Below are 171,541 nucleotides of genomic sequence, written 5' to 3'. Positions count from 1 at the left end.
CGGACATATGGATGCAAGCGATCCGATCAGACCCTGAAAAAAACTCTTGTGGCACGGGGGCCGTCCACATATGGGTCCCGGCCCCTTACGCGCAATTGCGCGCTAGGCCGGGACGACGAGGCGGTTGTTCCTTAGCTACCTCGACACATGCGCCGACACCGCAAGCCAGCGGCCGTTCTGCCTGGCCCAGCAATCGGTGTAGCGGCCGTGGGCCTGCTGGCCATCCGGGGTCCAGTAGCTGGTTTGCGCGTGAATGATGGCGAAGTCGCCCAGCAGGCGAATCTTCACGTCTTCCGCGATCAGATTCTTGATCGTGACCGGCAGCGCGGTCTGCTTGAGGAATCCGGCGCGATCGACCAGGGATTTGTCGGGATTGCTGCAGTAGAAATCCTGCGCCAGGATCTCGTCAAAGCGCTTGACGTCGCCATTCTGCACCGAGGCGACGTAATCGCGGTTGAGCGCGGTGAGTTCGTCGATGTCTTTGCTCATATAGTGTTCCCTCTCGGTCGTCCGATGGAATCGGAGCTTCTCGTTCGTCATTGCGAGGAGCGAAGCGACGAAGCAATCCAGTCTTCTTTGTGGGTTATGGATTGCTTCGCGGAGCCTGTCATCGGGCGGGCGTTCGCCCGACCCGTTGGCTCGCAATGACGGTGATCAATCATCAAACATCGGCGGCGGAACGAAGCCGCCGAATTCGCGCTCGATCAGTTCGGCGAGCTTCAGCGGTGTGCGGTCTTCCAGCCAGGGGCCGACGATCTGCACGCCGATCGGCAATCCCTCCGGCGACAGGCCGATCGGGATCGCGGTGGCCGGCAGGCCAGGCAACGTCGCGATGCCGGGCCATGCCAACTGGTCCGGATAGACGTGGTCCTTGCCGTCGATATTGATGCGGCGGGCTTCCTGTTCGGCCGAATGATCGTGCGGATAGGCCGGCGTCGGCATTACCGGGCAGATCACCGCATCGAAGCTCTTGAAGAGCTCACGCCATTGCGCCCGCAGCCGCGCGCGACCACCATCGGCGATCACCCAATCGCGATGGCTCAGCGTGATGCCGCGCAGGCGTTCGGCTGCAAGGCTGGTGTTGTCGGCGGTGAGCTTGGCGGCCGCGGCCTGGGCGCCGGCATAGGTCTCCGGCTGCAACGAGGCGGAGAGGAACGACATCAACAGCCGCATATAGAGCCGGCTCGATGCCGCGAAGTCAGGCAATAGCGGGCTTTCGCGGGTAACGGTGACGCCGGCCTTGCCGAGATTGGCGGCAAGCTTTTCGATCGCCCCACGGACGACCTTGGAGGTCGGCATCACCGGATCGGTGTCGATCAGCAGCACGCGGAAGCCTTTGAGCTCGGCGTGACGCGAGGCCGGCAGCGCGAGCCGATAGGCCGTGCCGGCTTCCAGCGGGTCGGGTCCTGCGATCACGTCGAGTAGCAGTGAAAGATCCGCGGCCGATCGCGCCATCGGCCCGATCACCGCCAGATCGCGGTCGAACGGCAGCGGCGGAAATGGCGGCGGGGTATGGCCGCGCGAGGGCGCCAGAGCGAAGGTAGGCTTGTGGGCATAGACGCCGCAATGAAACGCCGGCACCCGCAGCGAACCGCCGATGTCGGAGCCGAGCGACAGCGGTCCATAGCCCGCGGCGAGTGCGGCCGACGATCCGCCGGAAGAGCCGCCCGGCGTCCGGCCGAGATCGAACGGGTTGTTGGTGGTGCCGTAGATATCGTTGTGGCTCTGCCAGTCGCCGAGCCCGAGCGGCACATTGGTCTTGCCGAGGATGACGCCGCCGGCCTGTTTCACGCGCGAGATCGATAATGCGTCTTCCGGCGGAACGAAATTCTTCTGCGCCGGAAAACCCCAGGTCGTGGGCAGCCCGCCGACATTATAGGATTCCTTCACCGTCATGGGGATGCCGAGCAGTGGTCTAGTCTCACCACGCGCCAACGCCGCATCGGCAGCGCGGGCGGCGTCGAGGCCGCGGGCGAAATCGCGCACGCAGATCGCGTTGATCTTGCCGTCATGGCGCTCGATGCGGTCGATCGCGTGCTGCGCCAGTTCGACGGCGGAGACTTTCTTTGCCGCGAGCGCCGCCGACATTTCGGTCGCGCTCTCAAAACTCCATTGCGATTTTGCCAAGGCGTATCTCCCGTTTATCGTTGCCATGTCGCTGAAGCGATGATGCTCAGTTTGATGGCGGCCCGCAAGGCCATGCGATATCGCGGGCAAGGATGGGCTCTGCGCGCTTCTGCCGCTTGACAGCAATTGCTGCGAAGGCGACCTAATCTATCGCCGAGAATCTATCCCGGCAGCATCCGCTGCATGATGCGGTCACGGTAGATGAAAAGGTGGGCCAGTGCCGCCGCGACGTGAATGCCGATCACCACTAGCAACGACCATTCCATTGCCTGGTGCCAGCCATCGATCGTCTTCCCTGCCGTCGGGTTGTCCGCGCTCAGCATCGGCAGCGGCATCATGAAGAACAACGAGATCGACCAACCGCGAAACGACGCGAACAGCCAGCCCGTGATCGTCGTGGCCAGTACCAGCGCATAGAGCAGCCAATGCACGCCTTCAGTCGCCACTCGCTGCCATGGAGGAAGCGAGCTTTCCGGCGCTACCGGGTGCGTCAGCCGCCACACCAGCCTCAGCACAATGAGTGCAAGGATAACGATTCCAAAGGAAATGTGGAGTGTCATACCGACGCCCGGCTTCATGTCCCGATGGAGGTCCGGCATCAGCCAGCCGATCGGATATTGTACGAACAAGAGCGCGACGATGAGCCAGTGGAACACCTTCGCGGTGGTCCCGTATTGCAAACGATCTGTCATGATGTCTCTCAAAGGCGGGAGCTTTAGCCTAGACCGGAGTCGGGCATGTCTTATTCCAGAAGCCGCGCAGTTTCAGCATGTCGATGCCGCCTGACGGCTAGAAGCGTTCTAATCACCGACTTGTCCGGCTTGTATTGATTCCGTCATGTTTGCGCGGATGTGATCGCCTATGCCGTGCCGATCAGAATGCCCACGGCGAGCACGATGGCGCCGCCGAGGACGATCTGGAAAACCGCTTGCAGGAACGGCGTGTCCATATATCGCGAGCGGATAAAGGCGATCGCCCACAATTCGAAGAACACGACGACACCGGCAATCGCGGTCGCGATCCAGAATGCGTTCGGCCATGAATCCGGAACCAGATAGGGCATCGAGTGGCCGAGGCCGCCGAGCGCGGTCATGATGCCGCTGGCCGCGCCGCGCAGCCAGGGCGAACCGCGGCCCGTGAGCGATCCGTCATCGGAGAGCGCTTCGGCAAAGCCCATGCTGATGCCGGCGCCGAGCGAGGCGGCAAGTCCCACCAGGAAGGTTTGCCAGTTCTGATGCGTCGCAAACGCGGCGGCGAACAGCGGCGCCAGTGTCGACACCGAGCCGTCCATCAATCCGGCGAGGCCGGGCTGCACATATTGCAGCACGAAGACGCGCCGGCGCGTCTTGTCTTCCTCGGCGCGCACGTCCGGGCTGAGAATGCGGTCGGTCAATTTTGCCGCGAGCTTTTCGTGGTTCTGCTCTTCCTCGGCGAGGTCGCCGAGCAGCCGGCGTACGCCGACATCCTCGGCCTGCTCGCTTGCCTTGGCGTAAAAACGCTCGGCCTCGAGCTCCATGGTCTCGACTTCCTTACGGATGGTGTCGAGCGGCAGGTTCTTGGTCAGCCAGATCGGACGCCGTTTCAGAAATCCCCTGACGTCCTCGCGGCGGATCGGCGGCAGATGCGAGCCAAAGCGCTGCTGGTAGATTTCCAGCAGCCGGTGGCGGTGGCCGCGTTCCTCCTCGGCCATTTCCTCGAACAGCTTGGCCGAGTCCGGGTAACGTTCGGCCAGATCCTCGGCAAACGTCATGTAGATGCGGCTGTCTTCCTCTTCCGAGGAGATCGCCACCGCCAGCACCTCGCGCTCGCTCAAATCGCCAAAATTCTTCACGGGCAGCGCCTCTGTCATAATTTAGAATAGTTCTAAACTAGATAGCTGCCCGATAACCTTGGGTCAAATTCCTTTTTCAGGGGCGGCAAGGCCGCTCCGGAGACAAAACGGCGTTTGACAAGTGGAACCCTGTGGCCCCCGGCTCGTTCGAGTTCCTGTTGCAGGGGCGCGAAACCCGGGGGTGCTATGGACAAGGTCAAATACCGTCTGAACGATCCGCGGCTGGCGCCGCGCCGAACCAAACTTGAGATTCCCGGATGGGCCGGTAAGCGCGAGCCGCGCGCGAATGGCTCGCGTGAGCAGGTCTGGCACTGCGTTCCGTTTTCGGAAGGCGCGCAATACGGCATCGAGCTGTTTTATCCCTACGACAATGAACTGCACGTCAGTACCAAAGACGGCAAATTGATCCTCGATGGAGATTGGGGACCGGCGCCGGAAGGCGGCGTGCAGTGGCCGCCGTTTCGAAATTTCGGCGACCAATTCTATACCTATCAGCTGCTGCTCGATCTCAAGGTCGAAAAGGGCATGGCGATCAGGACCGAACCGCATCCGCGGTTCTACACGGATCACAGCGACACCGTGCCGATCGCGGTCCCGGCATTGGTGCGGAATTGGTGGCCGATGGTGTTTTTTACGGTGTTCAAGGCGCCGGCCGAGGGCCGCACCCATATTTTCCGGCCGAATGAGCCGTTCGCGCAGATCATCGTGATTCCCGAGGAAGCCACTTTCGAACTTGAGCCGATGGGCGAGGAGGAATCCGCCGAGCGCGAGCTTCAGGCGCGGCGCGTCTACGCCAATCGGCCGAACCTGTCGGCAGGAACCGAGTGGACGTCATCGACCGATATCGTGTTCGACGGCACCTATCGCCATCTTCACCGTGCGGCCAAGGAAAAAAGCCGTCAGGAATAGGCCACAAATGGACAGGACCCGTAGGTCCTGTCTGTTCATCATTCGATCCGCGTGGCTCAGCGGTAGTCGCCGTGATGATGGTGATGATGATGATGGTGGTGATGGTGGTGGTGGTGACGGCGCCCCCCGAAGATAATGCGGGGCACAATCCTGCGAAGGCCGTGATGATGATGGTGGTGGTGGTGATGGTACTGCACGAGTTGCACATTTCCATCCGGAGACGAGATCGGTCCCGATTCATCTAATGCCTGTAGCAGCACAGCGGCGTTCGGGATCGGGTTAAGAAGCTCTGCGAACGAACTAGCTCTCAAGGCATCGGTAGGGGCCGGACCCGGCATAGGCGCGGCCTGTGCAGCATTGACGACTCCGAGCGTTGCCATCGCTCCCAGAAGTCCAGCGATCTTTTTTTCCATGTTCCTCTCCAGTGACTGCCGGGACACTACCCGGGTAGTCGAAAACTAAGTCACGGATGGATTGTTCCTATCGATCCCTTCGGCAGGGCGGGCTATCGGACGGCAAGTTCCCTGGCCTGCTTGATGAACTGCAGCAGCAGCCGGCTCACTTCGGCGGGTTGCTCCTGCTGCACCCAATGCCCGGCGCCGTCGACCAGATGACAGCCGATCATCCGGCTGCAGGCCCTGGCCTGCATGGTCTCGAACACGCCGGGGCGCTGATAGGTGCCCCAGTCCTGTTTGCCCGAGATGAAGCAGGAGGGCACGTCGATGCTGCGGCCCGACCAGGTCTGCAATTCCGCACCGAATTCGCCCGAGGTGCCGCAGCGATACCATTGCAGGCCGCCCTGGAAACCGGTGCGGGCATATTCGCCGCTGTAGAAGGAGAGCTCGCGGTCGGGCAGCCATTGATTCGCGGCGATCGCTTGTGTCGACGGCATTTCCTTCGCAACCGTCTCGGCCATGTTGCTCGCGAGGTCCATCACGTAATAAGTCGGCAGTTTTGCCAGTTCGTCCGCCGACCATGACTTCAGCGGATACGGCTTGTTGTCTTTCCAGTCCGCGCTCTTGTGATGGTAATAGGCGCGCAAGAAATCATGCACGCCCTGCGGGGCGCGATGCATGTCGGCATTGGCCTCGCGCGTCGAGTAGTACCATTGGTAGTGTTTTCGCGGACGCGGCAGCGCGGCCAGCTCGTGATGCACGGGATCTTCCGGCTTCGGTTTCAGCGCTCCATCCGCCGTGTTGAACGGCAGCGCCGGCGGACCCGCGAACGGCGCGCTCATCAATGCGACCGAGCGAAACACATCGGGTCGCACCAGCGCGCACCAGGCGGCGACCGAGCTGCCGAAATCGTGTCCGACCACGGCATCGACGCTGGTGTAGCCGAACGCCGACACCAGGCCGAGCGCGTCGCGCACCAGATTGAGCAGCCGGAACGAATTCAGGTCGCCGTCGTAGTCGGCATCCCAGCCAGTGGTGCGCCCATAGCCGCGCTGGTCCGGTGCGATCACGTGATAGCCGGCCGCCGCCAGCGCCGGCATCACCTTGCGCCAACTGAAGCTGAGTTCGGGAAAGCCGTGCAACAGCAGCACGCATGGCCGTCCCTGCGTCTCGAAGCCTGCTTCCAGCACATGCACGCGCAGGCCGTTGATGCCGTCGACGAAGCGCGAGCGGATGGCGGAGGGAAGCGGAATCTCGGGGAGGGTGGGCATGGTGTCGTTTCCTCGTCATGACCGGGTTGATCCCCGGCCATCCACGTCTTCTTGTGCGGCGCGACTGTAAAGACGTGGATATCAGGCACAAGGCCCGTGCTCGGGCCGGCGAAGCCGGACGCGAGTGCGCATAAATCCGAGGCCCTCACGGCGAGGAGGCGCGTTAGCGCTTGTAGGGTGGGCAAAGCGAAGCGTGCCCACCATTTCGTCGCTGGAGTGGTGGGCACGGCCAAGAGGCCTTTGCCCACCCTACGATTCAATACGGTGGCTCTATGCCCTACACCTTCACCGCCGCCTTCGGCCAATAGCGGTCGCGCAGATGCCGCTTCACCAGTTTGCCGGTCGGGGTGCGCGGCAGTTCGGCTTCGAAATCGACGCTGCGCGGGCATTTGATCGGCGACAGATGCTGGCGGCAAAACACCATCAATTCCGCTTCGAATTCCTTGCCGGCACGCGCCATGTCGTGCGGCTGCACCACCGCCTTGACCTCTTCGCCCATCTCCTCGTTGGGCACGCCGAAGACCGCGACATCGGCGATCTCGGGATGCGTGATCAGCACGTCCTCGGTCTCCTGCGGGTAGATGTTCACGCCACCGGAGATAATCATGTAGGACTTGCGGTCGGTGAGATAGAGAAAGCCCTCGCCGTCGAGATAGCCGACATCGCCAAGCGTCGACCAGCCCCTGGCGTTGTAGGCGCGCTTCGTCTTGTCCGGATCGTTGTGATAGGAAAACACCGGCGCGTCGGCGAAATACACCGCGCCGATCTCTCCCACCGGCATTTCGAGATCGTCTTCGCCCAGAATCCTGACCTTGCCGACCACGGCGCGGCCGACGGTGCCGCGATGATCGAGCCATTGCTGCGAGGTCGACACCGTGACGCCGTTGCCTTCGGATCCCGCATAATATTCGATCAGGATCGGCCCCCACCATTCGATCATTTTTGCCTTGATATCGACCGGGCAGGGCGCGGCGGCGTGGATCGCGCCTTTCAGCGAGGAGACGTCGTAACGCATGCGCACCTCCTCGGGCAGCTTCAGCATGCGTACGAACATGGTCGGCACCAGTTGCGACTGGGTGATCTTGTGCCGCTCGACCAGCTGCAAAAACTGCTCGGCGTCGAAAGATTCCATGATCACCGAGGTGCCGCCAAGGGTGATCGCCATCATGTTGAAGCGCAATGGTGCGGCGTGATAAAGCGGCGCCGGCGACAGATAGATGCTGTCGCCATTCATGCCGCACATGTCGGCGCAAAGCAGCCGCAGGAACGGATTGGGCACGTCGATCGGGTTGTTTTCCGATTGCCGCTTGATGCCCTTGGGGCGCCCCGTCGTGCCCGACGAATACAGCATGTCGTAGCCGGCGACCTCGTCCGCAATTGGCGTGACCGGCTGGGCGATCGCTCCCCGATCCCATGAGCGGAAGCCGGGCAGGGGCTCGTCGAGCATGAAGAACAGCGGCTCGCCAGGCTCGCCTGTGATCAGGCCCTTGATCTGCTCGGCGCATTTCGGCGAGGTGATCACGAGTTTGGCGCCGCAATCCCTGACGATATAAGCGATCTCGTCCTGGGTCAGGTAGCGGCTGATCGCGGTGTAATAAAGGCCGGCGCGCTGCGCCGCCCAGCAGATCTCCATGAACGCGAGCCGGTTCTCCATCAGGAACGCGATGTGGTCGCCGGCCTTTAGTCCGAGCACGCGAAACAGATGCGCGCCCTGGTTCGAGCGTTCATCGAGCTCGCGGTAACTGATCGCCTTGCCCGTACCCGCCATCTGATAGGCGGTCTTGTCGGGGTGGTTCCGGGCGTGGATGGAAGGGTGCGTCATGGGAGTTTTTTCTCGACCTCTCCGTCGTCCCCGCGTACGCGGGGACCCATAACCCCTGGCATCAGTGAGGCGGCGCGGAGTTGGCTCCGCGCTTATCTCTCTAACGCTGGTGGTTATGGGTCCCGGCGCAAGGCCGGGACGACGATGCTTTGTTATTTAGCTTCTACAGCCGCTCGACGATGGTGACGTTGGCCATGCCGCCGCCTTCGCACATGGTCTGCAGGCCGTAGCGCTTGTTGCGTTGCTTGAGCGCGTTGACCAAGGTCGTCATCAGCTTGGTGCCGGAGCCGCCAAGCGGATGGCCGAGCGCGATGGCGCCGCCATTGACGTTGAGTTTGGCGGGGTCGGCGCCGGTGGTTTTCAGCCACGCGGTCGGCACCGAGGCAAAGGCCTCGTTGACTTCGTACAGGTCGATGTCGTCGATCGACATGCCGGCCTTCTTCAGCGCGCGTTCGGTGGCGGGCAATGGTGCTTCCAGCATGATCACGGGGTCGCCGCCGATCATGGTCATGTGATGGATCCGCGCCATCGGCTTGACGCCGAGCTGCTTCAGGCCCTTTTCGTTGACGACCATGACGCCCGAGGCGCCGTCGCAGATCTGGCTGGCGCTGGCGGCGGTGAGCTTGCCGTTTTCCGCGATCAGTTTGACCGCCTTGATGCCGTCGAGGCTGGAGTCGAAACGGATACCTTCATCGATCGAGTGGGTATCGGTCGAGCCATCGGCGCGGGTGATCTGCAGCGGAATGATCTCGTCCTTGAACTTGCCGGCTTGCGTTGCCGCGATCGCGCGCTGGTGGCTCTCATAGGCGTATCGATCGAGTTCATCTTTCGAGAGGCCGTATTTCTCCGCCATCATTTCGGCGCCGGTGAACTGGCTGAACTGAATATTCGGATAGCGCTTCTCGATATTCGGGCTCTTGTAGTGGCCAAATCCGTTCTTGGCAGGCAGCGACGAAGCAAGGCCCATCGGCACCCGGGTCATCGCTTCGACGCCGGCGGCGATCACGATGTCCATGGTGCCCGACATCACCGCTTGCGCCGCGAAGTGCAACGCCTGCTGCGACGATCCGCATTGGCGGTCCACCGAGGTGCCGGGCACGCTTTCCGGCAGCTTCGAGGCCATGATGGCGTTGCGCGCGATGTTGTTGGACTGCTCGCCGGCCTGCATCACGCAGCCCATGATGACGTCTTCGATCTGGGCCGGATCGGCGCCGGTGCGCTCGACCAACTCGTTCAGCACCGAAGCTGCGAGATCGGCCGGGTGCCAGCCGGCGAGGCGCCCTCCCTTGCGTCCGCCGGCGGTGCGTGCGGCAGCGACGATATAAGCCTCGGCCATCTCTGTTCTCCCTGACTTGTTTTTGGATGGGGTTGTCGGATTGGGCGGGATTTAAATCGGGCGTGATGATTTAGTCAATCAATCAATTAACTCTTGAGTGCGACCCAAGCTTCGGCTTATCTGCGCGCCGACTGCGGCGAAAGCGAGTGATGGGATCACAGTTGAATACCAGCGTACCGGCAAGACTTGAGGGTGGAAGGGCTGCGGGCGGTAAAAACCCCACGGCGGAAAAGCTGCTCGTGGCCGCCAGTGAGCTGATGATCGAGCGTTCCTCGATCGAAATCTCGCTCTCCGACATTGCGCAGAAGTCCGGCGTCAATGCCGCGCTGGTGAAATATCATTTCGGCAACAAGGACGGCCTGTTGCTGGCGCTATTGGCGCGCGACGCCGCGACCGAGGTTTCCCACCTCGAATATTTGTTGGCCCAGCAGATTACGCCGACGGCCAAACTCAAGCTGCATATCGCCGGCATCATCCGCGCCTATCACCGCTTCCCCTATATGAACCGGTTGATCCATTATCTGCTGCATGAAACGAGCGCCGAGGCCGCCGACGAAGTCTCGAAATTCTTTGTAGCACCGTTGCTCGGCTTTCATCGCCGCCTGCTTGCCGAAGGCATCAAGGCCGGCGAGTTCCGCACGATCGATCCGGTGCTGTTCTACACCAGCCTGATCGGAGCCTGCGATCATCTGTTCTTCGGCCGTCACGCGATGTCACGCGCCAGCGGCGTCGGTCCGGTCACCGAGGAAGTCTGCCGTCAATATATCCGCCACATGGAAGCGCTGATCTGCGGCGGCATGTTGAGGGAGCGAATGGCGAATGGCGAATAGCAAGTGGAAAGAACGCAAACTCTTCTTCCCCATTCTCTACTCGCCATTCGCTATTCGCCATTAAGTAAAAACGTTCAAGTCTAGGGAAGAAGCGCTCAAGGAGGTAGCCTACCATGCAGTTGAAAGATGTTGCCGTTGTCATTACCGGCGGTGGTTCCGGCCTCGGCGCCGCCACCGCGCGCGCCATGGCCGCCAAGGGCGCGAAAATCGGCGTGCTCGACCAGAGCAAGGAAAATGCCGAAAAGGTCGCGGCCGAAGTCAAGGGCATCGCCTTGCATGCCGACGTCACCGACGAGGACCAGGTCAAGGCGGCGCTCGCCAAGGCGGAAGGCGCGCACGGCATCGCCCGCGTGCTGATGAATTGCGCCGGCATCGGCGGTTCGCAACGCATCGTCGGCAAGGACGGCGTCTATCCGCTGGCCAAGTTCGTCCGCATCATCAATGTCAACCTGATCGGCACCTTCAACGTGCTGCGGCTGTTCGCGGAACGTCTGGCGACCGAAGCGCCGATCGGCGAAGAGCGCGGCGTCGCCATCAATACCGCGAGCGTCGCGGCCTATGAAGGCCAGATCGGGCAGATCGCCTATTCGGCGTCGAAGGGCGGCGTGGTCGGCATGACGCTGCCGGCGGCGCGCGATTTCGCCAGCCTCAAGATCCGCGTCAACACGATTGCGCCGGGCCTGTTCCTGACGCCGCTGCTGATGGGTTTAAACGAGGAAGCCCGTAAAAGCCTCGGCGCGCAGGTGCCGCATCCGGCGCGGCTAGGCGATGCCTCCGAATATGGCAGCCTCGCGGTTCACATCGTCGAGAACCCGATGATCAACGGCGAAACCATTCGCCTCGACGGCGCCATCCGCATGGCGCCAAGGTAGCTTTCTCTTCCCCTCTCCCCTTGTGGGAGAGGGTGGCTCGAATGAGCGCAGCGAATTCGAGCCGGGTGAGGGGTCCTTCAAGCCCGTACCCCTCACCCAGCACAATGTGAATTGAATGCGAGTGATACCCTCTCCCACAAGGGGAGAGGGCGCAGCAACTACCGCCGCGATCCAACTGGATCGGCTGGGAGCATCGCGTGACTCAACCGCTGCTGATCGAACATGACGACGGCGTCGACCGGGTGACGCTGAATCGCCCGGAGAGCCTCAACGCGCTCGATGCTGCGATGATCGACGCGCTGAACGCTTACTTCGAAAGTCTGCAGCGCAACCGTTCGACCCGCGTCGTGGTGCTGAAGGGCGCCGGCGCGAATTTTTGCGCGGGGCTCGATCTGAAACAGGCGATGCAACGCCGCGCCGGTCAGCAGGAGCCGCCCGGCGTCACCGAGTCGCTGGATTCGCAACGTCGGATCGCCGACATCGTGATGCTGATGCGGCGTTGTCCGCAGCCGATCATCGCGCTGGTGCAGGGTGCGGCGGCCGGTGGCGGTTTTGCGCTGGCACTCGCCGCCGATATCCGGATCGCGACCAAATCCGCGCGCATGAATTGTGCGTTCCTGAGACTTGGCCTGGGCGGCTGCGATATCGGCACCAGCTATTTCCTGCCGCGGTTGGTCGGCGTGTCGGTTGCCTCCGAACTGATCCTGACCGGGCGTTTTATCCATGCCGATCGCGCCCTCGCGGTTGGGCTGGTCTCTGAAGTGGTCGAAGAAGCCGGGCTCGACGCCGCGGCCGAGCCATACGTCGATGCGATGATGACGGCATCGCCCGTCGGCCTCCGACTGTCGAAGGAATGCCTCAATATGAGCGTCGATGCCGGCTCGATCGAGGCCGTGATCGCGATGGAAGATCGCAATCAGGTGCTGTGCAGCCGCTCGGAAGAATTCAACGAAGGCATCAGGGCCTTCCTCGAAAAACGAAAGCCTGTCTATATCAGGCGATAAGAATAAGATCGAACCAACGACCAAGGATCCGCAAAGGACCTAAGAATTCCGGGAGACGCAATATGAGTGGGAATGCGGCCGCGGTGATGACAAAACCGGCCTTTCGCAAGATCGAATGGCTGGAACGCGATATCGCGGTCGAGCGTCGCCCCGACGGTGTCATCGTCTTGAAGTCGCGGATTCCGCTGCAAGCCTATGAGACCCATATCCCGGCATCGCTGGCGAAATGGGCCAGCCAGGCGCCGGACCGCATCTGGCTCGCGCAACGCACAGGCCAACAGCGGCAATGGCGCGAGCTTTCTTACGGCGAGGCCAAGCGCACCGTCGACGCGCTGACGCAAGGCCTGCTCAATCTGAAGCTCGGGCCCGGCCGCGCCGTTGCGATCCTGTCGGGCAATTCGATCGAGCATGCCTTGCTGACGATGGCTTCGATGCAGGCGCGCGCGCCGGCAGCACCGGTATCGCCGGCCTATTCGCTGATGAGCCAGGATCACGTCAAACTGAAATATCTGTTCGACCTGATCAAGCCGGCGCTGGTGATGGTGCAGGACGGCCCGACCTTCGAGAAGGCGCTGAAAGCGCTCGATCTCACCGGTGTCACCGTCGTTCATGTCGCGCGTCCCTGCGAGGGCATCAAGAGCATCGGCTTTGCCGAGCTTGCGGCGACGCCCGTCACAGGCGACGTCGAAGCCTCGATCGCGCAGATCACGCCGGATACCGTTGGTAAACTGCTGTTCACCTCGGGCTCGACCGGAATGCCCAAGGCCGTCATCAACACGCAACAAATGATGTGCGCCAATGCCGCGATGATGATGCAGGTACGGCCGCGCGATCCGAACGGGCAAGCGCCGACGGTGCTCGACTGGATGCCCTGGAATCACACCATGGGCGGCAATGCGGCGTTCCATCCGGTGCTGGTCGACGGTGGCACGCTTTACATCGACGATGGCCGCCCGTTGCCGGGGATGATCGAGGAGACCTTGCGGAACCTGCGCGAGATATCGCCGACCTATTACGCCAACGTCCCCGCGGGGTATGCCGCGCTGGCATCGGCGATGGAAAAGGACGACGCGCTGTGCCGGAGTTTCTTTAAAAATCTCAGCCTGATGGCCTATGGCGGCGCGCGGCTTCCCGACGATCTCTATGAGCGGATGCAGACGCTGGCGGTGCGCGCCACCGGCGAGCGCATCGTGTTCTATACCGGTTGGGGCTCGACCGAAACCGCGCCCACCTCGACCGGGACCTATTGGGATACCGAACGCGTCGGTCTGATAGGGCTGCCGTTTCCCGGTGTTGAATTGAAGATGGTCCCGGTCGGATCGAAATATGAATTGCGGCTGCGTGGGGTCAATGTCACGCCGGGCTATTTCGGTCGGCCCGATCTCACCCATGCGGCGTTCGACGAGGAGGGATTTTACTGCATCGGCGACGCCGGAATGTTCGTCGATCCTGACGATCCGGTGCAAGGCATCATCTTCGCCGGCCGTGTGGTGGAGGATTTCAAGCTCACCACCGGCACCTTCGTTCATGTCGGCTCGCTGCGCACCGACGCCATCGCCGCGGCAACGCCGGTGGTGCAGGACGCGCTGGTGGCCGGACAGGACCGGCCTTATGTCGGCCTTCTGGCATGGCCCAATCTGCACGCCTGCCGGCAGATCGTCGGCAATCCTGAGGCAAGTTACGAAGATGTCGTGAAGCATCCGGACGTGCTTGCGTGCCTGAAGCAGGGCTTGCAGGCGCACAACAAATCGACCGAAGGCGCCAGCAGCATGCGTGTTGCGCGCGCGATGTTGATGACCGAGCCGGCCTCGATCGACGGCAATGAACTCACCGACAAGGGCTATATCAACCAGCGCGCCGGCCTCGAGCGCCGCGCCGCCTTGGTCGAGCAGCTCTACGCCGACCACCCGGGAGAAGATGTGATTATTTTGAACTGAGTCATCAACCCATCAACGTCGTCCCCGCGAAGGCGGGGACCCATACGCCGAGGACTATCGATGTCAGGTTGGAGCTAACTCCGGATAAAACACAAATGCCAGTGGTTATGGGTCCCCGCCTTCGCGGGGACGACGCAAGAATATACCTTCCTCAACCCGAGTAACACGCCATGAATTTCGATTTTTCCGACGATCAAAAGCAACTGCGCGATCAAGCCCGCAAGTTTCTTGCCGAAAAATGCCCGCCGAAGGCCGTGCGTACCGTGCTCGATGGCAAGGAGCCGTATGACCGTGAGCTGTGGAAGGGGCTCGCCGAAATGGGCTTCCTCGGCGTCGCAATTCCGGAAGCCTATGGTGGCGCGGGTGCGGGCCATCTCGAACTCTGCGTGATATCAGAGGAGATGGGCCGGGCGCTGGCGCCGGTGCCGTTTTCGTCGACGGTGTATCTGGCGGCGGAAGCGATCCTGCTCGCGGGCAGCGAGGCGCAAAAGCAGAAATGGCTGCCTGCGATTGCCGCCGGCGAAGCGATCGGCACGTTGGCGCTGTTTGAGGGCAAGGGTAATCCGTCGCCGCAGGGCGTCAAACTTTCGGCGGTCGGCGGCAGCCTCAACGGCGTCAAGAAGCCGGTGCCGGACGGCGCCATCGCCGATTTCGCCATCGTCGCGGCGCGCACCGGACCTGGCGAACGCGAGACCGACATTGGGCTGTTCCTGGTCGACCTGAAAGCCGGCGGCGTCGAGGCAAAGACGCTGACCAATCTCGATCCGTCGCGCGGTCAGGCCGAACTGACGTTCAAGAATTGCAAGGCCGAGCCGCTCGGCGCCGCCAAGCAGGATTGGGCCATCCTCACCCAGGTGCTTGACCGCGCCGCGGTGCTGATGGCGTTCGAACAGGTCGGCGGCGCCGATCGCGCGCTGGAAATGGGCCGCGACTACGCGCTCGATCGTATCGCGTTCGGCCGCCCGATCGGCTCGTTCCAGGCGGTCAAGCACCTGCTCGCCGATATGTATGTCTCGGCGACCTTGGCGCGTTCCAATTGCTATTACGGCGCCTGGGCGCTCTCGACCAATGCTTCGGAACTGCCGGAAGCCGCGGCTGCCGCGCGCATCAGCGCCACGCAGGCGTTCCAGCATTGCGCCAAGAACAACATCCAGGTCCATGGCGGCATGGGTTTCACCTGGGAGTTCGACTGCCACATGTATTACCGCCGCGCCAACGCGACCGCGCTCGGGCTCGGCAGCCTGTCCTATTGGGAAGATCAGTTGATCGACCGCATGCGCAAGAAGAACGCGGCGTAACTGACATCGTAGGGTGGGTTAGCGAAGCGTAACCCACCATCCCGGCAACAGTACTCGATCAAATGGTGGGTTACGCCTTCGGCTAACCCACCCTACAGAGGCAACGAGAAGCGCCATGAACTTCGATGACACCGCGCAAGAGGCTGCATTCCGCACCGAGGCAAAAGCCTGGATCGCGGCGAACGCGCCGAAGCAATATGAGGAGGAGCTGCGAAAGTCCTCGCTCGGCCGCTCCGGGCTCAAGGGCGCCAACATCCTCGAGGTGGCAAAAGCCTGGCAAAAGAAAAAGGCCGATGCCGGCTGGGCCTGCCTGCATTGGCCCAAAGAATATGGCGGACGCGGCGCATCCCCGATCGAGCGGGTGATCTGGCAGCAGGAAGAGGGCGCCTTCGGCAAGCTCAGCGGCCTGTTCATCATCGGCCACGGCATGTGCGGCCCGACCATGATGGCTTATGCCGGCGAAGACCAGAAGCGCCATTATCTGCCGCCGCTGGCCTCGGGCGAAAAGGTCTGGTGCCAATTATTCTCCGAGCCCGCCGGCGGATCCGACGTCGCGGGCCTGCGCACGCGCGCGGAGAAGCACGGCGAGAACTGGATCATCAACGGCCAGAAGATCTGGACCTCGGGCGCGCATTATTCCGACCACGGCATCCTGTTGACGCGAACCGATCCCAATGTGCCCAAGCACAAGGGCCTCACCATGTTCTTTCTCGACATGAAGAGCCCGGGCGTCGAGGTACGGCCGATCAAGCAGGCCAGCGGACAATCCGACTTCAACGAGGTCTACTTTACTGATGTGAAGATTCCGGATTCGCAGCGGCTCGGCGAGGTCAATGACGGCTGGAACGTGTCGCTGACCACGCTGATGAACGAGCGGATGTCGATCGGCGCCGGCGTCTCCACCGGTGTTCCGGAGTTGTTCGAGTTTTGCAGCCAGCTGATGCTCGAGGATGGCCTTGCGATCGAGGATCGCGGCGTGCGCTCCAGGCTGGCGCATTGGGCGGTGAAGGCGAGCGGATTGAAATATACCAGCATGCGCGCGATCTCGGCGCTGTCCAAAGGCGAGCGTCCCGGACCGGAGAATTCCATCGGCAAACTGGTCGCGGGATCGATGGTCCAGGATGTCGCGATGTACGCGCTCGATTTGCAGGGCGCGGCCGGTGTGCTGAGCGGGCCGGAGGACGCCGAGGCCACAGGAAAATTCCAGGCGATGCTGCTGCGCGCGCCCGGCACCCGGGTCGAGGGCGGCACCGACGAGATCATGCGCAACATCATCGCCGAGCGGGTGCTGGGCCTGCCCGGCGATATCCGGGTCGACAAGGACGTGCCGTTCAACAAGATCCCGACCAGGGGAAGAGCCTAGGAAGATTCACTCCGTCATTGCGAGCGAAGCGAAGCAATCCAGAGCAACAAGCAAGACTGGATTGCTTCGTCGCAAGCGCTCCTCGCAATGACGAACATTGATGCTCGAATGATACAAGAGGTCCGCCATGAATTTCGATGATACCCCGCAGGAAGCCGAATTCCGCAAGCTCGCGCGCCAATGGGTCGAGGCTAACGCGCCAAAGGAGCTGGAGGCGGAGCTTTCAAAATCCTCGCTCGGCCGCATCCGGCTGCAGCACCACGACATCGTCGAGGTCGGCAAGGCCTGGCAGCGGAAGAAGGCCGCTGCCGGCTGGGCTTGCCTGCATTGGCCCAAGGAATATGGCGGCCGGGGTGCGACCCCGATCGAGCGCGTGATCTGGCAGCAGGAAGAAGGCGTCTACGGCAAGCTGACCCAGCCGTTCCAGATCGGCGAGGGCATGTGCGGGCCGACCGTGATGGCCTATGGCTCCGAGCAGCACAAACGCCATTATCTGCCGAAGCTTGCGGCCGGCGAACAGATCTGGTGCCAGTTGTTCTCCGAGCCGGCCGGCGGATCGGACCTTGCGGGCTTGCGCACCCGCGCCGAAAAGAAGGGCGATGATTGGGTCATCAACGGCCAGAAGATCTGGACTTCAGGGGCGCATTATTCTGACTACGGCCTGTTGATCACCCGCACCGATCCCAACGAGCCCAAGCACAAGGGCCTGACGATGTTCTTCCTCGACATGAAGAGCCCGGGTGTCGAAGTGCGGCCGATCAAGCAGGCCAACGGTATGCAGGAATTCAATGAGGTGTATTTCACCGATGTCGTGATTCCCGATCACCAGCGTCTCGGCGCGGTCGGCGACGGCTGGAACGTGTCGCTGACCACGCTGATGAACGAGCGGATGTCGATCGGCTCGCGGCTCGCGACCGGTTTTCCGGAAATGTTCGAGTTTTGCTCCAACCTCATGCTGGAGGATGGGCTCGCGATCGACGACCGCGCCACGCGCTCGAAGCTTGCAAGCTGGGCGGTGAAGGCGAGTGGGCTGAAATACACCAGCTACCGCGCGATCTCGGCGTTGTCCAAGGGCGATCGTCCGGGTCCGGAGAACTCGATCGGCAAGCTGGTCGCGGGATCGATGCTGCAGGACATCGCGACGCATGCGATGGATCTGGAGGGCGCTGCCGGCGTCTTTACGGGAGCCGCGGAAGAAGAAGCGCAAGGCCAGTTCCAGGCGATGCTGCTGAGTTCGCCGTCGATGCGGATCGCCGGCGGCACCGATGAAATCCTGCGCAATATCATCGCCGAGCGCGTGCTGGGCCTGCCGGGCGATATCCGCGTCGACAAGAATGTGCCGTTCAACAAGATCCCGACCAAAGGACGATGACGATGCAGGACATCACCGCGAAGCCGCCGGGCGGCCGGCACAGCATCGAGGAACGCATCGGCGTACTCGAGGAGTTGTTGGGCGAACGCTATTCCGTTCGCGCCTTCCAGCCCCGCGAGGTGCCGCGCGAGACCATCGAGCATGTCCTCAAAGTGGCGCAGCGCACCGCGTCATGGTGCAACAGCCAGCCGTGGCAGGTCGTGATCGCGAGCGGCGAGGCCAAGGAGCGTTTCCGCAAGCTGATCTATGCCGAGGCCGCCTCGGGAGCTGGGGATGACTCCGATTTTACCCCGCCGCGCGAATATCTCGGGGTCTATCTCGATCGCCGCCGCGAAAGCGGCTTCCAACTCTATAATACGCTCGGCATCGCGCGCGGCGACAAGGCGGCTTACGGCAAGCAGGCGCTGGAGAATTACAATTTCTTCGGCGCGCCACATGTGGCGATTATCCACACCGATGAGCCGCTCGGGATCTACGGCGCGATCGATTGCGGGGCGTATGTCGGGAATTTCATGCTGGCGGCCCAGGCGCTCGGTCTCGGCACCATCCCGCAGGCGGCCTTGGCGCGCCAATCCGGCCTGATCCGGCGGCACTTCAAGCTCGGCGACGACCGCCGCGTGGTGTGTGGAATTTCGTTCGGCTTTGCCGACAACGCCCACAAGGTCAACAGCTACCGGACATCGCGGGCGAGCGTCGCCGATACCGTGACGTTCGTGGAGGAGTGAGGGCAGTTAGCTCCGCCCGGATGCTGCCATCCTTCGAGACGCGGCCGAGAGGCCGCTCCTCAGGATGAGGTCATCATGTTATTTTACGACCTCATGGTGAGGAGCCGCGAAGCGGCGTCTCGAACCATGGAGACTCGACTCGCCCTCCGCTACATCAAAACCGCGGCGGTCGCTTCTCCGCGAACGCCTTGATGCCTTCCTTGATTTCGGTGCCGCGCATGCTGTCGCGGGCGCGGCGGTCGGCGGCTTCGGCGTCGAGTTGGCCGCGGGCGAATTCGTTGATCGCGCGCTTCATGCCGCGCATCGCGACCGGCGCGTTGCCGGCGAGAGTGGCCGCGAGCTTGTCGACGGCTTCATCCAGCGCTTCTTCGTGCATCACCATCGCGGTGAGATAGCCGATCCGCAGCATTTCCGGCGCGTCGATTTTTTGTGCCGTCAGAAACAGCTTCTTGGCGTTGTCGACGCCGAGCCGCGAGGTGTAGCGCATGATGCCGCTCTTGTAATAATGCAGGCCCAGCCGTGCCGCCGGCATGAACATCTCGCCGGAGTCGAGGCCGATGCGGAAATCGCAGGCCAGCGCCAGATCGGTCGAGCCGCCATAGACGCCGCCATTGAGCCGGCAGATCGTGGGAACGCCGAGATCCTCGAGCCGGTTGACGACAACCTCGAACGCCGATCCGGCGCTGTTCTGCTCAACGGCGCTGGTGGCGCGCTCGGCGACCGAATTGAGGTCGTATCCCGCGCTGAAGACGCGGCCGGTGCCGGTGAGCACCAGCACCCGGATGGCGGGATCGGCCTCGATGCGGTCGAACAGTTGCAGCAAGGCGTCGAGGTCGTCGGGCTGCAACCGGTTCAGATGCCGGGGACGGTTGAGGCGGATGGTGGCGCGAGCGCCGTTGATTTCGAGGACCGGCGGTGAGGCCGTCTCGGCGGCGTCGGACATTTTTGTCTCCATTATTGATTTTCAAGCTCGCGCCGTTTGGCTTCGGCATCGATGGTTTCAGCAAGGTCGGGATGGCGTGCCATCAGCACCCGGAAGTCGACGAGGTCAAGCACCAGCAGCTTGGATACCCGCGTGGTCGTGATATTAGCCGACCGCAGATTGTTGCCCAGCAATGCCATCTCGCCAAAGAACGCGCCGTCGCCGAGCGCGACCTTCTTGTCCGGCAGGTCGACCTCGACCTCGCCGTCGGCGATGAAATACATGCAGTCGCCGGCCTGGCCCTTGCGGATGATGGTGGTGCGCGGCGGCAGGTCCATGGTGCGCAGCATCTGGGTGACATCGGCGATCGCCGCCGGACCCAGGGCTGCGAAGAACGGCACCTTGCTGACCGAATCCCAGGTCTTGAGAAAATTGTCGCGGCGGGTCTCCGCGGCAAAGCCGGTGGCGAGAATACCGGTCCAGAGACCGAACACGCCGAGGCCGCAAATCATCACGAAGGCCGCGGCGATCCGGCCGAGCGGCGTGACCGGCACCACGTCGCCATATCCCGTCGTGGTCAGGGTCGCCACCGCCCACCACAGAGCCGAGGGAATGTTGCCGAAGGTGTTGGGCTGGACGTCGCGCTCGAAGTAATAGACCGTCACCGAGGCCAGAAACAGCACCATCAGGAAGATCACCAGCACGCTGATCAGCGGTCCGGATTCCTGCACCAGCACCCGGCGCAATTGCCGCAGCCCCGGAATTCCCGGAATGACCTTCAACGGCCAGAACACGCCGAGCAGCCACGCGGTCCGGGGCTCGGCGCCAAACATCATCGCCAGCGGCACCGCGACGGCGCCGGCGCCATCGACCGCGCCACGGATCGACAGCATGTAGGGCGCGATCCGCTGCGTCATCACCGCCTGGCGAAGCCGGACCACCCATTCGAAGATGAAGAAGACCAGGCAGGCGAACAGCAGGGTATCAACCCAGCGATGCAGCGCCATGTAGGCGGGATCGATGGTGAGAAGAACCATCAGCACCACGCCGGCGGCCACCGCGACGTAGGCCGCTTTGGTCATGTTGCGGCCGGCCGTGGCGGCCAGATAATGCGCCACAAGGGGAGATTCGAGCAGCTTTGACATTGGAAGGCGGCGTCTATCGGTGAAATGAAGGTTTATCCGGCCGTGCCGGGCATGAACAGCTCGACAAGGTGCCCGGGCGGGGGAGGGCCGTCAACGACGGGTGCAAGGACTACAGAATAAATGGACTTCAGAATAAAGCATCCTGGAACAGCGGCCTGGAATAAATCGCAAAATATAACGATCCGGAAAACAGGGTCGCAAAAGCGGCATTTTGGCCGGCATGGCCGGCTAAACCACGACAAAACGTCGCTTTTCCCCTTCTATCAAAAACCGGTGCGCCCCTTATGATCATGGGTCGTGCCGGGGAACATGATCCCTTGCGAAGCTGTCTTGAAATGGGCTGGCCCCGATGGATACTTCACATCTCGCTGAGCATGCCGGTACGGCAGGCGCCTTGTTCGCGTCGGTCTTTGTCGTGGCGACCACCACCATGCGGACCATGATCCCGTTGCGGGTGTTCGGCATCCTCACCAACATCGTCCTGATTATCTCTTCGATCCCGACCCACAATTACCCGACCGGCCTGTTGCACTGCGTCCTGCTGGTGATGAATTCCTACCGCCTGCACCAGATGTTGCAGCTGGTGCGTGACGTGAAGCGATCCGTCAGCAGCGACCTGTCGATGGACTGGCTGAAGCCGTTCATGACCGAGCGCCCTTGCATGGCGGGCGAGATATTATTCTACAAGGATGAGAAGGCCGAGGACATGCTCTACATCGTCAGCGGCCGTTTCAAGCTGATCGAATCCGGCATCGAATTGCCGGTGGGCGCCATCGTCGGTGAACTCGGCATGCTGTCGCCGTCGAATGTGCGAACCCAGTCGCTGGAATGTATCGAGGCCGGTCTCATTCTCAGCGTCAGCTACAGCAAGGTCGAGGAACTCTACGTGCAGAATCCGGCGTTCGGCTTTTACTTTCTCAAGCTCGCCAGCGCCCGGCTGTTCCAGAATCTCGGAACGCTGGAGCAGCGGCTGGCGCAGCAGGCAGCTGCGGTCTCCGCCGCGCCGAAGCCCGCGTAAAGCCGGGATCGCCGGCGTGGCCAGCGTTGTTTCCTCGCTTCGCTATTTGCTCGCCGACCTCATCGGCGACGATGACGATACGCTTCCGCCGCCGCCCAAGGATTTGCCCGACGGCCTGGCCCCCGTGGTCGACAACTGCATCCGCCTTCTGGTCGACTATCAGGGCACCAGCTACGCCGAGCTCTATGTGCACCGCCTGGGACGGTTTGTCGGCCGTACCGGTATCGATGCCGCGATGCTCGGTGACATCGCGCAGCTGATGGCGAGGCGCATGAGCTATCAGGATCCGATCCGGATTGCGCAGTTGAAACTCGTCGAAAACGAGACGCATGGCGAGCCAACCGGCGATCGCCGCAAATTCCGGATCGATGAACTGGTCGGCGCGCTGCCCGCGGTAGTCGCCGAACCGGTGCTCGACGTTCTCGAATGGGTGGACTGGACGCACGCGCCGGTCTCGATCCGCTTCAGCGCGGCGAGCCGATGGGGGATTCGCCGCCTGAAAATCGAGGCGGCGCTGAAACGATGGCGGCTGTTCTCGGTGCGCTATGCCAAGGAGCGGGTCTGGGTCGAACGCTGGCTGCATATGATCGACCGCAGCCTGACCAGGCAGCCACAGGCCACATCTGCGATTATTCAGACGGCGACGATGATCGAGGGTTATGGCAGCCTCTATCGCCATGGTCTGGCCGACTGGCATGCGATCATCGATGGCCTTGTCAAACCGACCTTCGACGGTGTGCTGCCCTTGTTCGATCTTGCCGGCTCCCTCGCCGAGGCGCGCGCCGCCGTGATGCCGGATGCCCGGCAGATCGCGCTCAAGCGCAAGATCGCCGAAATCCGGGCGCGGGCGCTGGATACGAATTCCAGTGCCGTGGTGAGATAGGCTTGCGCGCTGCGCCGCTGGGACAGCTGTGCAACCGTCACAAACGATATTGCAAATATTTACAAAGGAAGGATAATTTCTGTTTCTGGATGATGCGTGGCGGGGAATAGGATTGCCGGGCAGGCACTGGCTGGTACCCTTGCCCCGGGGGAGCGCGTCGGACCCGCCAACCGTCTATCGCCGTTCGGCCACACTGGCTTTTTTTCCAAATCCGCACAGGTGCAATCGGTCTCCGGAGATGTCATAAATGATCCGCACCGGTTGAGTTGTCCGGTCTAGCGCTGACGCCTTTAGGTCTATCGTTCTCGTCTTGCCGTTCTTGTTGCCGTTGTTGCCGTTTCCAATCAGTGCCAGCAAAGGGCGTCAGCTTTGTTGTTTCCCTCCATGTCGTCGTCAGTTCCGGTAGGCGTGCTTATCGGATGGATGCTCGTTCTCACCTTCAAGCACGTCATCGCCGATTTCGTCCTGCAGACGTCCTGGATGGCGCTCGGCAAGGACCAGAAGATCGGATGGGCGCTGCCATTGCTGGCGCATTGTTCGGTCCATCTCGTGGTCGGAATGGCGCTGATCCTGATGATCGCGCCGCGATTCTGGTTTCTCGCCGTGATCGATTTCGTCATTCACCTCATCATCGATCGCGCCAAGGGGCTGTGTGCTTCCACCTTCAACGTGCACCTGGAGCATCCGTGGTTCTGGACGCTGATCGGCGTCGACCAGGCGTTGCATCACCTCACCGGTTTTGGCCTCTCGATTTTCATGGCGGCGAACGGCTGATCGCGCCGGTCTTCACTTGCGGTTCGGGCGATGGCTAGCCACGTCTAGTCGAACACGGGGGATAACCCCCGGGCCATCGTTAGGACGACCCAATGACCGAACAACCGCTTTCGAAAAAGACCGTGGATGTGCTCGATGCCCGCATGGCCTATCACGAGCGCGGCGAGGGCGCGCCGATATTGCTGCTGCACGGCAATCCGACCTCGTCCTATCTCTGGCGCAACGTCATTCCGGAACTCGAGGGGCACGGCCGGCTGATCGCGCCGGACCTGATCGGAATGGGTGATTCCGCCAAATTGCCCGATCCCGACAACGATACCTATCGCTTCACCACCCACCGCAAATATCTCGCCGCCTTCATCGACGCGGTGGTGGGGCCGGCGCAATCCGTCGTGCTGGTGGTGCATGATTGGGGTTCGGCGCTCGGCTTCGACTGGGCCAACCATCACCGCGATCGTGTCCGCGGCATCGCCTATATGGAAGGGATCGTGCGTCCGGTTGCCGGATGGGAAGAATGGAGTGCGGCGGCGACGCCGATCTTTCAGGGATTCCGCTCCGACAAGGGCGAAGCGATGATCCTCGACCGCAACATGTTCGTCGAGCGGGTGCTGCCGGGCTCGGTGTTGCGAAAGCTGACCGAAGCCGAGATGGCGGAATATCGCCGGCCGTTTTCCGAACGCGAGCACCGCTGGCCGACGCTGACCTGGCCGCGGCAGATTCCGATCGCGGGCGAACCCGCCGACGTGGCGCAGATCGCCGCCGACTATTCGAGCTGGATGGCCGAGAATGACCTGCCGAAGCTGTTCGTCAACGCCGAACCCGGCGCGATCCTGATCGGTGCGGTCCGGGAGTTCTGCCGGGGCTGGAAAAACCAGTCCGAGGTGACCGTGCCGGGCTCGCACTTCATCCAGGAGGATTCCGGACCCGCGATCGGCCGGGCAGTGGCGGATTGGATCAAGGCGAACGGGCTCTAGGCGGGGGGCTGCGGTTCCGCAGTTCCGATTCGCGCGCCGTGATCAAGCGTTACTCGGGTACCCCGTACGACTACCGGGCCCGTTGGTTAACTCTTCGTTAGATAATTGCACGGCATCCTCCGCTTTCAGGGGGAACTGTCATGTTTTCAAGCCGCGAAGCCTTCGAGAACGATTTCTGCCCGGTCCGGGATGAATTGCTCGGTGAAATGTATCGCGCCAACCCCAACGGCCTGAACCAACTGGTGGAGAGCGTCTCCTCCGAGGTTCGGGCCATGCTGGCGCTGTTTTGTTATCGCAGAAGCCATCTGCATTCGCTGGCGGTGTCGATCGCCGCAAGCTGCAGCGAGCGTGAGCTGTTCCAGTTGGGCGGTCGTGTCGGCTCAGCCCTGTATGCGCTGTCCCGGGAGCCCGCGGCGCGCGCCGCACCATCAGCGTCCTACGGCCACCGCAAGCCGATCACCCTGTCGACCAAGCCGCTCAGCACGTTCTCGCCGATCGAGGACGAACTGGACGACGAACTCGCTGAGGCCGTAACGGCCTGATGTCGCAGCCGTAGGGTGGGCAAAGGCGCGCTTGCGCCGTGCCCACCATTGAACGTCGGCGACATATCTGGTGGGCACGGCGCGAGAGGCGCCTTTGCCCACCCTACAGATCAATAGCTCATCCCAGCACGGGCAGGCCGTGCCGCCGCCGCGCCATGTCGCATTCGGGGTCGCCGGGCATGCAGGTCCGGCAGACTTCGGGCCGAACAGCATAAATCCCGCAAGCCGTGGCCTCGCCGATCTTGCCTGACAACGCCGAACAGCGGTCGCCGTCGCAGCGCATGCCCGACAGCCGCGCGTTGACGAATTTTTCCGGGATCAGATCAAGCGCTGAATCGTCCTCGGTGGTGAAGCGGGGCCAGTTCGGCGAATAGGAACAGCAGGCTCCGCAAGCCTGGCAGGGACTTTCCACTTCTACCGCAGGATCGCTGTTCTCCATGGCTTGACCTAACATGGCTGGCTTTGGCCCGATATGGCGCCGCGGGCCCTAAGTATCTGCCGGGTGTTCCCAGACCAGGCTGCGGCGCCATTTGGCCCGCAGCGCGGCGCGCCGTTCCGGATAGCAATCATCGTGATATTCCGCGTCGACCACGCGATCGGTTCGAAAGCTGCGGAAATCCTTCCGCAGTTCACACCACGCCGCCAGGATCCGCACCGCCTCGTGATAGCCGATCGCAATCGGCCAGATCGTGCGCTCGCTGTCGCGGCCCTGTTCGTCGCGGTAGCGCAGGGTGATTTTCTTACCTTCGTGAATTTGCGCGCGGGTCCGCGCCATGTCGATGCGGTCGGGCTCCTGGCCCCAGTGCGGCCGCGCCCGGCTGGCGGGCTCGAGCACGAAGGGTCGCAAACGCTCGGGCACGGTGTCGGCGATTTTCGCAATCAGATCCTGTGCGGCGCGCGACAACACCGGATCGGCGTGGCCCGCCACCCATTGCGCACCAAGCACCGCCGCCTCGATCTCGTCGGGCGTCAGCATCAATGGCGGCAGGTCGAATCCCTTCTCCAGGATGTAGCCCATGCCGGCCTCGCCGCGGATCGGCACGCGCTGGCCGATCAGGGTCGCGATGTCGCGGTAGATCGTTCGCTTCGAGGTCTCCAGTTCCTCGGCGATGGCGTCCGCCGTCAGCGGTTTGCCGGTGCGCCGGAGCACCTGGATGATCTGAAACAGCCGGTCGGCGCGTCTCATGGCGGATCTCTTTTCTTCTTTAATTCGCGGGCCGCCGTTTCGATGCTGACAGTATGTTGGCAGCAGGTGGCGGCTATACCCTTGGACAACACGAACCGAGAAGGAATTTGTCCATGGCTAGTCTGCAAGCATTTGGCGCCCGGGAGAGTCTTGGCCCGTTTTGCCGCGCCCAAGTCCAGGTAGTTGCCTTTGTATTGGGGCGTGTGACGGCATTCAACTCCGGTGATCTGCGTTGGGCCATCATCGCCATGGTCCTGCGCCTGCTCGGCGCTGCCTGGGCTTTCGCCGAGCGGCAGTTGAGCTTGTGGGCTGGCCGCGTGCTGCGCCGGGCCTGGCAGGGGGCCCGTTTTGCCGCCGGGAGGCATGCTGCTGACAGCATGGTGGCAGCAGGGGGCCGCTAGGTTCGGGCGTGTTTCGAGCGATCGCAAGCAATCTGGAGAACCCACATGATTACGCTCTATGGTTTTGGCGCAGGTTTCGGACTGCCGGAAATCAGTCCGTTTGTGACCAAGACCGAGGTGCAGTTGAAGATGGCCGGCCTTGCCTATCGCAAGGAGCGGGCGATGCCGCCGGCTTCGCCCAAGGGGCAATTGCCCTATATCGACGATGACGCCCGCAGCATCGCCGATTCCACCTTCATTCGCGCCCATATCGAAAGCAAATATGGTTTCGATTTCGACGCGGGCCTCGATCGGCAGCAGCGCGCACAGGCGTGGGCGTTCGAGCGCATGATCGAGCACCACGTCTATTGGGCGCTGGTCGGGGCGCGCTGGGTCGATCCGGAGAATTTCGCCAAGGGGCCGACGCATTTCTTCGACGGCGCGCCGGAGCATGTCAGGGACAAATTGCGCGAAGACGCGCAATTCCGTGTCGCCGAGAACTACCTGCTGAGCGGCCTCGGCCGCCACGGCCCGGACGACGACGTCGATCTCGCGCTGCGTTCGCTGTTCGCGCTGTCGGTCCAGCTCGGCGACAAGCCGTTTCTGATGGGCGACCGACCCTGCGGCACCGACGCTACGGCGTTCGGAGCGATTGCCGGGATCCTGACGCCGTTCTTCGAGTCGAGATTGCGTGACCAGACCGAGCAGTTCGAGAACCTGACCGCTTATGTCGGCCGCATGATGCAGCAATATTATCCGGGCTTCGCCTGGACGTCGCTGCGGCAGGCGGCTTGAATGATAAAGTGCCGGTTCTGAAAGTCAGAACCGGCGCCTCGATTTTTGTTCTGACGCGCTAATGCGCCGCCACGGGCTCGCCCTTCAATGCGGCAAGCTCCGCCTCCAGTTCCGCGATGCGCCCGTCACGCACTGCCAGCGCTTGCGCCACATCGGCGGCGTCGAATTTTTGCGGGATGTGTTGCGGGCAGTTGGTGTCCCATGCTGCGATCTTGAACAGGATCACCTGCTCGGGCCGGGCCCGGTAGCCCTGCGGCATCAGTGACCTCGTCAACGCCGGATCGTCATCGACCACGCGGGCTTCGCCCCAGATCTTGATCCGGCGGCGATGGGCATAGTCCATCAGGAACATGTAGGCCTTGGGATTTTCCGACAAATTGCCCTGCGTGACGTATTGCCGGTTGCCGGCGTAATCGGCGAACGCCAGCGTGTTCTTGTCCAGGATTTTGACAAAACCCTTGGGTCCGCCGCGGTGCTGGATGTAGGGCTGGCCGTCGGCGGTCGCGGTCGCAAAATAGAAACTGTTGGTCTCGGCAAGCGACGCCGCGAGCCGCTCATCGACCTCGGTGCGCCAGCCGCTCTGTTCTGCCTCGGCGTAGGCCTCGCGCGACCCTTTGCGGGTCTGGATCGCCTTCACCGCCGGGGTGAACGCGACATCGCTCGAATAGGTATGGGTGTCGGACATGAGAGCTTCCTCCGAAGCTTCAGGGGACAAAGGTCCTCTTCACCAATTAAAATGGACCTTTTAATAATTTCTACAATTATCGAGATTGACACTTCATTATTGCAATATATGAAATAGTCCTATGGATCGCCTCGACGCCATGCAAGCCTTTGTCGCGGTCGCCGACCTCCAGGGCTTTGCCCCGGCCGCCCGCAAGCTCGGCCTATCGCCTTCCGGCGTGACCCGGCTGATCGCGGCGCTGGAAGACCGCCTCGGCGCGCGATTGTTGCAGCGAACCACCCGCAAGGTCGCGCTGACCGATGTCGGCACCCGTTATCTGGAACGGGTCAGGCGCATCCTGGCCGATGTCGAGGAAGCCGAGAGCTCCGCCGAGGGCGAGCGCACGCGGCCGAGCGGACGGCTGGTGGTCTCGGCGCCGATCGGATTCGGCCGGCTCCATGTCAGCCCACTGATGTCGGATTATCTGGCGCGCTATCCCGAGGTCACGGCCGAACTGCGGCTGACGGATCGCATGGTCAATCTGGTCGAGGATGGCGTCGATCTCGCGGTCAGGATCGGTCATCTTCCCGACTCCACGCTGGTGGCGCGCCATGTCGGCGAGATGCGGCGGATGGTGGTCGCCTCCGATGGCTACCTCGCGCAACGCGGCGAGCCGGATACCCCCGAGGCGATCGCAACGCATGACACGATTCAATTCGGCGCCGCGACCGCCGCGCCGGAGTGGCGTTTTGTCGAGGACGGCCGCGAAGTCCGCGTGGTGTGCACGCCGCGTTTCACCACCAACAGCGCCGACGCCGCGATCCAGTATGCCGGGCAGGGCGGCGGCCTGACGCGGGTGCTGGCCTATCAGGCCGCGGAGGCGATCAAGGCCGGGCGCTTGAGGATCGTGCTGAAAAAATTCGAACAGCCGGCCTTGCCGATCCACGCGGTCTATCCGACCTCGCGGCTGCTGTCGGCCAAGGTCCGCGCCTTTATCGATCTCGTCATCGAGACCGACGCCTGGCACTTTGGCTAGGCAGACGTCGGTTCCTTCTTCGGCACGACGCGAAACGTGCCGTTAGCTCGCGCGATCACGACATCATCGGCTTTGACCAGGCACTGTGCGAAGCAGATGGTGCTGCCGGTCTTGATCACGTCGGTCTCGACCGTAAACCACTGTCCGATCTGGGCGCTGCTGATGAAATCGATCGACATGCTGACCGTCACCAGCGAATGCACGCCGCGCATCTTGTGGGCGCAGCTATGCCCCATGGCCTTGTCGGTCATCGCTGCAATCAGCCCGCCATGAACGAAGCCGCGCGCGTTGGTATGCGGCGTGGCCAGCCTGACGCCCAGGATAATCGCGTCGGGCGTTTGCCTGGTGTAGATCGGCTCCCACGGATCGGTGAGCGGACTGTGCCGGGACTGGCGTTCGAAACCTTCGGGAATGGCGAGAGTTGTCATACGTTGTGCTCGCATGTTGGCGAATGGATTTCCGCCATTGAACGCGAAGCCGATGCGGATTGCACCGCCTACAAAGTTTTAAACGGAATTTCGCGGGTTGTTTGAAAATGGGAGCGTTTGTGTCGTCATTGCGAGCGGAGCGAAGCAATCCAGAGCCCCAAGCAAGACTGGATTGCTTCGTCGCGGAGCCTGTCATCGGGCGCGCGTTCGCGCGACCCGTTGGCTCCTCGCAATGACGGTCTAGTCCGTTCGACGATGCCCCATCCTATAACGGCAGCCCGACATAATTCTCCGACAGCGAGGTCGTCGCCGCTTGCGAGCTGACGAGATAATCCAGTTCGGCGATCTGGATCCGCGCACCGAACTCGCCCTGATCGGGGAATTTGTGCAGCATCGAGGTCATCCACCAGGAGAAGCGCACCGCTTTCCAGACCCGCGCCAGCGCGGTTGCGGAATAGGCGTCGATGCCGGCGGACGATTTCTCGTCGTAATATTCGCGCAATGCGCGCGACAGATAATGCACGTCGCTGGCGGCGAGGTTGAGCCCCTTGGCGCCGGTCGGCGGCACGATATGGGCAGCGTCGCCGGCCAGGAACATCCGCCCGAACCGCATCGGTTCGGCGACGAAACTGCGTAACGGCGCAATGCTCTTCTCGATCGACGGCCCGGTGACGAGTTCATCGACCGCCTTCTGGTCCAGCCGTCGCTTCAGCTCATCCCAGAACCGCTCGTCCGGCCATTGGTCGATGTGATCGTCGAGCGGGCACTGCACGTAATAGCGGCTGCGATGGGTCGAGCGCATGGTGCACAGCGCAAATCCGCGCGCATGGTTGCTGTAGATCAGTTCGTGGCTGACCGGCGGGGTCTCCGACAGGATGCCGAGCCAGCCGAATGGATAAATCCGCTCATAGGTCTGGATCGCTGACGGCTTCACGCTGGCGCGGCTGATGCCGTGGAAGCCGTCACAGCCGGCGACGAAGTCGCAATCGATCTCGTAGGTGATACTGTCCTTGACATAGGTGACGCGGGGATGATCGGTGTCGAAATCATGCGGCTTGACGTCGGTGGCCTGGTAGATCGTGGTGAGGCCGGCGGCCTTGCGCGCGTTCATCAAATCCAGCGTCACCTCGGTCTGGCCGTAGATCATCATGGACTTGCCGGTGGTGGCGTGGATGTCGATGCGATGGCGCGCGCCGCCGAAGGCGAGCTCGACGCCATGATGGACCAGGCCTTCGCGATGCGCGCGCTGGCCGGCGCCGGCCGCATCGAGCAGGGTGACCGTGCCTTCTTCAAGCAGTCCGGCGCGAATGCGGCCGAGCACGTAGTCCGGCGTCTGCCGCTCCAGGATGATGTTGTCGATTCCGTAAGTGTGAAGCAATTGCCCGAGCAGCAATCCCGCCGGTCCCGCGCCGATGATGGCTACTTGTGTCCGCAATGCCGATTTCCTTTCGGTGCCGTGGTTCGAGATTTTCGCCCGCGATCCGCGGGCTTGCAATGGTAGTTATATCATATAACAGTCTTGGAAAATAACAGTCCTGGAAAATAACAGTCTTGGAAAAGCGGGTCGGTGCAACGCAATGTTTCCGGCGCCTCGCCGCACCGCAAGATGGCGATGCGACCAAGGTACAAGAATAGCGACGTCCAGCGGCAGGCATCCGGCAACACGACCGCCTTGAAAAGTCCCGTCTTGAAAAGGCCGGCAAACTAGATAACATGTTAACTAACAAAACGAGGCGCTGAAGCCCGCATCCAAGCCGAGGGGAGACGTTACCGATGAGACGAGCATTTTTGGCGTTGCTGCTGGCCGCCAGTGTGACGCCGGCCATGACACCAGCCTGGGCGCAGGACAAGGTCGTCAATCTGAAAGTGTCGCTGTGGGTGCCACCGGCGCATCCGCTGGTGCCGGCGACCCAGGCTTGGGCCGCCGACATCGAGAAGGCCTCGGGCGGCAGCATCAAGGTCACGGTGTTCCCCTCCGAGCAACTCGGCAAGGCGTTCGACCATTATGACATGGCGCGCGACGGCATTGCCGACGTCACCTACGTCAATCCTGGCTACCAGCCCGGCCGCTTCCCGATCGCGGCCGCGGGCCAGTTGCCGTTCGTGTTCTCCGACGGCAAGAAGGGCACGCTGGCGCTCAACGAGTGGTACCACAAATACGCCCCCACCGAGATGAAGGACACCAAGCTCTGCTTCGCCTTCATTCACGATCCAGGCTCCCTGCACGGCAAGAAGAAGATCCTCGTTCCCGACGATCTCAAGGGCGTGAAAGTGCGCCCCGCGCAAAGCACCATCGGCGAAATGGTCAAGATGTTCGGCGGCGTCAACATTCAGGCCTCGGCGCCGGAATCGCGTGACGCGCTCGAGCGCGGCACCGCCGACGAGATCACCTTCCCGTGGGGGTCGATCTTCCTGTTCGGCATCGACAAGGTCGTGAAGTATCACATCGACGTGCCGCTCTACACGACCGTGTTCACCTACAACATGAACCTCGACAAATACAATTCGATGTCGGACGCGCAGAAGAAGGTGATCGACGATCACTGCACGCCGGAATGGGCTTCCAAGGTCACCGATCCCTGGACCGACTTCGAAGCCAATGGCCGCGTCAAGATGAAGGCGCTGCCCGACCATGAGGTCTACCCGCTGACCGCGGATCAACTCGCGCTATGGAAGAACGCCGTCAAGCCGCTGCACGACAGTTGGGCCGCGGCGGTGACCAAGGCCGGCGGCGACGCCGCCGCGATCGACGCCGATTTGCAGGCGACGCTGAAGAAATACGGCGCGGGGCTTTGAACTCTTCGTCATTCCCGGGCGCGCGAAGCGCGAGCCCGGAATCCATAGCCCCTGCAGGGAGTATGGATTCCGGGCCCACGCAAAGATGCGTGTCCCGGAATGACGGTCTTTAATGTGGAAGTGATCACGCCAGCCGCCATGAACACATGACCGCCACCCCCGAAATCACCCGCGAAGGCGTCGTCACCGGCCCGCCTGCGCCGGTGCGCAAGAACGTGATGGACCGCTTCATCGATTCGATCGAATGGATCGCGGCGTTCTTTGTCGGCATCGTCGCGCTCAACACCTTCACCGCGGTCGTGATGCGAAAGTTCTTCGCGGTGACGATTCCCGACTACTACAATTTCGGCCAGTTCCTGCTCGGCATCCTGATCTTCTGGGGCATCGCCGCCACCTCCTATCGCGGCACCCACATCACGGTTGATCTGATCTGGGCCAACGCAACCCCGAAATACCAGCGCTGGATCGACGTATTCGCGACATCGGTGCTGCTGTTCGTGGTGACGGTGCAGACCTATACGCTGTTCGATAAAGTCGTGAGCACCTACAACGCGCACATCGTCACCATGGATCTGCAAGTGCCGATCTGGCCGTTCTTCCTGGTATCGTGGATCGGCGACGTCTCGGCGGTGCTGCTGATCGCGGTCCGCACCTATAGGCTGATCTTCCATCCCGAAGATATCCATGACGCCAAAATCAAGATCGCGGAGTAGGCCGATATGAGCAATGAGGCCGTGGCCCTGATCGGCTTCGTCAGCCTGTTCGCGCTGATGCTGCTGCGCGTGCCGGTCGGCATGGCGATGGGCCTCGTCGGCATTACCGGCTTTGGCTACCTCACCGGCTTTGCACCGGCCTTGAAACTGGTCGGCCAGACCACGATGCGCACGGTGACGGATTATTCGTTCGGCGTGATTCCGATGTTCCTCTTGATGGGCGCGTTCGTGTCGGTCTCCGGCATCAGCCGCGAATTGTTTCGCGCCGCCAACACCTTTGTCGGGCACTGGAAGGGCGGCCTCGGCATTGCCACCATCGCTGCCTGCGGCGGCTTCGCCGCGATTTCCGGCTCGTCGGTTGCGACCGCGGCGACGTTCTCGGCGGTGGCCTATCCGGAGATGCGGCGGTTCGGCTACCCGCAATCCTTTGCCGCCGGCGTGATCGCGGTCGGCGGTACTTTGGGGGCGATGCTGCCGCCGTCCACGGTGCTCGCGGTCTACGGCATCATCACCCAGCAGGACATCGGCAAGCTGTTCATCGCCGGCATCGTGCCGGGGCTGCTCGCGATCGTGATGCACATGATCACCATCGGCATCATCGGTGTCGTGCGGCCGGGATTCCTGCCGGCGGGACCGCGGGCGTCATGGCATGAGCGGCTGCTCGCGCTGCGCGACGTGTGGTCGCCGCTGCTGTTGTTCGTGTTCGTGATCGGCGGGCTCTATGGCGGCTTCTTCATTCCGACCGAGGCCGGCGCGGTCGGCGCCGTCGGCGCCTTCCTCATCGGCATTCTCCGCGGCAAGCTAACGAAAGACGGCATCCTGCAATCGCTGTTGCAGGCGACGCGCACCGCGGCCGCCGTGTTCACCGTGCTGATCGGCGCATTGTGTTTTGGCTATTTCCTGACCATCACCCAGACGCCGCAGAACGTCACATCATTCCTGACCGGTCTCGGCCTCGGCCCCTATGGGGTGCTGGCGCTGATCCTGCTGATGTACCTGGTGCTGGGCTGCCTGATGGACGCGATGGCGATGGTGATCCTCACCGTGCCGATCGTGTTTCCGGTGGTGACGGCGCTCGGCTTCGATCCGATCTGGTTCGGCATCGTCATCGTGATGACGGTCGAACTCGGCCTCATTCATCCGCCGGTCGGCATGAACGTCTTCGTGATCAAGAGCGTGATCAAGGACGTCGACATGTCCACGATCTTCGTCGGCGTGCTGCCGTTCGTGGTGACCGATCTGATCCGGCTGGTGATCCTGATTCTGTTCCCGCTGCTGGCAACATGGCTGCCGCAAAGGATGTTGGGATAATTCATGACGCCACAACTTCAGACCAGATATGTCTTCACCATCACCGCGAATATCGGCGAGGTGACCTCGGTCGGCGATATCGGGTCCGGCGTCCGCCGCATCATCCCGATCACCGGCGGCGAGGTGAAGGGCGAGGGCATCAGCGGCAAGGTCTGTGCCTTCGGTGCTGATTTCCAGATCATCCGGCCCAACGAACTGATCGAACTCGAAGCCAAATATGCCTTCGAGACCGATGACGGCGCGGTGGTCTATGTCGAGAACAAGGGCCTTCGCTTCGGCCCGGTCGACCTGCTGCAAAAACTCAAGCGCGGCGAACCGGTCGATCCCAGCCTAATTTACTTCCGCACCGTGCCGAAATTCGAAACAGGCCACCCGAAATACCGCTGGCTGATGGAGCATCTCTTCATCGGCTCCGCCGCCCGCCACGCCGACCGCGTCGTGATCGACGTTCATCAGGTGCTGTGAAGAAAACCGGCTCGCGCAGCGACCCCTCAGCGTCGTCCCGGCCTTGCGCCGGGACCCATACTCCGTGTCGTCGCGTTTCGGCAGTGGGGTTGACGCCTTATGGAATAACCAGCGCCGGGGGCTATGGGTCCCGGCTCAAGGCCGGGACGACGGGACTCCCCGATTGACTCCTGCACCAATAGTTATAAAACATAACTATTCTGGACGGGAACCAATAAACCCATGGGAAACGCTGCTGCTGCGACCGCCGAACGGGCGGCGCTGCTCACCATCGAGATCAAGGATGCGGTGCTGACCGTGGGCCTCAACCGCCCCGCAAAACGCAACGCGCTCAATGACGGCATCATCCTGGCGCTGCAGGATTGTTTTGCTGACCTTCCGGATAGCATCGGCGCCGTGGTGATCCACGGCATCGGCGATCATTTCTCCTCCGGCCTCGATCTGTCGGAATTGACCGAACACGACGCCACCGAGGGCCTGCGGCATTCGCAGATGTGGCATCGGGTGTTCGACCGCATTCAATACAGCCGCGTGCCGGTCATCGCCGCGCTGAAGGGCGCGGTGATCGGCGGCGGGCTGGAACTGGCCTGCGCGGCGCATATCCGTGTCGCCGAACCGTCGGCCTATTTCGCGCTGCCGGAGGGTCAGCGCGGCATTTTCGTTGGCGGCGGCGGATCGGTGCGGCTGCCGCGGCTGATCGGCGTCGCGCGGATGACCGACATGATGCTGACGGGCCGGGTCTATTCCGCCACCGAAGGCGCCTCCTACGGCTTTGCGCAATATCTCACCGAGGAAGGCCACGCGTTGGCCAAGGCGATGGAACTGGCGGCCAAAGTGGCGAACAATGCGCCGTTGACCAATTTCGCGGTGTTGCAGGCGCTGCCGTTGATCGCCGAAGCCAATCCACAAACCGGCTTGCTGATGGAATCCCTGATGGCGACCGTGGCGCAGAGCGACAAAGAGGCCAAACAGCGGATCCGGGCGTTCCTCGATCGCAAGACCGCCAAAGTGAAGCCGACCTGACATGAGCGCAAAGCCCGAGATCGCGATAACGGCCGCAAACAGCAACACCCCCGATCGCGGCGGCAAGGCCTTGCCGCTGCGCGCGATCTCGTTCGGCGATCCCGACGTGTCGGTCGAGCGCCGCGATGACGGCACGATTTATCTGCGGCCAAAACGCCCGCTTGGCGACTATCCGGTTCGCTTGACCGATCGCCTGCATCATTGGGCGAGGCTGGAGCCGAACCGCGTCTTCATGGCCGAGCGCAGCAAGGGCGGCGGCTGGCGGCAGATCACCTACGCGCAATTGCTGAGCTCGACCCGGCGCATTGCGTCAGCGTTGCTGGCGCGGGGCCTTTCGGCAGAGGAGCCGATCGTGATCCTGTCCGGCAATTCGATCGATCACGCGCTGATCGCGTTCGGCGCGCTCTATGCCGGCATTCCATTCTGTCCGGTATCGCCGGCCTATTCGCTGGTCTCCCGGGATTACGGCAAGCTCGGCTTCCTGATGAAGCTATTGACGCCCGCTCTGGTGTTCGCCGACGACGCCGTCAAATTCGCCGATGCGCTCACCGCCAACGCTCCCGCCTCTGCCGAGATCGTCGTCTCGCATGGCACGGTGGCTGGACGTGACGTGACCAGCCTGGCCGACCTGCTGGCGACGCCGGAGCATCCCAGCCTCGATGCGATCCACGATGCGATCGGCCCTGACACCATCGCGAAATTCCTGCTCACGTCGGGCTCGACCGGCAATCCCAAGGCGGTCATCAACACCCAGCGGATGCTCTGCGCCAATCAGGTGATGTTGCGCGAAACGCTCGCGTTCCTGAAGGACGAGCCACCGGTCATCGTCGACTGGTTGCCGTGGAATCATACCTTTGGCGGCAACCACAATGTCGGGCTGACGCTGTTCAACGGCGGCTCAATGTATCTCGACGAGGGCAAGCCGATGCCTGATAGCATCGAGGAGACCGTGCGCAATCTCCGTGAGATCTCGCCGACGGTCTATTTCAATGTTCCGAAAGGCTACGAATCGCTGCTGCCCTATCTGCGCGACGACCAGGCGTTGCGGGCCAAGTTCTTTGATCGCCTGCATGCGATGTTCTTCTCGGGTGCTGCGCTGTCGCCCTATGTCTGGAACAGTCTCGACGCGCTCGCGGTGCAGGAGAAGGGCTATCGTGTGCCCGTCCTGACCGGCCTCGGCGCCACCGAGACCTCACCGTTTTTCATGTCGGTGCGGCCGGACACCAGCCGCTCCGGCCATGTCGGGCTTCCGGTCCTGGGCAATGACGCCAAGCTGGTGCCCAACAACGGCAAGCTCGAAGTTCGCGCCAAGGGGCCGAATGTCACGCCGGGCTATTGGCGTCAGCCGGAGTTGACCGCGAAAGCGTTCGACGAGGAAGGCTTTTATAAATTCGGCGATGCGCTGAAGCTCGCGGTTGCCGATGATTTCGACGCCGGGTTCGATTTCGACGGCCGTATCGCTGAGGACTTTAAATTGGCCAGCGGCACCTGGGTCAGCGTCGGTCCGCTGCGGGCGCGGTTCATCGCCGCCTGCGCGCCGCTGGTGCGGGATGTCGTGATTGCCGGCATCAACCGCGATGAAATATCGGCGCTGGTGGTGCTCGATCTCGACGGCTGCCGGCTGCTCGCTCCCGAGCTGCCATCGGGCGACATCGCGGCGGCGGCCGCGAACCCAAAAATCCGTGAGGCGTTTTTCGAGCGGTTCAGGAAATTTCTGGCGACATCGACCGGATCGTCGACGCGGGTTACCCGTGCTGTCCTGGTCGATACGCCGTTGTCGATCGATCGCGGCGAAGTTACCGACAAGGGCTCGATCAATCAGCGCGCGGTGCTGGAGCATCGCGACGCGCTGGTCGAGGAGCTCTATGCGCCGACGCCACCGGCCCATGTGATCACGCTCTAACCGGTTTCGAAAATTCAATTCAGCAAGGGAGAGAACCATGCAGCTTAGAGATCACGCGGCCATCGTCACCGGCGGCGCATCGGGATTGGGGGCCGCGACCGCGCGCCGGCTCGCCGCCCAGGGCGCCAAGGTCGCGGTATTCGACCTCAACGCCAAGCTCGCCGAAGCCGTCGCGGCCGAGATCGGTGGCGTTGCCGTGATCGCCGATGTTTCCGATGCGGCTTCCGCCGAAGCCGCCGTGGTCGCGGCCGCGAAGGCGCATGGCCCGGCGCGGGTGCTGGTGAATTGTGCCGGCATCGGCGTCGCCAAGCGGGTGATCGGCAAGGAAGGCCCAATGCCGCTCGCCGATTTCGAGAAGGTGATCAAGGTCAATCTGATCGGCTCCTTCAACATGCTGCGGCTCGCCACCGCGGCGATGTCCAAGCTGGAGCCGCTGTCGACCGGCGAGCGCGGCATCGCGATCTGCACCGCGTCGGTCGCGGCCTATGACGGCCAGATCGGCCAATCGGCTTACGCGGCGTCGAAAGGCGGCATCGTCGGCATGACGCTGCCGATCGCGCGCGAACTGGCGCAGTTCGGCATTCGCGTGCTGACCATCGCGCCGGGCCTGTTCCTGACGCCGCTGTTGGCCGGTCTGCCACAGGAAGCGCAGGACAGCCTTGCCGCCGCGATCCCGTTCCCGCGCCGGCTCGGCCACGCCGACGAGTTCGCCTCGCTGGCGCTGCACATGATCGATAATCCCTATCTGAATGGCGAAGTGGTGCGCCTCGACGCCTCGCTGCGCATGGCGCCGCGGTAATTTTGGTGAGGACGAGTAGCAGTCTGTAAAATACGTCGAGTTCAGCGTCACCTCTCCCATCGGGAGAGGTGTAAGGACTACCGCTGCCGCTCTATCAAGGTCAGGTGAAACCATGTTCGTCCACCGCCGTGACGTGCAGATCCAATGGGGCGATTGCGACCCTGCGAACATCGTCTATTACCCGCGCTATTTTGCGATGTTCGACGATTCGACATCGATCCTGTTCGAGGCCGCGGGGTTCTCCAAACAGGACATCGTCAAGAAATACGGCCTGGTCGGCATTCCCATGGTGGACACGCGGGCGAAATTCCATATCGCCTCCACCCATGGCGACTGGATCGGAATCGAAAGCCGGGTCGAGAGCTTCAAGCGCTCGAGCTTCGAGGTCACCCATAGGGTATTCAAGGGCGAGGCGCTGGCGATCGAGGCGTTCGAGACGAGGGTGCTGGTCGGCCGTCACCCGGACGACCCGGCGCGGCTGAAATCCGCAGCCGTGCCGCCGGAGATCATCGAGCGGTTCATGCGGGGCTGACGTCTGTTCGGGCTTGCCTGGTCTGTCTCATGACCTAAAGAAGGGGCTGAATTGGCCGCAAGACTTTGCTTTAAAAAGATACTTCAGGGAGGAAACAATGAATAAGGCTCTTCTGTCCGCCGCGATCACCGCGGCGGTGCTGGCGCTGCCGGCTTTGCCGGCGTGCGCGCAAACCAGTGAAATCACCATCGGCATCTCGATCTCGACCACGGGACCTGCCGCGGCGCTCGGCATTCCCGAACGCAACGCGCTGGAATTCGTGCCCAAGGAGATCGGCGGCGTGCCGCTCAAGATCATCGTGCTCGATGACGGCGGCGATCCGACCAATGCCACCACCAATGCGCGGCGCTTTGTCACGGAATCGAAGGCCGACGTCATCATGGGTTCGGCGACGACCCCGCCGACCATCGCGATATCCAATGTCGCCAACGAGGCCGGAATTCCCCATCTCGGGCTCGCGCCGTTTCCGATCACGCCGGAGCGCGCCAAATGGTCGGTCGATATGCCGCAGCCGGTGCCGATCATGGGCAAGGTGCTGTACGAGCACATGAAGGCGCACAATATCAAGACCGTCGGCTATATCGGCTATTCCGATTCCTATGGCGATCTCTGGTTCAATGATCTGAAGAAGCAGGGCGAAGCGATGGGCCTGCAGGTCGTCGACGACGAGCGTTTCGCGCGGCCGGATACCTCGGTGGCGGGACAGGTGTTGAAACTGGTCGCCGCCAATCCGGATGCGGTCCTGGTCGGCGCCTCCGGTACCGCGGCGGGATTGCCGCAGACCGCGCTGCGCGAGCGCGGTTACAAGGGGCTGATTTACCAGACCCATGGCGCCGCCAGCATGGACTTCATCCGCATCTCCGGCGCCGCGGCCGAAGGCGTGATCATGGCGTCAGGTCCGGTGATGGATCCGGAGGATCAGGCCGACAGCGCGCTGACCAAGAAGCCGGGCCTCGCGCTCAACACCGCCTATGAGGCCAAATACGGCGCCAACAGCCGCAGCCAGTTCGCCGGCCACGCCTACGACGCCTTCCAGGTGCTGCTGCGCGTGATCCCGGTGGCGTTGAAAACCGCAAAACCCGGCACGCCGGAATTTCGCGAAGCCATTCGCCAGGCTTTCCTGAGCGAACGCGAAATCGCGGCAAGCCAGGGCGTCTACAACTTCACAGAAAAAGACCGCTACGGCCTCGACGACCGCTCCCGCATCCTGCTGACGGTCAAGGACGGCAAGTACGTTCCGGCGAAGTGAGGGGGACCTTTCGTCAAGACGCACGATCGGAATGAATTAAAGCCGGCCTCACGAGGCCGGCTTTTTCTTCTCCCCTCCCCCTTGCGGGGAGGGGTCGGGGGTGGGGGTTCAACAAGCAAGGCTTTGGCGATCTTGTCGAAGCAGGATTTCAAGTTTTGGAGTCTGTCTGTCCGGCCTCAATCTCAGTGCCCGCGGACCCCCACCCCCGACCTCGAGAGCGAGCTTTGCTCGCCTCGGACCCCGCAGGGGGAGGGGAGCTACGCGATCCTGCGCACTTCGGGGACGCCAATCAGCCTACCTCACCGAGACATCGAGCAGCTGCGGCTTTGCTGGCGGGTGCGACAGGGATCGGCCGAGATGCCTCAGCATCGCGCTTGCCTGCTCGACGGTGTAATTGAGCAGCCATCGCTCGAACGCTTCGGCCGGCATCGCGGCGGCGAAGACAAATCCTTGCAGCACGTCGCAGCCAAGTTCTCGCAGGATGCCGCGCTGGGCGTCGGTTTCGACGCCCTCGGCGACGACGGTCATTTTCAATATCTGGCCAACGCGGATCACCGCGGTGGCGACCGCGAGCGCGCTCTCGTCATGCTCGATATCGCGCATAAAACTGCGGTCGATCTTCAATTCGCGGATCGGCAGGTGCACCAGGCGGCTGAGGCTTGAATAACCGGTTCCGAAATCGTCCAGCGACAGGCCGACGCCGAGTTCGCGGATCGCGTTCATGGTTTCGATCGCCAGCAGGCGTTCGTTGAGCAGCACGCCTTCGGTGACCTCCAGCATCAGCGCTTGCGGCGGCAGGCCGCAGGCCTCGATGATCTCGGCGACAGACGCTGCCAAATTCGTATTCTGAAAATTGAGCGGCGACAGATTGACCGATACGCAGGGCACATCCAGCCCGGCGTGGCGCCAGGCCGCCATTTGCCGACAGGCCTCCCGCATCGACCACAGGCCGATTTGTTCGATCAGGCCGGATTCCTCGGCCAGCGGGATGAATTTCCCCGGCGACACCTCGCCAAGCACCGGGTCATGCCAGCGCGCCAGCGCCTCGACACCATAGAGGGTGCCGTCCGCCGTTCTGATCTGGGGCTGATAATGCAGTTTCAGCGTATCGTTCGCGATCGCCTGACGCAGTGCTGCGCTGTAGATCAGCCGCTGTTCGGCAACGCTGTTCATGTCGGCGCTGAAGAACCGGTGGGTCGAACGGCCGGCTTGTTTGGCCTTGTACATCGCGGCATCCGCCTGCTGCATCAGCGTGTCGATGTCGGTCGCGTTATCCGGATAGATGCTGATGCCCATGCTGGCGGAGATCGGCACCTGCCGCTCGCCGAGCCGCAGCGGCGACGCCAGGGCTTCGGTGATGCTGGAAGCGATCCGCGACGCGCCATCCGCGTCGCAGTCCGTCAGCACGATCACGAACTCGTCGCCGCCCAGGCGTCCGAGGATGTCACAGGAGCGGATTTTGCCGCGCAGACGTTGCGTCAGTTCGATCAGCAACTCGTCGCCGGCGCCATGTCCGAGCGTATCGTTGATGTCCTTGAAATGATCGAGATCGACAAACAGCAGCGCGGCGCGTTTCCCCGCGGGGCAGCCCTCGATCGCCTGGTTGATCAGTTGGCGCAGCCTCGCGCGGTTCGGCAGGCCGGTCAGCATATCGTGGTAGGCCAGCCGGGCGATCTGGGTCTGCGCCTCCTGACGCTCGATCGCCAACGCGCAGAGATGGACGCAGGCATCGACGATGCGCTGATGCCAGCGGCTCGGTGCGCGACGCTCCCTGAAATAGAAGGCGAAGGTTCCGATCACGCGGCCATCCTTGGCCTTGATCGGCGTGGACCAGCACGCGCGCAGGCCGACTTCGAGCGGGCCTGTCTTAAAAGGTCCCGCCTTGAACGACAGCCAGCGCGGATCGGTCTCGATGTCCTCCGCCAACACCGCTTCGCCGAGATAGGCCGCGGTTCCGCACGAGCCGACGTTCGGCCCGATGGCTGTGCCATCGAGCGAGCGGGAATAGTCCTCAGGCAGGCTCGGGCCGCCGAGCGGATGGACCAGTCCATCGGCATCGACGTGCAACAGGGAGGAGACGACGTCGGGGGCGATGGCCTCGACACGCCGGCAAAGCTGGTCGGCGATCTGCGTGATCGGAACTTCATCGGCCAGCGCGGCCATGATCAGTTGTTGCAACGACCGCAGTTGCTTGGTCTCGCTGATGTCGGTCAGCAGCGCGAACAAATATTTGATGCCGCCGTGCTCCTTGCGAAAGGCCTTGATGGATGCCGAGACCCAGCTTTCGTCGCCGTTCTTGTCGTAGAGCAGGATTTCCTCGTCGCTGTCATTTCCCTCGCTGATCCGGCGCCGTAACCTGGCCAGTACCTTGCGGTCGGTGCAGCGGCCGGTCAGCAATTGTTCGGCGTGCTGTCCGATGACCTCATCGACGGAATATCCGAACAATCCCGCGAACGCGGCGTTGACATACACGATCTTCAAATCGGGATCGGTCACGACGACCGCGCGGTTGGTCGCATCGGCCACCAAGGTCAGCAGCGCGAACTGCTCCCGCCGCTTGAGCTCGGCGGTGATGTCGCGGGCAAACACCATATAGTTGCTTCGGCTACCGACCTCGACGCGCGACACCGACAGAGCCGCGCGGACGCGGCTGCCGTCGTTGCGTCGTATCGTGATCTCGGAGGCCGGCTGTTGCAGATCATGGAGCCCGAGGGTGCCTGCGTCACGACGCAGAAGCTCGGCGCGAGGGATTCCCCAGATCAGTTCGGCTGCCGCGTTGCAATGGCTGACGCCGAGATCGCCGTCGAGGATGACCACCGCATCGGCCGCCTGCTCGAGCGCGGCCAGCAGGAATTCGGGACTTTCGACCGCTGTATAATCGGTGGCGCGCATCGTTGATCCCTGAGTACCGCTGATAACCGGTGCCGTTGAAAGCCGCCGCCGTTTGAACCCGAAAGCAAAGCCATTGCTGGAGCGGCAAACATAGGGTTCCAGCGGTGTTGAGAGTGTTTTCTCAACTCACCACCCCTCGTCGAACTGATAATATGCTTAAGATTTCATGAGGAGCGTCGTCACTGGAGCGACGGATTCCGCGGCGCATCTTTCTCGCCCCTCCCCGCAAGGGGGAGGGAAGTCGAGCGCGTCACTGCGCGATGAACTCTAGATCCCGCTCGCGCCTTCGTGCTGAAACCCCAGATAGCTCGCGGCGACGCGCGCGTTGGCGGCGATCTCGCGGGCGGGGCCGCTTAGGATGAATTCGCCAAGCTCCATGACATAGGCGCGGTCGGCGATCTCCAAGGCGGCCCGCGCGTTCTGCTCGACCAGCAGCACCGAGACGCCGTTGGCGCGCAACTCGCCGATGATACGGAAAATATCCGCGACGATGATCGGCGCCAGGCCAAGGCTGGGCTCGTCCAGCATCAATAGCTTTGGCGTGCCCATCAAGGCGCGGCCCATCGCCAGCATCTGCTGCTCGCCGCCCGACAGGGTGCCGGCCAATTGCTTGCGGCGCTCCTTCAGCCGCGGAAACAAATGGTAGACCCGCTCGAATGCGGCGGCGGCTTTGCTCTTCGCGATCCGGAACGCGCCGAGCTGCAGATTGTCCTCGACGTTCATGGTGGCGAACAGTTCGCGGTGCTCCGGCACCAGGCTGAGGCCTGCGGCGACACGATCCTCGATATCGAGCGGGGCGATGTCCTGCCCGGCGAAAGCGGCCGTGCCCTTCAGCGGCAGGATGCCCATGATCGCATTCAACAGCGTGCTCTTGCCGGCCCCGTTGGCGCCGACGATGGTGACGATCTCGTTGTCGGCGACGTCGAGCGACACCGCGCGAACGGCCTCGACCTTGCCATAGGCGACATGCACGTCGGAAACGCTGAGCAATGCGGCGGTGCGGGGATTCGTGTGACCGTTCATGCGACCGCTCCGAGATAGGCCTTGATCACATCGGGGTTGGACTTGATCGCGCCCGGCGTGCCCTCAGCGATCTTGGTGCCGAAGTCGAGCACCACGATGCGGTCGGCCAGATCCATCACGAATCCCATGTCGTGCTCGACCAGCAGCACCGACATGCCGCCGTCGCGCAACTGGCGCAGCAGGCTCGCGAGCTGTTGCTTCTCCATGTGCCGCAACCCCGCGGCGGGCTCATCGAGCAGCAGCAGGATCGGGTCGACGCACAGCGCGCGCGCGATCTCGACGATGCGTTGCTGGCCGAGCGAGAGACTGCCGGCAAGCTGGTTGATCTGCTCGCCCAATCCGACGCGCTCGATCTGGCGCGCCGCTTCCGCCAGCAATCGCGCTTCGTCGGCGCGGTCGAGCCGGAACATACTGGAGATGGCGCCGCAATGACCACGCAGATGCGCGCCGATCGCGACGTTCTCCAGCACGGTCATGTCAGGCACCAGTTTGACATGCTGGAAAGTCCTACTGATGCCGAGTTTGACGATGTCCTGCGGCGGCGCATTGTTGATGGCCTTGCCGAGCACGGAAATCCTGCCGCTGGAGGCGGTCAGCACGCCGGTGATGAGATTGAAGGTGGTGCTTTTGCCGGCGCCGTTGGGCCCGATCAGCGCGACGATCTCGCGGGCCTGCACATCGAAGGAGACGTCGTTGACCGCGATCACGCCGCCGAATTGTTTGCGCGCGTGGTCGATCTGCAGCAACACCGAAGGCGTCGCCGTCGCGCGCGACCTGGGCGGCAAGGTCAGCGACATATCCGGCCGCTTGCGGATCGGCGTGAAGGGCAATCGTGCCATCAGCCAGGGCCAGACGCCGGTCGGTGCGAGCTGCAACAGCGTCACCAGCAGGATGCCGAACACGATGGTCTCGAGCTGGCTGGAGCCGCCGAAGATCAGCGGCAAATAGCTCTGCAGCACTTCCTTCAGGATCACGACGATGGCCGCACCCAGCACGCCGCCCCAGACATAGCCGGCGCCACCAACCACCGCGACGAACAGATATTCGATGCCGGCCTGCGCGCCGAACGGTGTCGGGTTGGCGGCGCGGACGAAATGCGCATAGAGCCAGCCGGACAGGCCGGCCAGCACCGCCGCATAGATGAACACCAAAAGTTTGGCGCGCGGCGCGTGCACCCCGAACGCCTCGGCAGCGATGTGGCCGCGGCGCAGCGCGCGGATCGCGCGGCCGGTGCGGGAGTCCAGCAGGTTCATTGTCAGCAGTGCCGCGATCAATACCGCGATCCAGATCGCGAAGTAGATGGTTCCGGGATCGATCATCCTGAGGGAGCCGATCGACAGCGGCGGGATCCCGGAAATTCCGTCATTGCGGCCGAGGAACTCCAGCTTGCTGAACAGATAAAACAGCCCGATGCCCCAGGCGATGGTGCCGAGCGGCAGATAATGGCCGGACAGCCGCACCGTGACCAGCCCGAGCACCACCGCGGCGATGCCGCTGACCAAGAGCGACAGCGGCAAGGTCAGCCATGGCGACAGGCCGTAGGTCGTGGTCAGCACCGCCGTGGTGTAGGCGCCAAAGCCGCAGAACGCCGCCTGGCCGAACGAGGTCAGGCCGCCGACGCCGGTCAAGAGCACGAGGCCCATCGCCACCAACGCCGACAGGCCGATATTGTCCAACAGCACGATCCAGAATGGCGGCATGCCGGGGACGAACGGAATCGCCGCCATCACCAGCGCGAACAGAAGGATCGGCAACCGCTGCGGCATCGCCATCAATCCTTCTCCTCCTCGACCGCGGGCTGTGCCAGCGACCGCAACACCAGCACCGGAAGGATCAGCGTGAACACGATGACCTCCTTGAAATCGCTGGCGTAGAACGAGGAGAACGCCTCCACGATGCCGACGACGAGGGCTGCGACCGCGGTCAAGGGATAGCTGACGAGGCCGCCGATGATCGCGGCGACAAAGCCCTTCAGGCCGATCAGGAATCCGGTGTCGTAATACAGCGTGGTGATCGGCACGATCAGGATTCCCGAGACCGCGCCGATCAAGGCGGCCATCAGGAAGGCGAGCTGCCCCGCCAAGGTGGTGCGGATTCCGACCAGACGGGCGCCGAGGCGATTGACCGCGGTGGCGCGCAGCGCCTTGCCGGTCAGCGTAAAGCCGAAAAACAGCCACAGACCGACGATGAAGGCTGCGGTGACGACATAGACCGCGATGCTCTGGCCGGTAAACCGTAGGGGACCCAGCGTGAAGGCCGCGTTCGACAGCGCAGGGCCGCGCTGGCCTTCGGCGCCGAAGAACAGCAGTCCAAAGCCCTGCATCGCCAGATGGCAGCCGACCGAGGCGATCAGCAGCACCAGCACCGAGGTGTGCGCGATCGGCTGAAACGCGATGCGATACAGAAACAGCCCGATCATGGCGACGATCGCCAGCGACAGCGCGATGTTAACCGCGATGCCGCTTGGGTGGCCGACAAGCGCATAGGTCAGCGCGAACACGATCGCAGGCAGCGCGATATTGACGATGATGGCGCGGCCGACCAAACGCCGGCGCAGCGACTTTCGGGCGACATAAATGTCAAAACCGAACGCCACGATCCCCATCGCCAGCGCCAGCCGCGCGGTGCCCGGAAACTGGCCCGCCGAGAGCGAGGCATAGGTCAGCGCGCCATAGGTGACGAATTCGCCCTGCGGAATCAGGATCACGCGCGTGACCGCGAACACCAGCACCAGCGCCAGGCCGAGCAACGCGTAGATCGCGCCATTGGTAATGCCGTCCTGCACCAGGAACAGCATGATCGTCGTGTTCAAGACCGGACGCTCCCCCTACAGGCGATCCCCCGAAAGACGTCCGCCGGCCGCGCCCGTTGAGGCCGCCCGAACGTGCCTTCGATAACAGCAGTTGAAAAAGCCTGCCGATATTTGATATAGTGGATAACAATTATCAAATATAATCTCAAGCCCGGGCCGGAAAAAGCGGCGCAGGTCCGTTCCTTCAATCTAGCGAGATTGCGAACCGCGAGCGATGACTGTTTCCAAGAGCGCGACATTGAAGACTGCCGGCGACCCCGAAAAGGCCCCGCGCCCCGCCCGCAAGGACCGGGCCGAGGGTGTTGCCGAGGCCGGCGAGTTGCAGTTGGGCGAATTGTCGGAATTGCTCGGCTACTCGCTCAAGCGGGCGCAGTTGAAAGTATTCGAGGACTTCCTGCGCTGCGTGGCGACCTTGCAACTGACCCCCGCGCAATTCTCGGTGCTGCTGCTGCTCGACAATAATCCGGGGCGCAACCAGACCGAAATCGCCAATACGCTCGGCATTCTCAGGCCGAATTTCGTGACCATGCTCGACGGGCTGGAAAGCCGCGATCTGTGCGCGCGGATGCGCTCCATTAATGATCGCCGCTCCCACATCCTGGTGCTCACCGACAAGGGCCGGGCCGTGCTGGCCCGCGCCAAGAAGCTGGTCGCCACCAAGCACGAGGCCCGCCTCAACGAATTGCTCGGCCCCGTCAACCGCGTCGCGCTGCTCGAAATGCTGGCGACGATCGCACGGGAGTTTTGAGCGGTAAGCCGTCATCCTGAGGTGCGCGCACTTTCTTGCGCGCCTCGAAGGATGGTCGCAAGCACAAAGCTGAACACCATCCTTCGAGACGCGCGAAGACGCGCTCCTCAGGATGACGTCCCCGGTGTCAATCCACCAGGATCACCCTGACGTCGTTGACATTGGTCAATGTCGGCCCTGTCAGCAACAGATCGCCGGTCGCGGCAAAGAACGCGGTGGCGTCGTTGTTTTCCAGATAGGCCTTGGGATCGAGGCCGAGCGATTTCATTCTGGCAAAGGTGGCCTGATCGATCATCGCGCCGGCGGGATCGGTGGCGTCGCCGGCGCCGCCATCGGCGCCATCGGTATCGGCCGCCAGCGCTGAAACATTCGGCGTGTCCTTGAGCAGGCTGGCCAGCGCCAGCGCATATTCCTGGTTGGGGCCGCCGTGGCCGTTGCCGCGCACCGTCACGGTCAATTCGCCGCCGGACAGGATCGCGACGCGCTTGCCGTCGCGGCGCGCCTGCAACGCCAGTCGGGCATGATCGGCGGCGACATCGCGGGCTTCGCCCTCCAGGTCAGCGCCGAGATCGATGACCTCGTAGCCGGCGTCTTTTGTCAATTTGATCGCGGCGTCGAGCGCGGCCCGCGGCTGCGCGATCAGCTCGAACCGCGCGCGCGCGAAGGCCGCATCGCCGGGCTTGCAGCTTTCATTATGGAGGTCGTCGAGCGCGTGGCGGACGGCGTCGTCGACGGTCAAATCGTATTTCGCGAGGATGGCGCGGGCATCCGAAAGCGTAGTCGGGTCGGGCACCGTCGGCCCCGACGCAATTGCCGAAGGATCGTCGCGTGGAACGTCGGAGATCGCCAAGGTCACGATCTCGGCGCGCTTCCCGGCGCGCGCGAGCCGGCCGCCCTTGATCCGCGACAAATGCTTGCGCACGGTGTTGATCTCGCCGATCGGCGCCCCCGAGCGCAACAGCGCCCGCGTCACCTGTTGCTTCTGCACGAACGACACGCCGTCAACCGGCGCGATCCAGTTCGCCGAGCCGCCGCCCGTCAGCAGCACCAGCAGCAGGTCGCCGGCGTCCGCGGTCGCGGCCAGTTCCAGGCTGTCGGCCGCGCCCTTCAGTCCAGCCTCGTCGGGCACCGGATGGCCGGCCTCGACCACCCTGATGCGCCGCGTCGGCAGGCCGTGGCCGTGGCGCGTGGTGGCGATACCGATCAGGCGCGATGGCTCCAGCCCGAGGCCGTCGAGATAATGCCGCTCCGCCGCCACCGCCATGGCGGCGGCGCCCTTGCCGGCGGCAAGACAGATCACCCGGCCCACCGGCGCGTTGGGCAAATGCGCCGACAGCACGACATCGGGATGGGCTGCGGCAACGGCGGCATCGAAGATGGCGCGCAGGAGGGGACGTCGATCGGTCATCGGTTCACAAGCTCGGGGATTGAAACTCGGGACAGCGGTTATCCATCCGATTTCGGCAAAAGAAAACCCCCGCAAACCGGTTGCGGGGGCCTCCGTTGGCAAGCGAACCGGCGGCAGCGTCAGCCGCCGACATCCGCGCTGATGACGTCACCGAACAGTTCCCACCGCTCGCCCTTGAACTTCATCAGCTGAAGCGAGGAGATCGGGGCGAAATCGGTCGCGCTGGTATCGATCTTGATGCCGGGCAGCAGCGTTTCGACCCGGAAGTTCTTCAGGTTGGCCGCCTGCTTCATGACGTTGTCGCGGGTGAGGTCGTCGCCGCATTGTGTCAGCACCTGGACCAGCGTCGAGGCGACGCTGTAGCCGACGACGGTGCCATTATCGAGCCTGTCGCCTTCCGGGAAATCCTTGGCCATGAACGCGTAGAACGCCTTCATGCCGGGATCGTCGTTCCACTGCGGGTCGGAAGCGTCCTTCAGATAATTGGCGGAAATGATGTCCTGGGCGTTTGGGTAGCCCGCGGGCTTGATTACGCTGCCGACCGATGCCGAGACGTTGTTGAGGAGATGCAGCGGTTTCCATTCGATCTCGGCGACCTTCTTGATCGCCTGGGCGGCAAATTTCGGCGTCGCGATATCCATGAAGACGTCGGCGCCGCTGGATTTGAGTTTGACGATGTGGTTGTCGATCGTGGGTTCCGTGGTTTCGTAACTTTCCTCGGCGACGATCATCGAGGCCGCTTTGGCGCCGAGGCCGTCCTTGAGGCCTTTCAGATAATCCTTGCCGTAATCATCGTTCTGATAGAGCACCGCGATCTTGGCGTCGGGTTTGTTCTTCAAAAGGTACTTGGCATAGATCTGCGTTTCGCTCTGGTAGCTGGGCTGCCATCCCATGGTCCACGGGAAATTCTTCGGGTCGTTCCATTTGGTGGCGCCGGTAGCGACGAACAGTTGCGGCACCTTCTTGGAGTTCATGTATTTCTGGATCGCCGAGTTCGATGGCGTCCCCAGCGAATTGAACACCAAGAGCACCTCGTCGCTCTCCACCAGCTTGCGCGCCTGCTCGACGGCTTTCGGCGGGCTATAGGCGTCGTCATAGCTGACGAAATTGATCTTGCGGCCGTTGATGCCGCCGGCATCGTTGATCTTCTTGAAGAACGCCGCCTCGGTCCTGCCGATGACGCCATAGGCGGACGCAGGTCCGCTGTAGGGCATGATGTTGCCGATCTTGATCTCGGTATCGGTGGCGCCGGAATCGTAATGTTTCTGGGCAAGGCATGCGCTGCTGGAGGCAGCAAGTATCACGAGGGCAGCCGACACGGCTCCCATTCGCAACTGGAGTGCGGACATTTTGATCTCCTTGGGATCGCGGTGATGTGTCGATTTTTTTGACGGGGATCGCTTGTTGCGCCCCTCTGGCCATTCAATACCCTTGCGGGAACCCCATCAACAAAAAGCCCCCCGCGACGAGGTCGCAGGGGGCGTTATTTAGTCGAGGTTTAGGTCGTGGTCACTGACCTAATTTGAACCCGCTGGAGAGCAGCGCTGGCGCCCCTTCGCTCCTCGCCCCGCTCTCGCGGGGACACACCGGAACCGTCATCCTGAGGAGCGGCCTTTTGGCCGCGTCTCGAAGGATGCTGTTCAGCGCTGTGCCCGCAGCCATCCTTCGAGGCTCGCCGAAGACGGCGAGCACCTCAGGATGACGTACGAGATTAGCTTCACAGCCGCTCTAGCGGGTAGTGGTGAGCGTTAGCCGCCGACGTCGCCGCTGATGACGGGGCCGAACAGTTCCCACTTCTGGTCCTTGAACCGCATCATCTGAAGCTGTTCGACCGGATAGAAATCGGTCGCGCTGGTATTGATCTTGACGCCCGGCAGCAAGGTGTCGGGCGTGAAGTCCTTGAGGCTCGCGGCCTGCTTCATGACGTTCTCGCGGGTCAGGTCATCGCCGGCCTGCTTCAGCACCTGAACCATGGTCTGGGCCTGGCCATAGCCGAACACCACGGAGCCGTCGGCCTTGTTGGCCTCCGGCGCATATTTGGCGAGGAAGGCGTAGAATTTCTTCATGCCCTCGTCGTTGTCCCATTGCGAATCGGCGCCGTCCTTGGCGTAAGCCGCCGAGAGAATGCCTTGTGCGTTCTCAAAGCCGGCCGGCTGCAGCACCGAGCCGACGGAGGCGCCGACATTGCTCTGGAAGTACATCGGCTTCCAGCCGATCTCGGCGACCTTCTTGATGCTCTGGGCGGAGAATTTCGGCGTGGTCATGCTGAAATAGACGTCGGCGCCGGAGGATTTCAGCTTGACGATGTGGGAGTCGATGGTCGGCTCGGAAACCTCGTAGCTTTCCTCGGCCACGATCATCGACGCCGCCTTGTCGCCGAGACCGTCCTTGAGGCCCTTCAGCAGATCCTTACCGAAATCGTCGTTCTGGTACATGATCGCGACCTTGGCGTCCGGCTTCTCCTTCAGGAGATATTTCGCGTAGATGCGGCCTTCGCTCTGGTAGGGCGGCTGCCAGCCCATGGTCCAGGGAAAATCCTTGTAGTCGCCGAACTTGGTGGCGCCGGTCGCAACGAATAGCTGCGGCACCTTCTTGGAGTTGGCGTATTTCTGGATCGCCGAGTTCGACGGTGTGCCGAGCGGGCCGAACAGCAGCAGGACTTCGTCGCTCTCCACCAGCTTGCGCGCCTGCTCGACCGCCTTCGGCGGGCTGTAGCTGTCGTCGTAGCTGATGAAATTGATCTTGCGGCCATTGATGCCGCCCTGCTCGTTGATCATCTTGAAGTAGGCGTCTTCGATCTTGCCGATCACGCCGTAGGCCGACGCCGGACCGCTATAGGGCATGATATTGCCGAGCTTGATCTCGGTATCGGTCGCGCCGGTGTCGTATTTCTTTTGGGCGAGTGCACCACCGCTGGTGGCCGCGAAAGCGATGACCGCCGTCGAGAACGCGGCGATACGTAATTTTTGTCGAGATAGCATCATGTTTCCTCAGGTAACGGACCGGAAGTTCTCTTCGTTGCTGTCTGTCGCGAGCCCGTGAAGAGAACTTCTGAGCCGAACCCGCGCCGAAATTGTCCTCGTCATGGCGAGCAACCGTTAGGCCCGCGTTGCCACGGCCCATTGGCTCGCGCGGCGCGGTGGCTCGCGATGACGGCAAACGCCGTTTCTAGCTCTTCCTGAGTTTGCCGATCAATTGCTGGGCAATCACCGCAACCTGCCGTGCTCCGTGCGGCACCAGGAAGATGACGACGAACAAAAGGATGCCGAACACTGCGCCGGACAGCCCCTTGGAGATTCCCTCCGCGATGTTGGGGACGAAGATGATGAACGCCGAACCCACGATCGACCCGGGCAACCATCCGACGCCGCCGACCACCATGCCGAGAAACAGCGAGATCGCCAGCGTGATGGTGTAGCTGTCGGGCGCGACGAACTGCACCGCGATGGCACCCAGCGCGCCCGCGACGCCGGTGATGCCGGCCGAGACGCCGAACGCCAGCGTCTTGTACAGCGCGACATCGACGCCCATCGCCGACGCCGCGATCTCGTTGTCGCGGATCGCCATGAAGGCGCGGCCCGAGCGCGACCGCAGCAGATTGACCGACGCGACATAGATCCCGATCGAGACCGCGAGCGTGAAGTAATACAGCCACATGTCCTGCGACATCGCCCGGCCGGAAAAAACCGACCATATCGAAGAGACGAAAGACGGCGCGTCGGGCTTGGTCACCACCAGGCCCTGCACGCCGCCGGTCCAGGGCTCGAACACCCCGAGCTTGAGCAGCTGCGGCATCGCGGTGGCGAGAGCAAAGGTCGCCAGTGCCAGATAGACGCCGGACAGCCGCAGCGCCGGCTTGCCGAACAGATATCCGAAGCCGAAGCAGACGATGCCGGAGACCGGCAAGGTCAGCGCGTAGTTGATATTGCCGTGTTCCATCAGGATCGCCGAGGTGTAGGCGCCGACCGCGTAGAACGCGCTTTGGCCCAGCGAGAATTGCCCGCTGCCGCCGGTCAGGATGTTCAGCGCCATCACCGCGAGCGCGTAGATCAAGAGCATCGTCAACTGGAAGATGATGAAGTTCTTGACGAACAGTGGCACCAAGATCAGCAGCGCCAGCACCGCCAACGATGTCCCGTAGCCGAGCGTCATGGCCTTCTTGGGAACGGCCTCGATCGCCGGCGCTTCGGTGACGACTTCCTGGACTGTGCTCATATCAAACTCGCTTCACGATGGGCCGGCCGAACAGGCCCGCCGGTTTGACGACCAATACGACGATGATCAGCGCCAGCGCGATCGGCAGCTTCAATTCATTGCCGATGCCGGGAATGTAGGTCCCGGCGAGATTTTCGAAGATGCCGACCAGGAATCCACCGACCACCGCGCCGAACGGGCTGGTCAGGCCGCCGAGCACGGCGGCGGCAAATCCATAAATCAGGACACCCAGCATCATGTTCGGCTCGAGGAACACCACAGGCGCGATCATCATGCCGGCGATCGAGCCGATCGCAGCCGCCATGCCCCAGCCGAGCGCGATCATCCATGAGGTATTGATGCCGACCAGCCGGGCCGATTCAGGCATCGCCGCGGCGGCGCGCATCGCAAGTCCGATCCGGGTGAAGCGGAAGAAGAAGAACAGCAGGACGAGCAATATCATCGTCACGCCGATCATGCCGGCCTGATGGGTCGAGATCAGCTGGCTGCCGAGAAACGGCGAGGAGCCGAACGGGGTCGGAAATTGCTTGATCGTGAAGTCCCAGATCAGGCCGGCGAAGCTGTTGATGATGGCATATAGCGCGATGAAGCCGGCGACGTTGGTCAGGATCGGCGCTTTCGCCAGCGGCTTGAACAACAGCCGCTCGATCGCGATGCCGCCGGCGAAGGAAAATGCCAGCGTAAGCAAGAAGGCGCCCCAATAGGGTACCCCCCATTGCATCAACTGCCAGGCGATGAAGGTCGAGAACATCGCCATTTCGCCTTGCGCGAAATTGAGATGATCGATCGCCTGGTAGATCATGACCACGGCGAGCGCCATGCAGGCATAGATCGCGCCGGTGGCGATGCCAGCCAGGACTTGGTTGGTAAAGAGCTCCATGACCGCGTTCTCTCAATAACCCAGATAGGATTTACGGACGTCTTCGTTGTTCGCTATTTCGCTGGCGCTGCCCGACATCACGATGCGGCCAGTCTCGATGACATAGGCCTTGTCGGCAAGCTCCAGCGCCAGTTGCGCGTTCTGTTCCACCACCAGGATCGAGACCTTGTCCTCGCGGTTGATCTTGCTGAGGATGCGGAACAGGTCGCGGACGATCAGCGGCGCGAGGCCGAATGACGGTTCGTCGAGCAACATCAGCCGGGGGCGCAGCATCAGCGCGCGGGCGACCGCGAGCATCTGCTGTTCGCCGCCCGAGAGCGTGCCGGCCTGCTGGGTGTGGCGCTGCTTGAGCACCGGAAAATGGTCGTACATGCGCTCGATGTCGGACACGATCGCAGCGGAATCTTTCCGCGTGATGGCGCCGAGCTGCAGGTTTTCCTCGACCGTCATGGTGGTGAAGGTGCCACGGCCCTGCGGCACATGGGCAATCCCCAGCCGCACGATGTTTTCGGTCGAACGCCCTGACAGCGGCTTGCCCTCGAATTCGATCGAGCCGGTCGAGCGCACCATGTTGCAGATCGCGCGCAGGGTGGTGGTCTTGCCGGCGCCGTTGGCGCCGAGCAGCGTGGTCAGGCTGCCCTCGTTGAGGTCGAATTCGAGGCCGTGAAGCGCCTGGACCTGGCCGTAATAGGCGCGCAGATCCCTGACGTTGAGCATCGCCGTCATTGGTCCTTGCTCCCCAGATAGGCCTTGATGACGGCGGGGTCGGATTGCACCTGCGCCGGCGTTCCCTCGGCGAGCTTCTTGCCGAAGTTCAACGCCACCACATGGTCGGCGATCGACATCACGAGGCCCATGTGATGCTCGACCAGCAGCACCGTCATCTTGCGCTCGTCGCGAATTTTGCGAATGAGGTCGCCGAGCACATAGACTTCCTCATGGTTGAGGCCGCCGGCCGGTTCGTCGAGCAGCAGGATCTTGGGATCGGCCGCCAGCGCGCGCGCCAGTTCGACGCGCTTCTGGGTGCCGAACGGCAGGCCTGAAACCGTGACATGGGCGACGTCCTCGAGGTCGAGATAGCCGAGGATCTCGTGCACGTGCTTGTTGAGGTTGGCCTCGCCGCGACGCACCCAGGGCAGTCGCAGCGAGTCGCTGACGATGTCGCTGTTGGTGCGGGCGTGGGTGCCGACCCGGACGTTGTCGAGCACCGACAGATTGGCGAACAACGCGACGTTCTGGAAGGTGCGGCCGATGCCGATTTCGGCGATCCGGTGCGGCGGTCGCTTCAGGATGCTCTCGCCGTCCATCAGGATGTCGCCGGCGCTCGGCTGGTAGAGCCTGGAGAGGCAATTAAAGAGGGTGGTCTTGCCGGCGCCGTTCGGCCCGATCAGGCCGAGAATCTGGCCCTGGTGCATGTCAAAGGACACGCCGTTCAACGCGACGATGCCGCCGAACACGACGCTGACGTCGCGAACCGCGAGCAGGGGAGCGGCCGATCCGGCCGGTACCTGCGCGAGCTGTGCCTGCATCATGGCGTGCCGCCCAACGATGCTCGGCGGCAATGACCGCGCAAACCCGTTCGCCGGTCATCACGATGCTGGTTATCTGATCCCCTCGACCACACGTGCAACCTTCCCTCCTGCTTTAACCTTTTTGTTTTCTGGTTTTTTTGATTGTGCCGGCACGCTGCCCAGCGCCGCTTCGATGTTCCTTACCATCGCCACGAGGCGAGGTCCAATATCGCCGCGCAATCGATCTTCCGTAAAACGGAATGCCGGTGCGCCACAATTGAAGGCGTAGGGTCCCGTTCCGTCGGTGAGCTTCAGAGCGACGCCGACGGCGGCGACGTCGTCCTGCCACTCGCCGGCCGAGATCGCAAAGCCGTATTTCGCCACGGTTTCGCCGGAGCGCTCGATGCCGTCGCGCATCCGCGGCCAGCGGCTGCCATAGTGCTCACGCAGTTCGCGCAATAATGAGGCACGCTCCTCGTTCGGCAATGCCCAAATAAACGCCCGGCCCATCGCGGTGGTTGCAATCGGAATTCGCGAGCCGACGTCCAGTTGAACGCCCAGTGTCAGCTCGCTGCGGCTTTGGCCGAAATAAATCATGCTGAGGCGGTCGCGGCCCCCGACCGCGACGGCGCCGCCGGTCGCGCGCATGACCTGATCCCGGTAGGATTCGGACAAATGCCGAACGCCGAGGTTTGCAAGCGCGGCATACCCCAGCGACATCGCTGATGGCGCCAGTTGATACTTCTCGAACCGTGGAACCGGTGTAAGATAACCGAGCTTGGTCAAAGTATAGGTCAGCCGGGAAACGGTCGGCTTTGGCAAGTTGGTACGGGCCGCGATCTCTTGATTGCCAAGAAGCCCGTCGTTGGGATGAAATGCGCGCAACACATCAAGGCCGCGGGAAAGCGCGACGACGAAGCTGCGATCGGTCGCCACTCTCTTGCCTGGACGCTTCATTTCCTGCCATGCGGACTTCGTTGACAAGCGACGTGCTTCAAAATAACCCTCCATGTCAAGATGTGGAATTAAATTCCGCAGTGCGAAATCGATCGAAATAGATCAAGAACAAGATCATCCAAGGAGAGTATCGTGAGCGAAGTGGTCAAGCTTGAACGTCATGACGCGATTGCCATCGTCACGGTCGACAGCCCTCCGGTGAACGCGCTGAGCGCCGCGGTGCGGGGCGGTATCCTGGAATGCATGAAGGCCGCGATCGCCGATCACGAAGTCAAGGCGATCGTTTTGACCTGTGCCGGCCGCACCTTCATCGCCGGTGCCGACATCACCGAATTCGGCAAGCCGCCAAAGTCTCCGGGTCTGCACGAAGTGCTGACCGAGATGGAAAATTCCCCGAAGCCGATCATTGCCGCGATCCACGGTACCGCGCTCGGCGGCGGCCTCGAAGTGGCGCTGGCCTGTCATTTCCGCGTGGCGACCAAAGAGGCGAAGCTCGGCCTGCCCGAGGTAAAGCTCGGCCTGTTGCCGGGCGCCGGCGGCACGCAGCGTTTGCCGCGCGCGGTCGGGCCTGAGCTCGCGGTCAAGATGATCGTCGGCGGCGATCCGATCGGCGCCGCGGAGGCGCTCAAGAATGGCCTGATCGAGGAAATCGTCGAAGGTCCGGCCTCCGGCGGCGAGGCATTTGCCCGCAAGGTGCTGGCCGAGAAGCGCCCGCTGCGCAAACTGCGCGACGACAATTCCAAGCTCGCTGCCGCCAAGGCCGACCGCTCGATCTTCACCAATGCGGTGGCCGCCATGACCAAGCGCGCGCGCGGACTGGAAGCGCCGTTTGCCGCGGCCGACGCGGTCGGCGCCGCGATCGACCTGCCGTTCGATGAAGGGCTGAAGAAGGAGCGCGAAGGCTTCCTCAAGCTGGTCGCGAGCGATCAGTCGAAGGCGCAGCGTTACGCATTCTTCTCGGAGCGAGAAGCCGCCAAGGTCGCGGGCGTTCCCGAGGGAACAAGGCCGCGCAACGTCGCGCGGGTCGCCATCATCGGCGCCGGCACCATGGGCGGCGGTATCGCGATGTCGTTCGCCAATGCCGGTATTCCGGTGACGCTGATTGAGACCGGCGAGGAGCAGCTCAAGCGCGGCATGGGCGTGATGCAGAAGAATTACGAAGCCACCGCGGCGCGCGGCGGCATCCCGGCGGATGCGCCGGCCAAGCGCATGGGCCTGATCACCGGCGTGGTCGGATTAGAGAACGTCAAGGACGCTGACCTGGTGATCGAAGCCGTGTTCGAGACCATGGCGATCAAGAAGGAAGTGTTCACCGCGCTGGACAAATACGCCAAGCCCGGCGCCGTGCTGGCCTCCAACACGTCCTACCTGAATATCGACGAGATCGCCAAGGTGACCAGCCGTCCGCAGGACGTGCTCGGCATGCACTTCTTTTCGCCGGCCAATGTGATGAAGCTGTGCGAGATCGTGCGCGCCGATAAGACCGCGCCGGATGCGCTGACGACGGCGGTCGCCGTGGCGCGCAAAATTGCAAAAGTGCCGGCGGTGGTCGGGGTTTGCGATGGTTTCGTCGGCAACCGGATGCTGGCGCAGCGCGGCAAGCAGGCCGAGAAGCTGTTGTTCGAAGGCGCGTTGCCGCAGCAGGTCGATGCCGTGGTGACGAAATTCGGCATGCCGATGGGCCCGTTCGCGATGGGCGATCTCGCCGGTCTCGATATCGGCTGGCGCTCGCGCAAGGATCGCGGCATCAAGTCGGAAATCGCCGACGCTTTGTGCGAAGCCGGCCGCTTCGGCCAGAAGACCGGCAAGGGCTACTACAAATATGAAGCGGGCTCGCGCTCGCCGCTGCCTGATCCGGAGGTCGAGAAGCTGATCGACGAGACCTTGCTGCGGCTCGGCCGCAAGAAGCGCACAGTCTCCGACGACGAGATCCTCGAGCGCATGATGTATCCGATGATCAACGAGGGCGCGCGCATTCTTGAAGAGAAGATCGCGGCGCGGCCGAGCGATATCGACGTGATCTGGCTCTATGGTTACGGCTGGCCGATCTACCGCGGCGGCCCGATGTTCTACGCCGACCAGGTCGGCCTCAAGCACATCGCCGACCGGCTGTCGTTCTACGCCAAGGAAACCAACGACCCGAGCCTCGAGCCCGCACCATTGCTCAAGAGCCTCGCCGCCGAAGGCAAGACGTTCGCATCGCTGGCGCAGTCGAAGGCGGCTTGATGGAAGTTAGCGCGATGGGCGCGGTCTCTCTGCTCCCTCCCCCCTTGCGGGGGAGGGTCGGGGTGGGGGGTACCACAAGCTCAGTGCTTGGAGACCCCCACCCCCGACCCCTCCCCGCAAGGGGGAGGGGAGTACACAACGCCGCGCTCGCCTCACTGTGTGAAGATCATCCATGACCCATCCCGGCGAACAGTTCTATCCGGAAGGCGTCCGTTGGGACGATGCGATCGCGCGCGGGACGCTGCCGGATCTGCTGTCGACCGCGGCAGCGTCCTACGCCGCGCGGCCGGCGATTGAATTTCGCGACCGGGCGATCAGCTACGGCGAACTGGCCGCTTTGGCCGAGACCGCGGCGGCGGCCTTGCTGCGCGCCGGCTATGGCCGGGACCAATCGGTCGCGCTGTTTCTCGGCAACACGCCGGATCATCCGGTCAATTTCTTCGGTGCGCTGAAGGCCGGTGCGCGCGTGGTGCATCTGTCGCCGCTCGACGGCGAGATCGCGCTGTCGCACAAGCTGTCGGATTCCGGCGCGCGCGTGCTGGTCACTTCCAATCTCTCGGGGCTGCTGCCGACGGCCTTAAAGTTCCTCGACAAGGGCCTGCTCGACCGGCTGATCGTGTGCGAGGACGACCATTGGGGCAAGGTCGGCACGCCACAAACGGCGCTGCCGGATAATCCCGCGATCGTGACCTTCAGCCAATTCGCCGCGGGCGCGGCCAAGCCGGAGCGATGGCCGGCGATCGATGTCGATGACGTCGCGCTGCTGCAATATACCGGCGGCACCACCGGACTGCCCAAAGGCGCGATGCTCAGCCATGGCAATCTGACGGCGGCGGTGTCGATCTACGACGTCTGGGGCAAGAAGAGCCGCGCCGAGCGCAACACGATCGAGCGCGTGATCTGCGTGCTGCCGCTGTTTCATATCTATGCGCTGACCGTGATCCTGCTGCGGAGTCTCGAGGCCGGCGACCTGATCTCGCTGCACCAGCGCTTCGAGGTCGAGGCGGTGATGCGCGACATCGAGGTCAAGCGCGCGACCGCCTTCCCCGGCGTTCCCACGATGTGGATCGCGATCGCGGCCCTGCCGGATCTCGAAAGCCGCGACCTTTCCTCGCTGGCGCTTGCCGGATCGGGCGGCGCGCCGCTGCCGGTGGAAGTCGCACGCATCTTCGAGCGCAAGACCAAGATGAAGCTCAAGAGCGGCTGGGGCATGACCGAGACCTGCTCGCCCGGCACCGGTCATCCGGCGGAAGGCCCGGACAAACCGGGCTCGATCGGGCTGATGCTGCCCGGCATCGAACTCGACGTGGTCTCGCTGGACGACCCGAAGCAAATCATGCCGGTGGGCGAGGTCGGTGAAATCCGGATTCGTGGTCCGAACGTGACCAAGGGCTACTGGAACCGGGCGAAGGAAACCGCGGAGGCCTTTGTCGGCGACCGCTTCCTCACCGGCGATATCGGCTACATGGATGCCGACGGCTATTTCTTCCTGGTCGATCGCAAGAAGGACATGATCATCTCCGGCGGCTTCAATGTTTATCCGCAGATGATTGAGCAGGCGATCTACACCCACCCGGCGGTGCAAGAGGTGATCGTGATCGGCATTCCCGACGATTACCGCGGTGAGGCGGCCAAGGCCTTCGTCAAATTGCGCGCCGGCGCACAACCGTTCGCGCTGGAAGAACTCAAGGCTTTCCTCACCGGCAAGCTCGGCAAGCACGAAATTCCGGCGGCGCTCGATTTCGTCGACGAATTGCCGCGCACCCCGGTCGGCAAGCTGTCGCGCCACGAACTGCGCAGCCAGCAGAAACCAACACCGCCATCCGTCCAACCCCAACAACAACTCGCAACAGGAGGTCGCCTATGACCGACGCCGTTATCGTTTCCACCGCCCGCACCCCGATCGGCAAGGCCTATCGCGGCGCGCTCAACGCCACCGAAGGTGCCACGTTGTTGGGCCATGCCATCGGCGAGGCGGTCGCCCGCGCCAAGGTCGATCCCAAGGAAGTCGAAGACGTGGTGATGGGCGCGGCCCTCCAGCAGGGATCGACCGGCGGCAACATCGCCCGCAAGGCGTTGTTGCGCGCAGGGCTTCCCGTCACGGTCGGCGGCACCACCATCGACCGGCAATGCGCCTCGGGCTTGCAGGCGATCGCGCTCGCGGCGCGTTCGGTGATCTTCGACGGCGTCGAGATCGCGGTCGGCGGCGGCGGCGAATCGATCAGCCTGGTGCAGAACGATCACGCCAACAAGTTCCACACCCAGGATCCGGCGCTCCTGCTGATCAAGGGCGATGTCTACATGCCGATGATCGACACCGCCGAAATCGTGTCCAAGCGCTACGGCATTTCGCGCGAGCGCCAGGACGAATATTCGCTGGAGAGCCAGCGCCGCACCGCGGCAGCCCAACAGGGCGGCAAGTTCAACGACGAACTGGCCCCGATCACCACCAAGATGGGCGTCACCGACAAGGCCACCGGCGAAGTTTCCTTCAAGGACATCACGCTGTCCAAGGACGAGGGCCCGCGTCCCGAGACCACCGCCGAAGGCCTCGCCGGCCTGAAGCCGGTGCGTGGCGACGGCTTCACCATTACCGCGGGCAATGCCAGCCAGTTGTCGGACGGCGCCAGCGCCTCGGTGATCATGAGCGACAAGGAAGCCTCGAAGCGCGGCTTGCAGCCGCTCGGCATCTTCCGCGGTTTTGTTTCCGCCGGCTGCGAGCCCGACGAAATGGGCATCGGCCCGGTGTTCGCGGTGCCGCGCCTGCTCAAGCGTCATGGCCTGAAGATCGACGACATCGATCTGTGGGAGCTGAACGAAGCCTTCGCGGTGCAGGTGCTGTATTGCCGCGACAAGCTCGGCATCGATCCGGAGAAGATCAACGTCGATGGCGGCGCCATTTCGGTCGGCCACCCCTACGGCATGTCGGGCGCGCGGCTGACCGGTCACGCGCTGATCGAAGGCCGCCGCCGCAAGGCGAAATACGCGGTCGTCACCATGTGCGTCGGCGGCGGCATGGGCGCGGCGGGTTTGTTCGAGGTGTTGCAGTAAAGCGCTGTCATTCCGGCGAAGGCCGGGCATCAACAATCGTCGTCCCGGCCTTGAGCCGGGACCCATACGGCGCGGAGTCTGCGTTTAGGCAATGTGTTTGAGGCCTTTTACTTTCCGCGAACGCCAGGGGTTATGGGTCCCGGCGTTCGCCGGGACGACGAAAGAAAATTAATTCACTCTAGGAGGATCCGATGGATCTCAGCTTCAGCAAGGACGAAGTGGCGTTTCGCGAAGAGGTGCGGACCTTCTTTCGGGATAACGTGCCGCCGGCGACGCGGCAGAAATTGCAGGAGGGGCGTCATCTCTCCAAGGACGAGATGGTCACCTGGTGGCGCATCCTCAACAAGAAGGGCTGGGGCGTCTCGCACTGGCCCAAGGAATATGGCGGCACCGGCTGGACCTCCGTGCAGCACTACATCTTCAATGAGGAATTGCAGATGCATCCGGCGCCGGCACCGCTCGCCTTTGGCGTCAGCATGGTCGGCCCTGTCATCTACACCTTCGGCAACGAGACCCAGAAAAAGCAGTACCTGCCGCGGATCGCCAGTGTCGACGACTGGTGGTGCCAGGGCTTCTCCGAGCCGGGTTCGGGATCCGATCTGGCCTCGCTGAAAACCAAGGCCGAGCGCAAGGGCGACAAATACATCATCAACGGCCAGAAGACCTGGACCACGCTGGCGCAATACGCCGACATGATCTTCTGCCTGTGCCGCACCGATACTAGCGCGAAGAAGCAGATGGGTATCTCCTTCATCGTGTTCGACATGAAGTCGAAGGGCGTCACGGTGCGGCCGATCCAGACCATCGACGGCGGCGTTGAGGTCAACGAAGTGTTCTTCGACGACGTCGAGGTGCCGGTCGAGAATTTGATCGGCGAGGAAAACAAGGGCTGGGATTACGCCAAATTCCTGCTCGGCAATGAGCGTACCGGCATCGCCCGGGTCGGCGTCTCCAAGGAACGGATCCGCCGCATCAAGGACCTCGCGTCCAAGGTGGAATCCGGCGGCAAGCCGGTGATGCAGGACCAGGGTTTCCGCGAAAAGCTCGCCGCGGTCGAGATCGAGCTGAAGGCGCTCGAATTGACCCAGTTGCGCGTCGTCGCCGACGAAGGCAAGCACGGCAAGGGCAAGCCCAACCCGGCTTCTTCAGTGCTCAAGATCAAGGGCTCGGAAATCCAGCAGGCCACCACCGAACTTTTGATGGAAGTGATCGGCCCGTTCGCGGCCCCGTTCGACGAGCATGGCGACGAGGGCTCGAACGAATCGATGGACTGGACCGCGCAGATCGCGCCGAGCTATTTCAACAACCGCAAGGTTTCGATCTACGGCGGCTCCAACGAGATCCAGCGCAACATCATCACCAAGGCGGTGCTGGGGTTGTGATTGTCGCCTGAAGCGACCACGCACCTGTTCGTCATGCCCGGCCTTGTGCCGGGCATCCACGTCTTGCTTTGCGTCAAGACGTGGATGGCCGGGACAAGCCCGGCCATGACGAGAAAATTTTAGATAGTCGGGGAGAAGTAACAACATGGATTTTGATTTGTCCGAGGAGCAGCGGCTTCTCAAGGAGAGCGTCGACGGGCTGTTGACCGATTCCTACGATTTCGATCAACGCAAGAAATACATGGCGGAGAAGGGCGGCTGGAGCAAAACGCTCTGGGGCAAGCTCGCCGAACAGGGCCTGCTGGGCCTGCCGTTCTCCGAGGACGATGGCGGCTTCGGCGCCGGCGGCGTCGAGACCATGATCGTGATGGAGGCGCTCGGCAAGGCGCTGGTGCTGGAGCCGTATCTGGCAACCGTGATCCTTGGCGGTGGTTTCCTGCGCCATGGCGGCTCGGCCGAGCAGAAGGCAGCTTACATTCCCGGCATCATCGACGGCAGCAAGACCTTTGCCTTTGCGCAGCTCGAAAAGAATTCGCGCTACGACCTCGGCGATGTCTCGACCACCGCCAAGAGAAAGGGCGACGGCTGGGTGATCGACGGCGAGAAATTCGTCGTGCTCAACGGCGAGAGCGCCGACGTGCTGGTGGTCACCGCGCGCACCAAAGGCGGCCAGCGCGATTCCAGCGGCATCGGCGTGTTCCTGGTGCCCGGCAACGCCAAGGGCATCGCCCGGAAAGGCTATCCCACCCAGGACGGCCTGCATGCCGCCGACATTACGTTGACCGGTGTCGAGGTCGGCAGCGACGCTGCGATCGGCGATCCCGAGAACGGCCTGCCGCTGATCGAGCGCGTGGTCGATGAGGCCCGCTGTGCGCTCTGTGCCGAGGCGGTCGGCGCGATGGATGAATCGCTGAAATCCACCGTCGAATATCTCAAAACGCGAAAGCAATTCGGCGTGGCGATCGGCAGCTTCCAGACCTTGCAGCATCGCGCCGCCGACATGTTCGTCGCGGTCGAGCAGGCCCGCTCGATGTCGATGTTTGCGACCATGGCGTCCGAGTTCGACAACGCGCGGGAGCGCGCCACCGCGGTCGCGGCGGCGAAGGTGCAGATCGGCAAATCGGCAAAATTCGTTGGTCAGCAGTCGATCCAGCTCCATGGCGGCATCGGCATGACCCAGGAAGCCAAGATCGGCCACTACTTCAAGCGGCTGACCATGATCGAGAACACGTTTGGCGATACCGATTATCACCTGCGTCGCGTCACCGACGCCGGCGGGCTGGTGTAGCCAACGGTGACGCACGGCGCCGAATCACCATAACCGTCATGGCCGGGCTCGTCCCGGCCATCCACGTCTTTGGCGCCAAAGAAAGACGTGGATGCCCGGCACAAGGCCGGGCATGACGAGAGAAAAACAACGGACGATCAAAACAAAAAACGGAGCACCCGTCGTGAAAAACACCCCGTTCGATCTCACTGGAAAAGTCGCGGTCATCACCGGCTCGAGCCGCGGCATCGGCCGTTCTTCGGCGGAGTTGCTGGCAAAACTCGGCGCCAAGGTGGTGATCTCCAGCCGCAAGGCCGATGCCTGCGAGGTCGTCGCCGACGGCATCAGGAAATCCGGCGGCGACGCCCATGTGATCCCCTGCAACATCTCGCGGCAGGCCGACGTGCAGGCGCTGATCGCGGGCGCGACCAAACATTACGGCAAGGTCGACATCCTGGTCTGCAACGCCGCGGTCAATCCCTATTACGGCCCGCTGCTCGACATCACCGATGAGGCCTTCGACAAGATCATGGGCAGTAACGTCAAGAGCAACATCTGGCTGTGCGCGCAGGCGATCCCGCAAATGGCGGAACGCGGCACCGGCTCGGTGGTGATCGTCTCCTCGATCGGCGGCTTGCGCGGCTCGACCGTGATCGGCGCCTACGGGATTTCCAAGGCCGCGGATTTCTCGCTGTGCCGCAGCCTCGCCGGCGAATGGGGCCCCAAGGGCGTGCGCGTCAATTGCGTGGCACCCGGCCTGGTCAAGACCGATTTCGCCCGTGCGCTGTGGGAAGACGAAGAGCGATTGAAACGCCGCTGCGCCACCACACCGCTGCGCCGGATCGGCGAACCCGACGAAATCGCCGGCGCGGTCGCCTACCTGTCTTCGGACGCCTCGAGCTTCATGACCGGCCAGACCATCGTCGTCGACGGCGGCGTCACGACCGCGTCGGTGTGATTTCTCCCCTCCCCCTTGCGGGGAGGGGTCGGGGGTGGGGGTCTCCACGCACGGAGAATCGAAACTTCGTACCGACTCGAATCCAAATGTATCTTTTGAGTCGCGCTGCGCTCAAGTAGGCCTTGCCCGTTGACCCCACCCCCGACCCCTCCCCGCAAGGGGGAGGGGAGCGCACCGTGCGCGCCGCGCGTCCGATATTGACGAACCTTCTCCAATCCGCTTGCCTTCGCACAACACCGCCTCAATAAATCCTCCGGGAAGCAACGCCAGGAACCACCATCATGTCCTTTGTGCTGGCCATCGATCAGGGCACCACGTCCTCGCGCGCCATCGTGTTTCGCAGCGACATTTCGATCGCGGCCACCGCGCAACAGGAATTCCCGCAGCATTTTCCGGCCTCGGGCTGGGTCGAGCATGAGCCGGAGGACATCTGGACCTCGACGGTCGCGGTCTGCCGCGAGGCGCTGAAGAAGGCCGGCGTCACCGCGAAAGACATCGCCGCGATCGGCATCACCAACCAGCGCGAAACCACTGTGGTCTGGGACCGCGCCACCGGCCGGGCCGTGCATCGCGCCATCGTCTGGCAGGACCGCCGCACCGCGGACATCTGCGCCAAGCTGAAAGCCGAAGGCCACGAGCCGGCGATCTCGGCCAAAACCGGCCTGATCATCGATCCGTATTTCTCCGGCACCAAGGTCGCCTGGATCCTCGATCACGTCCCCGGCGCGCGGGCGCGGGCCGAGCGCGGCGAACTGATGTTCGGCACCGTCGATTGCTATCTGTTGTGGCGGCTCTCCGGCGGCAAGGTGCACGCCACCGACGCCACCAACGCCTCGCGCACGCTGCTGTTCAACATCCACACTGGCCAATGGGATGACGAGCTGTTGAAGATCCTGCGGGTGCCGCGCTCGATGCTGCCGGAGGTCAAGGATTCCTCGCACCATTTCGGCGAGAGCGTACCGGAGTTGTTCGGCGGCGCGATCGCGATCTCCGGCATCGCCGGCGACCAGCAGGCCGCGACCATCGGGCAGGCCTGTTTTTCACCCGGCATGATCAAGTCGACCTACGGCACCGGCTGCTTTGCTTTGCTCAACACCGGCACCACGCCGGTGGCCTCCAAGAACAAGCTCTTGACCACGATTGCCTACCAGTTGAACGGACAGCGCACCTACGCCCTCGAAGGCTCGATCTTCGTCGCGGGCTCGTCGGTGCAATGGCTGCGCGACGGCCTCGGCATCATCAAGCACGCTTCCGAAACCGGCCCGCTCGCCGACCAGTCCGATTCCACCCAAAGCGTGTATCTGGTGCCGGCCTTTGTCGGCCTCGGCGCGCCCTACTGGAATCCCCGCGTGCGCGGCGCGCTGTTCGGGCTGACCCGCAACACCGGACCGGCAGAGTTCGCGCATGCCGCGCTCGAAAGCGTCTGCTACCAGACCTTTGATCTATGGGCCGCGATGCGCGCCGACTGGCCCGGCGCCAAGGCCGCCAACATCGTGCTGCGGGTCGACGGCGGCATGGCCGCGTCGGACTGGACCATGCAGCGCCTCGCCGACCTGCTCGACGCCCCGGTCGATCGTCCGATGATCCAGGAAACCACGGCCCTCGGCGCCGCCTACCTCGCGGGTCTCGCCGCCGGCGTCTATCCCGAGCCGTCAAAATTCGCCGACAACTGGCGACTGGAGCATCGCTTCAAGCCCAACATGAGCCAGGCCACGCGCGAGCGAAAGCTGGCCGGCTGGGCGCGGGCTGTGAAGGGCGTGCTGGCGAGCGATGAGGGGGAGGGTAGATGACCTTAACCGACGGCACTTTCGACATTCCCGCCGGCAAGATCGTCACCGTCATCACGCACCTGGAGATGACCGAGCGCGCAGACCCTGTTCGGGAGCGTGCGGGCCCCCGGACCTTGCGCAAGGTCGAGACGCCAGGCCTCGACTGGTTTCGCGATCTCTATCGCCGCGTCGGTGAGAAGTGGCTCTGGCTGTCGCGTGCGGGAATGCCGGATGCCGGACTGCTGGCGATCATTCAATCGCCCCTGGTCGGGGTATATGCGCTGGCGCAAGATGGCCACGACGAAGGCCTGGTTGAGCTCGATTTTCGCGTTCCAGGTCAATGCGAAATCGTTTCCTTCGGTGTGACGGCAAAACTGATCGGTAGCGGCGCCGGCAGCTGGATGATGAACCGCACGCTGGAGCTCGCGTGGTCGCCGCAGGTCACGCGCGTCTGGCTGCACACCTGCACGCTCGATCATCCGGCGGCGCTGGCCTTCTATCAACGCGCGGGCTTTCGTCCGTTCCGGCGCCAGGTCGAAATCGACAACGACCCGCGCCTCGACGGCGCCGTCCCACGGACCGCCGCAGCCATGTGCCGATGATCAGGTGAGCGGCGGGGGCTCGATGCTCTAGCAATGAGATTGGTGCAACGAAGTCACCGTCATCACCGGGCTTACCCCGGTGATCCACGTCTTGCTTTTGGGTCCGTCATTGCGAGGAGCGGAGCGACGAAGCAATCCAGCATCACAAGCGAGAGCTGGATTGCTTCGTCGCAAGTGCTCCTCGCAATGACGAACGATAAGTCTGATTTCAAAACACCTCCTGCTTCGACCGCGACAACGCGAACCCGCGCCGATCCGCATTGAAGCAGGTGACACCGGCTTCTTCCGATTTGCAGGTGATGCCGCCGCGCTGCCAGACTTCGCCGTAGGGCAATACCCGTAGCGGCTGGCCGATCTGGGTGTCGCCGGTGCAACTGGGGCCGGCCGGGCCTTTGGCGTCGACCTCGAAGGAGTTGCCCCACTCCTGTTCGCAACTCGCCGGCTTCGGCAGTCGCCAGGACTTGTCGCCGACATCGCAGCGAAGCGACTTGTGTCCGTCATACTCGGAATACATGCAGGCGATGTTTTTCGACGGCGATTGGAAGCCGGGGATCTCGTCCTCGGCGTGCGCGGCGGCGGCACCGGCGAGCGACAGGATGAATGCGAAGAGGAGCGGTGCAAGGTGATTTTTCATGCGGATTGCATAGGGGATTTTGACGCGGACGACTGTGGGGTGAATCACATTCCGTCAGAATCCAAGTGGATAGGCCGCGAGCTAATGGAACCGTTATCCCCGGGATGGCCGCAAGCACCGTGCTGAACAGCATCCTTCGAGGCGCGCAAAAGCGCGCACCTCAGGATGACGGCTGCGCTGATTTTTGCCCGACGGGCAAATCACCTTCGCACGCGGAATCCTGTCCAGCCCCTTCGTAAAAAATATTCCGCTTGGTTTTTGACCCAACTCAGTTGCGTATTACGTGCGTCCCACCCGACGAGAGGGGCGTTGCGCACGTCACGAAACGCGCGGGTTGGATGCGATGGACGCGGAGTTTGCGAAAGACGATCGCAAGCGTTCGCGGACGGCAAAGTCGTGTGGTCCTGACGCCCCAATGGCCGGTGTCAAATTCGCAAGGAGCTCACGCTTCTTGGGAATGACGGTGACAAACAAGCCAAGGTCTCGCCGGGGAGAGTACGATATAAGCTGTAAAACTATTGCGCAGGGAAGGCCGGAGTGTTTCCGCTGAACCTGTATGCTCATGTGCGTTTTGCTATCTCCATTTGCACATGAGACCGCGGGTGCAGCGCGCACCCGGTCTTCCCTGCGCCCTCTCTTGAGGGTCGCCTGCGCCCTCTTTTTTGGAGGGCCGATGAATTTGCAAAACTCGGGCGCAGTGTGTCGCGAGATCGCGGAGTTGTGTTTTTCTTACCCTCCCCTGGAGGGGGAGGGTCGACGCGAAGCGGCGGGGTGGGGTGGGGCGAGTTGGAATAGCGGCGCTTCGTGCGTTACGTCGCCACCCCACCCCGTCTCGCATTTCGCTGCGCTCAATGCGAGCCGACCCTCCCCCTCCAGGGGAGGGTGAAGCGACTACGCCCGTGCCGTCTTCTTCCGGTAGGCCAGATGCACCGCGCAATTGCAGCCGGGCGGATGCGAGGCGACTTCTTCGGGCGCTGCATCGTTGGCGGGCTCGGATTTCGGCGGCACCGTCGGCATCGCCTCGCGCACCGCGCGGTCCTGTGGCTGACGGTCCTGCGCTGGAATGTAGTTCAGCACCGGCGCCAGCCAGCGTTCGGTCTCAGCTATGCTCAGGCCCTTGCGCGCGGCGTAGTCCTCGACCTGGTCGCGTTCGATCTTGCCGACGCCGAAATAATAGCTTTCCGGATGACTGAAATAGAGCCCCGACACCGACGAGCCCGGCCACATCGCATAGCTCTCGGTCAGCTTGACGCCGGCGGTGGCCTCGGCGTCGAGCAGCGCGAACAGCGTCGCCTTTTCGGTGTGGTCGGGCTGCGCGGGATAGCCGGGTGCCGGCCGGATGCCGGCATATTGCTCGAGGATCAATTGGTCCGGCAGCGTGGTCTCGTCCGGCGCGTAGCCCCAGAATTCGCGGCGCACGCGGGCGTGCATGCGCTCGGCAAAGGCCTCCGCGAGACGATCGGCCAGCGCCTTGCACAGGATCGAGGAGTAATCGTCATTGGCGTGCTTGAAGCGATCGGCGATCACGTCTTCGCCGATGCCCGCGGTGACCACGAACGCGCCGATATAATCCGGCACGCCCGACTTAACCGGCGCGATGAAATCCGACAGCGCGGCGTTGAAACGGCCTTCGCGTTTCTCGAGTTGCTGGCGCAAGGTGTGGAACGTCGCGATCTGCGTCTGGCGCGTATCGTCGGCATAGACCGCGATGTCGTCGCCATCGGCGTTGGCCGGCCAGAAGCCGATGGTAGCCTGCGCCTTGAACCAGTTCTCCTTCACGATCAGCGCCAGCATCTTGCGGGCGTCGTCATAGAGTGCGCGCGCGGCTTCCCCGACCTTGGGATCGCTAAGGATCGCCGGGAATCTTCCGGTCAGTTCCCAGGTCTGGAAGAACGGCGTCCAGTCGATGTATTCGGCCAACTCCGCCAGGTCGTAATCGCGAAAGCTCTTGATGCCGAAGAAGCTCGGCTTCTTCGGCGGCAGTTTCGTAAAATCGATCTTCATCGCGTTGGCGCGGGCGACGTTAAGCTTCAGACGCTTCTTGTCGGCCTGGGCGCGGAAATGCGCCGCGGAGATCTTGGCGTAATCGGCACGCACTTCGGCCGCGTAAGCTTCGCGTCGCTCCGGCGACAGCAGCGACGAGGCGACGCCGACCGCGCGGCTGGCGTCGTTGACATGCACCACCGGTCCGCCGCGATAATTCGGGTCGATCTTGACGGCGGTATGCACCCGGCTGGTGGTGGCGCCGCCGATCAGCAGCGGCACGCTCATGCCCTGGCGCTCCAGTTCGCCGGCGAGGAAACTCATCTCGTCGAGCGACGGCGTGATCAGGCCGGACAGGCCGATGATGTCGGCGCCCTCGGCCTTGGCGGTCTCGATAATTTTTGCGGCGGGCACCATGACGCCGAGGTCGATCACCTCGAAATTGTTACATTGCAGCACGATGCCGACGATGTTCTTGCCGATGTCGTGGACGTCGCCCTTGACGGTCGCGAGCACGATCTTGCCGGCGTTCTTGCGGGCATTGCCTTCAATGCCCGCGGCGAGGTTGCGGGCCTTTTCCTCCTCCATGAACGGCATCAGATAGGCCACCGCCTGCTTCATCACCCGCGCGGATTTGACGACCTGCGGCAGGAACATTTTGCCGTCGCCAAAGAGATCGCCGACGATGTTCATGCCGGCCATCAGCGGTCCCTCGATGACGTGGAGCGGACGCTCGACGGTCAGCCGCGCGGCCTCGGTATCCGCCTCGATGAATTCCGTGATGCCGTGCACCAGCGCATGCGAAAGCCGCTTCTCGACCGGCCATTCGCGCCAGGCCAGGTCCTGTTCCCGGGTCTGCTTCTCCTTGCCGCGGAATTTTTCCGCCAGTTGCAGCAGGCGCTCGGAAGCGCCGGGATCGCGGTTGAGGATGACGTCTTCGCAGGTCTGGCGCAGCTCGGGATCGATGTCGTCATAGACGACCATCTGCCCGGCATTGACGATGCCCATATCCATGCCGGCTTTGATGGCATGATACAGGAACACCGAATGCATCGCTTCGCGCACCGGCTCATTGCCGCGGAACGAGAACGACAGGTTGGAAACGCCGCCGGAAATATGCGCATGCGGCAGGTTCTGGCGAATCCAGCGCGTCGCCTCGATGAAGTCGACGCCGTAATTGTTGTGCTCCTCGAGCCCGGTCGCGATCGCGAAGATATTCGGATCGAAGATGATGTCCTCGGGCGGAAAATTCAGCTGCCCGACCAGGATATCGTAGGCGCGCTTGCAGATTTCGGTCTTGCGCGCGAACGTGTCGGCTTGTCCTGCTTCGTCGAACGCCATCACCACCACGGCCGCGCCATGACGCCGCGCGATCTGGGCCTCGTGGATGAATTTCGCCTCGCCTTCCTTCATCGAGATCGAATTGACCACCGGCTTGCCCTGAACGCATTTCAGGCCGGCTTCGATCACGGCGAATTTCGAGGAGTCCACCATCACGGGGACGCGGGCGATGTCGGGCTCGGCGGCGACCAGATTGAGGAAGGTCACCATCGCGGCTTCGGAGTCCAGCAAGCCCTCGTCCATGTTGACGTCGATGATCTGGGCGCCGTTCTCGACCTGGTCGCGCGCGACCTGAAGTGCCGCGGTGTAGTCGCCGGCGGTGACGAGTTTGCGGAAACGCGCCGATCCCGTGACGTTGGTGCGTTCGCCGATATTGACAAAGGGAATAGCGGGCGTCAGCTCGAACGGCTCCAAACCAGACAGCCGCAGCCGCGGTTCGATCTCGGGGATGACGCGTGGCCTGTGGGGGGCGACCGCGGTCGCGATCGCCGCGATATGATCGGGCGTGGTGCCGCAGCAGCCGCCGACGATATTGACGAGGCCGGCGCTGGCGAATTCGCCGATCAGCCGCGCCATGTATTCCGGGCTCTCGTCGTACTGGCCGAATTCGTTGGGCAGGCCGGCGTTCGGGTAGGCGCACACCAGCGTATCGGCGACGCGGCCGATATCGGCGATATGGGCGCGCAGGTCCTCGGCGCCGAGCGCGCAGTTGAAGCCGATGGTGGCGGGCCTGGCGTGGCGCACCGAATTCCAGAAGGCTTCCGGCAATTGTCCCGACAGCAGGCGGCCGGATTTGTCGGTGATGGTGCCGGAGATCATCATGGGCACGTCGATGCCGCGCGCCTCGGTGATCTCGGCGATCGCGTACAGCGCCGCCTTGGCGTTCAAGGTGTCGAAAATGGTTTCGACCAGCAAGAGATCAGCGCCGCCGTCGAGCAGGCCGTTGATCTGCTCGCCATAGGCCTTGCGCAGATCGTCAAAGGTGACGGCGCGATAGCCGGGGTTCGATACGTCTGGCGAGATCGAGGCGGTGCGGTTGGTCGGGCCCAGCGCGCCGGCGACGAAACGCGGCTTGCCGTCCTCGGCGCTGACGCGCTCGGCGGCGGCGCGCGCGAGTTTGGCGCCGTCGAGGTTGAGTTCGTAGGCGAGGTCCGACATCTCGTAATCGGCTTGCGCGATCGAGGTCGAGGAGAAGGTGTTGGTGGCGACGATGTCGGCGCCGGCGCGCAGATATTGCGCGTGGATGTCCTCGATCGCGTCAGGTTGGGTCAGGATCAAGAGGTCGTTGTTGCCGCGGACGTCGCGGTGGAAATCCTTGAAGCGTTCGCCGCGAAACGCGGCTTCGTCATATTCGAGGCCCTGGATCATGGTGCCCATGGCGCCGTCGAGCACCAGGATACGTTCGCGGGCGGCCGCGAGCAAAGCGGTTCGCTTCGGGGAAACAGCAATACTCATCGATCAAGCGGCTTTCTGTGCGCCCTGCGGGCGAATGCCCAGCAAATGGCTGATGGCGAACACGAGATCCGCGCGGTTCATGGTGTAGAAGTGAAAGGTGTCGACGCCGTGTTTTGCCAGTTTCTGCACCTGGCCGGCGGCAACCGTCGCCGCCACCAGTTTGCGGGTGTCGGCATCGTCGTCGAGCCCGTCGAATTTTTCCGCCAGCCACGACGGCACCGTGGTGCCGGCGCGCGTGACGAAATTGCGGGCCTGCTTGAAATTGTGCATCGGCATGATGCCGGGCACGACCGGAATATCGATGCCGCGCGCCCGCACCCGATCGAGATAACGGAAGTAGAGATCGTTGTCGAAGAACACTTGTGTAATGGCGCGCGCCGCGCCGGCATCGACCTTGGCCTTGAGGACGTCGATGTCGGCGTCGAAGTCGGGGCTCTCCGGATGCTTTTCCGGATAGGCCGAGACCGAGACCTCGATGTCGGGATAGCGCTTCTTGATGCTGGCGACGAGTTCGGCCGAGGTCTTGTAGCCGTCGGGATGCGCGACATAGCTGGTGCCGATCCCGGTGGTGGGATCGCCGCGCAGGGCGACGATATGGCGAACACCGACGTCGTGATATTGTGCCACCACGTCATCGATCTCGCCGCGCGGGGCGTTGACGCAGGTGAGATGCGCGGCCGGGACCAGGTTGGTCTCGGCGAGGATGCGGGCGATGGTCGAATGGGTGCGTTCGCGGGTCGAGCCGCCGGCGCCGTAGGTCACCGAGACGAAATTGGGCGACAATGGCGCGAGCCGGTTGATGGTGTCCCACAGGCCGCGCTCCATTTCCGCGGTCTTCGGCGGAAAAAACTCAAACGAGATCGCGGGCGATTTCAACGCAAGGCGCCCATCGGGCGCAGGGGGTGTCATATCGCTCATCGCACGGCGAACTCCCACTCAAGCCCGCAACGATGCCGGGCTTTGCTCTCAAGCCAAAATAAGCGAAATCGGACCTTTTAAACAGCCCATCGATGATGGGAAATTGCCCAATTACTCCGTGAAACATTTAATATGAGATCGATTGATATGACAAGGTGGGCAGAAATGGCTTTGAAAATTCAGATAGAAATGTACGTAATTTCAGTAATTTATGGGCTAATTTTGCTCCGAGCAAGAGTTTCTTGAAGTGATGGGCAGATCGGATTTTTGATGTATACCTTATATCCAGCCCACCTGGGTCGGCTTGGCCTGCCATTCGCGGGCCCATGCGATGCGCGCCTGATCTGCGCGCGAGGGCCCTTTGTGGGCCGGACGTGGCGCACTAGTTTATCGCGATGATTCCGCTTTCAGTCCTCGACCTCTCCGTCGTCACCACCGGCACCAAGCCCGCCACGGCGCTGCGCAACAGCATCGATCTGGCGCGCCATGTCGATCAGCTCGGCTATCTCCGATATTGGCTGGCCGAGCATCACAACCTTGCGTCGGTCGCGAGCCCCGCGCCCGACATCATGATCGGGCAGATCGCGGCGGTGACCAGCCATATCCGGGTTGGCTCCGGCGGCGTGATGCTGCCCAACCACGCGCCGCTGATGGTGGCGGAACGCTTCAAGATGCTGGAAGCGCTGTTTCCGGGCCGGATCGATCTCGGGCTCGGCCGCGCGCCGGGCACCGACGGCGCCACCGCCCACGCGTTACGCAGCCGGCTCGATCGCCGCGAGGGCGATGATTTCCTCGAGCGGCTGCATGAATTGACCTTGTGGGAGACGCGGGATTTTCCGCCCGACCATCCCTACAACAAAGTTGTGGCGATGCCCGACGACGTGCCGCTGCCGCCGATCTGGCTGCTCGGCTCCAGCGATTACAGCTCGGAACTGGCGGCCCAGGTCGGGATGGGCTTTGCCTTCGCGCATCATTTTGCGTCCCACGACGCGGTCGATGCGCTGATCAATTATCATACGCGTTTCAAGCCGTCGGGCTGGCGCGCGACGCCGCACGGCATCCTGGCGGTCGCGGTGGTCGCCGCCGAAACCGATGCGGAGGCGGAGCGGCTTGCAGCGTCGATGGAGCTCAACCGCCTGCGCCGCGACCGCGGCCAGTATACGCCGCTGCCGAGCGTGGAAGAGGCGCTGGCCTATCCCTACACCGACGCCGAACGGGCCTCGATCGCGCGTAATCGCTCGCGGTTCTTCGTCGGCAGCCCCGCGACCGTGATGACAAAACTGCAGCCGCTGATCAACGCCAGCAAGGCCGATGAGCTGATGATCATCACCGCCGTGTACGATCACGACGCCCGCAAGAAATCGTACAGCTTGCTGGCGGACGCGTTCGGGCTGGGGAAGAAGGCTGCGGCTTGAACAACGAAGGCGTCAACAAACTATCGTCGTCCCGGCGAAGGCCGGGACCCATACGGCGCGGATTCCCGTTTGCACGATGTGGCCGAGGCCTTGCTTAGCAACGCACGCCAGGGATTGTGGGTCCCGGCCTTCGCCGGGACGACGAACGGATAGGTCGCGTGAAAACCCTATTCCTTCGTCTCGCTGAACGTCGCTCGGAACGGATGGCCCGGATAGACGCCGACGATACGCAATTCGCGGGAGAAGAATTTCAATTCCTCCAGCGCGAAAGCGAGGTTCTTGTCGTCGGGATGGCCGTCGACGTCGGCGTAGAATTGCGTCGCGGAGAATTCGCCGTCGACCATGTAGCTTTCGAGCTTGGTCATGTTGACGCTATTGGTGGCAAAGCCGCCCAGCGCCTTGTAGAGCGCGGCGGGCAAATTGCGCACCCGGAATACAAAGGTGGTGACCAGCGGCCCCGAGCCCTGCGCGGCCCATTTCGGTTCGCGCGCCAGCACCACGAAACGGGTGGTGTTGTGGGTCTCGTCCTCGACGTCCCCGGCCAGGATATCGAGGCCGTAGATGTCGGCCGCGAGCCTGGAAGCGATCGAGGCGCAGCTCTTGTCACCGCGCTCGGCGACGATGCGGGCGCTTCCGGCGGTGTCGCCGGAGACGATCGGCCTGATGCCGAGCTTGCGGATGATGCGGCGGCATTGCCCGAGCGCGTGGACATGGCTCTCGACGGTCTTGATGTCGGCAAGCTTGGCGCCGCGCGGCGCCATCAACTGGTGATGGATCGGCTCGAACCATTCGCCGACGATGAACAGGCCGGACTGCGGCAGCAGATGATGGATATCGGCGACCCGGCCGGCGACCGAGTTTTCGATCGGGATCATGCCCAGATCCGCCTCGCCCGAGGAGATCGCGGCCAGCGCATCCTCGAAGGTCGCGCAGGGAAGCGGTTCGGCGTCGGGATAGGCGGCGGCGATGGCGATATGGGAATTGGCGCCCGGCTCGCCCTGGAATGCAATTTTCATGGTCTTGGTCATGCTCGTCGTCATGTTCGTCGTGATGGCGCCTTGTAGCAGCCGTCTATCGTTTGGCCAGTATGCCGCGGGCGGTTTCCAGATCGGGCGGCGTATCGACCCCGCGCGGCACCGTTGCCACGATGGCGACATCGATCCGCATCCCGGCCTCGATCGCCCGCAATTGTTCGAGCTTCTCGCGCAGCTCCAGCTCCGAGGGCGGCAGCCGGACATAGCGCTCCAGTGCCGGGCGGCGATAGGCATAAAGGCCGATGTGATGGTAGCGCGGCCCGTCGCCCCAGGGCGCCGTGGCGCGGGTGAAGTACAGCGCGCGCATCCGCCCCGCACTGACGGTCGAGCCGATCACCTTGACCACGTTCGGGTTGCTGCTTTCCTCCTCGGTGTGGATTTCGGCGGCCAAAGTCGAGATATCGACCGCGGGGTCGGCCAAGGGGGTCAGCACGCTCCTGATGTTATCGGGGCGGATGGTCGGGAAATCGCCCTGCAGATTGACCACGATCTCGATCTTGCTTTCCGGGTCGAGCTTGCACAGCGCCTCATAGCTGCGGTCCGACCCGGACGGGTGGTCGGCGCGGGTCATGACGGCCTCGCCGCCATGGGATTTCACCACCTCGGCGATCTCCAGGGTGTCGGTGGCGACCGCGACACGGCCGATTTGCGCGGCTTCGGCGCTGCGCAGCACGTGGACGATCATCGGCAGGCCGGCAATGTCCAACAGCGGCTTGCCAGGCAGCCGGGTGGCGGCCATGCGGGCGGGGATCAGCACCAAGGTACGGGTTTCGGTCATCGGGATGAGATCTGGACCCGGTTGATAACAGGCGGGAAATGATGGGGATTGGTCAAAAGCCGGCCCATTTATACGGGTTGCCAGAGCGCGGGCAAACCGATATCTCAAAGCCACTCGGGTGCGGTGCGAAAGCATGATTCCTGAGGCCCATCCGCGGCCGCTTCTCGCCGGCCTGAAGTCGACCTTTGAGGCTTACTGCAGGTAAGCCTTAGCTTTAAGGCTTGGAGCCTGATCCGAAATGGACTCCTTCGAAACCAATAAAATCATGGGTGCCGTTCTGGCCACCTGCCTCGTTATCCTGTCGACGAGTTTCGCTGCCGGGGCGCTGTTCTCCCCGCCGAAGCTGGCAAAGCCGGGCTTCGAAATCGCGGTCAAGGAAGAGGCTCCGGCCGGCGGCAAGGAAGCTGCACCGGCGCCTTCCGAACCGATCGAGAAGCTGCTGCAGACCGCCTCGGTCGAGAAGGGCGCGGCTGCTGCCAAGAAATGTGGCGCCTGCCATACCTTCGAAAAGGACGGCCCGAACCGCGTCGGCCCCAATCTCTACGGGATCGTCGGCGACAAGAAGGGTGAAGGCCGCGGCTTCAATTTCTCCGCCGCCATGAAGGGCAAGGGCGGCACCTGGACCTATGACGACCTCAACCAGTTCATCAATAACCCGAAGGGTTTCGTCCCGGGCACCGCGATGGGCTTTGCCGGCATCCAGAAGGACAGCGAGCGCGCCGACGTGATCGATTATCTGCACACGCTGGCGGATAGTCCGGTTCCGCTGCCGACCGCGGCCAAGTGATGGATCAAGCGATGGCGGCCAGCTAACGCCCCGTCATCGTGACATGGAATTTCGCGCCATCACCGGCCGGGCATTGCCCGGCCGTTTTCATGTCGAGGGCTCGCGGGTTTGTTATCGGGGCGTTTGGCCGCAGCGGATCGCTTCGCCGGGCGCTTTCATGAGGAAAAAGCAACGTATTTTGTCGAAACGTTGCCGTATATTACCGTCTTACTAGCGCTTCCAGGTCCAGCAGGAATTATGCATTTGGCAATTACCCGGCGACATCTTTTGCAAAGCGGCGCCTTCGCCGCGATCGCTCCGAGCATTGGGATGGCGGCTGGCGCTTCCCTGATCGGTGAGGCCCGCGCCCAGACGGCGGCCGGCGAGCCGGCCTGGCGGCACGCTTTGTCGCTGTTCGGCGACATCAAATATCCCGCCGATTTCAAGCGTTTCGATTACGTCAATCCGGATGCCCCCAAGGGCGGCGTGGCGCGTCAAATATCGATCGGTACGTTCGACAATTTCAACATCGCTATTGCCGGCATCAAGGGCTCGCTGGCTCCGGCCGCCGCGATGATCAATGAAACCCTGATGAGCCGTTCGCTGGACGAAGTCACCACGGAATACGGCCTGCTGGCGGAGGCCGCCTCGCATCCCGACGATTTCGCCTGGGTCACCTACCGTCTTCGCAAGGAAGCCCACTGGCATGACGGCAAGCCGGTCACGCCCGAGGACGTGATTTTCTCGCTCGAGGTACTCAAGAAAAACAGTCCGTTCTACGCCTCGTATTATCGTCACGTCGTCAAAACCGAAAAGATCGGCGATCGCGACATAAAGTTCACCTTCGAGAGCCCCGGCAATCGCGAATTGCCGACCATCGTCGGTGAGTTGGTCGTGTTGCCCAAGCATTGGTGGGAAGGCACCGACGCCAACGGCAAAAAGCGCGACATCTCGGCAACGACGCTGGAGCCGCCGCTCGGTTCCGGCCCCTACCGCATCAAGGAATTCGTCGCCGCCAGATCGATCCGGCTGGAGCGGGTCAAGGACTATTGGGGCGCAAGCCTGCCGAGCCAGATCGGCCAGAACAATTTCGACGAACTGCGCTTTGAGTTTTTCCGCGACAATCTGGTTGCGCTCGAAGCCTTCAAGGCCGACCAGGCCGACTGGATCGTCGAGAATTCGGCCAAGCAATGGGCGACGGCCTATGATTTTCCGGCGATCGCCGACAAGCGCGTCGCCAAGCAGGAGTTCCCGATCAACGATTCCGGGCGGATGCAGGGCTTCGTGCTCAATCTGCGCCGGGAGCAATTCAAGGATGCCCGGCTGCGCCGCGCCTTCAATTTTGCGTTCGACTTCGAGGAAATGAACAAGCAGCTGTTTTATGGGCAGTACAAGCGCATCAACAGCTACTTCGACGGCACGGAGCTGGCCTCGTCGGGACTGCCGCAGGGCGAAGAACTCCAGATCCTGGAGACCGTGCGCGACAAGGTGCCGGCGGAACTCTTCACGACGACATATTCCAATCCGGTTGGCGGCAACCCCGAGGCGGTACGCGCGAATCTGCGCGAGGCAATGAGGCTGCTGAAGGAGGCGAACTACACGATCAAGGACGGCAAGCTGGTCGATCCGGCGGAAAAACCGGTGACCGTCGAGATTCTGGTCCAGGATCCATCGAGTGAGCGGATATCGCTGTTCTACAAGCCGTCGCTCGAGCGTATCGGCGTTACGACATCGATCCGCGTCGTGGACGATGCGCAATACGAGAACCGGCTGCGTAACTTCGACTTCGACATCATCACCGACGTCTGGGGACAGTCGCTGTCGCCCGGCAACGAGCAGCGGGAATTCTGGAGCTCGCAGAGCGCGGACCAGCCGGGCTCGAAAAACACCATCGGCATCAAGAATCCGGCCGTGGATCAACTCATCGACAAGATCATCTTCGCCAAGGATCGTGCCGGCCTCGTCGCTGCGACGCGGGCGCTCGATCGCGTCCTGTTGTGGAATTTCTACGTCGTCCCGCAATTCACCTACGGGTTTGCGCGCTACGCGATCTGGGACCGCTTCAACCATGCCGACCCTCTGCCGAAATACGGCCGCGGCGGATTGCCGTCGCTGTGGTGGTTCGACGCCGACAAGGCAGCCAAGATCGGCAAGCGATCTTGAGGGTTTCCGCAGGCATGATGCAGCTCTCGCGCCGGCACCTGCTCGGTGTCGGGGTCGGTGCGATCAGCGCTGTGGGTTTTCGGTCGGCGGCGGCCGATACCGGCTCGGACATCCACGGCATCTCGGCATTCGGCGATCTGAAATATCCGGCGGACTTTCAGCATCTCGATTATGTGAATATCGACGCGCCGAAGGGCGGGCTGTTTTCGCTGATACCTTCCAGTCGCGCCTACAACCAGTCGTATTTCACGTTCAGTTCGCTCAACGCCTACATCCTCAAGGGCGAGGGCGCGCAGGGTATGGATATGACCTTCGCGGCGCTGATGGTGCGCGCGAGTGACGAGCCGGATGCGATGTATGGTCTCGCGGCGAAGTCGGTGCGGATATCGCCGGACAAACTGGTTTACCGTTTCACCATCCGGCCCGAGGCCCGATTTCACGACGGCTCGAAGCTGACCGCGCAGGATGTCGCGTTCTCGCTGACCGCGCTGAAGGAAAAGGGTCATCCGCTGATCATGGTTCAGTTGCGCGACATGCTGAAGGCCGAAGCGGCCGATGACGCGACCGTTGTCGTCAGCTTCGCGGAAAAGCGCGCCCGCGACGTGCCGCTCTATGTCGCGGGCCTGCCGATCTTCTCCAAGGCCTATTATGCGACGCGGTCATTCGAGGAATCGACCCTCGATACGCCGCTGGGATCGGGGCCGTACAAGGTCGGCAAATTCGAGGCCAACCGCTACATTGAATATGAACGGGTCAAGGACTGGTGGGCCGCCGACCTCCCGGTGAACCGCGGCAGCTACAATTTCGATACCGTACGCTATGAGTTTTATCGCGACCGCGATGTCGCGTTCGAGGGTTTCAGCGGAAGGAGCTATCTGTACCGCGAGGAGTTCACCGCGCGCATCTGGGCGACACGCTATGATTTCCCGGCGGTCAAGGATGGCCGCGTCAAGCGCGAGACCTTGCCGGACCAAACGCCGTCGGGTGGACAAGGCTGGTTCTTCAACACCCGTCGCGACAAGTTTAGGGATCCAAGGGTGCGGGAAGCCCTCGGCAACGCCTTTGACTTCGAATGGACCAACAAGACCGTGATGTACGGCGCCTATGCGCGCACCTGCTCGCCGTTTCAGAATTCGGACATGGTGGCGGTCGGGGCGCCATCGCCGGAAGAACTCAAGCTGCTCGAGCCGTTTCGCGGCCAGGTCCCCGACGAAGTATTCGGCGAACCTTATGTGCCGCCGGTATCGGACGGGTCGGGTCAGGACCGGGCCTTGTTGCGCAAAGCGGTGCAACTGCTCAACGACGCCGGATGTGTCATCAAGGACGGCAAACGGCTATTGCCGAACGGCGAGGCCTTCACGGTCGAATTCCTGCTCGATGAGCCGGCATTTCAGCCGCATCACGCCACCTTCATCAAGAATCTCGGACAGCTCGGGATCGACGCCAGCATCCGATTGATCGACGCCGTGCAGTACCGCGCGCGCGTGGAAGATTTTGATTTCGATGTGACGGTCGAGCGCTTGAGCATGTCGGCGACGCCGGGCGACAGCCTGCGGCCGTACTTTACATCGCAGGCGGCGGCCACCAAGGGCTCATACAATCTGGCCGGTGTTGCTAGCCCAGCGATCGACGCACTGGTCGCAAGGGCCATGAGTGCCGAGACGCGGGTGGATCTGACCAATGCATGTCGTGCGCTGGACCGGGTGTTCCGGGCCGGCCGCTATTGGGTGCCGCAATGGTTCCGCGCGACGCACCCGATTGCCTATTGGGACGTGTTCAATCACCCCGACAAGCCGCCGAAATATTCGGGGGGTGTCGGTGCGCCGGAAAATTGGTGGTACGACGCCGCCAAGGCCGCCAAATCCGAACAGGCGAAGTAGCTCATGAGCGCCTATATCGCCCGCCGCATTTTGCTGATGATCCCGACGCTGCTCGGAATATTGTTCGTGTCGTTCGTGGTGGTGCAGTTCGCCCCCGGCGGCCCGGTGGAACGCGTGATCGCGCAGCTCAACGGCGCCGACACCGGCGGCACCTCGCGGGTTTCCGGCGGCGGTGGCGATTTCAGCCCGCGCGGCCAGCCCGGCAATTTTTCCGGTGGCGGCGCCAGTTCGAAGTATCGCGGCGCGCAGGGGCTCGATCCCGATTTCATCAAGAGCCTCGAAAAGCAGTTCGGCTTCGACAAGCCGGCGCCGGAGCGCTTCGCGCTGATGGTGTGGAACTTCTCGCGCTTCGATTTCGGCAAAAGCTATTTTCGCGATACCACCGTCTTGCAGTTGATCAAGGAGAAATTGCCGGTCTCGATGTCGCTCGGGATCTGGATGACGCTCTTGACCTATCTGATCTCTATCCCGCTCGGGATCCGCAAGGCGGTGCAGGACGGCTCCAAGTTCGACACCTGGACGTCGGCCATCATCATCGTCGGATTTGCTATCCCAGGCTTCCTGTTCGCGATCCTTTTGATCATCCTGTTCGCCGGCGGCTCGTTCTTCAACATCTTCCCGCTGCGTGGCCTGACCTCAGACGGCTGGTCGCAATTCCCCTGGTACTGGAAGATCCTGGATTATTTCTGGCACATCACGCTGCCGCTGATCGCGATGGCGCTCGGCGCCTTCGCCACCATGACGCTGCTGACCAAGAACTCGTTTCTCGATGAAATCCGCAAGCAATATGTGATGACCGCGCGTGCCAAGGGCTGCAGCCAACGCCAGGTACTCTACAATCACGTCTTCCGCAACGCCATGCTGATCGTGATCGCCGGTTTCCCGGGCGCCTTCATCCACGCGTTCTTTTCCGGCTCGCTGCTGATCGAGACCATTTTCTCGCTGGATGGGCTCGGCCTGCTCGGTTTCGAAAGCGTGCTGAACCGCGACTATCCGGTGGTGTTTGGAACGCTGTTCATCTTTTCGCTGGTGGGTCTGGTGGTCAATCTGATCTCGGATCTGGCCTATATGTGGATCGATCCGCGGATCGATTTCGAGGCGCGGGAGGTCTGATGACCCTGATCGCCCCACCGCCGGTCGAAACCACGACGCAATCGCCGCTCGGTGAAGCCGTGCCGATGACGCGCCATCGCTTCAGCCCGTCACCGCTCAACCGGCGGCGCTGGCAGAATTTCAAATCGAATCGCCGCGGCTATTGGTCGTTCTGGATATTTCTTCTTCTGTTCTTTGTCTCGTTGTTTGCCGAACTGATCGCCAATGATCGTCCATTCCTGATCAAGTACGATGGCCATTTGTATTTTCCGGCTTTCGTCACCTATCCCGAGACCACGTTCGGCGGCGATTTCCAGACTGCAGCGGATTATCGCGATCCCTATCTACAGAAGCTGATCGCGGAAAAGGGTGGCAGCATCGTCTGGCCGCTGATCCGCTATTCTTACGATACGCACAATCTCGATTTGCCGACACCGGCCCCGTCGAAGCCGACCTGGATGCTGACCGAAGCCGAGTGCAAGGACGTGGTGCAGAAGAAAGGCCTCAAGGGCTGCCGCGATCTGGAGTATAATTGGCTCGGCACCGACGACCAGGGCCGCGACGTCGTCGCGCGCCTGATCTACGGCTTTCGAATTTCGGTCCTGTTCGGTCTCGCGCTCACCATCATCTCGTCGATCATCGGCATCGCCGCCGGCGGCGTTCAGGGCTATTTCGGCGGCTGGATCGATTTGACCTTCCAGCGCGTGATCGAGGTGTGGACCGCTATACCTTCGCTGTATCTGCTGCTGATCCTGTCGTCGGTGCTGGTGCCGGGCTTCTTTGTCCTGCTCGGCATCCTGCTGCTGTTCTCTTGGGTATCGCTGGTTGGACTGGTGCGGGCGGAGTTTCTGCGCGGACGTAACTTTGAATACATCCAGGCAGCGCGGGCGCTCGGCGTGTCCAATGCCGTGATCATGTTCCGGCATTTGCTGCCGAACGCGATGGTGGCGACCATGACATTCCTGCCGTTCATCGTCTCCTCGTCGGTGATGACGCTGACCGCGCTGGATTTCCTCGGCTTCGGTCTGCCCCCGGGCTCGCCCTCGCTCGGCGAGTTGCTGTCGCAGGCCAAGGCCAATGTGCAGGCGCCCTGGCTTGGCTTCACCGGCTTTTTCGCGGTTGCGATCATGCTGTCGCTGTTGATTTTCATCGGCGAAGCCGCGCGCGACGCCTTCGATCCGCGCAAGACGTTCCGGTAGGGACCCGCCGCATGGACGCCATCAATCAGCCTCTGCTTCACGTCCGCGATTTGTCGGTGGCGTTTCACCAACCGAGCGGCACGTCGCTGGCGGTCGACCGGATTTCCTTTGAGATCAAGCGCGGCGAGTGCGTGGCGCTGGTCGGCGAATCCGGTTCCGGAAAATCGGTCAGCGCGCTGTCGATTCTGAAGCTGTTGCCGTATCCGACCGCGTCGCATCCCACCGGCAGCATCCACTTCAAGGGCCACGAACTGCTTACGATGTCGGAGCGCGAGATTCGCGGCATTCGCGGCAACGACATTTCGATCATCTTCCAGGAGCCGATGACCTCGCTCAATCCGCTGCATACGATCGAGTCCCAGATCGGCGAGATATTGCAGCTGCACAGCGGGGTTCGCGGCGCGATGGCGCGGGCGCGAACGCTCGAGCTGTTGACCCAGGTCGGTATTCCCGACCCGGAAACGCGGCTTTCGAGCTATCCGCATCAATTGTCCGGCGGCCAGCGGCAGCGGGTCATGATCGCGATGGCGCTCGCCAACGAGCCGGATCTCCTGATTGCCGACGAGCCCACCACCGCGCTCGACGTCACCGTCCAGGCGCAGATTCTGACGCTGCTGGCGGAAATTCGCGCGCGGCTCGGCATGAGCCTGCTGTTCATTACCCATGATCTCGGCATCGTCCGCCGCATCGCTGATGTCGTCTGCGTCATGAATGGCGGCAAGATCGTCGAGCAGGGGCCGGTCGAACAGGTCTTCACCGCGCCGCAACATCCCTATACAAGCGCTTTGCTCGCAGCCGAGCCGAAGCCCGATCCGGCGCCGCCTCGCCCGGAATCTCCGGTCGTGATTTCGACCGACGGTTTGAAGGTCTGGTTTCCGATCAAGCGCGGTCTGCTGCGCAAGACGGTCGGGCATATCAAGGCGGTCGATGGCGTCAGCCTCTCGGTGCGACAGGGCGAGACGCTCGGCGTCGTCGGTGAATCCGGCTCCGGCAAGACCACGCTGGGCCTGGCGTTGCTGCGGCTGATCTCGTCCGACGGGCCGATCGTGTTTCTCGGCAAGGACATCCAGGGCCTGCGCTTCCAGGCGATGCGGCCGTTCCGTCGGGACATGCAGATCGTGTTTCAGGATCCGTTCGGTGCGCTGAGCCCGCGAATGTCGGTCGGCGACATCATCGCGGAGGGTCTGACCGTGCATCAGCGCGCGCTCTCGGAATCCGAACGCGAAGCGCGCGTGATCAAGGCGCTGAAAGACGTTGGCCTCGATCCGGCGACACGGTTTCGCTATCCGCATGAATTCTCCGGCGGCCAGCGTCAGCGCATCAGTATCGCGCGAGCGGTGGTGCTGGAGCCGCATTTCGTGGTGCTGGACGAGCCGACCAGCGCGCTGGATATGCTGCTGCAGGCGCAGATGGTCGATCTGTTGCGCGAACTGCAGCGCAAGCGCGACCTGACCTACCTGTTCATTTCACACGATTTGCGCGTGGTCGCCTCATTGGCAAGCCATCTGATCGTGATGCGTCACGGCAAGGTGGTGGAGGAGGGCGCGGCGGCGGAACTGTTCAAGAATCCGAAGAGCGACTACACCCGCGCGCTGTTCGCCGCCGCGTTCCGGTTGGAAGCCGCGGCTGGCGGCGTGGTGGCGGACTGAACCCCAATTCGTTTTCGTCATGGCCGGGCTTGACCCGGCCATCCACGTCTTCCTGACTGCAGCAGCGTAAAGACGTGGATGCCCGGGACATCTAGCGCGAAGACGCGCTTCTGCCCGGGCATGACGAACTTGAGCGGAAGGCGTTCAGCTACATCCGCTTGATCGAAATAACCTCGCTGCCGGCGGCCTTGATGCGGGCGATCGCGTCGCGGGTGTTTTCAATCGCGGTCGCCATGTGATGCGCGTTGGCATGAACGATGCTGTCGGCATCGCGCACGATCGCGACATGGCCCTTCCAGAAGATCAAATCGCCGCGCTGCAATTGTTTTGATTCCGCCTGATCGAGCGCCCGGCCGAGGCCGTCCTGCTGCATGTCGCTGTCGCGCGGGCAGCCGGTGCCCACCGCGTTCAATGAGATCTGGACCAGGCCGGAACAATCGATCCCGAGGCTAGTCTTGCCGCCCCACAGATAGGGCGTGCCGACGAAGCGTTCGGCGATTTCGACAAAGTCCTTCTCGAAGCCATCGAGCTGGCCGAGATGCTGGCGCGGCAGATACCAGCCTTCGCGCGTGACGGCGAAAGCGCCGTCCTCACGCGTCACGGTCAGCCACGAATCCATCACCAGCGTGTCCAACGGCGGCAGTTTGATCGAGGGGCCGGGAAACGCAAATGTCCGGATCGCGATGACCTTGTGCGTTGGTGCGGCATTGGGTTTCGCCAGCGCCGAATCCGGAAGCCAGCCAACATAGCCGTCGCGGTTGAGTTGCCCCCAGGCCCAGCCTTCGCCGTTGCGGTCGTAGATCGTCACCTGCTCGCCTTTGAGCGCCTGGGTCAGGAGCCCGGCGTCGCCGGATGGCCTTTCCCGCAGCGGTGCAATCGCATCGACGATTTCGAAGGTCTCGCCGCTGACAAAACGTGCCGCCGTGACCTTGCCTTCGAGATATTTCGCGGCGAGGTCGGGCCGCGCCGGCGTCAGGCGCGGGTCATCCATAGCGTTCACTCAACAATTTGTAGATCGCGCGGGCGGCCTGGCATTCGCCGCCCTCGGGCCGCGCCGGCTTCGCCGTCGGTGTCCAGCCGTAGATGTCGACATGCAGCCAGCTCTTCGCGGCCTCGACGAAGCGTTGCAGGAACAGCGCGCAGGTGATGGAGCCGGCGAACCCGCCCGACGGCGCGTTGTTGAGGTTGGCGACCTTGGAATCGAGCCAGGAATCGTAAGGAGGCCACAGCGGCAATCGCCACAACGGATCGTTCTCCTGTTTCGCGTGGGCCGCAACCTGCAGCGCCAGCGTCTCATCGTTGGTGTAAAAGGGCGGTAAATCGGGCCCGAGCGCCACCCGCGCCGCGCCCGTCAGGGTGCCGAGATCGATCAGCAGATCGGGCTTTTCTTCATCGGCGAGCGCCAGCGCGTCGGCCAGCACCAGCCGTCCTTCGGCATCGGTGTTGCCGATCTCGACCGTCAGGCCCTTGCGCGAGGTAAAGACATCCAGCGGGCGAAACGCGTTGCCGGCCACCGCATTTTCGACCGCGGGAATCAGCACCCTGAGCCGCACCTTCAGCCTGGCGTCCATCACCATCAGCGCCAACGCCAGCACATTGGCAGCGCCCCCCATGTCCTTCTTCATGATCAGCATGCCGCCGGAAGGTTTCAGGTCGAGCCCGCCGGTGTCGAAGCAGACGCCCTTGCCGACCAGCGTGACCTTGGGATGCGAAGGATCGCCCCAGTTGAAATCGATCAGGCGCGGCGCTCGCGTCGAGGCCATGCCGACGGCATGGATCAGCGGAAAGTTCTGCCGCGTGAGATCGTCGCCGGTGATGCAAGTGAAGCCGGCGTCGAAGCGCTCTGCCAGATGTTGCGCCGCCTGCGCCAGTTCCTCCGGTCCCATATCGTTCGACGGCGTGTTGATGAGGTCGCGGGCGAGGGATGCCGCTTCCGCCATCCGCGTGATATCGGCGATGTCGACGCCATCGGGCGGCACCAGCCTGACGTCGGACGTCTCCGCCGTGCGGTAGCGGCCGAACCGGTAGCTGCCGAGCGCAAAAGCTAGTGTGGCAAGCCGCGTGTCGTGCGGCGCATTGGCAAAGCGATAGGTCCCCGGCGGCAGCAGGCCTGGCAACGATCCCGGCCGGAACAGGTCGCGGGATTTGCTGGCCTCGTCCTCAAGGCCAAAAATGACCTGGGCGATCTGCCCGTCGGCGGCCGGCAAGGTCAGGCATTTTCCGGGCTTCGCCGCAAAATCATTGGCCAGCGCAAACTGCCGGGCAGGCGCGGGAAGAGCGTCGCGGATCGCGTCCCAGGTGGTTTTGGTCGCGAAAATAATCGGGATGGCTGGAGCGGCCGGTGCGGTCTCGAATGCTGAATGCATGTTCTTCTCGGTCTTCACTCGAACGGGGCCCGATCAGTTAAAGCGGCCAACGCGGCCGGGTGGAAGAGATTTCGCAGCATGGGGCCATCCTGTTCGATCGATCTGAAGGGTTCCATAAGGCGCATTTTAACTGGGCGTTAGGGTTAACACTTTATTGCTGGGCGCGTTCGGCTCGATCAATCCCGCCTGATCTCGTGAGTTTAAGTGCCATGCGTCAGCAGTCCAGCCTCGCGCAGTCCAGCCTCGCCCGGCATCTTGCTTCCGCGGCCGTCGCGGCGATTTTCGCCGTCGGGCTTTGCGGTTGCCAGACCACGTCCGATGTCACGGGGTCGCTGATGCCGAAATCCGAAGCCAGCCCCGACGCCGATCCGCGGCGCGCCGTGGAGGTTTCTGGCGAGCGCTACCGCGCCAATCCCAAGGATGCCGATGCTGCCTTGGCCTATGGCCAGGCCCTGCGCGCCACCGGGCAGCGATCGCAGGCCGCCGCCGTGCTCGAACAGGCCTCGATCGCCCATCCCGGCAACAAGGCGCTGCTCGCGGCTTTCGGCCGGTCGCTGGCCGATAACGGTAATTTCCAAGCGTCGTTCGACGTGCTGACCCGCGCGCATACGCCCGACAATCCCGACTGGCGGATCCTCTCGGTGCAAGGAACCGTGCTCGATCAGCTCGGCCGTCATGACGAAGCCCGCGATTATTACGCCAGCGCCTTGAGGATCGTGCCCGACGAACCGTCGGTGCTGTCCAATCTCGGCCTCTCCTATGTTTTGTCCAGGGACTTGCCGAAGGCGGAAGAGACGCTCCGCAAGGCCTATGCCAGCGGCCGCGCCGATGCGCGGGTGCGGCAGAATCTGGGGCTGGTGGTCGGCCTACAGGGCCGTTTCGCCGAAGCCGAAAGCATCGTGAAGGCCGATCTGCCGTCCGATCAGGCGGCGGCGAATGTCGCCTATCTGAAGCAGATGCTGAGCCGCAAGGACAATCCGCGCTCCGCTTCCGGCAAAGTCCCGATGGCGTCTCTCAACGCTCCGGACTGACCGCTTCCAAGTGCCAGAAGCCATCATCGCCCTGCGCTGAGCCGCGTCATCCGGTGATCGCGGCCGTCGGTGCTCTAACCTTGCGCTGGCCGATAGCGGTCCGAGAGCCCTGTTCCGATTGAATCGGAACAGGGCTCCAGTCTTTTGTTTTGACGCGTTTTCTTCATGCGAACCGGTGCCCACTTCGCTCGAAAACGTTATGAACCTGCGCCGCCCCGCTCATTGCATCGCCGCGATCTTGATGCCGGTCGGCCCGAGGATGACGACGAACAGCACCGGCAGGAAGAACAGGATCATCGGCACCGTCAGCTTCGGCGGCAGCGCCGCGGCCTTCTTCTCGGCTTCGTTCATGCGCATGTCGCGGTTTTCCTGCGCCATGACGCGCAGGCTGTGACCGAGCGGCGTTCCGTAGCGCTCGGCCTGCTGCAAGGCCAGACAGACAGATTTCACGCCTTCTAGCCCGGTGCGCTTGGCCAGGTTTTCGTACGCGACCTTGCGGTCCTGGAGATAAGAGAGTTCAGCGGTGGTCAGCGTGAATTCCTCCGACAGCGCGACCGATTGGGTCACGATCTCGACGCTGACCTTGCGGAAGGCGGTTTCGACCGACATGCCGGATTCGATGCAGATCAGCAGCAGATCGAGCGCGTCGGGAAAGGCGCGCTTGATCGAGAGCTGGCGCTTTGAGATCGCGTTCTTCAGGAACAGCATCGGCGCCTGCAAGCCCAGATAGGCCGCGAGGATGCACATGCCGATCTTGATCGACCATGAATAGGTCATGTGCGAGATCAGGAACACATACAGGATTGCCGCGAAGAAGAGCAGGATCGGCGTCACCAGCCGGAAGAACAGGAAAGTGATATAGGGCGCCTGGCCGCGATAGCCGGCCTGCATGAGCTTCTCGCGTGCGACTTCCTGGGCCAGCCATTTTCCGAGATTGAAGTCTTCCACCACCCTGGAGACGAGCTGTTTCGGCGCTTGGCGCAGCGACACCTTTTCGTTCTTGGTCATGCGGTCGCGCTCGCGCTGCCGGATCCGCTCGCGCTCGCTCGCGACCGCCTTCATGCGCTTGGCGAGCCCTTCGCCCGCGAACATCGGCATCACCAGCGTATACGCCGTCGCGCTGGCGGCGATGGCGGCGAGCAGCATCGTCATGAAGTGCGCGTCGTGGATCTTGTCGACCAGTAAATCAAGCATGCTGCACCGTCAGAAGTCGAAATTGATCATTCTCTTCATTACGAAGATGCCCGTGGCCATCCAGAGCACGCAGCCGACCAGCATCAATTGACCGGTCGGATGCGTCCACAGTATCGAAATATATTGCGGCGTCGTGATGTAGACGAGAATCATGACGATCGGCGGCAGCGCACCGATGATGCTCGCGGAAGCCTTGGCTTCCATCGACATCGCCTGGATCTTCTCTGCCATCTTCTTGCGATCGCGCAGCACCTTGGACAAGTTGCCCAGCGCTTCGGACAGGTTGCCGCCGGACTTCTGCTGGATCGCGATCACGATACCGAAGAAGTTCGCTTCCGGCAGCGGCATCCGTTCGTACAGTCGCGTGCAGGCCTCGCCGAGCGGCATGCCGATCGCTTGGGTTTCGATAATGGCGAGGAACTCGCTCCTCAGCGGCTCAGGTGCATCGGCTGCGACGACCTTGATCGATTCGAACAGCGGCAGGCCCGCCTTGATGCCGCGAACGATTACGTCGACGGCATCCGGCAGCGCTTTCAGGAATTGCTTTTCCCGGCGCTTCTTCAGGTAATTCAACGCCCAGCGCGGCAGGCCGAATCCCCCGGCGAAGCCCATGCCGACGGCTGCGAGCAGTCCGCCGCCGAACATCATCGCCCCGGCAAAGAACACCGCTCCCGTCACCGCGGAAACGATCATGAACTTCTGAGGCGTCCAGTCCAGGCCGGCCTGGGTTAGCCGGGTGCCAAGCGGGACCTTCTTTTCCTTCAGGCGGCGCGCCTCGAGATCCCTCATCGATCCTTCGATCTGTTCGCGACGCGAGCGCTGGCTCTTGTCAGCCTGGCGTGCGGCAGGCGCCGATTTTGCGATCGATGCCCGGCGAGAATCGGCCTTGTTCTGTCCCGACAGAACCGGATACAGAAAAACCCACGCCAGGCCGCCGATGGCGGTGGCGGCCAGGAAAGCCAGTGCGAGCGTTTGGACGTGCATGGCCTGCTCCCTTTAGTTCGGTGGCGCGACTTCGGCAGCGTCGAGCGCTGCGGCAAGCCGCTTCTCTTCGCCGTAATACCGCGCGCGATCCCAGAAGCGGGGTCGTCCGATCCCGGTCGAGCGATGCCGTCCCAGAATGTTGCCGTTGGCGTCCTCGCCGACCAGGTCGTAGACGAACAGGTCCTGGGTGATGATGGTATCGCCTTCCATGCCCATCACCTCGGTGATGTGGGTGATGCGGCGGGAGCCGTCGCGCAGGCGGGCGGCCTGAACCACGACGTCGATCGAGGCGCAGATCATCTCGCGAATGGTTCGCGACGGCAGCGAAAATCCACCCATCGTGATCATGGATTCGCAGCGTGACAGGGCTTCGCGTGGATTATTGGCGTGCAGCGTCCCCATCGAGCCGTCGTGACCGGTGTTCATGGCCTGCAACAGGTCGAACGCTTCCGGTCCGCGGACTTCGCCGACGATGATACGCTCAGGGCGCATACGCAGGCAGTTGCGGACCAGTTCGCGCATGGTGACCTGGCCTTCGCCTTCGATATTGGGCGGGCGGGTTTCAAGGCGCACCACATGCGGCTGCTGTAGCTGAAGTTCGGCCGCGTCCTCGCAGGTGATGATGCGCTCGTCCTCGTCGATATAGTTGGTGAGGCAATTCAGCAGCGTCGTCTTGCCGGAACCGGTACCGCCCGAGATCAGCACATTGGCGCGGCAGCGCCCGATGATCTGCAAGATTTCCGCGCCTTCCTGCGTGATCGCGCCGAACTTGACCAGCTGGTCGAGGGTCAGCTTGTCCTTCTTGAATTTGCGGATCGTGAGCGCCGGCCCGTCGATCGCCAGCGGCGGAACGATGGCGTTGACACGGGAGCCGTCGGCGAGGCGCGCGTCGCAGATCGGAGAGGATTCATCGACGCGGCGGCCGACCTGGCTGACGATGCGTTGACAGATGTTGAGCAGTTGCTGGTTGTCGCGGAAACGGATTCCGGTGCGCTGAATTCTGCCGGCAACTTCGATAAATACCGTGCCGGCGCCGTTGACCATGATGTCCGAGATGTCGTCGCGCGACAGCAGCGGCTCCAGCGGTCCGTATCCGAGAACGTCGTTGCAGATGTCGTCGAGCAGTTCCTCCTGCTCGGCGATCGACATCACGATATTCTTGATCGCGATGATCTCGTTGACGATATCGCGGATTTCCTCGCGCGCCGATTCGCCGTCGAGCTTGGCGAGCTGGGCGAGATCGATGGCTTCGATCAAGGCGCCGAAGATCGTCGCCTTGACCTGGTAATAACTATCCGAGCGCCGCGCGTCCATCGACGGCGCGGGCGGTGCCGCTCTGGCCGGCGCCAGCGGTGGCGAGGAAACGGCCGGCGGTGGCGCATCGCGCGACGCAGCGGCGGGCGCGCTGGAAGATTGCTCCAGCACGCCGCCGGCGGACTTCGTCGGCCGCGAATCGTTTTCTGTTCCGCTACGCTTACCAAACACGACGGTACTCCATGCGGGTGAGTTACTTGGCCCGCAGCTTCTCGATCAGGGGCGACAGGAACGAGCCGCGCGGCTTTTTGGTCTCGCCACGGCCGGTCAGCCGCTGCGCGATTTGAAGAAACATCTCGGTGGTGCGATGGTTGGCGGAGATTTCCGCGATCATCTGGCCGTTATTGGCCGCCGAACCGAACATTTGCGGGTCGAACGGAAGCGTCGCGATCGGCTGGCTCTCGATCGCCTTGGCGAACTCGCTGGCATTGATCTCCGGCCGCTTCGGCACGCCGACCTGGTTGAGACAATACAGCGGCATCCGGTCGTTGGGCCGCGACGCCCGCAACAGGTCGAACATGTTCTTGGTGTTGCGGAGATTGGCGAGGTCGGGCGCCGCGACGATCAGGATATCGTCCGCGGCGACCAAGGCGCGCCTGGTCCATCCCGACCATTGATGGGGAACGTCGAGCACGATGCAGGGCATCGTCGCGCGCAGTGTGTCGAAGATCGAATCGAAGGCGTCGGCGCCGAAGTCGTAGACCCGCTCCAGCGAGGCCGGCGCGGCCAGCAGGCTGAGATGGTCGGTGCACTTCGACAGCAGGCGGTCGATAAACGCGGTGTCGACGCGATCGGGCGAGAACACGGCGTCGGCGATGCCTTGCGGCGGATCCTGGTTGTAGTCGAGGCCGGCGGTGCCGAACGCCAGGTCGAGGTCGGCGACGACGGAATCCAGCGCGAGATCGCGCGCGATCGCCCAGGCCACGTTGTGGGCGACGGTGGAAGCGCCGACGCCGCCCTTGGCTCCGACGATGGCGATGATGCGGCCGACCGCCTTGGCCTCCGGCGCCGAGAACAGCCCGCAAACCGAACGCACCACGTCGATGGCGCCGACCGGTGCGATCACATAGTCGCTGACGCCGCGACGCACCAGCTCGCGATAGAGCGTGACATCGTTGAGCTTGCCGATGACGATGACGCGGGTGCCGGAATCGCACACGGTGGCGAGCTGGTCGAGGCCGGCCAGGATATCGTTGCGGCCTTCGGTCTCCAGGATGATCACGTTCGGCGTCGGCGCGGTACGATAGGCCTCGATAGCGGCCGCCATGCCGCCCATCTGGATCTTGAGATGCGCCTTGCCGAGCCTGCGATCCTCGCCGGCCGATTGCACGGCGGCTGCGGTTTCCACCGTCTCGCAAAACGCCTGCACCGACACCCGCGGCGCAGGCGCAATGTGATCGTCCATGGGGGGCGCGGTGGCGTCCGACGGGTCTTCGGGATTTTGACGGGCGTAGCTGATCATTTGCCTGTATCGCTGAGTTTAGCCTTGTCGGCTTCCGGATAAGTGGTCGTCGTCACGGTGCCCTTGCGATACTTCTCGAAGGCTTCCGTGCGGCGCACGACGTAGGCGGGGGTTTCGGGCCGCGGCTGCACGAGATCCGCCGGATTGTCGGCCATCACGGCCATGTTGTGTTGGTTGGAACAGCCGAGATTGTACCAGGACTTGTTTTCGCGGTAGCTCTTGTCATGGATCGAGGAGCCGAGATCCTCGGGCCACAGGCCACAGGGTCCGGCGGTCGCGGAGATTTTCGGATAGTTGAGCCGGATCGCCGCCATCTGGCGTGGGTCGCTCGGATGATAACGGTGCAGGGTGATGCCGCGCGGCGGCACACCGGCCGCCCCGAGCAGCGCCTGGACCTCGCGGAACGCGTCGGAGGCCGCGGCTGCGTTTGGCGTGTCGATCGGCACGTCGGCGGTGATCGGGCCGGTTGCTTCATGAAGCCAGGCCTGCGCGAGGCCCATCACGTCGGCCCGCTGATCCGCGGAAAGACCTCCGCGGGCACGGCCGACGAAGATCACGACCGACTGGTTGGCTTCCTGAATCGCGATCGGATGGCGCAGGCGGTAGTCTTCGGGAATGCTCGCCGTCGTCACTTCGTCGCCGGTATGGGTGCACGCTCCCAGCACGACGGCAAGGCCGATAAGCGTTCCGGCCATGCGGAAGACGCGCTTGCGATCGACGGGTACTCTCATTGTCATCGTCTTCGTCCCTGTCCCGTCTCAGTCCGTGATAAAGCCGTAGGTGCCGCGATAATTCTGTGCCGGATCGGTGCGGCCCGGGGCGCCATAGATGCGGTTGATGCTGCCGAGAAGGTCCGCCTGCGGATCGGAAGCCGGAGCAAATCCGTCATCCGGACGCGACAGATCCTTCGGTGCGACGGACCGAACGATTAGCGGCGTCACGATCACCATCAGATCGGTCTGGTTGTTGGCGAAATCGGTGCTGCGGAACAGTGCTCCGAGCACCGGCAATGTCGCCAGGCCGGGCAGTCCGTTGATCGCCTGCTTGGTCTGTTGCTGGATCAAGCCGGCCATCGCCATCGCTCCGCCCGACGGAATCTCCAGCGTCGTTTCAGCGCGGCGGGTTTTGACCGAAGGAACCGAAATGCCGCTGATGTTGATCGAATTGTCGGTAGAAACTTCGGATACTTCCGACATCACGTGCAGGCTGATGCGGCCCTCGGTCAGTACGATCGGCGTGAAATTGAGCGAGACGCCGAATTTCTTGAACGCGATCGACGGGGAGCATTGCCCGACCGAGCCTGCGGCCGTCGTTTGGCAGGTTACGCCGGTCGGAATCGGGAATTCACCGCCAGCGATGAAGGTCGCGGACTCGCCCGAGATCGCGGTCAGGTTGGGTTCGGCCAGGGTGCGGACCACGCCGGCGCTTTCCATCGCCCGCAAGGTCGCCGTCACCGACGGAGTGGAGCCGCCACCCAACGATGTCGCCAGGGAGTTGCCGGAAACCAGCGATCCATTGTTCGCGGTGAACGGGTTCGAGTTGTTGAAGGTTACGGCCGAGGTGCCGTAGCTCAGATTGGCGGTGAGATCGATGCCCATCTGCTTGATGATCGAGCGTTGCACTTCGGCGACCGTCACCCGCAGCATGACCTGATCTTTGCCGCGAACCGCGATCGAATTGACGACCTTGTCGGCGCCGCCGACCAGTCGCGCGGCGAGATCGCCCGCCTGTTGCGCCTCGATCGGGGTGGCCGCCGAGCCGGACAGCATCACGCCGTCGCCGAGGCCCTCGATCCGAATGTCGGAGTTTGGCATCGTCTGCTTCAAGGCGGCGCGGATGCCGTTGAGATCGCGCGTGACGGCGATGTCATAGGCGGCAATTTGCTGGCCGGCGGAATCGAAGAACACGATATTGGTCTGACCGACGGTCGCGCCGATGATATAGGCGCGCTGCGCGGAGCGGACGACGGCGTTCGCGATCTTGGGATCGGCGACCAGCACATCCTTGATGTCGCGCGGCAGGTCGATGACGATCGACTTGCCGATGCCGAGCGGCAGGAAGCGCGCATTCATCCCATCGACCGGAGCCGGTGCAGCCGACGCGACCGGTGCCGCGGCGCGATAGTCGGCCGCTACAACCGGGGTCAAGACCGGATTGAGGGTCAACGCCGCGACGGCCGAGAACGACAGGGCGCGGACCGTCAAGGTCCGTATCAGCTGCCGATTTCCCCTGCATTTCATATCGAGCGTCCTTTAATCACTTCTGGGTCGTCGTCGGGGTTGATACGCCGTAGCGAATAACGTTGACGCTATCGCTGCGCTTGCGGCTCTGGTCCTCGGCCTTGCTTTCGACGATGTTGACGTCGGCGATGCTGCGCAACGCCAGCGACAGCGTGCCGCTCTGGCGCGCGCGGGCGAGCGTTTCGGTCTGCTCGGGCTTCAATTCGAGGGTCACCGTCCTGCCGACCACGGCGTTCTGGCCGTCTTTTTCCTTCGGCGCCTGGTCGATCGCGAGAACGCGAATGTTGGTCAGGATGATTTCCGAGTTGACGATGTCGGTCATGCCGGCGTGACTGTCCGGATTCTTCTCATGCTTCGAAAGAATGACGTCGACGCGGTCGTTGGGCAGGATAAAGCCGCCGGCGGCGGTTTCCGGCGAGATTTCGGTGGACACGGCACGCATGCCGGTCGGCAGGATTGCCGCCATGAAGCCCGACCCGTCGGCCTTCACCAGCTTCTGCTCGCGGATCGGCTCGCCGGTGATGAAGGGGGCGCGCGCGATCGAGCCTGTAATCTGGGTTGTTGCGTCCGGCCGTTCGTTGCGGCGGATGAAGCTGTTGCTGGCGGTCGCCGCCGGCCAGGTCTGCCACTGCAGGTTCTCCGGCTTGACCGATTGGCCGAGGCCGATGTCGGATTTCGCAACGAGAACGTCCACGGTCGGCAGTTGCACGACCGGTTCGGACGGGGGTGGCTTGCTATTGTCGGAACCACTCGCAAGGTACGCGGCAATGCCGCCGGCACCGACGGCGATGGTCAGGACGACAATGCGTGCCGTATTCATACGCTTCACTTTCCACATTACACCGCGACGCTTCCGTCGCGGTGACGGGAGTTGACCAGCTATTCGTCAAAGCATGGTTAATGAGGCGTATCTAAATCGCCTTAACGCCGAGTTTACTCAGGGTTGTCGGATATTTACCCGGCGTTTACTTAAGGCGCGATCAGCGCATGGCGAGGTGGGCGAGATCGATCGCCATGATCCACTCGGTCTGCGGATAAATCATCAAGGCACCGATCGCGAGTGCGATGCCGTAAGGAATTCCACTGTCCTTGGCGTGCAGCCTGAGCAGCCAGGTCTGGCGACACAAAGCATAGGGCAGCGGCCATTGCCGGAACTGGAGCAATAGCAGCGTCAGGACGCCGCCGAGCAGCGAGGCATAAACCAGATAGTTCATCAGGTGACCGAAGCCGAACCACAGCGCGGTGGCCGCCGCGAGCTTGGCATCCCCGCCGCCGATCCAGCCCATCGCAAAACACGCGAAAGCCACCGTCAGCACGCCGAAGCCGGCCCCCAGATGCGAAAGGATGTCGTAAAATCCCATGCCGCTGAGCAAAGCCAGAATCAGGAAACCCGCGGCCAGTGCCAGCGACACCCGGTTGGAAATCGTCATGGTGAGAAGGTCGCTCGCGGCCGCGAACGCCATCAGGGCCGGAAACAGCAGTAACCGCGCGATGTCGAGGATCATGGGAGTATATCGCCCGTGCTGCGGACAGGAGGTCGGAGCGTCGCCCGAGCATAATGAGCAGAAATGAACAATCGGGAAACGCAGCGATCAACAATCGAGGAGAAAGGATCGTTGGGCGGATCACCAGACCGCGGCAATCCGCAACGCGAGCGCAACGATCGCCAGCACCAGCGCCAGGCAGACCAGTTCGGCGGGCGCATCGCCGCGATAACCGGCGGCCACAGTCTTGCTGGCCGCGGCAGAGACGGCATCGGGTTTACGCATGGTACGCCATCGTCATCGGGAAAAAACAAAGGCCCCGGAACATCCGGGGCCTTTGCCGGTTGTCGGTAACCGACGATTAGCGCAAGCCGGTGTTGATCGAGGTGAACTTGCCGTTCAGGTTGGTGCCGAGGGTGTTGACGGTGGTGATGATCGCGAGCGCAATGCCCGCGGCGATCAGGCCGTATTCGATGGCGGTGGCGCCGGACTGGTCCTTCACGAAACGCGCAATCAGGTTCTTCATAACTAACTCCATGTGTACACGTGGCTGGTCGAACTAACGTTTGGTCTCGCCGGCGTTCTCAGCACCGTGACCATGGCGGTACCGTAAGGTGCGACAATTGCGACGCAGTTAATTCGATCGCGCAAATATGGGTGGAACCGGCAGTTCTTCGGCACAGTAAATTTGGAATTAAGAGTTTTGTTACAATGCGATGAGAGCATGCGTGCGTCATTGTATTGGGCCCGCGTGCACGCCTGACAGGTCCCCCGCATGGTCTCGTTCATGGCTCCTTAAACAACGACGGGTAACCGTTAAGACCGCAATCAGATGAGGCGGTCATGTCGAATTTGCCCTTGGAAGTCGTCGGAGTGTTTGGCCATACGATTGCCAAGGTGATTCCGATCACGATCGTGCTGGCTGTGGTGTTCGCGCTGCTCACGAACTTCTGGGCCTGCAACCCGGGAGCGCCATGGTGGCGCAAGCGCGAACTCGTCACCGACGCCTGCTACTGGCTTTTCGTTCCGGTATTCGCACGCGTGTTCCGCATCGGGCTCATGGTGCTCGGCGCCGGATACCTCTTCGGAATTCACGGCGCCGACGATCTGATCGCCTTTTACGACCACGGCCATGGCCCGCTCTCGGAGTTGCCGCTGTGGCTCCAGGGCATCCTGTTCCTGGTGGCGTCCGATTTCATGCTGTATTGGCTGCACCGGATGTTTCATGGCAGTGGGTTCTGGAAGTATCATGCGATCCATCATTCGTCTGAAGATCTGGAGTGGATCTCGGCGGCGCGCTTCCACCCGGTAAATCTGGTGATCGGGACCATCGCGGTCGACGTGATATTGCTGCTGGCGGGAATCTCGCCCGACATCATGCTCTGGGTCGGGCCGTTCACGACGTTCCATTCGGCCTTCGTCCACGCCAATCTGAACTGGTCGCTCGGCCCGTTCAAATATGTGCTGGCCACGCCGGTGTTCCACCGTTGGCATCACACGTTGCTTGAGGAGGGTGGCAATACCAACTTTGCCGGAACCTTTCCGCTCTGGGATATCCTGTTTGGAACCTTCCGGATGCCGGAAAACGAACTCCCCAAGGTCTACGGCGTCGACGGCGATCAGGCGATCCCGACGGCGATCGGTGGCCAATTGGCTTACCCGTTCCGGCACCTTTCTGCGGCGGTGAAGTCCACGCAATCCGCGTAACCGTGATGGCCATGCAAAGCGGTGCCGACTTCGCTCCGGGACGCGGCAGGAGCCGCGGCGTCCTGGCCCAGTTTCGCTCCGACGTTTGCAGTTCGTTCACTAATTAACGGCAGATTTGCCGCGTCGGGCGCCGGCTCCGCTGCGTATCGCTTTAGCCGGCTAGTCAACGCCCCGGGGTATAGTATGTCGTTCAAGTATCTGCGTACGCGCACCCGCGCGGTTTCCGGTTTCCGCGCGCTGGCGTTGGGAATTCTCGTGTGGCCCGCGATCGCCTTGGCCGAACCGGCGGCTGACGCCATCGACGTCAACGTCGACCAGGCAAAGCTCGTCAAGCTTCCCGCCCGCGTTTCGACCATCGTTGTCGGAAACCCGCTGATCGCCGACGTAACGCTGCAAACCGGCGGGATGATCGTCGTCACCGGCAAGGGATACGGCGCGACCAATTTCATCGCCATGGACCGCGCTGGCGAGGTGCTGGTGGACCGCGTCATTCAAGTGGAAGGCCCGACCGACAAGGTCGTCACGATCTACCGCGGCGTCGACCGCGAATCCTATAGCTGCATGCCGATTTGCCAGAAGCGGGTTACGCTGGGCGACGGCGAGGGCTATTTCAAGTCGGCGATGGATCAGGCCGGCTCGCTCTCGAGCCAGGCGAGCGGTGCAGGCGCCGGCAAGTCGAACAACTAAGGTTGCGACCAAGCTTTGCCGAACGGCATGCCGATCGATCGGGATCCAGGGCCTTGTTTGACGCGCTCTCTATCACGCGAACCGGCGGAGCCGGTCATCGGGCGCGCATTCGGGCGACCCGTCGGCTCGAAAACGCTATAGCCCTGAAAATGGTTAAGGCGCAGTTTATTTCACGGGTCACGCTTCTTCGGTGTGGCGAAACACTTCAACAATCAGTTTGAGGTAATTGTTGCGGGCAGATCATTACCGCCGCTGCAAGGAATCCTCAATGTCGTCCGCAGCTCCATTTGCCTCCGCCGGAATATTGCGCCGGTTCCGTCGCAGCCGCCGGGCCTCCGCCGCGGTTGAGTTCGCGTTGGTGGCGCCGATATTTTTCGCGCTGCTGTTTGCGATCATCGAAACCGCCATCATCTTCTTTGCCAGCCAGGTGCTGGAAACCATCACCCAGGATTCCGCGCGTCTGATTGAGACCGGTCAGGCGCAGAGCGGTCAGGTGATGATCAATGGGGTGGCGGCCTGCGCCGCCGCGCCCTGCACCCAGAGCGAGTTCCAGACCTATGTCTGCACCCAGATTCCGGCGCTGCTGTTCGGCACCTGCCCCCCTGGCGCCAACGGCATCTTCATCGACGTCGAGAACTATCCGGCGTTCACCAGCCTGACCATCAACAACCAGATCGTGGCCGGCACTTTCAACAACAACATGCAATACAAAACCGGCGGGCCCGGCGATATTGTCGTTGTGAGATTGTTCTATCAATGGCCGCTGTTCGTTACCGGCCTTGGCTACAACATCTCGAATTTGACGGGCAACCAGCGGCTGCTGGTCGCGACCTCCGTGTTCAAAAACGAACCTTACTAGGGCAGCACCATGAAGCCGATGTCGAAGATGTGGCGCCGGGCACGGCGTTCCCCATTCAAACTGCTCAGGGATCGCCGAGGCGTCGCCGCGATCGAATTCGCGATGATCGTTCCGATCATGCTGATGCTGTTCTTCGGAACGGTCGAGTTTTCGTCCGCGGTGGCGGTGGACCGCAAGGTCACGCTGATCGCGCGGACGCTTTCCGATGTGACGTCGCAATCGATCTCGGTGGCGACTAACGATCTGAGCAATTTCTTTACCGCCGGCTGCGCGATCATGTATCCGTACGCCGGGCCGCCGCCGTGCACCTCGACCAATAATCCGATGACGGCCGTGATTACCGAATTGTATGTCGATCCGACCACGCTGAAGGCGCGGGTGGAATGGAGTACCGTGTTTCAGCAAGGCGCGGCCACGTGCCCGCAAAGTGTGGTGCTTACGGCCGGTACAGTTGTGCCGTCGGTCCCGCCGGCCCTTTTGGTCAGCGGCACGTATTTGATCTACAGTCAGGTCTGTTATCTCTACAAACCCGCGGTGGCTTACGGGGTGATGACAAACCTGGGCATCACGCTGACCGATGTCGCCTACACGCGGCCGCGCCAGTCGCAATGCGTATGGTATCCGACGCCGACCTCGGGCCCGATACCCCCCTGTCCGGGGTGACGTTCAAAAATCAAACCGACCAAAAAACGAAAGGCCGCGCTGATAGCACGGCCTTTCTTATTTGATGTCGGTCTATGGCGCGAAGTGAACGTCGCGGCCGCTCGCATGCGCGAGCCAGGCCAGACGCAATTCGCTTAGCCGGCGGCGCGCAGATTGTCGGCCGACGACTTGCCAGAGCGGCGATCTGCCACGATCTCGTAGGAGATCTTCTGGCCTTCACGCAGCGTTCCAAGGCCGGCGCGCTCTACCGCGCTGATGTGCACGAACACGTCGTTGCCACCATCGTCCGGTTGAATGAAGCCGAAGCCCTTGGTCGCGTTAAACCACTTCACGGTTCCCATGCTCACGGGGGTAGTCCCTTCTCAAGATAGATATAGTAGTAGCCCACTTGCGATGGGCTGGTGAGATCGAATTTTTGGAAGGGTCGTCAGCGTCTAAACCGGCTGTACCGGTGGATAGCTAATGTCGTCCGGCCGAAAATCGATGGGGTATCCTATGCGAAGCGGGCCTTCAAAACAATCCTGAGGTGCGCGATTTTTTGCTTCGCCGATTTCGCAGCTGCGATAGCCCGCCGGCCCGCGGCGACACGAAGGTGTCATCCGCGGTGTCGGGGGCTTACGCGACAGGTTTAGCGGCGGCGGAACTGGCCGCGCGGCGGTGCGCCTCGCGGGGCGCCGCCACCCGGCCGCTCGTCCTTGTGGCGGAATATCAGGCGGCCCTTCTCCAGGTCGTAGGGCGACATCTCGATCGTCACCCGGTCGCCGGCCAACGTCTTGATCCGGTTCTTCTTCATCTTGCCGGCGGTGTAGGCGACGATCTCGTGCCCGGCGTCGAGTTGCACGCGGTAACGCGCGTCGGGCAGGATTTCGGTGACCAGTCCTTCGAACTGGATCAGCTCTTCTTTAGCCATGGTTATCTCCAGATCGATCAGCGGTTAGCGTGGCCGTTGGGTACGGTTGGGACGGGTATTCGGACGGCTTTCGCGATGCAGGAAAGCGACGCCCTGCATGCTCTCAGCCCTTTGGCCTTCGGTTTTGGCGCCGCCATGCGACGGACGGATCGGTTCCTGCCGGTTGGCCTCGTGCCGGTTGGATTGCGGAGCACCATTGTTACCACCGGGACGAGGCCGGCGGCGAGGACCTTTTGATCCCGGGGCCGCTTCATTTGCCCGGCCCGCATGGGCGCGCGGGGCGGACCTTGCGCCACGATGTTGCGTCGGCGCGGGCGCCGTATCGCGATGGCCCGGCGTGCGGCGGTCTTCCTTCGGAAGCGTGATGCGGATCAGTTTTTCGATATCGCGCAGATACGCCAGTTCCTCGCCGCCGGCGACCAGCGAGATCGCAACGCCCTCGGCGCCGGCGCGCGCGGTGCGGCCGATGCGGTGGACATAGGTCTCGGGGATGTTCGGAAGATCGAAATTCACCACATGGCTGATGCCATCGACGTCGATGCCGCGGGCCGCGATGTCGGTGGCGACCAGCGTGCGGATCTGGCCGGAGCGGAACGCCGCCAGCACGCGCTCGCGATGGTTCTGCGACTTGTTGCCGTGAATGGCGTCGGCGGTGATGCCGGCCTTGGCGAGGCCTTTCACCACCTTGTCCGCGCCATGCTTGGTGCGGGTGAAGATCAGCGCGCGATCGACCGGTTCCTGCTTGAGCAGTTGCGCCAGCAAGGTCGGCTTGGCGGAATGGTCGACCTGGATGATGCGCTGGGTAATGCGCTCGACCGTCGAGGCGACCGGGGTCACCGCGACGCGGGCCGGGTCACGCAGCATCGCTTCGGCCAATTCGGCGATATCCTTCGGCATGGTCGCCGAGAAGAACAGCGTCTGCCGCTTGATCGGCAATTTGCCGACGATCTTCCGGATGTCGTTGATGAAGCCCATGTCCAGCATGCGATCGGCTTCGTCGAGCACGAGGAACTCGACCTGTCCGAGTTTCAGGCCGTTGCTTTGCACGAGATCGAGCAGGCGGCCGGGCGTGGCCACCATGACTTCGACGCCTTGCATCACCGAACGGACCTGGCGGCCCATCGGCACGCCGCCAATCGCCAGCGTCGAGCTGAGGCGCATGTGACGGCCATAGGCGTTGAAGCTCTCGAGAATCTGTCCCGACAATTCACGGGTGGGCGAGAGCACCAGCACGCGGCAGGCTTTCGGCTGCGGCTTGATGCGGTTCTCCAGAATGCGATGCAGGATCGGCAGCGCAAAGGCCGCGGTCTTGCCGGTGCCGGTCTGGGCGATGCCGACGACGTCGCGGCCGGTCAATGCGATGGGGATGGTCTGCGCCTGGATCGGCGTGGGGGTGACGTAGTTCTCTTCTTTGAGCGCACGCGAAATGGGTTCGGCGAGGCCGAAGTCCTGAAAGGAGGTCAAAAGGATGGTTCTTTCCATTATAAAAGGCAGGCGCCCGGCATTGTCAGCCAGGAGCGCGCGAGGGTGTCTGAGACACCCGCGTGTTTGGGGCGTCGGTTTTGGTTAGCTGAAGGGGCAAGCCAGAAACCGTTGGACGGGCTCAGAACACGCGGCTCGCGATGACCCGGTGATTCCCTGGGTCGTGGTGCTCATATGGAACACGAACGCGGCGCTTTCAAGGTGAATCGTGCAACGATCCGCCGGCGCAGTTAAGAGGCAGGCAAATTCGCTAACAGATTCAGGGGTGAGCGATGGATCCCGCGCGCAGAATAACGCTGCCGAAAATTTAGACATCTTGTCATATTTGCACGAGAATTAGGCGCGCTGCTAAAAAGGAATACAATTATTCGGTCTAAAAATTAGGCAGAGATGTCGGCCGTTTTGTGGCGCTGATCGAAATTGATTAAACCTGCCATATACTTAGGTGCTCCTCGGAGCATGGCACGGTTCTTGCGATTCCGTTAAGCGCAGGCGGCCGCGGGGCCGTTTCGCAGCGTTTAAACGACTGCGTCAGGGAGATGACACCTCATGCTTACTCAATCGACTCACGATATAGCGACGTCCCACAGCCGTCGTCGCTGGCTGGCGGCTGCCGCCGGGCTGGTTTTGGGCTTGTCCGGATTTACCTCGGCCAGGGCCGACGACGACACCATCAAAGTCGGCGTGCTGCACTCGCTCTCGGGCACCATGGCCATCAGCGAAACCACGCTAAAGGACACCGTCCTGTTCATGATCGATGAGCAGAACAAGAAGGGCGGCGTTCTCGGCAAGAAGCTCGAAGCCGTCGTGGTCGATCCCGCGTCGAACTGGCCGCTGTTCGCCGAAAAGGCCCGCGAGTTGATCACCAAGGACAAGGTTTCCGTGGTGTTCGGCTGCTGGACCTCGGTGTCGCGCAAATCCGTGTTGCCGGTGTTCAAGGAACTGAATTCGATCTTGTTCTACCCCGTGCAGTACGAAGGCGAAGAGAGCGAGCGCAACGTGTTCTACACGGGTGCTGCGCCGAACCAGCAGGCGATCCCTGCGGTCGACTATCTGATGAAGGAAGAAAAGGTGAAGCGCTGGGTGCTGGCCGGCACCGACTACGTCTATCCGCGCACCACCAACAAGATCCTGGAAGCCTATCTGAAGTCCAAGGGTGTCGCCCAGGAAGACATCATGATCAACTACACGCCGTTCGGCCATTCCGATTGGCAGACCATCGTCGCCGACATCAAGAAGTTCGGCTCGGCCGGCAAGAAGACCGCTGTGGTCTCGACCATCAACGGCGACGCCAACGTTCCCTTCTACAAGGAGCTCGGCAACCAGGGCATCAAGGCGACCGATATTCCGGTTGTCGCGTTCTCGGTGGGCGAGGAAGAACTCGCCGGCATCGATACCAAGCCGCTACTTGGCCATCTCGCGGCCTGGAACTATTTCGAATCGATCAAGACGCCGGCCAACGAGAAGTTCATCAAGGAGTGGCAGGCCTACACCAAGAACCCGAAGCGCACCACCAACGACCCGATGGAAGCCACCTATATCGGCTTCAACATGTGGGTGAAGGCGGTCGAAAAAGCCAAGTCGGTTGACGCCGACAAGGTGATCGACGCGTTGCCGGGCACCAAGACGCCGAATCTGACCGGTGGCGTGGCCGAGGTGCTTCCCAACCATCACATCACCAAGCCGGTGTTCATTGGCGAAATCAAAGGCAATGGCCAGTTCGACGTGGTGTGGAAGACGCCGGGCCTCGTTGCCGGCGACGCCTGGTCGAAGGAACTGCCGGACTCCAAGGACCTGGTCGGTGATTGGGTCGGCAAGAAGTGCGGTAACTACAGCACCAAGACCAACAAGTGCGGCGGTCAGGGGTCCTGACCGGATCCTGAACATCGAGCAACGACGGAAGGCGGCGATGTCCGCCGCCTTCCTTTTGCCTATGCCGGGGTCGTCCAGTGCTTAGCAACGTTCTAAAAAAATTCCGCGCGGTGCCCTTTGCGTTATTGATGCTGTTTTCGATGCTGGTCCCGGTAATGGCGGGACCGTTCGAGGACGCGGTCGCCAAATTCGCCAACGACGATTATTCCGATAGCGAGGATGCCGTCGGCGCGATCGCGACCTCGGGCAATCCGCTGGCGTTTTCGATCATCAGCGCGCTGCAGGACGGCCGCTTGATGGCCGATCCCGACGCCAAGAAAATCTACGTGACGCAGCCCGACGGCAAGTCGATCGATGCCTTGACCGGGGCAGCCGTCGCCAGCGTTCCCGACAGTGCCGCCGCCGTTCGGCTCAACAACCATTTGCGCCGCGCCGTCGAGGCCGCCCTTGGCGGCTTGACACTGTCGTCTCCCGACCCCGAAAAGCGCATCCTGGCCGCGCAATCGGTCTACAAGGGCCACGACGAGGCGATGCTGCCATTGATCGATGGCGCGCTGCAGAAAGAAACCAATAAATCGGCCAAGCAGGCCTTGACCGAAGCGCGCGCGGCGATCCTGTTGTTCAAGGACGACGCCACCGAACAGCAGAAGCTGGAGGCGATCGCGACCATCAAGGCGCGTGGCGACCAGGAAGCCCTGGCGATGCTGACCGACGTGCCGGCGGATGCGCCGCCCGCGGTCGCGCATGCCGCCACCGCTGCGGTCTCGGCGATCCAGCAACGGCTCGCTCTGTGGTCGGTGGTGCAGAACGCCTGGTACGGCCTGTCGCTCGGTTCGGTGCTGCTGCTGGCCGCGATCGGTCTTGCCATCACCTTCGGCGTGATGGGCGTCATCAACATGGCGCATGGCGAGATGGTGATGATCGGCGCCTACGTCACCTTCGTGGTGCAGCAGACCATCCGCAGCCACTTTCCCGGATTGTTCGATTATTCGCTGGTGTTCGCGGTGCCGCTGGCCTTCATCGTCGCCGGCGCCATCGGCGTCGTGATCGAGCGAACCATTATCCGCTTTCTCTACGGCCGGCCGCTGGAAACCTTGCTGGCGACCTGGGGCCTGTCGCTGGTATTGCAGCAGGCCGTGCGCACGATGTTCGGTCCCACCAACCAGGAGGTCGCCAATCCCTCCTGGATGAGCGGCGCCTTCCAACTCGGACAGATCTCGATCACGTATAATCGGCTTTGGATTCTGTGCTTCACCATGGCGGTCTTTGCCATCCTGCTGGCGATGCTGCGCTACACCGCGCTGGGGCTCGAGATGCGCGCGGTGACGCAGAACCGCCGGATGGCGGCCTCGATGGGGATTGCGACCTCGCGCGTCGATGCGCTGACATTTGGGCTCGGCTCCGGCATTGCCGGCATCGCCGGCGTGGCGTTGTCGCAGATCGACAACGTCAGCCCCAATCTCGGCCAGAGCTACATCATCGACAGCTTCATGGTGGTGGTGTTCGGCGGCGTCGGTAATCTGTGGGGCACGCTGGTCGGCGCGTTCACGCTCGGCATTGCCAACAAGTTCCTGGAGCCGGTGGCCGGTGCGGTGCTGGGCAAGATCGCCATTCTGGTGCTGATCATCCTGTTCATCCAGAAACGTCCCCGCGGCCTGTTCGCGCTCAAGGGCCGGGCGGTGGAAGCATGATGGCGCATGTGCTCACGCGCTCGCTGGACCGCAGCGCGACCGTATTCCTGCTCGTGGTCGCGGCGGCCGGCGTGCTGATCCCGCTGTCGAACCTGTTGTTGCCGGCGGGCTCCATGTTTCAGGTGCCGACCTATCTGGTGGCGCTGTTCGGCAAATATGTCTGCTACGCGATCCTGGCGCTCTCGATCGACCTGATCTGGGGCTATTGCGGCATTCTCTCGCTCGGCCATGGCGCGTTCTTCGCGCTCGGCGGCTACGCCATGGGCATGTATCTGATGCGCCAGATCGGCAGCCGCGGCGTCTACGGCAATCCGATACTGCCGGATTTCATGGTGTTCCTGAACTATCCGAAGCTGCCCTGGTACTGGTACGGGTTCGATATGTTCTGGTTCGCCGCCATCATCGTGATCGTGGCGCCGGGGCTGCTCGCCTTCTGCTTCGGCTGGCTGGCATTCCGCTCGCGCGTCACCGGCGTCTACCTCTCGATCATCACCCAAGCGATGACCTATGCGTTGCTGCTCGCCTTCTTCCGCAACGATTTCGGGTTTGGCGGCAACAACGGCCTGACCGATTTCAAGGATATCCTCGGCTTCAACATCCAGGCCGGCGGCACCCGCGCCGCGTTGTTCGCGCTGAGTTGCCTTGGGCTGATTGTCGGCTTCCTGATCTGTCGTGCGATCGTGACGTCGAAGCTCGGCAAGGTCTTGATCGCGGTGCGCGACGCCGAATCCCGCACCCGGTTTCTCGGTTACCGCGTCGAATCCTACAAACTGTTCGTCTTCACGCTCTCGGCCTGCATGGCGGGGGTTGCCGGCGCGCTCTACGTGCCGCAGGTCGGCATCATCAATCCCGGCGAATTCGCGCCGGGCAATTCCATCGAGGCCGTGATCTGGGTCGCCGTCGGCGGCCGCGGCACGCTGATCGGCGCGGCGCTCGGCGCCATCGTGGTCAACTACGCGAAAACCGTGTTCACCTCGGGGCCGCTGGCGCCGTATTGGCTGTTCATGCTGGGCGCGATGTTCATCCTGGTGACACTGCTGCTGCCGAAGGGGATCATCGGCACCTTCAATGCCTGGTGGGAACCGCGCAAGACCAAGCGGTTGTCGGAATTGGCTGAAAGTGCTGCACGCGAAGACGGCGTCAGCGAACCCAAGATGGCGGAGTGAGCGCATGAACGTGATGGATTCACGGGCCACCTCGGCGCTGCTCTATCTCGACGGCGTGCATGTCTCGTTCGACGGCTTCCACGCCATCAACAATCTGTCGCTGGCGCTGGCGCCCGGCGAAATGCGCGCCATCATCGGCCCCAACGGCGCCGGCAAGACCACGATGATGGACATCATCACCGGCAAGACCAAGCCGGACGAAGGCACCGTGCTGTTCGACGGCGTCACCGACCTGACGCGGCTCGATGAGACGCGCATCGCCGAACTCGGGATCGGCCGCAAGTTCCAGAAGCCGACCGTGTTCGAAAGCCAGACCATCGAGGACAATTTGCTGCTGGCGCTCAATGTCGACCATCGCGTCAAGGGCACGCTGTTCTGGCGCGAAACCAAAGCCGAATCCGAACGCATCGAACGCGTGCTCGAAACCATCCGCTTGAAGGATGCGCGCAATCGTCTGGCCGGAAGCCTGTCGCACGGCCAGAAGCAATGGCTGGAGATCGGCATGCTGCTGGCGCAGGACCCGAAGCTGTTGCTGGTCGATGAACCGGTCGCGGGAATGACCGACGTCGAGACCCATCAGACCGCCGAGCTGTTGAAGGAAATCAACAAGGAAAAGACCATCATGGTGGTCGAGCACGACATGACCTTCGTGCGCGAACTCGGCGTCAAGGTGACGTGCCTGCACGAGGGCACGGTGCTGGCGGAGGGGACCATCGATCAGGTGTCGACGAACGACCGTGTGGTCGAAGTGTATTTGGGGAGATAGCGGCGAATGGCGAGTAGCGAATGGCGAATGGAAAGAAGGTTCTTCTTACTATTCGCTATTCGCTACTCACCATTCGCCCGTGAGGGCGTCACATGCTGAAAGTCGATAATATCAGTCTCTATTACGGCGCGGCGCAGGCCTTGCGCGGCGTGTCGATTGTGGCTGAGACCGGCAAGGTGGTCTGCGTGCTCGGCCGCAACGGCGTCGGCAAGACCTCGCTGTTGCGCGCCATGGTCGGCCAGTACCCGATCGCCAGCGGCTCGATCACCCTCGATGGCAAGGACATTACGGGAATGAAGCCCTATGAACGGGCGCGCAACGGCATCGGCTTCGTGCCGCAGGGCCGCGAGATATTTCCGCTGCTGACGGTCGAGGAAAATTTGAAGACCGGCTTTGGCCCGCTGAAGCGCGAGAACCGCAATATTCCGGATGACGTGTTCTCGCTGTTTCCAGTGCTGAACTCGATGCTGGGACGGCGCGGCGGCGACCTCTCCGGCGGCCAGCAACAGCAATTGGCGATCGGGCGGGCGCTGGTGATGCGGCCGAAACTATTGCTGCTCGACGAGCCGACCGAGGGCATTCAGCCGTCGATCATCAAGGATATCGGGCGGGCGATCTCCTATCTGCGCAGCCTCGGCAATATGGCGATCGTGCTGGTCGAACAATATCTCGACTTTGCCTGCGAGCTCGGCGACAGTTTCGCGGTGATGGACCGGGGCGCGGTCAAATATTCCTGCGACCGCAGCAACCTCGATCCCGCCGAAATCAGCCGCCAGATGGCGCTTTGATCATTTTTGATGACGCTGGGGAGCGTTTGGGGCCGGATGCAGAGCGATACCACGGGTGCTGCCTTGGCGACTTTCGCCGCCAACCGGGCCCAGGGCTCGGTGGCGTTCAATGTGCGCCTGGTCGAAGGCGTCACGCGCCGCCACCATTTGCATGAATCCGGCTCGCTGCGGGTGCGTTTTCCGTCGCCCGAAGCCGATGGGCTCTCGGCCGTGTTCGTCAATACCGCCGGTGGTGTCGCCGGTGGCGATCGCTTTGACATCGATATTACGGCCGGCGAGGGTTCGCGCCTGACCTTGACCACGGCCGCGGCGGAAAAAATCTACCGGGCCGAGAGTGTTCCTGCGCAACTCAATATTTCCTTGAAGGCTGAGGCGGGCTCGCACCTTGGCTGGCTGCCGCAGGAGACGATCCTGTTCGATCGCGCCCGGGTGTCGCGGCGCATTGACATCGATCTGGCCGAGAGCGCCTCGCTTTTGCTCTGCGAAATCGTGGTGTTTGGCCGGGCCGCGATGGGCGAGCGGATGCTGCGGGGCGAATTCGTCGATCGCTGGCGGATCCGGCGCGGCGGCCGGCTGGTGTTTGCCGAAACCGTCCGGCTTGACGGCGACATCGGCGCGAAGCTGTCGAGCCCCGCGATTGCCAAAGGCGGCGTTGCGATCGGAACGGCGATGATCATGCCGGGCGACGAAGCGCTGGTCGAACGCATCAGGACGCTGTCCGAAACGTTCGGCGGCGAGGTCGGCATCTCCGCCTGGAATGGGTTTGCAATGGCCCGCTTCTGTGCCCAAGATGCGGCGCGGCTGCGCGCCGACATGATGGCGGTGCTCGGCCGCGCCAGCGGTTCGGCGTTGCCAAGACTCTGGCTAAACTAGGCGGCTCAATCAGATCGATCCAATCATTAGAGTGCTCGCATGAATCTCTCTCCCCGCGAAAAGGACAAGCTGCTGATTTCGATGGCGGCGATGGTGGCGCGCCGGCGGCTGGAACGCGGCGTCAAGCTCAATTATCCGGAAGCCATCGCGATCATTTCCGATTTCATCGTCGAGGGCGCGCGCGACGGCCGTACCGTGGCGGAGCTGATGCAGGCCGGGGCCGAGGTCATCACCCGCGCACAGTGCATGCCCGGCATTTCCGAGATGATTCACGACATCCAGGTGGAAGCGACGTTTCCGGACGGTACCAAGCTTGTCACCGTGCACGAGCCGATCAGATGAGCAACATCTCTCCTTTCGTCATGGCCGGGCTTGTCCCGGCCATCCACGTCTTGCTTCTAGATTCAAGAAAGACGTGGATGCCCGGCACAAGGCCGGGCATGACGTGGCAACGTCTTGCGAGGTACCAATCATGATCCCCGGCGAACTCTTCATCCAGGACGGCGAGATCGAGCTCAATGCCGGTCGCAAGACGGTGACGCTCACGGTCGCCAATTCAGGCGATCGGCCGATCCAGGTCGGCTCGCACTACCATTTCTTCGAGACCAATCCGGCGCTGAAGTTCGACCGCAAGAAAGCCCGCGGCATGCGGCTCGACATCGCGGCCGGCACCGCGGTGCGCTTCGAGCCGGGACAGACCCGCGATGTGCAACTGGTGGCGCTGGCCGGCAAGCGAGTCGTCTACGGCTTTCGCGGCGAGGTTCAGGGCAAGCTGTGAGCGGTGTTGTTGCGACAGTTGCTGAGTTACTCCCTCCCCCCTTGCGGGGGAGGGTCGGGGAGGGGGGTATGCCGCACAACGAGGTCCGCAAGATTCAACGCGCCCGTGCCAAACAACTGAGACGCTCGATGACGCGCGCAGAAACCCTGTTGTGGCGTCACCTGAAAGCGCACCGATTGGCGATGCTCGGTTTTCGCCGCCAAAGCCCGATGGGAAATTATATCGCGGATTTTGTCGCGCATTCCTGCAAGCTCATCGTCGAAGTCGATGGTGAAAGCCACGATTTCGAAGAACGCATTCGCCATGACGGTCGACGCGACGAATGGTTCGCGTCGCGTGGATATCGTGTGCTGCGGTTCACCAATGATGATGTGATGAAGAACCTCGAAGGTGTCGTGCTGGCGATCGATCTGGCCGCGGCGCAAGTTGCACCCCCCTCCCTAACCCTCCCCCGCAAGGGGGGAGGGAACAATTCTGCTGATGGAGCGAATTCATGTCCGTCAAAATAAAGCGTTCCGTCTATGCCGACATGTTCGGCCCCACCACCGGCGACCGGGTGCGGCTGGCCGATACCGACCTGATCATCGAGGTCGAGAAGGATTTCACGATCTATGGCGAGGAGGTGAAGTTCGGTGGCGGCAAGGTGATCCGCGACGGCATGGGGCAGTCGCAGGTCACCAACAAACAGGGCGCGGCCGATACCGTCATCACCAACGCGCTGATCGTCGATCATTGGGGCATCGTCAAAGCCGATGTCGCGATCAAGGAAGGCTATATCAGCGCCATCGGCAAGGCTGGCAATCCGGATATCCAGCCGGGCGTGACCATCGTGATCGGTCCCGGCACCGATGTGATCGCGGGCGAAGGCAAGATCCTCACCGCCGGCGGCTTCGACAGCCACATCCATTTCATCTGCCCGCAGCAGATCGAGCATGCGCTGATGTCGGGCGTCACCTCGATGCTGGGCGGCGGCACCGGGCCGTCGCACGGCACCTTTGCAACGACCTGCACGCCCGGACCCTGGCATATGGGGCGGATGATCCAGTCGTTCGATGCGTTTCCGGTTAATCTCGGTATTTCCGGCAAGGGCAATGCATCGCGTCCGGCGTCTCTCGTCGAGATGATCAAGGGCGGCGCCTGCGCGCTCAAGCTGCACGAAGATTGGGGCACCACACCGGCGGCGATCGACAACTGCCTCTCCGTCGCCGACGATTACGACATCCAGGTCATGATCCATTCCGATACGTTGAATGAATCCGGCTTTGTCGAGGACACGGTCAAGGCGTTCAAGGGCCGCACCATTCACGCCTTCCATACCGAAGGCGCCGGCGGCGGCCACGCGCCCGATATCATCAAGATCGCCGGCCTGAAGAACGTGCTGCCGTCCTCGACCAATCCGACCCGGCCGTTCACGCGCAACACCATCGACGAGCATCTGGACATGCTGATGGTGTGCCACCATCTCGATCCCTCAATCGCCGAAGATCTGGCGTTCGCCGAAAGCCGCATCCGGAAAGAAACCATCGCGGCGGAAGATATCCTGCACGACCTCGGCGCGCTCTCGATGATGTCGTCGGATTCGCAAGCCATGGGCCGGCTCGGCGAAGTCATCATCCGCACCTGGCAGACCGCCGACAAGATGAAGAAGCAACGCGGTTCGTTGCCCGAGGACAAAGGCAAGGACAACGACAATTTCCGCGTTAAGCGCTACATCGCCAAATACACCATCAATCCGGCGATCGCGCACGGCGTCTCAAAGCTGATCGGTTCGGTGGAAAAGGGCAAGATGGCGGATCTCGTGCTTTGGTCGCCCGCGTTCTTCGGCGTCAAGCCGGACTGCGTCGTCAAGGGCGGCTCGATCGTGGCAGCACCTATGGGCGACCCCAATGCGTCGATCCCGACCCCGCAGCCGGTGCACTACCGGCCGATGTTCGCCGCCTACGGCAAAGCGCTGACCGCGTCCTCGGTGGTGTTCACCTCGAAAGCCGCCATCACCGGCGGTCTCGCGCGAAAGCTCGGCATCGGCAAAAAGCTCTACGCGGTGCAGAATACACGTGACGGCATCTCCAAGAAGAGCATGATTCACAACGGCGCCACGCCCAAGATCGAGGTCGATCCTGAGACCTATGAGGTGCGCGCCGACGGCGAATTGCTGACCTGCGCGCCGGCCGAGGTGCTGCCCATGGCGCAGCGCTATTTCATGTTCTAAACTCCCTCCCGGCGATCAAAGCCAGAACAAACGCCGGGAGGATTTTCCGTGATCTATGTCGTCGCTACCCTGACCATCAAGCCCGAATCCCACGCCGAATTCATCGCCGCGGCCACCGCCTGCATCAAGGAAGTCCGTAAAGAGCCGGGCAATATCGCCTACGATCTGCATGAAAGCGTCACCGATCATTCCAAGATGGTGTTCGTCGAGCAGTGGGAAAATGCCGAGGCGCTGGTGCCGCACCGCACCGTCGAGCACATGAAGACGTTCGGCCGCGTGGTCGTGAAATGCATCACGGCGCCGCCGCGGATCGAGGTGATTACGCCCGAAAAGGTCGACGTCCGCTAAGCAAGAACAAAAACGGGAGAGCCATCATGATCTATGTCATCGCGACCACGCCGATGAAGCCGGAAAACAAGGACGACTTTATCAAGGGGCACAAGGCCTGCATCGCCGAAACGCTCAAGGAGAAGGGCTGCCTCTCCTATGAGGGTCACGTCAGCGTCAATGATCCCAATCGGTATGTGGTGGTCGAACGCTGGGAGACCCGCGACGATCTCAACGCCCATGGCAAGGCGCCGCACATGAAAGTGTGGCGTGAATACTCCGCGCAGATGAAGACGGCGCCGACGGTGATCGAGATCATCAGCGACGGCACCGTCCAGAAGCTCTAGAGCATGATCCGGAAAAGTGGATACCGGTTTTTCGAAAGATCATGCTTAAATCGAAGAGTTAGAGCGGGATGACGATTCGAAGAAGAGTCATTCCGATCTAACCGTCAACACGAAGGTTTCGATGATCCGCGCCACCAAAGTTCTCGGACAGCACCGCTGGACCCAAACGCCGGCCGATACGATCGTTCTCGATTTCGACGATCGGCACCGGCGGCGGATGGCGATGACGGGCACAAGAGGGCTTGAATTCCTGCTCGACCTCGAAAACGCGGTGGCGCTGCGCGGTGGCGATGCGCTGGTGCTCGACGATAACAGGTTGATCGAGGTGATCGCGGCGCCGGAGCCGCTGGTGGAGATCCGCGGCGTCGATCCGCACCATCTGGTCCGGGTCGCCTGGCATCTCGGCAATCGCCATCTGCCGACGCAGATCACCGGCAAAGGCCTGCGGATCCGGCGCGATCATGTCATCGAAGCCATGGTGCAGGGATTGGGCGCACGCATTATCGAGATCGAGGCACCGTTCGATCCCGAGGGCGGCGCCTATGCCGACGCCGGCCATGCTTCGGACCACGGCCATGGTCACGAACACGCCCACGAACATCAAGCACATGACCATCACGATGCGCATGATCATGCATCGCACGCGCACGACCAAGATCATGGCGGCCATCATCACCATGATGAGCATTGCGAGCATGAGCATCACCACGGTCACCCCCATGCTCATGATCACAAATAAGCCTGGGCCCAAACCTCGGCGGCGCGCGATCGCGGCAACCAATACGGTTGGGGAATCGTCTACGACCTCCGCGGCTGATCCGGCAGGCCTGAACGAACCCGAGGCCGCGGCGCTGTACCGGCTGATGACGTGGCTGTCGCCGTCATTTCCGGTCGGATCGTTCTCCTATTCGAGCGGCATCGAATGGGCGGTGGAGGCCGGCGATATCGTCGACGCGGCTTCGTTGCGCGATTGGCTGGCGGCGATGCTGGCCGATGGGTCCGGATTTTGCGACGGCGTGTTTCTGGCGCAGGCGCATCGGGCCGCGGCGTCCGGCGATCAGATGGCCTTACGCGAACTCGCGGAACTGGCGGCGGCCTTCGTGCCGTCGCGCGAGCGCCAGCTCGAGAGCTCGGCGCAGGGGCGCGCGTTCATCGAGATCGCGCGCTCGGCGTGGAATTGCAATGGCCTCGACCCGATGGTTGCCGGTTGCGACGGCGCGATCGTTTATCCGGTCGCGGTCGGCATCGTCAGCGCGGCGCATGGAATCGCACTGGCGCCGACCATGCATGCATTCTTTCATGCTTTGACGTCGAACTGGATATCCGCCGGCGCGCGGCTGGTCCCGTTGGGCCAGACCGACAGTCAGCGTGTGCTCGCCGCGCTGGAGCCGGTCGTCGCCGCCACCGGCGCTCGCGCGCTCGCGGCCACGCTGGACGATCTCGGCAGCGCGACCTTTCGCGCCGACCTCGCCGGCATGCGGCACGAGACGCAATACACGCGGCTGTTCAGGTCATGATGGCGGATATTCGACACGTCATCTCGCCGGGACCCGCCGGAGCCGTCATCCTGAGGAGCGGCCACTTGGCCGCGTCTCGAAGGATGGCTGCACGCACTGCGCGGAACACCATCCTTCGAGGCTCGCAAGGGCTCGCACCTCACGGGCGAACGCTCCGCGTTCGTCCCGGGGATGACGTCCGAGTTAGCTTTATAGGCTTGAATGCCGGGACGACATCGGGGGACATTTTCTAAATGACAAAATCTCACGGCCCGCTTCGGATCGGCATCGGTGGCCCCGTCGGATCGGGCAAGACCGCGTTGATGGACCTGCTCTGCAAGTCGATGCGGGAGCGCTATGATATCGCCGCGATCACCAACGACATCTACACCAAATGGGACGCGGAATTCCTGGTGCGCTCGGGGTCGTTGACGCCGGATCGCATTGCCGGCGTCGAGACCGGCGGCTGCCCGCATACCGCGATCCGCGAGGACGCCTCGATGAATCTCGCCGCGGTCGCCGACATGCGCGCGAAATTTCCGAATCTCGATCTGGTGCTGATCGAATCCGGCGGCGACAATCTGGCCGCCACGTTCTCACCCGAACTCGCCGATCTCACGATCTATGTCATCGACGTCGCCGCCGGCGACAAGATCCCCTCCAAGGGCGGCCCCGGCATCACCCGCTCCGATCTCCTGGTGATCAACAAGATCGACCTCGCGCCGCATGTCGGCGCCTCGCTGGAGAAGATGGACACCGATGCGCGGCGGATGCGCGGTACGCGGCCGTTTGTCATGACCAATTTGAAGAAAAGCGACGGTCTTGATCGCATCATCGGCTTCATCGAAGCCAAGGGCGGGCTCACCCCGGCGGCACCGACCAAGGCGATCTGACAAGGCCAGCTAACCGACCAGGTTAATCAATAAAGCCTGGCAAAAGCCGATCGATCGAATTTATCAATGCTTGCGTTGCAGTGCGCCCGGCACGTGCGAATTTTCCGGCCTCGAGATGGAACCAAACCGGCGCAAGGCGATTGATGAACTCTGGCGCCGCCCATCCAGCGTCTCGAAGGCGGGGCAGCGTCGTTCTCGTCCCCTCCGTAGTTGCGTAGCCATGATCGCTCCTTCAATATGTCTCACGGTTGGCCCGCGTTCTGTTTCAGTCTGTTGCCGCCGCGGCGAATATCACATGCTTAATCCATTTTCACGCCAACCTCTCATTTTCGAGTAAGCGGGTGGTTCGGCTAGGCTTCATCATCGGCTTTATTGCGCTTATCGGGGTGCTGCTCTCCGGTCTTGCGGCCTATCGCGTGCACGATCAGGAGCTCACGCTCGACGGCATCGCCATGGCGCGCGCGATCGACGTTCATGCCAGCCTGGTGCAGGACCGGCTGACCGAGCGCGAACTGCTGGCCCGCGTCGCCTCGGGCCTGTTTCATGCACCATCGGTGATCAAGGCCGATATGCTGCAACCGTTGCGGGCGTCGATCTATGCCTTCAAGACGGATTTCGTGGTCGCCAGCTGGATCGCCCGGCTCAAGCCGAACGAACTGGATGCCGCGCGCGCCGAGTTGATGAAGGCCGGTTTCCCCGACCCCACGATCCGCAGCTACAATGATTCGCCGCGGGATACCCGGTCGCTGACCCAGCCGATCGACGTGGTGATGGACGTCGAACCCCGTAACGACAAGACGATGGCATTCCCCGGCCGTTCCCTCGATCAGAATCCGATCCTGGGCACCATGTTCACGCAGGCCATGGCGGGCGGCAAGCCCGTCGCGTCGGATCCGGTTTCGCTGATGCGTCCGGATGGAGCGGTCGGCCTCGTTCTCGCCGCTCCGGTGCAGCAGGACGACGGCAATTCGCCGGCGGGATTCGTTACATTTTCCTACGAGTTGGCGCCGCTGATGCTGACGAATGACGATCTGTCGCTATTCTCGGTGGTGTTGAAGGATCCCCGCAGCGCCAATAGCGAGCTGATCGCCAACGATCAGGGGATCGTGGCCTCGCGGATCGCCAACCCCGAGGGACCCGCACCGTCGGCGACCAGAACGGTGACGTTCGGCGGCCGCGACTGGTCGCTCAGTTATTATGCCAAGACCAACGCGGTGAAGCGCGCGGCGCAGACCGCCGCGATCGTGGCGGCGATCGGCCTGGCGCTGACCGGCATCATCTGCGGGCTGTTCGGATATGTCGCCTACAACAATTTGCGGCTGAGCCGCGAAATCCAGGTCAGAATCGGCTTCGAGCGCCGGCTGACCGCGGTGATCGACGAGCTCAATCATCGGGTCAAGAACATCCTGGCGGTGATCCAGTCGATCGTGACGCGCACGCTGCGCCATGGCGCCGATATCGATGTCGCGCGCGAACTCTTGATCGGCCGCATCCATGCGATGTCGAACGTGGTCTCGCTACTCAGCGAAAGCCAGTGGCAGGGCGTGAAACTCAAGGGCCTGTTCGAGGCGCGCGCGATACCTCACGCCGAACGCATCGCGGTCAGCGGTCCCGATATCTCGGTCAGCGCCCGGGCCGCGCAGAGCCTGTCGCTGTTGTTCTTCGAACTGGCATCGCACTCGGATGAGGGGCTGTCGCTGGTCGGCAAGCATCCGCACATCGTGGCGCATTGGGAAGTGACCGGCGAAGCGCCCGAGGCGACCTTTCATTTTCGCTGGGAGGAATTCAACACCAGTGCGGCGACCCGTCGCGAGGATACTGATTTCGGTGTCATCCTGCTCGACCGGGTGGCGCCGGAGGCGCTCGGTGGCACATCGCAGCGTTATTTTACCGACGTGAGTTACGTCTACGAACTCACCGCGCCGATGGAGACCGTCATCGACATGACGGAAAGAGACCGCACCGAGCAATTCAAGGCGCCGGTCAAGCGGGTGCGGTAGAGCCGGCCAGGTAGAGCGGGATGATGTTGAACTGAACCGGCGAAGCGGTTGAATCGGTTGCGACTTCACCTCTCCCCGGCGGGGAGAGGTCGAAATTCGCAAAGCGAATTTCGGGTGAGGGGGCTTATCCGCGAGTCAAAACTCGCTGCAAGAGCCCCTCACCCCACCCTTTCCCCGCAAGCGCGGGGCGAGAGAGAGAGAGGAGGTCGGCTAACCGCCGCTGCCGCCGATCACGGCGCGCACCGTCTCGTCGGGGCCGAAATCCTCGGCGCCGTCGACATAGAGCAGGGCGCTGAGTTTCGACCTCGCCCGGTTGACGCGGCTCTTGATGGTGCCGACCGCGCAGCCGCAGATCGCCGCCGCATCCTCGTAGGAGAAGCCGGAGGCGCCGACCAGGATCAGCGCTTCACGCTGGTCCTGCGGCAGTTTTTCCAGCGCCAGGCGGAATTCCTCGAATTCCAGATGGGCGCTTTGGGCCGGCTGGGTCTTCAGCGTTTTGGCGTAGCTGCCGTCGGCATCCTCGACCTCCCGCCGCCGCTTGCGATAGTCGGAGCGGAACAGGTTGCGCAGGATCGTGAACAGCCATGCCGGCAGGTTGGAGCCGGGCTGGAACGAGTCGATGTTAGCCAGCGCGCGCAGCAGTGTTTCCTGCACCAGATCGTCGGCGCGATCGCCATTGCCGCTGAGCGAGATGGCGAAGGCGCGCAGGCTGGGGACCGACGCCAGGATGTCGTCGCGAAGTGAATCTGTGAGAGGCATTACTCCCTCCCGTCATTTTTGTCGCCCGCGGCTCCCAATTGGGCATTGCCCTCGGGCGTATCGAGTTTTCGGATCAACTCCGCGAAGCGGTCGGGCACCCCCTGCCGCACGACGTCGTCGTACATGGCGCGGAGCTGATGGCCGATCCTGGATTGGATTTCGGCGTTCAGCCCGCCTTGCTTGCCGGGTGCGGCATTCCTCGACTTCACATCTTTCATGACCTTATCCACGCTTCCCCGAGAGTTAAGTCCCTGAATAGTCAAGAATTATCCTTGGGATCTGGAGCCGTTACGGGCTCTGTAGGGAGGCTAATTCAAAGTCTGCCGGAAAGTTCCGGCGCCCGGGAACTTTTCTCGGAACTTTTGGCGCCTTCGGGCGTAAACAGGCGTAACAGGGGAGCCCGGGTCACCCCGCCAGGTATCTTGACCCAAAGATATGAGATGGAGTGGGGATGTCCCGATCGCAGCTTGTTGCTGAACATCTACCGTTATTGCGGCGCTATGCCCGTGCCTTGACCGGCAACCAGGCGTCGGGTGATGCTTACGTCGGAGCCATGCTCGAAGCGCTGCTGCAGGACCCAGCGCTGCTCGATGAGCAGCACGGCCCGCGCGCCGGCCTGTTTCAGCTGTTCACCCGAATCTGGAATTCGGTCTCGTTGAACGACGATGCCGATGTGGCGGCACTGCCGATGCCCTCGGAGCGCCGGCTTTCCAACATCACGCCATTGCCGCGGCAGGCCTTCCTGCTGCTGTCGCTGGAAGGTTTTTCCGAGGAAGAAGTCGCGTTCATCCTGAGCGTCGATGTGGCCGAGACCCGCAAGCTCGCCGACACGGCCGGGCGGGAAATGGCGGCCGAGATCGCGACCGACGTACTGATCATCGAGGACGAGACCTTCATTGCGATGGACATCGAAAGCCTGGTCAAGAACCTCGGCCACAACGTGATCGGCGTCGCCCGCACCCATGCGGATGCGGTGGCGCTGGCCAAGAACAAGAAGCCCGGCCTGATCCTGGCCGACATTCAACTCGCCGACGGCAGCTCGGGTCTCGACGCCGTCAACGAACTGCTGAAAGTGTTCGAGGTGCCGGTGGTCTTCATCACGGCCTATCCGGAACGCTTCCTGACCGGCGAACGCCCCGAACCGGCGTTCCTGATTTCGAAACCGTTCCAGCCCGCGATGGTCTCGGCGGTCGCGAGCCAGGCGCTGTTCTTCCAGCGCAACTCGCGCAACCGCACGCCCAAGGTAGCGGCTTCCTGATCTCGACATCTTCCGGATCGAAATAGCACGGCCTCGCGTCATCGCGGGGCCGTTTGCCCGTCAGCTGGTCGTCGACCGACAGCATCATGATCTGATCCGGGATTCTCTCCGGCGCGATCTCTTGAGCCGCAGCACGGCGGGGCCTGCGGCGTTTCGACACGTGAATATCTAAGTTTGCTGATGGACGTTGCCGGCGCCAAAAAAAAGCAGGGCGCGGCTGGCATCACCACAGCCGCGCCCTACGTCGCCAGTCAATGGGGCAGGGGGATGACCGGCTGGCAGGGCAATGCCGAGGCGCCCGGAATCGTTCCCGCCGCCGTCAACTTTTTTTAGACACGGTTAAGTGATCGCAGGCATCCAGAACCCGCGGGGTTCCGCGCGCGTTACTTCGGTGATCGCCATGGGGCGATGGGATTTGCGAATATGGCACAGCTTTCCTGCGGAATATCGAAGGGTATCTTCGGCGCGATCGCGCTTTCGCTGACCTTTGGCGCGGTGGCGTCGGGCCGCGATCTCGGTCAACGCGATGCCGCCGGCCAAATCAATGCGACCCAAGTCGCTTCGACGGAGGCGACTGAGGCCGTCGTCAACCGTGACGCCAAGGCCGATCGTGCCCCGCGTGTCGCCGGGCCTGCTACCCAGACCCAGACCGTCTCGCTGCGGCTGAGCGGTGTTGCCGATACCTCGGTTCTGATCCGGATGCCGGTCGTCGTCGTGGCCCGCGGTGGCGCTCCCGCGTCGCTTCTGATCAAGTCCGGCAGCGGCAGGACCCTGGCCTGCGAGCCCGTCGTCAGCGTCCTGACCGAAGTTGCCAAGCGGTTGCAGCCCGGGAGCTGCGTGACCTGAAGCGATAGATTTTCAGCTACGGCGGGTCGGCCCGCGTCTTCACCCTCCCCTGGAGGGGGAGGGTCGACGCGACCCGAGCGACGCGCAGCGTCGTCCGGTAGAGCGGCGGGGTGGGGTGGCGACGCGTTGTGCCATAACGTTGCCCCACCCCACCCCGTCTCGCATTTCGCTACGCTCAACACGAGCCGATCCGCGAACGAGCTTCGCTCGTCTCGGACCCCTCCAGGGAATGCTGAAGAGTTTAAAAATCAGCAACGTTTGAAAAGATCACGTCTCCGGCGACGCATCGTCACTGGTGCGTGCGGCGCCGCGGGTGGCTAAAAACCCGAGCGCAAGGCCGCCGACCGCCAAAATCGGGATCAGTCGTTTGACGCCGATCGCGCGGACCAGCTGGAGTGCGGTTGCGACCAGCATCGGGTCGGCGAGCGCGCTGTGCAGCGGCGATTTCTTATGGTCGGCGGCGTGCGCCCTGATCCGCTTGATCCGCCTGGCGCGCACCAGATAACTGATCGCCGCGATCACGGTCACGGCGAAAAACACGCCGGCACCGGCCAAGCAGGCATCGATCAGGCCGTGGGTCTGCAGCACATAAACAAAGGCCGCGGCGCACAGGAACGCCAGCGCGATGAACAAGGTCAGCGCGATCGCGGCGGCCAGCGATGCCAGCCGCGCTGAATTTGTCACCGAGTCCTTGAAATCATCGATCATGCGCTGAAACATCGGCGGCCCCGGTACTAAAAGTGTTCATACATAAAACGGCGGCGGGTGCCCGCCGCCGCGCCATCTAAATAATCGATGGATTGAGGTCAGACATCGCTAATCCGCGTGGGCCGCCGTCAGCGTCGCCACACCGCGCCGATCAGGAAGCCGAGGCCAAGCGCGAGGCCCACGGTCGCGAGCGGGCGCTGCGTAATCGCATCCTCCAGCGATTCCTCGATCGAATAGGCCGCATCGTGCGCGGCGCCCATGGCGGCTGAGCCGCGCTCGGACATATCGTCGACGGCTTGGTCCACATTGGCGCGAGCCTGTTTGTAGCCGCGGCGCGCCTGCTTGCTGGCGGTGCCGGCGAAGCTGTTGAGCACGTCGGTGATCTGGTCGGCGAGGGCTGCGATATCATTTTTCACGGCTGTTACATCCTTCTCGAGGCGTTCATAGGTCGCTTTATCCGTCAGATTTTTCATCGCGGCTTCGCCGTCCGTACTCGACATCAAAAGCTCCTTAAGTTACCGGGACAAACGCCCCGGAATTCCCAAAGTTCCCTCACGAAGTTTCTCGCGAAGCTGCTCGCTAAGTTTCTTGCGCGAACTTGCCGTTCAGTCCGCTGGTAGTTGCGGCGAATCCTCCGGCATCAGATGCCCCTTGAGAACGAGCGCTACGATCAGGAGCGGCGAAGACAAAAAGCCGCCCATCGGTCCCCACAGCCAGGTCCAGAATGCCAGCGCCATGAACACCGCGAGCGCATTGAGTTCGAGCCTGCGGCCGATGATGGTCGGCGTGACAAAATGACCTTCGACAAAGGTGATCCCGACAAACAATAGGGCTGCGATCAGGCCGATGCCGATTGTGGAGGCTGTGATGACACCCACCACCGCCAGGATCACGAACATCGCGACCGGGCCGATGATCGGAAAGAAGTTCAAGGTCGCGGCCAACGCGCCGAGCCCGGCCGCATTGGGCATCCCGGTGACCGCGCAGGTGATCCCGGTGGCGACGCCGACGCCGAAATTGATCATGGTCACCGTCAGCAGATAGCCGCCGAGGTTAGCCTCGATTTCATTGAGGATCCGCAGCATCCGAAGCCGTGCGGCGTGATCGCCGAATGTCATGACCAGCGCGCGCCGCAGGTCGCGCCAACTGGCAATGAACAGGATCAAGGTCGCGATGAACAACAGGAATTCGGTGAAGGTCGGCGATAGAAATCCGACGGCGGGTTCGACCCAGTCGAATTTAGGCAACGCAAACGCCCCGTTCGAACCCGCGTCCGGCATGCCGACCATCGCCTGAAGCTCATGCCAGAGCGCCAGCGGCCGGTCGAACACATGCAGCTTGTCCTTTAGTTGTGATCCCAGTTCGGGCAGCCGTGTGCTCCATTCCATCAGCGGGGAGGAGATCAAGCCAACCATGAAGGCGACGCCGGCGCCCACCGAGGCCACGATCAGCACCGCCGACACCGGGCGGGGAATTCGCCTGCGCTCCAGAAAGCCGGCCGCCGGCGATAGCATGGTGCCGACCACGAAGGCCGATACGATCGGCAGGAAGAAGGCTTTCGCGGCGTAGAGAACCGCGACAACGCAAATCACCAGCAGCGCGACCAGCGCGAACGCCACCACCTCGGCGCGGCGGATCACCGGCGGCAGTTCGGCCTTGCTGTCGGGCAGCGGCGCGCCAGCCGGGGTTTTTGCAGGACTGTTTGCGGCGTTCTTGGCAGCGTTCTTCGCGGCGTCCTTGGCAGGGGGCTCCTTGGCAAGAGTCTTGGCAAGATTGTTGGGAGCCGCAGGATCATTGGGAAGGACACGCACCTGGCTCTCCCGGAGGTAAAACAACTCCAATGCAAGTTCGCATTGCGAACTGGGCTCTCTCCACCAGCTAATGACGCTGCGTGACAAAAGTTCCGTCGCGGAAACGTGAAGGCCGGCGGGTTGACAGAGTGGCCCTGGATTCGAATCGCACGGGAACCCGGATGCCGCGGTCGCGTTTGTTGTGCAGGGCATCGCAACGATGCGCATCACCCCACGGGGCAGCACATGTCACAGCATCTCGCAGGCTTTCGCAGGCAGCCACAACGCGCGACCCGCGCGCTGATCCTTGCTGGGACCTTGGCGGTAGCGGCGCTTCTGCCAGCGGCAGCCAACGCGCAGCTTCTCGGCTACGCCTCTGCGCCGCAACCTGAGTTTCCTTCCGATAACGTCATGGTTACTCCCGATCAGCCTGCGCTGAGCGACGACGGCGATGGTGGCCCGTCCAACAATGTGCTGCCCGAGCGGCTGCGACGCGCGGTGGTCAATATCGACACGCGCGAGGCGCCCGGCACCGTGATCATCGATACCGGCAACACCGCGCTCTATTACGTGCTTGGCCGCGGTCAGGCGATCCGTTACGGCGTCGGCGTCGGCCGCGAGGGCTTTACCTGGGCCGGCACCCAGACCATCAGCCGGAAAGCCGAGTGGCCCGATTGGCATCCGCCGGCGGAAATGATCGCGCGTCAGCCCTATCTGCCGCGCTTCATGGCCGGCGGCCCCGGCAATCCGCTGGGCGCGCGTGCGATGTATCTCGGCTCCAGCGAATACCGCATCCATGGCACCAACGATCCCACCACGATCGGCAAGTTCGTTTCCTCCGGCTGCATTCGCCTGACCAATGAAGACGTCTCCGACCTGTTCAGCCGCGTCGATGTCGGGACCAGGGTCGTGGTGCTGCCGAAGAATGCCGCGCATCTCGAAGCCAGGGCGGCATCGTCTCCTGGTGCGGCCGCCGTTGCTGTTCGCACCGCCGCGCCGGTGCGGTCGTCAGGTCGCGAGGCGATGAACGTGTCGGCGTCGTCGATTTACTGAGTTTAGCGCTTACTGAGGTTGGCAACTCGGTCCGGGAGGCGAACATGATCCGGAGATCCGTCAGGCTGTTGGCGTTGGCGACCGTGGCGACGGCAGGCGCCTCGATGCTGGCTCCGCCCGCCCAGGCCGAGGATTTTCTCTCTGCGCTGTTCGGCGCCTTCGGTGCCCGGCCGCGCGTGCCCTCGATCCCGCTGCCCTTTGCCAATGAGGGCGACACGGCGTCTGTACCGCAGGTCGCGGCGCGTTCGCGCTATGCCGGCGGCCAGGCCTATTGCGTGCGCACCTGCGACGGGCGTTACTTCCCGCTTGCCGCATCCGACAATCAAAGCCGCGCGGCGTCGTGCAACAATTTCTGTCCGGCGAGCGAAACCAAGGTGGTCTATGGCGGCGATATCGACAGCGCCGCGACCGAAACCGGCAAGCCTTATTCCGAGCTACCGAATGCGTTTCGTTATCGTAACGAGATCGTGGCGGGCTGCACCTGCAACGGCAAGGATCAGGTCGGCCTCGCCCCGGTCAACATCGAAAACGATCCGACGCTTCGCAAGGGCGACATCGTCGCCGGCGCCGATGGGTTGATGAGCGTGGGCCGCGGCGCTGATAGACGCGGCGCCCTGAATTTCTCGCCGGCCCCGCAACGCATCAGCGCGCGCTATCAGCGCGTTCCGGTGGTGGCGTCGGAGTAATAGCTTAATCGTCGCGACCTGTTACGCCACTTCACGTTCGTCATGCCCGGGCTTGTCCCGGGCATCCACGTCTTAACCCGGCTTCAGCAAGCAAGACGTGGATGGCCGGGTCAAGCCCGGCCATGACGAACTAAACTCGCGGCTAAGCAAGTAGCTCGCAAGCACTTGCGATATGCAGGACCACCGAACAATCCGGATATCGCAGAGCCTGTCATCGCGCGCGGCAACGGTACCGTCATCCTGAGGAGCGGCCACTCGGCCGCGTCTCGAAGGATGCTGTTCAACGCTGTGCTTGCGACCATACTTCGAGACGGCGCTTCGCGCCTCCTCAGGATGACGACTGCGACAAATTGGCACGACGGGCAAATCACCTTCGCACGCGGAATCCTGTCCAGCCTCTTCGTAAAAAATATTCCGCTTTGCTTTTGACCCAACTCAGTTGCGTATTACGTGCGTCCCACCCGACGAGAGGGGCGTTGCGCACGTCACGAAACGCGCGGGTAGGATGCGATGGACGCGGAGTTTGCGAACGACGAACGCAAGCGCTCGCGGACGGCAAAGTCGTGTGGTCCTGACGCCCCAATGGCTGGTGTCAAGTTCGCAAGGAGTTCACGCTTCTTGAGGGCGACGGTGACAAGCAAGCCAGGTCTCGCCGGGGAGAGCACGATATAAGCTGTAACACCATTGCGCAGGGAAGGCCGGACTGCTTCCGCTGAACCTGTATGCTCATGTGCGTTTTCTTGTTTGCTTTTGCACATGAGACCTCGGGTGCAGCGCGCACCCGGTCTTCCCTGCGCCCTCTTTCTTTTTTGAGGGCAAATGAATTTGCAAACCTCGGGCGCAGCGTGTCGCGAGAAGGCGAAACTATGTCTGCGCAGACGCCGCTGTTTGAAAAATGAATCCGAAGAACCCACCGACGTCGTCCCGGCCTCCGCGCCGGGACCCATACGGCGAGGACTCGCGTTTTGGCAGTGTTGCAAATGCCTTCTGCGCCAATGAACGCCAGGGGTTATGGGTCCCCGCCTTCGCGGGGACGACGGCGCGGTGTGGAGCGACGCCGTCCTTGACGGCCATGCCCGACGATGACGAACTAAACTTGAACCTAACCCATCACGCCGCGCGGATCTTGCCGAGGAACTGCGTCACCTGGCTGCCGAGTTGCTGGCTTTGCGTTTCCAGCGTCTGCGAGGCGAGGTTGACGTCGTCGGCGGCGGCCGCGGCGGCATCGGCGTCGGCTTTGACGCCGGTGATATTGTCGGAGACGTTCTTGGTGCCGAGCGCCGCATGCTGCGTGCTGCGCGAAATCTCCTGGGTGGCGGCGCCCTGTTCGTGGACGGCAGCGGCGATCGCGGTTGCGACCTCATTGACCTCGCCGATGATGCTGCCGATGCCCTTGATGGCGTCGATGGCCTCGCCCGCGACCTTTTGAATGTCTGCGATCTGTCCGGAGATTTCCTCGGTCGCCTTGGCGGTCTGGCTCGCGAGCGATTTGACCTCGGAAGCCACCACGGCGAAACCCCGGCCCGCTTCGCCGGCGCGCGCCGCCTCGATGGTCGCGTTCAGCGCCAGCAAATTGGTCTGCGCCGCGATGGTGTTGATCAGGCCGACCACTTCGCCGATCCGCCCCGCCGATTTGGCCAGACCCTGTACCGTGCTGTCGGTGTCGCGGGCCTGGTTGACCGCGCGACTGGCGATGCCGGCAGCATGCGCCGCCTGCTGGCTGATATCGTTGATGGAGGCGCTCAGTTCTTCCGAGGCGGAGGCCACGCTCTCGACGCTCATCGAGGCTTCGCCCGAAGCCCGTTGGGCGACCTCGACGCGCGCGTTGGTCTGGCGGGAGACCGTCGACAGATCCGACGAGGTCGCTCGCATCCGGCTCGATGCGTCGCCCAGTTGCCGCAGCGTCTGGTGCACCATGGTCTCGAACTCGCCGACATGGGCTTCCATCGCCTGCTGGCGCGTCACGGCGCCGGCATTGCGTTCGCGCTCCTGGGCTTCGATCCGCAGCTTGTCGACCGCCTGCTGCTTGAAGGTTTCGAGCGCGCCGGCCAGCGCGCCGATCTCGTCCTGGCGATCGACATAGCCGGTGTCGACGACGAGATCGCCGGCGGCGACTTTCAGCATGGCGTCGCGCATGTTGTGCAACGGCTTGATGACGCGGCGGGTCACCGCCGTCAGGCCGCCGATGGTCATCGCGATGGCGAGCGCCAGCAGCACGAGTTGCAAGGTCAACGAATGCTGGGCATCGGAGCGCTGCGTCACGCTGTAATCGCGGGCGGCGTCGAGGGCGGCCTCGGCGACGCCGACGGCCGTGCCCATACGCCCGACCGTCAGCGGGCTCCATTGGTTGGCCGTGATTTCGGCTTTCTCGCCCGCGACCAGCGCCTTGATCAGGCGATCGCGCAGTTCGAGATATTGCGGGTCGAAATAGCCGGATTTGGTGGCGCTCATCGCGGCGGAAAGTGCCGGGGGCAACTGCATCCCGCCGGTCGCCAACTCCAGCGCGTTCCAGGCGATCGCGGTGCCGCCGAAGAATTTGATGTAGTTGGTGTGAATCTCCGGGCTGATGCGTCCGGCGGCGAGGCCCTTTGAGATGATCAGCGAGGCTTCGCCGGCGGTGTTGCGCAATAGCCAGGCGGCCTGCTTGATCGCCAGCAATTGATCGATCGTCGCATCCTGGTGATTGACGGCGGCGGCAAGCGCGCCCGACAATTTGTCGAGGGTATCGAGCAGGCCCTGTGTCGTCTCCTGATATTCCTTCGGCAGTGCGGCGCGGCGCGATGCCTTCGGTTTGGCGACGTCGTCCCAGAATTCCTTCTGTTCGGCGGTCAGCGTCTTGAACAGGCGATCGAACTCCGGCACCAGCGTCGCCTGCTGCGAGAACTGCATGGTCGGCAGCAGTTCGAGCGCGCGGCTCATGGCCGGCATCTCGGAGTCGCGAAGGCCGCGCAGATATTTATCGACGTCGGTGTCGACAGGTGGTTCGGCATTCAGCAACCGGTCGGTGGTCGATCGGTCGGTACGCAAATTATGCATCGCCTTGAACATGTAGGCCGAGGTATCCGCGATCACCGAGATGCGGTTGGCCGCCTGCAGGCGCCCCCAGGAATCCCAGGCATTGAGCGAAATTCCGACGACCACCCAGAGCGAGGTGGCCAGCAATACGATTTTCAAAAGCGCCGATACGGTCAAACGATTCAGCATGAATGCCCCCAAAGCTTCATGCATTGTGGCGAAAACTGGTAAATATTTACGTTCGGATGGCGCCTTATCGTTACGGCGAGCTTGAAAAGGTTCAGCTTTTCCTTTGATCGGGGGTTCCGCGGGTGGAACCGGGCGGCGGCCCAGGCGTTAACGGGGCACTAACAACGCCAATCGCGCTTAAGGGGGCTACCGATGATTGTCAGCGTACTCATTACGTTTCTGGTCGTTATTCTGATCCTTTATCTGATCAATCTGTTGCCGCTCGATGGCCGCGCCAAGCAGATCGCGCGCGTCGTCGTCATCATTCTCGGCGTGATTTCGCTGTTGAAATACATCGCGGTGTTCTAGCCGCGTTCGCGCTTCCCAACGTCACGGCAAACCTCATCGTCACCGGCGCGGCGCAAGGCGCCCGCCCCGGTGACGGAGGCATGACGACAGCATCTGTCGCGTCGAGCGGTCGCCCCGTTTGTTGCTATCGCCTTGTTTTCGGGACACACTGTCGCAGGCGAGCACGTTCGCAAGCTTTGTGAGGGGGCGGCATGAAACAGCCTGTTCGCGATGATTGTCCTTCCGAATACAGCCTGGCGCGCCGTGATTTTCTCGCCGGCAGCGTCGTGTTGATGGGCGCCCTTGCGTCATCCGCCCGCGTGGTCGCCGCTCCATTGGACGCCTCTGCGGCACTGTCGGCGCCTAAATTCATGGAAGTGTCGTCGCTGCTGATTGACCATAAACTGGACGGCGATGTCGGCGCGCGGATGGCGGCTGCCATCAGCAGCATCCATCCCGGCATCGAACAGGACATCGATCAGATCCTGGAAATCGCGCACCAGAAGAACGCGAAGATCGTCGAAGACTTTTTCCCAGACCTGCCCGAAGGAAGGCTGAAGGATACCGCGCTGGCGATCATTTCGGCCTGGTACACCGGGGTTATCGTCGATGCGCCGGGGTCCACGGTGTTCGCGTTCGAACTGGCGCTGATGTATCAGCCGACCCGCGATGTCATGACGATTCCGTCCTACGCGATATCGGGGCCGAATGGATGGAATGCATCCGCGCCGCCACTGAGCGACATGCCGAAATTCTGAATCTTCTCTGTGCCGCGAGCGAATGGGAACGGATGCGATGGCAAATGCCGACAGCGCGGATGTTGTTATCGTCGGAACTGGCGTCGTCGGTTGCACGATCGCATTGGAAGCGCTGGCGGCGGGCTGTTCTGTCCTGATGCTCGAGGCCGGCCCGCGCGTCGAGCGCTGGCAAATCGTCGAGAATTTTCGCAACCTTCCGCCCAGTCTCAAGGCGCATTGGGACGCCGCCTATCCGCCAAAGCCCTGGGCGCCCCATCTGGAAACCTATAGCGAGGCCTCGGCGGGCGACTATCTTCAGCTCGAAGGCCCCGATGCGCGCGCCTACCAGCAGGGCTACGTGCGCTATGCGGGAGGCGCCACCTGGCACTGGGCCGGCATTTGCTGGCGTCTCACGCCTGACGACATGCGGCTGAAATCGCTCTACGGCGTCGGCCGCGACTGGGCGTTCGACTACAATACGCTGGAGCCGTATTACACCCGCGCCGAGTACGCCATGGGGGTGTGCGGGCCGTCCGATCCGGCGCTGCAATGGCCGCCGATCCGCTCAAAACCCTATCCGATGGGTCCGACGCCGTTCGGACCGGGCGAGCAGCGCTTCACCGATGCCGCGGCCAGGATTGGGCTTAGAAATCTCCCATCGGCGCAGGCGCGTAACAGCGGCATTTCCTATCATGACAGGCCGCCCTGCTGCGGCAACAATAATTGCTTTCCGGTGTGCCCGATTGGCGCGAAATACGACGCGGCAACGACCCTGCCGAAGATCGAATCCATGGGCGGCGTCATTATGCCCAATGCGGTGGTCTATCGCGTCGAAACCGGGTCGAAGAATGCGGTTCAGGCGGTGCATTTCTACGACCAGGACAAGGTTTCTCACCGGGTGACCGGCAAGCTCTTCGTCATTGCCTGCAACGGGATCGAGACACCAAAAATCCTGCTGCTGTCAAAGGATCAGCAAAACCCCAACGGCGTCGCGAACAGTTCCGACCAGGTCGGACGCAACATGATGGATCAGCCGAAGATCATCGCCAAAATCACCATGGCCGAGCCAATGTGGACCGGGGTGGGTCCGGTGCAAAGCAGCAGCATCATGGATACGTCGCAGGGAGCATTTCGTAGCGAGCACAGCGGCGCGCTGATTCGGATGGAGAATGCGGCCCGAAGCGGCCAGGCTGGGGTCGCCGCCTTGAAGAAGGGGCTGGTCGGCAAGGCGCTGGATACAGAGATCCGGCGGCTGGCCGCCTGCACCGGCCAGGTAACTATTGAGCATGAGCCGCTGCCCTCGGCGATCAATCGCCTGACCTTGTCGGACAAAAAGGATTGGCTTGGGCTCAACAAGCCCAACATCTATTATGATGTCGGGGATTACGTCCGCCGCAGCGCCGACCAATACAGCGTGCCGATCGTCAAGCGGCTGATCGCCGAGCTGGGCGCGACCGAAAGCGAGATCGGCACCGAGTTCGCCCATAGCGATCACATCATGGGTGGTTGCATCATGGGCAACGATCCCTCGGCATCGGTGGTGGACGCTGATTGCCGCGCACACGACCACGCCAATCTGTTTTTGCCCGGCGGCGCTGCGATGACCACCGGCGGCAGCGGCAACAGCACGCTGACCATGGTGGCGCTGGCGATGAAAGCGAGCGATGCGATCATCAGTCAGCTCAAGGCAGGCTGACCATGACCCGTCTCGCACGTCCCTTCGTGGTAGCAGTCGTTTTGCTTCTGGCCGTCGGCACGATGTCGGCCTGCTTGGCGGCTGAACCCAATGGCGTCGATCCCGACTCGATCAAGCGCGGCGCGTATCTTGCCACCGCATCGGACTGCGCGGCTTGCCACACCGCGCCTGGCGGCCTGGCGTTCGCGGGAGGCCTGCCGATCGCCTCTCCAGTCGGCACCATCTTCTCGACCAATATCACCCCGTCCGCATCCGCCGGCATCGGGAATTATTCGGAAGTCGATTTTGCGCGCGCGGTTCGCCGCGGCGTCCGAAAAGACGGCGGCAATCTCTATCCCGCGATGCCCTACACATCGTACCGGTTGCTGACCGACGCGGATATCCACGACCTCTATAATTATTTCCGGCATGGCGTGGCGGCGGTGGACCTCGTGCCACGCCGCACCGCGCTGCCGTTCCCGATGAACATCCGGGCGTCGATGATCGGCTGGAATCTGCTGTTCCTCTCCAGCGCGAGTTTTGTCGCCGATCCCCATCAGTCGGCAGACTGGAATCGCGGCGCCTATCTCGCCAACGGGCCGGCGCATTGCAGCACCTGCCATACGCCGCGCGGCTTCTTGATGCAGGAACTGTCCGGCTCGAATCTGGCCGGCGGCCAGGTTGGTCCGTGGTTTGCGCCCAATATCACCTCGGATGCTTCAAGCGGAATCGGCAGTTGGACGCAGCAGGAGCTTGTCCAGTACCTGCGGACCGGATCGCTGCCGCCCAAGGCGCGGGCTGCCGGCAGCATGGGCGAGGCGGTCGAACACAGTTTTCAGTACCTGACATCAGCGGATGTCGCCGCGATTGCGACCTACATCCGAGCGATTCCGGCGGTTCACGATGGATCGGATAGCCAGTCGCGCTTCGGGTACGGCACCGCCGGCTCGATGCTCGGAACGCTCCGAGGCGCCAACGGAATCCGATCCGACACCGGTACATCTCCGACTGGCGCAGAACTATTCCTGAGTAACTGCGCATCGTGTCATGCCTCGCGCGGGCAAGGCAGCAAGGACGATTATTATCCCAGCCTGTTCCACAATTCGGTGACGGGCGCGGCCAATTCCAGCAACCTGATCGCAACTATACTCTACGGCGTGGACCGCAAGATATCTTCGGGGCAGGCCTATATGCCGGGCTTCGGTGGTCATAAGACCGACCCCAGCCAGTTCAACGATAACGAAATTGTCCTGCTCGCCAATTACGTGTTCCAGCAATATGGCCGCGCGGGCACGACGGTCTCGCGAGGCGATGTCGCCGTGGTGCGCCAAGGCGGCCCGTCGTCGTCGCTGGTGTTGCTGGCGCAGATCGGCGTCGCTGCGGCCGCATGCGTATTGCTGCTGTTGGTCTTGTTTCTGATCTTCAGGGCTGCGCGCCGGCGGAGAACCGCGTGATTGCGATCCGGAACAATGGATACCGGCCGGACAACGGCCCTAACGAAAAAAAGCCCCGGCAGGCGCCGAGGCTTTTTCTATCTGAGATATGTAGCTATCAGCCCGCTGCCTTGGCTTCGCGGCGCCGCGCGGTCAGGATGTATTCGGTGTAGCCGTTCGGCTGCTCGCGCCCCTTGAAGATCAGGTCGCTGGCGGCCTCGAAGGCTACGCCATCGAAGCCCGGCGCCATCGGCTTGTAGAGCGCGTCGCCCTTGTTCTGGCCGTCGACCACGACCGCCATCCGCTTAAGCGACTCCATCACCTGCTCCTTGGTGATGACGCCCTGATGCAGCCAGTTGGCCAGATGCTGCGCCGAGATGCGCAAGGTGGCGCGGTCTTCCATCAGGCCGACGCCGTGGATATCAGGCACCTTGGAGCAGCCGACGCCCTGGTCGATCCAGCGCACGACATAGCCGAGGATGCCCTGGCAGTTGTTGTCGATCTCCTGCTTCACATCGTCGGGCGCCCAGTTCGATTGCGACACCGGGATGGTGAGGATGTCGCTCAGTTTGGCGCGCGGGCCGCCTTTGCTCAGCTCCTGCTGGCGCGCCTGCACATTGACCTGATGATAATGCAGCGCGTGCAGGGTTGCCGCGGTCGGCGACGGCACCCAGGCGGTGGTCGCGCCGGCCTGCGGATGGCCGATCTTTTGCGTCAGCATGTCGGCCATCTTGTCCGGTGCGGCCCACATGCCCTTACCAATCTGGGCATGGCCGGGCAGGCCGTCGATCAGGCCGATGTCGACGTTCCAGTCTTCATAGGCCTTGATCCAGGGCTGCGCCTTCATGTCGTTCTTGCGGATCATCGGGCCCGCTTCCATCGAGGTATGGATCTCGTCGCCGGTGCGGTCGAGGAAGCCGGTGTTGATGAAGCAGATACGCTCCAGCGCCTGCTGGATGCAGGCCTTGAGGTTGACCGTGGTGCGGCGTTCCTCGTCCATGATGCCGACCTTGAGAGTGTTTTCCGGCAAGCCCAGCATCTGCTCGACCCGGCCGAACAATTCGCAGGTCAACGCAACCTCGTCCGGACCATGCATCTTCGGCTTGACGATATAGACCGAACCGGTGCGGCTGTTTTTGGTCTTCGAATCGCCCTTGAGATCGTGGATCGCGAGCAGGCCGGCAACCGCGGCGTCGAGAATGCCTTCCGGAATTTCCTCGCCTTTGCCGTCGAGCACGGCGTCGGTGAACATGTGATGGCCGACATTGCGCATCAGCAGCAGGCTGCGGCCGTGCAGCTTGAGCTCCTTGCCGTCGGGCGTCTTGTAGACGCGGTCAGGGTTGAGCGCGCGCTTGAGCGTCTTGCCGCCTTTGTCGAAATCAGCCGACAGCGTGCCGTCCATCAGGCCCAGCGTGTTGCGATAGACCAGCACCTTGTCTTCGGCATCGACGGTGGCGACGCTGTCTTCCATGTCGAGGATGGTCGAGACTGCGGATTCCAGGATCATGTCGGCGACGCCGGCCGGATCGTCCTTGCCGATGATGTGGGTGCGATCGATCACGATCTCGATATGCATGCCGTTGTTGACCAGCAGGATCACGGTTGGATGGGCTGCGTCGCCCTGATAGCCCGCGAACTGCGCGTTGGCCTTCAGCGCCGTGGCGTTGCCGCTCTTCAGTTTGACGGCGAGCTGGCCGGCGATGACGCTGTAGGAAGTCACATCGGTGTGGCTTGCGGTCGCCAGCGGCACGGCGTGATCGAGAAACGCCTTGGCTTTCGCGATCACCTTGGCGCCGCGGGCCTTGTTGAAGCCCTTGCCGCTCTCGCTCGGGTCGTGCGGGATCGCGTCGGTGCCATAGAAGGCGTCATACAGGCTGCCCCAGCGCGCATTGGCGGCGTTCAGGGCGTAGCGTGCGTTGGTGAGGGGAACGACCAGCTGCGGTCCGCAGATCTTTCCGATTTCGTCATCGACGTTGGCGGTCTTGACGGTCTGTGTTGCCGGCTCCGGCAGCAGGTAGCCGATCTCCTTGAGGAACGCCGTGTAGGCGTTCATGTCGAAGGGCTTGCCCTTGTGGGTGCGATGCCAGCCGTCGATTTTCGCCTGCAACGCATCGCGCACCGCGAGCAGATCGCGGTTTTTCGGAGCCAGATCGCGGATGATGGCAGCGAGCCCGGCCCAGAACGCGTCGGCGGAAATTCCGGATTTGGGGGTAGCTTCCTTGGCGACAAAATCGAACAGGACGGGGGCGATCTTCAGTCCGTGGGCATCGATGCGATTCATTATCAAACTCTCGCGAGCAGCGGCAGTTACACGCTGGTTCAGGGCTAGCCGTTTTCAGGGCAAAAAGAGATCACGCCGCGAGGGCGGCGTTCAAGCCTCTTTTAGCGCCAAAGCCCCGGCCCTGAGAAGGCCTTTAAGGGCGCCGATTGCGCAAACAATGACCGTTGCCGGCTTGGGCGGGCCTAGATGTTGGCGGCCAAATCGACCGGTTCGCCGAACACAATGCCGGTTTTGATCAACATTTGCTCGATTTCGTCGATCGCCTCGGGCACCGATCGCGCCGAGGTGTCGATCGAAAGCTCGCTGGCGGTGGGCGGCTGGTAGTCATTGCCGATGCCGGTAAAGCCATGCAGGGAACCGGCGCGCGCCTTGGCGTAATGGCCCTTGGGATCGCGGCCTTCGCAGACTTCCGCCGAGGTCGCGACATAAACTTCGCGGAACGCGGTATCGGCGATACGGCGCGCGGCGGCACGGTCGTCCGCCGACGGCGAGACCGCGGCGACGATGGCGATATGCCCGTTGCGCGCCAGATGGGTGGCGATTTCGGCCAGCCTTCGGATGTTCTCGGCGCGGTCCTGCGCGGAGAAACCGAGATCGCTATTGAGGCCGGCCCGCAGCGTGTCGCCGTCCAGCAGGATTGGCGAGCCGCCTTGGCTGAACAGCCGGCGTTCCAGCGCCCGCGCCAGCGTCGATTTCCCGGAAGCCGGCAGCCCCGTCAGCCACACCACCGCGCCGCTGTGACGGTAACGCGCCGAGCGTTCGTCGTCGCGTAGGCCTGACTCCACCGGTACGATATCGACCGGAACGGCGCGCTGACCGGCATCGACCGACAGCACCAGGCCGCCACCGGCGATCCGGCCATTGACCTCGATCACCAGCCGTCCGGTGCGCGGATTGTCGGTATAGGCATCGGCCGCCAGCGGCCGGCCCAGGGAAATGTCGATCTCGCCAACGTGATTGCGCGCGATCGATTTGGTCTCGACGCTGGAGAGTTCGCCGGGATCGACCGCCTTTTCGATCGCGACCACGGTCGCACGGGTTTCCCGCGTGCCGAGACGGATCAAAATCGAGGCGCCCGTCACCAGCGGGGTGTCGTGCAGCCAGAAGATCCGCGCGCGCAGCCGGCGGGTGTCGCGCGGCGTGCTGCCGATATGAGCGATCACATCGCCGCGTTCGATAAACAGTTCGCGATCGAGCGTGATGCCGACCGAGCTTCCCGCGCCCTGGAGGCCCGCGACCGGGGTAACCGGCCAGCTCTCGACGCTCTTGATCTTTGCGATCTTGCCCGCCGGCATGATCACGACCTCGTCGCCGGTGGAGAGGCTGCCGGATTCGATACGCCCGGCGACAATGCGGCGGTCATCGAATTTGTAGATCGCCTGCACCGGCAGCCGCAGCGCCAGCGCTTGCAGCGGCCGGGCGGGCTCCAGCGCATCCAGCGCCTCGACCACGGTCGGGCCGTCATACCATTGGATGTTCGCGGTGCGCGCGGCAACGCCGTCGCCGTCGCGGGCCGAGATCGGAATGATCGCCTTGGGCGTGACGCCGAGGCCGATCAGATGCGCCGAAATCTCGTCGCTGATCTCCTTGAAGCGCGCCGCGCTGAAATCGACCCGGTCCATCTTGTTGACGACCACGGCGACCTGTTTGACGCCGAGCAGATGCAGCAGATAGCCGTGCCGCCTGGTCTGGTCGCGCACGCCTTCCAGCGCATCGATGATCAGGACCGCGCCGTCCGCCTGCGAGGCGCCGGTGATCATGTTGCGCAGGAATTCGGCGTGGCCCGGCGCATCGATCAGCACCACGTCGCGGGAGCGTGTGCGAAAGCTGATCTGCGTGGTGTCGATGGTGATACCCTGGTCGCGCTCGGTCTGCAGCGCATCGAGCAGGAACGACCATTCGAACGGCATGCCGCGACGCGCGCTGACCTCTTTGAGCATCTCGAGCTTGCCCTCGGGCAGGCTGCCGGTTTCGAACAGCAGGCGCCCGACCAAGGTGGACTTGCCGTGATCGACATGGCCGACGATGACGATGCGAACCTGCGGACGGGTGGTGCCGTTGGGTGTCGTGGGGATCGCGGTGGGGACAAGCATGTTCATCTGACGCCTCGCTATATGTTGGTCAGAGATAGCCGGCGACACGCAGCCGCTCGAAGGCATCTTCGGTCTCGTGGTCGAGCGCCCGGCCGGCGCGTTCCGGCACCTTGGTGCCGTTGAGCTCGATCAGGATTTCTTCGATGTTGGAGGCGGTCGACGCCACCGGATTGGTGATGTCCTGGTCGCCCAGCGAACGGTAACGCTTGCCGTCTCTGGCGAGATACAGCGGGATGATCGGAATGTTTTCGCGCTGCGTGTAGGCCCAGATGTCCGCTTCGGTCCAATGCAGGATCGGGTGAATACGCAAATGCGCGCCGGGCGGCGGCGAGGCGTTGAACTGGTCCCAGAATTCCGGCGGCTGGTCGCGCACGTCCCATCCGCCTTCGGTGCCGCGCGGCGAGAACACGCGTTCCTTGGCGCGCGTCGCCTCTTCGTCGCGCCGGATGCCGGCGATCAGACCGTCGAAGCCGTATTTGGTCAGCGCTAGTTTTAGTCCTTCGGTCTTGCGCGCGGCCGAGCGCGCGGCCGGCGGCAAGGTCGGATCGACGGCGTCGATCGGCGGGCAGGGCTCGATCTTGAGATCGAGTTCCCATTCCTTGCCGTAGCGATCGCGGAATGCGTACATCTCCGGAAATTTCTTGCCGGTATCGACGTGGAGCGCGGGAAACGGCACGCGGCCGAAGAAGGCCTTGCGCGCCAGCCAGATCATCACGTTGGAATCCTTGCCCAGCGACCACAGCAGCGCCAGCTTCTTCAGCCGAGCAAAGGCTTCCCTGAAAATGTAGATGCTCTGCGCTTCGAGCGCATCGAGATGATCGTTGATCGGGGCTGTGGTTGATGTCAGGAGACGTGCATCCGCCGAACGCGGCGGCAGCCCCGACCCATTAACAGTGTCCACGCCACGCAACCGGTCTTTCGCGGAATCGTTGTCGAGAAGATGCATCTCTAGACCTTGGACTTTGGAGGTAGAAATTCTATAGTTGCAGCGCGATAGAGAAGAAATAATTTTCTCTTTGCGGCCGCTGAAAGACACATATATAGAAAATAATTCCAGTCAACCCCAGAAGTCGGGGACGAGAGTTTCGCATGCGATTCCTTCCGGTCTTCCTCGATCTGCAAACCGGACCCGTTCTGCTCGTCGGAGGCGGCGAACTGGCGCGGGCGAAATTGCGCGTGCTTTCGGCGGCCGGCGCGCGCATCCGATGGTTTGCCACCGACGGCAATCATGATGTCAGCGGATTGAATGCCGGCGAGGTGGCGCGGATCGAATTTGCCGCAGGTGATCCGCTCGCCGCCGATCTGCACGGGGTGATTGCGATCCTGTGCGCGGGCGCCGGTAATGTCGGCGTTGCCATGTCGGCACGGGCGAGAGCCGCCGGCCTGCCCGTCAATGTCATGGACGACCTGGAGCATTCGAGTTTCATTTTTCCGGCCATCGTCGATCGTGGTGACGTGGTCATCGCGGTCGGAACCGGCGGCACATCGCCGGTGGTGGCGCGCCGGGTGCGCGAAAGCATCGAGGCCATGCTGCCGGGGCGGATCGGCGATCTCGCCACCTTCATCGGGCGCTTCCGCAAATCGATCAACGGACGCATCGCGCAGATGCCGCTGCGCCGCCGTTTCTGGGAACGCGTCATCGATGGCCCGATCGGAGCGCTGGTTCTTGCCGGACGTAACCTGGAAGCCGAGCAGGCGCTCGCCGACATCACCGACCCCACGATTTTCGCCGGTGCGTCAGCATCGGGCGAGGCCGAAGGCCGGGTAACGCTGGTCGGCGCGGGTCCCGGCGATCCTGATCTTTTGACCGTCAAGGCGTTGCGGGCGCTGCAGGATGCCGATGTGGTGTTTTACGATGAACTGGTCTCGCCCGAGATTCTCGATTGCGCGCGCCGCGATGCCTCGCGCATTCCGGTCGGACGCCGCGTCGGAAAGCCCGGTATCGGCCAGGATGCGATCAACAAATTGCTGATCGAAGCGGCGAAATCAGGCCAGCGCGCGGTGCGGCTCAAGGGTGGCGACGCCTTTGTGTTCGGTCGCGGCGGCGAGGAAGTCGAGGCGTTGCGCCAGGCCGGTATAGCCTATTCGGTGGTGCCGGGAATTACGGCTGCGCTGGGCGCCGCGGCGCAATTCGAGGTGCCGCTCACCTTCCGCAATGAGGCGCTGCGAATCACCTTCCTGACCGCGCACAAGGCCAGGGATGCCGAGGCGGTCGACTGGTCGGCGCTGACCGACGAGAAGATGACCGTGGTCGTCTATATGGGGATGACCGCTGCGACCTCAGTGCGCGCCGGCCTGTTGGCCGCGGGCCGCTCGCCGCAAACGCCGGTCGGCGTGTTCGCGCGGGCGACCCTGCCGGATGCGCAGGCGGCGGTCGGAATCCTCGCCGAATTGCCCGATCTGGTCGCACGGGTCGATCGCGGTCCTGCGATTCTCGTGATCGGCGACGTGGTTGCGCATTCCGCGCCAGCGCTTGATCAGAATTGGCGTGATCAGAACTTCACACAGACGATCTCGAAACTATTGGAAGCTGCCGAATGACCTCTCCGCTTGAACAAAAGAAAATCAAAATCACCGGACCGTCGATGGTGACCGCGAATCGCACCTGGGATGGCATCGTGATCTATCGCACGGCCGATCAGGGCTGGTCGGCGGAGCTGGCGGATGCCGCGATCGTGCGTACCTCCGACGAGGCACGGGCGTTGCTGACCGAAGCGATCGCCGACGATGTCGGCGCGATCGGCGCCTATATCGCGCCGGTCGAAATCCAGGATTCGGGCAAGATCGCGCCCGGCAATCTTCGTGAACAGATCCGGTCGGAAGGCCTCACCATCGAGCTTCCGGTTCCGGCGTAAGGCACTCAATCATGTACGCATATGATGAACTCGACCGCACGCTTATCAACGAACGTGTTTCGGAATTTCGCGATCAGGTGAAGCGGCGCCTCTCCGGCGAACTCACCGAGGACGAATTCAAGATGCTGCGGCTGCAGAACGGCGTCTATCTGCAATTGCATGCCTATATGTTCCGGGTGGCGATCCCGTACGGCACGCTGTCGTCGAAGCAGTTGCGGCGGCTGGCGCATGTCGCGCGCCGCTACGATCGCGGCTACGGCCATTTCACCACGCGGCAGAACATCCAGTATAACTGGATCAAACTCGCGGATCTGCCGGATGCGCTGGCCGATTTGGCCGAAGTCGGCATCCACGCCATGCAGACCTCGGGCAACAACACTCGCAACGTCACCTCGGACCAATGGGCCGGCGTCGCGCCCGGCGAAATTGAAGATCCCCGAATCTGGTCGGAATTGCTCCGACAATACACCACGCTGCATCCGGAATTCTCGTTCCTGCCGCGCAAGTTCAAATTCGCCATCACCGCGTCCGAGCATGACCGCGCCGCGATCAAGGTCCACGATATCGGCCTGCGCCTGCTCAAGAACGCCGATGGCGAGACCGGTTTCGAGGTGCTGGTCGGCGGTGGGCTCGGCCGTACGCCGTTCATCGGCAAAACCATCAAGCCGTTCGTCCATGGCCGCGATTTGCTGAGCTACGTCGAGGCGATCCTGCGCGTCTACAACCAGTATGGCCGCCGCGACAACATCTACAAGGCGCGCATCAAGATCCTGGTGCACGAACTCGGCATCGAAAAATTCGCCAAGGAAGTCGATGAGGAATGGAAGCTGATGGGCGACAGCGCGCTGACGCTGGATAATTCCGTCGTCGAGGAAGTCCGTTCGCGCTTCTCGTATCCCGCCTACGAAAAGCTGCCGCACATGCCTGACGAGCTGAAACAGGCGGCGCACGATCCGCTGTTCGAGCGTTGGCGCAAGAATTCGGTGACCCCGCACAAGGTGCAAGGCTATTCGATCGTGACGCTGTCGCTGAAGCCGGTCGGTGGCCCGCCCGGCGACGCCACCGCCGATCAGATGGATGCGATCGCCGATCTCGCCGATAAATATTCATTCGGCGAAATCCGGGTCGGCCACGAGCAGAATCTGGCGCTGCCGCACGTCGCCAAACGCGATCTGCCGGCGCTGTGGAAGGCGCTCGACAGGATTGGCGTGGCGACCCCGAACGTCAATCTGGTCACCGACATCATCGCCTGTCCGGGGCTGGATTACTGCTCGCTGGCGAACGCGCGCTCGATCCCGATCGCGCAGGAGCTGACGCGGCGGTTTTCCAACCACGACACCGCCAGCCTGATCGGCCGGCTGCACATCAATATCTCCGGCTGCATCAACGCCTGCGGTCATCACCATGTCGGGCATATCGGCATTCTCGGCGTCGAGAAGAATAACGAAGAATACTATCAGATCACGATTGGCGGCCGCGCCGACGAGAACGCCGAGGTCGGCACCTTGATCGGACCCGCGGTGCCTTACGCCGAAGTCGCCGACGTGATCGAAGACATTGTCGAGGCCTATCTGGCGCTGCGCGACCGTCCCGAAGAACTCTTCGTCGATACGGTCAAGCGCCTCGGCGTCGAACCATTCAAGGAGCGTGTCTATGCGACTCGTTAAGCAGGGCAGAATTGCCACCGATATCTTCCTCCACGTGGCCGACGGCGCCGAATTGCCCGAGGACGGCGCGATCCTGATCCCGGCGGCGCGGTTTCTCGAAAATGCCGAAACGCTATCGCAGCGCGCCGACAAAATCGGGGTGATCTGGCCGAACAACCGCGATCTCGATGATCTCGTGCCGTATCTCGATCGGGTCGTGGTGGTCGCATTGGTGTTTCCGTCGTTCCGCGACGGCCGCGCCTATAGCCAGGCGCGGCTGCTGCGCGAACGCTATGGCTTTAAGGGCGAACTGCGTGCCACCGGCCAGGTGCTGCGTGATCAGTTCGTGTTCATGCTGCGCGCCGGCTTCGACGCCTTCGAGGTGAAGAAGGACGCCGACGCGGACGCCTTCGCCGAGACGGTGAAGCGCTACACGGTGTTTTATCAGCCCACCGGCGATGGTCGCGTCACCGCGCTCAATCGGCGGATGCAGTTGCGTCATTCGGAGAGCGCCAGCCAGTGAGCACGCTAGCGCATCGCTTGTCGGCGGAACGCACGCCGCCGGATTTGCCGTCGGCTGACGAGCTTGACCGCGCGTTGCGTGATGCATCGCCGGCCGAGATCATCGCCGCGGCGTTGCAGGCGGTCGGCCGCGAACGTCTCGCAGTGGTCTCGTCGTTCGGCACTGAATCGGCTGCCTTGCTCAAAGTGACGGCCGATGTCGATCCGGCCATTCCGGTGATCTTTCTCGACACCGGATGGCTGTTCGAGGAAACCCTAGCCTATCGCGACACGCTGATCGCAAAGCTCGGTTTGCGCGATGTGCGTTCGATCAAGCCGCTGGAACAGGACTTGTCGCGCGAGGATCCCGACCGCGAGTTGTGGTTCTCCGATCCGGATGCCTGTTGCCGGATCCGCAAGGTCGAGCCGTTGGCGCGGGCGTTGGCGCCGTTCAGCGGCTGGATCAATGGCCGCAAGCGCTTTCAGGGCGGTGCCCGCGCGACGATGGCCGTGGTCGAAGCCGATGGCGTCAGGCTGAAGTTCAATCCGTTCGCCAACGTCTCGCCGCAGGAGATCGAGGCGATTTACAAGCAGGCCGACCTGCCGCCGCATCCACTTGTCGCATCGGGTTATCTCTCGGTCGGGTGTATGCCATGCAGCAGCCGCACGTCGCCCGATGAAGACGCGCGTGCCGGCCGCTGGCGCGGTCGCGCCAAGACAGAATGCGGCATCCATACGGTGAAGCCTTCCTAGGACAACGACGCTGCGTTACCGCAAACAATGAAATGCCGTTTCGTTGACTTGAGGTGCCGTTGTCGTGAGTTATGTCGGCATGCTGTGGCGACGTCCGCCGTCAGCCCGAATGGAGTCTGAGATGGTTCGCCGTATTCTCATCGTGGCCGCGGGATTGCTCTGGGCGAGTTCGGCATTCGCTGCCGATTACTCGCTGCTCAATGTATCTTACGATCCGACGCGCGAACTCTATGTCGACTTCAACAAGGCATTCGCGGCCGCCTACCAGAAGGAGACCGGCAAGAGCGTCGAGATCAAGCAGTCGCACGGCGGCTCCGGGTCGCAGGCGCGCGCCGTGATCGACGGTTTGCAGGCGGATGTCGTCACGCTGGCGCTGGCCTATGACATCGATGCCATCGCCGCCAAGGGCCTGGTCGCGACCGACTGGCAGAAGCGGCTGCCGCTGAACGCCTCGCCTTACACGTCGACCATCGTGTTCCTGGTCCGCAAGGGCAATCCCAAAGGCATCAAGGATTGGGATGATCTGATCAAGCCCGGCGTCGCCGTCATCACGCCGAACCCGAAGACTTCCGGCGGCGCGCGCTGGAATTATCTCGCCGCATGGGGCTACGCGCAAAAGAAATTCGGCTCGGCCGACAAGGCCAAAAAATTCGTGGCCGATCTCTATCAAAACGTGCCGGTACTCGATACCGGTGCGCGCGGCTCGACCGTGACCTTCGTCGAGCGCGGCGTCGGCGACGTGCTGCTGGCGTGGGAGAACGAGGCGTTCCTCGCGCAACGCGAGTTCGGCAAGGACAAGTTCGAGATCGTCTCGCCGCCGCTGTCGATCCTCGCCGAGCCGCCGGTCGCCATTGTCGACAAAGTTGCCGACAACAAGGGCACGCGCGGGGTAGCCGAGGCCTATCTGAAATATTGGTACAGCAAGGAAGGTCAGGAAATTGCCGCACGCAATTCCTATCGCCCGCGCGATCCGGATATCGCCAAGGAATACGAGAGCTCGTTCGCGAAGGTCGATCTGTTTACGATCGACGACGTGTTCGGCGGCTGGACCAAGGCGCAGCAGGAACATTTCAGCGAAGGCGGCATCTTCGATCAGATCTACAAGAACTGATCGAGTCAGCGGCCAACAGGGGACATTGTGAGTGTAATCGCGGTAAGGCGCAGCAATCTGCCGGGGTTCGGTCTCACCATGGGACTGACCCTGACCTGGCTCTCCGTCATTATCCTGATTCCGCTCGCGGCGCTGTTTCTCAAGACGTTCGAACTTTCACCGGAGCAGTTCTGGGGCATCGTCAGCAGCAGGCGGACGCTCAACGCGCTGAAGATTTCGTTCGGCCTTTCGTTTGCCGCAGCGCTGGTCAACCTGGTGATGGGAACGATCATCGTCTGGGCGCTGGTGCGCTATCGCTTTCCGGGCCGCCGGCTGTTCGACGCCATCGTCGACATTCCCTTTGCGCTGCCGACCGCGGTGGCCGGCGTGGCGCTGACGCAATTGTTCGCGCCAAAGGGCTGGCTCGGTGGACCGCTGGCGGAACTCGGCATCAAGGTCGCGTTCACGCCGGTCGGAATCTTCGTCGCGATGATTTTCATCGGCATTCCCTTTGTGGTGAGAACGGTTCAGCCGGTCCTGATCGATCTCGACGTTGAAATCGAGGAAGCCGCCGCGAGCCTCGGCGCCAACCGCTGGCACACGGTGCTTCGCGTGATCCTGCCGGGCCTGATTCCGGCACTGTTGACGGGATTTGCGCTGGCGTTCGCGCGCGCCGTCGGCGAGTACGGCTCGGTGATCTTCATCGCCGGCAATCTGCCCAATGTGTCGGAGATCGCGCCGCTGCTGATCGTGATCCGGCTTTCCGAATTTCGCTATGCCGACGCAACCGCGATCGCGGTCGTCATGCTGGTGGCATCGTTCCTGATCATCTTTGCGGTCAATCGCCTGCAACGCTGGGCGCAAGCCCGCATCCCGACGCATTGAGGCCGAGCGATGACGATTATCACCGCGTCGGACCCGGCTCACCTCTCCCATCGGGAGAGGTCGGATCGCGTGAGCGATCCGGGTGAGGGGTCAAGTTCCGCAGCGCTTCCCGTTGGCAATCGTAAAACGACTGTGGGCATTGCACGGAGTAACTCGCGTACCGAGCCGGGTCCCGTTCGCTTCGTCATCATTGTGCTGGCGCTGACGTTCCTGACCGTGTTCGTGGTGTTGCCGCTGGTCGTGGTGTTCGCGCAGGCTTTTTCCAAAGGCTTCATCGCTTATTTTGCAGCACTTGCGGAGCCGGAAGCGTGGTCCGCCATCAAACTGACGCTGCTGGTGGCGGCGATTTCGGTCGGGCTCAATCTGGTGTTCGGAGTGCTCGCGGCCTGGGCGATCGCAAAATTCGATTTTTCCGGGAAGACCTTCCTGATCACGCTGATCGACCTGCCGTTCTCGGTCAGCCCGGTTATCGCGGGTCTGGTCTTCGTGCTGCTGTTCGGCGCGCAGGGCTATTTCGGCCCGTGGCTGCAGGCGCACAATATCAATGTGCTGTTCGCGGTCCCCGGCATCGTGCTGGTGACGATTTTCGTGACATTCCCGTTCGTGGCGCGCGCGCTGATTCCGCTGATGCAGGAGCAGGGCACGCAGGAGGAAGAGGCCGCGATCTCGCTCGGGGCGTCAGGCCTACAGACCTTCTTCCGCGTCACCCTGCCCAATATCAAATGGGGCCTGTTGTATGGCGTATTGCTGTGCAACGCGCGCGCCATGGGCGAGTTCGGTGCGGTGTCGGTGGTGTCGGGTCATATTCGCGGCGAGACCAACACCATGCCGCTGCTGGTCGAGATCCTCTACAATGAATATCAGTTCGTATCGTCGTTCGCGATTGCGTCGCTGCTGGCGATGTTGGCGTTGATTACGCTGGTGGTGAAGACCGTACTCGAGCGGCGTCTCGACGAAGGGCAGGCTCCAAGTGACCATTGAAGTCAAAAACATCGTCAAGAAATTCGGCGCTTTCGCAGCCCTCGACAATGTCGATCTGAAAGTCGGCAACGGCGAGTTGCTGGCGCTGCTCGGCCCGTCGGGCTCCGGCAAGACCACGCTGCTGCGGATCATTGCAGGTCTTGATTGGCCGGATTCCGGCGAGCTTTCGTTTGACGGGGAAGATGCGCTGGGGCGCGGCGCCAGCGAGCGCCAGGTCGGTTTCGTGTTCCAGCACTACGCGTTGTTCCGCCACATGACCGTGTTCGAAAATGTTGCCTTTGGTTTGCGGGTGCAGCCGCGCGGGGTTCGCAAGGACGAAGCCACCATCCGCGCCCGCGTCAAGGAATTGCTCGATCTGGTGCAGCTCGACTGGCTGTCCAGCCGTTATCCGAGCCAGTTGTCCGGTGGCCAGCGCCAGCGTATCGCGCTGGCGCGCGCGCTTGCGATCGAGCCGCGCATCCTTCTGCTCGACGAGCCGTTCGGCGCGCTCGACGCCAAGGTCCGCAAGGAGTTGCGGCAATGGCTGCGTTCGCTGCATTCCGAAATCAGCGTCACGACGATCTTCGTCACCCACGACCAGGAAGAGGCGCTCGAGGTCGCCAATCGCGTGGTGGTCATGGACAAGGGCCGCATCGAACAGATCGGCACCCCGGGCGAGGTCTATGACAGCCCGGCGACCGCCTTCGTTCATGGCTTCATCGGAGAATCCATCGTGCTGCCGGTCGATGTCCGCGACGGCGCGGTTCGGCTAGGCGGCAGCGCGCTGGATATCGGCGCCAACGGCGCGGCCTCCGGCGCTTCCAAACTGTTCGTCCGGCGCCACGATATGCAGATCGGTCCGCCGGGGAGCGGTGCGCTGCAGGGGGCGGTCCGCCATGTCCGTTCGTTCGGGCCGATCCAGCGGGCGGAAGTCGCGCTGTCCGCGGGCGAGGGTAACACCGTGATCGAGATCGACGCGCCCCGCGACCGGGAACTACGGGCCGGGGAAATGGTCGGCTTGCAGCCCCGCCGTTACCGCATTTTCGCCGCGCAGAAATGACCGCCGGATAAAATCCCCCGCGTTCACCATTCAGCCACGGTTGGTATGCAACAACTGCGGCCGGTTGGGGGAATTCCATGTCGCGGGCGATCATCGCCATATTCGGATTTTTGGTGCTGGGCGGCTGTGCGGCGGAAAATACCGTCACCGAGCAGCCGGCCATGTATGTCAACATGGCCGATGCCGGAGCCCGGCTCGATCCGCAGGCCGCGGCTTCGATGATTTCGCAATACCGGCAAAATAATGGCCTCGGCGCCGTGGCGGTCGACCCGGATCTGATGCGGCTCGCGGAGACGCAATCGCAGGCGATGGCCGCCAAAAACAAGCTCGACCACGACGTCAAGGCGCCGCTGGCCAAGCGCCTCAATGAGGGCGGATATCCCGCGACAATCGCGGTCGAAAATGTGTCGGCCGGCTATCACACGCTGGCCGAAGCTTTTTCGGGCTGGCGGGACTCGCCCCCGCACCGGGAAAATATGCTCAAAAACGGTGTCACAAAAATGGGCATCGCGGCCAGTTATGCTCCAAATACCAAGTACAAGGTGTTCTGGACGCTCATTCTTGCATCAACCGACGCGCGATGACCCGGGCTTGATCGCGATTGATCGCTTGGCCGATTGACGCCACTGCGAACTGTCGCCACGGTGCGTTTTTTCGGTATTAGATCGGGTGGCATGACGGATAATTCCGACCCAACCCCGGCGACAACGCCTGCCAAGGCGATGCCGGTGCTTGTTCTGCAAGGCGGCGGTGCGCTCGGCTCTTACCAGGCCGGCGCTTACCAGGCGTTGTGCGGCCATGATTTCGAGCCTGAATGGGTCGCCGGCATCTCGATCGGCGCCATCAACGCGGCGATCATTGCCGGCAACGATCCGCAAAAGCGCGTCGCGCGCCTCAAGGAATTCTGGGAGCAATGCGCCTCGCCAGTGCCCTGGAATCCGATCGTTAAAAACGATCATGCGCGCACTCTTTTCAATGGGGCCAGCGCGGCCTTGATTGCGACGTTCGGCGTCCCCGGCTTTTTCAGCCCGCGCATTCCGCCGGCGCCGCTCTGGCCGCCGGGCAGCGCGCAATCGCTGAGCTATTACGACACGGCGCCGCTTAAAAAGACGCTGGAGCACTTGGTCGATTTCGACCGGATCAATGATCTCAAGACCCGCTTGAGCGTCGGCGCGGTCGGCGTGACGTCGGGCAATTTCAGGTATTTCGACAATGTCGAGTTCAAGAAGCTCGGCAAGAAGATCGGCCCGGAACACATCATGGCGTCCGGTGCGCTGCCGCCGGGCTTTCCGTCGGTCGAAATCGAGGGCGAGCATTATTGGGACGGCGGCATCGCCTCCAATACGCCGCTGGATTACGTGCTGGATGAAGAGCTCAAAAAGGACCTGCTAATTTTCCAGGTCGACCTGTTCAGCGCGCGCGGCCTGTTGCCGACCTCGCTGCTCGAGGCATCCGAGCGTGAAAAGGATATCCGCTTTTCCAGCCGCACCCGGATGAACACCGACAAGAACAAGCAGGTTCACGACGCCCGCAAGGCGGCGCGCGATCTCATCAGCAAATTGCCCGAAGATCTGAAGAACGATCCGGCGGTGGCGTATTTGAGCGAACTCGCCAAGGAAAACACCGTCACGGTGGTGCACCTGATCTACCGCAGCAAGAACTATGAATCGTCTTCCAAGGACTACGATTTTTCCCACGTCGGAATGGTCGAGCACTGGGGCGCGGGGGTCCGCGACGTGCATTTGTCAATGCGTCATGAAGATTGGCTAGAACGGCCGCAATCCGGTGAGACCATGGTGACTTACGACCTTACGGGGGACAGCACCGAAACCCGAGGCGGCAAATAGATCGGCAAACAGGAGTGAAGAAATGGGTACTTTGACAGGCAAGACGGCGGTCGTGACCGGCTCGACCAGCGGCATCGGTTTGGCCTATGCGCGCGCCTTTGCAGGCGCCGGCGCCAACATCGTCATCAACGGCATGGGAGCGCCCGCCGACATCGAGAAGGAACGCTCGGCGATCGAGACCGACTTCAAGGTCAAGGCGGTGCATTCGCCGGCAGACATGACCAAGCCCGCCGAGATCGCCGAAATGGTGGCGCTTGGCGAAAAGACCTTCGGTTCGGTCGATGTCCTCGTCAACAATGCCGGCATCCAGTTCGTCTCGCCGATCGAGGACTTCCCCACCGAGAAGTGGGATGCCATCATCGCGATCAACCTGTCGTCGGCGTTTCACGCCATGCATGCCGCGATCCCCGGCATGAAGAAGCGCGGCTGGGGCCGCATCATCAACACCGCCTCGGCGCATTCGCTGGTGGCCTCGCCGTTCAAGTCGGCCTATGTTTCGGCCAAGCACGGCATCGCCGGCCTGACCAAGACCGCCGCGCTCGAGCTCGCGACCTTCAAGATCACCGTCAACTGCATCAGCCCCGGCTATGTCTGGACCCCACTGGTCGAGCACCAGATTCCGGAGACCATGAAGGCGCGCAACATGACCAAGGAGCAGGTCATCAAGGACGTGCTGCTGGACGCGCAGCCGACCAAGGAATTCGTCACCTCCGAGCAGGTCGCGGCATTGGCCCTGTTCCTGTGCGGCAACGACGCGGCGCAAATCACCGGCGCCAATTTGTCGATCGACGGCGGCTGGACCGCGGAGTAATCCGCGGCTCGCTTCAAGGTGTCCGAACGTCACTTGCTTTTCGTCATGGCCGGGCTTGTCCCGGCCATCTACGTCTTGCTTGTTTGAACTCAGCAAAGACGTGGATACCCGGGACATCTAGCGCGAAGACGCGCTTCGCGCTTCTGCCCGGGCATGACGAACATCAGCGCGGTCCTCGACCACGACCGAGGTGGCGGCCGCCGCCACTACCCCAGCGCCACCATGCCGCTCCAGAACTGCATCGCGTCGCCGGTGTCGACCTCGTAGTTATGGGCGAAGACGAGCTTGCCGTCGGGGCCGACGTGGAAGGTCGCAAGGTTGGCCGGCACGGTCTTCACCCCGTCGCCCTCTCGCACCAGCGCGGTCTGGATGGTGGCGGCAACCAGCATTTTTCCGCTTGGATCGAGCGAGAAGGTGCGCGGGTGGATTCCGTGCACATCCGCGTTCTGGATCAGCGTCGGCTCGCCGCTCGACGGATCGATGGCGAATACCGCGATGTTGTTCTCGCCACCGGGGAACACCTGCTTGCCGTCAAAATCGACGGTGTCGCTGGCCCGGTTGCCGACATAGACGTAACGGCCGTTCGGGTGGACATGGATGGTGCCCGCGGCCTGGCGCGAGCGGATGTTTCCGGGCTCGGCCAGCGTATCCTTGATGAAGATAGGCTGCGGATCCAGCACGCCCTCTTTTTGCAGCCGGTAGACGTTGAGCTTGTTCTCGCGTTCGCGCGACACATACACCAGCGGCAGGCTGGGGTGGAAATCGAGATGGCGCGGTCCGAAGCCGTAGCCGCCGTCGGGCGCGACCGACCCCCGGTTGGCGAGCTGGCCGTCCTTGAAGCTGAACAGTTTTAGCGCACCCGGGTCTTCCGGCTTGCTGCCGGCCGCGTCGTTGCCGCGGGTCACCAGAATGGCGGCATCGTTGGCGGGCGTCACCCGGATCTGATGCGCGAAGATGCCGCCGTCGAGCGGAGCCGCGGCCTGCTTTACTTGCTCGCCGACGGTGCCGTCCGCGGCGATCCGATGCACAGTGACGCCGCTCGGGCTATTGTAGGCGACCAGCGCATAGCCGCCGGTTCGATCGAGCGACATGTGGATCGGCCGTGCCGCCAACACGGCCGGCGGCCCGTGCGCCGTGAGCGCGCCACTGCCGGGGTCGATGCGCAGCGCGCTCAGGAAGTGGCTGTCGCCCTTGATGCCGAGCGAAGACGATCCGCCATTGCTGGTGGCGACATAGAGGAACAAAGCGGACGGATGACGCCAGACATATTGGACATTGCCGGGCAGCACGATCGTGCCCTGGCGGGTCAGACCGGCGTCATCGACGCCGATCTGATAGAGCGTCAGCGCCGGACCGACGCTGGCGTAGAAAACGGCTTTGCTTGATGTCATCTGGCTCCACGCGCTGCGAGGCGTTGCGATGACGCCGGCGACAAGTGCTGCGAGCGACCGGCGATCGATCATGGCCTATTCCTCCGCGGTCATGGATTCTCTTAAGCGGAATCCCGATGCCGATGCTAGTTCTGTTGCGATGCTACTGGAAGGGGCGGGTGTGAGGAAGCATAGCTGCACTGCGGCGGAAGGTTATTGCTGCCTCATGGTGAGGAGGCGCTCTTGCGCCGTCTCGAACCATGCCTGATGCAGACATCCTTCGAGACGGCGCTGGCGCGCCTCCTCAGGATGAGGGAATCTCAGCCGTGCTTCCCGAACGCCAGCACGTGAAGCCCGAGCCGCTGCCGCACGATCCAGAACAGCAGCACGGTCTCGAACACCAGCGAGATTGAGGTCGCGGCCGCCGCTCCATGACCGCCGAACCGCGGCACCAGTGCGATGCAGAGCACCATGTTCATGACAAAGGCCAATGCATAGGCCAGCGCGCAGATGTGCTGGTGTCCCAGCATGTTGAGCAGGCGCTCCACCGGACCGATGGCCGAGCGCACCACCAGCCCGATCGCGGCGATGAACATGATGTCGTATCCGCCGACGAATTGCGCGCCGAACAGCCACAACAGCGGTTTGCCCAGCGCCAGCAGCAGCACGGTCGCTGCCAGCGAGGGCCAGAACGTCCATTTAATCGCGTGCGCGACATAGGCCGACAAGCGTTCCTTGTCGCCGAGCGCATGATATTCGGCGAAACGGTGCGCCGTGGTCGCCGACATCGCGTAGTGGATGAACGATACCAGCGCCAGCGTCTTCACCACCGCGAAGTAGACGCCGACTTCTTCCGAAGAGCGAAATTGCTGCAACACCAGCACGTCCGTATAGGACAGCAGCAGATAGAAACTTTCGACCAGGAGTATCGGCAGCGAGATCGCAAGCCAGCCCCGGAAATCATAGGCCTTGGGTCCAGCCGCGATGTGGCCGGCGAGCCGTCGGTTCAGTACGATCATCTGCCCGATCATCGCGATCCACACCGCGCCGGCGCTGGCCAGCATCGCGATGGTGGCGCCGAGTTGAAGGCCGAGCGCGAAAGCGCCGGCGGTGAGCCCGATGATCAGCGCCTGGCGGATGACGAATTGCGGCATCAATCCGAGCCGCATCCAGTCATGCGAGCGCGCGATGCCGTCCTGGGTGTTGGCGACCACGAAGGCCGGCAAGGTCGCACAGCCGATATAGAGCGGCACGATTTCGCCCGAGCCGAGCCAGGGCGATAACAGCCTGACCACGCCTGCGAGCAGCAGCGAGACGACCGCGGACACCGACAACGTCATCCAGCGGCTGCCGGAAAGGAAACCGCGCAGCAACGCCTGTTCGCCACGGGTGCGGTATTCCGGAATGATCTTTTGCGCCGATGCCGAGATGCCGAAATCCATCATGCTGCCGAGCAGCAGCACCCAGGTCCAGACATAGACGTAGATACCGTAATCCGAGCCGCCCATCCAGCGCGCCAGCAGGATCTGCGAGAGGTAAGCGAGCCCGGCGCTGAAGACACGGATGATGAAGACGGTGCCGGCGAGCCGCTTGGTGACCGATGCCTCGCTGGAGCCACCAAGGACGGCCCCCGCCATTGCCCGCAATCGCGCCAGGACGCCGACAGGCGAAGCGTTTGCGGATTGGCTGTCCATCACGGCCACGGAAAATCATCCTCGGAGGCGCGGCAAGGCGCCGATGCTCCGATCTATCAACGATTCGTTAAGATTCGGTTGGGTGGGGGTGACGCTTGTGGCTATCTCGGACGTCATCCTGAGGTGTGCGCTCTTTCTTGCGCGCCTCGAAGGATGGCTGCACGCACTGCGCTGAACAACATCCTTCGAGACGCGCGCAAGGGCGCGCTCCTCAGGATGACGGCCGATATAGGTTCACGGGCCCGTTCGCTGGGACGACGCGGGAGAGGCCTCAATTCAAATTGGTATTGAACTCGTAGGAGTGCTCGCCGCCGACCAGCGTCAGCTTCAGCGCGGCGCCTTCGGCGTTGGTGCCGGGCGGCACGCCGTCGAGTTCGAAGGAAAATCGCTTCACCCCGGGCGGGCCATGTTCCAGTAGCTTTGGTACCGGCAGCGACCAGTCCGGCGTCGGTCCTTCGACGAACAGGTTGATCTCACCGCTCCCGGCCGGCGCCGCCACATCGACCAGCACGGTCGTTTTGCCTTCGCGCTCGACGTCGCGGATGGTCAGCGGATTGGGATCACCGATCGTGGCGGGCTTGGGCACGGTGTCGAGGGCTGCAAACAGCGCGCTGTCCTCGGTGCTCGCCACGCTGGTGAAAGGCAGCTCCGCGTCGGCCTCGACGGGAATGCAGAGTTTCTCGCAGACCGCATAATTGACGGCGGCGCGAAGCGTCACCGGCTTGTCGGCATTCTTCGCGACAATACGCAGCGGCAGCACGATCTGGTCGTGATAGCCCAGCGAATGGCCGCCCGCGCCGTCGTCGAACTTGGTCGGCGCCGGCCATAGAATGGTCACGGCTTCGACGTTTTCCGATTTGGAGAAGTCGAAGCGCGGCGGCACGCCGGAATCGCCGGGCGTCCGCCAATAGGTTTTCCATCCCGGCTGCAGTTGAATGGCAATGCCGCCGAGCAGCACCGCGCCGCTGCGCGAACCCGCCAGCAACCGCACCGCGGAATGCCCATCCCGTTGCCACGGCGACGCATCCTGGGCGCGCGCCTCGGCGCACAGGGATGACATAATCAGGGTTGCGGCGACGCCGAGCGCGCAGCGCTGGGGAACTGTGATGATCATGCGACGTTGTTTACAGCCAAGCGAGACTGCAAACCATTGAATTGCTTGTGATGTATGCCTAAAGGCGGATTCAAGATTGATTGACAGAACGGCCACCCGATATCAGGATGGCAGCGAATGAGAGAGTCCGTCGCACATGGACCCTGAAAGCAAAAGACCAAGGACCATTCGCCGCCGAACCGCCCGCGGCGGTGACGATGCGGCAAGTCGTGGCTATCTCGACGGGCAGCTCTTGATTGCGATGCCCGTGATGGACGATCCGCGCTTCGAGCGCTCGGTGATTTATCTTTGCGCCCACTCGTCCGAGGGCGCGATGGGCATCATCGTCAATCGCCCGGCGGGCAGCATCGATTTTCCCGGTCTATTGGTGCAACTCGACATCATCAAGAAGTCCGAGCAGATCAAGCTGCCGGAAAACGCCGAATCCATGAAGGTACTGAAAGGCGGTCCGGTCGAGACCGGCCGCGGCTTCGTGCTGCATTCCAGCGATTTCTTCATCGAGGACGCGACGCTGCGGATCGACGACGGCATTTGCCTGACCGCGACCGTCGACATCCTCAAGGCCATCGCCAAAGGCGACGGCCCCAAGCATGCGATCCTGGCATTGGGTTATGCGGGCTGGGCGGCGGGGCAGCTTGAAACCGAAATCCAGCACAATGGTTGGCTGCATTGCGATGCCGATGCGGACCTGATCTTTGGCGGCGATGTCGAGGAAAAATATTTGCGCGCGCTCGCCAAGATCGGGATCAATCCGGGCATGCTGTCCACCGATGCGGGGCATGCGTAGGTTAGTTTTGCGCTGACATTTGACGCCATTTTAGAGTCGTCCCGGCCTCCGCGCCGGGACCCATAACCCCGGCGTCTGTGTTCATGCGCGGCTTGTCCAACGGCGTATCTTAAAACGAGGGGACACGGCGTATGGGTCCCGGCGCGGAGGCCGGGACGACGCAAGGGTGTTCGCTATGAGGCGAGATTTACCCCTTACTCCGCCGCCTGCTGCGCCACCGTCGGCACGGTGCCGGCCACGGTCGCGCGGCGCATGTCGCGGGGCTGGGACTGGTCGTAGCGGCGGACGCGGTGCATGGTCTGGCGGTTGTCCCACATCACGAGATCATGCACCGTCCATTTGTGGACGTGGACGAACTCCCGCTGGGTCGCGTGCTCGGTGAGATCACGCAGCAGCACCCGCGCCGCCGGCACCGGCATGCCGACAATGCCGCCGGCATGCGACGACAGATACAGCGACTTGCGGCGATGCACCGGGTGGGTCCGCACCAGCCGTTGCAACACTGGCTTGAACATCTGCTTTTCTTCCTCGGTGTAATCGAGGAAGCCCAGCGATCCCCGCGAATACATCAGCGAGTGCTCGCAGATCATGTCTTCGATCTCGGCTTTGGTGTCACCGTTGAGCTCGTCATAGGCCGCGCGCATGTCGGCGAATTCGGTGTTGCCGCCCTTGGGGTTGACCACCCGCGCCGACAGCAGTGAAAATTTCGCCGGAATCGGCCGAAACGAACTGTCGGAATGCCACAGGCAATTGCCGAGATTGAACAGATGGGTGCGGTGATCTTTCGGCAACGGCTTGCCGTCCTTGCCGAGGTTGGAGACGTCGTTCAGCCCGGACGTCAGCCGGTAATCTTCCTTCTTGGTTACGGTGCCGCCGCGGGCATTCTCGCGCTCGCCGAAATTGCGCGCGAATATCAGTTGCTGGTCGTCGGTGATATCCTGATCGCGGAACAGCAGCACCGCGTATTCGTCCATGCCGGCTTCGATATCGGCGGCCTCCTGCGGCGTCAGCGGTTGGCGCAGATCGATGCCGGAGACCTCGCCGAAAAAGTGCGGGTGAAGCTTTCGGATCGAAAGGGCCATGGCGTTTCTCCTGATTGAGGCGAGCGGTTTGTTCCACTTCGTTTGGGCGAAAAACTACTCCCCGATGCTGTGATGTCAACGTTTCCACACATGCGGCAGCGCCGTACAGGCATGCTCGTCAAGCGTCGCTCTCAGGCATTCCGCGCCATCAGCCCGCCATCGACCGCGATCACGGCGCCGGTCAGGAACGACGCGGCGGGCAGGCACAGGCTCAGCGTCATGTGCGCGACTTCCTCGGGATCGCCGTAGCGGCCGAGCGCGGTGCGCCGCTTGGCGTAGATCGTCTTGTGTTCCTCGGAAATCCGATCCGTTATCGCGGTCCTGATCGGGCCCGGGCAGATGCAATTGACGGTGATGCCGTCGCGGCCCAATTCCACCGCAAGCGAACGCGTCAGGCCGGTGACGCCGGCCTTGGCGGCGGCATACGGGCTGTGCAATGCGGTAGCGCCGAGCGCCTCGGTGGAAGCGATATTGACGATGCGCGGCGATTTCGATCGGCGCAGATAGGGCAATGCCGCGTGGATGATGCGCGGATGCGCGGTCAGCATCACGGCGAGGCCCTTGGTCCACGCCTCGTCATAGCCGTCATCGTCGATTGCGACGCGTACGGATATGCCGGCATTATTGATCACGATATCGAGCCCGCCGAAATGCGCCGCGACGTCATTGACGACGGTGGTGATGGCCTCGCGATTGGCGACATCGAGCGTCCAGGCCTTTGCCGTTCCGCCGCTCGCCGTGATCTCTTTTGCGACCGCTTGCGTGCCCTCTGCCGTGATATCCGTGACCGCGACATTGGCGCCCTCCGCGCCGAACACACGCGCGGTGGCGCGGCCCATGCCGCTGGCGGCGCCGGTGACCAGAACGGTCAATCCCTTCACCGACCGGCTAAGCTGCTTGAAATCCGACATCAGGTGGCTCTTTCGCAAATGATGCGCTGCAAGATCGGCAACGCTTGATTGACAAGGCGTGATCGACAAGGTTTGCCGGATGAGGCTTGCACCGATCCGAAAGGAGGTCAAACCTGATGCGAGAAAACCTGATGCGGACAAGGATGGTGTGGCGATGAACGAACTGGATTTCAGCGGCAAGCGGGTGCTGGTGGTCGGCGGCTCCAGCGGTATCGGTAACGGCATCGCACAAGCGTTCCGCGCCAAGGGCGCGCGCGTCGATGTCTGCGGCACCCGCGCCGGCGCCGCCGATTATTCGCGCGCCGAAGGATCGCATCTCGAGGGCCTCGATTACGCTCAGCTCGACGTCAGCGATTCATCGGCGATCGAAAGCTTTCAGGCACCCTTTGAACGGCTCGATGTGCTGGTGCTGGCGCAGGGCGCGGTGATCTACCGGCGCGGCGAATTCGAAATGGACGGCTTCCGCAAAGTGCTCGAAGTCAATCTGATGAGCCTGATGGCCTGCGCGACCAAATTCCATCCGATGCTGCGTGCGGCGAAAGGCGCGATGATCATCGTCAGTTCGACCGCCGCCTATCATTCCACCAAGGGCAATCCAGCCTACAATGCCTCGAAGACCGGTGCGGTCGGGTTGACCCGCACGCTCGGGCAGGCGTGGGCCGAAGACGGCATTCGCGTCAACGGCATCGCGCCCGGTCTGGTCGACACCAAGATGACGAAAGTGACGACCGCAAATCCGAAGCGGCTCGAAGGCGCGATTGAGCGGATACCGTTGAAGCGGCTGGGAACGCCGGAGGACATGGCCGGCGCGGCACTGTTCCTGGCCTCACCGCTGGCGTCCTACATTCTCGGCCAGACCCTTGTGGTCGATGGCGGTCTAATATTGTAGCAGCCGGAACCGGAGCCCTCCTCATCGGTTACATCCTTGCACAACAAGGAGTGACCGCGATGGATAAGGATCGAATTGTCGGCTCGGCGAAAGATTTTGCCGGAAAGGTCGAGGGCGCGGTCGGCGATGCGACCGGTGACGCGAAGACTGAAGCCAGTGGTCGGGCGCGCGAGGCGGCCGGCACCGTGCAGAATCTCTACGGTCAGGCCAAGGATGCCGCGCGCAGCGCCGGCGATGCCGCGACGAGTTATGCTAAAGACGCCTACGAAAATAGTGGCGAGACGCTGCGGGGCAGCTCGGAGGCCGTCGCGCAGAAAGTGCAGGACAATCCGCTGGGCGCGCTGTTGATCGCCGGTGGTATCGGTTTTGCGCTGGCGCTGTTGATGACGCGCTCGCCGCGCCGTCCGCCGCCACGCTGGCGCTATTACAGCTGAGATTTAGAGCACCGCACTAAGACCGCGGCCCCCTGACAACCTCTCTCCTTGTGGGAGAGGTTGTTGAGCTTGGGGCCGCGAATTCTAGTGTCGTCAGCGCGTAAAGAATCCCGGCACCTCGGCCGAGCGTCCGACGTTCGCCGGCGGGCGCGGTACGCGCGGGCCCTGTTGCGGTTGCGGTCGCGCCGGCTGGGTTTGAGCCGGGAGAGGCGGCCGTATCGGATTTCCGAAGAAATCCGTCAGCGCCGGCGCGGGCTTGACGATCTTCTTCGGCTTTGGCGGCGCCATGACGGCTGGTTGCGCCGTCGCGATCGTTCCGTCGGGCGTCGCCGACGCGACCGGCGTATCGCCCTTGGCCTGCTCGCGTCCGATCTCGCGGCGCGGCCAGGAGAAATCGTCAGCGCGGCCGGCGGGCGGCGCCAGCGGCTCGCCCTTGACCATTGTCCGCGCGGCCAGCGCGTCGACCGGGGCCGGTCGCGATCCCGGACCGCCGAGCAATTGATCGGTGCCGATGGAAGAGGCAATCAGCGGCAGGATCGGCCCGGCGAGCGGACGCGGCGCCGGTTGTCCGGGCTGCGCGTTGGCGTCGGGGGTCGCGGGCTCCGTCGGTAGCGCGATCGGCGCCGAACGCCCCGCGAGCAGCCGTGTGATCTCGCGCTCGACATAATGCGCGAGCTTGCGGGCGCCGGCTTGGGTGAAATAGACGCCGTCATAGGAGCGCAGGCGCCGCTTCTGACCTTCGAAATCCGGGCCTTGATCCAGATAGCGGCCGCCTTCATCGACAAAGCCGTCCCAGACGTCGACATAGGTGATGCCGGCCTTGGCCGCGGCATCGCGATAGAGCGCATCGAGGAACAGCATGTCCGAGGTCGCCTTGGGGCCGCGCACCGCGGGAAGTCCGACCCACACCACCGGCACGCCCTTGGATTTCAGGACGCCGATCATCTCCTCGATCTTCTTGGTGTAGAGTTCGACCCAGCGCTCCTCGCGAAATTCATAGAGGCCGTTCGGCGAGCGCGTGCTCTTCTCCGGCACGATCGCCGGCGGCGCGTCATTGTCGGCGGCATCCTCCGGCGGCAGATCGCTATCGACCGCCTTGTCGTCGGGCTTTGCGTTGGGATCCGCAGTGCCGTCGGCGGGCTTGCCGTCCGGTTTGGCTTTGGCAGTCTTTTTGTCCGACGATTTGGCATCGGAAGATTTGGGGTCGGAAGACTTGGTATCAGATTTTTCGGCGGCCGGCTCGCGGATGGCGACGCGGTCGTTGAGCCCGAGCATCACGACGATGGCTTCCGGTTTCTCGGCGGCGAGGATGGTCTTGGCGGCAGCCGCCCAGTCGGCTGGATCGCCTTTGGGCTGATATCGGATCAGACCGGAAACCGTCTTGTGCCGACGGATCACGCCCATGTCCGGCTGATCGGCATAGGCGTCCTCGAGGCCATAGCCGAGCCAGTCGGCCATGCCATCGCCGAGCACCAGGATATTGCGCTCGGGAGGCGTCGCGGCGGGATCGCGCTTCTCCGGCGGCGGCGCCCTGGAAAAATCCTCGCGGATGACACGCTGCTGCCTCGGCGCCTGCTGCTGAAACGGCGCGAACAGGTCGCCACCGAACCAGCCGCCAGGCCCGCCGCCAAATCCGCCGCCGTTATTGCGCTGCTGCGGCTGCGGCCGTTGCGGCGCTCCGCCGAAATTGAAAAACCCTTGCCCTAACGCCGGCCCCGCGATCCCGAGCAGCAGCGCAGCCGCGGTGGCCACCGCGATCAGCGGGCCGCCTTCGGTGAACACCCGGAAGAACGATTTTGGTTGGGCCATGTGATCGGAAGCGCTGGGTTTCGGTCAGAATTGAAAATCAGGTAACCACTATACTAGCGGAATCGGGCCGCAAGCGGGCAGATTTGGCTGCCATAAGCGGGCATCGGCCGCCATCGTCAAGGGTGCGGCGTAAATGTTGGATCCAGGCTTACCGGGAGTTCGGAACCCGGTTAACGAAGGCCGGAACCCGAACTTCAGTGCCCCCGGGCCGTCAGTGCCCTCGGGCCGCTAGTGCCCTCGGGCCCGTTAGTGCCCCCGGAGCTTTTCCAGCACGTCGGAGGAGGCAAATCCGTCCGCCGGCGCCCCGATCGAGGCCTGGAAGCCGCGCAGGGCATTGCGGGTATCGCCGCCGAACTGGCCGTCCGGGGTGCCGCGATAGAAGCCGCGCTGGACCAAAAGTTGCTGCAATTCGAGCCGCTCGGCGCGCGACAATTCGCGCTCCTGCCGCGGCCAGGGCTGCACGAAGGGCGCGCCGCCCCGCAGGCGGTCGGCGAAGTGGCCGATCGCCAGCGCATAGGCTTCGGCCGGGTTGTATTTCATGATCACCCGGAAATTCTGCAGCATCAGGAAACCGGGGCCCTCGGCGCCGGCCGGTGCCAGCAAATAGGCTTTGTCGGCCGGATGCGGGAACGGCTTGCCGTCGGCGTGTTTAAGGCCGAGATGTTCCCATTGATCGAGCGTCATGAGCTTGGCCCGGTCCGCCAGCATGTAATTGAACCCGGCGGGCACCACGACCTCATAGCCCCAGGTCTGGCCGGCCTGCCAGCCGTCCTTCTTGAGGTTGTTGGCGGTGGAGGCGATCAGGTCGGCCGGATCGTCGACCACGTCGCGGCGGCCGTCGCCATCGGCATCGACGGCGTAGCGCTTGAACGCGGTCGGCATGAACTGGGTAGGGCCGAACGCGCCGGCCCAGGAGCCGCGCATCTGTTCCGGGCGCAAATCGCCATGGTGCAGGATCTCCAGCGCGGTGAGGAATTCATCCTTGAAATAAGCCTGCCGGCGGCCGACGCAGGCCAGCGTCGCGGTCGATTGCAGCACGCTGCGATCGCCCATCTGGGTCGAGTAATTGGATTCGATGCCCCAGATCGCCGCGATTACATAGCGGTCGACGCCGTAGGCTTTTTCGGTCGCGTCGAATTGCGCCTTGTATTTGGCGAGGGTGTCGCGGCCCTTGGCGAGGCGGTTATCGTTCACCAGAATGTCGAGATAATCCCAGACCGATTTGGTGAATTCCGGCTGCGAATCCATCAGGTCCATCAGGCGCAGGTCGGGTGAAAGCCCCGCCGTGAAGCGCTGAAAGCTTTCCTGCGAGATGTTGCGGCGTGCGGCATCGGGCCACATCCCGGCGACGCAATTGCTGAAATTCGCCGCCGCCTCGCGGATCGCGCTCGCCGTCATCAAGGGATGGCCGGAGGCGCCGTCCTCGCCGCTCCAGGGCTGGGGCCCGCCGCCAGTGCCGGTTGCCGCGGCCGGCGGGCCTGAAGTGCCGGATTTTGATCCTGAAAACATATTGCTGAAAAAATTCGACACGCCGTTGCCGTCCGACGATTGCGCATCGGCCCGGCCGCAAACCGATAGCGCTGCGGCGATCACGATCGCGCCGGTTCGCAGTTGCGCCAATAACCCCGTCCGTTGCGTCATGTCCTACCCGTATTGTCCGAAAGCCTCAGCTTGCAGGAGGCCTTGTCACGGTTTCCAATAGCTTAACAAAGCTGCGATTTTATGGGCAGGATTTCCGCCAACGGTATTTCTCGCTGACGAACCCGACCGCACCCGACTGCCTTCCGCCCGCGGCAACGGGAGCCCGACATCCGCCTTTGTTCGCGGCCATAAACCGGCTACCAACATGCTATCGCACCCATCCCCGCTTGTTCCCTCGAGGTCCGACAACAGCCCATGAAAATCCGCAAAGCCGTCTTCCCGGTCGCCGGCCTCGGCACCCGCGTCCTGCCCGCCACCAAGGCGATGCCGAAGGAAATGCTGACCATCGTCGACAAACCGCTGATCCAGTATGTGGTGGATGAGGCGAGGGAAGCCGGTATCGAGCATTTCATCTTCGTCACCGGCCGCAACAAGGGCGTGATCGAGGATCATTTCGACCGGATGTATGAACTCGACGCCACGCTGGCGGCGCGCGGCAAGAAGGCCGAGCAGGATATCCTGGCGCGCGACCAGCCCGACGCCGGCGCCATGAGTTTCACGCGGCAGCAGGCGCCGCTGGGCCTCGGCCACGCCGTGTGGTGCGCCCGCGACATCGTCGGCGACGAACCGTTCGCGGTCGTGCTGCCGGACGAGCTGGTGCTCCATACGCCGGGCTGCCTCAAGCAGATGATCGACGCCGCGGGCCAGCTCGGCGACAAATCCAACCTGATCGCGGTCGAGGAAGTGCCCGAGCATCTGACGCATCAATATGGCATTTGCGGCGTCGGCAAGCGTCACGCCAGCGGCAACATGTTCGAGGTCGACGGTATGGTGGAGAAGCCGCCAAAGGGCACCGCGCCGTCGAACCTTTCGATCACCGGGCGCTATATCCTGCAGCCGGAAATCTTCAAGATCCTGGCCACCCAAGGCCGCGGTGCCGGCGGCGAGATCCAGCTCACCGACGCGATGATCGGCCTTGCCACAACCCAACGCTTCTATGGCGTGGAATTCGAGGGCGAGCGGCATGATTGCGGCTCGAAATCAGGCTTCCTGCGCGCCAACATCGCGTTCGGCATGGCGCGCCCCGATCTGCGCGATGGCCTGCGAGCCGAGATGAAGAACTATCTGGAGAAGTGAGACGTTGAACGGATGCTTGATAGTACTACGGCAATGCCGTAGTACTATTGCTGATGCAGACCGTTGTTGAAACGCCGTCCTATTTGGCTGACGCTGAACGTTTGTTTTCATCAGACGAACGAAAAGCCATTGTGGATCGTCTGGCTGCGGACCCTACTTGTGGTGTTGTCATTCCCGGCAGTGGAGGCATTCGCAAGGTCCGCTTCGGATTCGGTGCACGTGGGAAGAGCGGTGGTGCTCGAATTATCTATCTGTTCAGCGGGTTGAACTTGCCAGTATTTATTCTGGCGGTTTTTGCAAAGAACGAGAAGGCTAATCTCTCCGCGGCTGATCGAAATGCGCTGGGAAAGATAATCGTTGCCATGGTTGAAGATTACCGGAGGCAGAAATGACAAAAACCGCATTCGACAAGATCAAGGCCGGACTTGACGAGGCCAAAGCCTATCTCGACGGTTCTGCGAACAAGCGGACTTACGGTGTTCATGTTCCCTCGCGGGTAAATGTGAAGAAAATCCGCACGCGGCTTGGTCTGTCGCAAGAGAGCTTTGCGCAAACTTATGGGTTCGCGTTGTCTGCCGTGCGCGATTGGGAGCAGGGTCGTCGCCAACCGGAACGGAGCGCCCGCATTTTGCTCAAAGTTGTAGAGAAGGAACCCGAAGCCGTGACGCGAGCGTTAGCGAAATCGGCCTAAGCCACCAGCGTCAGTTTTGGAATGCTGGCCACCACGGACCGGTTACGGCCCTGGGCCTTGGCGGCGTAGAGCGCCTTGTCGGCCGCACTCAAGAGCTCCGACCAATCGATGGTCGCGGCAGGCCGGAGGCTCGCGATGCCGATGCTGACGGTGGTGCCTTGCGGCTGGTCGGACCATAGCTCGACCTTCAAGCGGATTGTTTCGGCGACCGCCAGCGCTTCGGTCGACGACAGCCCCGGCAACAGCACCGCAAATTCTTCGCCGCCGTAACGCGCGGCGCAGTCGCCGGCCCGGCGCACCGAATCCGAGATGCAGATCGCGACCCCGACCAGCACCTGGTCGCCGGCCTGATGTCCGAATGCGTCGTTATAGGCCTTGAAATGATCGGCATCGATCATCAACAGCGCGATCGGCGCTTTCTGGCGGATCGCGCGCCGCCACTCGATATCGATCATGCTATCGAATTTGCGCCGGTTCTTCAGGCCGGTGAGGGCGTCGGTCGTCGCCATCTCCTCGAGCCTGTCTTCGGCTTTGGCGCGGCGGCCGATTTCGCGGGCGAGAAACAGCGTCGCCGCCAGCACGAACGCCACCAGCGCCATCATGGTCGTGCCGATCCGGATCGCCTCGGTGCGCCACAAATCGAAGATGCTGCTCCATGGTTTCCCGACCAGCACGACAAGGGGGTGGCTGCTATCGCGCCAGATGTAGAGCCGCTGCTTGCCATCGACGACGCTTTTTCCCGAATACCATCCGCTCGGTTCGGACAGCGTGCGCTTCACGCCTGGCACGTAGCTGATGTTCTTGCCGATCAAGTCGAGGTCGAACGGCGTGCGCATGATGATCGTGCCGTCACGGCGCAGAACGGTGATGGTGTCGGCGGGGCCAAGACTGAGGCGGCCGAACAGGTCGTGGAAATAGCTGAAGCGGATCGAACCGACGACCACGCCCAGAAAGCGTCCGTCCGCGCCGGTGATGCGTCGGCTCAGCACGACAGCATAGGCGCCACGATGCAACATCGGCCGGCTGATGTAGAGGCCGGTGTCGGGTTGGTCGCGGTGAACCTTGAAATAATCCTCGTCGCTTCGGTTTTCGGGCGCCGGATTCAGCGTCGAGGCGTCGATGGTCAATCGCCCCTCGGCGTCGAACACCTGGAGCGCGCCGAAATCCCTGGCGGTTGCGGCGTGGTCGAACAGGATCAATTGCCGGATCGGCTTGCTGACGTCCTGGATCTCCGGCATCACCATGCCGCTCACCACCGCACGCAGCGACAGGTCGTAAAGTTCGAGGTTGCGGCTGATGTCGGAATCGATCGTCGCTGCGAGGTTTTCGAGGGTCTGGTGGGCCAGCGCTTCCTCGCCGCGCCGCATGTCGAGCAGCACGCCGGCGCAGATCGTGGAGAAACCGATCACGGTGACCACGGACGAGATGATCAGCAGCTTGGCGGAAAGCCGCCAAGGCTGATTGACTTCGCCGCTGCGCCGCCCGAACGCCATTTGATCGCTCCGTGTCGGGGCAAATATCTACCCCGCAATCGTTGCGGCTGGCTTAAATGACGACAACGATGCGTTAATCAGTTAACGATGCGTTGCCGGAGCCGGGCGAATGCCGCGCAACGGTGTTCGTTGGTTTATCAACCGGGAATACACGTGAACGACTACGACGCGTTGCGCGATTATCTGAAGCAGCAGAAACTTCCTGAGTTCACCCTGAGCTTCGAGCAGATCGAGGAGATCATCGACGCGGCATTGCCGCGCGCGGCGCATCGCGCGTCGTGGTGGGAAACGCTGCGCAGCCCGCAGGAAAAGATGCCGCAACGCGAGGCCTGCCTCGCCGGCGGCTACATCGCGACCAGGCTCGCCGACGGCAAGAGCGTGCGGTTCAAGCGGGTGAAGTGAGTGTTGCGCCCGAACAAAAGGCGGGTCGTCCCGGCGAACGCCGGGACCCATAACCCCTGGCGCCTGTGATTACAGAAGGCCGCCGCCCCAACGATACAACGAGACTCCGCACCGTATGGGTGCCGGCCTTCGCCGGGACGACGCTGATAGTTTACTCGTTCACTGTTCTCTTAACTCGCCGCCTCCAGCCGCTCTTCCGTCAGCAGCCGCATCGCGGCATCCGCGTCCATCGGTTCGCCGAAGGCAAACCCTTGCGCGTATTCGCAGCCCAGTTGATACAGCTCGACCGCATCCGAGTCGGTCTCGGCGCCTTCGGCCACCACGTCCATGCCGAGGTCGTGCGCCATCGCGATGATCGATTTCAGGATCACCGGCCGGGTGCCGCGGTTGGTGGTGCGCACGAACGACTGGTCGATCTTGATGGTGTCGAACGGGAACCGCTGCAGATAGGCCAGTGACGAATGGCCGGTGCCGAAATCGTCCAGCGACAATCCGGTGCCGAGCTCGCGGATCCGGGTCAGCATCTGGGCTGCGTGTTCCGGATTCTCCATCACCAGCGATTCCGTCAATTCGAGCTTCAGCGTGCCGCGCGCCACCGAGGAACGTGACAGCACGGTGCGGATGTCGTGGATCAAATCGTGCCGCAGCAATTGCCGCGAGGAAACATTGACGCTGGCGAAGATCGGCTCGCGCGAGCGCATCGCGCGCTGCCAGATCGCGAGCTGCTTGGCGGTCTGGTCCATCACGAACATGCCGAGATCGACGATCAGGCCGATCTCCTCGGCGATCGAGATGAATTCGGACGGCGACATCCGACCGAGCTTGGGATGATCCCAGCGCGCCAGCGCCTCGAAGCCGGCGATCGAACGGTCTTCCAGCCGCACGATCGGTTGGTACAAAATGGTGATTTCCTCGCGCTCGATGGCGCGGCGCAGTTCGGATTCCAGGGTCAGCCGGTCGGTCTTGCGCGCACGCATCGCCGGCTTGTAGACGTCGATGCGGTCGCCGCCGATGCGCTTGGAATGATACATCGCAAGCTCGGCGTCCTTGATGATCTCGTCGGACAATTGGGTCTGCGGATCGGATAGCGCCAGCCCGATCGAGGCGGTGAGGAAAATCTCGCGGTCGTTGAAGGCGATCGGCGCCCGGATGGTCTTGCGGATGGTTTCGGCGAAGGCAGTGATGCGGGCCGGATCCTGTTCCGACATCACGATCAGGCCGAACTGGTCGCCGGCCAGCCGTGCCAGCGTGTCCTGCGGCTTTAAGATGCGGGTCAGCCGGCGCGCCAGCGTCAGCAGGATCGAATCGCCGACCGCGATGCCGACGGAGTCATTGACCTGCTTGAAGCGGTCGAGATCGATCACCATCAAGGTCGGGCGCAGGTTGGGCATCGCCTTGGCCAGATTGGCCACCGCGCCGAGCCGGTCGATGAACAATTTGCGGTTCGGCAGGCCGGTGAGATTGTCATGCACCGAATCATGCAGCATGCGCTCTTCGGCGTTCTTGGCCTCGGTGACATCGGTGAGGGTGCCGACCACGCGCGAAACTTCGCCGTCGGAGCCGACCACCGGCCGCGCCTTCAGCGCGAACCACATGAAATGGCCGTCGGGCGTGCGTAGCCGGAAATCCTGCACCAGCCGGCCGCGGCGCTGGTCGAGCACGCTATCGAGCGCGGCGCGAAAGCGGTCCTGGTCGAGTGGATGCAGCACCTCGAGCCATTTCGCGGCGGGACCTTCCAGCGTGCCGCGTTTGAGGCCGAGCAGGCTTTCGGTCTCGGGGCTGGTGAAGACCTTGTCGGCGGAGACGTCCCAGTCCCAAATCAGGTCGCCGGAGCCGGTCAGCGCCAGCGCGCGGCGCTCGACGTCGGAGACCACGCCGGTAGAGGCGCCGCCGCCGGCGAAAGCGTGCTGCATCACCGTAAATCCGATCAGCATCACGATCAGCACCAGGCCGCCGAGCAGCGCGGGTCCGACGATGTCGTTGGTCACGGAGCCTGCGACCGTCATGCCGGCCGCGATCACCCAGACCACGAGGAGGAACCAGGTCGGGATCAGCAGCACCGCGCGGTCGAAGCCGTGGGTCGAGAGATAAACGATCAGGGCAAAACCGGCGAAGGCGATCAGCACCAGTGAGATGCGCGCGATGCCGGAGGCGACGGCGGGATCGAACAGCGCCAGCGCCACCAGGGAGCCCAGGAAGGCGAGCCAGCCGACGGTGATGTGCGAGTAGCGCACATGCCAGCGGCTGAGATTGAGATAGGCAAACAGGAATACCAACAGCGTCGCCGCCAGGATCGCTTCGCCCGCCGCGCGCCACACCCGCTCGGCATTGTTCGACATGTCGAGCACTTTGCCCCAGAAGCCGAAATCGACGCCGATATAGACCAGCACCGCCCAGGCCAGCGCTGCGGCGGCCGGGAACATGATGCTGCCCTTGACCACGAACAGGATCGTCAGCACCAGCGCCAGCAGGCCGGAAATGCCGATCACGATGCCCTGGTAGAGCGTGAACGAGTTGACCTTGTCCTTGTAGGCGTCGGGCTCCCACAGATAGAGCTGCGGCAGTTTATCGGTGCGCAATTCCGCGACAAAGGTGACGACGGCGCCGGGATCGAGCGTGATGCGGAAGATGTCGGCGGTGGCACTCTCCTGGCGTTCGGGCCGGTCGCCGGTCGACGGCGTGATGGTCGCGATCCGCGATAGTCCAAGGTCGGGCCACAACAACCCTGATGACACGATGCGGTAATGCGGCGCCACGATCAAACGGTCGAGCTGATCGTCGGTGTTGTTGGCCAGCGCGAACACCACCCAGTTCTGGCCGCCTTCGCGGGCGCGCACTTCGATGCGGCGGACGATGCCGTCGGTGCCGGGCGCGGTCGAGACCTGGATGCGGTCGGTATCGCTGCGCTGATGATCGAGCACGGCGGTGAGGTCGATCGCGGCCGCGTCGCTGCGGACGCTGACTGCGTCGATGGCGCGCGCCGGGGTCGCGGCGGCAAAAATCATGAGGCCCAGCGCGAGGGGCGCAAGGCACCTGATCAGACGCAAAGTCAGTTCTCCGCTTTGAACAGCCGCAGGCAAGCGAGGTTGCAGAATGTTGCGGCGATAAATGACATGAAAGCGAAGGGAATCAAAGGGTTTCCGGCAGCCCTTCGGTCAGGAGTGCTCAGCCACCAACACAATTTTGCCAATATGTTCGCTGGTTTCCATGCGCCGATGCGCGTCGGCGGCCTTTTCCAGCGGAAAAGAACTGTCCATCAGCGGCTTGATGCGCCCGTCACGAATCAGCGGCATCACCTTGGCTTCGATGGCCGCGACCATCGCCGCTTTATCCGCATTACTACGGGGGCGCAGCGTCGAGCCGGTGTGCTGCAATCGCTTCACCATGATCTTGCCGACGTTGATGGTGGCCTTGCCGCCGCCGAGCAGCGCGATCTGCACGATGCGTCCGTCGACCGCGGCGGCGTCGTAATTGCGATCGACATACTCGCCGCCGACCATATCGAGAATGAGCTCGACGCCCTTGCCGGCGGTGATGGTCTTTACCTCAGCGACAAAATCCTGGGTCTTGTAATTGATGGCGTGGTCGGCCCCGAGCTTCAGACAGGCATCGGCCTTTTGCTGCGAACCGACGGTGACGATCGCCTTGGCGCCGAACGCCTTGGCGAGCTGGATCGCCATGGTCCCGATGCCGGAAGAGCCGCCATGGATCAGAAGCGTTTCACCGGCCTTGAGCCCGCCGCGCTCGAACACGTTGTGCCAGACTGTCATCAGCGTTTCCGCCAGCGCGCCGGCCTCGATCATCGACAATGCCGGCGGCACCGTCATTGCCTGGGCATCTTGCGCGATGCAGTATTGCGCGTAGCCGCCGCCGGCGACCAGCGACATCACTCTGTCGCCGATCTTGTGCTTTTTGGCATCGCTGCCGACCGCGACCACTTCGCCTGCGATTTCCAGGCCCGGCAGATCGCTGGCGCCGGGCGGCGGCGGATAGCTGCCAGACCGCTGCGCCACATCGGGACGATTGACGCCGGCGGCTGCGACCTTGACCAGGATCTCCGCAGGTCCCGGCACCGGTACGCTGCGGGTTTCAGGCAAAAGCACTTCCGGGCCGCCGGGCTTGCTGATGCCGATGACGGTCATTTGTGAAGGAACTTTTTCCATGATTTGTCCTTGCGAAACGCGGTAAAATTAGAGAGGCAACTGCTTAGCCAGCCGGGTCGCCACTGGCAACCGCCTCACGTATCCCCAGGCTTAAGGAGGGAAGCATGGCCAGCGAAGACGACGACAAGCCACGAAAGAAAGTCAGCCACGAGATCGGGCAGGATGTGTCGCTGCTGTCGGTCGAGGATCTGACCGAACGCATCGCGTTGATGCATTCGGAAATCGAGCGGCTGCAAGCCGCGGTCACCAAGAAACGTGCATCAAAGGATGCTGCGAACAGTTTTTTCAAATCGTGAAGTTGGCCGCAGTGTCGTCCCTGCGAACGGCCCTGTGAAGCTATCTCGACGTCATCCTGAGAGTGTGAGAATGTTTCGTTCTGGCCCGCAGAATTTTGCATTTAATGGTCGGGAGGACACATCGACCGGGAAATTTTGGCTGA

The 171,541-nt window shown here is 62.7% G+C and carries 157 protein-coding genes and 1 pseudogene; 92 read left to right on the top strand and 66 right to left on the bottom strand.

The features are described from left to right. Positions 1–135: 135 nt before the first annotated feature. The 4 genes from GSQ88_RS01695 to mbfA form a co-directional block, all read right to left on the bottom strand. On the bottom strand, positions 136–489 hold the full coding sequence (locus tag GSQ88_RS01695) for a nuclear transport factor 2 family protein (protein WP_159005569.1): 354 nt from the start codon (positions 487–489) through the stop codon (positions 136–138). A gap of 165 nt (positions 490–654) precedes the next feature. After that, the gene (locus tag GSQ88_RS01690; protein WP_159005567.1) at positions 655–2,127 is read right to left on the bottom strand and encodes an amidase; all 1,473 of its coding nucleotides are present in this window, start codon (positions 2,125–2,127) and stop codon (positions 655–657) included. 161 nt (positions 2,128–2,288) lie between these two features. Beyond that, positions 2,289–2,819, bottom strand: coding sequence for a cytochrome b (locus GSQ88_RS01685; RefSeq protein WP_159005565.1), 531 nt, complete (start codon positions 2,817–2,819; stop codon positions 2,289–2,291). Between the two features lie 167 nt (positions 2,820–2,986). Continuing rightward, positions 2,987–3,958 (bottom strand): iron exporter MbfA, encoded by a 972-nt coding sequence (gene mbfA, locus GSQ88_RS01680; protein WP_159005563.1) that lies wholly within the window; start codon positions 3,956–3,958, stop codon positions 2,987–2,989. Between the two features lie 186 nt (positions 3,959–4,144). On the opposite strand from mbfA, the gene GSQ88_RS01675 reads away from it, so the two are divergent. Next, a complete protein-coding gene (locus GSQ88_RS01675; protein ID WP_159005561.1) occupies positions 4,145–4,867 on the top strand; it encodes a hypothetical protein in 723 nt (240 codons plus the stop codon). 56 nt (positions 4,868–4,923) lie between these two features. Here the strand turns inward: GSQ88_RS01675 and GSQ88_RS01670 are convergent, their stop codons facing one another. The 4 genes from GSQ88_RS01670 to GSQ88_RS01655 all read right to left on the bottom strand — a co-directional run bounded on the left by GSQ88_RS01670 (position 4,924) and on the right by GSQ88_RS01655 (position 9,691). Then, positions 4,924–5,280, bottom strand: coding sequence for a hypothetical protein (locus tag GSQ88_RS01670; protein WP_159005559.1), 357 nt, complete (start codon positions 5,278–5,280; stop codon positions 4,924–4,926). Between the two features lie 92 nt (positions 5,281–5,372). Beyond that, positions 5,373–6,533: an alpha/beta hydrolase gene (locus GSQ88_RS01665; protein ID WP_159005557.1), complete on the bottom strand. Its 1,161-nt coding sequence runs from the start codon at positions 6,531–6,533 to the stop codon at positions 5,373–5,375. A gap of 277 nt (positions 6,534–6,810) precedes the next feature. After that, entirely contained in the window at positions 6,811–8,355 is a 1,545-nt protein-coding gene (locus tag GSQ88_RS01660) for an acyl-CoA synthetase (protein ID WP_159005555.1), read from the bottom strand. Between the two features lie 163 nt (positions 8,356–8,518). After that, positions 8,519–9,691, bottom strand: coding sequence for an acetyl-CoA C-acetyltransferase (locus GSQ88_RS01655; RefSeq protein WP_159005553.1), 1,173 nt, complete (start codon positions 9,689–9,691; stop codon positions 8,519–8,521). A gap of 149 nt (positions 9,692–9,840) precedes the next feature. On the opposite strand from GSQ88_RS01655, the gene GSQ88_RS01650 reads away from it, so the two are divergent. The 8 genes from GSQ88_RS01650 (at position 9,841) to GSQ88_RS01615 (ending at position 19,092) form a co-directional block, all read left to right on the top strand. Further along, positions 9,841–10,521: a TetR family transcriptional regulator gene (locus tag GSQ88_RS01650; protein ID WP_159005552.1), complete on the top strand. Its 681-nt coding sequence runs from the start codon at positions 9,841–9,843 to the stop codon at positions 10,519–10,521. 113 nt (positions 10,522–10,634) lie between these two features. Next, positions 10,635–11,393 carry an SDR family NAD(P)-dependent oxidoreductase gene (locus GSQ88_RS01645; RefSeq protein WP_159005551.1) on the top strand — a complete coding sequence of 253 codons (759 nt, stop codon included), beginning with the start codon at positions 10,635–10,637 and terminating at the stop codon, positions 11,391–11,393. Positions 11,394–11,590: 197 nt separating this feature from the next. Next, positions 11,591–12,397 carry an enoyl-CoA hydratase/isomerase family protein gene (locus tag GSQ88_RS01640; RefSeq protein WP_159005549.1) on the top strand — a complete coding sequence of 269 codons (807 nt, stop codon included), beginning with the start codon at positions 11,591–11,593 and terminating at the stop codon, positions 12,395–12,397. A gap of 62 nt (positions 12,398–12,459) precedes the next feature. Then, entirely contained in the window at positions 12,460–14,334 is a 1,875-nt protein-coding gene (locus GSQ88_RS01635; protein WP_159005547.1) for an AMP-binding protein, read from the top strand. A 170-nt stretch (positions 14,335–14,504) separates the two neighbouring features. Beyond that, positions 14,505–15,632 carry an acyl-CoA dehydrogenase family protein gene (locus GSQ88_RS01630; RefSeq protein WP_159005546.1) on the top strand — a complete coding sequence of 376 codons (1,128 nt, stop codon included), beginning with the start codon at positions 14,505–14,507 and terminating at the stop codon, positions 15,630–15,632. 115 nt (positions 15,633–15,747) lie between these two features. Further along, positions 15,748–16,995 carry an acyl-CoA dehydrogenase gene (locus GSQ88_RS01625; RefSeq protein WP_159005544.1) on the top strand — a complete coding sequence of 416 codons (1,248 nt, stop codon included), beginning with the start codon at positions 15,748–15,750 and terminating at the stop codon, positions 16,993–16,995. 127 nt (positions 16,996–17,122) lie between these two features. Continuing rightward, positions 17,123–18,367, top strand: coding sequence for an acyl-CoA dehydrogenase (locus tag GSQ88_RS01620; RefSeq protein WP_159005543.1), 1,245 nt, complete (start codon positions 17,123–17,125; stop codon positions 18,365–18,367). A 2-nt stretch (positions 18,368–18,369) separates the two neighbouring features. Continuing rightward, entirely contained in the window at positions 18,370–19,092 is a 723-nt protein-coding gene (locus GSQ88_RS01615; protein ID WP_159005541.1) for a nitroreductase, read from the top strand. 154 nt (positions 19,093–19,246) lie between these two features. Here the strand turns inward: GSQ88_RS01615 and GSQ88_RS01610 are convergent, their stop codons facing one another. Next, complete coding sequence (locus GSQ88_RS01610) at positions 19,247–20,035, bottom strand: enoyl-CoA hydratase/isomerase family protein (protein ID WP_159005539.1); 789 nt, start codon at positions 20,033–20,035, stop codon at positions 19,247–19,249. A gap of 11 nt (positions 20,036–20,046) precedes the next feature. Further along, on the bottom strand, positions 20,047–21,159 hold the full coding sequence (locus tag GSQ88_RS01605; protein ID WP_159005537.1) for a cyclic nucleotide-gated ion channel: 1,113 nt from the start codon (positions 21,157–21,159) through the stop codon (positions 20,047–20,049). Positions 21,160–21,508: 349 nt separating this feature from the next. On the opposite strand from GSQ88_RS01605, the gene GSQ88_RS01600 reads away from it, so the two are divergent. From GSQ88_RS01600 to GSQ88_RS01580, 5 genes are all read left to right on the top strand, one after another. Continuing rightward, positions 21,509–22,177: a Crp/Fnr family transcriptional regulator gene (locus GSQ88_RS01600; protein WP_159005535.1), complete on the top strand. Its 669-nt coding sequence runs from the start codon at positions 21,509–21,511 to the stop codon at positions 22,175–22,177. A gap of 16 nt (positions 22,178–22,193) precedes the next feature. Next, positions 22,194–23,060, top strand: coding sequence for a DUF6537 domain-containing protein (locus GSQ88_RS01595; RefSeq protein WP_159005534.1), 867 nt, complete (start codon positions 22,194–22,196; stop codon positions 23,058–23,060). A 423-nt stretch (positions 23,061–23,483) separates the two neighbouring features. Continuing rightward, positions 23,484–23,834 carry a DUF3307 domain-containing protein gene (locus tag GSQ88_RS01590; protein WP_159005532.1) on the top strand — a complete coding sequence of 117 codons (351 nt, stop codon included), beginning with the start codon at positions 23,484–23,486 and terminating at the stop codon, positions 23,832–23,834. 92 nt (positions 23,835–23,926) lie between these two features. After that, a complete protein-coding gene (locus GSQ88_RS01585) occupies positions 23,927–24,808 on the top strand; it encodes a haloalkane dehalogenase (RefSeq protein ID WP_159005530.1) in 882 nt (293 codons plus the stop codon). A 140-nt stretch (positions 24,809–24,948) separates the two neighbouring features. Then, entirely contained in the window at positions 24,949–25,350 is a 402-nt protein-coding gene (locus GSQ88_RS01580) for a hypothetical protein (RefSeq protein ID WP_159005528.1), read from the top strand. Between the two features lie 118 nt (positions 25,351–25,468). On the opposite strand, the gene GSQ88_RS01575 is transcribed toward GSQ88_RS01580, so the two are convergent. Both GSQ88_RS01575 and GSQ88_RS01570 read right to left on the bottom strand, forming a co-directional pair. Beyond that, positions 25,469–25,804: a YkgJ family cysteine cluster protein gene (locus GSQ88_RS01575; protein WP_349628196.1), complete on the bottom strand. Its 336-nt coding sequence runs from the start codon at positions 25,802–25,804 to the stop codon at positions 25,469–25,471. Positions 25,805–25,837: 33 nt separating this feature from the next. Then, on the bottom strand, positions 25,838–26,536 hold the full coding sequence (locus GSQ88_RS01570; RefSeq protein WP_159005526.1) for a helix-turn-helix transcriptional regulator: 699 nt from the start codon (positions 26,534–26,536) through the stop codon (positions 25,838–25,840). Positions 26,537–26,649: 113 nt separating this feature from the next. Here GSQ88_RS01570 and GSQ88_RS01565 point away from each other — a divergent pair, with 113 nt between their 5' ends. Next, positions 26,650–26,937, top strand: coding sequence for a hypothetical protein (locus GSQ88_RS01565; protein ID WP_159005524.1), 288 nt, complete (start codon positions 26,650–26,652; stop codon positions 26,935–26,937). Positions 26,938–26,982: 45 nt separating this feature from the next. Next, positions 26,983–27,711 (top strand): glutathione S-transferase family protein, encoded by a 729-nt coding sequence (locus GSQ88_RS01560; RefSeq protein ID WP_159005522.1) that lies wholly within the window; start codon positions 26,983–26,985, stop codon positions 27,709–27,711. 58 nt (positions 27,712–27,769) lie between these two features. On the opposite strand, the gene GSQ88_RS01555 is transcribed toward GSQ88_RS01560, so the two are convergent. Then, entirely contained in the window at positions 27,770–28,396 is a 627-nt protein-coding gene (locus tag GSQ88_RS01555) for a pyridoxamine 5'-phosphate oxidase family protein (RefSeq protein WP_159005520.1), read from the bottom strand. A gap of 121 nt (positions 28,397–28,517) precedes the next feature. Here GSQ88_RS01555 and GSQ88_RS01550 point away from each other — a divergent pair, with 121 nt between their 5' ends. Continuing rightward, positions 28,518–29,411: a LysR family transcriptional regulator gene (locus tag GSQ88_RS01550; RefSeq protein WP_159005518.1), complete on the top strand. Its 894-nt coding sequence runs from the start codon at positions 28,518–28,520 to the stop codon at positions 29,409–29,411. Here GSQ88_RS01550 and GSQ88_RS01545 read toward each other — a convergent pair. Both GSQ88_RS01545 and pobA read right to left on the bottom strand, forming a co-directional pair. Next, complete coding sequence (locus GSQ88_RS01545; protein ID WP_159005517.1) at positions 29,408–29,839, bottom strand: PaaI family thioesterase; 432 nt, start codon at positions 29,837–29,839, stop codon at positions 29,408–29,410. The two genes, GSQ88_RS01550 and GSQ88_RS01545, sit on opposite strands and share 4 nt — an antisense overlap. Positions 29,840–30,104: 265 nt before the next feature. Beyond that, on the bottom strand, positions 30,105–31,274 hold the full coding sequence (pobA, locus tag GSQ88_RS01540; protein ID WP_159005515.1) for a 4-hydroxybenzoate 3-monooxygenase: 1,170 nt from the start codon (positions 31,272–31,274) through the stop codon (positions 30,105–30,107). Positions 31,275–31,612: 338 nt separating this feature from the next. Between pobA and GSQ88_RS01535 the strand changes: the two genes are divergently transcribed. From GSQ88_RS01535 to GSQ88_RS01495, 9 genes are all read left to right on the top strand, one after another. Further along, positions 31,613–32,635, top strand: coding sequence for a TRAP transporter substrate-binding protein (locus GSQ88_RS01535; RefSeq protein WP_159005513.1), 1,023 nt, complete (start codon positions 31,613–31,615; stop codon positions 32,633–32,635). Between the two features lie 203 nt (positions 32,636–32,838). After that, a complete protein-coding gene (locus tag GSQ88_RS01530; protein ID WP_174247893.1) occupies positions 32,839–33,348 on the top strand; it encodes a TRAP transporter small permease in 510 nt (169 codons plus the stop codon). Between the two features lie 6 nt (positions 33,349–33,354). Continuing rightward, positions 33,355–34,659 (top strand): TRAP transporter large permease, encoded by a 1,305-nt coding sequence (locus tag GSQ88_RS01525; protein WP_159005509.1) that lies wholly within the window; start codon positions 33,355–33,357, stop codon positions 34,657–34,659. A gap of 3 nt (positions 34,660–34,662) precedes the next feature. Next, positions 34,663–35,124, top strand: coding sequence for a DUF3237 domain-containing protein (locus GSQ88_RS01520; RefSeq protein WP_159005507.1), 462 nt, complete (start codon positions 34,663–34,665; stop codon positions 35,122–35,124). A gap of 222 nt (positions 35,125–35,346) precedes the next feature. Continuing rightward, complete coding sequence (locus GSQ88_RS01515) at positions 35,347–36,147, top strand: crotonase/enoyl-CoA hydratase family protein (protein ID WP_159005505.1); 801 nt, start codon at positions 35,347–35,349, stop codon at positions 36,145–36,147. Position 36,148: 1 nt separating this feature from the next. Continuing rightward, complete coding sequence (locus GSQ88_RS01510; protein WP_159005503.1) at positions 36,149–38,050, top strand: feruloyl-CoA synthase; 1,902 nt, start codon at positions 36,149–36,151, stop codon at positions 38,048–38,050. A gap of 37 nt (positions 38,051–38,087) precedes the next feature. After that, entirely contained in the window at positions 38,088–38,849 is a 762-nt protein-coding gene (locus tag GSQ88_RS01505) for an SDR family NAD(P)-dependent oxidoreductase (protein ID WP_159005501.1), read from the top strand. Positions 38,850–38,961: 112 nt separating this feature from the next. Continuing rightward, the gene (locus tag GSQ88_RS01500; protein WP_159005499.1) at positions 38,962–39,381 is read left to right on the top strand and encodes an acyl-CoA thioesterase; all 420 of its coding nucleotides are present in this window, start codon (positions 38,962–38,964) and stop codon (positions 39,379–39,381) included. A 97-nt stretch (positions 39,382–39,478) separates the two neighbouring features. Next, positions 39,479–40,630 carry an ABC transporter substrate-binding protein gene (locus GSQ88_RS01495; protein ID WP_159005497.1) on the top strand — a complete coding sequence of 384 codons (1,152 nt, stop codon included), beginning with the start codon at positions 39,479–39,481 and terminating at the stop codon, positions 40,628–40,630. A gap of 294 nt (positions 40,631–40,924) precedes the next feature. Here GSQ88_RS01495 and GSQ88_RS01490 read toward each other — a convergent pair whose 3' ends face one another. The 4 genes from GSQ88_RS01490 to GSQ88_RS01475 all read right to left on the bottom strand — a co-directional run bounded on the left by GSQ88_RS01490 (position 40,925) and on the right by GSQ88_RS01475 (position 47,357). Beyond that, positions 40,925–43,522: an EAL domain-containing protein gene (locus GSQ88_RS01490; protein WP_159005495.1), complete on the bottom strand. Its 2,598-nt coding sequence runs from the start codon at positions 43,520–43,522 to the stop codon at positions 40,925–40,927. A 267-nt stretch (positions 43,523–43,789) separates the two neighbouring features. After that, positions 43,790–44,545: an ABC transporter ATP-binding protein gene (locus tag GSQ88_RS01485; protein ID WP_159005494.1), complete on the bottom strand. Its 756-nt coding sequence runs from the start codon at positions 44,543–44,545 to the stop codon at positions 43,790–43,792. Further along, positions 44,542–46,311 carry a branched-chain amino acid ABC transporter ATP-binding protein/permease gene (locus GSQ88_RS01480; protein WP_159005595.1) on the bottom strand — a complete coding sequence of 590 codons (1,770 nt, stop codon included), beginning with the start codon at positions 46,309–46,311 and terminating at the stop codon, positions 44,542–44,544. The genes GSQ88_RS01485 and GSQ88_RS01480 overlap by 4 nt, the downstream gene beginning before the upstream one ends. 5 nt (positions 46,312–46,316) lie before the next feature. Then, a complete protein-coding gene (locus GSQ88_RS01475) occupies positions 46,317–47,357 on the bottom strand; it encodes a branched-chain amino acid ABC transporter permease (RefSeq protein WP_174247891.1) in 1,041 nt (346 codons plus the stop codon). A 214-nt stretch (positions 47,358–47,571) separates the two neighbouring features. Here GSQ88_RS01475 and GSQ88_RS01470 point away from each other — a divergent pair, with 214 nt between their 5' ends. Next, the gene (locus tag GSQ88_RS01470; protein ID WP_159005492.1) at positions 47,572–48,105 is read left to right on the top strand and encodes a MarR family winged helix-turn-helix transcriptional regulator; all 534 of its coding nucleotides are present in this window, start codon (positions 47,572–47,574) and stop codon (positions 48,103–48,105) included. 127 nt (positions 48,106–48,232) lie between these two features. Here GSQ88_RS01470 and GSQ88_RS01465 read toward each other — a convergent pair whose 3' ends face one another. The 8 genes from GSQ88_RS01465 to GSQ88_RS01430 all read right to left on the bottom strand — a co-directional run bounded on the left by GSQ88_RS01465 (position 48,233) and on the right by GSQ88_RS01430 (position 57,076). Then, a complete protein-coding gene (locus GSQ88_RS01465; protein ID WP_159005490.1) occupies positions 48,233–49,513 on the bottom strand; it encodes a glycerate kinase type-2 family protein in 1,281 nt (426 codons plus the stop codon). A gap of 119 nt (positions 49,514–49,632) precedes the next feature. Continuing rightward, positions 49,633–50,862, bottom strand: a complete 1,230-nt coding sequence (locus tag GSQ88_RS01460) for an ABC transporter substrate-binding protein (protein ID WP_159005488.1) — start codon at positions 50,860–50,862, stop codon at positions 49,633–49,635. A gap of 399 nt (positions 50,863–51,261) precedes the next feature. Next, on the bottom strand, positions 51,262–52,494 hold the full coding sequence (locus GSQ88_RS01455; RefSeq protein ID WP_159005592.1) for an ABC transporter substrate-binding protein: 1,233 nt from the start codon (positions 52,492–52,494) through the stop codon (positions 51,262–51,264). Positions 52,495–52,681: 187 nt separating this feature from the next. Continuing rightward, positions 52,682–53,728, bottom strand: a complete 1,047-nt coding sequence (locus GSQ88_RS01450) for a branched-chain amino acid ABC transporter permease (RefSeq protein ID WP_159005487.1) — start codon at positions 53,726–53,728, stop codon at positions 52,682–52,684. Between the two features lies 1 nt (position 53,729). After that, a complete protein-coding gene (locus tag GSQ88_RS01445; RefSeq protein WP_159005485.1) occupies positions 53,730–54,608 on the bottom strand; it encodes a branched-chain amino acid ABC transporter permease in 879 nt (292 codons plus the stop codon). Positions 54,609–54,620: 12 nt separating this feature from the next. Further along, a complete protein-coding gene (locus GSQ88_RS01440) occupies positions 54,621–55,334 on the bottom strand; it encodes an ABC transporter ATP-binding protein (RefSeq protein ID WP_159005484.1) in 714 nt (237 codons plus the stop codon). After that, positions 55,331–56,140 carry an ABC transporter ATP-binding protein gene (locus GSQ88_RS01435; RefSeq protein ID WP_159005483.1) on the bottom strand — a complete coding sequence of 270 codons (810 nt, stop codon included), beginning with the start codon at positions 56,138–56,140 and terminating at the stop codon, positions 55,331–55,333. Before GSQ88_RS01435 ends, GSQ88_RS01440 begins: the two co-directional genes overlap by 4 nt. A 69-nt stretch (positions 56,141–56,209) precedes the next feature. Next, positions 56,210–57,076, bottom strand: a complete 867-nt coding sequence (locus GSQ88_RS01430; RefSeq protein ID WP_174247892.1) for an IclR family transcriptional regulator — start codon at positions 57,074–57,076, stop codon at positions 56,210–56,212. 132 nt (positions 57,077–57,208) lie between these two features. Between GSQ88_RS01430 and GSQ88_RS01425 the strand changes: the two genes are divergently transcribed. From GSQ88_RS01425 to GSQ88_RS01390, 8 genes and pseudogenes are all read left to right on the top strand, one after another. After that, positions 57,209–59,302 (top strand): 3-hydroxyacyl-CoA dehydrogenase NAD-binding domain-containing protein, encoded by a 2,094-nt coding sequence (locus GSQ88_RS01425; RefSeq protein WP_159005481.1) that lies wholly within the window; start codon positions 57,209–57,211, stop codon positions 59,300–59,302. A gap of 172 nt (positions 59,303–59,474) precedes the next feature. Next, a complete protein-coding gene (gene pimA / locus GSQ88_RS01420) occupies positions 59,475–61,169 on the top strand; it encodes a dicarboxylate--CoA ligase PimA (RefSeq protein WP_159005479.1) in 1,695 nt (564 codons plus the stop codon). Beyond that, positions 61,166–62,353 carry an acetyl-CoA C-acyltransferase gene (locus GSQ88_RS01415; RefSeq protein WP_159005477.1) on the top strand — a complete coding sequence of 396 codons (1,188 nt, stop codon included), beginning with the start codon at positions 61,166–61,168 and terminating at the stop codon, positions 62,351–62,353. The genes pimA and GSQ88_RS01415 overlap by 4 nt, the downstream gene beginning before the upstream one ends. Before the next feature lie 191 nt (positions 62,354–62,544). Then, entirely contained in the window at positions 62,545–63,735 is a 1,191-nt protein-coding gene (gene pimC, locus GSQ88_RS01410; protein ID WP_159005475.1) for a pimeloyl-CoA dehydrogenase large subunit, read from the top strand. Positions 63,736–63,880: 145 nt separating this feature from the next. Continuing rightward, complete coding sequence (gene pimD, locus GSQ88_RS01405) at positions 63,881–65,023, top strand: pimeloyl-CoA dehydrogenase small subunit (RefSeq protein ID WP_159005473.1); 1,143 nt, start codon at positions 63,881–63,883, stop codon at positions 65,021–65,023. Between the two features lie 163 nt (positions 65,024–65,186). Further along, on the top strand, positions 65,187–65,960 hold the full coding sequence (locus GSQ88_RS01400) for an SDR family NAD(P)-dependent oxidoreductase (RefSeq protein ID WP_174247890.1): 774 nt from the start codon (positions 65,187–65,189) through the stop codon (positions 65,958–65,960). Between the two features lie 281 nt (positions 65,961–66,241). Beyond that, entirely contained in the window at positions 66,242–67,750 is a 1,509-nt protein-coding gene (gene glpK, locus GSQ88_RS01395) for a glycerol kinase GlpK (RefSeq protein ID WP_159005470.1), read from the top strand. Next, positions 67,747–68,339: pseudogene (locus GSQ88_RS01390) on the top strand (GNAT family N-acetyltransferase). Before glpK ends, GSQ88_RS01390 begins: the two are co-directional and overlap by 4 nt. 200 nt (positions 68,340–68,539) lie before the next feature. Here GSQ88_RS01390 and GSQ88_RS01385 read toward each other — a convergent pair. The 3 genes from GSQ88_RS01385 to metF form a co-directional block, all read right to left on the bottom strand. Further along, positions 68,540–68,965: a DUF6636 domain-containing protein gene (locus GSQ88_RS01385; RefSeq protein ID WP_159005468.1), complete on the bottom strand. Its 426-nt coding sequence runs from the start codon at positions 68,963–68,965 to the stop codon at positions 68,540–68,542. Between the two features lie 891 nt (positions 68,966–69,856). After that, positions 69,857–73,744, bottom strand: a complete 3,888-nt coding sequence (gene metH, locus GSQ88_RS01380) for a methionine synthase (protein WP_159005466.1) — start codon at positions 73,742–73,744, stop codon at positions 69,857–69,859. A 3-nt stretch (positions 73,745–73,747) separates the two neighbouring features. Then, complete coding sequence (metF, locus tag GSQ88_RS01375; protein WP_159005465.1) at positions 73,748–74,662, bottom strand: methylenetetrahydrofolate reductase [NAD(P)H]; 915 nt, start codon at positions 74,660–74,662, stop codon at positions 73,748–73,750. Between the two features lie 395 nt (positions 74,663–75,057). Here metF and GSQ88_RS01370 point away from each other — a divergent pair, with 395 nt between their 5' ends. After that, a complete protein-coding gene (locus tag GSQ88_RS01370; protein WP_159005463.1) occupies positions 75,058–76,077 on the top strand; it encodes an LLM class flavin-dependent oxidoreductase in 1,020 nt (339 codons plus the stop codon). A gap of 167 nt (positions 76,078–76,244) precedes the next feature. On the opposite strand, the gene GSQ88_RS01365 is transcribed toward GSQ88_RS01370, so the two are convergent. Both GSQ88_RS01365 and GSQ88_RS01360 read right to left on the bottom strand, forming a co-directional pair. Then, entirely contained in the window at positions 76,245–77,105 is an 861-nt protein-coding gene (locus GSQ88_RS01365) for a prephenate dehydratase (protein WP_159005462.1), read from the bottom strand. Between the two features lie 43 nt (positions 77,106–77,148). Further along, complete coding sequence (locus GSQ88_RS01360; protein ID WP_159005460.1) at positions 77,149–77,889, bottom strand: 3-deoxy-manno-octulosonate cytidylyltransferase; 741 nt, start codon at positions 77,887–77,889, stop codon at positions 77,149–77,151. Positions 77,890–78,127: 238 nt separating this feature from the next. Here GSQ88_RS01360 and GSQ88_RS01355 point away from each other — a divergent pair, with 238 nt between their 5' ends. From GSQ88_RS01355 to GSQ88_RS01330, 6 genes are all read left to right on the top strand, one after another. Then, positions 78,128–78,676, top strand: a complete 549-nt coding sequence (locus GSQ88_RS01355) for a c-type cytochrome (RefSeq protein ID WP_159005458.1) — start codon at positions 78,128–78,130, stop codon at positions 78,674–78,676. Positions 78,677–78,985: 309 nt separating this feature from the next. Continuing rightward, positions 78,986–80,818 (top strand): extracellular solute-binding protein, encoded by a 1,833-nt coding sequence (locus tag GSQ88_RS01350; RefSeq protein WP_502706675.1) that lies wholly within the window; start codon positions 78,986–78,988, stop codon positions 80,816–80,818. Between the two features lie 14 nt (positions 80,819–80,832). Continuing rightward, positions 80,833–82,698, top strand: a complete 1,866-nt coding sequence (locus GSQ88_RS01345; protein ID WP_159005587.1) for an extracellular solute-binding protein — start codon at positions 80,833–80,835, stop codon at positions 82,696–82,698. 3 nt (positions 82,699–82,701) lie between these two features. Continuing rightward, entirely contained in the window at positions 82,702–83,811 is a 1,110-nt protein-coding gene (locus GSQ88_RS01340) for a microcin C ABC transporter permease YejB (protein ID WP_159005456.1), read from the top strand. Next, entirely contained in the window at positions 83,811–84,989 is a 1,179-nt protein-coding gene (locus tag GSQ88_RS01335) for an ABC transporter permease (RefSeq protein ID WP_159005455.1), read from the top strand. Before GSQ88_RS01340 ends, GSQ88_RS01335 begins: the two co-directional genes overlap by 1 nt. Before the next feature lie 11 nt (positions 84,990–85,000). Then, the gene (locus GSQ88_RS01330) at positions 85,001–86,638 is read left to right on the top strand and encodes an ABC transporter ATP-binding protein (RefSeq protein WP_159005453.1); all 1,638 of its coding nucleotides are present in this window, start codon (positions 85,001–85,003) and stop codon (positions 86,636–86,638) included. Between the two features lie 148 nt (positions 86,639–86,786). Here GSQ88_RS01330 and GSQ88_RS01325 read toward each other — a convergent pair whose 3' ends face one another. Both GSQ88_RS01325 and GSQ88_RS01320 read right to left on the bottom strand, forming a co-directional pair. Then, positions 86,787–87,629 (bottom strand): C40 family peptidase, encoded by an 843-nt coding sequence (locus tag GSQ88_RS01325; protein WP_159005452.1) that lies wholly within the window; start codon positions 87,627–87,629, stop codon positions 86,787–86,789. Beyond that, positions 87,622–89,004 (bottom strand): leucyl aminopeptidase family protein, encoded by a 1,383-nt coding sequence (locus GSQ88_RS01320; RefSeq protein ID WP_159005450.1) that lies wholly within the window; start codon positions 89,002–89,004, stop codon positions 87,622–87,624. The genes GSQ88_RS01325 and GSQ88_RS01320 overlap by 8 nt, the downstream gene beginning before the upstream one ends. 209 nt (positions 89,005–89,213) lie before the next feature. Between GSQ88_RS01320 and GSQ88_RS01315 the strand changes: the two genes are divergently transcribed. Next, complete coding sequence (locus GSQ88_RS01315) at positions 89,214–90,035, top strand: tetratricopeptide repeat protein (protein ID WP_159005448.1); 822 nt, start codon at positions 89,214–89,216, stop codon at positions 90,033–90,035. Positions 90,036–90,254: 219 nt separating this feature from the next. Here the strand turns inward: GSQ88_RS01315 and GSQ88_RS01310 are convergent, their stop codons facing one another. The 10 genes from GSQ88_RS01310 to GSQ88_RS01270 form a co-directional block, all read right to left on the bottom strand. Further along, positions 90,255–91,229, bottom strand: a complete 975-nt coding sequence (locus GSQ88_RS01310) for a type II secretion system F family protein (RefSeq protein ID WP_159005446.1) — start codon at positions 91,227–91,229, stop codon at positions 90,255–90,257. Positions 91,230–91,238: 9 nt separating this feature from the next. Then, positions 91,239–92,213, bottom strand: a complete 975-nt coding sequence (locus GSQ88_RS01305) for a type II secretion system F family protein (RefSeq protein WP_159005445.1) — start codon at positions 92,211–92,213, stop codon at positions 91,239–91,241. 12 nt (positions 92,214–92,225) lie between these two features. Beyond that, positions 92,226–93,698 (bottom strand): TadA family conjugal transfer-associated ATPase, encoded by a 1,473-nt coding sequence (locus tag GSQ88_RS01300; protein WP_159005443.1) that lies wholly within the window; start codon positions 93,696–93,698, stop codon positions 92,226–92,228. Positions 93,699–93,720: 22 nt separating this feature from the next. Then, positions 93,721–94,989 carry a CpaE/TadZ family protein gene (locus GSQ88_RS01295; protein ID WP_159005441.1) on the bottom strand — a complete coding sequence of 423 codons (1,269 nt, stop codon included), beginning with the start codon at positions 94,987–94,989 and terminating at the stop codon, positions 93,721–93,723. Beyond that, positions 94,986–95,726, bottom strand: coding sequence for a CpaD family pilus assembly protein (locus GSQ88_RS01290; RefSeq protein ID WP_159005440.1), 741 nt, complete (start codon positions 95,724–95,726; stop codon positions 94,986–94,988). The genes GSQ88_RS01295 and GSQ88_RS01290 overlap by 4 nt, the downstream gene beginning before the upstream one ends. Before the next feature lie 21 nt (positions 95,727–95,747). Then, positions 95,748–97,229 carry a type II and III secretion system protein family protein gene (locus tag GSQ88_RS01285; protein WP_159005439.1) on the bottom strand — a complete coding sequence of 494 codons (1,482 nt, stop codon included), beginning with the start codon at positions 97,227–97,229 and terminating at the stop codon, positions 95,748–95,750. Positions 97,230–97,245: 16 nt separating this feature from the next. Continuing rightward, positions 97,246–98,049, bottom strand: a complete 804-nt coding sequence (gene cpaB, locus GSQ88_RS01280; protein WP_174247887.1) for a Flp pilus assembly protein CpaB — start codon at positions 98,047–98,049, stop codon at positions 97,246–97,248. A 160-nt stretch (positions 98,050–98,209) separates the two neighbouring features. Continuing rightward, positions 98,210–98,734 (bottom strand): A24 family peptidase, encoded by a 525-nt coding sequence (locus GSQ88_RS01275; RefSeq protein ID WP_159005436.1) that lies wholly within the window; start codon positions 98,732–98,734, stop codon positions 98,210–98,212. A 120-nt stretch (positions 98,735–98,854) separates the two neighbouring features. Then, positions 98,855–98,998, bottom strand: a complete 144-nt coding sequence (locus tag GSQ88_RS34865; protein ID WP_174247886.1) for a hypothetical protein — start codon at positions 98,996–98,998, stop codon at positions 98,855–98,857. 76 nt (positions 98,999–99,074) lie between these two features. Next, entirely contained in the window at positions 99,075–99,239 is a 165-nt protein-coding gene (locus GSQ88_RS01270) for a Flp family type IVb pilin (protein ID WP_159005434.1), read from the bottom strand. 317 nt (positions 99,240–99,556) lie between these two features. Here GSQ88_RS01270 and GSQ88_RS01265 point away from each other — a divergent pair, with 317 nt between their 5' ends. The 4 genes from GSQ88_RS01265 to GSQ88_RS01250 all read left to right on the top strand — a co-directional run bounded on the left by GSQ88_RS01265 (position 99,557) and on the right by GSQ88_RS01250 (position 102,629). Beyond that, the gene (locus tag GSQ88_RS01265; RefSeq protein ID WP_159005433.1) at positions 99,557–100,420 is read left to right on the top strand and encodes a sterol desaturase family protein; all 864 of its coding nucleotides are present in this window, start codon (positions 99,557–99,559) and stop codon (positions 100,418–100,420) included. A 183-nt stretch (positions 100,421–100,603) separates the two neighbouring features. Continuing rightward, entirely contained in the window at positions 100,604–101,107 is a 504-nt protein-coding gene (locus tag GSQ88_RS01260) for a pilus assembly protein N-terminal domain-containing protein (RefSeq protein ID WP_159005431.1), read from the top strand. 268 nt (positions 101,108–101,375) lie between these two features. Next, positions 101,376–101,966, top strand: a complete 591-nt coding sequence (locus GSQ88_RS01255) for a TadE/TadG family type IV pilus assembly protein (RefSeq protein WP_159005430.1) — start codon at positions 101,376–101,378, stop codon at positions 101,964–101,966. Between the two features lie 9 nt (positions 101,967–101,975). Continuing rightward, entirely contained in the window at positions 101,976–102,629 is a 654-nt protein-coding gene (locus GSQ88_RS01250; RefSeq protein WP_159005429.1) for a TadE/TadG family type IV pilus assembly protein, read from the top strand. 134 nt (positions 102,630–102,763) lie between these two features. On the opposite strand, the gene GSQ88_RS01245 is transcribed toward GSQ88_RS01250, so the two are convergent. The 3 genes from GSQ88_RS01245 to GSQ88_RS01235 all read right to left on the bottom strand — a co-directional run bounded on the left by GSQ88_RS01245 (position 102,764) and on the right by GSQ88_RS01235 (position 105,021). Then, on the bottom strand, positions 102,764–102,976 hold the full coding sequence (locus GSQ88_RS01245; protein ID WP_011474122.1) for a cold-shock protein: 213 nt from the start codon (positions 102,974–102,976) through the stop codon (positions 102,764–102,766). A gap of 281 nt (positions 102,977–103,257) precedes the next feature. Continuing rightward, positions 103,258–103,539, bottom strand: coding sequence for a translation initiation factor IF-1 (gene infA, locus GSQ88_RS01240; RefSeq protein ID WP_143575210.1), 282 nt, complete (start codon positions 103,537–103,539; stop codon positions 103,258–103,260). A 24-nt stretch (positions 103,540–103,563) separates the two neighbouring features. Further along, the gene (locus GSQ88_RS01235; RefSeq protein WP_159005428.1) at positions 103,564–105,021 is read right to left on the bottom strand and encodes a DEAD/DEAH box helicase; all 1,458 of its coding nucleotides are present in this window, start codon (positions 105,019–105,021) and stop codon (positions 103,564–103,566) included. Between the two features lie 549 nt (positions 105,022–105,570). Between GSQ88_RS01235 and urtA the strand changes: the two genes are divergently transcribed. The 16 genes from urtA to GSQ88_RS01155 all read left to right on the top strand — a co-directional run bounded on the left by urtA (position 105,571) and on the right by GSQ88_RS01155 (position 120,227). After that, positions 105,571–106,893 (top strand): urea ABC transporter substrate-binding protein, encoded by a 1,323-nt coding sequence (gene urtA, locus GSQ88_RS01230; RefSeq protein WP_159005426.1) that lies wholly within the window; start codon positions 105,571–105,573, stop codon positions 106,891–106,893. Between the two features lie 128 nt (positions 106,894–107,021). Then, entirely contained in the window at positions 107,022–108,584 is a 1,563-nt protein-coding gene (urtB, locus tag GSQ88_RS01225; protein WP_159005585.1) for an urea ABC transporter permease subunit UrtB, read from the top strand. Next, positions 108,581–109,750 carry an urea ABC transporter permease subunit UrtC gene (gene urtC, locus GSQ88_RS01220; protein WP_159005424.1) on the top strand — a complete coding sequence of 390 codons (1,170 nt, stop codon included), beginning with the start codon at positions 108,581–108,583 and terminating at the stop codon, positions 109,748–109,750. The genes urtB and urtC overlap by 4 nt, the downstream gene beginning before the upstream one ends. 4 nt (positions 109,751–109,754) lie before the next feature. Then, a complete protein-coding gene (gene urtD / locus GSQ88_RS01215; protein ID WP_159005422.1) occupies positions 109,755–110,516 on the top strand; it encodes an urea ABC transporter ATP-binding protein UrtD in 762 nt (253 codons plus the stop codon). Between the two features lie 92 nt (positions 110,517–110,608). Continuing rightward, entirely contained in the window at positions 110,609–111,304 is a 696-nt protein-coding gene (urtE, locus tag GSQ88_RS01210; RefSeq protein ID WP_159005420.1) for an urea ABC transporter ATP-binding subunit UrtE, read from the top strand. A 36-nt stretch (positions 111,305–111,340) separates the two neighbouring features. Continuing rightward, positions 111,341–112,177, top strand: coding sequence for an urease accessory protein UreD (locus GSQ88_RS01205; RefSeq protein WP_159005583.1), 837 nt, complete (start codon positions 111,341–111,343; stop codon positions 112,175–112,177). 39 nt (positions 112,178–112,216) lie between these two features. Next, positions 112,217–112,519: an urease subunit gamma gene (locus GSQ88_RS01200; RefSeq protein ID WP_159005418.1), complete on the top strand. Its 303-nt coding sequence runs from the start codon at positions 112,217–112,219 to the stop codon at positions 112,517–112,519. A gap of 130 nt (positions 112,520–112,649) precedes the next feature. Then, positions 112,650–112,955, top strand: a complete 306-nt coding sequence (locus tag GSQ88_RS01195; protein WP_159005417.1) for an urease subunit beta — start codon at positions 112,650–112,652, stop codon at positions 112,953–112,955. A 68-nt stretch (positions 112,956–113,023) separates the two neighbouring features. Then, positions 113,024–113,464: an endonuclease domain-containing protein gene (locus tag GSQ88_RS01190; protein WP_159005415.1), complete on the top strand. Its 441-nt coding sequence runs from the start codon at positions 113,024–113,026 to the stop codon at positions 113,462–113,464. Continuing rightward, the gene (gene ureC / locus GSQ88_RS01185; protein ID WP_159005414.1) at positions 113,449–115,164 is read left to right on the top strand and encodes an urease subunit alpha; all 1,716 of its coding nucleotides are present in this window, start codon (positions 113,449–113,451) and stop codon (positions 115,162–115,164) included. The genes GSQ88_RS01190 and ureC overlap by 16 nt, the downstream gene beginning before the upstream one ends. 48 nt (positions 115,165–115,212) lie before the next feature. Continuing rightward, positions 115,213–115,512, top strand: coding sequence for a putative quinol monooxygenase (locus GSQ88_RS01180; RefSeq protein ID WP_159005412.1), 300 nt, complete (start codon positions 115,213–115,215; stop codon positions 115,510–115,512). A gap of 26 nt (positions 115,513–115,538) precedes the next feature. Further along, positions 115,539–115,838, top strand: a complete 300-nt coding sequence (locus GSQ88_RS01175) for a putative quinol monooxygenase (protein ID WP_159005411.1) — start codon at positions 115,539–115,541, stop codon at positions 115,836–115,838. A 121-nt stretch (positions 115,839–115,959) separates the two neighbouring features. Continuing rightward, a complete protein-coding gene (locus tag GSQ88_RS01170) occupies positions 115,960–116,577 on the top strand; it encodes an urease accessory protein UreE (RefSeq protein WP_159005410.1) in 618 nt (205 codons plus the stop codon). Beyond that, on the top strand, positions 116,558–117,355 hold the full coding sequence (locus GSQ88_RS01165; RefSeq protein WP_159005409.1) for an urease accessory protein UreF: 798 nt from the start codon (positions 116,558–116,560) through the stop codon (positions 117,353–117,355). The genes GSQ88_RS01170 and GSQ88_RS01165 overlap by 20 nt, the downstream gene beginning before the upstream one ends. 233 nt (positions 117,356–117,588) lie before the next feature. Beyond that, the gene (gene ureG / locus GSQ88_RS01160; protein WP_159005408.1) at positions 117,589–118,227 is read left to right on the top strand and encodes an urease accessory protein UreG; all 639 of its coding nucleotides are present in this window, start codon (positions 117,589–117,591) and stop codon (positions 118,225–118,227) included. A gap of 341 nt (positions 118,228–118,568) precedes the next feature. After that, a complete protein-coding gene (locus GSQ88_RS01155; RefSeq protein WP_159005407.1) occupies positions 118,569–120,227 on the top strand; it encodes a CHASE domain-containing protein in 1,659 nt (552 codons plus the stop codon). A 210-nt stretch (positions 120,228–120,437) separates the two neighbouring features. On the opposite strand, the gene GSQ88_RS01150 is transcribed toward GSQ88_RS01155, so the two are convergent. Both GSQ88_RS01150 and GSQ88_RS01145 read right to left on the bottom strand, forming a co-directional pair. After that, positions 120,438–120,986, bottom strand: coding sequence for a sigma-70 family RNA polymerase sigma factor (locus GSQ88_RS01150; protein ID WP_159005406.1), 549 nt, complete (start codon positions 120,984–120,986; stop codon positions 120,438–120,440). Next, positions 120,986–121,204 carry a NepR family anti-sigma factor gene (locus GSQ88_RS01145; protein ID WP_159005405.1) on the bottom strand — a complete coding sequence of 73 codons (219 nt, stop codon included), beginning with the start codon at positions 121,202–121,204 and terminating at the stop codon, positions 120,986–120,988. The genes GSQ88_RS01150 and GSQ88_RS01145 overlap by 1 nt, the downstream gene beginning before the upstream one ends. A gap of 233 nt (positions 121,205–121,437) precedes the next feature. On the opposite strand from GSQ88_RS01145, the gene GSQ88_RS01140 reads away from it, so the two are divergent. From GSQ88_RS01140 to GSQ88_RS01130, 3 genes are all read left to right on the top strand, one after another. Beyond that, the gene (locus GSQ88_RS01140) at positions 121,438–122,244 is read left to right on the top strand and encodes a response regulator (protein WP_159005403.1); all 807 of its coding nucleotides are present in this window, start codon (positions 121,438–121,440) and stop codon (positions 122,242–122,244) included. Positions 122,245–122,418: 174 nt separating this feature from the next. Next, positions 122,419–122,577, top strand: coding sequence for a hypothetical protein (locus GSQ88_RS01135; protein ID WP_159005401.1), 159 nt, complete (start codon positions 122,419–122,421; stop codon positions 122,575–122,577). A 90-nt stretch (positions 122,578–122,667) separates the two neighbouring features. Next, complete coding sequence (locus GSQ88_RS01130) at positions 122,668–123,090, top strand: hypothetical protein (protein WP_159005400.1); 423 nt, start codon at positions 122,668–122,670, stop codon at positions 123,088–123,090. Positions 123,091–123,357: 267 nt separating this feature from the next. Here the strand turns inward: GSQ88_RS01130 and GSQ88_RS01125 are convergent, their stop codons facing one another. From GSQ88_RS01125 to GSQ88_RS01115, 3 genes are all read right to left on the bottom strand, one after another. After that, positions 123,358–123,810, bottom strand: coding sequence for a hypothetical protein (locus GSQ88_RS01125; RefSeq protein WP_159005398.1), 453 nt, complete (start codon positions 123,808–123,810; stop codon positions 123,358–123,360). Between the two features lie 116 nt (positions 123,811–123,926). Next, positions 123,927–124,298: an ElaB/YgaM/YqjD family protein gene (locus tag GSQ88_RS01120; protein WP_159005397.1), complete on the bottom strand. Its 372-nt coding sequence runs from the start codon at positions 124,296–124,298 to the stop codon at positions 123,927–123,929. A 105-nt stretch (positions 124,299–124,403) separates the two neighbouring features. Beyond that, positions 124,404–125,468, bottom strand: a complete 1,065-nt coding sequence (locus tag GSQ88_RS01115; RefSeq protein WP_246735021.1) for an AI-2E family transporter — start codon at positions 125,466–125,468, stop codon at positions 124,404–124,406. A gap of 366 nt (positions 125,469–125,834) precedes the next feature. On the opposite strand from GSQ88_RS01115, the gene GSQ88_RS01110 reads away from it, so the two are divergent. Together GSQ88_RS01110 and GSQ88_RS01105 are read left to right on the top strand one after the other, a co-directional pair. Beyond that, positions 125,835–126,641: a L,D-transpeptidase gene (locus GSQ88_RS01110; protein ID WP_159005394.1), complete on the top strand. Its 807-nt coding sequence runs from the start codon at positions 125,835–125,837 to the stop codon at positions 126,639–126,641. A 44-nt stretch (positions 126,642–126,685) separates the two neighbouring features. Next, positions 126,686–127,327 carry a DUF2865 domain-containing protein gene (locus GSQ88_RS01105; RefSeq protein WP_159005392.1) on the top strand — a complete coding sequence of 214 codons (642 nt, stop codon included), beginning with the start codon at positions 126,686–126,688 and terminating at the stop codon, positions 127,325–127,327. A gap of 1,110 nt (positions 127,328–128,437) precedes the next feature. On the opposite strand, the gene GSQ88_RS01100 is transcribed toward GSQ88_RS01105, so the two are convergent. Then, positions 128,438–130,531, bottom strand: a complete 2,094-nt coding sequence (locus tag GSQ88_RS01100; protein WP_159005391.1) for a methyl-accepting chemotaxis protein — start codon at positions 130,529–130,531, stop codon at positions 128,438–128,440. 192 nt (positions 130,532–130,723) lie between these two features. Here GSQ88_RS01100 and GSQ88_RS01095 point away from each other — a divergent pair, with 192 nt between their 5' ends. From GSQ88_RS01095 to GSQ88_RS01080, 4 genes are all read left to right on the top strand, one after another. Further along, complete coding sequence (locus tag GSQ88_RS01095; RefSeq protein WP_159005389.1) at positions 130,724–130,879, top strand: Thivi_2564 family membrane protein; 156 nt, start codon at positions 130,724–130,726, stop codon at positions 130,877–130,879. 191 nt (positions 130,880–131,070) lie between these two features. Continuing rightward, positions 131,071–131,616, top strand: a complete 546-nt coding sequence (locus GSQ88_RS01090) for a sorbitol dehydrogenase family protein (protein WP_159005388.1) — start codon at positions 131,071–131,073, stop codon at positions 131,614–131,616. A gap of 37 nt (positions 131,617–131,653) precedes the next feature. Beyond that, on the top strand, positions 131,654–133,291 hold the full coding sequence (locus tag GSQ88_RS01085) for a GMC family oxidoreductase (protein ID WP_159005387.1): 1,638 nt from the start codon (positions 131,654–131,656) through the stop codon (positions 133,289–133,291). Between the two features lie 2 nt (positions 133,292–133,293). Continuing rightward, positions 133,294–134,724: a c-type cytochrome gene (locus GSQ88_RS01080; RefSeq protein WP_159005385.1), complete on the top strand. Its 1,431-nt coding sequence runs from the start codon at positions 133,294–133,296 to the stop codon at positions 134,722–134,724. A gap of 97 nt (positions 134,725–134,821) precedes the next feature. Here the strand turns inward: GSQ88_RS01080 and GSQ88_RS01075 are convergent, their stop codons facing one another. The 3 genes from GSQ88_RS01075 to cysD all read right to left on the bottom strand — a co-directional run bounded on the left by GSQ88_RS01075 (position 134,822) and on the right by cysD (position 140,023). Continuing rightward, on the bottom strand, positions 134,822–136,984 hold the full coding sequence (locus GSQ88_RS01075; protein WP_159005383.1) for a malate synthase G: 2,163 nt from the start codon (positions 136,982–136,984) through the stop codon (positions 134,822–134,824). Between the two features lie 182 nt (positions 136,985–137,166). Continuing rightward, positions 137,167–139,083 (bottom strand): adenylyl-sulfate kinase, encoded by a 1,917-nt coding sequence (gene cysC / locus GSQ88_RS01070; protein ID WP_159005382.1) that lies wholly within the window; start codon positions 139,081–139,083, stop codon positions 137,167–137,169. Positions 139,084–139,105: 22 nt separating this feature from the next. After that, entirely contained in the window at positions 139,106–140,023 is a 918-nt protein-coding gene (cysD, locus tag GSQ88_RS01065; protein ID WP_246735017.1) for a sulfate adenylyltransferase subunit CysD, read from the bottom strand. Positions 140,024–140,166: 143 nt separating this feature from the next. On the opposite strand from cysD, the gene cysG reads away from it, so the two are divergent. The 12 genes from cysG (at position 140,167) to GSQ88_RS01005 (ending at position 151,485) form a co-directional block, all read left to right on the top strand. Next, complete coding sequence (gene cysG, locus GSQ88_RS01060) at positions 140,167–141,618, top strand: siroheme synthase CysG (RefSeq protein WP_159005381.1); 1,452 nt, start codon at positions 140,167–140,169, stop codon at positions 141,616–141,618. After that, positions 141,615–141,932, top strand: coding sequence for a DUF2849 domain-containing protein (locus GSQ88_RS01055; RefSeq protein WP_159005380.1), 318 nt, complete (start codon positions 141,615–141,617; stop codon positions 141,930–141,932). The genes cysG and GSQ88_RS01055 overlap by 4 nt, the downstream gene beginning before the upstream one ends. A gap of 11 nt (positions 141,933–141,943) precedes the next feature. Continuing rightward, positions 141,944–143,599: a nitrite/sulfite reductase gene (locus tag GSQ88_RS01050; RefSeq protein WP_159005379.1), complete on the top strand. Its 1,656-nt coding sequence runs from the start codon at positions 141,944–141,946 to the stop codon at positions 143,597–143,599. Beyond that, complete coding sequence (locus GSQ88_RS01045; RefSeq protein WP_159005377.1) at positions 143,586–144,101, top strand: DUF934 domain-containing protein; 516 nt, start codon at positions 143,586–143,588, stop codon at positions 144,099–144,101. Before GSQ88_RS01050 ends, GSQ88_RS01045 begins: the two co-directional genes overlap by 14 nt. After that, on the top strand, positions 144,098–144,832 hold the full coding sequence (locus tag GSQ88_RS01040) for a phosphoadenylyl-sulfate reductase (RefSeq protein ID WP_174247885.1): 735 nt from the start codon (positions 144,098–144,100) through the stop codon (positions 144,830–144,832). The genes GSQ88_RS01045 and GSQ88_RS01040 overlap by 4 nt, the downstream gene beginning before the upstream one ends. Before the next feature lie 121 nt (positions 144,833–144,953). Then, complete coding sequence (locus GSQ88_RS01035; RefSeq protein WP_174247884.1) at positions 144,954–145,943, top strand: sulfate ABC transporter substrate-binding protein; 990 nt, start codon at positions 144,954–144,956, stop codon at positions 145,941–145,943. Between the two features lie 27 nt (positions 145,944–145,970). Further along, the gene (cysT, locus tag GSQ88_RS01030) at positions 145,971–146,807 is read left to right on the top strand and encodes a sulfate ABC transporter permease subunit CysT (protein ID WP_174247883.1); all 837 of its coding nucleotides are present in this window, start codon (positions 145,971–145,973) and stop codon (positions 146,805–146,807) included. 132 nt (positions 146,808–146,939) lie between these two features. Next, entirely contained in the window at positions 146,940–147,788 is an 849-nt protein-coding gene (cysW, locus tag GSQ88_RS01025; protein WP_246735016.1) for a sulfate ABC transporter permease subunit CysW, read from the top strand. After that, positions 147,778–148,827 carry a sulfate/molybdate ABC transporter ATP-binding protein gene (locus tag GSQ88_RS01020; protein ID WP_159005374.1) on the top strand — a complete coding sequence of 350 codons (1,050 nt, stop codon included), beginning with the start codon at positions 147,778–147,780 and terminating at the stop codon, positions 148,825–148,827. Before cysW ends, GSQ88_RS01020 begins: the two co-directional genes overlap by 11 nt. Before the next feature lie 77 nt (positions 148,828–148,904). After that, the gene (locus GSQ88_RS01015; RefSeq protein WP_159005373.1) at positions 148,905–149,411 is read left to right on the top strand and encodes a CAP domain-containing protein; all 507 of its coding nucleotides are present in this window, start codon (positions 148,905–148,907) and stop codon (positions 149,409–149,411) included. Positions 149,412–149,501: 90 nt separating this feature from the next. After that, complete coding sequence (locus GSQ88_RS01010) at positions 149,502–150,674, top strand: DUF3734 domain-containing protein (RefSeq protein WP_159005371.1); 1,173 nt, start codon at positions 149,502–149,504, stop codon at positions 150,672–150,674. Between the two features lie 22 nt (positions 150,675–150,696). Then, entirely contained in the window at positions 150,697–151,485 is a 789-nt protein-coding gene (locus tag GSQ88_RS01005; protein ID WP_159005369.1) for a 3-hydroxybutyrate dehydrogenase, read from the top strand. A 206-nt stretch (positions 151,486–151,691) separates the two neighbouring features. On the opposite strand, the gene GSQ88_RS01000 is transcribed toward GSQ88_RS01005, so the two are convergent. The 3 genes from GSQ88_RS01000 to GSQ88_RS00990 all read right to left on the bottom strand — a co-directional run bounded on the left by GSQ88_RS01000 (position 151,692) and on the right by GSQ88_RS00990 (position 155,663). Beyond that, positions 151,692–152,948: a lactonase family protein gene (locus GSQ88_RS01000; RefSeq protein WP_159005367.1), complete on the bottom strand. Its 1,257-nt coding sequence runs from the start codon at positions 152,946–152,948 to the stop codon at positions 151,692–151,694. A gap of 227 nt (positions 152,949–153,175) precedes the next feature. Further along, complete coding sequence (locus GSQ88_RS00995) at positions 153,176–154,549, bottom strand: oligosaccharide flippase family protein (protein WP_159005574.1); 1,374 nt, start codon at positions 154,547–154,549, stop codon at positions 153,176–153,178. 271 nt (positions 154,550–154,820) lie between these two features. After that, entirely contained in the window at positions 154,821–155,663 is an 843-nt protein-coding gene (locus GSQ88_RS00990) for a protein-disulfide reductase DsbD domain-containing protein (RefSeq protein ID WP_159005365.1), read from the bottom strand. Between the two features lie 136 nt (positions 155,664–155,799). Here GSQ88_RS00990 and GSQ88_RS00985 point away from each other — a divergent pair, with 136 nt between their 5' ends. After that, positions 155,800–156,450, top strand: a complete 651-nt coding sequence (locus GSQ88_RS00985; RefSeq protein WP_159005364.1) for a YqgE/AlgH family protein — start codon at positions 155,800–155,802, stop codon at positions 156,448–156,450. Positions 156,451–156,644: 194 nt separating this feature from the next. Here the strand turns inward: GSQ88_RS00985 and GSQ88_RS00980 are convergent, their stop codons facing one another. Continuing rightward, positions 156,645–157,532, bottom strand: coding sequence for a TauD/TfdA dioxygenase family protein (locus GSQ88_RS00980; RefSeq protein ID WP_159005363.1), 888 nt, complete (start codon positions 157,530–157,532; stop codon positions 156,645–156,647). Positions 157,533–157,663: 131 nt separating this feature from the next. Next, positions 157,664–158,443, bottom strand: coding sequence for an SDR family NAD(P)-dependent oxidoreductase (locus GSQ88_RS00975; protein WP_174247882.1), 780 nt, complete (start codon positions 158,441–158,443; stop codon positions 157,664–157,666). A 154-nt stretch (positions 158,444–158,597) separates the two neighbouring features. Between GSQ88_RS00975 and GSQ88_RS00970 the strand changes: the two genes are divergently transcribed. Both GSQ88_RS00970 and GSQ88_RS00965 read left to right on the top strand, forming a co-directional pair. Next, positions 158,598–159,332: an SDR family NAD(P)-dependent oxidoreductase gene (locus tag GSQ88_RS00970; protein WP_159005362.1), complete on the top strand. Its 735-nt coding sequence runs from the start codon at positions 158,598–158,600 to the stop codon at positions 159,330–159,332. Between the two features lie 59 nt (positions 159,333–159,391). After that, complete coding sequence (locus tag GSQ88_RS00965; protein WP_159005361.1) at positions 159,392–159,766, top strand: CsbD family protein; 375 nt, start codon at positions 159,392–159,394, stop codon at positions 159,764–159,766. Between the two features lie 93 nt (positions 159,767–159,859). Here the strand turns inward: GSQ88_RS00965 and GSQ88_RS00960 are convergent, their stop codons facing one another. Both GSQ88_RS00960 and GSQ88_RS00955 read right to left on the bottom strand, forming a co-directional pair. Beyond that, on the bottom strand, positions 159,860–161,575 hold the full coding sequence (locus GSQ88_RS00960; protein WP_159005360.1) for an SGNH/GDSL hydrolase family protein: 1,716 nt from the start codon (positions 161,573–161,575) through the stop codon (positions 159,860–159,862). A 246-nt stretch (positions 161,576–161,821) separates the two neighbouring features. After that, positions 161,822–163,216, bottom strand: coding sequence for a lytic murein transglycosylase (locus GSQ88_RS00955; RefSeq protein ID WP_159005359.1), 1,395 nt, complete (start codon positions 163,214–163,216; stop codon positions 161,822–161,824). 255 nt (positions 163,217–163,471) lie between these two features. Between GSQ88_RS00955 and GSQ88_RS00950 the strand changes: the two genes are divergently transcribed. From GSQ88_RS00950 to GSQ88_RS00940, 3 genes are read left to right on the top strand one after another with little or no spacing between them, the layout of a single operon-like run. Continuing rightward, positions 163,472–164,353, top strand: coding sequence for a UTP--glucose-1-phosphate uridylyltransferase (locus tag GSQ88_RS00950; RefSeq protein ID WP_159005358.1), 882 nt, complete (start codon positions 163,472–163,474; stop codon positions 164,351–164,353). Between the two features lie 53 nt (positions 164,354–164,406). After that, positions 164,407–164,745: a type II toxin-antitoxin system RelE/ParE family toxin gene (locus GSQ88_RS00945; protein ID WP_159005357.1), complete on the top strand. Its 339-nt coding sequence runs from the start codon at positions 164,407–164,409 to the stop codon at positions 164,743–164,745. Continuing rightward, positions 164,742–165,044, top strand: a complete 303-nt coding sequence (locus GSQ88_RS00940; protein ID WP_159005356.1) for a helix-turn-helix domain-containing protein — start codon at positions 164,742–164,744, stop codon at positions 165,042–165,044. Before GSQ88_RS00945 ends, GSQ88_RS00940 begins: the two co-directional genes overlap by 4 nt. On the opposite strand, the gene GSQ88_RS00935 is transcribed toward GSQ88_RS00940, so the two are convergent. Next, positions 165,041–166,537, bottom strand: coding sequence for a sensor domain-containing diguanylate cyclase (locus GSQ88_RS00935; RefSeq protein WP_159005355.1), 1,497 nt, complete (start codon positions 166,535–166,537; stop codon positions 165,041–165,043). The two genes, GSQ88_RS00940 and GSQ88_RS00935, sit on opposite strands and share 4 nt — an antisense overlap. Before the next feature lie 153 nt (positions 166,538–166,690). Here GSQ88_RS00935 and GSQ88_RS00930 point away from each other — a divergent pair, with 153 nt between their 5' ends. Beyond that, positions 166,691–166,939 carry a DUF7662 domain-containing protein gene (locus GSQ88_RS00930; RefSeq protein ID WP_159005354.1) on the top strand — a complete coding sequence of 83 codons (249 nt, stop codon included), beginning with the start codon at positions 166,691–166,693 and terminating at the stop codon, positions 166,937–166,939. A gap of 170 nt (positions 166,940–167,109) precedes the next feature. On the opposite strand, the gene GSQ88_RS00925 is transcribed toward GSQ88_RS00930, so the two are convergent. Further along, positions 167,110–169,986 (bottom strand): EAL domain-containing protein, encoded by a 2,877-nt coding sequence (locus tag GSQ88_RS00925; RefSeq protein WP_174247881.1) that lies wholly within the window; start codon positions 169,984–169,986, stop codon positions 167,110–167,112. A 108-nt stretch (positions 169,987–170,094) separates the two neighbouring features. Further along, entirely contained in the window at positions 170,095–171,102 is a 1,008-nt protein-coding gene (locus tag GSQ88_RS00920; protein WP_159005353.1) for an NAD(P)H-quinone oxidoreductase, read from the bottom strand. A 104-nt stretch (positions 171,103–171,206) separates the two neighbouring features. On the opposite strand from GSQ88_RS00920, the gene GSQ88_RS00915 reads away from it, so the two are divergent. Further along, positions 171,207–171,398, top strand: coding sequence for a DUF1192 domain-containing protein (locus GSQ88_RS00915; protein ID WP_159005352.1), 192 nt, complete (start codon positions 171,207–171,209; stop codon positions 171,396–171,398). The last annotated feature ends 143 nt before the right edge of the window (positions 171,399–171,541 follow it).

The organism is Bradyrhizobium sp. S69, assembly GCF_009766005.1.
GTDB lineage: Bacteria > Pseudomonadota > Alphaproteobacteria > Rhizobiales > Xanthobacteraceae > Bradyrhizobium.
Note: the sequence above shows the minus strand (reverse complement) of the source record. Positions and strands in the feature narration are given on the sequence as shown.

What these genes read in the sequence shown, in the direction of transcription:
- GSQ88_RS01305 (WP_159005445.1), bottom strand. Translation starts at nt 92,213, where the DNA reads ATGCACGTCCAAACGCTCGCACTGGCTTTCCTGGCCGCCACCGCCATC.
- GSQ88_RS01080 (WP_159005385.1), top strand. Translation starts at nt 133,294, where the DNA reads ATGACCCGTCTCGCACGTCCCTTCGTGGTAGCAGTCGTTTTGCTTCTG.
- GSQ88_RS01470 (WP_159005492.1), top strand. Translation starts at nt 47,572, where the DNA reads ATGACTGTTTCCAAGAGCGCGACATTGAAGACTGCCGGCGACCCCGAA.
- GSQ88_RS01175 (WP_159005411.1), top strand. Translation starts at nt 115,539, where the DNA reads ATGATCTATGTCATCGCGACCACGCCGATGAAGCCGGAAAACAAGGAC.
- GSQ88_RS01605 (WP_159005537.1), bottom strand. Translation starts at nt 21,159, where the DNA reads ATGTCAAAGCTGCTCGAATCTCCCCTTGTGGCGCATTATCTGGCCGCC.
- GSQ88_RS01675 (WP_159005561.1), top strand. Translation starts at nt 4,145, where the DNA reads ATGGACAAGGTCAAATACCGTCTGAACGATCCGCGGCTGGCGCCGCGC.
- GSQ88_RS01525 (WP_159005509.1), top strand. Translation starts at nt 33,355, where the DNA reads ATGAGCAATGAGGCCGTGGCCCTGATCGGCTTCGTCAGCCTGTTCGCG.
- GSQ88_RS00985 (WP_159005364.1), top strand. Translation starts at nt 155,800, where the DNA reads ATGGACCCTGAAAGCAAAAGACCAAGGACCATTCGCCGCCGAACCGCC.
- urtE (WP_159005420.1), top strand. Translation starts at nt 110,609, where the DNA reads ATGCTGAAAGTCGATAATATCAGTCTCTATTACGGCGCGGCGCAGGCC.
- GSQ88_RS01350 (WP_502706675.1), top strand. Translation starts at nt 78,986, where the DNA reads ATGGCGGCTGGCGCTTCCCTGATCGGTGAGGCCCGCGCCCAGACGGCG.
- urtD (WP_159005422.1), top strand. Translation starts at nt 109,755, where the DNA reads ATGAACGTGATGGATTCACGGGCCACCTCGGCGCTGCTCTATCTCGAC.
- GSQ88_RS01495 (WP_159005497.1), top strand. Translation starts at nt 39,479, where the DNA reads ATGAATAAGGCTCTTCTGTCCGCCGCGATCACCGCGGCGGTGCTGGCG.
- cysG (WP_159005381.1), top strand. Translation starts at nt 140,167, where the DNA reads ATGCGATTCCTTCCGGTCTTCCTCGATCTGCAAACCGGACCCGTTCTG.
- GSQ88_RS01340 (WP_159005456.1), top strand. Translation starts at nt 82,702, where the DNA reads ATGAGCGCCTATATCGCCCGCCGCATTTTGCTGATGATCCCGACGCTG.
- GSQ88_RS01360 (WP_159005460.1), bottom strand. Translation starts at nt 77,889, where the DNA reads ATGACCGAAACCCGTACCTTGGTGCTGATCCCCGCCCGCATGGCCGCC.
- GSQ88_RS01580 (WP_159005528.1), top strand. Translation starts at nt 24,949, where the DNA reads ATGTTTTCAAGCCGCGAAGCCTTCGAGAACGATTTCTGCCCGGTCCGG.
- GSQ88_RS01630 (WP_159005546.1), top strand. Translation starts at nt 14,505, where the DNA reads ATGAATTTCGATTTTTCCGACGATCAAAAGCAACTGCGCGATCAAGCC.
- GSQ88_RS01090 (WP_159005388.1), top strand. Translation starts at nt 131,071, where the DNA reads ATGAAACAGCCTGTTCGCGATGATTGTCCTTCCGAATACAGCCTGGCG.
- GSQ88_RS01480 (WP_159005595.1), bottom strand. Translation starts at nt 46,311, where the DNA reads ATGCCGCAGCGGTTGCCGATCCTTCTGTTCGCGCTGGTGATGGCGGCG.
- GSQ88_RS01430 (WP_174247892.1), bottom strand. Translation starts at nt 57,076, where the DNA reads ATGAAGCGTCCAGGCAAGAGAGTGGCGACCGATCGCAGCTTCGTCGTC.
- GSQ88_RS00995 (WP_159005574.1), bottom strand. Translation starts at nt 154,549, where the DNA reads ATGGACAGCCAATCCGCAAACGCTTCGCCTGTCGGCGTCCTGGCGCGA.
- GSQ88_RS00990 (WP_159005365.1), bottom strand. Translation starts at nt 155,663, where the DNA reads ATGATCATCACAGTTCCCCAGCGCTGCGCGCTCGGCGTCGCCGCAACC.
- GSQ88_RS01285 (WP_159005439.1), bottom strand. Translation starts at nt 97,229, where the DNA reads ATGAAATGCAGGGGAAATCGGCAGCTGATACGGACCTTGACGGTCCGC.
- GSQ88_RS01610 (WP_159005539.1), bottom strand. Translation starts at nt 20,035, where the DNA reads ATGTCCGACGCCGCCGAGACGGCCTCACCGCCGGTCCTCGAAATCAAC.
- GSQ88_RS00915 (WP_159005352.1), top strand. Translation starts at nt 171,207, where the DNA reads ATGGCCAGCGAAGACGACGACAAGCCACGAAAGAAAGTCAGCCACGAG.
- ureC (WP_159005414.1), top strand. Translation starts at nt 113,449, where the DNA reads ATGTCCGTCAAAATAAAGCGTTCCGTCTATGCCGACATGTTCGGCCCC.
- GSQ88_RS00965 (WP_159005361.1), top strand. Translation starts at nt 159,392, where the DNA reads ATGGATAAGGATCGAATTGTCGGCTCGGCGAAAGATTTTGCCGGAAAG.
- GSQ88_RS01335 (WP_159005455.1), top strand. Translation starts at nt 83,811, where the DNA reads ATGACCCTGATCGCCCCACCGCCGGTCGAAACCACGACGCAATCGCCG.
- GSQ88_RS00935 (WP_159005355.1), bottom strand. Translation starts at nt 166,537, where the DNA reads ATGGCGTTCGGGCGGCGCAGCGGCGAAGTCAATCAGCCTTGGCGGCTT.
- GSQ88_RS01190 (WP_159005415.1), top strand. Translation starts at nt 113,024, where the DNA reads ATGCCGCACAACGAGGTCCGCAAGATTCAACGCGCCCGTGCCAAACAA.
- GSQ88_RS01275 (WP_159005436.1), bottom strand. Translation starts at nt 98,734, where the DNA reads ATGATCCTCGACATCGCGCGGTTACTGCTGTTTCCGGCCCTGATGGCG.
- GSQ88_RS01265 (WP_159005433.1), top strand. Translation starts at nt 99,557, where the DNA reads ATGTCGAATTTGCCCTTGGAAGTCGTCGGAGTGTTTGGCCATACGATT.
- GSQ88_RS01075 (WP_159005383.1), bottom strand. Translation starts at nt 136,984, where the DNA reads ATGAATCGCATCGATGCCCACGGACTGAAGATCGCCCCCGTCCTGTTC.
- GSQ88_RS01455 (WP_159005592.1), bottom strand. Translation starts at nt 52,494, where the DNA reads ATGCTATCTCGACAAAAATTACGTATCGCCGCGTTCTCGACGGCGGTC.
- GSQ88_RS00950 (WP_159005358.1), top strand. Translation starts at nt 163,472, where the DNA reads ATGAAAATCCGCAAAGCCGTCTTCCCGGTCGCCGGCCTCGGCACCCGC.
- GSQ88_RS01645 (WP_159005551.1), top strand. Translation starts at nt 10,635, where the DNA reads ATGCAGTTGAAAGATGTTGCCGTTGTCATTACCGGCGGTGGTTCCGGC.
- GSQ88_RS01120 (WP_159005397.1), bottom strand. Translation starts at nt 124,298, where the DNA reads ATGTCGAGTACGGACGGCGAAGCCGCGATGAAAAATCTGACGGATAAA.
- GSQ88_RS01015 (WP_159005373.1), top strand. Translation starts at nt 148,905, where the DNA reads ATGTCGCGGGCGATCATCGCCATATTCGGATTTTTGGTGCTGGGCGGC.
- pimC (WP_159005475.1), top strand. Translation starts at nt 62,545, where the DNA reads ATGGATCTCAGCTTCAGCAAGGACGAAGTGGCGTTTCGCGAAGAGGTG.
- GSQ88_RS01250 (WP_159005429.1), top strand. Translation starts at nt 101,976, where the DNA reads ATGAAGCCGATGTCGAAGATGTGGCGCCGGGCACGGCGTTCCCCATTC.
- GSQ88_RS01460 (WP_159005488.1), bottom strand. Translation starts at nt 50,862, where the DNA reads ATGTCCGCACTCCAGTTGCGAATGGGAGCCGTGTCGGCTGCCCTCGTG.
- GSQ88_RS01320 (WP_159005450.1), bottom strand. Translation starts at nt 89,004, where the DNA reads ATGCATTCAGCATTCGAGACCGCACCGGCCGCTCCAGCCATCCCGATT.
- metH (WP_159005466.1), bottom strand. Translation starts at nt 73,744, where the DNA reads ATGAGTATTGCTGTTTCCCCGAAGCGAACCGCTTTGCTCGCGGCCGCC.
- GSQ88_RS01620 (WP_159005543.1), top strand. Translation starts at nt 17,123, where the DNA reads ATGAATTTCGATGATACCCCGCAGGAAGCCGAATTCCGCAAGCTCGCG.
- GSQ88_RS01385 (WP_159005468.1), bottom strand. Translation starts at nt 68,965, where the DNA reads ATGAAAAATCACCTTGCACCGCTCCTCTTCGCATTCATCCTGTCGCTC.
- GSQ88_RS01565 (WP_159005524.1), top strand. Translation starts at nt 26,650, where the DNA reads ATGGCTAGTCTGCAAGCATTTGGCGCCCGGGAGAGTCTTGGCCCGTTT.
- GSQ88_RS01370 (WP_159005463.1), top strand. Translation starts at nt 75,058, where the DNA reads ATGATTCCGCTTTCAGTCCTCGACCTCTCCGTCGTCACCACCGGCACC.
- GSQ88_RS00975 (WP_174247882.1), bottom strand. Translation starts at nt 158,443, where the DNA reads ATGTCGGATTTCAAGCAGCTTAGCCGGTCGGTGAAGGGATTGACCGTT.
- cysD (WP_246735017.1), bottom strand. Translation starts at nt 140,023, where the DNA reads ATGCATCTTCTCGACAACGATTCCGCGAAAGACCGGTTGCGTGGCGTG.
- GSQ88_RS01435 (WP_159005483.1), bottom strand. Translation starts at nt 56,140, where the DNA reads ATGATGCAGGCACAGCTCGCGCAGGTACCGGCCGGATCGGCCGCTCCC.
- GSQ88_RS01270 (WP_159005434.1), bottom strand. Translation starts at nt 99,239, where the DNA reads ATGAAGAACCTGATTGCGCGTTTCGTGAAGGACCAGTCCGGCGCCACC.
- GSQ88_RS01655 (WP_159005553.1), bottom strand. Translation starts at nt 9,691, where the DNA reads ATGGCCGAGGCTTATATCGTCGCTGCCGCACGCACCGCCGGCGGACGC.
- GSQ88_RS01010 (WP_159005371.1), top strand. Translation starts at nt 149,502, where the DNA reads ATGACGGATAATTCCGACCCAACCCCGGCGACAACGCCTGCCAAGGCG.
- urtC (WP_159005424.1), top strand. Translation starts at nt 108,581, where the DNA reads ATGATGGCGCATGTGCTCACGCGCTCGCTGGACCGCAGCGCGACCGTA.
- GSQ88_RS00970 (WP_159005362.1), top strand. Translation starts at nt 158,598, where the DNA reads ATGAACGAACTGGATTTCAGCGGCAAGCGGGTGCTGGTGGTCGGCGGC.
- GSQ88_RS01575 (WP_349628196.1), bottom strand. Translation starts at nt 25,804, where the DNA reads ATGTTAGGTCAAGCCATGGAGAACAGCGATCCTGCGGTAGAAGTGGAA.
- GSQ88_RS01615 (WP_159005541.1), top strand. Translation starts at nt 18,370, where the DNA reads ATGCAGGACATCACCGCGAAGCCGCCGGGCGGCCGGCACAGCATCGAG.
- GSQ88_RS01585 (WP_159005530.1), top strand. Translation starts at nt 23,927, where the DNA reads ATGACCGAACAACCGCTTTCGAAAAAGACCGTGGATGTGCTCGATGCC.
- GSQ88_RS01140 (WP_159005403.1), top strand. Translation starts at nt 121,438, where the DNA reads ATGTCCCGATCGCAGCTTGTTGCTGAACATCTACCGTTATTGCGGCGC.
- GSQ88_RS00980 (WP_159005363.1), bottom strand. Translation starts at nt 157,532, where the DNA reads ATGGCCCTTTCGATCCGAAAGCTTCACCCGCACTTTTTCGGCGAGGTC.
- urtB (WP_159005585.1), top strand. Translation starts at nt 107,022, where the DNA reads ATGCTGTTTTCGATGCTGGTCCCGGTAATGGCGGGACCGTTCGAGGAC.
- GSQ88_RS01660 (WP_159005555.1), bottom strand. Translation starts at nt 8,355, where the DNA reads ATGACGCACCCTTCCATCCACGCCCGGAACCACCCCGACAAGACCGCC.
- GSQ88_RS01150 (WP_159005406.1), bottom strand. Translation starts at nt 120,986, where the DNA reads ATGCCTCTCACAGATTCACTTCGCGACGACATCCTGGCGTCGGTCCCC.
- GSQ88_RS01205 (WP_159005583.1), top strand. Translation starts at nt 111,341, where the DNA reads ATGCAGAGCGATACCACGGGTGCTGCCTTGGCGACTTTCGCCGCCAAC.
- GSQ88_RS01290 (WP_159005440.1), bottom strand. Translation starts at nt 95,726, where the DNA reads ATGACAATGAGAGTACCCGTCGATCGCAAGCGCGTCTTCCGCATGGCC.
- GSQ88_RS01365 (WP_159005462.1), bottom strand. Translation starts at nt 77,105, where the DNA reads ATGACCAAGACCATGAAAATTGCATTCCAGGGCGAGCCGGGCGCCAAT.
- GSQ88_RS01560 (WP_159005522.1), top strand. Translation starts at nt 26,983, where the DNA reads ATGATTACGCTCTATGGTTTTGGCGCAGGTTTCGGACTGCCGGAAATC.
- GSQ88_RS01695 (WP_159005569.1), bottom strand. Translation starts at nt 489, where the DNA reads ATGAGCAAAGACATCGACGAACTCACCGCGCTCAACCGCGATTACGTC.
- GSQ88_RS01105 (WP_159005392.1), top strand. Translation starts at nt 126,686, where the DNA reads ATGATCCGGAGATCCGTCAGGCTGTTGGCGTTGGCGACCGTGGCGACG.
- GSQ88_RS01095 (WP_159005389.1), top strand. Translation starts at nt 130,724, where the DNA reads ATGATTGTCAGCGTACTCATTACGTTTCTGGTCGTTATTCTGATCCTT.
- GSQ88_RS01625 (WP_159005544.1), top strand. Translation starts at nt 15,748, where the DNA reads ATGAACTTCGATGACACCGCGCAAGAGGCTGCATTCCGCACCGAGGCA.
- cpaB (WP_174247887.1), bottom strand. Translation starts at nt 98,049, where the DNA reads ATGAATACGGCACGCATTGTCGTCCTGACCATCGCCGTCGGTGCCGGC.
- GSQ88_RS01445 (WP_159005485.1), bottom strand. Translation starts at nt 54,608, where the DNA reads ATGGAGCTCTTTACCAACCAAGTCCTGGCTGGCATCGCCACCGGCGCG.
- GSQ88_RS01535 (WP_159005513.1), top strand. Translation starts at nt 31,613, where the DNA reads ATGAGACGAGCATTTTTGGCGTTGCTGCTGGCCGCCAGTGTGACGCCG.
- GSQ88_RS01685 (WP_159005565.1), bottom strand. Translation starts at nt 2,819, where the DNA reads ATGACAGATCGTTTGCAATACGGGACCACCGCGAAGGTGTTCCACTGG.
- GSQ88_RS01200 (WP_159005418.1), top strand. Translation starts at nt 112,217, where the DNA reads ATGAATCTCTCTCCCCGCGAAAAGGACAAGCTGCTGATTTCGATGGCG.
- GSQ88_RS01600 (WP_159005535.1), top strand. Translation starts at nt 21,509, where the DNA reads ATGGATACTTCACATCTCGCTGAGCATGCCGGTACGGCAGGCGCCTTG.
- GSQ88_RS34865 (WP_174247886.1), bottom strand. Translation starts at nt 98,998, where the DNA reads ATGCGTAAACCCGATGCCGTCTCTGCCGCGGCCAGCAAGACTGTGGCC.
- GSQ88_RS01235 (WP_159005428.1), bottom strand. Translation starts at nt 105,021, where the DNA reads ATGGAAAGAACCATCCTTTTGACCTCCTTTCAGGACTTCGGCCTCGCC.
- GSQ88_RS01520 (WP_159005507.1), top strand. Translation starts at nt 34,663, where the DNA reads ATGACGCCACAACTTCAGACCAGATATGTCTTCACCATCACCGCGAAT.
- GSQ88_RS01195 (WP_159005417.1), top strand. Translation starts at nt 112,650, where the DNA reads ATGATCCCCGGCGAACTCTTCATCCAGGACGGCGAGATCGAGCTCAAT.
- GSQ88_RS01550 (WP_159005518.1), top strand. Translation starts at nt 28,518, where the DNA reads ATGGATCGCCTCGACGCCATGCAAGCCTTTGTCGCGGTCGCCGACCTC.
- GSQ88_RS01050 (WP_159005379.1), top strand. Translation starts at nt 141,944, where the DNA reads ATGTACGCATATGATGAACTCGACCGCACGCTTATCAACGAACGTGTT.
- GSQ88_RS01255 (WP_159005430.1), top strand. Translation starts at nt 101,376, where the DNA reads ATGTCGTCCGCAGCTCCATTTGCCTCCGCCGGAATATTGCGCCGGTTC.
- GSQ88_RS01490 (WP_159005495.1), bottom strand. Translation starts at nt 43,522, where the DNA reads ATGCGCGCCACCGATTATACAGCGGTCGAAAGTCCCGAATTCCTGCTG.
- glpK (WP_159005470.1), top strand. Translation starts at nt 66,242, where the DNA reads ATGTCCTTTGTGCTGGCCATCGATCAGGGCACCACGTCCTCGCGCGCC.
- GSQ88_RS01145 (WP_159005405.1), bottom strand. Translation starts at nt 121,204, where the DNA reads ATGAAAGATGTGAAGTCGAGGAATGCCGCACCCGGCAAGCAAGGCGGG.
- metF (WP_159005465.1), bottom strand. Translation starts at nt 74,662, where the DNA reads ATGAGCGATATGACACCCCCTGCGCCCGATGGGCGCCTTGCGTTGAAA.
- urtA (WP_159005426.1), top strand. Translation starts at nt 105,571, where the DNA reads ATGCTTACTCAATCGACTCACGATATAGCGACGTCCCACAGCCGTCGT.
- GSQ88_RS01570 (WP_159005526.1), bottom strand. Translation starts at nt 26,536, where the DNA reads ATGAGACGCGCCGACCGGCTGTTTCAGATCATCCAGGTGCTCCGGCGC.
- GSQ88_RS01085 (WP_159005387.1), top strand. Translation starts at nt 131,654, where the DNA reads ATGGCAAATGCCGACAGCGCGGATGTTGTTATCGTCGGAACTGGCGTC.
- GSQ88_RS01130 (WP_159005400.1), top strand. Translation starts at nt 122,668, where the DNA reads ATGGCACAGCTTTCCTGCGGAATATCGAAGGGTATCTTCGGCGCGATC.
- GSQ88_RS01325 (WP_159005452.1), bottom strand. Translation starts at nt 87,629, where the DNA reads ATGGATGACCCGCGCCTGACGCCGGCGCGGCCCGACCTCGCCGCGAAA.
- pimD (WP_159005473.1), top strand. Translation starts at nt 63,881, where the DNA reads ATGGATTTTGATTTGTCCGAGGAGCAGCGGCTTCTCAAGGAGAGCGTC.
- GSQ88_RS01500 (WP_159005499.1), top strand. Translation starts at nt 38,962, where the DNA reads ATGTTCGTCCACCGCCGTGACGTGCAGATCCAATGGGGCGATTGCGAC.
- GSQ88_RS01310 (WP_159005446.1), bottom strand. Translation starts at nt 91,229, where the DNA reads ATGCTTGATTTACTGGTCGACAAGATCCACGACGCGCACTTCATGACG.
- cysC (WP_159005382.1), bottom strand. Translation starts at nt 139,083, where the DNA reads ATGAACATGCTTGTCCCCACCGCGATCCCCACGACACCCAACGGCACC.
- GSQ88_RS01100 (WP_159005391.1), bottom strand. Translation starts at nt 130,531, where the DNA reads ATGCTGAATCGTTTGACCGTATCGGCGCTTTTGAAAATCGTATTGCTG.
- GSQ88_RS00920 (WP_159005353.1), bottom strand. Translation starts at nt 171,102, where the DNA reads ATGGAAAAAGTTCCTTCACAAATGACCGTCATCGGCATCAGCAAGCCC.
- GSQ88_RS01665 (WP_159005557.1), bottom strand. Translation starts at nt 6,533, where the DNA reads ATGCCCACCCTCCCCGAGATTCCGCTTCCCTCCGCCATCCGCTCGCGC.
- GSQ88_RS01330 (WP_159005453.1), top strand. Translation starts at nt 85,001, where the DNA reads ATGGACGCCATCAATCAGCCTCTGCTTCACGTCCGCGATTTGTCGGTG.
- ureG (WP_159005408.1), top strand. Translation starts at nt 117,589, where the DNA reads ATGACAAAATCTCACGGCCCGCTTCGGATCGGCATCGGTGGCCCCGTC.
- GSQ88_RS01035 (WP_174247884.1), top strand. Translation starts at nt 144,954, where the DNA reads ATGGTTCGCCGTATTCTCATCGTGGCCGCGGGATTGCTCTGGGCGAGT.
- GSQ88_RS01170 (WP_159005410.1), top strand. Translation starts at nt 115,960, where the DNA reads ATGATCCGCGCCACCAAAGTTCTCGGACAGCACCGCTGGACCCAAACG.
- GSQ88_RS00960 (WP_159005360.1), bottom strand. Translation starts at nt 161,575, where the DNA reads ATGGCCCAACCAAAATCGTTCTTCCGGGTGTTCACCGAAGGCGGCCCG.
- GSQ88_RS01125 (WP_159005398.1), bottom strand. Translation starts at nt 123,810, where the DNA reads ATGTTTCAGCGCATGATCGATGATTTCAAGGACTCGGTGACAAATTCA.
- GSQ88_RS01555 (WP_159005520.1), bottom strand. Translation starts at nt 28,396, where the DNA reads ATGTCCGACACCCATACCTATTCGAGCGATGTCGCGTTCACCCCGGCG.
- GSQ88_RS01510 (WP_159005503.1), top strand. Translation starts at nt 36,149, where the DNA reads ATGAGCGCAAAGCCCGAGATCGCGATAACGGCCGCAAACAGCAACACC.
- GSQ88_RS00940 (WP_159005356.1), top strand. Translation starts at nt 164,742, where the DNA reads ATGACAAAAACCGCATTCGACAAGATCAAGGCCGGACTTGACGAGGCC.
- GSQ88_RS01110 (WP_159005394.1), top strand. Translation starts at nt 125,835, where the DNA reads ATGTCACAGCATCTCGCAGGCTTTCGCAGGCAGCCACAACGCGCGACC.
- GSQ88_RS01005 (WP_159005369.1), top strand. Translation starts at nt 150,697, where the DNA reads ATGGGTACTTTGACAGGCAAGACGGCGGTCGTGACCGGCTCGACCAGC.
- GSQ88_RS01465 (WP_159005490.1), bottom strand. Translation starts at nt 49,513, where the DNA reads ATGACCGATCGACGTCCCCTCCTGCGCGCCATCTTCGATGCCGCCGTT.
- GSQ88_RS01295 (WP_159005441.1), bottom strand. Translation starts at nt 94,989, where the DNA reads ATGATCAGCTACGCCCGTCAAAATCCCGAAGACCCGTCGGACGCCACC.
- pimA (WP_159005479.1), top strand. Translation starts at nt 59,475, where the DNA reads ATGACCCATCCCGGCGAACAGTTCTATCCGGAAGGCGTCCGTTGGGAC.
- GSQ88_RS00945 (WP_159005357.1), top strand. Translation starts at nt 164,407, where the DNA reads ATGCAGACCGTTGTTGAAACGCCGTCCTATTTGGCTGACGCTGAACGT.
- GSQ88_RS01045 (WP_159005377.1), top strand. Translation starts at nt 143,586, where the DNA reads ATGCGACTCGTTAAGCAGGGCAGAATTGCCACCGATATCTTCCTCCAC.
- GSQ88_RS01345 (WP_159005587.1), top strand. Translation starts at nt 80,833, where the DNA reads ATGATGCAGCTCTCGCGCCGGCACCTGCTCGGTGTCGGGGTCGGTGCG.
- GSQ88_RS01315 (WP_159005448.1), top strand. Translation starts at nt 89,214, where the DNA reads ATGCGTCAGCAGTCCAGCCTCGCGCAGTCCAGCCTCGCCCGGCATCTT.
- GSQ88_RS01260 (WP_159005431.1), top strand. Translation starts at nt 100,604, where the DNA reads ATGTCGTTCAAGTATCTGCGTACGCGCACCCGCGCGGTTTCCGGTTTC.
- GSQ88_RS01650 (WP_159005552.1), top strand. Translation starts at nt 9,841, where the DNA reads ATGGGATCACAGTTGAATACCAGCGTACCGGCAAGACTTGAGGGTGGA.
- GSQ88_RS01165 (WP_159005409.1), top strand. Translation starts at nt 116,558, where the DNA reads ATGCTCATGATCACAAATAAGCCTGGGCCCAAACCTCGGCGGCGCGCG.
- GSQ88_RS01545 (WP_159005517.1), bottom strand. Translation starts at nt 29,839, where the DNA reads ATGACAACTCTCGCCATTCCCGAAGGTTTCGAACGCCAGTCCCGGCAC.
- GSQ88_RS01505 (WP_159005501.1), top strand. Translation starts at nt 38,088, where the DNA reads ATGCAGCTTAGAGATCACGCGGCCATCGTCACCGGCGGCGCATCGGGA.
- GSQ88_RS01590 (WP_159005532.1), top strand. Translation starts at nt 23,484, where the DNA reads ATGCTCGTTCTCACCTTCAAGCACGTCATCGCCGATTTCGTCCTGCAG.
- GSQ88_RS01055 (WP_159005380.1), top strand. Translation starts at nt 141,615, where the DNA reads ATGACCTCTCCGCTTGAACAAAAGAAAATCAAAATCACCGGACCGTCG.
- GSQ88_RS01515 (WP_159005505.1), top strand. Translation starts at nt 35,347, where the DNA reads ATGGGAAACGCTGCTGCTGCGACCGCCGAACGGGCGGCGCTGCTCACC.
- GSQ88_RS01635 (WP_159005547.1), top strand. Translation starts at nt 12,460, where the DNA reads ATGAGTGGGAATGCGGCCGCGGTGATGACAAAACCGGCCTTTCGCAAG.
- GSQ88_RS00955 (WP_159005359.1), bottom strand. Translation starts at nt 163,216, where the DNA reads ATGACGCAACGGACGGGGTTATTGGCGCAACTGCGAACCGGCGCGATC.
- GSQ88_RS01355 (WP_159005458.1), top strand. Translation starts at nt 78,128, where the DNA reads ATGGACTCCTTCGAAACCAATAAAATCATGGGTGCCGTTCTGGCCACC.
- GSQ88_RS01440 (WP_159005484.1), bottom strand. Translation starts at nt 55,334, where the DNA reads ATGACGGCGATGCTCAACGTCAGGGATCTGCGCGCCTATTACGGCCAG.
- GSQ88_RS01485 (WP_159005494.1), bottom strand. Translation starts at nt 44,545, where the DNA reads ATGAACGGTCACACGAATCCCCGCACCGCCGCATTGCTCAGCGTTTCC.
- GSQ88_RS01670 (WP_159005559.1), bottom strand. Translation starts at nt 5,280, where the DNA reads ATGGAAAAAAAGATCGCTGGACTTCTGGGAGCGATGGCAACGCTCGGA.
- infA (WP_143575210.1), bottom strand. Translation starts at nt 103,539, where the DNA reads ATGGCTAAAGAAGAGCTGATCCAGTTCGAAGGACTGGTCACCGAAATC.
- GSQ88_RS01415 (WP_159005477.1), top strand. Translation starts at nt 61,166, where the DNA reads ATGACCGACGCCGTTATCGTTTCCACCGCCCGCACCCCGATCGGCAAG.
- GSQ88_RS01000 (WP_159005367.1), bottom strand. Translation starts at nt 152,948, where the DNA reads ATGATCGATCGCCGGTCGCTCGCAGCACTTGTCGCCGGCGTCATCGCA.
- GSQ88_RS01450 (WP_159005487.1), bottom strand. Translation starts at nt 53,728, where the DNA reads ATGAGCACAGTCCAGGAAGTCGTCACCGAAGCGCCGGCGATCGAGGCC.